The 228384-nt window shown below is 60.0% G+C and carries 213 protein-coding genes, 4 tRNA genes and 1 pseudogene (1 of these 218 only partly in view); 94 read left to right on the plus strand and 124 right to left on the minus strand.

All coding sequences use genetic code 11. The features are described from left to right. Positions 1–199: 199 nt before the first annotated feature. The 7 genes from ACP7BN_RS12745 to rluD form a co-directional block, all read right to left on the minus strand. Positions 200–276, minus strand: a tRNA-Pro gene (locus ACP7BN_RS12745). Positions 277–370: 94 nt separating this feature from the next. Further along, positions 371–446, minus strand: a tRNA-Lys gene (locus ACP7BN_RS12750). A 5-nt stretch (positions 447–451) separates the two neighbouring features. Beyond that, positions 452–528: transfer RNA gene (locus ACP7BN_RS12755), tRNA-Pro, on the minus strand. Between the two features lie 9 nt (positions 529–537). After that, positions 538–613: transfer RNA gene (locus ACP7BN_RS12760), tRNA-Asn, on the minus strand. A gap of 298 nt (positions 614–911) precedes the next feature. Beyond that, on the minus strand, positions 912–3476 hold the full coding sequence (gene clpB, locus ACP7BN_RS12765) for an ATP-dependent chaperone ClpB (protein WP_426204529.1): 2565 nt from the start codon (positions 3474–3476) through the stop codon (positions 912–914). A gap of 131 nt (positions 3477–3607) precedes the next feature. After that, positions 3608–4330, minus strand: a complete 723-nt coding sequence (gene pgeF, locus ACP7BN_RS12770; RefSeq protein ID WP_426204531.1) for a peptidoglycan editing factor PgeF — start codon at positions 4328–4330, stop codon at positions 3608–3610. Continuing rightward, a complete protein-coding gene (gene rluD, locus ACP7BN_RS12775) occupies positions 4327–5289 on the minus strand; it encodes a 23S rRNA pseudouridine(1911/1915/1917) synthase RluD (protein ID WP_420648429.1) in 963 nt (320 codons plus the stop codon). Before rluD ends, pgeF begins: the two co-directional genes overlap by 4 nt. A 151-nt stretch (positions 5290–5440) precedes the next feature. Here rluD and ACP7BN_RS12780 point away from each other — a divergent pair, with 151 nt between their 5' ends. The 4 genes from ACP7BN_RS12780 (at position 5441) to ACP7BN_RS12795 (ending at position 9739) form a co-directional block, all read left to right on the plus strand. Beyond that, the gene (locus tag ACP7BN_RS12780; protein ID WP_420648430.1) at positions 5441–6457 is read left to right on the plus strand and encodes an outer membrane protein assembly factor BamD; all 1017 of its coding nucleotides are present in this window, start codon (positions 5441–5443) and stop codon (positions 6455–6457) included. Positions 6458–6583: 126 nt separating this feature from the next. Next, entirely contained in the window at positions 6584–6817 is a 234-nt protein-coding gene (locus ACP7BN_RS12785; RefSeq protein ID WP_420648431.1) for a PP0621 family protein, read from the plus strand. Then, positions 6807–8396: a sensor histidine kinase gene (locus tag ACP7BN_RS12790; protein ID WP_426204802.1), complete on the plus strand. Its 1590-nt coding sequence runs from the start codon at positions 6807–6809 to the stop codon at positions 8394–8396. Before ACP7BN_RS12785 ends, ACP7BN_RS12790 begins: the two co-directional genes overlap by 11 nt. Further along, positions 8393–9739 (plus strand): sigma-54-dependent transcriptional regulator, encoded by a 1347-nt coding sequence (locus tag ACP7BN_RS12795; protein WP_426204534.1) that lies wholly within the window; start codon positions 8393–8395, stop codon positions 9737–9739. The genes ACP7BN_RS12790 and ACP7BN_RS12795 overlap by 4 nt, the downstream gene beginning before the upstream one ends. A gap of 112 nt (positions 9740–9851) precedes the next feature. Here the strand turns inward: ACP7BN_RS12795 and thiO are convergent, their stop codons facing one another. From thiO to ACP7BN_RS12830, 7 genes are read right to left on the minus strand one after another with little or no spacing between them, the layout of a single operon-like run. After that, positions 9852–10952 (minus strand): glycine oxidase ThiO, encoded by a 1101-nt coding sequence (gene thiO, locus ACP7BN_RS12800; protein ID WP_426204536.1) that lies wholly within the window; start codon positions 10950–10952, stop codon positions 9852–9854. A gap of 56 nt (positions 10953–11008) precedes the next feature. Then, positions 11009–11410, minus strand: coding sequence for a type IV pilin protein (locus ACP7BN_RS12805; protein WP_426204538.1), 402 nt, complete (start codon positions 11408–11410; stop codon positions 11009–11011). A 14-nt stretch (positions 11411–11424) separates the two neighbouring features. Next, positions 11425–14523: a pilus assembly protein gene (locus tag ACP7BN_RS12810; RefSeq protein ID WP_426204540.1), complete on the minus strand. Its 3099-nt coding sequence runs from the start codon at positions 14521–14523 to the stop codon at positions 11425–11427. Further along, positions 14510–14989, minus strand: a complete 480-nt coding sequence (locus ACP7BN_RS12815) for a pilus assembly PilX family protein (protein WP_426204542.1) — start codon at positions 14987–14989, stop codon at positions 14510–14512. The genes ACP7BN_RS12810 and ACP7BN_RS12815 overlap by 14 nt, the downstream gene beginning before the upstream one ends. Before the next feature lie 10 nt (positions 14990–14999). Next, the gene (locus ACP7BN_RS12820) at positions 15000–15713 is read right to left on the minus strand and encodes a PilW family protein (protein WP_426204544.1); all 714 of its coding nucleotides are present in this window, start codon (positions 15711–15713) and stop codon (positions 15000–15002) included. Then, on the minus strand, positions 15710–16159 hold the full coding sequence (gene pilV, locus ACP7BN_RS12825; protein ID WP_426204546.1) for a type IV pilus modification protein PilV: 450 nt from the start codon (positions 16157–16159) through the stop codon (positions 15710–15712). The genes ACP7BN_RS12820 and pilV overlap by 4 nt, the downstream gene beginning before the upstream one ends. Beyond that, the gene (locus ACP7BN_RS12830) at positions 16156–16629 is read right to left on the minus strand and encodes a GspH/FimT family pseudopilin (protein ID WP_426204547.1); all 474 of its coding nucleotides are present in this window, start codon (positions 16627–16629) and stop codon (positions 16156–16158) included. The genes pilV and ACP7BN_RS12830 overlap by 4 nt, the downstream gene beginning before the upstream one ends. Positions 16630–16759: 130 nt before the next feature. Between ACP7BN_RS12830 and ACP7BN_RS12835 the strand changes: the two genes are divergently transcribed. After that, positions 16760–17317: a GspH/FimT family pseudopilin gene (locus ACP7BN_RS12835; protein ID WP_426204549.1), complete on the plus strand. Its 558-nt coding sequence runs from the start codon at positions 16760–16762 to the stop codon at positions 17315–17317. Here the strand turns inward: ACP7BN_RS12835 and ispH are convergent. The 6 genes from ispH to murJ all read right to left on the minus strand — a co-directional run bounded on the left by ispH (position 17286) and on the right by murJ (position 24729). Then, positions 17286–18233 (minus strand): 4-hydroxy-3-methylbut-2-enyl diphosphate reductase, encoded by a 948-nt coding sequence (gene ispH / locus ACP7BN_RS12840; protein WP_426204551.1) that lies wholly within the window; start codon positions 18231–18233, stop codon positions 17286–17288. The genes ACP7BN_RS12835 and ispH overlap by 32 nt on opposite strands. 94 nt (positions 18234–18327) lie before the next feature. Then, entirely contained in the window at positions 18328–18765 is a 438-nt protein-coding gene (fkpB, locus tag ACP7BN_RS12845; RefSeq protein ID WP_191624081.1) for an FKBP-type peptidyl-prolyl cis-trans isomerase, read from the minus strand. Positions 18766–18772: 7 nt separating this feature from the next. Further along, positions 18773–19285 (minus strand): signal peptidase II, encoded by a 513-nt coding sequence (lspA, locus tag ACP7BN_RS12850; protein WP_420648442.1) that lies wholly within the window; start codon positions 19283–19285, stop codon positions 18773–18775. Next, entirely contained in the window at positions 19278–22109 is a 2832-nt protein-coding gene (gene ileS, locus ACP7BN_RS12855; RefSeq protein WP_426204553.1) for an isoleucine--tRNA ligase, read from the minus strand. The genes lspA and ileS overlap by 8 nt, the downstream gene beginning before the upstream one ends. Before the next feature lie 13 nt (positions 22110–22122). Further along, entirely contained in the window at positions 22123–23061 is a 939-nt protein-coding gene (ribF, locus tag ACP7BN_RS12860; protein ID WP_420648444.1) for a bifunctional riboflavin kinase/FAD synthetase, read from the minus strand. A 129-nt stretch (positions 23062–23190) separates the two neighbouring features. Continuing rightward, the gene (gene murJ, locus ACP7BN_RS12865) at positions 23191–24729 is read right to left on the minus strand and encodes a murein biosynthesis integral membrane protein MurJ (protein ID WP_426204556.1); all 1539 of its coding nucleotides are present in this window, start codon (positions 24727–24729) and stop codon (positions 23191–23193) included. Between the two features lie 252 nt (positions 24730–24981). Here murJ and rpsT point away from each other — a divergent pair, with 252 nt between their 5' ends. Further along, on the plus strand, positions 24982–25260 hold the full coding sequence (rpsT, locus tag ACP7BN_RS12870; protein WP_003185593.1) for a 30S ribosomal protein S20: 279 nt from the start codon (positions 24982–24984) through the stop codon (positions 25258–25260). 113 nt (positions 25261–25373) lie between these two features. Here rpsT and ACP7BN_RS12875 read toward each other — a convergent pair whose 3' ends face one another. The 5 genes from ACP7BN_RS12875 to rplU all read right to left on the minus strand — a co-directional run bounded on the left by ACP7BN_RS12875 (position 25374) and on the right by rplU (position 29127). After that, complete coding sequence (locus ACP7BN_RS12875; protein WP_420648446.1) at positions 25374–25838, minus strand: CreA family protein; 465 nt, start codon at positions 25836–25838, stop codon at positions 25374–25376. A 10-nt stretch (positions 25839–25848) separates the two neighbouring features. Continuing rightward, a complete protein-coding gene (gene proB / locus ACP7BN_RS12880) occupies positions 25849–26967 on the minus strand; it encodes a glutamate 5-kinase (protein WP_426204558.1) in 1119 nt (372 codons plus the stop codon). Positions 26968–27104: 137 nt separating this feature from the next. After that, entirely contained in the window at positions 27105–28328 is a 1224-nt protein-coding gene (gene cgtA / locus ACP7BN_RS12885; protein ID WP_420648447.1) for an Obg family GTPase CgtA, read from the minus strand. Positions 28329–28521: 193 nt separating this feature from the next. Beyond that, positions 28522–28779: a 50S ribosomal protein L27 gene (rpmA, locus tag ACP7BN_RS12890; RefSeq protein WP_003176049.1), complete on the minus strand. Its 258-nt coding sequence runs from the start codon at positions 28777–28779 to the stop codon at positions 28522–28524. A 33-nt stretch (positions 28780–28812) separates the two neighbouring features. Beyond that, positions 28813–29127, minus strand: coding sequence for a 50S ribosomal protein L21 (gene rplU / locus ACP7BN_RS12895; RefSeq protein WP_003176051.1), 315 nt, complete (start codon positions 29125–29127; stop codon positions 28813–28815). A 239-nt stretch (positions 29128–29366) separates the two neighbouring features. On the opposite strand from rplU, the gene ACP7BN_RS12900 reads away from it, so the two are divergent. The 3 genes from ACP7BN_RS12900 to ACP7BN_RS12910 all read left to right on the plus strand — a co-directional run bounded on the left by ACP7BN_RS12900 (position 29367) and on the right by ACP7BN_RS12910 (position 31262). Beyond that, on the plus strand, positions 29367–30335 hold the full coding sequence (locus ACP7BN_RS12900) for a polyprenyl synthetase family protein (RefSeq protein WP_426204561.1): 969 nt from the start codon (positions 29367–29369) through the stop codon (positions 30333–30335). Between the two features lie 122 nt (positions 30336–30457). Further along, positions 30458–30799: a zinc ribbon domain-containing protein YjdM gene (locus tag ACP7BN_RS12905; RefSeq protein ID WP_420648449.1), complete on the plus strand. Its 342-nt coding sequence runs from the start codon at positions 30458–30460 to the stop codon at positions 30797–30799. Positions 30800–31004: 205 nt separating this feature from the next. After that, positions 31005–31262, plus strand: a complete 258-nt coding sequence (locus ACP7BN_RS12910; RefSeq protein WP_420648450.1) for a hypothetical protein — start codon at positions 31005–31007, stop codon at positions 31260–31262. A 49-nt stretch (positions 31263–31311) separates the two neighbouring features. Here the strand turns inward: ACP7BN_RS12910 and ACP7BN_RS12915 are convergent, their stop codons facing one another. From ACP7BN_RS12915 to ACP7BN_RS12925, 3 genes are all read right to left on the minus strand, one after another. Then, the gene (locus tag ACP7BN_RS12915) at positions 31312–31929 is read right to left on the minus strand and encodes an FKBP-type peptidyl-prolyl cis-trans isomerase (protein ID WP_420648451.1); all 618 of its coding nucleotides are present in this window, start codon (positions 31927–31929) and stop codon (positions 31312–31314) included. Positions 31930–32055: 126 nt separating this feature from the next. Next, positions 32056–32361, minus strand: a complete 306-nt coding sequence (locus ACP7BN_RS12920) for a DUF6482 family protein (RefSeq protein ID WP_426204564.1) — start codon at positions 32359–32361, stop codon at positions 32056–32058. A gap of 135 nt (positions 32362–32496) precedes the next feature. Next, on the minus strand, positions 32497–32985 hold the full coding sequence (locus ACP7BN_RS12925; protein WP_420648453.1) for a TIGR00645 family protein: 489 nt from the start codon (positions 32983–32985) through the stop codon (positions 32497–32499). A gap of 160 nt (positions 32986–33145) precedes the next feature. On the opposite strand from ACP7BN_RS12925, the gene ACP7BN_RS12930 reads away from it, so the two are divergent. Further along, a complete protein-coding gene (locus ACP7BN_RS12930; protein ID WP_426204566.1) occupies positions 33146–34975 on the plus strand; it encodes a hypothetical protein in 1830 nt (609 codons plus the stop codon). A gap of 6 nt (positions 34976–34981) precedes the next feature. Here ACP7BN_RS12930 and ACP7BN_RS12935 read toward each other — a convergent pair whose 3' ends face one another. Together ACP7BN_RS12935 and ACP7BN_RS12940 are read right to left on the minus strand one after the other, a co-directional pair. Next, a complete protein-coding gene (locus ACP7BN_RS12935; RefSeq protein WP_420648455.1) occupies positions 34982–35311 on the minus strand; it encodes a hypothetical protein in 330 nt (109 codons plus the stop codon). A gap of 312 nt (positions 35312–35623) precedes the next feature. Further along, positions 35624–38062 (minus strand): Lon protease family protein, encoded by a 2439-nt coding sequence (locus ACP7BN_RS12940; protein WP_426204568.1) that lies wholly within the window; start codon positions 38060–38062, stop codon positions 35624–35626. Between the two features lie 279 nt (positions 38063–38341). On the opposite strand from ACP7BN_RS12940, the gene ACP7BN_RS12945 reads away from it, so the two are divergent. From ACP7BN_RS12945 to ACP7BN_RS12960, 4 genes are all read left to right on the plus strand, one after another. Beyond that, complete coding sequence (locus ACP7BN_RS12945) at positions 38342–38830, plus strand: DUF3015 domain-containing protein (protein WP_420648457.1); 489 nt, start codon at positions 38342–38344, stop codon at positions 38828–38830. A gap of 94 nt (positions 38831–38924) precedes the next feature. Then, a complete protein-coding gene (locus ACP7BN_RS12950) occupies positions 38925–40778 on the plus strand; it encodes a DUF4105 domain-containing protein (protein ID WP_426204570.1) in 1854 nt (617 codons plus the stop codon). Between the two features lie 84 nt (positions 40779–40862). After that, a complete protein-coding gene (locus ACP7BN_RS12955) occupies positions 40863–41219 on the plus strand; it encodes a hypothetical protein (RefSeq protein ID WP_426204572.1) in 357 nt (118 codons plus the stop codon). Positions 41220–41289: 70 nt separating this feature from the next. After that, positions 41290–41784, plus strand: a complete 495-nt coding sequence (locus ACP7BN_RS12960) for a GreA/GreB family elongation factor (RefSeq protein WP_426204573.1) — start codon at positions 41290–41292, stop codon at positions 41782–41784. Here the strand turns inward: ACP7BN_RS12960 and gdhA are convergent. After that, entirely contained in the window at positions 41781–43118 is a 1338-nt protein-coding gene (gdhA, locus tag ACP7BN_RS12965) for an NADP-specific glutamate dehydrogenase (RefSeq protein ID WP_426204574.1), read from the minus strand. The genes ACP7BN_RS12960 and gdhA overlap by 4 nt on opposite strands. Positions 43119–43456: 338 nt before the next feature. Beyond that, positions 43457–45121, minus strand: coding sequence for an energy-dependent translational throttle protein EttA (gene ettA / locus ACP7BN_RS12970; RefSeq protein ID WP_187679258.1), 1665 nt, complete (start codon positions 45119–45121; stop codon positions 43457–43459). A 284-nt stretch (positions 45122–45405) separates the two neighbouring features. Between ettA and ACP7BN_RS12975 the strand changes: the two genes are divergently transcribed. From ACP7BN_RS12975 to ACP7BN_RS12995, 5 genes are all read left to right on the plus strand, one after another. Then, on the plus strand, positions 45406–49254 hold the full coding sequence (locus tag ACP7BN_RS12975; RefSeq protein ID WP_426204575.1) for a sensor domain-containing protein: 3849 nt from the start codon (positions 45406–45408) through the stop codon (positions 49252–49254). Positions 49255–49505: 251 nt separating this feature from the next. Then, complete coding sequence (gene glyA / locus ACP7BN_RS12980; RefSeq protein ID WP_420648463.1) at positions 49506–50759, plus strand: serine hydroxymethyltransferase; 1254 nt, start codon at positions 49506–49508, stop codon at positions 50757–50759. Positions 50760–51101: 342 nt separating this feature from the next. Then, positions 51102–52415 carry a C4-dicarboxylate transporter DctA gene (locus tag ACP7BN_RS12985; protein ID WP_426204576.1) on the plus strand — a complete coding sequence of 438 codons (1314 nt, stop codon included), beginning with the start codon at positions 51102–51104 and terminating at the stop codon, positions 52413–52415. Between the two features lie 49 nt (positions 52416–52464). Further along, entirely contained in the window at positions 52465–53169 is a 705-nt protein-coding gene (locus ACP7BN_RS12990; RefSeq protein ID WP_426204577.1) for a FadR/GntR family transcriptional regulator, read from the plus strand. Between the two features lie 25 nt (positions 53170–53194). Beyond that, positions 53195–53905, plus strand: a complete 711-nt coding sequence (locus tag ACP7BN_RS12995) for a GntR family transcriptional regulator (protein ID WP_426204578.1) — start codon at positions 53195–53197, stop codon at positions 53903–53905. A gap of 138 nt (positions 53906–54043) precedes the next feature. Here ACP7BN_RS12995 and yjiA read toward each other — a convergent pair whose 3' ends face one another. The 3 genes from yjiA to ACP7BN_RS13010 all read right to left on the minus strand — a co-directional run bounded on the left by yjiA (position 54044) and on the right by ACP7BN_RS13010 (position 57385). Beyond that, positions 54044–55015: a GTPase gene (gene yjiA / locus ACP7BN_RS13000; protein ID WP_420648467.1), complete on the minus strand. Its 972-nt coding sequence runs from the start codon at positions 55013–55015 to the stop codon at positions 54044–54046. Positions 55016–55105: 90 nt separating this feature from the next. Next, positions 55106–55303, minus strand: a complete 198-nt coding sequence (locus ACP7BN_RS13005; protein ID WP_042561171.1) for a YbdD/YjiX family protein — start codon at positions 55301–55303, stop codon at positions 55106–55108. Positions 55304–55318: 15 nt separating this feature from the next. After that, the gene (locus tag ACP7BN_RS13010) at positions 55319–57385 is read right to left on the minus strand and encodes a carbon starvation CstA family protein (protein WP_420648468.1); all 2067 of its coding nucleotides are present in this window, start codon (positions 57383–57385) and stop codon (positions 55319–55321) included. A 140-nt stretch (positions 57386–57525) separates the two neighbouring features. Between ACP7BN_RS13010 and ACP7BN_RS13015 the strand changes: the two genes are divergently transcribed. Continuing rightward, positions 57526–57894, plus strand: a complete 369-nt coding sequence (locus tag ACP7BN_RS13015; protein WP_426204581.1) for a PilZ domain-containing protein — start codon at positions 57526–57528, stop codon at positions 57892–57894. A gap of 7 nt (positions 57895–57901) precedes the next feature. Here ACP7BN_RS13015 and radA read toward each other — a convergent pair whose 3' ends face one another. Both radA and ACP7BN_RS13025 read right to left on the minus strand, forming a co-directional pair. Further along, positions 57902–59269 (minus strand): DNA repair protein RadA, encoded by a 1368-nt coding sequence (radA, locus tag ACP7BN_RS13020; RefSeq protein WP_420648470.1) that lies wholly within the window; start codon positions 59267–59269, stop codon positions 57902–57904. A 105-nt stretch (positions 59270–59374) separates the two neighbouring features. Next, on the minus strand, positions 59375–60916 hold the full coding sequence (locus ACP7BN_RS13025) for a catalase (protein ID WP_426204583.1): 1542 nt from the start codon (positions 60914–60916) through the stop codon (positions 59375–59377). A 283-nt stretch (positions 60917–61199) separates the two neighbouring features. Here ACP7BN_RS13025 and mscL point away from each other — a divergent pair, with 283 nt between their 5' ends. Further along, a complete protein-coding gene (gene mscL, locus ACP7BN_RS13030) occupies positions 61200–61625 on the plus strand; it encodes a large-conductance mechanosensitive channel protein MscL (RefSeq protein ID WP_426204585.1) in 426 nt (141 codons plus the stop codon). 32 nt (positions 61626–61657) lie between these two features. On the opposite strand, the gene ACP7BN_RS13035 is transcribed toward mscL, so the two are convergent. Next, positions 61658–62434 (minus strand): ferredoxin--NADP reductase, encoded by a 777-nt coding sequence (locus tag ACP7BN_RS13035; protein WP_426204587.1) that lies wholly within the window; start codon positions 62432–62434, stop codon positions 61658–61660. A gap of 300 nt (positions 62435–62734) precedes the next feature. Between ACP7BN_RS13035 and ACP7BN_RS13040 the strand changes: the two genes are divergently transcribed. Then, on the plus strand, positions 62735–63445 hold the full coding sequence (locus ACP7BN_RS13040; RefSeq protein WP_426204589.1) for a helix-turn-helix transcriptional regulator: 711 nt from the start codon (positions 62735–62737) through the stop codon (positions 63443–63445). A gap of 170 nt (positions 63446–63615) precedes the next feature. Then, a complete protein-coding gene (locus tag ACP7BN_RS13045; RefSeq protein WP_426204591.1) occupies positions 63616–64740 on the plus strand; it encodes a methyltransferase in 1125 nt (374 codons plus the stop codon). 40 nt (positions 64741–64780) lie between these two features. On the opposite strand, the gene ACP7BN_RS13050 is transcribed toward ACP7BN_RS13045, so the two are convergent. The 3 genes from ACP7BN_RS13050 to ACP7BN_RS13060 form a co-directional block, all read right to left on the minus strand. Next, entirely contained in the window at positions 64781–64948 is a 168-nt protein-coding gene (locus ACP7BN_RS13050) for a DUF2474 domain-containing protein (protein WP_420648476.1), read from the minus strand. 75 nt (positions 64949–65023) lie between these two features. Then, complete coding sequence (gene cydB, locus ACP7BN_RS13055; protein ID WP_420648477.1) at positions 65024–66031, minus strand: cytochrome d ubiquinol oxidase subunit II; 1008 nt, start codon at positions 66029–66031, stop codon at positions 65024–65026. 3 nt (positions 66032–66034) lie between these two features. Then, positions 66035–67477, minus strand: a complete 1443-nt coding sequence (locus ACP7BN_RS13060) for a cytochrome ubiquinol oxidase subunit I (RefSeq protein WP_420648478.1) — start codon at positions 67475–67477, stop codon at positions 66035–66037. 405 nt (positions 67478–67882) lie between these two features. Between ACP7BN_RS13060 and ACP7BN_RS13065 the strand changes: the two genes are divergently transcribed. Continuing rightward, complete coding sequence (locus ACP7BN_RS13065; protein WP_426204593.1) at positions 67883–69121, plus strand: MFS transporter; 1239 nt, start codon at positions 67883–67885, stop codon at positions 69119–69121. 7 nt (positions 69122–69128) lie between these two features. On the opposite strand, the gene ACP7BN_RS13070 is transcribed toward ACP7BN_RS13065, so the two are convergent. After that, entirely contained in the window at positions 69129–69680 is a 552-nt protein-coding gene (locus tag ACP7BN_RS13070; RefSeq protein WP_426204596.1) for a DJ-1 family glyoxalase III, read from the minus strand. A 67-nt stretch (positions 69681–69747) separates the two neighbouring features. Further along, complete coding sequence (locus ACP7BN_RS13075) at positions 69748–70197, minus strand: DUF4879 domain-containing protein (protein WP_426204598.1); 450 nt, start codon at positions 70195–70197, stop codon at positions 69748–69750. Between the two features lie 220 nt (positions 70198–70417). Between ACP7BN_RS13075 and ACP7BN_RS13080 the strand changes: the two genes are divergently transcribed. Together ACP7BN_RS13080 and trmA are read left to right on the plus strand one after the other, a co-directional pair. Further along, the gene (locus ACP7BN_RS13080) at positions 70418–71713 is read left to right on the plus strand and encodes an NCS2 family permease (RefSeq protein WP_426204600.1); all 1296 of its coding nucleotides are present in this window, start codon (positions 70418–70420) and stop codon (positions 71711–71713) included. Then, positions 71710–72789 carry a tRNA (uridine(54)-C5)-methyltransferase TrmA gene (gene trmA / locus ACP7BN_RS13085; protein ID WP_426204602.1) on the plus strand — a complete coding sequence of 360 codons (1080 nt, stop codon included), beginning with the start codon at positions 71710–71712 and terminating at the stop codon, positions 72787–72789. Before ACP7BN_RS13080 ends, trmA begins: the two co-directional genes overlap by 4 nt. Before the next feature lie 52 nt (positions 72790–72841). Here trmA and ACP7BN_RS13090 read toward each other — a convergent pair whose 3' ends face one another. Continuing rightward, entirely contained in the window at positions 72842–73288 is a 447-nt protein-coding gene (locus tag ACP7BN_RS13090) for a DUF2442 domain-containing protein (RefSeq protein ID WP_426204604.1), read from the minus strand. Then, positions 73285–73713: a DUF4160 domain-containing protein gene (locus ACP7BN_RS13095; protein ID WP_426204606.1), complete on the minus strand. Its 429-nt coding sequence runs from the start codon at positions 73711–73713 to the stop codon at positions 73285–73287. The genes ACP7BN_RS13090 and ACP7BN_RS13095 overlap by 4 nt, the downstream gene beginning before the upstream one ends. 293 nt (positions 73714–74006) lie before the next feature. Between ACP7BN_RS13095 and aroQ the strand changes: the two genes are divergently transcribed. Together aroQ and ACP7BN_RS13105 are read left to right on the plus strand one after the other, a co-directional pair. Continuing rightward, the gene (gene aroQ / locus ACP7BN_RS13100) at positions 74007–74456 is read left to right on the plus strand and encodes a type II 3-dehydroquinate dehydratase (RefSeq protein ID WP_426204608.1); all 450 of its coding nucleotides are present in this window, start codon (positions 74007–74009) and stop codon (positions 74454–74456) included. Then, positions 74453–75307 carry a shikimate dehydrogenase gene (locus tag ACP7BN_RS13105; protein ID WP_426204610.1) on the plus strand — a complete coding sequence of 285 codons (855 nt, stop codon included), beginning with the start codon at positions 74453–74455 and terminating at the stop codon, positions 75305–75307. Before aroQ ends, ACP7BN_RS13105 begins: the two co-directional genes overlap by 4 nt. Positions 75308–75344: 37 nt before the next feature. Here ACP7BN_RS13105 and ACP7BN_RS13110 read toward each other — a convergent pair whose 3' ends face one another. Together ACP7BN_RS13110 and quiC are read right to left on the minus strand one after the other, a co-directional pair. Beyond that, positions 75345–76031: a TetR family transcriptional regulator gene (locus ACP7BN_RS13110; protein ID WP_426204612.1), complete on the minus strand. Its 687-nt coding sequence runs from the start codon at positions 76029–76031 to the stop codon at positions 75345–75347. A gap of 102 nt (positions 76032–76133) precedes the next feature. Next, positions 76134–78035 (minus strand): 3-dehydroshikimate dehydratase QuiC, encoded by a 1902-nt coding sequence (gene quiC, locus ACP7BN_RS13115; protein ID WP_426204613.1) that lies wholly within the window; start codon positions 78033–78035, stop codon positions 76134–76136. Positions 78036–78308: 273 nt separating this feature from the next. On the opposite strand from quiC, the gene ACP7BN_RS13120 reads away from it, so the two are divergent. Continuing rightward, positions 78309–79646: an MFS transporter gene (locus ACP7BN_RS13120; RefSeq protein ID WP_426204615.1), complete on the plus strand. Its 1338-nt coding sequence runs from the start codon at positions 78309–78311 to the stop codon at positions 79644–79646. Positions 79647–79706: 60 nt separating this feature from the next. Here ACP7BN_RS13120 and ACP7BN_RS13125 read toward each other — a convergent pair whose 3' ends face one another. Further along, positions 79707–80585 carry a DMT family transporter gene (locus ACP7BN_RS13125; protein ID WP_426204617.1) on the minus strand — a complete coding sequence of 293 codons (879 nt, stop codon included), beginning with the start codon at positions 80583–80585 and terminating at the stop codon, positions 79707–79709. 325 nt (positions 80586–80910) lie between these two features. Between ACP7BN_RS13125 and ypfJ the strand changes: the two genes are divergently transcribed. Both ypfJ and ACP7BN_RS13135 read left to right on the plus strand, forming a co-directional pair. After that, the gene (gene ypfJ / locus ACP7BN_RS13130; RefSeq protein WP_426204618.1) at positions 80911–81798 is read left to right on the plus strand and encodes a KPN_02809 family neutral zinc metallopeptidase; all 888 of its coding nucleotides are present in this window, start codon (positions 80911–80913) and stop codon (positions 81796–81798) included. Beyond that, entirely contained in the window at positions 81799–82752 is a 954-nt protein-coding gene (locus tag ACP7BN_RS13135; protein WP_426204620.1) for an alpha/beta fold hydrolase, read from the plus strand. It begins immediately after the preceding gene. A 142-nt stretch (positions 82753–82894) separates the two neighbouring features. Here the strand turns inward: ACP7BN_RS13135 and ACP7BN_RS13140 are convergent, their stop codons facing one another. The 3 genes from ACP7BN_RS13140 to ACP7BN_RS13150 all read right to left on the minus strand — a co-directional run bounded on the left by ACP7BN_RS13140 (position 82895) and on the right by ACP7BN_RS13150 (position 85033). After that, positions 82895–83488, minus strand: coding sequence for an HAD family hydrolase (locus ACP7BN_RS13140; protein WP_426204622.1), 594 nt, complete (start codon positions 83486–83488; stop codon positions 82895–82897). Then, complete coding sequence (gene tesB / locus ACP7BN_RS13145; RefSeq protein WP_420648495.1) at positions 83485–84354, minus strand: acyl-CoA thioesterase II; 870 nt, start codon at positions 84352–84354, stop codon at positions 83485–83487. Before tesB ends, ACP7BN_RS13140 begins: the two co-directional genes overlap by 4 nt. A gap of 109 nt (positions 84355–84463) precedes the next feature. Beyond that, a complete protein-coding gene (locus tag ACP7BN_RS13150; protein ID WP_420648496.1) occupies positions 84464–85033 on the minus strand; it encodes a GNAT family N-acetyltransferase in 570 nt (189 codons plus the stop codon). An 83-nt stretch (positions 85034–85116) separates the two neighbouring features. Between ACP7BN_RS13150 and ACP7BN_RS13155 the strand changes: the two genes are divergently transcribed. Beyond that, positions 85117–86037, plus strand: coding sequence for a histone deacetylase family protein (locus ACP7BN_RS13155; protein ID WP_426204624.1), 921 nt, complete (start codon positions 85117–85119; stop codon positions 86035–86037). Between the two features lie 175 nt (positions 86038–86212). Continuing rightward, on the plus strand, positions 86213–87454 hold the full coding sequence (locus ACP7BN_RS13160; RefSeq protein WP_426204625.1) for a TIGR03862 family flavoprotein: 1242 nt from the start codon (positions 86213–86215) through the stop codon (positions 87452–87454). A gap of 212 nt (positions 87455–87666) precedes the next feature. On the opposite strand, the gene ACP7BN_RS13165 is transcribed toward ACP7BN_RS13160, so the two are convergent. Together ACP7BN_RS13165 and yedA are read right to left on the minus strand one after the other, a co-directional pair. After that, positions 87667–89001 (minus strand): DEAD/DEAH box helicase, encoded by a 1335-nt coding sequence (locus ACP7BN_RS13165; protein WP_426204627.1) that lies wholly within the window; start codon positions 88999–89001, stop codon positions 87667–87669. A gap of 65 nt (positions 89002–89066) precedes the next feature. Then, positions 89067–90005: a drug/metabolite exporter YedA gene (gene yedA, locus ACP7BN_RS13170; RefSeq protein ID WP_426204629.1), complete on the minus strand. Its 939-nt coding sequence runs from the start codon at positions 90003–90005 to the stop codon at positions 89067–89069. A gap of 163 nt (positions 90006–90168) precedes the next feature. Here yedA and ACP7BN_RS13175 point away from each other — a divergent pair, with 163 nt between their 5' ends. Further along, a complete protein-coding gene (locus tag ACP7BN_RS13175) occupies positions 90169–90621 on the plus strand; it encodes an Lrp/AsnC family transcriptional regulator (protein WP_420648502.1) in 453 nt (150 codons plus the stop codon). Positions 90622–90630: 9 nt separating this feature from the next. Here ACP7BN_RS13175 and ACP7BN_RS13180 read toward each other — a convergent pair whose 3' ends face one another. The 3 genes from ACP7BN_RS13180 to ACP7BN_RS13190 all read right to left on the minus strand — a co-directional run bounded on the left by ACP7BN_RS13180 (position 90631) and on the right by ACP7BN_RS13190 (position 92703). Further along, entirely contained in the window at positions 90631–91236 is a 606-nt protein-coding gene (locus ACP7BN_RS13180) for a 3'-5' exonuclease (RefSeq protein ID WP_426204632.1), read from the minus strand. Between the two features lie 37 nt (positions 91237–91273). Beyond that, positions 91274–91753, minus strand: coding sequence for an NYN domain-containing protein (locus ACP7BN_RS13185; RefSeq protein WP_042561201.1), 480 nt, complete (start codon positions 91751–91753; stop codon positions 91274–91276). A gap of 221 nt (positions 91754–91974) precedes the next feature. Continuing rightward, positions 91975–92703: a DUF2076 domain-containing protein gene (locus ACP7BN_RS13190; RefSeq protein ID WP_420648504.1), complete on the minus strand. Its 729-nt coding sequence runs from the start codon at positions 92701–92703 to the stop codon at positions 91975–91977. Positions 92704–92880: 177 nt separating this feature from the next. On the opposite strand from ACP7BN_RS13190, the gene ACP7BN_RS13195 reads away from it, so the two are divergent. Then, the gene (locus ACP7BN_RS13195) at positions 92881–93555 is read left to right on the plus strand and encodes a YciC family protein (protein ID WP_420648505.1); all 675 of its coding nucleotides are present in this window, start codon (positions 92881–92883) and stop codon (positions 93553–93555) included. A gap of 75 nt (positions 93556–93630) precedes the next feature. Further along, complete coding sequence (locus ACP7BN_RS13200; RefSeq protein ID WP_426204634.1) at positions 93631–94710, plus strand: endonuclease/exonuclease/phosphatase family protein; 1080 nt, start codon at positions 93631–93633, stop codon at positions 94708–94710. Positions 94711–94762: 52 nt separating this feature from the next. On the opposite strand, the gene hrpB is transcribed toward ACP7BN_RS13200, so the two are convergent. After that, the gene (gene hrpB / locus ACP7BN_RS13205; protein WP_426204636.1) at positions 94763–97282 is read right to left on the minus strand and encodes an ATP-dependent helicase HrpB; all 2520 of its coding nucleotides are present in this window, start codon (positions 97280–97282) and stop codon (positions 94763–94765) included. Between the two features lie 109 nt (positions 97283–97391). On the opposite strand from hrpB, the gene ACP7BN_RS13210 reads away from it, so the two are divergent. Continuing rightward, a complete protein-coding gene (locus ACP7BN_RS13210) occupies positions 97392–97811 on the plus strand; it encodes a polyribonucleotide nucleotidyltransferase (RefSeq protein WP_187680958.1) in 420 nt (139 codons plus the stop codon). 15 nt (positions 97812–97826) lie between these two features. Next, positions 97827–98732 (plus strand): cation diffusion facilitator family transporter, encoded by a 906-nt coding sequence (locus ACP7BN_RS13215; protein WP_426204639.1) that lies wholly within the window; start codon positions 97827–97829, stop codon positions 98730–98732. Here the strand turns inward: ACP7BN_RS13215 and ACP7BN_RS13220 are convergent. Continuing rightward, entirely contained in the window at positions 98717–99676 is a 960-nt protein-coding gene (locus tag ACP7BN_RS13220; RefSeq protein ID WP_426204641.1) for a DUF6515 family protein, read from the minus strand. The two genes, ACP7BN_RS13215 and ACP7BN_RS13220, sit on opposite strands and share 16 nt — an antisense overlap. A gap of 455 nt (positions 99677–100131) precedes the next feature. Between ACP7BN_RS13220 and ACP7BN_RS13225 the strand changes: the two genes are divergently transcribed. Both ACP7BN_RS13225 and ACP7BN_RS13230 read left to right on the plus strand, forming a co-directional pair. Then, positions 100132–100611: an Lrp/AsnC family transcriptional regulator gene (locus ACP7BN_RS13225; protein ID WP_042561225.1), complete on the plus strand. Its 480-nt coding sequence runs from the start codon at positions 100132–100134 to the stop codon at positions 100609–100611. Positions 100612–100819: 208 nt separating this feature from the next. Continuing rightward, a complete protein-coding gene (locus ACP7BN_RS13230) occupies positions 100820–101029 on the plus strand; it encodes a DUF2788 domain-containing protein (RefSeq protein ID WP_007909655.1) in 210 nt (69 codons plus the stop codon). Here the strand turns inward: ACP7BN_RS13230 and ACP7BN_RS13235 are convergent. From ACP7BN_RS13235 to ACP7BN_RS13250, 4 genes are all read right to left on the minus strand, one after another. Then, positions 101024–101659, minus strand: a complete 636-nt coding sequence (locus ACP7BN_RS13235; RefSeq protein WP_426204644.1) for a pseudouridine synthase — start codon at positions 101657–101659, stop codon at positions 101024–101026. The two genes, ACP7BN_RS13230 and ACP7BN_RS13235, sit on opposite strands and share 6 nt — an antisense overlap. 72 nt (positions 101660–101731) lie before the next feature. Next, positions 101732–103231 carry an AMP nucleosidase gene (gene amn, locus ACP7BN_RS13240; RefSeq protein WP_420648622.1) on the minus strand — a complete coding sequence of 500 codons (1500 nt, stop codon included), beginning with the start codon at positions 103229–103231 and terminating at the stop codon, positions 101732–101734. A gap of 207 nt (positions 103232–103438) precedes the next feature. Beyond that, on the minus strand, positions 103439–105088 hold the full coding sequence (locus ACP7BN_RS13245) for an acyl-CoA dehydrogenase family protein (protein ID WP_426204646.1): 1650 nt from the start codon (positions 105086–105088) through the stop codon (positions 103439–103441). Positions 105089–105184: 96 nt separating this feature from the next. Beyond that, a complete protein-coding gene (locus ACP7BN_RS13250) occupies positions 105185–107533 on the minus strand; it encodes a hybrid sensor histidine kinase/response regulator (protein ID WP_426204648.1) in 2349 nt (782 codons plus the stop codon). A 302-nt stretch (positions 107534–107835) separates the two neighbouring features. Between ACP7BN_RS13250 and ACP7BN_RS13255 the strand changes: the two genes are divergently transcribed. The 4 genes from ACP7BN_RS13255 (at position 107836) to ACP7BN_RS13270 (ending at position 111355) form a co-directional block, all read left to right on the plus strand. Then, positions 107836–108633 (plus strand): hydroxymethylpyrimidine/phosphomethylpyrimidine kinase, encoded by a 798-nt coding sequence (locus ACP7BN_RS13255; protein WP_420648514.1) that lies wholly within the window; start codon positions 107836–107838, stop codon positions 108631–108633. A gap of 18 nt (positions 108634–108651) precedes the next feature. Beyond that, on the plus strand, positions 108652–109275 hold the full coding sequence (gene thiE / locus ACP7BN_RS13260) for a thiamine phosphate synthase (RefSeq protein ID WP_426204651.1): 624 nt from the start codon (positions 108652–108654) through the stop codon (positions 109273–109275). Between the two features lie 17 nt (positions 109276–109292). Then, entirely contained in the window at positions 109293–110576 is a 1284-nt protein-coding gene (hemL, locus tag ACP7BN_RS13265; protein ID WP_426204653.1) for a glutamate-1-semialdehyde 2,1-aminomutase, read from the plus strand. Between the two features lie 224 nt (positions 110577–110800). Next, positions 110801–111355, plus strand: a complete 555-nt coding sequence (locus ACP7BN_RS13270) for a tetratricopeptide repeat protein (RefSeq protein WP_003228518.1) — start codon at positions 110801–110803, stop codon at positions 111353–111355. A 182-nt stretch (positions 111356–111537) separates the two neighbouring features. Here ACP7BN_RS13270 and ACP7BN_RS13275 read toward each other — a convergent pair whose 3' ends face one another. Beyond that, the gene (locus tag ACP7BN_RS13275; RefSeq protein WP_007958692.1) at positions 111538–111867 is read right to left on the minus strand and encodes a DUF1820 family protein; all 330 of its coding nucleotides are present in this window, start codon (positions 111865–111867) and stop codon (positions 111538–111540) included. 134 nt (positions 111868–112001) lie between these two features. On the opposite strand from ACP7BN_RS13275, the gene miaB reads away from it, so the two are divergent. From miaB to lnt, 5 genes are all read left to right on the plus strand, one after another. Next, positions 112002–113330, plus strand: a complete 1329-nt coding sequence (gene miaB / locus ACP7BN_RS13280) for a tRNA (N6-isopentenyl adenosine(37)-C2)-methylthiotransferase MiaB (protein WP_426204656.1) — start codon at positions 112002–112004, stop codon at positions 113328–113330. Positions 113331–113587: 257 nt separating this feature from the next. Next, a complete protein-coding gene (locus ACP7BN_RS13285) occupies positions 113588–114592 on the plus strand; it encodes a PhoH family protein (RefSeq protein WP_426204658.1) in 1005 nt (334 codons plus the stop codon). After that, complete coding sequence (gene ybeY / locus ACP7BN_RS13290) at positions 114585–115061, plus strand: rRNA maturation RNase YbeY (protein WP_426204660.1); 477 nt, start codon at positions 114585–114587, stop codon at positions 115059–115061. The genes ACP7BN_RS13285 and ybeY overlap by 8 nt, the downstream gene beginning before the upstream one ends. A gap of 24 nt (positions 115062–115085) precedes the next feature. Then, a complete protein-coding gene (locus ACP7BN_RS13295; protein WP_007909641.1) occupies positions 115086–115925 on the plus strand; it encodes an HlyC/CorC family transporter in 840 nt (279 codons plus the stop codon). 17 nt (positions 115926–115942) lie between these two features. Continuing rightward, positions 115943–117466: an apolipoprotein N-acyltransferase gene (lnt, locus tag ACP7BN_RS13300; protein WP_426204662.1), complete on the plus strand. Its 1524-nt coding sequence runs from the start codon at positions 115943–115945 to the stop codon at positions 117464–117466. 157 nt (positions 117467–117623) lie between these two features. Here lnt and ACP7BN_RS13305 read toward each other — a convergent pair whose 3' ends face one another. Further along, positions 117624–118385, minus strand: a complete 762-nt coding sequence (locus ACP7BN_RS13305) for a YdcF family protein (RefSeq protein WP_426204664.1) — start codon at positions 118383–118385, stop codon at positions 117624–117626. A gap of 103 nt (positions 118386–118488) precedes the next feature. Next, positions 118489–118812: a hypothetical protein gene (locus ACP7BN_RS13310; protein WP_420648522.1), complete on the minus strand. Its 324-nt coding sequence runs from the start codon at positions 118810–118812 to the stop codon at positions 118489–118491. Between the two features lie 254 nt (positions 118813–119066). Between ACP7BN_RS13310 and leuS the strand changes: the two genes are divergently transcribed. The 5 genes from leuS to ACP7BN_RS13335 all read left to right on the plus strand — a co-directional run bounded on the left by leuS (position 119067) and on the right by ACP7BN_RS13335 (position 125093). Further along, complete coding sequence (leuS, locus tag ACP7BN_RS13315) at positions 119067–121673, plus strand: leucine--tRNA ligase (protein ID WP_426204666.1); 2607 nt, start codon at positions 119067–119069, stop codon at positions 121671–121673. 87 nt (positions 121674–121760) lie between these two features. Further along, positions 121761–122366: an LPS assembly lipoprotein LptE gene (gene lptE, locus ACP7BN_RS13320; RefSeq protein WP_426204668.1), complete on the plus strand. Its 606-nt coding sequence runs from the start codon at positions 121761–121763 to the stop codon at positions 122364–122366. Positions 122367–122405: 39 nt separating this feature from the next. Continuing rightward, the gene (gene holA, locus ACP7BN_RS13325; protein WP_426204670.1) at positions 122406–123443 is read left to right on the plus strand and encodes a DNA polymerase III subunit delta; all 1038 of its coding nucleotides are present in this window, start codon (positions 122406–122408) and stop codon (positions 123441–123443) included. 110 nt (positions 123444–123553) lie between these two features. Then, the gene (gene arfA, locus ACP7BN_RS13330; RefSeq protein WP_426204672.1) at positions 123554–123718 is read left to right on the plus strand and encodes an alternative ribosome rescue factor ArfA; all 165 of its coding nucleotides are present in this window, start codon (positions 123554–123556) and stop codon (positions 123716–123718) included. Positions 123719–123779: 61 nt separating this feature from the next. After that, entirely contained in the window at positions 123780–125093 is a 1314-nt protein-coding gene (locus tag ACP7BN_RS13335) for a lytic murein transglycosylase (RefSeq protein ID WP_426204674.1), read from the plus strand. Positions 125094–125156: 63 nt separating this feature from the next. Here the strand turns inward: ACP7BN_RS13335 and ACP7BN_RS13340 are convergent, their stop codons facing one another. From ACP7BN_RS13340 to ACP7BN_RS13400, 13 genes are all read right to left on the minus strand, one after another. Next, positions 125157–126104, minus strand: a complete 948-nt coding sequence (locus ACP7BN_RS13340; RefSeq protein WP_426204676.1) for a S66 peptidase family protein — start codon at positions 126102–126104, stop codon at positions 125157–125159. 248 nt (positions 126105–126352) lie between these two features. Then, positions 126353–127351, minus strand: a complete 999-nt coding sequence (gene lipA / locus ACP7BN_RS13345) for a lipoyl synthase (protein WP_162184605.1) — start codon at positions 127349–127351, stop codon at positions 126353–126355. A gap of 25 nt (positions 127352–127376) precedes the next feature. Further along, complete coding sequence (lipB, locus tag ACP7BN_RS13350; RefSeq protein WP_426204678.1) at positions 127377–128024, minus strand: lipoyl(octanoyl) transferase LipB; 648 nt, start codon at positions 128022–128024, stop codon at positions 127377–127379. Then, complete coding sequence (locus ACP7BN_RS13355; RefSeq protein ID WP_401269017.1) at positions 128024–128299, minus strand: DUF493 domain-containing protein; 276 nt, start codon at positions 128297–128299, stop codon at positions 128024–128026. Before ACP7BN_RS13355 ends, lipB begins: the two co-directional genes overlap by 1 nt. Before the next feature lie 81 nt (positions 128300–128380). Continuing rightward, complete coding sequence (locus ACP7BN_RS13360; protein WP_420648530.1) at positions 128381–129538, minus strand: D-alanyl-D-alanine carboxypeptidase family protein; 1158 nt, start codon at positions 129536–129538, stop codon at positions 128381–128383. Positions 129539–129725: 187 nt separating this feature from the next. Continuing rightward, positions 129726–130736 (minus strand): septal ring lytic transglycosylase RlpA family protein, encoded by a 1011-nt coding sequence (locus tag ACP7BN_RS13365; RefSeq protein ID WP_426204681.1) that lies wholly within the window; start codon positions 130734–130736, stop codon positions 129726–129728. After that, entirely contained in the window at positions 130736–131746 is a 1011-nt protein-coding gene (gene mltB, locus ACP7BN_RS13370) for a lytic murein transglycosylase B (RefSeq protein ID WP_420648532.1), read from the minus strand. The genes ACP7BN_RS13365 and mltB overlap by 1 nt, the downstream gene beginning before the upstream one ends. Positions 131747–131763: 17 nt before the next feature. Then, a complete protein-coding gene (gene rodA, locus ACP7BN_RS13375; RefSeq protein ID WP_420648623.1) occupies positions 131764–132867 on the minus strand; it encodes a rod shape-determining protein RodA in 1104 nt (367 codons plus the stop codon). A gap of 31 nt (positions 132868–132898) precedes the next feature. After that, positions 132899–134794, minus strand: coding sequence for a penicillin-binding protein 2 (gene mrdA / locus ACP7BN_RS13380; RefSeq protein ID WP_420648533.1), 1896 nt, complete (start codon positions 134792–134794; stop codon positions 132899–132901). 10 nt (positions 134795–134804) lie between these two features. Next, complete coding sequence (gene rlmH / locus ACP7BN_RS13385) at positions 134805–135272, minus strand: 23S rRNA (pseudouridine(1915)-N(3))-methyltransferase RlmH (RefSeq protein ID WP_007937439.1); 468 nt, start codon at positions 135270–135272, stop codon at positions 134805–134807. 9 nt (positions 135273–135281) lie between these two features. Beyond that, complete coding sequence (rsfS, locus tag ACP7BN_RS13390; protein WP_420648534.1) at positions 135282–135773, minus strand: ribosome silencing factor; 492 nt, start codon at positions 135771–135773, stop codon at positions 135282–135284. A gap of 70 nt (positions 135774–135843) precedes the next feature. Continuing rightward, positions 135844–136566: a nicotinate-nucleotide adenylyltransferase gene (gene nadD, locus ACP7BN_RS13395; protein WP_426204685.1), complete on the minus strand. Its 723-nt coding sequence runs from the start codon at positions 136564–136566 to the stop codon at positions 135844–135846. Continuing rightward, positions 136535–137806, minus strand: a complete 1272-nt coding sequence (locus ACP7BN_RS13400) for a glutamate-5-semialdehyde dehydrogenase (RefSeq protein ID WP_420648536.1) — start codon at positions 137804–137806, stop codon at positions 136535–136537. Before ACP7BN_RS13400 ends, nadD begins: the two co-directional genes overlap by 32 nt. Before the next feature lie 176 nt (positions 137807–137982). Here ACP7BN_RS13400 and ACP7BN_RS13405 point away from each other — a divergent pair, with 176 nt between their 5' ends. Next, a complete protein-coding gene (locus tag ACP7BN_RS13405; RefSeq protein ID WP_426204687.1) occupies positions 137983–138678 on the plus strand; it encodes a DNA-3-methyladenine glycosylase in 696 nt (231 codons plus the stop codon). Positions 138679–138722: 44 nt separating this feature from the next. After that, positions 138723–140039, plus strand: coding sequence for a bifunctional DedA family/phosphatase PAP2 family protein (locus ACP7BN_RS13410; RefSeq protein WP_420648538.1), 1317 nt, complete (start codon positions 138723–138725; stop codon positions 140037–140039). On the opposite strand, the gene ACP7BN_RS13415 is transcribed toward ACP7BN_RS13410, so the two are convergent. Then, the gene (locus ACP7BN_RS13415) at positions 140036–140614 is read right to left on the minus strand and encodes a hypothetical protein (RefSeq protein WP_426204690.1); all 579 of its coding nucleotides are present in this window, start codon (positions 140612–140614) and stop codon (positions 140036–140038) included. The genes ACP7BN_RS13410 and ACP7BN_RS13415 overlap by 4 nt on opposite strands. A gap of 51 nt (positions 140615–140665) precedes the next feature. Further along, positions 140666–140866 (minus strand): hypothetical protein, encoded by a 201-nt coding sequence (locus ACP7BN_RS13420; RefSeq protein WP_426204692.1) that lies wholly within the window; start codon positions 140864–140866, stop codon positions 140666–140668. A gap of 363 nt (positions 140867–141229) precedes the next feature. Between ACP7BN_RS13420 and ACP7BN_RS13425 the strand changes: the two genes are divergently transcribed. Next, positions 141230–144520, plus strand: a complete 3291-nt coding sequence (locus tag ACP7BN_RS13425) for a calcium-binding protein (protein WP_426204694.1) — start codon at positions 141230–141232, stop codon at positions 144518–144520. Between the two features lie 42 nt (positions 144521–144562). Further along, positions 144563–146257: a hypothetical protein gene (locus ACP7BN_RS13430; protein ID WP_426204696.1), complete on the plus strand. Its 1695-nt coding sequence runs from the start codon at positions 144563–144565 to the stop codon at positions 146255–146257. Positions 146258–146264: 7 nt separating this feature from the next. Here the strand turns inward: ACP7BN_RS13430 and ACP7BN_RS13435 are convergent, their stop codons facing one another. From ACP7BN_RS13435 to ACP7BN_RS13445, 3 genes are read right to left on the minus strand one after another with little or no spacing between them, the layout of a single operon-like run. Then, the gene (locus tag ACP7BN_RS13435; RefSeq protein WP_420648543.1) at positions 146265–146855 is read right to left on the minus strand and encodes an LON peptidase substrate-binding domain-containing protein; all 591 of its coding nucleotides are present in this window, start codon (positions 146853–146855) and stop codon (positions 146265–146267) included. 10 nt (positions 146856–146865) lie between these two features. Next, complete coding sequence (locus tag ACP7BN_RS13440; protein ID WP_426204698.1) at positions 146866–147582, minus strand: LrgB family protein; 717 nt, start codon at positions 147580–147582, stop codon at positions 146866–146868. After that, a complete protein-coding gene (locus ACP7BN_RS13445; protein ID WP_420648545.1) occupies positions 147582–147944 on the minus strand; it encodes a CidA/LrgA family protein in 363 nt (120 codons plus the stop codon). The genes ACP7BN_RS13440 and ACP7BN_RS13445 overlap by 1 nt, the downstream gene beginning before the upstream one ends. 179 nt (positions 147945–148123) lie before the next feature. Between ACP7BN_RS13445 and ACP7BN_RS13450 the strand changes: the two genes are divergently transcribed. The 3 genes from ACP7BN_RS13450 to ACP7BN_RS13460 all read left to right on the plus strand — a co-directional run bounded on the left by ACP7BN_RS13450 (position 148124) and on the right by ACP7BN_RS13460 (position 151086). Beyond that, positions 148124–148579, plus strand: coding sequence for a MaoC family dehydratase (locus ACP7BN_RS13450; RefSeq protein ID WP_420648546.1), 456 nt, complete (start codon positions 148124–148126; stop codon positions 148577–148579). Between the two features lie 110 nt (positions 148580–148689). Continuing rightward, positions 148690–150417: a C13 family peptidase gene (locus tag ACP7BN_RS13455; protein WP_426204701.1), complete on the plus strand. Its 1728-nt coding sequence runs from the start codon at positions 148690–148692 to the stop codon at positions 150415–150417. A gap of 27 nt (positions 150418–150444) precedes the next feature. Further along, a complete protein-coding gene (locus tag ACP7BN_RS13460; protein WP_420648548.1) occupies positions 150445–151086 on the plus strand; it encodes an oxidoreductase in 642 nt (213 codons plus the stop codon). Positions 151087–151207: 121 nt separating this feature from the next. Here the strand turns inward: ACP7BN_RS13460 and ACP7BN_RS13465 are convergent, their stop codons facing one another. The 4 genes from ACP7BN_RS13465 to ACP7BN_RS13480 form a co-directional block, all read right to left on the minus strand. Further along, positions 151208–151492 (minus strand): YceK/YidQ family lipoprotein, encoded by a 285-nt coding sequence (locus tag ACP7BN_RS13465; RefSeq protein ID WP_426204703.1) that lies wholly within the window; start codon positions 151490–151492, stop codon positions 151208–151210. Next, on the minus strand, positions 151485–152117 hold the full coding sequence (ubiX, locus tag ACP7BN_RS13470) for a flavin prenyltransferase UbiX (protein ID WP_420648550.1): 633 nt from the start codon (positions 152115–152117) through the stop codon (positions 151485–151487). The genes ACP7BN_RS13465 and ubiX overlap by 8 nt, the downstream gene beginning before the upstream one ends. Next, entirely contained in the window at positions 152114–153463 is a 1350-nt protein-coding gene (mpl, locus tag ACP7BN_RS13475; protein WP_426204705.1) for a UDP-N-acetylmuramate:L-alanyl-gamma-D-glutamyl-meso-diaminopimelate ligase, read from the minus strand. The genes ubiX and mpl overlap by 4 nt, the downstream gene beginning before the upstream one ends. Before the next feature lie 260 nt (positions 153464–153723). After that, positions 153724–155637, minus strand: a complete 1914-nt coding sequence (locus ACP7BN_RS13480) for a sigma-54-dependent Fis family transcriptional regulator (protein ID WP_426204707.1) — start codon at positions 155635–155637, stop codon at positions 153724–153726. A 395-nt stretch (positions 155638–156032) separates the two neighbouring features. Here ACP7BN_RS13480 and exaC point away from each other — a divergent pair, with 395 nt between their 5' ends. The 11 genes from exaC (at position 156033) to ACP7BN_RS13535 (ending at position 166531) form a co-directional block, all read left to right on the plus strand. Next, positions 156033–157553 carry an acetaldehyde dehydrogenase ExaC gene (exaC, locus tag ACP7BN_RS13485; RefSeq protein WP_420648553.1) on the plus strand — a complete coding sequence of 507 codons (1521 nt, stop codon included), beginning with the start codon at positions 156033–156035 and terminating at the stop codon, positions 157551–157553. 110 nt (positions 157554–157663) lie between these two features. After that, positions 157664–159115: an ethanolamine permease gene (gene eat, locus ACP7BN_RS13490; protein ID WP_426204709.1), complete on the plus strand. Its 1452-nt coding sequence runs from the start codon at positions 157664–157666 to the stop codon at positions 159113–159115. Positions 159116–159166: 51 nt separating this feature from the next. Further along, positions 159167–160561 carry an ethanolamine ammonia-lyase subunit EutB gene (locus tag ACP7BN_RS13495; protein WP_426204711.1) on the plus strand — a complete coding sequence of 465 codons (1395 nt, stop codon included), beginning with the start codon at positions 159167–159169 and terminating at the stop codon, positions 160559–160561. Continuing rightward, positions 160558–161391: an ethanolamine ammonia-lyase subunit EutC gene (gene eutC, locus ACP7BN_RS13500; protein ID WP_426204713.1), complete on the plus strand. Its 834-nt coding sequence runs from the start codon at positions 160558–160560 to the stop codon at positions 161389–161391. The genes ACP7BN_RS13495 and eutC overlap by 4 nt, the downstream gene beginning before the upstream one ends. Positions 161392–161508: 117 nt before the next feature. Continuing rightward, positions 161509–161970, plus strand: coding sequence for a GNAT family N-acetyltransferase (locus ACP7BN_RS13505; RefSeq protein ID WP_007968150.1), 462 nt, complete (start codon positions 161509–161511; stop codon positions 161968–161970). 231 nt (positions 161971–162201) lie between these two features. Further along, positions 162202–162852, plus strand: coding sequence for a DedA family protein (locus ACP7BN_RS13510; protein WP_420648557.1), 651 nt, complete (start codon positions 162202–162204; stop codon positions 162850–162852). A 4-nt stretch (positions 162853–162856) separates the two neighbouring features. Then, a complete protein-coding gene (locus tag ACP7BN_RS13515; protein WP_426204716.1) occupies positions 162857–163669 on the plus strand; it encodes a zinc-dependent peptidase in 813 nt (270 codons plus the stop codon). A gap of 113 nt (positions 163670–163782) precedes the next feature. Then, positions 163783–164310 carry an inorganic diphosphatase gene (ppa, locus tag ACP7BN_RS13520; RefSeq protein WP_140669541.1) on the plus strand — a complete coding sequence of 176 codons (528 nt, stop codon included), beginning with the start codon at positions 163783–163785 and terminating at the stop codon, positions 164308–164310. 221 nt (positions 164311–164531) lie between these two features. Beyond that, entirely contained in the window at positions 164532–165278 is a 747-nt protein-coding gene (locus tag ACP7BN_RS13525) for a S24 family peptidase (protein ID WP_426204718.1), read from the plus strand. Positions 165279–165716: 438 nt separating this feature from the next. Continuing rightward, positions 165717–166169 (plus strand): hypothetical protein, encoded by a 453-nt coding sequence (locus tag ACP7BN_RS13530; protein ID WP_426204720.1) that lies wholly within the window; start codon positions 165717–165719, stop codon positions 166167–166169. Positions 166170–166291: 122 nt separating this feature from the next. Continuing rightward, on the plus strand, positions 166292–166531 hold the full coding sequence (locus tag ACP7BN_RS13535; protein ID WP_426204722.1) for a type II toxin-antitoxin system RelB/DinJ family antitoxin: 240 nt from the start codon (positions 166292–166294) through the stop codon (positions 166529–166531). 81 nt (positions 166532–166612) lie between these two features. Here the strand turns inward: ACP7BN_RS13535 and ACP7BN_RS13540 are convergent, their stop codons facing one another. Together ACP7BN_RS13540 and ACP7BN_RS13545 are read right to left on the minus strand one after the other, a co-directional pair. Continuing rightward, positions 166613–167425 (minus strand): YfaP family protein, encoded by an 813-nt coding sequence (locus ACP7BN_RS13540; RefSeq protein ID WP_426204724.1) that lies wholly within the window; start codon positions 167423–167425, stop codon positions 166613–166615. A 3-nt stretch (positions 167426–167428) separates the two neighbouring features. Beyond that, the gene (locus ACP7BN_RS13545) at positions 167429–168850 is read right to left on the minus strand and encodes a DUF2300 domain-containing protein (protein ID WP_426204805.1); all 1422 of its coding nucleotides are present in this window, start codon (positions 168848–168850) and stop codon (positions 167429–167431) included. On the opposite strand from ACP7BN_RS13545, the gene ACP7BN_RS13550 reads away from it, so the two are divergent. Continuing rightward, positions 168755–169057, plus strand: coding sequence for a hypothetical protein (locus ACP7BN_RS13550; protein ID WP_426204806.1), 303 nt, complete (start codon positions 168755–168757; stop codon positions 169055–169057). The genes ACP7BN_RS13545 and ACP7BN_RS13550 overlap by 96 nt on opposite strands. On the opposite strand, the gene ACP7BN_RS13555 is transcribed toward ACP7BN_RS13550, so the two are convergent. From ACP7BN_RS13555 to ACP7BN_RS13570, 4 genes are read right to left on the minus strand one after another with little or no spacing between them, the layout of a single operon-like run. Further along, positions 169050–173615, minus strand: coding sequence for an alpha-2-macroglobulin family protein (locus ACP7BN_RS13555; RefSeq protein WP_426204726.1), 4566 nt, complete (start codon positions 173613–173615; stop codon positions 169050–169052). The genes ACP7BN_RS13550 and ACP7BN_RS13555 overlap by 8 nt on opposite strands. Continuing rightward, positions 173612–174277, minus strand: coding sequence for a DUF1175 domain-containing protein (locus tag ACP7BN_RS13560; protein WP_420648564.1), 666 nt, complete (start codon positions 174275–174277; stop codon positions 173612–173614). Before ACP7BN_RS13560 ends, ACP7BN_RS13555 begins: the two co-directional genes overlap by 4 nt. After that, a complete protein-coding gene (locus tag ACP7BN_RS13565) occupies positions 174247–175959 on the minus strand; it encodes a DUF2138 domain-containing protein (RefSeq protein WP_426204728.1) in 1713 nt (570 codons plus the stop codon). The genes ACP7BN_RS13560 and ACP7BN_RS13565 overlap by 31 nt, the downstream gene beginning before the upstream one ends. Positions 175960–176008: 49 nt before the next feature. Beyond that, positions 176009–176800, minus strand: coding sequence for a YfaP family protein (locus ACP7BN_RS13570; RefSeq protein WP_426204730.1), 792 nt, complete (start codon positions 176798–176800; stop codon positions 176009–176011). A gap of 276 nt (positions 176801–177076) precedes the next feature. On the opposite strand from ACP7BN_RS13570, the gene ACP7BN_RS13575 reads away from it, so the two are divergent. From ACP7BN_RS13575 to ACP7BN_RS13595, 5 genes are all read left to right on the plus strand, one after another. Further along, complete coding sequence (locus ACP7BN_RS13575; protein ID WP_426204732.1) at positions 177077–178210, plus strand: Fic family protein; 1134 nt, start codon at positions 177077–177079, stop codon at positions 178208–178210. A gap of 240 nt (positions 178211–178450) precedes the next feature. Further along, on the plus strand, positions 178451–178693 hold the full coding sequence (locus ACP7BN_RS13580; protein ID WP_007894317.1) for an exodeoxyribonuclease VII small subunit: 243 nt from the start codon (positions 178451–178453) through the stop codon (positions 178691–178693). Further along, positions 178690–179577: a (2E,6E)-farnesyl diphosphate synthase gene (gene ispA / locus ACP7BN_RS13585; protein ID WP_426204735.1), complete on the plus strand. Its 888-nt coding sequence runs from the start codon at positions 178690–178692 to the stop codon at positions 179575–179577. Before ACP7BN_RS13580 ends, ispA begins: the two co-directional genes overlap by 4 nt. A gap of 91 nt (positions 179578–179668) precedes the next feature. Next, positions 179669–181567, plus strand: coding sequence for a 1-deoxy-D-xylulose-5-phosphate synthase (dxs, locus tag ACP7BN_RS13590; RefSeq protein ID WP_426204737.1), 1899 nt, complete (start codon positions 179669–179671; stop codon positions 181565–181567). Between the two features lie 136 nt (positions 181568–181703). After that, a complete protein-coding gene (locus tag ACP7BN_RS13595) occupies positions 181704–183587 on the plus strand; it encodes a TonB-dependent receptor domain-containing protein (RefSeq protein ID WP_426204739.1) in 1884 nt (627 codons plus the stop codon). A gap of 145 nt (positions 183588–183732) precedes the next feature. Here ACP7BN_RS13595 and ACP7BN_RS13600 read toward each other — a convergent pair whose 3' ends face one another. From ACP7BN_RS13600 to nrdR, 12 genes are all read right to left on the minus strand, one after another. Further along, positions 183733–184533, minus strand: coding sequence for a cobalamin-binding protein (locus ACP7BN_RS13600; protein WP_426204741.1), 801 nt, complete (start codon positions 184531–184533; stop codon positions 183733–183735). Beyond that, positions 184533–184952: an MFS transporter gene (locus tag ACP7BN_RS13605; RefSeq protein WP_426204742.1), complete on the minus strand. Its 420-nt coding sequence runs from the start codon at positions 184950–184952 to the stop codon at positions 184533–184535. The genes ACP7BN_RS13600 and ACP7BN_RS13605 overlap by 1 nt, the downstream gene beginning before the upstream one ends. Continuing rightward, a complete protein-coding gene (gene ribA, locus ACP7BN_RS13610; RefSeq protein ID WP_420648572.1) occupies positions 184949–185566 on the minus strand; it encodes a GTP cyclohydrolase II in 618 nt (205 codons plus the stop codon). Before ribA ends, ACP7BN_RS13605 begins: the two co-directional genes overlap by 4 nt. Positions 185567–185820: 254 nt before the next feature. After that, a complete protein-coding gene (locus ACP7BN_RS13615; RefSeq protein WP_426204744.1) occupies positions 185821–186552 on the minus strand; it encodes a substrate-binding periplasmic protein in 732 nt (243 codons plus the stop codon). A gap of 28 nt (positions 186553–186580) precedes the next feature. Beyond that, positions 186581–187084 (minus strand): phosphatidylglycerophosphatase A, encoded by a 504-nt coding sequence (locus ACP7BN_RS13620; RefSeq protein WP_420648574.1) that lies wholly within the window; start codon positions 187082–187084, stop codon positions 186581–186583. After that, complete coding sequence (gene thiL / locus ACP7BN_RS13625; protein WP_426204746.1) at positions 187081–188046, minus strand: thiamine-phosphate kinase; 966 nt, start codon at positions 188044–188046, stop codon at positions 187081–187083. The genes ACP7BN_RS13620 and thiL overlap by 4 nt, the downstream gene beginning before the upstream one ends. A gap of 18 nt (positions 188047–188064) precedes the next feature. Beyond that, positions 188065–188565 (minus strand): transcription antitermination factor NusB, encoded by a 501-nt coding sequence (gene nusB, locus ACP7BN_RS13630; RefSeq protein WP_420648576.1) that lies wholly within the window; start codon positions 188563–188565, stop codon positions 188065–188067. After that, positions 188562–189038, minus strand: coding sequence for a 6,7-dimethyl-8-ribityllumazine synthase (ribH, locus tag ACP7BN_RS13635; protein WP_003206025.1), 477 nt, complete (start codon positions 189036–189038; stop codon positions 188562–188564). Before ribH ends, nusB begins: the two co-directional genes overlap by 4 nt. A gap of 91 nt (positions 189039–189129) precedes the next feature. Then, the gene (gene ribBA, locus ACP7BN_RS13640; protein ID WP_420651356.1) at positions 189130–190221 is read right to left on the minus strand and encodes a bifunctional 3,4-dihydroxy-2-butanone-4-phosphate synthase/GTP cyclohydrolase II; all 1092 of its coding nucleotides are present in this window, start codon (positions 190219–190221) and stop codon (positions 189130–189132) included. Positions 190222–190252: 31 nt separating this feature from the next. Beyond that, positions 190253–190918, minus strand: coding sequence for a riboflavin synthase (locus ACP7BN_RS13645; protein WP_426204749.1), 666 nt, complete (start codon positions 190916–190918; stop codon positions 190253–190255). A 47-nt stretch (positions 190919–190965) separates the two neighbouring features. Beyond that, a complete protein-coding gene (gene ribD, locus ACP7BN_RS13650; protein WP_426204750.1) occupies positions 190966–192099 on the minus strand; it encodes a bifunctional diaminohydroxyphosphoribosylaminopyrimidine deaminase/5-amino-6-(5-phosphoribosylamino)uracil reductase RibD in 1134 nt (377 codons plus the stop codon). Beyond that, positions 192096–192560 (minus strand): transcriptional regulator NrdR, encoded by a 465-nt coding sequence (gene nrdR, locus ACP7BN_RS13655; RefSeq protein WP_007910946.1) that lies wholly within the window; start codon positions 192558–192560, stop codon positions 192096–192098. The genes ribD and nrdR overlap by 4 nt, the downstream gene beginning before the upstream one ends. A 127-nt stretch (positions 192561–192687) precedes the next feature. Between nrdR and ACP7BN_RS13660 the strand changes: the two genes are divergently transcribed. Genes ACP7BN_RS13660 through trxA form a run of 3 tightly spaced genes read left to right on the plus strand, consistent with a single transcriptional unit; the run spans position 192688 to position 194717 of the window. Then, positions 192688–193152 carry a YbaY family lipoprotein gene (locus ACP7BN_RS13660; protein WP_426204752.1) on the plus strand — a complete coding sequence of 155 codons (465 nt, stop codon included), beginning with the start codon at positions 192688–192690 and terminating at the stop codon, positions 193150–193152. Then, positions 193149–193805, plus strand: a complete 657-nt coding sequence (locus tag ACP7BN_RS13665; protein ID WP_426204754.1) for a class I SAM-dependent methyltransferase — start codon at positions 193149–193151, stop codon at positions 193803–193805. Before ACP7BN_RS13660 ends, ACP7BN_RS13665 begins: the two co-directional genes overlap by 4 nt. A gap of 39 nt (positions 193806–193844) precedes the next feature. Further along, positions 193845–194717: a thioredoxin gene (gene trxA / locus ACP7BN_RS13670; protein ID WP_420648582.1), complete on the plus strand. Its 873-nt coding sequence runs from the start codon at positions 193845–193847 to the stop codon at positions 194715–194717. Between the two features lie 6 nt (positions 194718–194723). Here the strand turns inward: trxA and ACP7BN_RS13675 are convergent, their stop codons facing one another. Continuing rightward, positions 194724–195086 carry a hypothetical protein gene (locus tag ACP7BN_RS13675; RefSeq protein WP_426204757.1) on the minus strand — a complete coding sequence of 121 codons (363 nt, stop codon included), beginning with the start codon at positions 195084–195086 and terminating at the stop codon, positions 194724–194726. Positions 195087–195286: 200 nt separating this feature from the next. Between ACP7BN_RS13675 and ACP7BN_RS13680 the strand changes: the two genes are divergently transcribed. The 6 genes from ACP7BN_RS13680 (at position 195287) to ACP7BN_RS13705 (ending at position 200078) form a co-directional block, all read left to right on the plus strand. Beyond that, positions 195287–195853, plus strand: coding sequence for a hypothetical protein (locus ACP7BN_RS13680; RefSeq protein ID WP_426204758.1), 567 nt, complete (start codon positions 195287–195289; stop codon positions 195851–195853). A 158-nt stretch (positions 195854–196011) separates the two neighbouring features. Continuing rightward, complete coding sequence (locus ACP7BN_RS13685; protein ID WP_426204760.1) at positions 196012–196605, plus strand: DUF2796 domain-containing protein; 594 nt, start codon at positions 196012–196014, stop codon at positions 196603–196605. A gap of 17 nt (positions 196606–196622) precedes the next feature. Next, entirely contained in the window at positions 196623–197333 is a 711-nt protein-coding gene (locus tag ACP7BN_RS13690) for an ABC transporter ATP-binding protein (RefSeq protein WP_007966120.1), read from the plus strand. A gap of 1 nt (position 197334) precedes the next feature. Continuing rightward, entirely contained in the window at positions 197335–198600 is a 1266-nt protein-coding gene (locus ACP7BN_RS13695) for an ABC transporter permease (protein ID WP_426204762.1), read from the plus strand. An 11-nt stretch (positions 198601–198611) separates the two neighbouring features. Then, complete coding sequence (locus ACP7BN_RS13700; RefSeq protein ID WP_426204764.1) at positions 198612–199130, plus strand: DUF3299 domain-containing protein; 519 nt, start codon at positions 198612–198614, stop codon at positions 199128–199130. Positions 199131–199379: 249 nt separating this feature from the next. Continuing rightward, on the plus strand, positions 199380–200078 hold the full coding sequence (locus ACP7BN_RS13705; protein WP_426204765.1) for an OmpW/AlkL family protein: 699 nt from the start codon (positions 199380–199382) through the stop codon (positions 200076–200078). Positions 200079–200246: 168 nt separating this feature from the next. On the opposite strand, the gene ACP7BN_RS13710 is transcribed toward ACP7BN_RS13705, so the two are convergent. Together ACP7BN_RS13710 and ACP7BN_RS13715 are read right to left on the minus strand one after the other, a co-directional pair. Beyond that, positions 200247–201176: an NAD-dependent epimerase/dehydratase family protein gene (locus ACP7BN_RS13710; protein WP_426204767.1), complete on the minus strand. Its 930-nt coding sequence runs from the start codon at positions 201174–201176 to the stop codon at positions 200247–200249. Continuing rightward, on the minus strand, positions 201169–202053 hold the full coding sequence (locus tag ACP7BN_RS13715; protein ID WP_420648590.1) for a sugar nucleotide-binding protein: 885 nt from the start codon (positions 202051–202053) through the stop codon (positions 201169–201171). The genes ACP7BN_RS13710 and ACP7BN_RS13715 overlap by 8 nt, the downstream gene beginning before the upstream one ends. 253 nt (positions 202054–202306) lie before the next feature. On the opposite strand from ACP7BN_RS13715, the gene ACP7BN_RS13720 reads away from it, so the two are divergent. Then, on the plus strand, positions 202307–206605 hold the full coding sequence (locus tag ACP7BN_RS13720; RefSeq protein WP_426204770.1) for a DEAD/DEAH box helicase: 4299 nt from the start codon (positions 202307–202309) through the stop codon (positions 206603–206605). 242 nt (positions 206606–206847) lie between these two features. Here ACP7BN_RS13720 and ACP7BN_RS13725 read toward each other — a convergent pair whose 3' ends face one another. Further along, positions 206848–208962: a mechanosensitive ion channel domain-containing protein gene (locus ACP7BN_RS13725; protein ID WP_426204772.1), complete on the minus strand. Its 2115-nt coding sequence runs from the start codon at positions 208960–208962 to the stop codon at positions 206848–206850. A gap of 355 nt (positions 208963–209317) precedes the next feature. On the opposite strand from ACP7BN_RS13725, the pseudogene ACP7BN_RS13730 reads away from it, so the two are divergent. From ACP7BN_RS13730 to ACP7BN_RS13745, 4 genes and pseudogenes are all read left to right on the plus strand, one after another. Beyond that, positions 209318–209584: pseudogene (locus tag ACP7BN_RS13730) on the plus strand (DUF72 domain-containing protein); the annotation flags it as partial. 35 nt (positions 209585–209619) lie between these two features. Then, positions 209620–210417 carry an endonuclease/exonuclease/phosphatase family protein gene (locus ACP7BN_RS13735; protein WP_426204775.1) on the plus strand — a complete coding sequence of 266 codons (798 nt, stop codon included), beginning with the start codon at positions 209620–209622 and terminating at the stop codon, positions 210415–210417. Continuing rightward, a complete protein-coding gene (clsB, locus tag ACP7BN_RS13740) occupies positions 210414–211700 on the plus strand; it encodes a cardiolipin synthase ClsB (protein WP_426204776.1) in 1287 nt (428 codons plus the stop codon). Before ACP7BN_RS13735 ends, clsB begins: the two co-directional genes overlap by 4 nt. Further along, the gene (locus ACP7BN_RS13745) at positions 211697–212686 is read left to right on the plus strand and encodes a lysylphosphatidylglycerol synthase domain-containing protein (protein WP_426204778.1); all 990 of its coding nucleotides are present in this window, start codon (positions 211697–211699) and stop codon (positions 212684–212686) included. The genes clsB and ACP7BN_RS13745 overlap by 4 nt, the downstream gene beginning before the upstream one ends. Positions 212687–212688: 2 nt before the next feature. On the opposite strand, the gene ACP7BN_RS13750 is transcribed toward ACP7BN_RS13745, so the two are convergent. The 3 genes from ACP7BN_RS13750 to ACP7BN_RS13760 all read right to left on the minus strand — a co-directional run bounded on the left by ACP7BN_RS13750 (position 212689) and on the right by ACP7BN_RS13760 (position 215632). Then, positions 212689–213444, minus strand: coding sequence for an alpha/beta hydrolase family protein (locus tag ACP7BN_RS13750; RefSeq protein WP_426204780.1), 756 nt, complete (start codon positions 213442–213444; stop codon positions 212689–212691). Continuing rightward, positions 213434–214543, minus strand: a complete 1110-nt coding sequence (locus ACP7BN_RS13755; protein WP_426204782.1) for a DUF3182 family protein — start codon at positions 214541–214543, stop codon at positions 213434–213436. The genes ACP7BN_RS13750 and ACP7BN_RS13755 overlap by 11 nt, the downstream gene beginning before the upstream one ends. A gap of 93 nt (positions 214544–214636) precedes the next feature. Then, positions 214637–215632, minus strand: coding sequence for a GlxA family transcriptional regulator (locus ACP7BN_RS13760; RefSeq protein ID WP_426204784.1), 996 nt, complete (start codon positions 215630–215632; stop codon positions 214637–214639). A 101-nt stretch (positions 215633–215733) separates the two neighbouring features. On the opposite strand from ACP7BN_RS13760, the gene ACP7BN_RS13765 reads away from it, so the two are divergent. Beyond that, positions 215734–216288, plus strand: coding sequence for a cysteine hydrolase family protein (locus ACP7BN_RS13765; RefSeq protein WP_426204786.1), 555 nt, complete (start codon positions 215734–215736; stop codon positions 216286–216288). A gap of 74 nt (positions 216289–216362) precedes the next feature. Here the strand turns inward: ACP7BN_RS13765 and ACP7BN_RS13770 are convergent, their stop codons facing one another. The 3 genes from ACP7BN_RS13770 to ACP7BN_RS13780 all read right to left on the minus strand — a co-directional run bounded on the left by ACP7BN_RS13770 (position 216363) and on the right by ACP7BN_RS13780 (position 219740). After that, the gene (locus ACP7BN_RS13770; RefSeq protein ID WP_426204787.1) at positions 216363–217568 is read right to left on the minus strand and encodes an acyltransferase family protein; all 1206 of its coding nucleotides are present in this window, start codon (positions 217566–217568) and stop codon (positions 216363–216365) included. Positions 217569–217808: 240 nt separating this feature from the next. After that, on the minus strand, positions 217809–218333 hold the full coding sequence (locus ACP7BN_RS13775; RefSeq protein ID WP_420648601.1) for a single-stranded DNA-binding protein: 525 nt from the start codon (positions 218331–218333) through the stop codon (positions 217809–217811). A gap of 9 nt (positions 218334–218342) precedes the next feature. Beyond that, a complete protein-coding gene (locus ACP7BN_RS13780; RefSeq protein ID WP_426204789.1) occupies positions 218343–219740 on the minus strand; it encodes an MFS transporter in 1398 nt (465 codons plus the stop codon). Between the two features lie 191 nt (positions 219741–219931). Here ACP7BN_RS13780 and uvrA point away from each other — a divergent pair, with 191 nt between their 5' ends. Continuing rightward, complete coding sequence (uvrA, locus tag ACP7BN_RS13785; protein ID WP_420648603.1) at positions 219932–222766, plus strand: excinuclease ABC subunit UvrA; 2835 nt, start codon at positions 219932–219934, stop codon at positions 222764–222766. Between the two features lie 65 nt (positions 222767–222831). Here uvrA and bfr read toward each other — a convergent pair whose 3' ends face one another. From bfr to secY, 9 genes are all read right to left on the minus strand, one after another. Continuing rightward, complete coding sequence (bfr, locus tag ACP7BN_RS13790; RefSeq protein ID WP_420648604.1) at positions 222832–223299, minus strand: bacterioferritin; 468 nt, start codon at positions 223297–223299, stop codon at positions 222832–222834. Positions 223300–223448: 149 nt separating this feature from the next. Next, positions 223449–224903, minus strand: coding sequence for a catalase (locus ACP7BN_RS13795; RefSeq protein ID WP_426204792.1), 1455 nt, complete (start codon positions 224901–224903; stop codon positions 223449–223451). A 241-nt stretch (positions 224904–225144) separates the two neighbouring features. Further along, on the minus strand, positions 225145–225531 hold the full coding sequence (rplQ, locus tag ACP7BN_RS13800) for a 50S ribosomal protein L17 (RefSeq protein ID WP_007943777.1): 387 nt from the start codon (positions 225529–225531) through the stop codon (positions 225145–225147). 42 nt (positions 225532–225573) lie between these two features. Then, positions 225574–226575, minus strand: coding sequence for a DNA-directed RNA polymerase subunit alpha (locus ACP7BN_RS13805; protein ID WP_003186012.1), 1002 nt, complete (start codon positions 226573–226575; stop codon positions 225574–225576). 22 nt (positions 226576–226597) lie between these two features. Beyond that, entirely contained in the window at positions 226598–227218 is a 621-nt protein-coding gene (gene rpsD, locus ACP7BN_RS13810; protein ID WP_003176404.1) for a 30S ribosomal protein S4, read from the minus strand. An 18-nt stretch (positions 227219–227236) separates the two neighbouring features. Next, positions 227237–227626: a 30S ribosomal protein S11 gene (gene rpsK / locus ACP7BN_RS13815; protein WP_002555466.1), complete on the minus strand. Its 390-nt coding sequence runs from the start codon at positions 227624–227626 to the stop codon at positions 227237–227239. 30 nt (positions 227627–227656) lie between these two features. Then, positions 227657–228013, minus strand: a complete 357-nt coding sequence (gene rpsM, locus ACP7BN_RS13820) for a 30S ribosomal protein S13 (protein WP_009045849.1) — start codon at positions 228011–228013, stop codon at positions 227657–227659. A gap of 129 nt (positions 228014–228142) precedes the next feature. Then, positions 228143–228259, minus strand: coding sequence for a 50S ribosomal protein L36 (gene rpmJ / locus ACP7BN_RS13825; RefSeq protein WP_002555468.1), 117 nt, complete (start codon positions 228257–228259; stop codon positions 228143–228145). 27 nt (positions 228260–228286) lie between these two features. Beyond that, positions 228287–228384, minus strand: partial view of a preprotein translocase subunit SecY gene (secY, locus tag ACP7BN_RS13830; protein ID WP_092277409.1) — the final stretch only. It continues 1231 nt past the right edge of the window; 98 of the gene's 1329 nt are visible here — the last part of the coding sequence; its start codon lies off the right edge, out of view; it ends in the stop codon at positions 228287–228289.

A 228384-nucleotide genomic window follows, 5' to 3' on the forward strand; every position in this document is an offset into this window, starting at 1 on the left:
GGAGGCAATTACGATCTACAACCAAGAGCGACCGCACCTGTCTCTGAAATACAAAACGCCCGATGCGGTGCATCGGGCGTTAGAGTGAAAAAGGTGTAAACCTATTTCAGGACTAGACACTGTAGAACAGCGCCATGGTCTGTTCATAAACGAAACACAAAAAAAATCCCCGTATCTTTCGATACGAGGATTTTTAATATGGTCGGGGTAAGGGGATTCGAACTCCTGACATCCTGCTCCCAAAGCAGGCGCGCTACCGGACTGCGCTATACCCCGGTAAAAAAAAGGCGACCTTTCGATCGCCTTCTTCGATCAGCGCTTTTGGCGTCTGATCTTAAGATTCGATCCCAGCGTTAACTGGTTTCAAAAATGGTGGGTCGTGTGGGATTCGAACCTACGACCAATTGGTTAAAAGCCAACTGCTCTACCAACTGAGCTAACGACCCAAAAATGGTCGGGGTAAGGGGATTCGAACTCCTGACATCCTGCTCCCAAAGCAGGCGCGCTACCGGACTGCGCTATACCCCGGTTTGAAATTGGCTCCGTGACCAGGACTCGAACCTGGGACCCAATGATTAACAGTCATTTGCTCTACCGACTGAGCTATCACGGAACTACATATTTCAATTTACAACGGTGAAACTTGCAGCTTCTCGACACCGCTTTCGCATCGCTGCGTTAGTGTGTCTGAGGCGCGCTATTCTACAACCTAGAACACCTCTGTCAACCCCCTAAATCGCTTTCAAGTTAATGATTTGCAACTTATTTCAGATTCCTGCTCGGTGAGCTGAAACCCTTGTGGGTGACTGACTGCGGGGCGCACTTTACAAGCCTTTTCCTTAGAGTTCAACAGCCTGGCGAAAAAAAGGCCTCGCAATGCGAGGCCTTGATTACATCGACAGCATAAAGCGTCAGTCGAAGGTGATCTCGTCGTTGCTCACAACGCCGGTAGCGGTCTCGCCCGGCATGAAACGACCCGACAGGATCAGTTGCGCCAACGGGTTCTCGATCCAGCGTTGAATCGCGCGTTTCAACGGCCGTGCGCCATACACTGGGTCGTAACCGACGGCGATCAGCTTGTCCATCGCCTCCGGGCTCAGCTCCAGCTTCAGCTCACGCTCGGCCAGACGACTGCGCAGACGCCCCAACTGGATCTCGGTAATGCCCGCGATCTGATCCCGCGCCAGCGGCTCGAAGATCACTACTTCGTCAACCCGGTTGATGAATTCCGGGCGGAAGTGCGTGGTCAGTGCGTCCATTACCGCCGCACGTTGCGCTTCCCGATCCCCCACCAGTTCCTGGATCTGCACCGAACCCAGGTTCGAGGTCATGACGATCACGGTATTGCGGAAGTCCACGGTACGGCCGTGGCTGTCAGTCAGGCGGCCATCCTCCAGCACTTGCAGCAAGATGTTGAACACATCCGGATGCGCCTTCTCGACTTCATCCAGCAGGATCACCGAGTAAGGCTTGCGGCGTACCGCTTCGGTCAGGTAACCGCCTTCTTCATAGCCAACGTATCCCGGTGGCGCACCGATCAAGCGAGCCACGGAATGTTTCTCCATGAACTCGGACATATCGATCCGCACCATCGCCTCTTCGGTATCAAAGAGGAATTCGGCCAGCGCCTTGCACAGCTCGGTTTTACCGACACCGGTCGGGCCGAGGAACATGAACGAGCCGCTCGGGCGATTCGGGTCGGACAACCCGGCGCGCGAACGCCGCACCGCATTGGAAACGGCGACGACCGCTTCTTCCTGACCGATCACGCGCTTGTGCAACAAGCTTTCCATCTTCATCAGCTTGTCGCGCTCACCTTCGAGCATTTTCGATACCGGAATGCCGGTCCACTTCGAAACGACTTCAGCGATTTCCTCTTCGGTCACCTTGCTGCGCAGTAACTGGTTTTCGCTTTCGCCGTGCTGATCGACCATTTGCAGGCTGCGCTCCAGATCCGGGATCACCCCGTACTGCAACTCGGCCATGCGGTTCAGGTCGCCTTTACGCCGAGCCGCTTCCAGCTCCTGACGCGACTGTTCGATCTTCTGCTGAATCTGCGCAGAACCCTGCACCTCGGCTTTCTCCGAGTTCCAGATCTCTTCCAGATCGGAGTACTCGCGCTCAAGCCGGACGATTTCTTCCTGGAGTTTTTCCAGACGTTTCATCGCCGCTTCGTCGCTTTCTTTCTTCAGCGCCTGGGATTCCACCTTCAACTGAATCAGACGTCGTTCCAGACGATCGAGCACTTCCGGCTTGGAGTCGATCTCCATGCGGATGCGGCTGGCGGCTTCGTCGATGAGGTCGATGGCCTTGTCCGGCAGCTGCCGATCAGTGATATAGCGATGGCTGAGCTTGGCTGCCGCTATGATCGCGCCGTCGGTGATAGCCACCTTGTGGTGAACCTCGTAACGCTCTTTGAGGCCACGCAGGATCGCGATGGTGTCTTCTTCACTAGGTTCTTCCACCAGTACTTTCTGGAAACGCCGCTCGAGGGCCGCGTCCTTCTCTATATATTGGCGGTACTCGTTGAGCGTGGTCGCGCCGACGCAGTGCAGCTCGCCGCGCGCCAGTGCCGGTTTAAGCATGTTGCCGGCATCCATCGAGCCTTCGCCTTTACCGGCGCCGACCATGGTGTGCAGCTCGTCGATGAACAGAATGATCTGCCCTTCCTGCTTCGACAGCTCGTTGAGCAAGGATTTCAGGCGCTCTTCGAACTCGCCGCGATACTTGGCACCGGCAATCAGCGCGCCCATATCAAGCGACAGCAGACGCTTGCCCTTGAGGCCATCCGGCACTTCGCCGTTGATGATGCGCTGGGCCAGACCTTCGGCAATCGCGGTTTTACCCACGCCAGGCTCACCGATCAGCACCGGGTTGTTTTTGGTGCGGCGTTGCAGAACCTGAATCGTGCGGCGGATTTCGTCGTCACGGCCGATTACCGGATCAAGCTTGCCCTCTTCGGCGCGCTTGGTCAGGTCGACAGTGTATTTATCCAACGCCTGACGCGACTCTTCGTGGTTGGCGTCATTCACCGCCTCGCCACCGCGCAGATTGTTGATGGCGTTTTCCAGAGCTTTCTTGCTCACGCCTTGGCCGAGCAGCAACTTGCCGAGCTTGCTGTTCTCGTCCATCGCCGCCAGCAACACCAGCTCGCTGGAAATGAACTGGTCGCCCTTCTGCTGCGCCAGACGGTCAGCCTGGTTAAGCAGGCGCGCCAGATCCTGCGACATGTTCACATCGCCAGTCGGGTTCTGGATTTTCGGTAATTGGTCGAGCTCTTTGGTCAGCTCTTTGCGCAGGCTGTTGACGTCGAAGCCCACCTGCATCAGCAGGGGTTTGATCGAACCACCCTGCTGTTCGAGCATCGCCTGCATCAAATGTGCTGGCTCAATGCCCGGATGATCATGACCGACCGCCAAAGACTGGGCGTCGGACAAGGCTAACTGCAATTTACTGGTTAAACGGTCTATACGCATGGGTCACCTTCCTTTTGAGCAGGCCGGACCTAAGAAACCATCCTGAATAAAGAAACCTGCCAGATACCACTGTAGATGCGGTCGATTCTGCAAGATTCAAGCGTCGGAGAGTTGATGCAAGTCAGACAAGCTTAGCGGGTGAGCCAAACCAGAGAGGCAAATCGACCGGTGCTCGAAGCACGGCGATAGGAAAAGAAGCGCGGATCGCTGACGGTGCAGAATCCGCCGCCATAAACTGCCGTGACACCGCGAACTGCCAGACGCAGACGCGCCAGCGTATAGATGTCGGCCATGAACTTGCCGGCGTTATGACTCGGGACAAAGGCCGTCGCCGCTTCAGGCAATTGATTGACGAAGACTTCCCGGACTTCCGCGCCGACTTCAAAGGCTTGCGGGCCGATCGCCGGACCGAGCCAGACGAGGATTTCTTCAGGAGCAACATCCAGGGTGTCGAGCGTGGCTTCCAGCACACCAGCCGCCAGACCGCGCCAACCGGCATGCGCGGCGGCAACGCGAGTGCCGGCACGGTTGCAGAACAATGCCGGCAGACAATCCGCCGTCATCGCCGTGCAGGCAATGCCGGGCGTATCCGTCCAACTGGCATCAGCGGTCGCAACCACACCCGGATCGGCATGGGCCACGGCAATTCCGTGGACCTGCTGCAACCAGGCAGGCTTGATCGATAAGTGCTCAGTCAGGCGTCGACGGTTTTCAGCGACAGCTTCGGGATTGTCCCCGACGTGATCGCCAAGATTGAGGCTGTCGAACGGCGCCAGACTGACGCCGCCCTCGCGGGTGGTGACACAGGCTTTGACGCTGGCCGGCGCGGGCCAGTCCGGCGTCAGCCAGTTCATCCGATGAACGCCTCGCGATCCTGCTTGAGCAGGGTCAACAGCCAGACCAGATCTTCCGGCAATGGCGATTCCCAGCTCATGCGCTTACCGGTGGTCGGATGATCCAGCTCCAGGAAACGCGCGTGCAGTGCCTGACGCGGGAATGCCTTGAGGGTTTCGACCATGTTCACGTTCGCGGCTGGCGGAATGCGGAAGCGACCGCCGTACGCCGGATCGCCGACCAACGGGAAGTTGATGTGCGCCATGTGTACGCGAATCTGGTGCGTACGACCGGTTTCCAGCTTGACCCGCACGTGAGTGTGGGAACGGAAACGCTCCAGCACGCGGTAGTGGCTGACGGCAGGCTTGCCGCCTTCCATCACCGCCATGCGCTGGCGCTGCTGGCCGTGACGACCGATCGGGGCATTGATCTTGCCACCGGCAGTGACCACGCCGATCACGATGCACTCGTAGATCCGGCTGACGCTGCGACTTTGCAACTGGGTGACCAGTTGGGTCTGCGCCTGAATGGTCTTGGCCACCACCATCAGACCGGTGGTGTCCTTGTCCAGACGATGCACGATACCGGCGCGCGGAACATTGATGATGTCCGGCACGTGGTGCAGCAAGGCGTTGAGCAAGGTGCCATCGGCGTGACCGGCAGCCGGGTGCACCACCAGGCCCGCAGGCTTGTTGATCACCAGAATGTCGTCATCTTCGTAAACGATGTCGAGTTCGATGTCTTGAGCGATCCATTCGCCCTGAGCTTCCTGCTCGGCAGTCAACTCAAGAATGGCGCCACCGTGAACGATGTCTCGCGGGCGGATAACCGCCCCATCCACAGTCAGGCGGCCGTCTTTGATCCAGGCGGAAAGGCGCGAGCGCGAGTGCTCAGCGAAGAGTTGGGCGGCGACTTGATCGAGGCGTTGGCCGCCCAAATCGGACGGCACCTCTGCGCGAAGTTCAATTTTATCGGACATGCTCTGACTGTGCGTCGGCACAGCTTTTGGTTTCGGCTGCGCGCTTGTGGTTAAATACGGCGTCTTTTGCCCCGAGGCTTTTCAACGGGGCGCTCATCATAACAGGACGGCCCCGCCCAAGACAGCGGCCGTCATAGGGACGCAAGCCGCCATGCAAGTGAAACACCTGCTGCTGATCGCCATCCTCGCATTGACCGCTGCTTGCTCATCGAAGGAAGTCGTAGACGAAAACCTGAGTGAAGCCGAGCTGTACCAGCAGGCTCAGCAGGACCTGGACAACAATAGCTACACCAGTGCCACAGCCAAGCTGAAGGCCCTGGAGTCGCGTTATCCGTTCGGTCGCTACGCTGACCAGGCACAACTCGAGCTGATCTACGCCAACTACAAGAACGCCGAGCCGGAAGCTGCCAAGTCCGCCGCCGAGCGCTTCATTCGTTTGCACCCACAGCATCCGAACGTGGATTACGCGTATTACCTCAAGGGTCTGACCTCGTTCGACCAGGACGTCGGCCTGTTGGCGCGTTTCCTGCCGCTGGACATGACCAAGCGTGACCCGGGCGCTGCCCGCGACTCTTACAACGAGTTCGCCCAGTTGACCAGCCGCTACCCGAACAGCCGCTACGCGCCGGACGCCAAGCAGCGCATGATTTATCTGCGCAACCTGCTGGCGGCCTACGAAATCCACGTGGCCGACTACTACCTGACCCGTCAGGCCTATGTAGCCGCTGCCAACCGTGGTCGTTACGTGGTTGAAAACTTCCAGGAAACCCCATCGGTCGGTGACGGTCTGGCGGTGATGACCGAGGCTTACCAGCGTCTGCACCTCGACGAACTGGCTGCCACCAGTCTGGAAACCCTGAAGCTCAACTACCCGAATCACCGCACCCTGCAAGACGGTCAGTTCGTGCCAACGGTCGCCGAAGCCGACAACCGTTCGTTCCTGAGCAAGGCGACTCTGGGCCTGATCGAATCGCGTCCACCGCTGCCGCCGGGCGAAACCCGCGCCAACCAGGACGTGCAGAAGCAGTACCAGGACGCGAAAGACGCGATTCCGAACGATCTCAAGCCGAAAGACGAGAACGGCGACGTGATCGAAGAGCCTGAGCCGGAATCGAGCGACACAGACCGCTCGATCTTCAGCTACATGACCTTTGGTCTGTTCGACTGATTACATCGGCGGTACGAAAAAGGGAGATCTGCGGATCTCCCTTTTTTATTGCCGCGATTTAATCCGCTGTGCGCCCGCCAAGACCTTGGCTAAACTGCCGATTCATCCGTCGAAAAGCCGCCCATCATGCTTCGTTTACTGTTCTGGATCGCCCTGATTGCCGCCGCGCTGTGGCTGTGGCGCAAATTCAAAGCGCCTGCCGCGTCCGCACAATCGCCGCGTGAGCAAGACGCCGCGCCCATGGTGCGCTGCGCCCACTGCGGCGTGCACCTGCCGCGTGACCGCGCGCTGAACCTGCAACAACAGTGGTATTGCAGCCAGGCTCACCTTGAGCAAGGCCCGGGTGCCAGTGATCGCTGAGGCCGCCAACGCCGACAGCAAACAGGCTCAGCGACTGCTGCGCCTCTATCACCTTTACCGTTTAAGTATCGGCATCACGTTAGTGCTGCTGATTTCCAGCAACATGGACAACCGCCTGCTGACCTCCGCCAACGACGAGTTGCTGCGCAATGGCAGCTGGTTGTATCTGGTGCTGAATATTCTGCTGGTGGTGTTCCTCGAAAACATCCGCCGACCGACGCAGCTATTCGCCCTCGCACTGGTCGACGTGCTGTTGCTGTGCGGTCTGTTCTATGCCGCTGGCGGTGTGGCCAGCGCCATCGGCAATCTGCTGATTGTCTCGGTGGCGATCAGCAATACCTTGCTGCGGCGGCGCATCGGCCTGCTGATTGCGGCGATTGGCGCCATCGGCATTGTCGTCCTGAGCTTTCTGCTGAGTTTCAGTCATCCGCTGAGCGCCAACGATTATCTGCAAGCGGGCACCCTCGGTGCGCTGTGTTTCGCTGCGTCACTGCTGGTGCAGGGTTTGATCCGCCGACTTGAAGTCAGTGAAACCCTGGCCGAGCAACGCGCCAGCGAAGTGGTCGGCCTCGAAGCACTCAACGCGCTGATCCTGCAACGCATGCGCACCGGGATTCTGGTGCTCGACGAGCAACGTCGGGTGCAACTGGCCAACCACAGTGCGAAAACCCTGATCGGCCAGCCTCATCTAGAAGGCTTGTTGATCGACGATTATTCGAGCGCGCTGGTCGAACGCCTGCAACTGTGGCTGAACAATCCAAGCCTGCGCCCGCAAAGCCTGAAGATGGCTGGCAACGGTCTGGAGCTGCAACCGAACTTCATCGCGCTAAAACACAGCCCGAACCGGCAGACGCTGGTTTTCCTCGAAGATCTGGCGCAAATCGCCCAACAAGCGCAGCAATTGAAGCTCGCCGCACTTGGGCGACTGACCGCCGGTATCGCCCACGAAATCCGTAATCCGCTGGGCGCCATCAGTCACGCCGCGCAGTTGCTGCAGGAATCCGAGGAACTCGATGGCGCGGATCGGCATCTGACGCAGATTATTCAAGACCACTCCCAGCGCATGAATCGAGTCATCGAAAACGTCCTGCAACTGTCCCGCCGCCAGCACAGCGCCCCGCAACGCCTTGATCTCAAGCCGTGGCTGGAGCAGTTCGTCGCTGAAAGTCGCGAGCAAGCCAGCGAACGCCAGCAGATTCATCTGCGCATCGATGCGGGAGACTTCGGCACGCTGATGGACCCCAACCAATTGACGCAAATTCTCGACAATCTGTTACGCAACGGCTGGCGCCACAGCGCTCTGTTGCACGATCCCGCCGAGGTCTGGCTGGCACTGTTCATCGACCCCGACAGCCAGCTGGCAGTGCTCGAAGTGCAGGACAACGGCCCCGGCGTGCCACCTGATCAGCAGGCCCATCTGTTCGAACCGTTTTTCACCACAAGTCATCAAGGCACCGGCCTTGGGCTTTATCTGTCCCGTGAGCTGTGCGAAAGCAATCAAGCGCGCCTAGACTTCAAACCACGCCAAGGCGGCGGCTGCTTTCGCATCACCTTTGCTCACGGACGGAAACAAAGTTGAATACGAGCTCACGGCAAAAAATTCTCATCGTTGATGACGAACCGGATATCCGCGAACTCCTGGAAATCACCCTGGGACGGATGAAACTCGATACTTACAGCGCACGTAATCTCAGCGAGGCCCAGGCTTTATTGCATCGCGAGACGTTCGAGCTGTGCCTGACCGACATGCGCCTGCCGGACGGCACCGGCCTGGATCTGGTGCAGCACATCCAGCAACGTTATCCACAACTGCCGGTGGCGATGATCACCGCCTACGGCAGCCTGGAAACCGCGATCAACGCGCTGAAGGCCGGCGCCTTCGACTTCCTCACCAAACCGGTGGATCTGACCCGGCTGCGCGAACTGGTCAGCACTGCCCTGCGCATGCCGGCAGCCGGCGGTGTGTGCACGTCCATCGAGCGGCGATTGCTTGGCGATTCGCTGCCGATGCGCAACTTGCGCAAACAGATCGACAAACTCGCCCGCAGTCAGGCGCCGGTGTATATCAGCGGCGAATCCGGCAGCGGCAAGGAACTGGTCGCACGGCTGATTCACGAACAAGGGCCACGCGCCAGCCAGCCGTTTGTGCCGGTGAACTGCGGGGCGATTCCCTCAGAATTGATGGAGAGCGAGTTCTTCGGCCACCGCAAAGGCAGTTTCACCGGCGCCATGGAGGACAAGCCAGGGCTGTTTCAGACAGCGCATGGCGGCACGTTGTTTCTCGATGAGGTGGCGGATTTGCCGCTGTCGATGCAGGTCAAATTGCTGCGGGCGATTCAGGAAAAAGCCGTACGCAGCGTCGGCGGCCAGCAGGAAAGCGTGGTCGATGTGCGCATTCTCTGCGCCACACACAAGGATCTCGACGCCGAGGTTGCGGCCGAGCGCTTTCGTCAGGATCTGTATTACCGCTTGAATGTGATCGAACTGCGCGTGCCATCCCTGCGCGAACGTCGCGATGACATCGAAACCCTCGCCAGCCACGTGCTCAAGCGCTTGGCCAATGGCAGCGGGCAACCCGCGGCGCGCCTGCATCCGCAAGCCTTGGAGGCGCTGAAGAATTACCGCTTCCCGGGCAATGTGCGTGAACTGGAGAACGTACTGGAGCGGGCGCACACCCTGTGTGAGCAGCGCACGATCGAGGCGCAGGATCTGCGTCTGAGCGAGGGCAATTGTGCGGCCGAGGGTGGTATTGCTGATCTGACGCAGATCGACAATCTCGAGGATTATCTTGAGAACGTGGAGCGCAAACTGATTTTGCAGGCGCTGGAGGAGACTCGGTGGAACCGGACGGCGGCGGCGCAGCGGTTGAATCTGTCGTTTCGCTCGATGCGCTATCGACTGAAAAAACTCGGTCTGGATTGAGGGCCTCATCGCGGGTAAGCCCGCTCCCACAGGGATCTATGGCGTTATACAAATCCCTGTGGGAGCGGGCTTGCCCGCGATGGCGATCTAACAGATGCGTAGAAATTTGAAATTAAATACGGCCCTCAGGTGCATACGGCGCAGGATCAATGATCGGCTTGCGCCCAAGCATCACATCGGCAAACAACTGACACGACGCCGGCGCCAGCACCAGCCCATTACGGTAATGCCCGCAGTTCAGCCATAAGCCATCGAACCCCGGTACCCGGCCGATGTATGGAATTCCTTCCGGTGAACCCGGACGCAACCCGGCCCAATGCCCCACCACTTCAGCCTCGGCCAGCGCCGGCAGCAACTCCACCGCCGACGCCTTCAGACTTTCCAGCGCCACATCGGTCGGGGTCTTGTCGAAGCCTTCATGCTCCAGCGTACTGCCGATCAGAATGTGCCCATCGCGGCGCGGGATCGCATAACGCCCCTTGGCCAGCACCATGCTCGGCAGAAAGTCCGCCGCACACTTGTAGAGAATCATCTGGCCTTTGACCGGCTCTACCGGCAGCGCCAGGTCCAGCGTCTTGAGCAAATCGCCGCTCCACGCACCGGCAGTCAGCACCACCTGATCACCGGCAATCACGCCGTGGGAAGTCTGCACGCCAACTACCTGATCGCCCTCACGAACGAATCCGCTGACTTCGCATTGCTCGTGAATCGTGACGTTGGGCAGCGCCAGCAAGGCTGCTTTCAAGGATTTGACCAGGCGCGGATTGCGCACATTAGCCACATCAGCCATGTAGATCGCCCGCGAGAATCCACTGCCAAGCACCGGCACCGCATCGTGCGCCGCCGAGATATCCACAGCCCGCAGCGGACGGTTTTCCCGCGCGGCCCAGGCCAGCGCTTCGGCTTCGTCGTCCAGATCCAGCCAGTACAGACCGGTGACGTGCACTTCAGGATCGACGCCGGTCGCCGCGAGCAAACGCTCACCGAGCTGTGGATAAAAATCCTGTGACCAATGTGCCAGCGCCGTCACCGCCGGGCTGTAGCGCCACGGATACAGCGGCGAAACGATGCCACCACCGGCCCAGGACGACTCCTGACCGAGATTCGAACGATCCAGCAGCACCACGCTGCGCACTTCGGAGGCGAGGTTATACGCGGTGAGCAGGCCAATCACGCCGCCACCGACAATCACCACTTGCTGTTGCCTGGTCATGTTTGATCCAACCGTAAAAAAGACGTGGGCGCAAAAGGCGCCCGAAGAAAAGCGGCTCAGCGGCCCCAGCAATCCTTGGTGGTCAGCCCGGTTGTTGCGTTGTTCATGCTTCTGACGCCGGTATTGGTCAGCGTGAAATCTCCGCACTTGTCGGTGGCCATCGCCGTGCCGGTCTTGCGCGCTGCAGTCAGCAGGAAGGTCTGGTCAGTGATGGTCGGCGTGATGGTGTAGAAATCGTTGCCGGTGCTCAGCCCGGTGATACCGGTGTAGATATTGTTCTTCGAGTAGAAGCGCTCGAGGATCTGCGATTGTTCCGAGAGCAGCGATACCACTTCAGCGCGACGGCCCTTTTTCACGTATTCGGTCAAACTCGGTGCGGCAATGGTAATGACGATCCCGATGATCGCAATCACGATCATGATTTCGATCAGGGTGAATCCGCGGTTGGATCTGCGCATGCCTCAACTCTCACTTACTGTATTTGTCGCCACATTATGCGACGGCTGCCGCCGCCGCCCTTTTCCACCAGAGTGGTAATACCGCCACTGGAGTCGGTCCCGATCTTGCCCCTCCCGGCGTTGACGATGGCGTTCAAGGTCGGGATGCCGCCAGTGAATATCACACCGCTGGAAATCGTGTCGCTGCTGTTGACCACGCCATCGGCGTTGGTATCGAGCACCGCGTAGTTGAGCATCTTACCGCTGAACGCATCGAGTTCGACCAGTTTGCCTGTCCCGAAACTCGCGCAGGGATCGGTGGTGTCGACACTGGCCGTGGTAAACACGATGCGCCCGAGGACGATGCTGGCCTGATTGATCACCCGCTCACCCGTGAGCACGTTGTTATACACCAGCGGCAGATACCAGCCCTTCTCCGCCGGATAAGTCGTGTCATTCTGAGTCGTGGTCAGAAATTGTCCCGAACTGCCGGAGAATGAACCGGTAATTGCCTGCGGCTGCAGACTGCTGACCGTCAACTGCCCAGAGCCACCGTCGGCATCCCACACCGAATAGAACGCCTGCAAATCCTTGTTAGTCTTGTCGGCGCTCTCGTTGAATTTTCCGGTGCCGAAAAATATCTGTTTGCCGCCGAGGGCATTGTCCGCGAGCAATGGCTGTGCCGTGATCGGCTGCGTCGCCCCGCCCGCCGTGGTGAATAACGGCTTGCCGGAAAACGCCACGCCCCAGCTGTCACTCGACGTGGCGCTCAGATCAAACTTCCACAAGCGCCCTTTCAAGTCGCCGCCATAGGCAGCCTGCACTACATTCTGCGAGTTGACCTTGAGCTTCACTGACGACAGGCCATTAGTGGTTTCCGTGCTGTCGATCACGATCTTCCTGATCAGCGAACCATCGCGCACATCCAGTACATACAGCGCCGCGACCCCGGAGTTGCTGCCGTAACCATTGGAGATGAAGGCAGCCCAACGACCATCGGCCAAGCGTGCCACTTCCGGGCGCGCGTAGGCATAACCCAGATCATTGAAAACGTTCGCCGTGCTGGCAGTGGCCGGCGCGCTGACTTCCCACAATGCCTTGATCACATTGCCCGCCGAGGCATCGAACAGTTGCAACCCGTAGAAGGTCTTTCCGCCAGCGCCGGTACCGCCAATGGCCAGGGTTCTCCAGGCCGTGCCGAACTGCGCGTCGAACACCCCGAGCTGACCATCCACCAGAAACTTGTGGCTGACACCGTTGACGTAATTGGTGTCGGCGATCAGTCGTAACGACGGCAACACACTTGATGGCATGTACGCAAAACGTCGGGTGCCATTGGCCGAGTTGATCACGCTGACAAAACCGTCGTTGGCATTCACTAGCAGATTGGCGTTCATGTTGGCCGCCTTGGTGGTCAGGTAACTGCTGTAAGTCGTGTCCCCGGACAGATCAGAGGCGGTTTTGTCAGTGGGCGAAGCCAGTACCAGCGGTGAATTGATGATGTCGCCGAGCAACACGCTGCGCACTTTGAGGCCGGCCTTGTTGACGCCTTTGCTCCACTCCACCAGATCAATGCCGCTGATGCCGGTGGGCAGGCCCTGACTGAGCGTGGTTTGCTGAGCCGCAGAAAAGTTACCGTAGGCCAGCGTTACCGCTGCGTTGTTCAAGGTATTCCAGGATTGGTAAATCGGTGCCGTGGCGGACGGCACGATGGTGCTGTCGGTCGTCCACTGCGCAACAGACGTATTAACCGCCCCGGCCGAGGTGAAACCGAACGACTTGATGGTGCCGCGCCAATCTTTGGGGTCATAGGTGGTTTGATAAAAACTGCTGCTACTGGTCAGCGTGGTACCGCTGGTCACACCCGCACCGCCGGAGCCAGCCTTGGAGGTGATGTCGCTTAACGCCGAAGACAGCGCGGCATTCAGGCCGGTACTGTCAGTCGCCTGGTAATACTTGCCTCGCCCGTAATCGGCGGCGTCCGAAAGCATGTCGTTGGAGGCGGTAAAGCCAACGGTGTAGGTGTTCATGTTCTGTTTAGGAAAGTCCACCGCGTTCCAGCTCTTGCCGGCCGCGTCGGTACCGGTTGAGCGCATGTCGATGTCGAAGGCGAATTTGGCGATGTCGTCCAGATACAGGGTGTCACCCTCCCCGTCGCCATTGAGATTGTCGCCGTCATTGTTGACGCCGTCCCAGTTCGGCAAGCGCGTGCCGCCCAAAGGATCATTGGTGGGAAATGTCCGGTCAAAGGTCGGCAATCCGTCGGTGATGACCACACCATAGTTTTTTTGGCAGCGGTACTGAATCGGGCTGGTGTAGGTCGCCGGCGTGCTGTTGTAGTACGGCGCCATCCCGCGCATGTAACGGGTGACTTCGTAATAGGCTTCCGCCAGCGGCGTGTTGGCCACGCCGTTCAGGCCGTTGATCGACGAGATCAGCGCGTTGTAGTTGCTGTCGGCCTGGGCTTGCGTGACGTTGCCACTCACCGGCGCCAGATCGCTGATCGCCCGGGCGATAAATCCACCGTTGCCCGAGTTGTTGCTGGTGGCAGGGTTGAAAGTCGCCAGCCCCATGCGCAGCGTGCGGTTGCTGGTGACCAATGCGCTGGACACATTGCGTGCGACGTTGATCCGGTAGTCGTTGGGAATCGCACCGGAGGTGAAATCGCGGGTACCGTTGCTGATGGCCAGTCCGACCAGATATGAGATGTAATCGGCCGAATAACGGGTGTCCTCGCCACCCACTGGATCCGGTAACTTCAGGCACAACGGTGCGACGCTGTTGTTGTAAAAAGCGTACGCCCCGCCGGAGCAGCCAGAGGTCGGCAAACTCGACAAGAACACGGTATCGCCGGTAATCGCCGGGGCATTCAGCGCGGAGCACAACCCGAGGAATGCATTGCATTGCCGGGCCGGCGTGCGATTGATGGTCGGGTCAAATCCTGCGGCATAAATGATGCTGTTCATGCTCCCAGAGTCGTCGATCAGCAACATTACGTTCGGCGGCACTGCTGCTGCGCTCAGCAGTGGCGACTCAGACGGTGTGAAGGCGTACGCCGGGGCAGTCAGATACAGGATAAGCAGCATGCCGGTCAACAGCGACCGCCAGATCGAACCGCGCTCAATACTTCGCATAGACACTCTCCACCACGCTGCGCGAACTGCCGGCCAGGCCGACCGCGGTGACCCGGTACAACGTCGCCGAGGTGTTGCTCGGAACGTTGACCGCCGTCAGGGTGATGCCGATATTTTGCACGCCGTAAAAGCCGCTGCCAGCAGCGATCCAGGTCACCCCAGAAGTTGAGTTGAGCCCCGCTGCCGCGACCACCGACGACTCTGCCGGCGGTGCGCATTGCGTGGTGCTGGCGCAAACCGGCAGCGTGTAGGTGTCGAGTTGCACCGCGCTTTCACCAATACGCAACGCCGCTTCTGCAGTCTGGAACGACTGATTGCGCAGACTCACGCTGCCAGCCATTTTTTCCTGGAGGTTGGCGCTTTGCATCGATGACAGGCCAATCAGCGTAAGAACCAACAGAAACACCAGACTGATCAGCAGCACCATGCCGCGCTGAGCCTGACGCGGGTGAAGGGTAGTCCTCATCGTCCGCCCCTCACTGCAAGCGGTTGCGCAAAGCGGCAACCACGTTGAAGGTTTGATTGCGCACCCGATTGTTCGGGTCGGTGAGGGTCAGGCTCAAGCGCACACTGCGGATCCGTGCTGGGTCGCCAGGGTTTGCGCTGTAGGTGGACGCTGCGATATCCGTAGCGGAACTCGCAAGGCCGAACATGACGGTGAAGGCACTGACGTTGTTCACCAGCACCTGCTGGGTCGGTGTGCCGCTACCGGTGCCCATGAGTATCTGGTTATTGCTGAAGCTGTAAATCAGACGGCGGATGGGAAAGGCAATCTGGCCAGTCGCGGCGGCGCGCAGCCCCGTGTAAGCCGTTGCACTGTTGCGGCAGTCGGAAACCACCGTCCATGTAGGCGTACCACCGCTGCTACCCACATCGGCCGTGACCAGGGTCAATTTGAGGTTGGCATTATCCCAACTGATCGGTGCGAGCTGCGCGGCATAAAAATCCCCCGTAGCGCTCGAATCGGTGATGGTGCCAAGGCATCCAAACATCCCGACCATGCGAATTTCCTGAATCATCTTGCTCAGGACGAAACGCGCGTCTTCCTGCATCGCGGCGGCGCTGTTCTGGCTGACGTAGGTGTTTTTCGCCGCGATGAAAATCTGCACCACGCCCAGCACCACGATCAGCCCCAGCGCCAGAGTGATCAGCAATTCGATCAGACCAAACCCACGTTGATTGCGCTTCATGGCATGACCACCGGATCGACGGTGGCGCGACTGCTCAACACGAAACTGCGCCGCGCGCTGGCGGTATTGGCGGCGCGGGCGTCATCCCAGGTGATGGTGATGGTGTAAACCCGTTGGTTGAGGGTGATGCTGCCAGTGGCGGTGGGGCCGCCGAAGGCGATGATGTTGGTGCTGAAATCGTAGAGATCCTGATCCCGCGCAACGCTCAGATTGCCGGCAGTCGGCGGTGTGCCGGTGTAGTCGGCGCCGGAGTTGGCGCGGATGCGGTCCATCATGTCGTAGGCGATGAAACTCGCCTGGCTGGTCATACGCGAGCTGTCGGTGTACTTCAGCGCGTTCAACTGCACCGCCGCCGCGCCCAGCATCCCGACGGTCAGAATCAGCAACGCGACCAACACTTCAATCAGCGTCATGCCCTCCTGTGCGCTTTTGCTCCCTGCCCTCATCCGCAACTTCCACCCAATTGAATTCGTCCGTTCAGACACACGTTCAGCGTCCTGCTTTGCGTGCCCAGGGTATAGCTGATGACCACCGCCGTAGACGGGGCCGCCAGACCGCCGAGATTGTTGAAATCCAGCGCGGTCACTCCAGAGGGTAGCGTCAGAGTCGCGCCGCTGCTCATCGCTGGAACAACCCGCAATACATTGGCCGGGGTGCCAGTACTGTCGTAGACCGCCAATTCGCCGGTCCAGACGCTGCCGCCGGCGCTCGGCCGCAAGCGCGTAGTCACACCACGGTTAATGGCCTCCATACGAGCGTAGTTGAGCGCTCGTTGCAGGTCGCCGACTTCGGTGTCGGCCTTGCTGCCCTGGATTGAACGCGTAAAGGACGGCACCGCAATCGTGATCATGATCAGGAACACCGCGACCGCCACCAGCAGCTCGATCAGCGTGAAACCTTTTGTACGATGATCCATCGATGCCCTCCGTAGCCTTCGGCTATACCTGCTTCTACACGCTAGAACATTCGACCGGTGCGTGCCGGTTGATTTGCCACGACTGAGGCACGGATTGCCTCGGTCAACCGACCCCATGGAGGGAAGACGCATGCCGCAAACAGGTTTCACGCTGGTCGAACTGCTCATGGGACTGGCGATTGGCACAATTGTTCTGTCGCTGGTCAGTCCGGCGTTTGCTGCCTTTACCGAATCGAACCGTCGCGAACAAGCCGCGCAGTCACTGCTTGATGGCATTCGCAACGCACGGACGATGGCCATCACGCGCAATCAGAGCGTGGTGATTCATGGCATCAACGGCGATTGGAGTCAGGGCTGGCGGATCATTCTGGATATCAGCGGCAAGGGGCCGCAGGACAATGCCAATCCGCTGCTGATCGAACACGCCAGTGACGGGCGGATTCCGATTGCCGGTAATTGGTCGGTCAGTCGCTACATAAGGTTCAGCAGTCTGGGACAACCGCTGATGCCCGGTCGGGCATTTCAGGCAGGCACATTACATATCTGCTCGGCACGCGAGCCGGTCAGCCAGCTGCAATTGGTGCTGGCGGCGACCGGTCGCGTACGCCTGGCCAGCGAAAAAGCTGAACAGGCGCTGTGTACCAAGGCGCAGAGTGTTAAAGCAAGGAACGCACGCGCAGCTCTTTAGGCATGGAGAAGGTGATGTTCTCTTCACGCCCGGCCAGTTCATCGGCGCCGGTCGCGCCCCAGGCCTGCAATTGCTGAATCACGCCGCGCACCAATACTTCCGGCGCGGAGGCACCAGCCGTGATACCGATGCGCTGGACGCCATCGAACCAGCTCTTTTGCAGGTCTTCGGCGCCGTCAATCAAGTACGCAGGAGTGGCCATACGCTCGGCCAGTTCACGCAGACGGTTGGAGTTGGAGCTGTTCGGGCTGCCGACCACCAACACCACGTCGCATTCATCGGCCAATTGCTTGACCGCATCCTGACGGTTTTGCGTGGCGTAGCAGATGTCGTCCTTGCGCGGGCCGCCAATGGCCGGGAAGCGTGTGCGCAAGGCATCGATGACGCGACTGGTGTCGTCCATCGACAGCGTGGTCTGGGTAACGAAGGCGAGTTTGTCCGGGTTGTGCACTTGCAGCTCGGCAACGTCTTTTTCGTCTTCGACGAGGTAGATCGCGCCGCCATTGCCGGCGTCGTACTGACCCATAGTGCCTTCGACTTCCGGGTGACCGGCGTGGCCGATCAGGATGCATTCACGGCCGTCGCGGCTGTATTTCGCGACTTCGATGTGCACCTTGGTAACCAGCGGGCAAGTGGCATCGAACACTTTCAAACCACGGCCGGCGGCTTCGCTACGCACCGCTTGCGATACGCCGTGAGCACTGAAGATCACGATGACGTCGTCCGGCACCTGATCCAGCTCTTCGACGAAGATCGCGCCACGACTGCGCAGGTCTTCAACCACGAACTTGTTGTGCACCACTTCGTGACGCACATAGATCGGCGGCCCGAAGACTTCCAGGGCGCGGTTGACGATTTCGATCGCCCGGTCCACACCGGCGCAGAAGCCACGGGGATTGGCGAGTTTGATTTGCATGCTGTGCCTCGTGTCTTGCGCGCGAAAAATTGGATCATCAGCAATCACTGTGGGAACAAGCAAGCCTGCTCCCACAGTGGTTGTGCTGTGCTACTTAGAGCGCTTTGACGGAGAAAATTTCCACGTCAAAGGTCAGCGTCTTGCCCGCCAGCGGGTGGTTGAAGTCGATGGTCACTTGCGCGTCATCGAATTCTTTCACCACGCCCGGCAGCTCAGTATTGGCCGCATCGTTGAAGATCACCAGCAAACCGGGCGACAGTTCCATGTCGGCAAACTGCGAACGCGGAATGATCTGCACGTTTTGCGGGTTCGGCTGGCCGAACGCGTTTTCCGGCTCGACGGTCAGGGTGCGCTTGTCGCCAGCCTTGAAGCCGAACAACGCGGCTTCAAAACCCGGCAGCAGGTTGCCGTCACCGACCTTGAAAGTCGCCGGGGCCTTGTCGAACGTGCTGTCGACGGTGTCGCCATTTTCCAGGCGCAACGCGAAGTGCAAGGTGACTTCCGTGTTCTGGCCAATGCGTTGCTCAGCCAATACTTGATCAGTCATGAGCGGCTTCTCCGGTCTTTTTACTCTTGAACATGTCCAGTGCCAGCATCACTGCGCCAACGCTGATTGCGCTGTCGGCGATGTTGAAGGCCGGGAAATACCAGCGGTTCTGCCAGTGCACCAGAATGAAATCGATCACGTGGCCGAGGGCAATGCGGTCATACAGATTGCCCAGCGCACCGCCCAGCACCAACGCCAAAGCGACGGCCAGCCAGGTTTCGTCGCGCCCCAGACGCTTGAGCCAGACCACCAGCACCGCACTGACCACAATGGCGATCAGGGCGAACAGCCAGCGCTGCCAGCCGGAGCTGTCAGCCAGGAAGCTGAACGCAGCGCCGGTGTTGTAGGCCAGGGTCCAGCTGAAGTAATCGGGAATGATCACGATCTGCTGGAACATTTCGAGCTTGTTTTCGAAGTAGAACTTGCTGGCCTGGTCGATGACCAGTACCAGCAAGCTCAACCAGAGCCAGCTCAACCGTCCGAAACGGCCAATGGCATTAGGCATAGTGACGAACCTCGCCCGCGCCGCTGATGTTGTCCACGCAACGACCGCAGATTTCCGGATGCTCCGGGTTCACGCCGACGTCTTCACGGCAGTGCCAGCAACGGGCGCACTTCGGGAAGGCCGATTTGACGATCTGCAGCTTCAAGCCGCTGACTTCGGTGACCACGGAATCGGCCGGCGCCTGCACGAACGGCGCAACGCTGGCGGTGGAGGTGATCAACACGAAGCGCAATTCGTTGCTCAGTTTGGCCAGGTCGGCGCTCAGCGCGTCTTCGGCAAACAACGTCACTTCGGCTTGCAGGTTGCCACCGACGGCTTTGGCCGCGCGCTGGATTTCCATTTCCTTGTTGACCGCGACCTTGACGGCCATGATCCGCTCCCAGTACTCGCGGCCCAGTTCGAAGTTGGCCGGCAGTTCAGTCAGACCTTCGTACCAAGTGTTGAGCATTACCGATTCGTTACGCTCGCCCGGCAGGTATTCCCACAGTTCGTCGGCGGTGAAGGCGAGGATCGGCGCGATCCAGCGCACCAGCGCTTCGGAGATGTGATACAGCGCGGTTTGCGCCGAACGGCGGGCCTTGCTGTTGGCGCCAGTGGTGTACTGACGGTCCTTGATGATGTCGAGGTAGAAACCACCCAGCTCCTGCACGCAGAAGTTGTGGATCTTCGAGTAGACGTTCCAGAAACGGTATTCGCCGTAGTTTTCTTGCAGTTCGCGTTGCAGCAGCAAGGTGCGATCCACCGCCCAACGATCCAGCGCGAGCATTTCTTCGGCCGGCAGGATGTCGGTGGCCGGATTGAAACCGGTCAGGTTGGAAAGCATGAAGCGCGCGGTGTTACGGATCCGCCGGTAGGCATCGGCACTGCGAGCCAGGATCTGCTCGGACACCGCGATTTCGCCGGAGTAGTCGGTCGATGCAACCCACAGACGCATGATGTCGGCGCCGAGGGTGTCGTTGACTTTTTGCGGCGCGATCACGTTGCCCAGAGATTTGGACATCTTGCGGCCGGACTCATCGACGGTGAAGCCGTGGGTCAGCAGTTCGCGGTACGGCGCGTGGTTGTCGATCGCGCAACCAGTCAGCAAGGACGAGTGGAACCAGCCACGGTGCTGGTCCGAACCTTCCAGGTACAGGTCGGCGCGTGGACCGGTTTCGTGGCCCATCGGATGCGAACCGCGCAGCACGTGCCAGTGCGTGGTACCCGAGTCGAACCAGACGTCGAGGGTGTCGCTGATCTTGTCGTACAGCGGCGCTTCATCGCCGAGCAGCTCGGCGGCGTCCATCTTGAACCAGGCTTCGATGCCCTCGACTTCAACGCGCTTGGCGACTTCTTCCATCAGCTCGACGGTGCGTGGGTGCAGCTCGCCGCTTTCCTTGTTCAGGAAGAACGGGATCGGCACGCCCCAGTTGCGCTGACGCGAGATGCACCAGTCCGGACGGTTGGCGATCATCGAGTGCAGGCGCGCCTGGCCCCAGGCCGGAACGAATTTGGTTTCTTCGATGGCTTTTAGCGAGCGGATACGCAGGGTGTCGCCGCTGACTGGCTCTTTGTCCATGCCGATGAACCACTGCGCGGTGGCGCGGTAGATCAGCGGGGTCTTGTGACGCCAGCAGTGCATGTAGCTGTGTTCGATGACGGTGGTGTGCAGCAGCGCACCGACTTCGGTGAGTTTGTCGACGATGGCCGGGTTGGCCTTCCAGATGAACTGGCCGCCGAAGAACTCCAGCGTCGGTACATAAACGCCGTTGCTCTGCACTGGATTTAGGATGTCGTCGTTGACCATGCCGTACTTCTTGCAGGTCACGAAGTCGTCCACGCCGTAGGCCGGGGCGGAGTGAACCACGCCAGTGCCAGCGCCCAGTTCCACGTAGTCAGCCAGGTACACCGGCGACAGACGATCGTAGAACGGGTGACGGAAGTTGATCAGCTCCAGCGCTTTACCGGTGGTGGTCGCGATGACCGAACCTTCCAGGCTATAACGAACGAGGCACGATTCGACCAGTTCTTCAGCCAGCACCAGCAGCTTGTCGCCGACATCAACCAGCGCGTAGTTGAATTCCGGGTGAACGTTCAGCGCCTGGTTGGCCGGGATGGTCCACGGAGTGGTGGTCCAGATCACGATCGAAGCCGGTTTGCTCAGCGCTGGCAGACCGAATGCGCTGGCCAGTTTGGCCTCGTCGGCAATCGGGAACGCCACGTCGATGGTCGACGACTTCTTGTTTTCGTACTCGACTTCGGCTTCGGCCAGCGCGGAGCCGCAATCGAAGCACCAGTTCACAGGCTTCAGACCTTTGAACACGAAACCGCCCTTGACGATTTCGGCGAGGGCGCGGATTTCACCGGCCTCGTTGGTAAAATTCATGGTTTTGTACGGGTTGGCGAAGTCGCCGATCACGCCGAGACGGATGAATTCGGACTTCTGCCCTTCGATCTGCTCGGTGGCGTAGGCACGGCACAGTTCACGGGTCTTGTCCGCGCCCAGGTTCTTGCCGTGAGTCACTTCAACCTTGTGCTCGATCGGCAGGCCGTGGCAGTCCCAACCTGGAACGTACGGCGCGTCGAAACCCGAAAGGGTTTTCGAGCGGATGATCATGTCCTTGAGAATCTTGTTCAGAGCGTGACCGATGTGGATCGTGCCGTTGGCGTACGGAGGGCCGTCGTGCAGGACGAACTTCGGACGATCCTTGCCAATCTCGCGCAACTTTCCGTACAGGCCAATACTGTCCCAGCGCTGCAGGATCTGCGGTTCGCGCTGTGGCAGGCCGGCCTTCATTGGGAAGGCGGTGTCCGGAAGGTTTAACGTGGCTTTATAGTCGGTCATTTAAGGCTCTTCATTAGCGGTGGGCGCTAGGTGCGGCTAGTGCACGGGCGGCGGCGACATCCGCGTTGATCGCCGTTTTCAGCGCCTCCAGGGAGGCGAAACGCTGCTCTTCACGCAGCTTTTGGTGGAAAACCACCGTCAAACGCCGGTCATACAGATCGCCGGCAAAATCTAAAAGATGCACTTCAAGGTGGGCCTTGCCATCACCTTGCACCGTGGGCCGTACGCCGATATTGGCGACGCCGGGCCAGGTCTTGCCGTCGATGTCGACGTCGACCAGGTAAACCCCGGTGAACGGCACGCGACGACGTTTCAGTTGAACATTGGCAGTGGGCGTGCCCAGTTGCCGAGCGAGCTTCTGCCCGTGCAGCACGCGACCGGCGATGCGGTACGGGCGGCCGAGCAGGCTTTCAGCCAGCGCAAAATCGGCGGCGGCCAACGCATTGCGCACCTGGGTGCTGCTGACACGAATGCCATCCAGCTCGACGGTTTGCGCCGCTTCGACGGTAAAGCCCCGAACCTGCCCAGCCTGCAACAGGAAATCGAAATCGCCGAGGCGGTCGCAACCGAAGCGGAAGTCGTCACCGACCTCAAGATGTTGCACGCCGAGGCCGTCTACCAGAATCGTATCGACGAATTCACTGGCGCTGAGCTTGCTCAAACGCTGGTTGAAGGCCAGGCACAACACCCGGTCAACGCCTTCAGCGGCGAGCAACTGCAGCTTGTCGCGCAATCGGGCCAGACGCGCAGGTGCGGTGTCCGGAGCAAAGAATTCCCGTGGCTGCGGCTCGAAAATCACCACGCAGCTGGGTACGCCCAACTCGAGCGCACGCTCACGCAGTCGGGCCAGGATTGCCTGGTGACCACGGTGAACACCGTCAAAGTTGCCAATAGTGGCGACGCAGCCCCGATGCTGGGGGCGCAAGTTGTGGAGGCCTCGAACCAGCTGCATAACGCGCTTCTTGCTCATAAAGTGGCCGATTATAACCACACCCGGCGGCAGACGACAGGCAACACCGTAACCCAAAGTGATCGAGCCGACAAAACTGCCGGCCCGAGCGTCCCGATGTGGGCCGAAACCCTAGCTCAGCGCCTTGCGATTGAAGTCGCGCAGTCGGAAGCCCATCAACAGCAACATACCGAAATAGCTCACCACGCCAGCCGCCACGAGAGCGCCCAGACGCAAGAAGCGCTCAAGCATGCCGCCCTGCTCCCAGGCCGGCATGAAATGCATGCCGACCAGCAACACCACTGACATCACCGCAACCGCCACCAGCAGCTTGAAGCCAAACTTCGCCCAACCCGGTTGCGGCTGATACATCTGCTGCTTGCGCAGTTGATAGAACAGCAGCCCGGCGTTGAGGCAGGCGCCTGCACTGATCGCCAACGCCAGACCGGCGTGCGCCAGCGGGCCGATCAACACCAGGTTGAACAGCTGGGTGACGATCAGGGTGAAGATTGCGATTTTTACCGGTGTACGGATGTTCTGTTGCGCATAAAAGCCCGGCGCCAGCACTTTGATCACGATAATGCCCAGCAGGCCAACAGAATAGGCAATCAACGCCCGTTGCGTCATCGACGCATCAAAAGCGCTGAACTGGCCGTACTGGAACAGCGAAACCGTCAGCGGCTCGGCCAGAATTCCCAGTGCCAGCGCACACGGCAGCACCAGGATGAAACACAGGCGCAGGCCCCAGTCGAGAATCCGCGAATACTCGTGGCGATCCTTGCTGGCGTAAGTCTTGGCCAGTGTCGGCAACAGAATCGTGCCGAGCGCCACGCCGAGCACGCCGGACGGCAACTCCATCAAGCGGTCGGCGTAATACATCCACGACACCGAACCGGCCACCAGAAACGAGGCGAAAATCGTGTTGATGATCAGCGAAATCTGGCTGACCGATACGCCGAGGATCGCCGGCAGCATCTGCTTCATCACACGCCAGACGCCGGTATCGCGCAGATTCAGACGCGGCAGCACCAGCATGCCGATCTTTTTCAGGTGCGGCAGTTGATAGAGCAACTGTGCCAGACCACCGACCAGTACCGCCCAGCCGAGGGCCATGACCGGCGGATCGAAGTACGGCGTCAGGAACAATGAAAACACGATCATGCTGACGTTGAGCAGGGTCGGCACGAAGGCCGGCACCGAGAATCGGTTCCAGGTGTTGAGAATCGCCCCGGCCAGCGAGGACAGGGAAATGAGCAATATATAAGGGAAGGTCACTCGCAGCAGATCGGAGGTCAGCTGGAATTTTTCCGGCGTATCGGCAAAACCCGGCGCGGTGGCCCAGATCACCCAGGGCGCAGCGATCATGCCCAGCGCAGTCACCAGCGCCAGAACGAGGGTCAGCAGGCCCGTCACATAAGCAACGAACGTGCGAGTCGCCTCTTCCCCCTGCTGACTTTTGTATTCCGCCAGAATCGGCACGAAGGCTTGGGAAAATGCGCCCTCGGCGAAAATTCGCCGCAGCAGATTGGGCAGTTTGAACGCGATGAAGAAGGCGTCGGTCGCCATCCCGGCACCGAATGTACGGGCGATGAGCGTGTCACGAACGAACCCGAGAATCCGGGAAAGCATGGTGATAGAGCTGACGGCGGCCAACGATTTGAGCAGGTTCATTGAGGGAATTAGTGCCTGTCGATAAACAGCAGGCGAACAATGCGCCTACTTGTGCGATACTCCGCGCCGCAACAGCACAGAGCCAAAGCTCGCGAGTTTACAGGTCACACGCCGGAAAGAAATATCCCGTCGCAGTACACCTACCACTTAGCGGAACGTTTCAAGCGCCCTTGACAAGACTTCAACTCATCGGCATGATTCGCGGCCTATTTTGTTTGCTATTTCCTAAAAAGTCTTTCGAGGAGCTCGACGGTGGCCAACACACCTTCCGCCAAAAAACGTGCAAAACAGGCTGAGAAGCGTCGCAGCCACAACGCCAGCCTGCGTTCCATGGTTCGCACCTACATCAAGAATGTAGTTAAAGCCATCGACGCAAAAGACGCTGAAAAAGCTCAAGCTGCATACGTTCTGGCTGTGCCAGTTATCGACCGTATGGCCGATAAAGGCATCATCCACAAGAACAAGGCTGCTCGCCATAAGAGCCGTTTGAATGGCCACGTAAAGGCCCTGAACGTTGCCGCCGCTGCCTAAGCGAAGCGTTCGTTAAAAAACCGACCTCCGGGTCGGTTTTTTATTGCCTGCGATTTGCTGAAAACACGGCAAAAAAAAGAGGAGCACCTGGCTCCTCCGTTTTTAATTGTGAATTACTTGACTGGAACCCACGGCAGAATCGGGATCGCGGTCACCGCATTCTGCGGGCTGCCCTCAATCACGCGGTCGCTGTAGACCAGGTACACCAGGGTATTGCGCTTCTTGTCGAGGAAACGCACCACCTGCATGGTCTTGAACACCAGCGACGTGCGCTCCTTGAACACCTCGTCACCGTCCTTCAGCTCACCCTTGAAGCTGATTGGCCCGACCTGACGGCAAGCGATGGAAGCCTCGGCACGATCTTCGGCCAGACCCAGACCACCCTTCACGCCGCCAGTCTTGGCGCGCGACAGGTAGCACGTCACACCCTCGACCTTCGGATCATCAAACGCTTCGACGACGATCCGGTCATTCGGCCCGACCAACTTGAACACCGTCGACACCTGACCGATTTCCTCGGCCGAGGCCAGCAATGGCAGCGCCACCAACAGACCCAACAATCCTTTTACGACACGCATCGAATTTTCCTTAAACCAGAATCAGGTTGTCACGGTGAACCAGTTCCGGCTCAGCCATGTAGCCCAGCAAGTCGACAATGGCATCTGACGACTGACCAATGATTTTTTGCGCCTCAAGCGCACTGTAGTTGGCCAGACCACGAGCGATCTCGCGACCATCCGGCGCCACGCACACAACCATCTCGCCGCGACGGAAGCTGCCCTGCACAAGTTTGACGCCAACCGGCAGCAGGCTTTTGTTGCCTTGAGACAACGCAGACACCGCTCCATCGTCCAGCACCAGCGTGCCACGGGTTTGCAGATGCCCGGCCAGCCACTGCTTGCGCGCCGCGAGCATGCCGCGCTCTGGCGACAGCAGCGTGCCGATGCGCTCACCAGCCTTCAGACGATCAAGCACGCGCTCAAGACGCCCACCGGCAATAATCGTGTGCGCACCAGAGCGCGCCGCGAGACGCGCCGCACGCAACTTGGTCTGCATGCCGCCGCGACCCAATGCACCACCCGTGCCGCCCGCCACTGCATCCAGCGACGGATCATCGGCGCGCGCTTCGTAAATAAGCTGCGCATCAGGGTTGTTGCGCGGATCAGCATCGAACATGCCGTCGCGATCAGTGAGGATCACCAGCAGATCAGCCTCGACCAGATTCGCCACCAGCGCCGCCAGCGTGTCGTTGTCGCCGAAACGGATTTCGTCGGTGACCACGGTGTCGTTTTCATTGATGACCGGGATGACTTTCAGCTCGACCAGCGCACGCAAGGTGCTGCGGGCGTTCAGGTAGCGCTTGCGGTCGGACAAGTCGTCGTGGGTCAGGAGAATCTGCGCAGTGTGCAGACCATGCTCGCCGAAGCTCGACTCCCAGGCTTGCACCAGCCCCATCTGGCCGATTGCCGCAGCGGCCTGGAGCTCGTGCATCGCGCTGGGTCGGGTGCTCCAGCCCAAGCGGCTCATGCCGGCCGCCACTGCCCCGGAGGACACCAGCACCAACTCGACGCCGGCTTCATGCAGGGCCACCATCTGCTCGACCCAAACACCCATTGCCGCACGATCCAGCCCTTTGCCATCCGCTGTCAGCAAAGCGCTGCCGATCTTCACGACCCAACGCTGCGCACCTGTCACCTTGCTCCGCATCATCTTCAACCTTAGCTTGAGGACAGCGCGACCCGGCGCTGCCCGTGACGTTAATCGTGGCTATTGGTGACCAACGATCGATTTCCAGATACTAAAACGCCGCTCGATTGAGCGGCGTTCAAGTTTATCGCAACAGATCAGTCACGCACGTAAATGATTTCCGGACCGTCTTCGTCATCCACATCTTCTTCATCCCAGTCATCGTCGCCGATGTCGTGGACCGACTTCACGCCGCTGCGACGCAGGGCACGCTTGTCATCCAGCGCCTGCAATTGCGCACGGGCTTCGTCTTCGATGCGCTGATCGAGATCAGCCAACTCTTCCTTATAAGCAGGATCTGCAGCCAGACGATCGGCACGATCTTCCATGTAGCGCATGATGTCGCGGCACAGACGCTCGGTACCGAGCTTGGAAATAGCCGAGATCACGTACACCGGCCCCGTCCATTCAAGGCGATCAACGATTTCCTTGACGCGAGCATCGTGCTCTTCTTCAAGAATCTGGTCGCACTTGTTCAGCACCAGCCAGCGATCACGCTCAGCCAGCGACGGGCTGAATTTGATCAGCTCGTTGACGATCACTTCAGCAGCGTCCGGGGCGCTGGCGTCATCCAGCGGCGCCATATCCACGAGGTGCAGCAGCAGACGCGTACGCGCCAAGTGCTTGAGGAAGCGAATGCCCAGGCCGGCGCCGTCGGAAGCACCTTCGATCAGCCCCGGAATATCCGCGACGACGAAGCTTTTCCAGCGATCGACGCTGACCACACCGAGGTTTGGCACCAGCGTGGTGAACGGATAGTCAGCAACTTTCGGCTTGGCAGCCGAGACCGAACGGATAAAAGTACTTTTACCGGCGTTCGGCAAGCCCAGCAGACCTACGTCGGCCAGTACTTTCATTTCCAGTTTCAGGTCGCGTTGCTCACCCGGTTTACCCGGAGTGGTCTGACGCGGCGCGCGGTTGGTACTGGATTTGAAACGGGTGTTGCCCAGACCGTGCCAGCCGCCCTGCACCACCATCAACTTCTGACCCGCCTTGGTCAGGTCGCCGATAACTTCCTGGGTAGCCGAGTCAATGATGGTTGTGCCGACCGGCACGCGCAGCACCAGATCTTCACCTTTCTTGCCGGTGCAGTCGGTGCTGCCGCCGTTGGAGCCACGCTCGGCATCGAAGTGCCGGGTGTAACGGTAGTCGACCAGGGTGTTGAGGTTTTCGTCGGCCATCATATAGATGGAACCGCCGTCACCGCCGTCACCGCCGTTAGGGCCACCGTTTTCAATGAATTTTTCCCGGCGGAAACTCATGGCACCATTGCCACCGTCGCCAGCTTTTACGCGAATCGATACTTCATCAACAAACTTCATAACCAACGCCTCTCGCCATACGGACGAGCCGAAAAACAATCAAGACATAAGACTCTTGCAAAAATGAGCGCAGCGACCCCAATCCACGACCTACATCGTACGCCGACAGCCCATACAAACAGTTTTGCAAGAGACTCACCCCACAAACGAAAAAGCCCCGTCGCGAGACAGGGCTTTTCCAGCGATCGCGCAATTAAGCGGCGACAACGCTCACGTAACGGCGGTTGAACGCGCCCTTTACTTCAAACTTGATCACGCCTTCGATTTTCGCGAAGAGGGTGTGATCTTTACCCATGCCAACACCGTAACCGGCGTGGAATTGGGTGCCGCGCTGACGCACGATGATGTTGCCCGGAATAATCTTCTGGCCGCCATACATCTTCACGCCAAGGCGTTTGGCTTCTGAGTCGCGACCGTTACGGGTACTACCACCAGCTTTTTTGTGTGCCATGAGTCAATTCTCCTAGTGAGGATTAGGCTGAAATTAAGCCTGAATACCGGTGATTTTGATCTCGGTGTACCACTGGCGGTGGCCCATACGCTTCATGTGGTGCTTACGACGACGGAACTTGATGATGCGGACTTTATCGTGACGACCTTGGGAGATCACTTCAGCCACAACGGTAGCGCCAGCAACAACTGGAGCGCCGATGTTCACGTCATCGCCATTGGCGACCAACAGAACGCGATCAAAAGTAACGGATTCGCCGGTAGCGATTTCCAGTTTTTCGATCTTCAGGTATTCACCTGGGGCGACCTTGTATTGCTTGCCACCAGTAACAATTACTGCGTACGACATGGTATTTCTCCGATAATCCTGCTCACCCAGCTCTTTATAAGAAGAGGTATTGGCTGGCATGGCTGCATTGGGCTGGAGGCCCGATTGCAATTGCGTAAGGCAGGTGCTGCCCAGGAAGTTCAGGGTGCGCGATTGTACGCAAGCTTCGAGACTCACGCAAGTGGCCGTCCATCGCGCCTTGACACCTGCCGATGTGGGTCCTAGCATGCCGCGCAACCCTTCTGGAGCAACTGTCGCTGATGCAACCCCAAGCTTTCTACCGCGCGGTGGCGGACGATTTTAGCGCCGTCGACGGCATCATCAAGAAGCAGCTGACTTCCCGCGTGCCGCTGGTATCGAAAATCGGCGATTACATCACTTCGGCCGGCGGAAAACGCCTGCGTCCGTTGCTGGTTCTGTTGTGCGGCAAGGCCCTGGGCCGTGAAGGCGATGACATGCGCCTGCTGGCCGCCACCATCGAATTCCTGCACACCGCAACCCTGCTGCATGACGACGTGGTCGACATGTCCGGCATGCGCCGTGGCCGCTCGACCGCCAACGCCATGTGGGGCAACGCCCCGAGTGTGCTGGTCGGCGACTTCCTGTATTCGCGCTCGTTCGAAATGATGGTCGAACTCGGTTCGATGCAGGTGATGAAGATCCTGTCCCAGGCCACGCGCATCATCGCCGAAGGCGAAGTGCTGCAGTTGTCCAAGGTGCGCGATGCCAGCACCACCGAAGAAACCTATATGGAAGTCATCCGCGGCAAGACTGCGATGCTGTTCGAGGCTTCGACCCACAGCGCCGCCGCACTCGCCGGTGCCAGCGCCGAGCAGAGAGAAGCCCTGCGCACCTTCGGTGATCACCTTGGCGTGGCGTTCCAGCTGGTCGACGATTTGCTCGACTACAAGGGCGACGCGGCAACCCTGGGCAAGAACGTCGGTGACGATCTGGCCGAAGGCAAGCCGACGCTGCCGCTGATCTACACCATGCGCGAAGGCACGCCTGAGCAGGCCGCTCTGGTGCGCCAGGCGATCCAGAAAGGCGGGATCGAAGACCTCGAAAGCATCCGCATTGCCGTGGAAGCCTCGGGCTCGCTGGAGTACACCGCACAGTTGGCACGCGATTACGTGGCCCGTGCGATCAAGTGCCTCGATGCGCTGCCGGCCAGTGAGTATCGCGATGCGTTGGTTGAGCTGAGTGAATTTGCGGTTGCCCGTACGCACTGATCAGCACTGCAGTACCACGAAACCGCAGCCTCCATTGGAGCCTGCGGTTTTTTGTTGACTGCCCATTCAGTTAAAACCCTATACAATGTGCGACTTTTAGCGACCCCTACCAAGGAGCCTTAGTGAGCACGTTGCCACCCTGCCCGAAATGCAATTCCGAATACACCTACGAAGACGGTGCCCAACTGATCTGCCCTGAGTGCGCCCACGAGTGGACCGCTGGCGGCGAAGCCGAAGTGGCGTCCGATGATGCCGTGAAGAAAGATTCGGTCGGCAACGTCCTGCAGGACGGCGACACCATCACCGTGATCAAGGATCTGAAGGTCAAGGGCACTTCGCTGGTGGTCAAGGTCGGCACCAAGGTCAAGAACATCCGCCTGTGCGATGGCGACCACGACATCGACTGCAAGATCGACGGCATCGGCCCGATGAAGCTCAAATCCGAGTTTGTCAGAAAAGTCTGATTCTGCTGTCAGCCCTCCCCCGCGTCAGGCGTGGGAGGGTGCATCACCCTCCTCGCTTCGCCCCAGCAATCCCTCGCAATAGCCAAACGCCAGCCATTTTGACCTTACGCAATCTTTACCCACGAAAAATCACAATCCGCCAATAGGCGCTTGCTATTTGATGAATAAGAATTATTCTCATTGAAACCTTTCAAGGAGAACAACCATGACTTATTTGATCGACGCCTGGCTGGATCGCCCACACCCTTACCTCAGGATCCTCCATCGGGAAACCGGGGAAGTCTGTGCGGTGCTTGAAGAAGAAGCCCTGCATGAATTGCAGGATCAGGGAGATCTGGATGTCAGCGGACTGAGTTCCAGCGAGCCGATGGTGCTCAAGGAGCTGGTGCGCAATCTGTTCCTGTTCTGCTACGCCCGGGCATTGCGCCCGACCAGTGAACTGCAGCACAAGATCGAAGTATGAGAAAGGCTGAGAAACCCTGCACAAGCAATGCTTGTGCAGGGTAACCGGATTACAGAACGTCGAGCAGCTCGACGTCGAATACCAGAACGCTGTGCGGCGGGATGCTGCCAACGCCTTGAGCGCCGTAAGCCAGTTCGCTCGGCACATACAGACGCCATTTGCTGCCGGCATTCATCAATTGCAGCGCTTCGGTCCAACCAGCGATCACGCCGCCAACCGGGAATTCTGCCGGCTGACCACGATCGTAGGAGCTGTCGAACACAGTGCCGTCGATCAGGGTGCCGTGGTAGTGAGTGCGCACTTGATCTTCACGGGTTGGCTTGGCGCCTTCACCCTGAGTCAGTACTTCGAATTGCAGGCCGGAAGCCAGAGTGGTGATGCCGTCTTTCTTGGCGTTTTCAGCCAGGAATGCCAAGCCTTCGCCAGCCGCGGCTTCAGCTTTGGCAGCTGCTTCGGCTTGCATGATTTCGCGGATAACCTTGAAGCTGGCGGACATTTCTTCCTGACCGACACGGCTTTCCTTACCGGCGAAAGCGTCGGTCAGGCCAGCCAGAATCGCGTCCAGGCTCACACCCGGTGGCGGGTTGTCGCGCAGCTGATCACCCAACTGACGGCCAATGCCGTAGCTGACGCGGGTTTCGTCGGTGGACAGATTTACTTCGGACATGACACTGCTCCGCTGTGCGGACGGCCGCAAGACATGCCGTGCGTACACAGCGCGTCCCGGCGCGCCCGGAACCAAAAGGGCGAGCAGACTAGCACAGATGTTCCGGCATTGATCAGCGGGTCAGACCTACAGCGCTGAACGCCAGGCGATCGGCACTTTGAGGCTTTCCTCGGCGCTGGCGCCGAGCCCGCACATTTCATCGTGCACCGAGGTGTGCACCAGGTTGAGCGGCAACACCGGAAAGGTATGCAACACGTCCCGCGCATGTTCGACCGAGCGCAGTTTGAGCATCTGCCCCTTCGGATCGCTGAGCGGATACGCCGCTCCATGCATCCTTGCCTCAAGCAGGTAAATCCCGCCCTCCAGCGAGATCAGATTCAACTCCTGGACCTTCCCGGCGACGGCAAACGCATTCAACTCTTGCAGATTCATGGACACACCCCACGCAGTGGCGAGACTGGACTGTTACAGGGATATGCCTCGGCGCGCAAAAGTACAACCCACAAACGAAGCCGCCCGTCTGTTTCGGAACAGACGGGCGGTTTTGGTGCAGCGCTGAATAACTGATCAGTGCTTGGTGATCTTGTCCAGATAGCCCATGGCGCAAGCCGAAACCACGAAGGTCATGTGGATGATCACGTACCACTTCAGATGTTCGGGATCGACGTTCTTGGCGTCCATGAAGATCCGCAGCAGGTGAATCGAAGAGATCGCCACGATCGATGCCGCGACTTTCATTTTCAGCGAGGACGAGTCCATGGTGCCCAGCCAGCTGAGCTTCTCCTTGCCCTCGTCGATGTCCAGTTCAGAGACGAAGTTCTCGTAGCCGGAAATCATCACCATCACCAACAGGCCGCCAACCAGCGCCATGTCGATCAGCGACAGCAGCACCAGAATCAGATCCGACTCGGCCATCGCGAAAACATTGGGGATAACGTGGAACACTTCCTGGAAGAATTTCAGCGCCAGCGCCAGCAATCCCAGTGACAGACCGAAGTAGATCGGCGCCAGCAGCCAGCGCGAAGCGTACATTGCATTTTCAATAAAGCGTTCCATCGTTACTCACACAAGGGGCTGGAAATGGCCGCGAGTATATCAGCCCCTAATGACAGCCAGAAATAGCCCGAAATACCTCCGCCCACGCGTATGTATCAAAGGTTTTCTGCTAGTGTCGAAAACATTGCCAGCCCGGCGACAGTGGACAGGACAACTGGAAATGCATGTGCGATTACCATTAGCGACGACCGCAATTTGCCTGGCCCTGCTCCTCGGTGGCTGCTCGCCCGACGACGAGAAACACCCGCAGACTCTCGAACAGAAGACTGCACAGTTCGAACAATCGCTGGATACCATCAGCGACCCCAAGCTCAAGGACGCCGTCACCGAGCTCGGCGGCTCGCTGCTGTTGCTCGAACGTGCGCAGCAACGGCTCGACGATAAACCGGCGACAACCGAATACGGCGAAGACGCCCTCGGCGTGCTCAAGCACTACCCTTCGCCGCAGGTACTGGTCGATACCTTCATCAACGGTCTGTTTGTGCTGCACAAGGATTCCAGTTCCGACTACCTGACCGACCTGCAACCGGTGTTCCCCTTCAACCTGAACATTCCCGGCGGCTTCCTGTTCCCGCATGGCGTGGAATGGCAGTCGGTGACCCTGAGCGACAAACGCGTGATCGCCTTCCAGCCGGAATGGTCGGAAACCGACCCCGGAATCCAGCTCAGCCCATCCAGCTCGAATGTGACCAACCCCGATGACCTGACCGTGACTTACCCGTTCATCGACGGTCTGGACCGGGACAAGGACAAACAGCCGCAACCGGTCAGCCTGCAAGGCCAGGTTGAAGTCATCGCGCCGAAGCGCCTGCACACTTTCAACCTGAGCAAGAACGACATCGGCCAGACCCGCAGCGATGACAACCTCAGCGTCACCCTGCTCAAACTTGAGAAGAACTACGCCGAAGTCGAATTCAGCAACAGCTCGCCGCTCGCCGAGGAGGTCCGCGAAACCCCGCTCAACCCGCTGATCGTCCAGGCGCGCGACAACACTGGCCAATATCTGGTGCGCGCCGGTTCGATCAACGAAAGCCCGGTGCAAGTTGCGTTCTATCAGAAACAACTGGCGCAGTTGCAACAGGCAACGACCTGGAGTGACACCCTGGAAAAACAGCTGAACGACGAGCAACACGCCTTCGAACAGCAGCATCCGCGCCGCTACAACAAGGTCTATTTCAATGGCCCGGTCGAGAGTCTTGAAGTCAGCGTGCTGGATTTCTCAGAAGCGACGGTAACGCGCAAAACCCTTGATCTGCCGATCCGCGAATTTGACGCGCACACCACAGCCAAAGCCGTGCAGCCGCTCGATCTGCCAATCACCGCCTATGACGATCGGGCGGTGAACTGGCTCAAAGGCGCCAGCCTCACCGAAGATCAGTTGAAAGCCAGTGTGCATATCCGCCAGTCGGTGGAAGATCCCAGCGCGGCGCGCATCGAGTTCGATCACCGTAAAACCTTCAATGATGAATTGCTCGGTGATGACCTGAGTCCCGGCGTCAGTCCGGTAACGTTTTTCACCGAGAAACGCGGCGGCAAACTGGATGAGCCGATTGAGCTGCCACCCGAGGCGTATCAGGTCGATCCGCTGCAAGCGACCATCACCTACGACCTGAACCTGTTCCCGGAAACCCCGGCGATTGCCGTCGGTTCGATCCCGTTGTTCCTGGCGAAGGTTGCCAAGCAGTCGTTCGATGCCAAGTCCCTGCCCAAGGGCCTGGAGGTCAGGAACAACACGTTGGTGGTGGATTTGAAGACCTTCCCCGCCGATGAATGGCGATTCTTCGTCAAAGACGCCAGTGGCAACTACCTCAAGCAGATTCTTTCGGTCAGCCACGACGCGAGCGCAGAAGGTCCGGCGGTGTTCGGCGTGCATTATTTCTATGGGCGCCCCACGCAGGTGGAAACCTACCAGCGCACCGATCTCGCCACCGTGCCATACGGCTTTGAGGTCAAACTCGACAAGGCGCAGACCCAGAGTGCTGCGCCGTGATCATGCCTAGTGGTCGAAAACGCCAACAGGACGCCCGCGCCCACCGTTGATCTGGCGCAGTTGCGCTTGCAGATGCAACGACCAGATCTGCGGATCGCTGGCCAGCTCGTAGCCGTGCATCGTCAGGCTTTCAACGATGGTGTCGAGGATTGATTCGGCGGCGATCGGCCCATGAAACGGGCCTTGAGCCTTGATGGCGGAAGGTTGTTCACCGGCCATGCCGGCGGCGAAGAGCAGCGTCCACATGCCGTTATCACCGGCCAACGGCTTGATGGCGCATTCGATACGGGTCACAAGACCCAGGCACTGACGGGTGAGACAGAGGTTGCGCGACATGGCGGCGACCCTCGGTAAAGCCGTTATTCAGCCCTTGCTGAAGAGCTGTTTCGATCCACTGATCCTGTCCTTATCCTTGAGCTGAGAATAGAAGAAAAGTTCGCCTCGCAAGCCGGACGGAACCAGAAGGCGCCGAATGGTCATTGTGTGAATATTGGCGTCAGAGTGATGGCACTTTTCTCGACATGCAATCCAAGTAACTGTGGGAGCGGGCTTGCCCGCGATGGCGTCGTGTCAGTCAACATTTCAGTCAACTGACACTCAGTCATCGCGGGCAAGCCCGCTCCCACAGTGTTTTGCGGTGCGAATGGGTTACGCAGGTTTTGCTTCGGCCAGTGCCTCCAGCGCCAGCTCTTTCTCGGCTTCTTTCAGATCCTCTTCGCTGATCATCTCGGCAATTACCCGCAAGCGCTCCACCACCCGCGCGTTGACGCTGCCTTCAGGAAACTCGCCATCCTCATTCGGCGCACCCGCCGGCTCGCCGACCAACAGGCTCAGCGCCTCGTCGGCCTGACGCACGGCGTAAACGTGGAACTGCCCGGCACGCACCGCCGCCAGCACTTTCTCATCGAGCATCAGCGTCGCAACGTTGGCCTGCGGAATGATCGCGCCCTGCTCGCCGGTCAGCCCGCGTGCCTCGCAGAGACGGAAGAAACCTTCAATCTTCTCGTTGACCCCGCCAACCGCCTGCACTTCGCCGAACTGGTTGATCGAACCGGTGATCGCGAAGCACTGCTTGAGCGGGGTTTTCGACAACGCCGAAATCAGCGTGCACGCCTCGCCCAGCGACGCGCTGTCGCCGTCCACGTAACCGTAGGATTGCTCGAGCGCGATGCTCGCAGAAATCGCCAACGGGAATTCCTGCGCGTAACGGCTGCCCAGATACCCGGTCAGAATCATCACGCCTTTGGAGTGAATCGGCTGCCCGAGATTGACCTCGCGCTCGATGTCGACAATGCCGCTGCCGCCCGGATACACCGTGGCGGAAATCCGCGCAGGCACACCAAACGCCGAGTCGCCGACTTCCAGCACGGTCAGCCCGTTGCACTTGCCGACCGCTGCGCCATCGGTGTCGATCAGGATGATCCCGGCGAGCATGTCGTCGAGAATCCGCGCCGACACGCGACCGGTGCGCGTGGCCTTGGCCTTCAACGCGCGTTCGATGTGGCCGGCATCGGTCATTTCATCGTTGGCCAGATGACGGATGAAATCCGCCTCGCTGACTAGCTGAAACAGATCACCGATACGCGCCGACAACCGCCCTTGATGCTCGGCCAGCCGCGCGCTGTAAGTCGCCAGACGCGCCACTGCATCAGCGGTCAGCGGCGCCATGCCTTCTTCCGAAGTGCGGGTTTTCAGCAACTGGGCGAATTGCTCAAGGCTTTCGTCAACCATCGGGATGTCTTCGTCGAAGTCCACCAGAACGCGAAACATCTCCTGGAAGTCCGGATCGAGGTCTTGCAGCGTGTAATACAGCGACCGCGCCCCGATGATGATGACTTTGACGTTCAACGGAATGAACTGCGGGCTGAGGGTCATGGTGGCGAACCGTCCCATCTCGCCCAGCGGCGATTCCATTTTCAGCTTGCGCGATTGCAGGGCGCGTTTGAGCGCATCCCACACGAACGGCTCGCCGAGCATCTTCTCCGCTTCAAGGATCAGAAAACCACCGTTGGCGCGATGCAGCGCACCCGGACGCAACTGGCGATACGTGGTGTAGAGCGCGCCCTGATCGGTGGCGTATTCGATGCGTCCGAAAAGATTTTCGTAGGTCGGATGCGGCTCGAACACCACCGGCGCACCGCCGCTGGACGGGTGACCGACCACCAGACTCGGGGCGTATTGCTCTTCCAGCAGCTTGCGCGCCACCGCGTCGGTCTTGCTGTCATCGACCAGTTGCTCGACCACGGTTTTCAGCAGATACACCTGCACCGCTTGCAGATAACCGCAGACCGCAGCGTTCTCGGCGTACTTTTCCGAGAGCGGCGCGAGCAGTGGCTGCAAGGCCAGCGTGATGGTTTCTTCGTTGAGGTGACGCAGTTGATTGCTCGACTCGCGCTTCCACTGCGGCAGGCTCGCGAGTTCTTCGTTCAGGCGTTCTTCCAGCCAGGAAATGTCCTCGTGGAAGCGCTCGCGGTCGACTTCCGGCAACTGGGCGAATTCGGCTTCGTCCAGCGCCTTGCCGTCGAGCATCGGCGTGAACGCGATGTTGCTGCTGTCGCGGTACAGCGCGACGTCTTTTTCCAGCGCCAGACGCTCGATGATGTCCAGCGCCTTGTCGTAGCGCTGGTTGAAGGCGCGGTCGATGGCGCTTTTCTTTTGCTGATAGGACGGATGCTCGAACACCGCCGGAAAAGTCGCCAGCAGGTTGTCGATCAGGCCGTTGATGTCCGTGATGAACGCACCGGCAGTGCCGGCTGGCAATTCGAGCGCGCGCGGCTCGCGCGGCTCGTCGAAATTGTTCACGTAAACCCAGTCCGCCGGGGTTTGCAGGCGTTTGCCTTCGGCCTTCAGATAGCGTTTGACGAACGAGAACCGGCCGGTGCCGGGCTCGCCCATGACGAATACGTTGTAACCGGGGCGTGGCATGGCCACACCGAACTGCAAGGCTTCGACCGCGCGTTCCTGGCCGAGCACACCGCGAAAGGGCTCCAGATCATTGGTGGTAGTGAAGCTGAACTGTTCAGCGGAAAACGGACGGGTCAGCGCTTCGGGCGCTAGACGCAAGCTGGCAGCAACAGGATCAGGCATCGGGCTTCCTTAACAATCAGGCGGGGCAGATAGCGGCATTCTGGCGCCGCCCGTACCCCACTGGCAAGGCGCGCCATACGACAAAGCATAGACAACAGGCTAACCCGAGGTCCGGCCTCGGGAAACCAGTGTTTATTCCAAATATTGTGCAAAAAATCACGGAACCCTCGGAATGTGCCTAAACTCCAAACTGCGCGGCTGGAACTAATAACCGGCCCACTGGCACCGCAAGGCGCCAGAACCCCTGTCCATTGGTATGCACATAAAGAGAACAAAGCTATGAAACGGATTCTTCTCGGTACTCTCTTCACCGTTGTATCCCTCAACGCCATGGCTCAAGCGCCAGGCGGCCCGGATTGCGGTTGGGGCAACATGCTGTTCGAAGGTCAGCGTGGCACCCCGGCTCACTTCCTGGCATCCACCACCAACGGCACATCCGGTAACGCAACGTTTGGTATGACCTCCGGCACCAACGGTTGCTCGACCAACGCGTCGCTGACCTATGGCGGCAAATCCTGGATTGCCATGAATGGCATGATGAACGAGCTGTCCGAAGACATGGCCAAAGGCAACGGCGAAGCGCTGACGACTTATGCCGTGGTACTGGGCGTGGCGCCGGAAGATCGCGCGCATTTCGCTGCCGTGACTCACGAGCACTTCCAGCAGATCTTCAGCAAGGCTGACGTGACCGCCGAAGACGTGCATACCAACACCCTGTCCGTTCTGAAGTCAGACGCACGTCTGGCCAAGTACGCAACTCAGGCTTAAGCTCGACCCCGCCCGCTTCCTTCGGGAAGCGGGTTTTGTTTTTTCGGCCCGCCCCTCTTTGGGCTTTATTTCTTTTCGACTTAAGTTGCCACTTATGCTCAAACGCCTTGCCTGGCTGGCGCTGTGTGTCTGCGCCCCGCTGTCCGCCGCGCCGCACATCGATCCTCAACGTTTGCAGCAACTGGCCAACGACCGCTTCTGGATTTCCCTCGGTCATTACGAAAGCGCCAAGCTTGGCGGCTGGCGCAGCTATGTCAGCGACAAGAAATTCTTTCTCGCACCCGATGGCAACGAACATCCCGATCATGAACTCGCGGCCACCGTGCAGGCGTTGTACGCTCCAGCCAGCGCTGGCGAGCAGCATGCACAATGCGTCTACCCGGCACGTACGCGCTGGTTGAAAGATCAACTCAAGCTGACCGATCTGCCTGCGCCCGATTGCGCCGAATTCAAGAAATGGTTCAAAGACGTCTCGCCGCACAGCGCGGTGATGATCTTCCCGGCAGCCTATCTCAACAGTCCTTCGTCGATGTTCGGCCATACGCTGCTGCGTATCGACCAGGCCGATGTGCAGAGCGACAAGACGTCGCTGCTGAGTTACGCGATCAACTTCGGCGCCTACATCGAAGGCTCGGACAACAGCATTCTGTATGCCTGGAAAGGCTTGATGGGCGGCTATCCGGGATTGTTCGCGCTGGTGCCGTATCAGGAGAAACTCTCCGAGTACCGCAGCCTGGAAAACCGTGATCTGTGGGAATACCGGCTGAATCTGACTCAGGCCGAAACCGCGCGCATGGTTGAGCATGTGTGGGAGTTGAAACAGATCCAGTTCGACTATTTCTTCTTCGACGAAAATTGCTCCTATCGCCTGCTCGAACTGCTGCAAGTGGCGCGTCCGAGTTTGCGCCTGACCGAGCAATTCCCGCTGACCGCGATTCCCACTGACACCGTCAAAGCGGTGAAGGAAGCCGGGCTGGTAGAAAGCATCGAGTATCGTCCGTCGCGCGAGCGTGAATTGCTCAGCCGCGCCGAACCGTTGAGCAGTGAAGAGCAAGACTGGGTGCTGAAGGTCAGCGCCGATCAACAACAGCTGCAAGACCCTGCATTCAAAGCCCTGCCCCGCGCACGTCAGGCGTTGATTATCGACGCGGCGTATCGGTTGGAACGCTACCGCGCCAACGGCCAGGAACGTGATCCGCAACGGGCGCAGCGCAGTTTCGAATTGCTGCGGGCGATCAACAAGAACCCCGCACCGGAGCTGCAAATTCCGCAACCCGGTCTGCCCGAGGACGGCCACGAGTCACGCACCTGGCAGGCCGGCATCGGCACCCGTGGCGACCGCGCGTTCGGCGAGTACGGTTTGCGCATGGCCTATCACGATCTCAACGACAACGCCGAAAGCTTCCCGCTCGGCGCGCAGATCGAAATCCTCCAGCTGAAACTGCGTCAGTACGAAGGCAACGACTGGCAGGTGCAGCAACTGGATCTGGCGACCATTCGCTCGCTGACTCCGCGCAATGAGCTGTTGCAGCCGCTGTCATGGCAAGTCACCGGTGGTCTGGAGCGAGTGCCGGGCAAGCATGATGATGAAAATCTGGTCAGCCACGTCAACGGTGGCGCTGGCGGCACCTGGCAGCTTGGCGAAGATGTACTGGGCTTTGCCCTCGGCACGGTGCGCATCGAGCACAACAACGACTTCGCCGGGTTCATCGCCCCGGCCGCTGGTTTCAACAGCGGTGTGCTGTGGAAAAACCCGCTGGGCAATCTGAGTCTGGAGGCCAAGGGTGACTACTTCACCAACGGCGAAGTGCGCCGTAGCCTGAGTCTGAATCAGCAATGGGAATTGTCGCGCAACCTCGGTCTACGCCTGAGTGCGCAGCGCGAATTCAGCCACGTCGCCAGCCCTGAAACGGAAGTCATGCTTGAAGTGAAGTGGTATCACTACTGATCTTTTGATCTTTCTTTCACACCCCATCGACGAATCCACTTCTAGACTCTCCCTGTAAGCCGCAAAACGGCTCGGGAGAGTGAGATGTGGCGGTGCGCAGGTTTGCTGGGGGTTGTGCTGTTGCTGGGCGGATGCCAGTCCACCCATGAAGACTTGATTGCCAAAGGTTATCCACCAGCCTTCGCCGACGGTTTCGATGACGGTTGCATCAGCGGCCGACAAGCCGCCGGTTCGATCAGCGGCGAGTTTCGCAAGAACGTGCCGCGCTATCTCAAGGACAAGCAATACGCCGAAGGCTGGACCGACGGCTTTCGCCAATGCCAGGCGATGCTCGAAAACAAGGATCGCGACGACTACCGCAATAGCCACTTCGATGAACGCGAACGCGCCTGGCAGCAACAGAAAGACCAGGGTGCTGGCCGCGCATATCGCTCGCAGTGAGTCGCTCCCGGACATCCAGTGAAACCAATGCCCCGCGATCATGGCCCAAGCTTTATAACGGGAGGACACCATGAGCCGCGCATTCGTCAACGAAGACTCCGCCGCCGCACAAGCCGATCAGCCGGTCGAACGGCTGGTCAGTGCGCAACCCAATTACGTCACACCGCAAGGTCTGCAGCAGTTGCAGGACAAGGTTGCCGAGCTGCAAACCGAGTACGCTGAACAATCGGCCAAAGGCGAGCAGGCCGACAAGCAACGCCAAGCCGATCTGGAACGCGATTTGCGCTACTTCAACCAACGCCTGAGCAGCGCGCAAGTGGTAGCCGCCGCCACCTCGACCGGCAAAGTGCAGATCGGCAGTTGGGTGACTTACGCCGACGAGCACAACAACCAACACCGCGTGCAACTGGTCGGTGAAGATCAGGCCGACGCCGGCAATGGCTTGATCAACTGGGGGTCACCGCTCGGTCGGGCATTGCTCGGGGCACAACTCAACGACGAAGTGCTGTGGCAACGTCCGGCCGGCGATCAACTGATTGAAGTGATCCGCATCGAATCGGCTTAAACCACGCCCTGAGCGAGCATCGCATCGGCGACTTTGACGAAGCCGGCGATGTTCGCACCTTTGACGTAGTTGACCCGTCCGTTCTCTTCGCCGTAATGCACACAAGCATGGTGGATCGACTGCATGATCGCGTGCAACTTGCTGTCCACCTCGCCCGCCGTCCACAGCAGACGCATGGCGTTCTGCGACATTTCCAGGCCGCTGACTGCCACGCCGCCAGCATTCGATGCCTTGCCCGGCGCGAACAAAATCCCGGCCTCGATAAAGATATCCACAGCCTCGAGCGTGGTCGGCATATTCGCGCCTTCCGCTACGCATACGCAGCCGTTGCGCAGCAAGGTGCGGGCGGATTCGCCGTCGAGCTCGTTTTGCGTGGCGCACGGTAGTGCGATGTCGCACGCCAGCGACCATGGCAACTGACCGGCGCGGAATTCCAGACCGAACGCCACTGCCAATTCGCTGATGCGTGCGCGTTTGACGTTTTTCAGCTCCAGCAGCGCCAGCCACTGTTCTTCACTCAGCCCGGCCTCGCAGTACAGCGTGCCTTCGGAGTCGGACAGGGAAATCACCTTGCCACCCAGATCCATCACTTTGCGCGCGGCGTATTGCGCGACGTTGCCGGAACCGGAGATCGCCACGCGTTTGCCTTCAACGGTTTGCCCGCGACGCTTGAGCATTTCTTCAGCGAAATACACGCAGCCGAAACCGGTGGCTTCCGGGCGGATCAGGCTGCCGCCGTAGGTCATGCCCTTGCCGGTAAGAACGCTGGTGAACTGGTTGCTCAGGCGTTTGTATTGACCGAACAGAAAACCGATCTCGCGCGCGCCGACGCCGATATCGCCGGCCGGCACATCAACGTCAGCGCCGATGTGCCGGTACAACTCGCTCATGAACGCCTGGCAGAAACGCATGACCTCGGCGTCACTTTTGCCCTTCGGATCGAAGTCCGAACCGCCCTTGCCGCCGCCCATGGGCAGGGAGGTCAGCGAGTTCTTGAAGGTCTGCTCGAAGGCGAGGAATTTCAACACGCCCATGTTCACCGAAGGATGGAAACGCAAACCGCCCTTGTACGGGCCGATGGCGCTGTTCATCTGAATACGGAAACCGCGATTGACCTGGACCTTGCCCTGATCGTCGACCCACGACACGCGAAACACCACGGCGCGCTCCGGCTCGCAGATGCGCTCGAGAATCCCCGAGGTCAGATAGTGCGGATTGGCTTCGAGAAATGGCCACAAGCTACGCAGGACTTCTTCGACCGCCTGATGAAATTCGGGTTGATCCGGGTCGCGCTGTTTGAGGCGAGCAAGGAAGGATTCGACGGATTCGATCATGGGCAAAAGTCTCGGCAAATTTGTTGTCGTTGGAAGAGATTGAGCCGGACTGTAACAAACCAATTGCACACAGGAACAGCTTGAAATGTCGCAAATATGAAATCAAATGGTGCGCAGGATATAAAACAGGCTGTTTTGCACCTGGAGTGTTCAGCAGTTATACCGCCATCGCTGGCAAGCCAGCTCCCACAGTTTTCGTGGTGTTCACACAATCCGGGCACAAACGCAAATCATGTGGGAGCTGGCTTGCCAGCGATGAATCCAACTCGGTATCCCTGAAAAACGCGCAAAAAAAACGGAACCCGAAGGCTCCGTTTTTTCATGCAACCAACCCGATATCAGGCCAGTTTCTTGTGACGTACCCGGTGTGGCTGGGCCGCTGCTTCGCCGAGGCGTTTTTTGCGGTCAGCTTCGTACTCGGTGTAGTTACCTTCGAAGAAGATCGCTTGCGAGTCGTCTTCGTACGCCAGGATGTGGGTCGCGACGCGGTCAAGGAACCACCGATCGTGAGAGATCACAATGGCAGCGCCCGGGAAGTCCAGCAGGGCTTCTTCCAGCGAACGCAGGGTTTCCACGTCGAGGTCGTTGGACGGTTCGTCGAGCAGCAGGACGTTGCCACCCTCCTTCAGGGTCAGCGCCAGGTGCAAGCGGCCGCGCTCACCACCGGACAGGTCCTTGACGAACTTCTGCTGATCGCCGCCCTTGAAGTTGAAGCGACCGACGTAGGTGCGCGACGGGATCTCGTAGTTGCCGATGCGGATCTGATCCGAACCATCGGAAATCTGCTGGAACACAGTCTTGCTGCCGTCGAGGTCTTCGCGGCTCTGATCCACACAGGCGAGCTGCACGGTTTCGCCGACTTCGATGCTGCCCGAGTCTGGCGTTTCCTTGCCCATCAGCATGCGGAACAGGGTCGATTTACCGGCACCGTTACCGCCGATCACGCCAACAATGGCGCCTTTAGGCATGGAGAACGACAGGTTGTCGATCAACACGCGATCGCCGTAGCCCTTGGTGACGTTCTTGAACTCGATGACCTTGTCGCCCAGGCGCGGACCGGCCGGGATGTAGATCTCGTTGGTTTCCGAACGCTTCTGGAATTCCTGCGATTGCATTTCTTCGAAGCGTTGCAGACGAGCCTTGGATTTCGACTGGCGGGCCTTGGCGCCTTTGCGCACCCACTCCAGTTCTTCCTTCATGGCTTTTTCATGCGCCGACTGCTGCTTGGATTCAGCGGCCAGACGATCGGACTTGGCTTCAAGCCAGCCGGAGTAGTTGCCTTCGTACGGAATGCCCGCGCCGCGGTCGAGCTCCAGGATCCAGCCAGCGACGTTGTCGAGGAAGTACCGGTCGTGCGTGATCGCTACCACGGTGCCCGGGAAGTCGTGCAGGAAGTGCTCCAGCCACGCTACCGAATCGGCGTCCAAGTGGTTGGTTGGTTCGTCGAGCAGCAGCATGTCCGGAGCGGACAGCAGCAGACGGCACAGGGCCACACGACGCTTTTCACCACCGGAGAGGAATTCGACCTTGGCGTCCCACGCCGGCAGACGCAGCGCGTCGGCGGCGACTTCCAGTTGACGATCCAGGTTGTGACCGTCGCTGGCTTGCAGGATCGCTTCGAGCTTGGCCTGTTCGGCAGCCAGTTTGTCGAAGTCGGCATCTTCTTCAGCGTAAGCCGCGTAGACCTCGTCCAGGCGCGCCTGGGCGTTCTTGATCACGCTGACCGCTTCCTCGACCACTTCACGCACGGTCTTGGTTGGGTCAAGTTGCGGCTCTTGCGGCAGATAGCCGATGTTCAGGTCCGGCATCGGACGCGCTTCGCCTTCGAACTCGGTGTCGACGCCAGCCATGATTTTCAGCAGCGTGGATTTACCCGAACCGTTGAGGCCGAGCACGCCGATCTTGGCGCCCGGGAAGAACGACAGAGAAATGTTTTTGAGAATTTCCCGCTTCGGCGGAACAACTTTGCCCAGCCGATGCATGGTGAATACGTATTGAGCCATGGAGAACCTTGGGTCAGTGACAGATGAATGATGGAGCGCAGGCGAAGCCCGGCCAGACCGTGCGCGTCGTTCACTTGATGGTCATCAATGCGTGCGCGCTGAAAAAGTCTGATTCTAGGAGCTGGAACGCTCCCGCGTAACCGGCAAAGCTACCTTAATGACCGGTGGCAGTCCAGCCGAGCGGGGCTGGCACTTCGCCACAACTCAAGGCATGCTAGCCGCCCTTTGGGCGTCCGGCTTATAGTGCACGTCGCGCCAGTCCAGCCAGACCGCAGGATTACAGCTTGTCGAATGTCACGCCGCCCGTTTCCGTGAGCGCACCTCAGCCTGCGAATGGCTCGCCCCTGCGCGGAACATTAAAGGGCGCACTGGCGACATTGGTCCTGTTGTTGCTGGCCCTGCTGTTCTGGCAGTTGCTCGATCAACTGCGCGAAACCGAGAAAAATCAGCGTCAGTACACCATCGACTACACCGCCGACCTCGCCGCGCAAGTCAGCCTGAACATGGCGCTGAACGCGCAGATCGCCCTGAATCTGCTGCCGATCCTCGAACAACCGCAAACCGCCGACGAACAACAGGCTCTGCTGCGCAAACTGCAGCAATCGCTGCCGGATCTGCGCAGCCTGGCGTTACTAACGCCCTCCGGCAAAGTCCTCAGCGACAGCGACGCGAACAGCCACGATGCCGATTACCTCAGCGAACTGGTAAGGCGCAGTCGCGCACAGGCGCATTACTTCAGCAACGCCGACGACGGCTCAGAGGTGCATCTGTTGCTGCATCAGGCCAGCGGCAGTTCGCGCGGTTACTGGGCGCTGCGCCTGACCCCGACCTTCTTTGCCTCGCTGACCAAACAGGCGGAAACCGGCATCCGTCCGCTGTGGCTGGTGGAAAACCGCATCAACCATCAGATCATCAGCCGCGACGAAGGCCTGCCATCGGCCAAGACCAGCACGCTGACCCCGGACGACATGGCCAACAGCGTGCTGACCGTACCACTGAGCAGCAGCGACTGGCAGTTGCGGGGTCTGTTCGACCGCCAGCATGTGCTCGAACAACTGCTGCCGGCGTTCATCGGCAAATGCCTGCTCGGCCTGGCGTTCTCGCTGCTGCCATTCATCGCACTGCTGAACATGCGCCGCCGTCAGCGTCAGTTGCATGAAGGTCGGCGGCGTTATCAGGACATTTTCGATGGCACCGGCGTCGCGCTGTGCGTGCTCGACCTGTCGGGGCTCAAGCAGGCCTTCGACAAGGCACAGTTGCAGACCAGCGACCAGCTCAAGGCTTGGCTCGATCAGCCGCAACAGCGCCAGCAATTGCTCCAGGAACTGCGCATCACCGAGGTCAATCAGGTGGCGTTGCAACTGCTCAACGTCAATTCCTGCGACCACGCCTGGCAACTGCTGATCGACGGCCAGCCGCACAGCCAATGCGCCATTGGCAATCAGGTGCTCGACGCGGTGCTCCAGCAGCAGAAACAGCTCGAACTGGAAATAAAACTGCCGGACATCAACGGTCGCGACCAGCATCTGTGGCTGGTGCTGCGCCTGCCGCAAGAGCGTCACGACTATCGCGCGGTGATCCTCAGCATCAACGACATCACCAGCCGCAAGCTGATCGAACTGTCGCTGCTGGAGCGCGAAGGGTTCTGGTCGGACGTGGTACGCACCGTGCCGGATCATCTGTATGTGCAGGACGTGATCAGCCAGCGGATGATTTTCAGCAACCACCACCTCGGCCAGACGCTCGGTTACAACCGTACCGAACTGCATCAGATGGGCGAGTACTTCTGGGAAATCCTGCTGCACCCGGAAGACGCCGATTACTACCATCGCTCGCGCCAGATGCAGCGTCACGCCGGTTACAGCCAGTTGCTGCAATGTCAGTTGCGCTTCCGCCATCGCGACGGCGAGTGGCGGCGTTTCGACATTCGCGAACAGGCACTGGCTCGCGACAAACAGGATCAGGTCACGCGCATCATTGGCGTGGCCAAGGACATCACCGAACAGATCGAGGCCAGCGAATCGCTGCGCGACAGCGAGCAGCGCTACCGCATGCTCGCGGAAAGTATCAGCGACGTGATTTTCTCCACTGACAGCAAGCTCTCGCTGAACTACGTCAGCCCTTCGGTGCAAGCGGTGCTGGGTTATGACGTCGAGTGGATTTTCCAGAACGGCTGGCAATCGACCATCGCCAACCCGCAGCAACTGAGCGGCATCTATCAGCTGATGGATCGCGTCAGCAAGGCGCTGGACAAACCGGAGCAACTGGCGCTGTTGCGCGATCAGGTTCAGACCCAACTGTTCCTGTTCGATTGCCTCAAGGCCGATGGCCGCAAGATCCCGATTGAATTGCGTCTGGTGCTGGTCTGGGATGAACAAGGTGCGTTCGAAGGCGTGCTCGGTGTCGGCCGCGACATCAGCCAGCAGCGCCGCGCCGAGAAAGACCTGCGCATGGCCGCCACGGTATTCGAGCATTCGACTTCGGCGATCCTGATCACCGACCCGGCCGGTTACATCGTGCAGGCCAACGAAGCCTTCAGTCGGGTCAGCGGCTACGCGGTCAGCGAAGTGCTCGACCAGTTGCCGAACATGCTCACCGTCGACGAGCAGCAGGACGCACATCTGCGCTACGTGCTCAAACAATTGCATCAACACAGCACCTGGGAAGGTGAAGTCTGGCTCAAGCGGCGTAACGGCGAGCATTACCCGGCCTGGGTCGGCATTACCGCAGTGCTCGACGACGAGGGCGATCTGGCCAGTTACGTGTGCTTCTTCAGCGACATCAGCGAGCGCAAGGCCAGCGAGCAGCGGATTCACCGCCTGGCCTACTACGACGCGCTGACGCATTTGCCCAACCGCACACTGTTCCAGGATCGTCTGCACACCGCGCTGCAATCGGCCGAACGGCAAAAGTCGTGGGTGGTGCTGATGTTCCTCGACCTTGACCGCTTCAAGCCGATCAACGACTCCCTCGGCCACGCCGCCGGCGACCGCATGCTCAAGGAAATGGCCACGCGCCTGCTCGGTTGCGTCGACGATGACGACACTGTGGCGCGCATGGGCGGCGATGAATTCACGCTGCTGCTGCAACACCGCGCCAGCCGCGAACTGGCGCTGAACCGGGCGATTCATGTGGCCGAGCAGATTCTCGCAAGCCTGGTGAAACCGTTCGTGCTCGAAGGCCGCGAATTCTTCGTCACCGCGAGTATCGGCATCGCCTTGAGTCCGCAGGACGGCAACGAACTCAGCCAGTTGATGAAGAACGCCGACACCGCGATGTACCACGCCAAGGAGCGCGGCAAAAACAACTTCCAGTTCTATCAGGCCGACATGAACGCCAGCGCCCTCGAGCGTCTGGAACTGGAAAGCGACTTGCGCCACGCCCTGGAGCAGGACGAATTCGTGCTGTATTACCAGCCGCAATTCAGCGGCGACGGCAAACGCCTGACCGGCGCGGAAGCCCTGTTGCGCTGGCGTCATCCGCGTCGTGGACTGGTGCCACCGGGGGATTTCATTCCGGTACTCGAAGAACTCGGGCTGGTGGTGGACGTCGGCGACTGGGTGATCAGCGAGGCCTGCCGGCAACTGAAGACCTGGCACCAGAATCGCGTACGCGTGCCGAAGGTCTCGGTGAACATCTCGGCGCGGCAGTTCTCCGACGGCCAGCTCGGCACGCGGATCGCCACGATCTTGCGCGAAACCGGGTTGCCACCGGCGTGTCTGGAACTGGAACTGACCGAAAGTATCCTGATGCGCGAAGTCAGCGAGGCGATGCAGATTCTCGCCGGCCTGAAAAATCTCGGCCTGAGCATCGCGGTCGATGACTTCGGCACCGGTTATTCATCGCTGAACTACCTGAAGCAATTCCCGATCGACGTGCTGAAAATCGACCGCACTTTCGTTGATGGCCTGCCGTCTGGCGAACAGGATGCGCAGATTGCCCGCGCGATCATCGCCATGGCCCACAGCCTGAATCTGGCGGTGATCGCCGAGGGCGTGGAAACCCATGAGCAGCTGGATTTCCTGCGCGAACACGGTTGCGATGAGGTGCAGGGTTATCTGTTCGGACGGCCGATGCCGGCGAGCCGGTTCGAGGCGCAGTTCAGTAATGATGCGTTGTTCATGTTTGATTGAAGTTTTGTGGGGAGGCTGCTGGCCTCATCGCTGGCAAGCCAGCTCCCACAGGGGACTTGCTGTGGATCAATATTCTTTGGCTGAAACACGGACATTGTGGGAGCTGGCTTGCCAGCGATGAGGCCAGCACTGAGACCGCATATCCGGTCATGAAAGCCACTTGTCTGCGACATGATGTCCTTTCATATGCCTTCCAAAACCCATTGGGTTAGAATGCCCCCCTTTTCTGCCCCCGATCCTTGAGGACCGCCATGTTCAGCCGTGATTTGACTATTGCCAAGTACGACGCCGATCTTTTTGCCGCCATGGAGCAAGAAGCTCAGCGCCAGGAAGAACACATTGAGCTGATCGCTTCGGAAAACTACACCAGCCCAGCGGTGATGGAGGCTCAAGGCTCGGTTCTGACCAACAAATACGCCGAAGGCTACCCGGGCAAGCGCTACTACGGTGGTTGCGAATACGTCGACATCGTTGAGCAGCTGGCCATCGACCGCGCCAAAGAGCTGTTCGGCGCCGATTACGCCAACGTGCAGCCACACGCCGGTTCGCAAGCCAACAGCGCCGTTTACCTGGCTCTGCTGTCGGCCGGCGATACCATCCTGGGCATGAGCCTGGCCCACGGCGGTCACCTGACCCACGGTGCCAGCGTTTCCTCCTCCGGCAAGCTGTACAACGCCGTGCAGTACGGCATCGACGCCAACGGCCTGATCGACTACGACGAAGTCGAGCGTCTGGCGGTTGAGCACAAGCCGAAAATGATCGTGGCCGGTTTCTCTGCCTACTCGCAGATCCTCGACTTCCCGCGCTTCCGCGAAATCGCTGACAAGGTTGGCGCGTACCTGTTCGTTGACATGGCGCACGTGGCCGGTCTGGTTGCCGCTGGCGTTTACCCGAACCCGGTTCCATACGCTGACGTCGTGACCACCACCACGCACAAGACCCTGCGCGGTCCACGTGGTGGCCTGATCCTCGCCAAGGCCAACGCCGACATCGAGAAGAAGCTCAACTCCGCAGTCTTCCCGGGCGCCCAGGGTGGCCCGCTGGAGCACGTGATCGCTGCTAAAGCGATCTGCTTCAAAGAAGCGTTGCAGCCTGAGTTCAAGACTTACCAGCAACAAGTGGTGAAAAACGCCCAGGCCATGGCCAGCGTATTCATCGAGCGCGGTTTCGACGTGGTGTCCGGCGGTACTGAAAACCACCTGTTCCTGCTGTCGCTGATCAAGCAGGAAATCTCCGGTAAAGATGCTGACGCCGCTCTGGGCAAAGCTTTCATCACCGTGAACAAGAACTCCGTACCAAACGATCCACGCTCGCCGTTCGTCACCTCCGGCCTGCGCTTCGGCACCCCGGCCGTGACCACTCGTGGCTTCAAGGAAGCAGAGTGCAAAGAGCTGGCCGGCTGGATCTGCGACATCCTGGCTGACCTGAACAACGAAGCGGTGATCGACGCCGTTCGTGAGAAAGTCAAAGCCATCTGCAAGAAACTGCCGGTATACGGCGCTTGATGCGACGTTAAATCTGCAGCATGAAAAACCGGCCAAGTGATTGGCCGGTTTTTTTTCGCCTGTCGTAAAGACCAAAAGATCGCAGCCTCCGGCAGCTCCTACATTTGGAACGCGTACCTCCTGTAGGAGCTGCCGAAGGCTCGGGCCGCGATCGGACGATCTTTTGATCTTCGGCCACTGGTCAGACCGGTCATGCCAATTTTGTGATTTTCCCTTGTCATCCCGAAAAAACCAAGCCTAGACTGCACCCGAACTGGACATACCGGTAAGACCACAATAATTAAGTCCTGAATCTGATACGCGCAGCGTACGGCAACCAGGACACCGACCAGGATTCCTCCCATGCTCAGATGGTGCTCGCGTTCAATCTTCCTCCAAGTGGTTCTCGGACTGGTGCTCGGCATCGTCTGCGGGCTCACCCTTCCTGAATACTCGGCCCAGCTCAAACCGCTTGGCGACGGGTTCATCAAACTGATCAAGATGCTCATCGGCCTGATCGTGTTCTGCGTGGTGGTCAGCGGTATCAGCGGCGCGGGCGATCTGAAGAAGGTCGGGCGCATTGGCCTCAAATCGGTGATCTACTTTGAAGTGTTGACCACCATCGCGTTGGTGATCGGCCTGGTATTCGCCTTCACCACCGGGATCGGCAGCGGCGCGAATATCCATCTGGAGCAACTGTCAGTTGCGGACATGGGCGACATCGCCCAGCGCGGCCAGCACATGCATACCACGACGCAATTTCTGATGGACCTGATCCCGACCTCGGTGATCGGCGCCTTTGCCGACAACAACATTCTGCAAGTGCTGCTGTTTTCGGTGCTGTTCGGCAGCGCACTGAATCTGGTCGGCGAAGCCGCTTCCGGGATCTCGCGACTGATCAACGAACTGAGCCATGTGATCTTCCGCATCATGGGCATGATCGTGCGTCTGGCGCCGATTGGCGTATTCGGCGCCATCGCCTTCACCACCAGCAAATATGGCCTCGATTCGCTGCAACATCTGGGCAGTCTGGTCGGCTTGTTCTACCTGACCTGCGTGGCGTTCGTTTCTTTGATCCTTGGTCTGGTGATGCGCCTGTCCGGCCTGCGTATGTGGCCGCTGCTCAAGTACCTGCGTGAAGAACTGCTGATCGTGATGGGCACCGCATCGTCGGATGCTGTGCTGCCACAGATCATGCGCAAACTTGAACACCTGGGGATCGGCAGCTCGACGGTCGGGCTGGTGATTCCTACCGGTTACTCGTTCAACCTCGACGGTTTTTCGATCTACCTGACGCTGGCCATCGTGTTTATCGCCAACGCCACCGGCACCCCGCTGGCGATGACCGATCTGCTGACGATTCTGCTGGTGTCGCTGATCACCTCGAAAGGCGCGCACGGCATTCCCGGTTCGGCGTTGGTGATTCTCGCCGCGACGCTGACGGCGATTCCGGCGATCCCGGTGGTCGGTCTGGTGTTGGTGCTGGCGGTTGACTGGTTCATGGGCATCGGCCGCGCGCTGACCAATCTGATCGGCAACTGCGTCGCTACGGTGGCCATCGCCCGTTGGGAAAAAGACATTGATGTGCAACGGGCGAACAAGGTGCTCGACGGACAGCACGGCTATACCTTTCAACCGAGAAAACCGGTCGGGCAAGCGGCCGCCAAAGAATTTTGAATGAATGCCGTGCCTGTATAAAAGCAGGCACGGCTCATGGAGCGAACACGTGATCAGCACTTCAACAGTCGTCAACTCAGTCGTGGAAAAACTCCGGGCCGCCCTCGCCCGTGGTCAATGGCGCTCCGGCGAAATGCTGCCGGGCCAGCGCGAACTGGCCGAACAACTGGGCATCAGCCGCCCGAGCCTGCGCGAAGCGGTGATCGTGCTGGAGACCCTTGGCCTGGTCCGCTCAATGCCGGGCAAAGGCGTGGTCGTACTCGACGCGCAACTCAATGACAGTCAAAGCCACGACAGCGCAGTGGCCGGCGCCAGCCTCGAAGACGTGCTGCAACTGCGCTACACGCTGGAGCCGTTCATCGTCGGCTTAGTGGCGCAGTCGATCAGCAGCAAGGAAGTCGGGCAACTGCGCCTGACCCTGATGGACATGCGCGAAGCCCTTGAAGCCGGCGACAGCGAGGCGGGAGTCAGCGCTTACATCGCCTTTCACGAGGAGCTGTTCACCCTGACCTCGAACCCGATTTTCCAGAGCGTAGTGCAACAGACCAGCAACGCCCTCAAGCAAAGCGCCGAGGTGTTGCGTAATTCACCTGAGCATCTGGCCGAGCGGCTGGAAGAAAACGAAGCCGTGGTGCGCGCGATCCGCAGCAAGAACAGCGCCCAGGCCAGCGCCGAAATGCGCCGGCACATTTTGCGTGAAGGCCAGCGGATGGGCATCGAACTGAACATCCCGGACGACAACCTCGGTAGCTGAACCCGCCATGCACTGGAGACAGGCCATGAACAGTCTTGCCACACCGTTGCCCCACCGCCGGACCTCGGCGGCCCTGCCCTTCTCCCGCCTGGATGCGCCGGTGAATGATCTGTATCCGCGACTGTTCGATGCAATTCTCGAACAGCGGATTGATTCTGCGAGCCGCTTTACCGAAGACAGCCTGAAGCAGATGTTCGGGGTCAGCCGGGCGGATGTGCGCCGAGTGCTGACGCAGTTGGCGCATCAGCAGATCATCGTTTTACAGGTCAATCATCGGCCTAGGGTTGCGGCGCTGGATATGGAGCACACGCGTCAGGCTCTGCATGCACGGCGCCTGACCGAAAGCACGCTGGTGCGACTGGCCTGCCAGCATGCGCGACCCGAGGGAGTGCAACGCTTGCGGGCGCTGATCGAGCGTGAGCGCGCGGCGGTGGAACAGGATCGACGCGGCGCGGCGATTCGCTTATCCGGGGAGTTTCATCTGCAATTGGCGCAAATGGCGGGGAATGCACCGTTGGCGCATTTTCTTTCTACATTGGTGCCACTGACTTCATTGGCGATTGCGCGTTGCCCTGAAAGTACGCACGGCTGTTGCGCGTGGCGGGAGCATTTGGCGATTGCCGAGGCGCTGGAGCGCAGGGATGCGGCGACAGCCATGATGCTGATGAATCAACATCTGGATCATCTTGAGCAGACTCTCCTGAGTTCATCCATTGAGCATTGTGCTGTCGGTTAGATCGCCATCGCGGGCAAGCCCGCTCCCACAGGTTCATTGGTGTACACAATATCTGTGAACGACAAATAACCCTGTGGGAGCGGCGGCGCGACGATTCGACTTGCCCGCGATGGCGTCATCACTGCCAACCAAGAAACATCAGGCCGCAGCCACCTTGGCAAACCCGGCGCGGATCTTCTCTTCCGGCAAGTCATCAGCAATAAACACAATCACACTTTCCCGCGCCTCACCCTCGGCCCATTCAGTGTCCCAGTCGAAACCGTAGAGTTTCAAAACCCCCTGAAACACCAACCGCCGATCCTCGCCTGCAATGTTCAGCACGCCTTTGTAGCGCAGCAATTGCTTGCCATGTTCTTCCAGCAATTCGTTCATGAACTCGCTGAGTTGATCGATATCCAGCGGCTGATCGGTGCGCAGCACCAGGCTGGAAATGCGGTCGATGGAAGGCGCTTTGCTCACCGGACGCAGACTCAGGCCGCCGCCGAGATCGGCATTCAGGTTGAAGCCGCGCACATCCAGCAGCTCGGCCAGATCAATGTTGCCGTGCTCGACCACGCGGATTGGCGCGCGACGATTGATGCGGGTCAGGCGTTCGCTGAGCGCGGTAAACGCAGCCTCATCCACCAGATCGGTCTTGCTCACCAGCAAGCGGTCGGCGAAACCGATCTGTGCCTGGGCGATGGTCTGGGTCAGGTGTACATCGGCGTGGGCCGCATCGACCAGCGTGATGATGCCATCGAGCAGATAACGCTCACGCAGTTCTTCGTCGATGAAGAAGGTTTGCGCAACCGGAGCCGGATCGGCCAGCCCGGTGCACTCGATCACCAGGCGGTCGAAGGCGATTTCGCCGCTGTCCAGACGTTCGAGCAGCAGATAGAGCGCTTTGGTCAGATCGGTGTGAATGGTGCAGCACACGCAGCCATTGGCCAGGGTCATGACTTGCACCGGCTCGTCACCGAGTAACTGGGTGTCGATGCCGGCGTCACTGAATTCGTTTTCGATCACGGCGATTTTCAGGCCGTGCTCGGCTTTGAGCAGGTGGCGTAACAATGTGGTCTTGCCGGCGCCGAGGAAACCGCTGAGCACCGTGACCGGGATGGGAGAGGACAAAACACGATCTCCTTTTAAAAACACAAAACAAATGTGGGAGCTAGCAGGCCAGCTCCCACAGGGGGATTGCATCGGCTTCAGGCTGTCAGATCAACAGCACTTCGGCCCACCCTTGCCACCGTAGCGAGCTTCCTGACGTTCCCTGAAGAACATCTCGTAGCTCATCACCGGTTTGTCCGGGTGTTTGTTCTGCATATGCTCGACGTAGGTGTCGTAGTCGGGCATGCCGACCATCAGGCGCGCGGCCTGACCGAGGTATTTACCGAGGCGACTCAGGTCATTGAACATGCTGCAATCCTCTGGTTACGCATCCGGCAGCGCCTGGAATGGCGATTCTTTATCCGTACGCTCTTTTTTGCCCCAGGCGGCGATGCCGACCTTGAGCGCATAGAACAGGATGCTGAATACCACGAACAGGAACAGTGCGGTCAGCGTTGCGTTGGTGTAAGCGTTGAAGATCACGTGCTGCATCTGTTCTACGCTTTTTGCCGGAGCCAGCACCTGACCATTGGCCAGCGCATCGCTGTATTTCTTGGCCAGCGACAGGAAGCCGATCGCCGGGTTGGCGTCGAACAGCTTGATGAAGCCCGCAGTCGTGGTGCAGATCAGCAGCCAGGTGGCTGGCAGCAAGGTGACCCAAATGTAGCGCTGACGCTTCATTTTGATCAGGACCACGGTGGCGAGCATCAGCGCGATACCGGCCAGCATCTGGTTGGAGATACCGAACAGCGGCCACAAGGTATTGATACCGCCCAGTGGATCGATCACGCCCTGATACAGCAACCAGCCCCACATCGCCACACAACCGGCAGTGGCGATCAGGTTGGCGGTCCAGGATTCGGTACGCTTGAGGGCCGGAACGAAGGAGCCGAGCAGATCCTGCAGCATGAAGCGTCCGGCACGGGTACCGGCGTCTACTGCGGTGAGGATGAACAGCGCTTCAAACAGGATCGCGAAGTGGTACCAGAACGCCATGGTGTTTTCACCCGGCAGGACACTGTGCAGGATCTGCGCGATACCGACCGCCAGCGTCGGCGCACCACCGGCACGCGCCAGAATGGTGGTTTCGCCGATGTCGTGCGCCACGGCTTGCAACGCCTCAGGCGTGATCGCGAAGCCCCAACTGCTGACCACTTGTGCAACCGACACCACATCACTGCCGACGACTGCCGCCGGACTGTTCATGGCGAAGTACACGCCAGGCTCGATCACCGAAGCGGCGACCATGGCCATGATCGCCACGAACGACTCCATGAGCATGCCGCCGTAACCGATGTAACGGGCGTTGGTTTCGTTATCCAGCAGCTTCGGCGTGGTGCCGGAGGAGATCAGTGCATGGAAACCCGAGACCGCACCGCAAGCGATGGTGATGAACAGGAACGGGAACAGACCGCCCTTCCACACCGGGCCAGTGCCGTCGACGAACTGGGTCAGCGCGGGCATTTTCAGCTCGGGCATGGTCACCAGGATGCCGATCGCCAGAGCGACGATGGTACCGATCTTGAGGAACGTGGAGAGGTAGTCGCGCGGCGCCAGGATCAGCCATACCGGCAACGAAGCGGCCACAAAACCGTAGCCAACCAGCATCCAGGTAATCTGCACACCGGTGAAGGTGAACGCCTTGGCCCAGACCGGATCGGCGGCAATCTGCCCACCCAGCCAGATCGAACCCAGCAGCAGCAACACGCCGACCACCGAGATCTCGCCAATGCGGCCCGGACGGATGTAGCGCATGTAAATGCCCATGAACATCGCGATCGGGATGGTCGCCATCACCGTAAAGATGCCCCACGGACTTTCGGCCAGAGCTTTGACCACGATCAGCGCCAGCACCGCAAGGATGATGATCATGATCAGGAAGCAGCCAAACAGCGCGATGGTGCCGGGCACACGGCCCATTTCTTCACGCACCATGTCGCCCAGCGAACGGCCATTGCGCCGGGTCGACATGAACAGAACCATGAAGTCCTGCACCGCACCCGCCAGCACCACGCCGGCAATCAGCCACAGCGTACCGGGCAGATAGCCCATTTGCGCCGCCAGTACCGGGCCGACCAAAGGCCCTGCGCCGGCAATTGCCGCGAAGTGGTGACCGAACAGAATGTGTTTGTTGGTCGGAACGTAGTCCAGACCGTCGTTGTTGAGCACGGCGGGGGTGGCCCGACGCGGATCGAGTTGCATCACATGGTTAGCGATGAACAGACTGTAATAGCGGTACGCAACCAGATAAATGGCCACGGCGGCGACCACAATCCACAAGGCGTTGATCGCCTCGCCTCGGCGCAATGCCACTACGCCCAAGGCGCACGCTCCTACGATTGCCAGCAGCAGCCAGGGTAAGTGGCGTAGCAGGCTATTATTATTTTTCATTTTTTTATTCCAGCCAGGGTGGACAAGAAAGACAGCCACCCCGAGTTTAGCGCTACTGGCGCCAAAGGCCATACCCCGACATTGGTCTAGACGGTTCAAAGGTTGGTCTATAGTCAGCAGACCTTCGTGAGGATAGCGCCATGAGCGAGCACCCAGCAGAGCGTCGCCGCTTCAAACGTATCGCGTTCGATGCCCGGACCGAATTGAGTCAGGGTGAATTCATCTGGCCGGTCAAGCTGATCGACCTGTCGCTCAAGGGGCTGTTGATCGAGAAGCCCGAGCCATGGCTGGGCAATCCGGATTGGCATTTTCTGGTCGACATCCATCTCAACGACGAGGTCGGAATCAAGATGGACGTGCTGCTGACCCACGATGACCATGGTCAGCTCGGCTTCGTCTGCAAGCACATCAGCCTCGAATCGATTGAACGCCTGCGGCGCGTGATCGAGTTCAATCTGGGCGATCCGCAGGAGCTCGAGCGGGAATTGGGCGCATTGATCCAGCTGTAGCGCGGCGTTACTCGAACAACGAGTCCAGCGCCTGCTCCAGACGGGTCACGGCGATGATCGTCAGACCCGGCGGCGCTTCTTTCGGTGCGTTGCCCTTGGGCACGATGGCGCGTTTGAAGCCGTGTTTCGCGGCTTCTTTCAAACGCTCCTGGCCGCTCGGCACCGGACGCACTTCGCCGGACAGCCCGACTTCGCCGAACACCAACAGATCGTGCGGCAACGGCCGGTTGCGCAGGCTGGACATCACTGCCGCCATCAACGCCAGATCGGAGGCGGTTTCCAGCACCTTGACCCCGCCGACCACGTTGAGAAACACGTCCTGATCGTGAGTCGGAATCCCGCCGTGGCGATGCAGCACCGCCAGCAACATCGCCAGACGATTTTGATCCAGGCCCAAGGTGACTCGGCGCGGATTGGCCAGATGACTGTCATCGACCAACGCCTGCACTTCGACCAGCATCGGCCGCGTGCCTTCCCACGTCGCCATCACCACGCTGCCCGGGACTTCTTCCTGAGCGCGTGTGAGAAAAATCGCCGAAGGGTTGGAGACTTCTTTCAGGCCTTTGTCGGTCATGCCGAACACGCCCAATTCGTTGACCGCGCCGAAACGGTTCTTCACCGCGCGCAACAAGCGCAAGCGGCCATCGGACTCGCCTTCGAAATACAGCACGGTGTCGACCATGTGTTCCAGCACGCGCGGCCCGGCCAAGGCGCCTTCCTTGGTGACGTGACCGACAAGAAAGATCGCCGTACCACTCTGTTTGGCGTAGCGCACCAGCAATGCCGCACTTTCGCGAACTTGAGAGACGCCACCCGGTGCCGATTGCAGCTGCTCGGTGAAAATCGTCTGGATCGAGTCGATCACCATCACCTTGGGCTTTTCCAGGCGCGCCGTGGCGATAATGGTTTCGATGCAGGTTTCAGTCATGACGCGCAGTTTGTCCTGCGGCAACCCGAGACGACGGGCACGCATGGCGACTTGCTGCTGGGATTCTTCGCCGGTGACGTACAGCGCCGGCATGGTTTTGGCGAGGTTGCACAGGGTCTGTAACAGAATGGTCGATTTGCCGATGCCGGGGTCACCACCGATCAACACCACCGAGCCGTCCACCAGTCCGCCGCCGAGTACCCGATCCAGCTCACTGGAGGCTGTGGAAAAACGCGGGATTTCTTCGACGCTGACTTCAGCCAGCGTCTTGATCTGCGCCTGCTGCCCGGTCCAACCGGTGCGCCCGCTCGGCGCTGCTGCGCCGCCACTCTCGACCATGGTTTCGGTCAGGGTATTCCAGGCGCCGCATTCGCCGCACTGGCCGGCCCACTTGGGAAAGGTTGCGCCGCACTCGGTGCAGCCGTACATGCGCTTGGCCTTGGCCATGAGAACCCCCGACAAAAACGCCGATGATAACGCAGCTGTCGTGGATCAGTGCGGCACAACTATGGACTTATGGATGAATCGGGGTCTGACTCAGACCCCGATTTTTCAGTCGACCAGTTTGGCTGCCAGCGCCTCGACGCGACTGAGATCACCTTTGGCGACCTTGGTCACACCGCTGCCGTATTCCGGATCGGCCTTATAAAGGAAGGACAGAATGATGTGCTTGCTCTCGTCATCGGCACCCGCCAGCGAGCCACCGAAGCTGTCGATCAGATCCTGACGTTCGCTTTTGCTTAGCGAGCGATACAGATCCCCGGCCTGTTTGAAGTTCTGCTCGCGCTGGATCTTCGCCTGCTGGGTGCTGCCTTGCAGCGCCGACTTACCGTAGCGGGCACTTTGCGTTTCTTCGCGCGGTTGCAGGCGACTTGGCTGGTAGTTCACACCAGAGGTGCTGGCGCCAGCGTTCATCGCGCCATCCTGATTGCCATTGTTGACGGCGACTTTAGGCGCGTTGACTGGCAGTTGCAGCGCATTGGCACCCAGGCGATACATCTGCGTATCGGCGTACGAGAAGATCCGACCTTGCAATAACCGGTCTTCCGAAGGCTCGATACCCGGCACGACATTAGATGGCGCCATGGCAACTTGCTCGGTTTCCTGGAATACATTCGCCGGATTTCGGTTCAACACCATTTGTCCAACTTTACGTTCCGGGATACCCGGCCATATCTTGGTGGCGTCCAATGGATCGAAATCAAACTTGGACAAGTCTTGCGGTTTCATCACCTGGATGTACAAGTCCCACTTAGGGAAATTGCCTTGGTTAATGTTCGTCACCAAGTCATTGGTCATATGGCTGTAATCTTTTCCTTGAACCTCTGAAACTTGTTTCGGAGTCAGGTTTTTAATTCCCTGCTGACTCTTCCAGTGAAACTTGACATAAGTGACTTCGCCTTTGGCGTTTATCAACTTATAGGCATGCACACTGTTGCCATCCATTTCCCGGTAACTGGCTGGCGTTCCCGAGTTGGAGTACAGCTCGGTCAAAGTGCGAGTGGCTTCCGGCACGTGGGAGAAGAAGTCAAAACGGCGCGAATCATCATCGAGGTTAGTTCGCGGATCAGGCTTGAATGCATGCACCATGTCCGGAAACTTGATCGCATCACGGATGAAGAACGTCGGGAAGTTGTTGCCAACCAGGTCCCAGTTGCCATCAGCGGTGTAGAACTTGGTGGCGAAGCCGCGCGGATCACGCAGGGTTTCCGGGGAGTGGTTGCCGTGTACAACGGCGGAAAAGCGCACGAACACTGGAGTGACCTGACCGACAGCGAATACCTTGGCTTTACTCAGGTCGCTCAGATCATTGGTTGCGGTGAAGCTGCCGTGGGCGCCGGTCCCGCGCGCGTGAACCACACGCTCGGGGATGCGTTCGCGGTCGAAGCGCTGCAGTTTCTGGATCAGTTGCACATCTTGCAGCAGCACCGGGCCATTAGGGCCGGCGGTTTGCGAGTTCTGGTTATCACCGACGGCCGCACCATTATCGCGGGTCAGAGGTTCAGCGTTCACGGAGAAGGTCAGCAAGCTGGCGGCGAGCACGCCGAGCGTACGGCCGTAGGAGCAAGCTCCCAGCCCAAGAGTCGAGTTCATATCAGATTCCTCTGTTTTATTGAGCGCATCCAGGTGCGCCCAACAGAGGCTAGAGCTCACGCTCGCAGAACATAAATAGAAAGATCGAAACCCGACGATTGATAAAAATAGCTTCCAGATCAGCGCTTTACGGAGTATTTCGCGCGCGATTGCTGGCACTTTGCAAACTAATCGCGGATTGATGTGTCGATAAAAAGTGCTTTGTAAGAAGGTGTTGCGCGCAGGACGCGTTTTGCTGATTTACACTGCGCACACCAAACTCATCTGTAACAAGGAAATAACTATGGGCGTGCTTAGCGAGTTCAAGGCCTTCGCGGTCAAAGGCAATGTGGTCGACATGGCCGTCGGTATCATCATCGGTGCGGCGTTCGGCAAGATCGTTTCGTCGTTTGTCGGTGATGTGATCATGCCGCCAATCGGGCTGCTGATCGGCGGCGTCGACTTCAGCGATCTGGTCATCACACTCAAGGCTGCCCAAGGCGATATTCCCGCCGTGGTGATGGCCTACGGCAAATTCCTGCAGACCGTACTCGACTTCGTGATCGTCGCCTTCGCGATTTTCATGGGCGTCAAAGCCATCAATCGCCTCAAGCGCGAAGAAGCCGTGGCCCCGACTCTGCCACCGGTGCCGACCAAAGAAGAAGAACTGCTGGGTGAGATCCGTGATCTGCTCAAAGCGCAGAACACTCGACCTGGTGATCTGCAGTAATTGAAAACGGCGCCTGCGGGGCGCCGTTTTTTTTACCAGTAATTTTCTACCGCTACCTGTCCGGGTCGCCGGCTCAGGCTCAGATTCATGCCGCGCTGCTTGAGCAGCGCCCGGGTGTCATCGATCATCTGTGGATTGCCACAGAGCATCACCCGCGAATGCGCGGCGGTCAGCTGCAACCTGGCAGTGCGCTCCAGTTCGCCGTTTTCGATCAGCGTAGTGATCCGCCCGTTCAGTGCACCGGGATGAAGCTCACGGGTAACCGTCGGAATGAATTGCAGTTTATGCGCATGTTCGGCCAGATAATCGCGCTGCGTCAGCTCGGCAATCAGTTGCAGATAGGCCAGTTCCCGCGCTTCGCGCACGCTGTACACCAGGACGATCCGCTCGAATTTTTCCCAGACTTCAAAATCCTGGAGAATCGACAGGAAGGGCGCGCCCCCTGTGCCTGTGGATAAAAGCCAGAGGTCGCGACCATCGACAAAGCGATCCAGCGTCAGATAGCCGAAGGCCTGGCGCTCGACCAGCAAGTTATCGTCGACTTTCAACCGGCTCAGCTCGCTGGTGAACTCCCCGCCCGGAACCACGATGGAAAAAAACTCGAGAAACTCGTCGAAGGGTGAAGACACCATCGAATAGGCGCGCCACACGGTGCTGCCATCCTCTCGAGTTACGCCGAGGCGCGCGAACTGCCCTGCACGAAAGCGGAATCCCGGGTCGCGCGTGGTGCGCAAGGTGAACAGGCTCTCGGTTAGCGGTTGCACATCAAGCAGCGTCTGTTGAGTGAATTTCTCTGCACTGGCGGTCATTACGTCACTCCATCAACAATAAATGCAGTCTCGCGCACTGCCGGCCATTAAACCACCGACAAACAGTAGTGGCCTTTCACTAGTATCAAAAAATCTTTAACCATCCCGTACATAAGTTGTATTGAATGATTAGCTAAATATAACGACCGTCTGCACTAAGTTCCGATATTCCAGATTTCGATACTGTTCAAGAACAAAAAAGTTCAAACATTTTGTAGGAAGCATCCTACACTCGTCTTCGTGCCGGGCAATTGGATCCAAGCACGGCAACCCCGCGAGACAATCAGGAGATCTAATGAAATGGAACAATGGAAGGAGTTGCAGCTAAAGCAGCTGACCCGCGCGAAGGGAATCGATTCGCTCTACCCGATTCTGGCGACATTCGCGAAAAACATCGGTTTCAATTACTGCGGAGTTTCAGTCACTTCCCAACATCAGGATTCGTCGTTCAAGGCTTTTCATATCAATAACTTCCCTCTCGGATGGAACCGGCTGATTGACGACAGTTATTGCGAAAACAACCCGATAAGGGCGCATTGCAATCAGTCCATGCTGCCCATCGTGTGGAGCCAGGAAGCTTTTTCGAAAACACCCCGCTTATGGGACGCGCTGCTGGACCAAGGCCTGCAATTTGGCTGGTCGCAGTCATTCCACCACGAGGAAAGCGGCCTGTGCTGCATGCTCAGCGTGGTGCGGCCCCACTGCGAGGTGAGCCAGATTGAACTGTACGAACACTTCGGATGCCTGTTCTACATTTCCAACCATCTGAGTGAGCTGGTTGCCCGTACCCTCCCTCCCCGGCCAGCGAAGATTCCCCAAGTGCGGTTGTCGAGGTGTGAAATCGAGATTCTGAAATTATGCGCGATCGGCAAAACCGCCTACGAAATCGGGATAATCACTGCCAAAGCCGAACGCACCGTGCAATATCACGTGGCGAACGTGATCCGCAAGCTGAACGTTTGCAACAAGATGTCCGCTGTGATGGCTGCCTCGAAAATGGGGGTTATCTAGTAGAGCCCGTGGCGAATCAGCGCAAAACGGCCGGGTAATGCGGGCCAAAAAAACGTAACATCTGCAACCTTCCTGAGTGATGGCGTGATCTTTTACGTTGCAGTCCACTCGGATGGTTCTGCCGCCCCAGAGGCTGCTGGACACCCGTTGATTATCCAGAGTCCCGCCCCATGCCTTTGCTAGATACACCCTTCGCCCAACTCGACCTGATCCGCCAGCCCGACCAGCAGAATGAACCGCTGCAAGCTTTCGATGCGGCCGATGAATACCTGCTCAACCATCTGGCCGAGCAACAGCCGGCGGCAGATACGCGGGTGCTGGTGCTCAACGACAGTTTCGGCGCTCTGGCCATCAGCCTGGCGGGCAAGGTTCAGGTGAGCAGCAGCGGCGACTCGTTTCTGGCCTTTCAGGGGCTGGAAAAGAACCTGCTGCGCAATGGCCATGCATTCGATGCCATACAAGGCATCGCAGCAAGCGAACCATTGAATGGCCCGTTCGACCGGGTGCTGATCCGCGTGCCGAAAACCCTGGCGCTGCTGGAAGAACAATTGATTCGCCTGCAAGGCCAGTTGGCGCCTGGTGCGCAAGTGGTCGCGGCGGCAATGATCAAACATTTACCCCGTGCCGCCGGTGATCTGTTGGAGCGTTACATAGGCCCGGTGCAGGCATCGCTGGCGGTGAAGAAGGCTCGGTTGCTGATTGCCACGCCTGAAGACAAAGCGCCAGCCGTTTCGCCGTATCCGACGCGCTACAACCTCGACGAACCTGCGATCGAACTGCTCAACCACGCCAACGTGTTCTGCCGCGAAGGATTGGATATCGGCACTCGCGCATTCCTGCCTCATCTGCCGAAAAACCTTGGCGCCGCCCGCGTCGCCGACCTCGGCTGCGGCAACGGCGTGCTGGCCATCGCCAGTGCGCTGCAAAACCCGGACGCTCAATATACGTTGGTGGATGAGTCGTTCATGGCCGTGCAATCCGCCGCCGAAAACTGGCGCGCAGCGCTGGGTGAGCGTGAAGTGATCGTGCGTGCCGGAGACGGATTGGCCGGGCAAGAGCCGCAGTCGCTGGACGTGGTGCTGTGCAATCCGCCGTTCCATCAGCAGCAAGTGGTCGGCGACTTTCTCGCCTGGCGGATGTTCCAGCAGGCCCGCGAGGCGCTGGTGGTCGGCGGTGCGCTGTACATTGTCGGCAACCGTCACCTGGGTTATCACACCAAACTGGCGCGGCTGTTCCGCGGTGTCGAGCAAGTGGCGACCACACCGAAATTCGTGATTCTCAAAGCGCGTAAATAAGTCGGGCAAAAAAAATCCTCCCTGCGGAGGATTTTTTCTTTCAGTGCGTACTCAAGCCGGCGGCATTCATGAACATGCGCATCAGGCTCGCAACGATGAAAAGTGCGCCGACGCTGCCGACCCAGATCATCGCCAACCATCCGAGCCGCTGCCACAGCGGCTTTTTTTCGGCTTCTTCAATGTCGTGCAGGGAATGTTTGCCGTTCATTTGCTTTGATCCTCAGTAGATCGATGGCGCCGCAACCGACGCCATCGCGGGCGAACCCGCTCCCACAATTCAACTCTAGTGATAACCGTCTTCGTGGGTGACCTTGCCGCGGAACACGTAGTAGCTCCAGAAGGTATAACCCAGGATGAACGGGATGATGAACAGCGTGCCGACCAGCATGAAGCCCTGGCTTTGCGGCGGTGCCGCGGCGTCCCAGATCGAGATCGACGGCGGCACGATGTTCGGCCACAGGCTGATGCCCAGTCCGCTGTAGCCAAGGAAGATCAGCACCAGCGTCAGCAGGAACGGCGTGTAGTTGGCATTTCGCGCTACTGCTCGGATCAAGCCATACATTGTCACCAGCACCAGAATCGGCACCGGCAGGAACCAGAACAGATTCGGCAGCGTGAACCAGCGCGCTGCGATGTCCGTGTGCGCCAGCGGCGTCCAGATACTGACGACACCGATCACCGCCAGCAGCACGAAGGCCAGTGGGCGCGCGAGGTTGTGCATCTGTTCCTGCAGCTTGCCCTCGGTTTTCATGATCAACCAGGTGCAGCCGAGCAAGGCATACGCCACCACCAGTGCCGCGCCACAGAACAGGGTGAACGGCGTCAGCCAGTCCAGCGAACCGCCGGCGTATTGCCGATTGACCACCGGAAAGCCGTCGATAAACGCTCCGAGCGCCACCCCCTGAAAAAACGTTGCCGCCACCGAACCGCCGATGAACGCCTTGTCCCACAGGTGACGCTTGTCGTCCTTGGCCTTGAAGCGGAACTCGAACGCCACACCGCGAAAAATCAGGCCGATCAGCATGAAGATCAGCGGCAGGTATAGCGCTGACAACACCACCGAATACGCCAGCGGGAATGCCCCAAACAACGCCGCGCCACCCAGTACCAGCCAGGTTTCGTTGCCGTCCCAGACCGGGGCGACGGTGTTCATCATTACGTCACGGTCGACTTTGCCCGGGATGAACGGGAAGAGAATCCCGATCCCCAGGTCGAAGCCGTCCATGACCACGTACATCATGATGCCGAAGATGATGATCACGGCCCAGATCAGCGGAAGATCGATACCCATGATTCAAATCTCCTTGGTCAGGCTGCGGGTGTTGTCAGCCTCGGTGTCATCGTCGTCAGCAGCGGACAACGGACGCGCCGGGGTGCGTTGCTGGCCTGGACCTCCGTCAGTGGTCTCCTTGCCTTCGTCGATCTTCGGCCCTTTGCGCACCAGACGCATCATGTAACCCAGACCGGCACCGAACAGCGCGAAGTACACCACCACAAACATGATCAGCGTGATGCTCATCTGCAAGAAGCTGTGATTGGAGGACGCATCCGCCGTGCGCATCAGCCCGTAGACCACCCACGGCTGACGACCGATTTCGGTAGTGAACCAGCCGGCGAGGATCGCGATCAGACCGGACGGCCCCATCCACAACGTCAGATACAGGAACGGTCGCGAGGTATACAGCTTGTCGCGTTTGCGCAGCCAGAGACTCCACAGACCGGTGAAGATCATCAGGAAACCCAGGCCGACCATGATCCGGAACGACCAGAACACGATGGTCGAATTTGGCCGGTCTTCCGGCGGGAACTCCTTGAGCGCCGGGACTTGTTTGTCCAGCGAGTGCGTCAGGATCAGGCTGCCGAGGTACGGAATTTCCACGGCAAACTTGGTGCGCTCTTCCTTCATGTCCGGCCAGCCGAACAGGATCAGCGGCGTCGGCTCGTCACCGTGGTTTTCCCAGTGACCTTCAATCGCGGCGATTTTCGCCGGCTGATGCTTGAGCGTGTTGAGACCATGGAAGTCACCGATCACGGCCTGGATCGGCGCGACGATCAGCGCCATCCACATCGCCATCGACAGCATCGTGCGAATCGCCGGATTGTCCTTGCCGCGCAGCAAGTGCCAGGCCGCCGACGAACCGACGAAGAACGCCGTCGCGACGAACGCTGCGGTGGCCATGTGGGCCAGACGGTACGGGAATGACGGGTTGAAGATGATCGCGAACCAGTCGGTCGGAATCACCTGACCGTTGACGATTTCGAAGCCCTGCGGCGTCTGCATCCAGCTGTTGGAGGCGAGAATCCAGAACGTCGAGATCAGCGTGCCGACGGCGACCATGACCGTGGCGAAGAAGTGCAGCTTGCGTCCGACCTTGTTCCAGCCGAACAACATTACCCCCAGGAACCCGGCCTCAAGGAAGAATGCCGTGAGCACTTCATAGGTCAGCAGCGGCCCGGTCACGGAACCGGCAAAGTCCGAGAAGCGGCTCCAGTTGGTGCCGAACTGATAGGCCATGACCAGACCGGAAACCACGCCCATGCCGAAGTTGACGGCAAAGATCTTCGACCAGAAATGGTAGAGGTCGCGGTAGGTGTCGTTGTGCGTCTTCAGCCACAACCCCTCGAGCACTGCCAGGTAACTCGCCAGGCCGATGGTGATGGCCGGGAACAGGATGTGGAACGAGATGGTGAATGCGAACTGAATTCGGGCGAGATCTAGTGCCTCTAAACCGAACATAAGTCTTCCTCTGTCAGGTAATACCGGCTGCAAGGCTTGTGGCCTGCACCCACTGCCCCCACGGATATGGAGTGCGGCGAATTTGTATTCGTTCTTTTTTTTACAGGCATCGCAACGCAGGGAGTCTGGCCATTTGGCCGCCGGATCAATTCCGTTAAGGGCCTTGATCTGGATCAATCAACGTTGAAAGAGTAGTCCCATTTTTGCCGACGGTTGCTGTGGTCGTTTGCCGCGTGACAGGTTGCCTCAGCGCTGCGGCAATGCTCTGCAATACATTGTCGTGAGGGATTGCCGTGGGAGCGCCGGAATATCGGTGTCTAGCTAACTAAATTTTTCCGCCTAGCAACTTCTCGTTACATTCTGGTGATAATCTCGGGAATCTCCTCGCTCAAGAACCGCCCTCAGATGCCCAGCCAAGAGCCTTTGCTGCTACGTCACCATCGTCCGTTCCTGGCGTTCTGGATGGCCCGCGTTTTTACTGCCAGCGGTTTTCAAATGCTGACGGTGGCGATCGGTTGGAATCTCTACCAACTGACCGGCAATGTGCTCGATCTGGGACTGGTGGGACTGGTGGAGTTTGCCCCGCGCGTGCTGTTCATGCTGCACACCGGGCATGTGGCCGACCGCTATGACCGACGCAGGGTCGCGGCGATCTGCCAGTCGTTGCAGGCGTTGATCGCCCTGGCGCTGGCGATTGGCAGCGCTACTGATCATGTCACGCGGGAAATGATCTTCATCCTCGCGTTTCTGCTTGGCGCCGCGCGTTCGTTTGAAATGCCGACCACCCAAGCCCTGTTGCCGAGCATCGTGCCCACGGCGCTGTTTCCTCGGGCGGTCGCGGCGGCGCAGTCCGCGCAACAATCAGCAACCATCGTCGCGCCGGCGCTTGGCGGTTTGCTCTACGCGTTCGGCAGCGTCTGGGTCTACGGCCCGACCGTCATTCTGTATGTGATCGCCTGCACCCTGATGCTCAACCTGCCTGCGCGACAGACGCCGCTGAATAAAGGCAAAGCCACTCTGGATTCATTGCTGGCCGGAATTCGCTTCATCCGCAGCCGCCCGGACATCCTCGGTGCGATTTCGCTGGACCTGTTCGCGGTGCTGCTCGGCGGCGCAACGGCGCTGTTGCCGGTGTTCGCCAAAGACATTCTGTTGACCGGGCCGTGGGGCCTGGGCCTGCTGCGCTCGGCACCCGCGGTCGGCGCGTTGCTGATGTCACTGTATCTGGCGCGATTTGCCGTGGAGCGCAACGTTGGCCGGGTGATGTTTACCGCAGTCGGCATATTCGGCGTCGCGACCATTGCCTTCGGCCTGTCGACCTCGTTCTGGTTTTCGCTGGCGGTGCTGGTGGTGCTCGGCGCGGCGGACATGATCAGCATGGTCATCCGCGCCTCCTTCGTGCAACTGGAAACCCCGGACGAAATGCGTGGCCGCGTCAGCGCGGTCAACGGCCTGTTCATAGGCGCCTCGAACCAGCTGGGCGAATTCGAATCCGGCGTCACCGCCCATTGGTTCGGCACTGTGCCGGCGGTAGTCATGGGCGGGATCGGCACGCTGCTGGTGACGGGGACATGGATCAAACTGTTCCCGACACTGGCCAACCGCGACCGGATGCATGTGCCGGTGGAAGAGGTGAAGGTCTGAGCGTCATTCAGGCCAACAACTCCCCCGCCACTTTCGCTCTGACGGCTTTACCCGACAGTTGCTCGACCAGCGTCAGCGCAAACGCCAGCGCGGCGCCTGAGCCTTGGGCGGTGATGCAATTGCCGTCGACTACCACCGGTTGATCAACAAACGTACAACCGGACAGCTGATGGCTCGCGCTGGGCAGGCAGGTCATGCGTCGCTGACGCAGTACGCCGAAGGATTGCAGTGCTACCGCCGGGGCTTCGGCGATGGCGGCAAACAGTCGGCCGGCGCTGGCTTGATCCTTGAGCAGTTGTTGCAGGGGTTGATGCGCCGCCAAGTGTTGCGCACCGACGGCACCGCCGGGCAGGACGATCAGGTCGAACGTCTGCGCCAGCACATCGACCAGCATGCCATCGGCGGTGATTCGGGTACCACGGGCGCAAGTCAGCATGCGTCGGCCTTCGATGCTCGCCGCCAGCACTTCGATGCCGGCGCGGCGCAACACATCGATCAGGGTCACGCTTTGCAGATCATCGATGCCCTCGGCGAGGGTGATCAGAGCTCTAAAGGTCATGGGCGCTATCCGCTGAGTGATCTTTAAAGCGTAGTCAGCTTTGCCGCGCACCGTTCGGTGCGAGGCGTTACTTGATGTAAAGCTGGGTAGACAAAGTGTTGCGCGGGGCGTTGATCGAGGTGTTGCTGAAGGTAAACGTGCCCTGCTGCTTCCCCGCCAGATCGAAGCTATATAGAGAGCCGACGGTTTTGCGGCCCGGCGAGCACTCGGTCAGATTACCGTTATCGAAGGCACAGACCGGGCTGCGGCTGCCGTTGACTTCAAAACCATCCAGTGTGGCTTGCGGTTGATTCTGTCCGTAGCCGATTTCCAGCACATACACCTTGATGCTCGACCCGCCGTGATTGCAACCGGTCTGCGCCTGACCGTCGCTAATGTCTTCCAGCCCGCAGGAGGCCGATTGCACCTTGATCACTTTGACCTCTGACAGCGGCGGTGCCGACGCCGCAAATGCTGCCGGCACCCCGCTCAGCAGCGATATCATCAGCCCGCAAGCCTTCATCCAACCCTTGTTCATGCAATCGATCCCCCGAAAAATCAGCGCGCAGTATGGCGCAGTTGGCCGCGAGGCAAAACTTCGCCGACGATCGCCTCCAACATCCGCCCAATTGCTCACGCTGCTGGTATGATGCGCGGCTTTTTCCGGCCCAGCAAAAATCCCAGGCGCATCCGACGGTCTGTGCTTTGCTGTTGAGGTCGATACATTCACGGCGCCACGCGCGCCACGGGGAGCAGACATGCTGGAAAGGCTGTTTCAACTCAAGGCACACAACACCAACGTGCGCACCGAGATTCTGGCGGGCGTCACGACCTTCTTGGCCATGGCCTACATTCTGTTCGTCAACCCGAGCATTCTCGGCGAGACCGGCATGGACAAAGGTGCGGTGTTCGTCGCCACCTGTCTGGCAGCCGCCATTGGCTCGACGGTCATGGGCCTGATCGCCAATTACCCGATCGCCCTCGCGCCGGGTATGGGCCTGAATGCGTTCTTCACTTACACCGTGGTGCTGCACATGGGCCACACCTGGCAAGTGGCGCTGGGCGCGGTGTTCATTTCGGCGGTGTGCTTCTTCCTGCTGTCGATCTTTCGCATCCGTGAATGGATCATCAACAGCATTCCGCTGCCGCTGCGCTCGGCGATTGCCGCCGGTATCGGCTTGTTCCTCGCGCTGATCGCCCTGCATAACGCCGGTATCGTGGTCAGTAACCAGGCGACCATGGTCGGCCTCGGCGACCTGAAACAACCGGCGCCGATCCTCGCTACCCTCGGTTTCGCGCTGATCGTTGCCCTTGAAGCGTTGAAAGTACGCGGCGCAGTGCTGATCGGCATCCTCGCGGTGACCATCGTCTCGATCGCGCTCGGCTTCACGCCGTTTGCCGGCGTGACCTCGATGCCGCCATCGCTGGCCCCGACCTTCATGCAACTGGACATCAAAGGCGCACTGGACATCGGTCTGGTCAGCGTGATTTTCGCCTTCCTGTTCGTCGACCTGTTCGACAACTCCGGCACCTTGATCGGCGTCGCCAAACGCGCCGGCCTGATGGGCAAGGACGGCCACATGCCGAAAATGGGCCGTGCCCTGATCGCTGACAGTACTGCGGCAATGGCGGGTTCCCTGCTGGGCACCTCGACTACTACCAGCTACATCGAATCCGCCGCTGGCGTGAGTGCCGGGGGCCGCACGGGCCTGACCGCGGTAGTGGTGGCGATTCTGTTCCTGCTGGCGCTGTTCTTCTCGCCATTGGCCTCTAGCGTTCCGGCATTCGCGACTGCCCCGGCCCTGCTGTTCGTCGCCGTGCTGATGACTTCCGGCCTGGCAGAAATAGACTGGGACGACATTACCGTTGCCGCGCCCGTGGTGGTCACCGCGCTGGCGATGCCATTCACCTATTCCATCGCCAACGGCATCGCGTTTGGTTTCATCGCCTGGACCGGCATCAAGCTGCTGTCCGGCCGCGGCCGTGAGCTGAACCCGGCGCTGGTGATTCTGTCGATTCTGTTCGTGATCAAGTTGGGTTGGTTCAACGCATGACTTTTGATTCCCAGGCCTACGCCGCACAGCTCGAAGACAAGGTCACGCGCCTGCGTGACCTGCTGGCCCCGTTCGATGCGCCCGAGCCGACCGTATTTGACTCGCCGTTGCAGAACTTCCGCCTGCGCGCCGAATTCCGCCTGTGGCGCGAAGGTGGTGAGCGTCACTACGCGATGTTCGCGCAAGACGACAAACGCACGCCGATCCTGATCGAAGAGTTCCCGATCGCCAGCCTGCGCATCAACCAGTTGATGCCGCAATTGAAAGCCGCGTGGCAGGCCAATGCAGCGCTGAGCCATAAGCTGTTTCAGGTGGAGTTCCTGACCACGCTGGCCGGCGACGCGATGATCACGCTGTGCTATCACCGTCCGCTGGACGCTCACTGGCACACGGCAGCGAGCAAACTGGCGGCGGATCTCGGCGTGAGCATCATTGGTCGCTCGAAGGGCAAACGCGAAGTGCTCGGCCTGGATTACGTGGTCGAAAAACTTGAAGTCGGCGGGCGTACTTTCAGCTACCGCCAGCCGGAAGGCGCGTTCACCCAGCCCAACGGCACGGTGAACCAGAAGATGCTCAACTGGGCATACGAAGCGCTGGGCGATCGTACTGACGATTTGCTCGAGCTGTATTGCGGCAACGGCAACTTCACCCTGCCACTGGCTACCCGCGTGCGCAAAGTGCTGGCCACCGAAATCAGCAAGACTTCGGTCAACGCGGCGCTGAGCAACCTCAGCGAAAACGCTGTGGATAACGTCACCCTGGTGCGCCTGTCCGCCGAAGAGTTGACCGAAGCACTGAACGAAGTGCGTCCGTTCCGTCGCCTGCACGGCATCGACCTGAAAAGCTACGAATTCGGTAGCGTGTTCGTCGACCCGCCACGTGCCGGCATGGACCCGGACACCTGCGAGCTGACGCGGCGTTTCGACAACATCCTGTACATCTCCTGCAACCCGGAAACTCTCGCGGCCAACATCGCCCAGTTGCACGACACGCATCGCATTTCCAGCTGTGCGCTGTTCGATCAGTTCCCGTGGACGCACCACATGGAATCCGGCGTGATGCTGACCCGGCGTTGATTGCAACGCCTGACACAACAAAGCCGTCGTGATTGACGGCTTTTTTGTGCGCTCACAATGCAGGATCAACCTTGCGCGGGCGCCCGCCCTTCTTGCCATTGGCGCGTGCGGCCTCAGCCTTGGCGGTGCTGCTCTGGCGACCGTTGCGCGAGGCGATTACCGACGCCGCCATCGACATCAATGGCTGACTGGCCGAAATCATCCCGGCGATGGAAATCTGCAGATCCTTAGCGTCATGGCACAGGGCGGTGCCGGCGAAACCGAGTTTCACTCCGGCAAAATCTTCCGGCTGGAAATCAGCCAATTCCGGATACAGATTCACCGGCAGCAGTACACCGCTGTCGTCTTCGAAATGGATCACCAGACACGGCGGGTGAAAGCTCACTGACACGGCTTGCAAGCTGCTGCGCCGACGCACGCCGCCACGATCGACAGCCTCGTCGAGGCGGTTTTGCGTAACCGGTCGGTCCGCCTGCAACCCGGCCTTGACTGTTTTCATAATTCGATCTCTATGCCTTCCTGAGCGCCAACCAGCGCGAGCAGGGTTTTGTTCACTTCAGGTTCGTAATACGCCGAAGCGATTCTGAACGTCGTGCTGGTCACTTGCCGCAGTACCGCGACTTCGTTCGCCTGCTCGTCCCACCATTGATTGTCGAGGCACGCCGTACGTAAACGACTCCACCAGATCCCACGCGCGCGGCGCAGATGATCCGTTTGCCGCAACGCCTGGCGCAGCCCTTCGAGTACCGCAACCGGCGGCCGCCGCGACAGCGGAATCACATCCCACAATTCGACGCCGTTGTGCCAGAAGCTGAATTTGAACCGCGCGCTCCATGCGCCGGCATCCACATGGGCATGGGGCGGGCAGTGCTCGTCGCGCAACATGATCACCAATGACAATCCTTTGTAACCACACACTTTCATGCTAACCCATCCGTTAGGTTAAAGAGTTTGTCGATTTGCCGTTCCCTGACAAATCCGACCATCGGCGCCAATGCCTGAAATGGCCGCCAGGTTCCGAGCCTAGTGCGGGAAGCAGAAAAGCCGCGCGCAAAACCGTAACCAATCCTTTCGCCACCTCGGTGATGTTCGATCATCGAACACAAAACGCAGCGCCGACCGCTGAGCAATTGCTTAAAGTAACCGGCTAGTACAATTTATATCCACAGGCCGAAACACTCGGCCGATGCCAAAAACAATAAGTGGAGTTTGTTCCCATGGCCCCTATCGTTCTGGTGCTTAACGGCCCGAACCTGAACCTGCTCGGCACCCGTGAGCCGGCGACCTACGGCCACGAAACCCTGGCTGATATCTCCGCCTTGTGCGGGCGCGCCGGCGAAGAATTCGGCCTGGCGGTGGAGTTTCGCCAGACCAACCACGAAGGCGAACTGCTCGACTGGATTCACGCCGCCCGTGGCCGCTGCGCCGGGATCGTGATCAATCCGGCAGCCTGGACACACACCTCAGTGGCGATTCGCGACGCATTGGTCGCCAGCGAACTGCCGGTGATCGAGGTGCACCTGTCCAACGTCCACGCCCGCGAACCGTTCCGCCATCAGTCATTCGTTTCCGCCATCGCCACCGCGGTGATGTGCGGTTTTGGCAGCCATGGCTATCGGCTGGCCCTGGAACATTTCAGCCAGCGACTGACAGGGAGAAGCGCATGAGCCGCGCCAACGTGATACTCGCCGGGCTGATCGGCGCCGGCATTCAGGCCTCCCGCACCCCGGCACTGCACGAGCACGAAGGTGACGAACAAGGCCTGCGTTACCTGTACCGGTTGATCGATCTCGATCAGCTGAAACTCGACAGCAGCGCCCTGCCCGACCTGTTGCTGGCCGCCGAGCGCATGAACTACACCGGGCTGAACATCACCTTCCCGTGCAAGCAGGCGATCATTCCGCTACTCAATGAGTTATCGCCAGAAGCGCGCGGCATCGGCGCGGTCAACACCGTGGTGCTGAAAGACGGCAAACGTGTAGGACACAACACCGATTGCCTGGGATTCGCCGAAGGTTTTCGTCGTGGCCTACAAGACGCTGCCCGCGAACGTGTAGTCCAGATGGGCGCGGGTGGCGCCGGGGCGGCAGTCGCCCACGCGCTGTTGAGCGAAGGCGTACAGCAACTGAGTATTTTTGATGTGGACGCCGAGCGCGCGCAAAGCCTGGCGCACAATCTCAACCAGCATTTCGGCGCGGCTCGTGCGGTGGCCGGACAGGATCTGCCGGGCACGCTGAATCAGGCTGATGGTTTGGTGAACACCACGCCAATGGGCATGGCTAAACTGCCAGGCACACCAGTGCCGGTCGAGCTGCTGCGGCGCGAGTTGTGGGTAGCGGAGATTGTGTATTTCCCGCTGGAAACCGAGTTGCTGCGCGCCGCCCGCGCCTTGGGCTGCCGTACGCTGGACGGCGGCAACATGGCGGTGTTTCAGGCAGTGAAGGCGTTTGAGTTGTTCAGCGGCGTGGTGCCGGATGCGCAGCGCATGCTCGCGCATTTTCAAAGCATGAATGGTTGAAAACGTTGAGGGAGGCCTGGGCCTCCCTCAATGCGTGTCACGTCTGCAAATAGCGCAAAACCGACTCGCAAATCATCTCGCGATGGCGCTGCTTGATGCCTTCATCCGGCAGATCAACCTGAAAGATCGCACCCAGCGTATGTCGGTTCGACACGCGATAGAAGCAGAACGAACTGATCAACAAATGCACATCCAGCGCGTCGAGTCCGGCGCGAAACAAGCCTTCAGCAGCACCGCGTCGCAGAATCTCGCTGAGCGAATCGAGGATCGTGTTGTTCATTGCCTTGATCGCATCCGAACGCTTCACGTACTCGGCGTTGTGGATGTTTTCGATGCTGACGATGCGCACGAAATCGACGTTGCGATCATGGTGATCAAAGGTGAACTCGACCAGGCGGCGGATCGCTTCCACCGGTGGCAACTCAGCCAGGTGCAGACGGTTTTCCGTGGTGCGGATGTCGCCGTAAAGTTTCTCCAGCACCTCGACGTACAGCTGTTCCTTACTGCCGAAGTAGTAATAGATCATGCGTTTGGAGGTGTGGATGCGCTCGGCAATCGAATCGACGCGAGCACCGGACAGGCCCTGCTGGACGAACTCGACGATCGCCTCTTGCAGAATATTTTCGCGGGTTTTTTCCGGGTTGTTCTTGCGACTTTTGCGCGGCTCGACGTGGGCTACAGCTGGTGCGGCGTCGGCGGCGGAAAGTTCTGAATTGATTGTCATCGCGGGCTCACGGCCATCACTGCACAGGCTGGCGATTATGGGCTGCGCGCCACAGTGAAGGAAGCCGCGCAGCTCGTGTTTAACGCCGCGTTTACGAAATACCTACAACTTCGCCTGGCGAACTGCGCCACTGCGTGCTTTGGCCATTGCCGCCAGCCGCACCGCCACGTTGGCCGCGCCATAACCGGCGTAGCCGTGCTTGCGCTGGATGATTTCGAAGAAGAAACGTCCTTCGAACGCTTCGGTGTAAACGTGGAACAGCTCGCCGCCCTGCGCATCGCGGTCGTACAACACGTTGTAGTAGGCCAGCTCGCTGAGGAATTCTTCATCGAAATCGAAGCGTGCAGCGAGGTCGTCGTAATAGTTGAGCGGGATGTCCAGCAATGGCACACCGGCCTCTTTCGCGCGGCTGACCTCGGCGAAGATGTCATCGCAATCGAAGGCAATGTGATGCACCCCGGAGCCGCGATAACTCGACAGTGCGTGTGAGATTGCGGTGTTGCGGTTCTCGGAAATGTTCAGCGGCAAACGGATCGAACTGTCCCGACTGCGCAGCGCGCGACTCTTCACCAGACCGTAGGGATCGGGCAGTACCACTTCGTCATCGGCGACGAAATCCAGCAGGCTTTTGTAGAACTGCACCCAACTGTCGAGGCTGTCGGCCGGCAGCGCCATGGCCATGTGGTCAATGCGTTTAAGACCGCCACCTGCGAACGCACCCGAGAGCATATTGAAATCGGTGCCATAGACATCCGCCTCCTCATCCACCAGGTAAATCAGGCTGCCGTCCGGTGCACGCACCGCGCCCAGCTCCAACTCATTGGGGCCGACCAGGCCGCGATATGGCTGACCCTTATAGGCCACCGCACGCGCCAGGGCTTTCGCACTGTCCTTGACCCGCACCGCCGTGGCACACAGCGACGGGCCATGGGCTTCGAAAAAACTGTTGGCGAACGAATAGGGTTCGGAGTTGAGGATCAGGTTGATATCGCCCTGACGCAGCAGGCTCACGCTCTTGGAACGATGCTGCCCGGCCTTGACGAAGCCCAGCCGCTCAAGCCAGTTCGACAGCTTGGCGCCGAGGCTTTCATCCACGGCGAATTCCAGAAATTCGATGCCGTTGTACTCGCTGGCCTTCGGCGTTTCGAAGAGGATTTCGCGGTTATCCACAGGCCGGACATCTTGTTCCAGACGCTGACGGGTCTTCTCTTCCAGATACAGCAGCGAACGCAACCCATCGGCCGCATTGGCTCGCGGTGGCGCGGCGCGGAAACCGTCGTTGAAGATCTCCAGCGACAGCGGCCCGGTGTAACCGCTCTGAATGATCGGCGCGAGAAAGCCTGGCAGATCGAATTCGCCCTGCCCCGGGAAGCAGCGGAAATGCCGGCTCCATTCGAGCACGTCCATCGCGAGGATCGGCGCGTCGGCCATTTGTACGAAGAAAATCTTGTCGCCGGGAATCTCGGCAATCGCGCGTGGATCGCCCTTGAGCGACAGGGTATGGAAACTGTCGAGCAGCACGCCGAGGCTCGGATGATCAGCCTGACGCACGATGTCCCAGACCTGTTGATAAGTATTGACGTGACGCCCCCAGGCCAGCGCTTCGTAGCCGATACGCAAGCCACGGGCACCAGCATGTTCGGCCAGCAGGCGCAGGTCGTCGATGAGGATTTGTTGATCGCCGATGCTGTCCGGCGAGGCGTTGCTGCACACCAGCACCAGATCAGTGCCGAGTTCCTGCATCAGATCGAACTTGCGCTCGGCGCGCTCCAGATTGCGCGCAAGGCGATCACGGCGGCAGCCTTCGAAATCGCGGAACGGCTGAAACAGCGTGATGGCGATCCCGAGGTCGGCGCACATCTGTTTAATTTCACGCGGGCTGCCGTCGTAGTACAGGAGGTCGTTCTCGAAGATCTCCACCCCGTCGAACCCGGCGGCGGCGATGGCTTCGAGTTTTTCCGGCAGGGTTCCGCTCAAGGACACGGTGGCAATGGATCGCTGCATGTTTCAACTCCCGATGGAGACGTCGGCTACGTGGATTGCGCCGGTTTTATCATTGGGGGAAATTATTGGCTGCATGCCTGCGCACAGCAATTTAAAGTGTACTACCCGGTTAGTTTTGCGTGCGATTATCGAACACTAAGCCGTTTTGACGAATTGACGATTTTTCGTCCACTGCCCACCATCGACCCCTCATTGAGTCCGGACGTGAACCATCGGTCGCAGTGTTAATGAGAAAACAACACCACATAACAAATTCAAAAACGGGTGGAACACATGATTCCTTCACAGACTTCCCGCATGGCTCCGGCCATGAGCACTGCCACCGGTGGCATCGGCGACAAGATCCGTGGCGCCATGGCCGTCGGCAAGACCCGTTGGGGCATGCTGGCGCTGGTGTTTTTCGCCACCACCCTGAACTACATCGACCGCGCCGCTCTTGGCGTCATGCAGCCCATCCTCGCCAAGGAAATGAGCTGGACGGCGATGGACTACGCCAATATCAACTTCTGGTTTCAGGTCGGCTACGCTATCGGCTTCGTGCTGCAAGGACGACTGATCGACCGGGTTGGCGTCAAGCGTGTGTTCTTCTGCGCCGTACTGTTGTGGAGCCTGGCCACCGGCGCCCACGGTCTGGCGACTTCAGCGGTCGGATTCATGGTCTGCCGGTTTATCCTCGGCCTGACCGAAGCAGCGAACTACCCGGCCTGCGTGAAAACCACGCGCCTGTGGTTCCCGGCCGGTGAACGCGCCGTGGCCACCGGCATCTTCAACGCCGGCACCAACGTCGGCGCGATGTTTACCCCGATGCTGTTGCCGCTGGTGCTGCATGTGTGGGGCTGGCAAGCCGCGTTCCTGTGCATGGCGGCACTTGGCGGCATCTGGCTGCTGTTCTGGGGCCTGAAGTATTTCAATCCGGAAGATCACCCGAGCGTTAAACAGTCCGAGCTGGATTACATCCAGCAAGAGGCCGAACCGGAACAGCCCGCCGTGCCATTCTCGAAAATACTGCGCATGCGCGGCACTTGGGCCTTCGCCATCGCCTACGCGCTGACCGCGCCGGTGTTCTGGTTTTATCTGTACTGGCTGCCGCCGTTTCTCAATCAGCAATACAACCTGGGCATCAACGTGACCCAGATGGGCATTCCGCTGATCATCATCTATGTCACGGCTGACTTCGGCAGTGTCGGTGGCGGGATTCTGTCTTCGTTCCTGATCGGGCGCGGTATGAACGCGATCAAGGCGCGTCTGCTGTCGATGTTGCTGTTCGCCTGCTGCATCATCGGCGTGGTGATGGCGGCCGGTTCGAGCAATCTGTGGGTGGCGGTCGCTGCAATATCACTGGCGATTGGCGCGCATCAGGCGTGGACGGCGAACATCTGGAGTCTGGTCATGGACTACACGCCCAAGCACATGATGAGCACGGTGTTCGGCTTCGGCGGCATGTGCGCGGCGATCGGCGGGATGTTCATGACCCAGATCGTCGGCCATATCCTCACCGTCACCAACAACAACTACACCGTATTGTTCACGCTGATTCCGGCGATGTATTTCCTCGCACTGACCTGGATGTACTTCATGGCGCCACGCAAAATCCCGACGATTACCGAGTAACCGGCCTACACAAACCACTGTGGGAGCTAGCTGGCTAGCTCCCACAAATATCGGTTCCTTTCAGCGCCGGCTCTGTTGCCACGCTGCCGCCAGTCCGCTGCAACAGATCACCGCGATCCCGACCACTGTCAGCAAGGTCGGTGTGTGATCGAACAGCAACCAGCCCAACAACCCCGCGAACACAATCTGGCAATAGCCGAACGGTGCCAGCAGCGCCGGTGCCGCATGGCGGAACGCCTGGGTCAGAAACAAATGCGCGGTCATCCCGCAACTGCCCAGCGCCAGCATCAACAACCCGTGACCAAAACTCGGCACTTGCCAGAAGAACGGCACAATCGCGCTCATCACCAGCGTGTTGCACAACCCGGCGAAAAAGTTACTGGTAGTCGGGCTGTCGATCTCGCTGAGCTTGCGCGTCAGCAGTTGATAGAAGCAGAAAAACAGTGCCGAGCAGAACGGCAACAGGATCGCGGCCGTAAACAGTTCGCCGCCGGGATGGACGATGATCAGCACGCCGACAAATCCGCAAATCACCGCAATCCATTGCCCGCGCGTTACGCGTTCCTTGAGCAACGGCACCGACAGCGCCGTGACCAGCACCGGCGCAAGAAAGTTGACCGCCGTGGCCTCGGCCAACGGGATGTACAGCAGCGCCGTGGTGAAAAACAGGCTGGTGCCGAGCAGGCACAACGCCCGCGCCAACTGCCATAACGGGCGCTTGGTGCGCAGGACGCGCAACCCGGACTGCGGCAGAAAAATCCCCGCCATCAATAACGTGTGCACCACATAGCGCGCCCAGACCACCATCACGATCGGATAGAAACCCGAGAGGTATTTCGACAACGCGTCGTGGCTGGAAAACAGAAAAGTCGCGACGACAATCAGCAAGATCCCTTTGAAGGGTTGGTTGACACCTGATAACGGGGTGCTGACGGTCATTGGCGGTCTCTGAAAAAACGAAATGAGGAAAGAGCCTCAGTGACAATTTACAACTCACTTCCAAGTTAGCACGCGCATCTATCCTGAACCGGTGCGAACAGCGCACACTTTCAATTGCGCCATGAATACCTGAGGGAGCGAGCCTGCTTACTCCTGCAAAAAACCGCTTCAAGGGAATTTGCTGCGCGCTCAGGGTTCTTACCCGTCAGCACGAGCAGTGTGCCATGCCCGGCAATAGACGGACGACCGGACTGGCGCCACACTCACACACCAGCAACACTCATCACCAAATACTTTTCACCACCAACAATCAGAGGATTCCCACATGCTATGGAAAAAAGGCCGACGCAGTGACAACGTCGTCGACGCCCGTGGTGATGGCGGGGGCGGTGGTGGCGGCATGCGCTTCGGTGGCGGCAAAGGCCTGAGCCTGGGCGCGATTCTGTTGATCGTTGGCATCGGCTGGATCACCGGGCAGGATCCGCTGCAGATCCTCGGTCAGCTCACCGGCCAAGGCACGCAGCAAGCGGCGCCGACTTCGCAAACTCGTCAGGCACCGCCAGCCAACGATCAACAAGCCGAATTCGTGCGTTCGATCCTCGGTGATACCGAAGACACCTGGGGCGCGATTTTTCAGCAGGCCGGTCGCCAATACAAAGAGCCGACGCTGGTGCTGTTCAGCAGCCGTGTGAATTCCGCCTGCGGCCTGGCGACTTCAGCCACCGGCCCGTTCTATTGCCCGGCAGATCAGAAGGTCTATCTGGACATGGCGTTCTTCCAGGAAATGTCCCAGCGCTTCGAGGCTGCCGGTGACTTCGCTCAGGCCTACGTGATCGCGCACGAAGTCGGACACCATGTGCAGACGCTGCTTGGTGTATCGGCGAAAATTCAGGCCGCGCGCCAGCAAGGTCGGCAGATGGAAGGCGACGGTGGTTTGCTGGTGCGTCAGGAACTGCAGGCCGATTGTCTGGCCGGCGTCTGGGCCAACAATGCGCAGAAGCGTCTGAACTGGCTGGAACCGGGCGACATTGAAGAAGCCTTGAACGCGGCCAATGCCATCGGTGATGATCGCTTGCAACAACAGGGTCAGGGTCGCGTGGTGCCGGACTCCTTCACCCACGGTACGTCGGCGCAGAGGGTGCGCTGGTTCAAAACCGGGTTCGCTCAGGGCCAGGTCGGCCAGTGCGATACCTTTGCGGCGAAAAACCTGTAAATGCATAAGTGGCTGTTGGCTTTACTGGTGATAGTCGGCACCGCGCAAGCGGCCGGCGTCGATGCGATCAGCCCCGGACGCCTGCAACTGCAGGCCGGGGAAATGGCCGTGGGCATCGGCCCGGCACCGACGAAAATCGAGCGTGTGCTGATCGTCATTCATGGCCGATTGCGCAACGCCGAGACCTATCGCAAGAGTGCCGAAAGCGCGGCGGAACTGGCCGGGCAATCTGCCAACACGCTGGTGATCGCCCCGCAGTTTCTCAATGAAAGTGACGTCGCGCTGTATTCGTTGCCGGCCAGTGTTTTGCGCTGGAGCGGCAATGAATGGATGGGTGGCGGCTTATCCACCGGGCCGAATCCGCTGAGTTCCTACGCGGCGCTGGATGAAATCGTCGCGCGCCTGGCCGACCGCAAGCAGTTTCCGGATGTGAAACAGGTGGTGATTTTCGGTCATTCCGGCGGTGGTCAAGTCGTGCAGCGCTACGCCCTGCTCGCCCGTGAACAACCGGCGCTCAAAGCCAACGGCATTCGGCTGCGCTATGTGGTGGCCAATCCATCCTCTTATGCGTACTTCAACGAACAGCGGCCGGTGGCGTTCGATCATGCCAAGTGCGCAGGTTTCAATCGCTGGAAGTACGGTCTGGCGGATGCGCCGATCTACGCCGGTGGGCAATCGCCCGCGCAGCTTGAAAGCAGTTATGTGAAACGCGAGGTGATTTATCTGTTGGGTCAGCAGGACACCGACCCGCAGCATCCGGCTCTGGACAAGAGTTGTGCGGCCAAGGCGCAGGGAGCATTCCGACTGGAGCGCGGGAAGCTGTTTTTCAGCTATCTGCTGCGCCGGCATCCGGAAGGGGTCAATCAACGGCTGATTGAAGTGCCTGGTGTCGGGCATGACGGCGATGGGATGTTGACCTCGCCTGAGGGGCAGAAAGCTTTGTTTGATCAATGAATTTTGTGTTGATCGATCTGGCGCCATCGCTGGCAAGCCAGCTCCCACAGGTGATTTGTGTAGGACACAAATTCTGCATCCACTGCAAATCCCTGTGGGAGCTGGCTTGCCAGCGATGAGGCCCTGACAGACCACAAAAATCTCAAGCCAAAAGCATCCGCCGCAACTCGACACAATCCTTCGCATGCCAATCCGTCAGCTCCGGCCAAGGATTATCCGGCAGATTCACCAGCACCGTCCGCGCACCAGCGGCACGACCGCAATCCAGATCAAAGCGGTAATCGCCGACCATCACCATCTCACTGGCCGGCACCGCCCAGGCATCCGCCAATTTCAGCAATCCGCCCGGATGCGGCTTGGGCGGCGCATCATCCCGCCCCAGCACATCCTCCACCGCGAAACAGTCCGCAAGGCCGATAGCTTCAAGCGTCACATGCGCCAACTCCCGCGCATTGCGGGTCAGAATCCCGAGCCGATAACCACGCTGATGCAGATCGCGCACCAGTTCCACCGCGCCTTGTGCCGGCGTAGAACCGAGCGCCAGATCGCGCTCGTGCTCCAGCAGCCACGCATGTTTCGCCGCCGCTTCGTCGGCAGGCAGCGCGGCCAGATGCGTAAGAATGTCGTCCTCCGCCGGTATCGCCAACGCCACCCGGATCGCCGCGAAATCATGCACCGCGACGGTCAGAGTGCCGTCCATGTCGAACACCCAATGCCGCACATCCGCCAGACTCATGCCCAATCCTTGCGATGGCGGATGAGGCCTTCCTGAGTGACCGACGCCACCAGTTGCCCGGCGCGGTTGTACACGCTGCCACGGGAGAACCCGCGCGAATTGCCGGCCCACGGACTGTCCATCGCGTAGAGCAACCAGTCATCGGCGCGCAGGTCATTGTGGAACCACAGCGCGTGGTCGAGGCTGGCGACCTGCATGTCTTTCTGCCAGACCGATTTGCCGTGCGGCAGCATCGAAGTGGTCAGCAGACCGAAGTCCGAGGCGTAAGCCAGCAGGTATTTATGCAGCGCCGGCAAATCAGCCAAAGCGCCATCGGCCCGGAACCACACGTATTTGACTGGATCGGCGGGTTGCGGGTTGTACGGGTCTTTCTCGGTGACCGGACGCACTTCGATCGGCTTCGGGCACAGCAGCTTTTCGCGCATGTGCTCCGGAATCAAGTGCGCGCGCTGCTGGAACAACTCCAGCTCGGAGGGCAGGTTTTCCGGCCCGACCACTTGCGGCATCTGGCTCTGGTGCTCGAAGCCTTCTTCATCGTATTGAAACGACGCACTGCAGGTGAAAATCGGGTGACCCTTCTGGATCGCCGTGACCCGGCGCGTGCTGAAACTGCCGCCGTCACGCACGCGATCAACCGAGTACACCACCGGCAACTTGGCGTCGCCCGGACGCAAAAAATAGCCGTGCATCGAGTGCACATGCCGCGCTTCTTCAACGGTCTGACTGGCCGCCGACAGCGACTGGCCGAGTACCTGGCCGCCGAACAACTGACGGAACCCCAAGTCCTGACTGCGGCCACGGAACAGGTTTTCCTCGATCGGTTCAAGGGTCAGCAGATCCACCAGATCTTCCAGCACTTGGCTCATTCAGACTCTCCTCACACAAAGCAATGCCGCGCAGTCTTGGCTGCGGCGGGCGATTCAGGTTCTGGCCGACGCCATGATGATGGCGGCCATTGTAAACGTCCGCGCCTGCTTATCCATGCAAGGTTTGTAGCCACTGCTCCCTCGTGATGCGGTACAGCACATGCCGACGTAACGGGTGATCGACGGCAAGTTTCGGGTGTTCAAAATCATCGTCCGGCGCGTGATGCATGCCGATGGCCTGCATGACTTTTTGTGACGGCAGATTTGTCGCACTGGTGAACGACACCACTTCCTTCAACGCGACCCGGTCAAAGCCGCAGCGCAGAGCGGTCCACGCCGCTTCACTGGCATAACCCAGGCCCCAATGTTCCTTGGCCAGCCGCCAGCCGATCTCCACTGCCGGCGTAAACGGTGCGTCGAAACCGACCACGCCGAGGCCGGTGAAACCGATGAACTGGCCAGTGTCCTTGCGCTCCAGCGCCCACAAACCGTAACCGTGCTCGGAGAAATGCCCGCGCACGCGACCGATCAGCGCGGCGCTTTCCAGTCGGCTCAAACGTGCAGGAAAGTAGCGCATCACCTGCGGATCGGCGCACATCGCCGCAAACTCGGGCAAATCCTCGTCCTGCCATTGGCGCAGCAACAGCCTCGCGCTTTCCAGCTCCAGTATCGGTTCCATCCCGCCCCTCCGCTTGATGCCGCCAGTCTACATCGCTGGTAGGCTTTGCACTCTTTCCTACAGCCTTTGTGAATAGTCCTGCCATGCCGTTGCCGCTGATCTACCACGAAGACTACAGCCCCGAGTTTCCGGCGGATCACCGCTTCCCGATGGACAAATTCCGTCTGCTGCGTGATCACCTGGTGGACAGCGGCCTGACGCGCGACGAACAACTGCTGCGCCCGGAGCTGTGCCCGAACGACATCCTCGCCCTCGCCCATGACCGTAGCTATATCGAACGTTACATGAGCGGCGAGTTGTCCCGCGAAGACCAGCGGCGCCTCGGCCTGCCGTGGAGCGAAGCGCTGGCGCGGCGTACGGTGCGCGCAGTTGGTGGCTCGTTGCTGGCGGCGGAAAAAGCTTTGGAGCATGGCCTCGCCTGTCACCTCGCCGGCGGTACGCATCACGCGCATTACGACTACCCGGCCGGGTTCTGCATCTTCAACGACCTGGCGATCATCAGCCAGTACCTGCTGCAAAGCGGTCGGGTCAACCGCGTGCTGATCTTCGATTGCGACGTGCATCAGGGCGATGGCACCGCACGGATTCTGCACAACACCCCGGAAGCGATCACCGTTTCCCTGCACTGCGAAAAGAACTTTCCTGCACGCAAAGCGGAAAGTGACTGGGATATTCCACTGCCCAAAGGCATGGGCGATGCCGATTACCTGAACGTCGTCGACGATGCGCTCAACTATTTGCTGCCGCTGTATCAACCGGATCTGGTGCTGTACGACGCGGGGGTCGACGTACACAAGGACGATGCCCTCGGTTATCTGCAACTGACCGACGCAGGTGTCGCCGCCCGCGATGAAAGCGTGATGCGCCATTGCCTGGGCCGCGACATCCCGCTGGTTGGCGTGATCGGCGGCGGTTACAGCAAGGATCGCCAGGCCCTCGCCCGCCGTCACGGCATCCTCCATCACAGCGCGCAGCGGGTCTGGCAGTCATTCGGTTGTCATTGAGTTGTGCTGCGTTACCCACAATCGCTGTGGAACGGCCTGTGGATAACCTGAGTGAAAGGGACTACAGGCCTTACTGGCCATAGCTCACGACGCACTGGTTATTTTTTGATCAGGCCCGGCAATCGGCGGTGCTGCTAGAATGCGCGGCTTATTCCGCACTGCCGAAAATCCCGCCATGACTCAGACTCCCGCCGCCCTTCCCGCTCGCGTCGCCATCATTGGTGGCGGCCCCGCTGGCCTGATGGCGGCCGAAGTGTTGAGTCAGGCCGGCGTAAGCGTCGATCTGTACGACGGCATGCCCTCGGTCGGTCGCAAGTTCCTCCTCGCTGGCGTCGGCGGTATGAACATCACCCATTCCGAAGCGTATCCGGCGTTCCTCGCGCGCTACGCCGAACGCGCCCCGCAAATCGCCCCGCTGCTGCGCGCGTTCGACGCCGATGCGTTGTGCCGCTGGATTCACGATCTGGGCATCGAAACCTTCATCGGCAGCTCCGGCCGCGTATTTCCCACCGACATGAAAGCCGCGCCCCTCCTGCGCGCTTGGCTCAAACGCCTGCGCGACAGCGGCGTAGTTATCCACACCCGCCACCGCTGGCTCGGTTGGGATGAACACGGCGCGCTGCGCATCGACAGCCCGGACGGCGAGAAAACCCTGAAGCCTGACGCCACCCTGCTCGCCCTCGGCGGCGGCAGTTGGTCACGGCTGGGTTCCGACGGCGCTTGGATGCTCGCGCTGGAGCAACGCGGTGTAGGACTGGCGCCGTTGCAGCCGAGTAATTGTGGCTTCGAAGTGCAGGCATGGAGCGAATTGCTCGTAAGCAAATTCGCTGGCGCGCCGCTGAAAAATATTGCCATTGGTTTGAACGACGACATCCCGCGTCTGGGTGAATGCGTGATCACCGCGACCGGGATTGAAGGCAGTCTGATTTACGCCTTGTCGGCGCCGATGCGTGAGGCGATCAATCAGCATGGCTCGGCGACGATCCATATTGACCTGCTGCCGGGGCGGCCTGTGGATAAGGTTCAGGCTGCGCTGAGCAAACCGCGTGGCTCGCGCTCGATGGCCAAGCATCTGCACAGTCAGTTGGGGATTGATGGGGTGAAAGCGGCGTTGTTACGCGAGCTGACTGATGCGGCGACGTTTGCCGACCCGGCGCTGTTGGCGCGGGCGATCAAGGCGTTGCCGCTGACGGTGGTGGGAACCCGGCCGCTGGATGAGGCGATCAGCAGTGCGGGCGGGGTGACGTTCGAGGCGATGGATGAGCGGTTGATGCTTAAGGCGTTGCCGGGGGTGTTTTGTGCGGGGGAGATGATTGATTGGGAGGCGCCGACTGGCGGGTATTTGCTGACGGGGTGTTTTGCCAGTGGGCGGGCGGCGGGTTTTGGAATGCTGGAGTGGTTACGGCGCGGGAATTGAGTGTACCCATTGCCCTCACCCCAGCCCTCTCCCCCAGGAGAGGGAGCCGACCGAGGTGTCTGGCGTCATACATCGACCTGAATGACCAAGTCGATTATGGATTCGGTAAAGCAGGGTCAGGTCGATGGATTTCTGAGGCATCCCCCAATCAGTCCCCTCTCCCTCCGGGAGAGGGTTAGGGTGAGGGGCTCTTCGCCTTTGACCTTAAACCCTTAAGGCTTACGCTTACGCGGCCCAGTATTGAACACCGGCACCTTACGCACAGGCTTCACCGCCACCTCAGGCGCCGGCGTATCCCCGCTGTCCACCCACTTACCCAGATTGCGCTTGCCGCCACCGGAAACCTTGGGCTTTTTCGGTTTCTTCGGTTTCTTGATCACCTGACCGCTGGCATCCGTTTCCGGCACCCGATGCTCAGGCACGAAGTCCGGCTCGATCTCGCGCTTCAAGGTGCTGCGGGTCAGCGTTTCAATCGCCGACAACATGTTCACTTCATCGGCACACACCAGCGAAATCGCCTCGCCAGTCGCGCCGGCGCGGCCAGTGCGGCCAATACGGTGGATGTAATCCTCGGCCACGATCGGCAGGTCGAAGTTGACCACCAACGGCAGATCTTCGATGTCCAGACCACGGGCGGCAACATCGGTCGCCACCAGAATCTGCACTTCACTCGCCTTGAAGCGGTCCAGCGCGCGCTGACGGGTCGCTTGCGGTTTGTCGCCGTGGATACCGTCGGCGTTCACGCCGAGGCCCTGAAGTTTTTCCACCAGCGCATCCACGCCGTTGCGGGTCTTGGCGAACACCAGCACTTGCTTCCACTTGCTTTTGCGCATCAGGTGCACGAACAGTTCAGCCTTGCGCTTCTTGTCCACCGTCACCACCCACTGCTTGACGGTATTGGCGGCAACGTTGCGTGGGCTGACTTCGATGCTCAGCGGATCGTTGAGCATCTGCCCGGCCAGCAGGCGGATGTCATCGGAGAAGGTCGCGGAGAACAGCAGCGTCTGACGTTTTTTCGGCAGCGCGCGGTAGATGTTGCCCAGTTCTTCAGAGAAGCCCAGGTCGAGCATGCGGTCGGCTTCATCCAGCACCAGGGTTTGCAACTGATTGAATTTCAGCGCCTTCTGGCGGTACAGGTCGAGCAAGCGACCCGGCGTCGCCACCAGCACATCGACGCCGCCGCGCAGCTTCATCATTTGCGGGTTGATGCTCACGCCGCCATACACCGCATAGGTGCGCAGCGGCAGGTTCTCGGCGTACTGACGCACGGCTTCGTGAACCTGCTCGGCCAGTTCGCGGGTCGGCACCAGAATCAGCGCGCGCGTCGAGTTGGCAGCGACTTTCGGCCCTTCCATGCTCAGCAGCTGCAACAACGGCAAGGCGAAACCGGCGGTCTTGCCGGTGCCGGTCTGGGCCGCAGCCATCAGGTCGCGACCGGCCAGCACCGCCGGAATGGCTTGCGCCTGCACCGGCGTCGGGGTCTGGTAGCCGAGCGTCTCGAGGGAGCGCAGCAAGGGTTCGATCAGGCCAAGGGAGGCGAAAGTCATGGAAGTACCGTAGGAAAATTCAGCGCGATTGTGCAAAACGAATGCGTAATGACGCGCAGTTTACCCTAATTCACAGTCGATTCTTCCGCCACGGCCACAGGCTTGGTCGCCACGGGCTGCGGCGGCTTGCGACGCCACTGCGGCAGACTGATCAGCACCACAGCGCTGATGATCACCAGCATCGCCAGTGCTTCTTCTATACCAATGGTCTCGCCGACAAACACGATCCCCAGCAACACCGCCACCGCCGGATTGACGTAGGCATAACTCGTAGCCGCCGCTGGTCGCACGTTTTTCAACAGATACATATAAGCGTTGAAGGCGATGATCGAGCCGAAGAAGATCAGATACGCCAGCGCCAGCCAGCCTTCCAGCGGCGGCACAGCTTGCAAGTGTTCGCCGCTGAGCGCGCTGCCGATCAACAGCACCACGCCGCCAACGAGCATTTCCGCCGCGCTGGCCATCGCGCCCTGCGGCAGCGGCAAGTGTTTGCTCCACACCGAACCGAAGGCCCAGGCAGCCGCGGCAAAAATCAGCAACGTCGCACCGAACGGACTCGATTGCAGGTTGGAACCCATGTTGAGCATGGCGATGCCGATAATGCCCAGCACCACTCCAGCCCATTCAAGACGGGTATTGCGCGCGCCCCAGAAATAGCCGCACAGCAGCGTAAACAGCGGCACCGTCGCCACCGCCAACGCCGCAACGCCCGAAGCCACCCCGCTGTGCTCGGCCAGGGTCACCGCGCCGTTGCCGCAACTCAGCAACAAAATCCCGATCATCCCCGCCGCTTTCCACTGCGCCCACGTCGGCGCCGGCACCCCGCGCCAGCGCAGGAACGTATACATCAGGCTGCCGGCAATCACGAAGCGCACACCACCGAGCATCAGCGGCGGCCAGTATTCGACGCCGATACGGATCACCAGATAGGTCGAGCCCCAAATCACATACAACGCGAAAAACGCGGCGATCAGCGGCAAGGAAAAACGGCGCAGGGCGGACATGGGCAGCTCGAATGTCAGAGACAGGGGATTGGTTATTCTAGAAAGGCCAGCGGGCAAAAATAAGTTACAAAACCTGTTTATCGCGCCGGTACACTTTTGAAATCACGGAGATCAGCGGCATTTACCGCGATTTCGAAGGATTGGCTTTTTCGGGAATTTCATCATGGACAAATACGATCGCATGTTGCTCAGCGCCTTGCTCGAAAACGGCCGTGCGTCCTACGCCGACCTGGCGCGCAAAGTTAACCTCTCCGCCCCCGCCGTCGCCGAGCGCGTGGCCAAACTTGAAGCCAGCGGCGTGATCACCGGGTATCAGGCGAACATCGACCTGTCGAAAATCGGCTTGCCAATCCAGTGTGTAATCGAACTGCGCCTGAACCAGCACGGCAGTCAGAAGGTGTACGACGAACTGGTGAAAATTCCACAGCTGACCGAGTGCTTTCGAGTGACGGGCGATCCGTGCGTGATCATGAAAGCCGCAGTGGGTTCGATGCCCGAGCTGGAGGATCTGATCAATCGGGTGGCGAAATTCGGCTTCAGCAAGACGTCGATTGTGTTGTCGAGTGCGATAGAGAAGCGCGTGCCGTTGGGGCACATCGAAGGTAACGGCAAGTAAGGGTCACGATCATCTGTAACGCTGCAAATGCTCGCCGACTTTCGCCGCCGGGATTTTTTGCAACTTGCACAGCAAATCATGATTCAACTCGCGCACTCCATGTTTTTCCCGCAGCTCCCCAGCCAGATGCGCCATCAGGTTGGCCGCCATTTCGGCGTCGGCCATGGCCCGGTGAGCCTGGCCGGTGTGCGGCAGGCGGGCGAAGGTGGTGAGGGTGCCGAGTTTGTGGTTCGGCGCGGCGGGCATCAGCCGGCGCGCCAGTAGCAGCGAGCAGGCGAAGTTTTGCAGGCGGGTGCGTTTGATGCGGCCGAGTTCGAAGTCCCAGAACTTCTGGTCGAACGAGGCGTTGTGCGCGAGCAATGGCGTGCAGCCGACGAATTCGTTGACCTCGTTCATCACCTGCTCGGCGGATGGCGCGGTACGCAGCATGGCGTTGCTGATGCCGGTCAGTTGCTCGATGAACGCCGGGACGCGTACGCCAGCGTTCATCAGGCTCTGGTAACGCTCGACGATACGGCCGTTTTCCAGCATGACCACGGCGATTTCCGTGGCCCGGCAACTGCTGTTCGGCGAGAGGCCGGTGGTTTCAAAGTCGATGACTGCAATGCGTTCCAAACCGGGTTCAACTCCAAATCAATTCTTCAGGTTCCGCTCAATTTTTCAGGAGCAGTGCGCCTTCAATCGGCACATAACGGCTGGCGGCACGGATCAGCGAGTTGGCGGTCAGGCCTGGCACGCCGTAGGCGACTGCTTGTACCCCGTGTTTGCTGATGATGCGCTCGAGCAGCATGTCGAAATCGCCATCACCGGAGGCCAGTACCACTTCGTCGACGTGATCGGCAGCGTCCATGATGTCGAGGGTGATGCCCACGTCCCAGTCGCCCTTGGCCGAACCGTCGCTGCGCTGGATGTAGGGCTTGAGCTTCACGATGAAACCGAGGTTGCGCAGGATCTGCTGAAACTGCTGCTGCTTGCTGTCACCACGGTCGATCGCGTAGGCGTAGGCCTCGACGATCTGCCCGTCCTTGCTGATGTCCGCCCACAGCGCCGCATAGTTGAAGTGGCAACCATAGGCCTGACGCACGGTGTAATAGAGGTTCTGTACATCGGCGAACACTGCGATTTTTTTCACCGGAGTTCCTCTGGGCGCGCAAGCGCATGAGCGGGATCAGGCGCGGGGGGCCTGAAAAAGGCGCTCAGTATGCCAGTAAACGCAGTGTGGCGAGGGAGCTTGTCGAATCGTCGCACCGTCCCGCTGGACTGCGCAGCAGACCTTTCCTTTAAAAGAAAGGGCCGCTTCGCGCCCCAGCGGGAGCAAGCTCCCTCGCCACAGTGGTTGGTGTCGACCGCTTATCAGACGAACGAATCGTCATCGCTGAAGAACGATGAGTTGTCATCGCTGTAGTCGGTGTCGGTGAACCCGCCCTGGCTATCGTTATTGGCCATGTGCTGATCATCCCCCCAGCCGTTGTTGCTCTGGTCGCTGACCTGGGCCGGCTCTTCTTTGATCACTTCAACGATTTCTTCCGGCTGCTGGTTGTGATGGAACAGGCTGCTGATGCCTTGCGCCAGCATCACGCCACCGGCTACACCCGCAGCCGTTTTCAGCGCGCCACCAAGGAAACCGCTGCCGCCTGCTTGCGGCGCGGGAAAGTTGGGCTGCGCCGCGCCGAAATTCTGTTGTGGAGGTGCCGCACCAAAATTCTGCTGCGGTGCCGGTTCACGCCAGCCGCCCGTCGACACTGGCGCGCTCTGAGCCGGACGCGAATTACCGCCAAAAATACTCGACAAAAACCCGCCGCCACTCGCCGCCGGAGCAGTCCCCTGCGCTTTGGCCGATTGCAACTCAGCCTGCAAACGTTGAACTTGCTGGGTCAGCTGTTTGTTCTGTTCATCAAGACTCTTGAGCGCAGCTTCTTGCACCAGAATCGCCTGGGTCATGAAATAACCTGCCGCCGGCTGGCGCATCAGGTGTTCCTTGATCCGCGTTTCGGCCTGGGCGTCGCGCGGGGCTGCCTCCGTTTCGGCTTGTTGCAGCCGGGAAAACAGTCCATCGATCAGGGTTTGTTCTTCGCTGTTCATGGCGACCTCGTAGATTGCCGGAGATAACGTTGCCCTCGCCCGATCCGAGCAAGGTGCCCTTCCGTAATGGAGGCAGTGACAAGATGTTTCAATGACCTTTACCGAACGTTTACGTTTGCGCAGCAAAAGCCATCATCGGTTAAAGTGGGCCACTGTTTTCGACCTGCGATCCGACCGATGAATGCCTTCGATGTACTGCGTGACTCCCTGTATTTCTTCAAACGCCATTTGGGCCGGATCGTCCAGTTGTGTCTGCCGCTGGTGATCTTTGAAGCGGTGCTGCAACAGGTGGTCGATCACGCTGACGTGTCGCAGGACTACTCGGCGATCAGCATCATCGTCGGCCTGCTGGTGTATCCGCTGTACACCGCCGCGCTGATTCTGTTTCTCGATGCGCGCAGCCGTGGCGAGTCGCCGCGTAATCGCGACTTGCTGGCGATGGCCGCCACGTTGTGGCCACGTTTCGCCTTGCTCACCGCCCTCAATACCTTGCTGATTCTGCTCGGCCTGTCGCTGTATTTCCTGCCGGGGCTGTGGCTGATGGTCACCCTGGCATTTGGCGAATACCTGCTGGTGCTGCGCGGCTTCAGCCCGTTGCAGGCGATGAAGGAAAGCCTGCGCTTGAGCCGTGGGCATTTTCTGCGGATTCTGGTGTGCATCCTGTGCGTGATGGCGCCGCTGTGGCTGCTCAAGGGATTGACGCTGGAGGTGTATCCGGACCCGCAGAATCCGTTGATCGCGATCCTCATCGACAGCGCCCACAGCTTCCTGCAACTGTTCACCAGCGTGGTGCTGTTTCGCCTGTTCATGCTGATCAGTGAATCGCCCGACAAACAAAACGGAACCGTCTGACTGCGCAGGCGCTTGGGCGCACGGCCTGCACTCGGGTATGCTCGGGGCCACTTTCGTATCGCTATAAGCCGAGCCATGACCCGTCTACTGCGTTACACCCTGCTGCTGGTATTGCTCGCCCTCGCCGTGATCGGCGTGTTGATCTACAGCCTGACCTGGCGCCCCGACGCCCGCGAGACTCTGCCGATCAGTTGCTCCGGCCAGCCGCCGACGCTGATGCCAGGTCAAGCCATGAAAGTCATGACGTGGAACGTGCAGTACCTGGCCGGCAAACGTTATGTGTTCTGGAATGATCTGGCTCAGGGCGACGATGAAGCGCCGACCCGCGAAGACATGGCCTTCAGCCTCGACGAAGTGGCGCGGGTGATCCGCGACGAGCAGCCCGATGTGGTGCTGTTGCAGGAACTCGATGACGGGGCCAAGGCCAGCGACTATCAGAATCAGTTGAAACTGTTGCAGGAACGGGTCGCCGATCTGTACCCGTGCAGCGTCAGCGCTTTCGACTGGAAGGCTGATTTCGTGCCTGACCGGCACATCTTCGGCAGTGTCGGCCGGCAACTGGCGACCCTCAGTCGCTATCGCATCGAACACGCCGAACGCCTGCAATTACCGGTCGAACCATCCAACTTCATCAGCCGCCAGTTCCAGCCAAAAAACGCCTTGCTCGCGACCACCCTGCCACTCAGCGACGGCAGCCAGTTGACGGTTTTCAACACTCATCTGGATCGCGCCAGCCAATCTGATGACACCCTGCAAGCGCAAGTGACGGCGGTGGCCAAAGTCCTCGATAAATACGAAAGCCGTGGCACACCGTGGGTGATCGGCGGCGACTTCAATCTATTGCCGCTCGGCCAGTATCGACGCCTGCCGGCCGAACAACGCACGCCCTACTCCGCCGACAGCGCGCTGCATCTGCTGTGGGACAAGTATCCGATGATCCCGACCAACAACGAGGCCAGCGGCATCGACCGCGCACGCTGGCTGACGCACTACCCCAACGACCCCGGCCTGAATGGCCCGGATCGCACCGTCGACTATCTGTTCTACAGCGCCAAGATCAAACGCATTCAAGCGACGGTGCGCCAGGACGATACCTTGCGCATCTCCGATCACTTGCCGGTGATTGCACGGTTCCTGTTGCCCGCCGCCCCTTGATTACCCATCCCAAGGGGCTGTCGAGTGCAACGAGGCTGTGATCTTTTGATCCTCAGGTGCCACGCGGTTTAGCCCGTGCAGTGGCCTCAGCCACCAGCGGATCATCCGGCCAATAGTGCTTCGGATAACGCCCCTTCAAATCCTTCTTCACTTCGGCATAAGTGCTGCGCCAGAAGTTGGCCAGATCCTGCGTCACCTGCACCGGCCGCCGCGCCGGTGACAGTAGATGCAACTTCACCACCTGCCGCCCGCCGGCAATTCGCGGCGTCTCGGCCAGGCCAAACAACTCCTGCAAACGCACCGCGAGAATCGGTGGGTGCTCACTGTAATCCAGGCGAATCGATGAACCCGACGGTACGCTCAGATGATGCGGTGCCAGTTCATCGAGCTGTTGCGGCAACGGCCATGGCAGCAGGTTGCGCACGATGCTCGACAGGTCCAGGTTGGCGAAATGACTCAGTCGCGAGACCTTGCCCAGATACGGCATAAGCCAGTGTTCGAGGGTTTTCAGCAGCGTCGCGTCGCTGACATCCGGCCATTGGCTCTCGCCCTTTGCGCTCAGATCCAGTTGACGCAACAGCGCCACTCGCGCCTGCCACTGGCGCAGTTCCGGGGTCCACGGCAGCAGCTCCAGACCTTTGCGCCGCACCAGATTGACCAGTGCCTGACTGCGCGCATTCTCGTCGAGACCGGTCAGCGGTTCGCGTCTGAGGATCAGTTCGCCGACCTTGCGCTGACGCTCGGCGCGCAATACGCCTTCGCGTTCGTCCCAGTCCAGTTGATCGACGCTGTGCACCTGCTCGGCGAGCACTGAGTCGAACAGCGCCGGATCAAAATCCGCCGCCAGATAAATCCGTTCCTCGCGCTGGCCCTGACGGCTGCCGAGGTCGGCGATGACGATCCATGCTTGTTTCATCAAACTGTCGGCCTCGGCGAACAGCGCCGCGCGACCGTTGGCCAGACGGTATTCAGCACCTCCGGCGCGCCGCTGCTGCGCGACGCGATCCGGGTAGGCCAGCGCCAGCAGCGCGCCGAGCCAACGCGGATGATCGGGATCGCTGACCGGCTCAGTGGCTTTGCCGCGCAGATAACCGCGATATTGCCGCGCCAGTTGCCGCGCACGCTGCACGCCGCCCTGCGCGCCACGGGCCGCACGTTCTTCGCCGGACAACAGCACCAAACGGCTATGCAGGTCCGCGCCGGCGCCACGCAAAATGTCGCGTTCGCCAAGCAGTGCGGCGACGTCGCAGGCCATTGTCGCCAGCCCCAATGCCTGACCGCGCAGCAGCAAATGCGCGATGCGCGGATGCGCCGGCAATTCGGCCATCGCCTGACCGTGACGATTGAGGGTTTCGCCATCCAGCGCACCGAGGCGCTGCAACAGATCCTGCGCCTGTGCATAGGCTGCGGCTGGGGGCACATCGAGCCAGACCAGATCCTGCGGCGTCACGCCCCAGCGACCGAGTTGCAACGCCAACCCGGCCAGGTCCGCCGAGAGAATTTCCGCGCTGCCGTAGGCCGCCAGTTGTTCGTGTTGATCCTGCGACCACAGGCGATAACACACGCCCGGTTCCAAGCGACCGGCGCGACCGGCGCGCTGGGTGGCGCTGGCCCTGGAGATGCGCTGAGTGTCGAGGCGGGTCATGCCGCTGCCCGGATCGAAACGCGGCACCCGCGCCAGTCCGGCATCGATCACCACGCGCACGCCATTGATGGTCAGGCTGGTCTCGGCGATATTGGTCGCCAGCACCACTTTGCGCTGGCCGGGCGGCGCCGGGTCGATGGCGGCGCGTTGTGCGTTCAGATCCAGTTCACCGTGCAGCGGGCAGAGCAAGACATTGCTTTTCTCGCCGATGGCATCCACCAACTGTTGATGAACGCGACGGATCTCCGCTTGCCCCGGCAAGAACACCAGCAGGCTGCCGGTTTCATCGTTCAGCGCTTCGAGCACAGTTTGTGTCACGCGCTGATCGATGTATTCGCCGGGCTGAAACGGCCGGCCCCAGCGCATCGTCACCGGGTACATGCGCCCTTCGCTGCGCAGGATCGGCGCGTCGTCGAGCAATCCGGACAAGCGCTCGCCTTCAAGCGTGGCCGACATCAGCAAAATCTTCAGCGGTTGTTCATCGCGAAACAGCTCGCGACCGTTCAGACTCAGCGCCAGCGCGAGGTCGGCGTCGAGGCTGCGTTCGTGGAACTCGTCGAAGATCAGCAGACCCACGCCGTCCAGCGCCGGATCGTCCTGCAAACGCCGGGTGAGGATGCCTTCGGTGACCACTTCGATGCGCGTGTTGGGGCCGACCTTGCTGTCGAGGCGAATGCGATAACCGACGGTTTCGCCGACCTTCTCCCCAAGCTCGCTGGCCAATCGTTCGGCAGCAGCGCGGGCGGCGAGTCGCCGTGGTTCGAGCATGAGGATGGTCTGCCCGTTCAGCCATGCTTCATTGAGCAGGGCCAACGGCACGCGGGTGGTTTTACCGGCGCCGGGCGGCGCTTCAAGCACGGCTTCGTTGCGTGTCGCCAAGGCTTCACGCAGGGCGGGTAAAACTTCGTCGATGGGTAAAGAAATCATGCTGGCTCCAGAACAGAGGGCCGAGTATAACGGCGAACTGCCGGGCGTTCGTCAGGGTCTTAACTTCACCCGACTACGCTTCGTTAATAGATGACTCAGGAGATTTCCCATGCGCTTACCTTTTCGCCTGATTGGCGGTGTACTGGTTGCCACCCTGCTCACGCAAATCACCGCGTGCGGCTCGATTTTCTATCCCGACCGGCGCGGCCAGATCGATGGCAAGATTGACCCGGCGATTGCCGTGCTCGATGCCGTCGGCCTGTTGTTCTACATCGTTCCTGGCCTGATTGCGTTTGCCGTGGACTTCGCCACTGGCGCGATCTATTTCGAACCGGGCCACACCGCCCAAGTCGATCCGGCCAAGCTCAAGCAAGCCATCGGCCCGGACGGTCAGGTCGATAACCTCAAGTTGCAGGCTATTCTCGAAAGCGAGTTGGGCCGTAACTTGCCACTGGATGATCCGCGCCTGATCCAGCACAAGGGCAGCACTCAGCAACTGGCGATGTTCGGCCTGCAACCTGCCGCATAAGGAATCGATGCACCCATGACATCCAGCCCCGAACACGCCCGCCTGCTGCGGCTGGCGACCCGCGCCTCGGTGGCGGTGGCTTGCACGCTGATCGTCGCCAAAGCCATCGCCTGGTGGTTGAGCGGCTCGGTGAGCATGCTCGCCGGCCTCACCGATTCGGCGCTGGATGGCGTGGCGTCGGTGCTCAATCTGCTCGCGGTGCATTACGCGCTGCGTCCGGCGGACGACGATCATCGTTATGGCCACGGCAAAGCGGAATCGCTGGCCGGCATGGCGCAGGCGCTATTCATTGGTGGCAGCGCCGTGCTGATTGCGTTTCAGGCCTACGAGCGACTGAACAACCCGCAGCCCCTCGGCGCGCCGTGGCTGAGCATTGGCGTGATCGTGTTTTCGCTGGGGCTGACCTTGGCGCTGTTGATGTTGCAGCATCGGGTGATAAGGGAAACCGGCTCCAACGCGGTGCGCGCGGACTCGCTGCATTACCGTTCGGACATGTTGCTCAACGGCAGCATTCTGATTGCGCTGGTGCTGGCCGGATTGGGTTTTGATCAACTGGATGCGTGGTTCGGTCTGGGCATCGCGGTGTACATTTTGTGGAGCGCAATCCAGATCGCCCGCGAAAGTTTTTCGGTGCTGATGGATGAGGAACTGCCGACGGACGTCAGCGAGCACATGCTGCAATTGGCCTGCGGTGTGCCCGGAGTACTCGGTGCGCACGATCTGCGCACGCGGATTTCCGGCAATCACTGGTTCGTGCAGTTGCACCTGGAATTGCCCGGGGAACTGACGTTGTCAGTCGCCCACGGCATCAGCGATCATGCGGCGGATGCGATTCACGCCGCTTACCCAAAGGCCGAAGTGCTGGTGCACGCCGACCCGCAGGAAGTGGTCAACGCCGCTCGGGCTCAGAAGTTGACCTGATATCCGCGACTGCTCAGGCAACTGCCCTGCGCCTGACGGTAAGCCTGAACCACTTCGGGCGCCGGCTGGTAGGTCGCAGTGCGCGGATCGAAACCGCTTTGCTGCACCGCGTACTGATAGCACTGATAACCGTCCTGCTGCACTTGCTGCGGCGACTGGCCGTTGGCCGGGTACGCTTCGACGTCGTAGCCATTACTGGTCGGCTGCGGTTGCTGCTGCACCGGCGGCTCGACCACCACATAATCCTGCGTGGTCTCTTGATAGGCGTAATACGAACCCGCGGCGAGGAACAGCAGCGAACCGCCGATCCACACTTCGCGCGCGTAATCCGGCAGGTACTGCGTACGAATCCCGCGCGGCGGCTGGACCACGATGTAACGCGGGCCTTGCGGGCGATACCAGTAGCCGCCGGAGTAGAAATAATCCTGGCCGCGATACGGCACGCGGTAGTCACGATCCGGGAACCGGTCGATCACATGCCCCGGCCGATATTGCGGGCCAGGCCCCCAGCCGTTGCCGTGTCCCTGTGGGCGACCGGGCCAGCGATTGTCGTTGGGACGGTTGCCGGTCTGCCATTGCTGGTTGTGGCCGTTTTGTGGGCGCTCGTCGCGGTAGTAACCCTGGCGTGGTTCCTGAGTCTGGCGCACGGCATCGGGGCGCGGCTGGATCGGCAGGCTGTTGGCCGGCAATTGCGGCGGCGGTGGCGGCTGGCGCACCGGGTTGGGGTTGTACGCCGGACGGTTCTGGTTTTGGTTTTGGTTCTGGTTCTGCCATTGGCCGTTATGCTGCGGCTGTCCGTTGCGCTCGAACTGGCGGCTGTTGTCGCCACGAATGATTTCGTTGTTCTGCGGGCTGCGGCTCTCGGGATCATCGGCAAGTGCTTGCGCACTGACACTCACACACAGCAAACCAACACCGGCCAGCTGCCAGATGCGCGACTTCATGAAATTCCTCACTGCGGCTCAGGCCTGTGATTAAGAATGGCGTGTAGCTAAGACCGGGCAAATACACACCGGGTTCTGCTACAGGTTATCAGTCACGCAACTTATTTATTGAGCGCTGGGGCAGTAAATCGCGCGCAAGAAAAAAGGGAGACCCGTCGGCCTCCCTTCTAGAGAATTGCGTCCTGGCTCGACGCTTATGACGTCGGCTCACCTCACGCCGTCTTGTGGACAGTGTGCAGCTCGGGGGCCGGCCCAGCCCCGGTGGGGGTGGCGGCCGCGGCAGGCCGGATTGGGCGGGCCGCGTGGACTGTGTTACCGAGCAGTGATTCTGGTGTTAAGAATAGGCCCGAGGCTGCGACACAGGATTGCGAAGATTGCTCGAATAAACACCACTTGCGCAATTTTTAACCCTGGATAGATAATCCGCCGCAATAGTTACGACAAAGGACCGATTGATGAGCAAACTCGACCGTTACGACCTGAGCATTCTGGCGGAATTGCAGCGCGACGCCCGCATCTCCAACCAGGAACTGGCCGAGCGCATCGGTCTGTCGCCCTCGCCGTGCTCGCGCCGGGTCAAGCAACTCGAAGACGACGGCTACATCTCGCGTCAGGTCGCGCTGCTGGATCGCAAGATGCTTGGTCTGAGCCTGACGGCTTATGTACTGATCGGCATGGATCGGCACACGCCGGAGCGTTTCGAGAATTTCGAAGCGGCGATTCGCACGTTGCCGCAGGTGCTGGAGTGCAGTCTGGTGACGGGCGTGGATGCCGACTATCAACTGAAGGTAGTGGTGCCAGACATGGATCACTATCAGAAATTGCTGCTGGGGCATTTGACGCGGATTGACGGGGTGACGAGTGTGCGCTCGAGTTTTGTGCTGAATCAGGTTTTGAACAGCACTGAATTGCCGCTGACTCATCTGCGTAGCTAATTGCTTTTGTGGCGAGGGGATTTATCCCCGATGGGTTGCGAAGCAGCCCCAAAAATCCCCGCATCAACATGGATTTTTGCCAGTGCTGCGCACTGGAACGGGGATAAATCCCCTCGCCACGGGACTGCGGCAGGTCAATGCTCGACGATTCACCCATGGCGTATAATCCCGCCCGCCCTTTCAGCCCCAACTGCGCCGGAGAACCCCGATGGATCCTGCACTACTTGAAGAGTGGATGATGACCGGCCTGGTCAGCATCCTGATCATTTTCATGGGTTTCATCGTCTGGGATCTGGCGAAGAAGTCCAAGGCAGGGCGCTTTGGCTCGTTCATTCTGTTTTTCGTGCTGGGCCTGGGCGTGGCCGCGTTCATCATCAAAAGCGTGGTGATCGGCCTGATCGAATCCGGCGCCTTATAAGCGTGCCGGCGCTTCTTTCCACTGGCCCTGATCGAGCCCTTCGATGCTCCAGTCGCCAATCCTGACCCGCACCAGACGCAACGTCGGCAAACCCACTGCCGCGGTCATCCGCCGAACCTGACGATTACGCCCCTCGCGAATCACCAATTCCAGCCAACTGGTCGGCACGCTTTTGCGAAAGCGCACCGGCGGGTTGCGTGGCCACAGCTCAGGTTCGTCGAGTTGTCGCGCCTCGGCCGGCAAGGTCATGCCGTCATTCAGCTCGACGCCATCGCGCAGACGCTGCAACTGTTCGGCAGTCGGCTCGCCTTCGACTTGCACCCAATAGGTTTTCGCCAGTTTGTGTTTCGGATCGGCGATCCGCGCCTGCAACTGGCCATCGTTGGTCAACAGCAGCAAACCTTCGCTGTCGCGATCCAGCCGCCCCGCCGGATAAATTCCCGGCACGTCGATGTAATCCTTGAGCGTCGCCCGCCCTTCGCCGTCGCTGAATTGCGTAAGCACATCGAACGGTTTGTTGAACAGGATCAGCTTCGGCTCGGCCGGCGGTGCTTTGGCGACGCGCCGTGGGGCGGAGGGAGCTGGCTTCGCGCCGGGGTGGCGGGAAGGTGGACGTGGGGGACGCGACATAAGAAAGAAGACATTTAGCGATCAGGGCTGACAATGCTAGTGCCCCGACCGCCAAATGACCACGACAAACCGTTAGCGGAACGGCGGTTCGTCGAAGCTGCGCAGTTTGCGCGAGTGCAGCGAGTTGAGTTCGGTGCGCAGCAGATCGACCGCTTCGATTCCGATCTTCAAGTGCTGGCTGACCGCGCGCTCATAAAACGCGTTGGCCGAACCCGGCAGTTTGATTTCACTGTGCAGCGGTTTGTCCGATACGCAAAGCAATGTGCCGTACGGCACGCGCAGGCGATAACCCTGCGCGGCAATCGTGCCGCTTTCCATGTCCACTGCCACGGCGCGGGACAGGTTGATCAGCGGACGCTCTTGGGCCCAGCGCAATTCCCAGTTGCGGTCGTCGTAGGTCAACACGGTGCCGGTGCGCAGGCGTTTTTTCAGGTCGTCGCCCTTCTCGCCGGTGATGTTGGCGGCCGCTTGTTGCAGCGCCATTTGCACTTCGGCGAGTGCCGGGATCGGAATGTTCGGCGGCACCACGCGGTCGAGAATCCCGTCGCGGCGCATGTAGGCGTGGGCCAGCACGTAGTCGCCAATGGTCTGCGACTGACGCAAACCGCCGCAGTGACCGATCATCAGCCAGCAATGCGGACGCAGCACGGCCAAATGGTCGGTGATGTTCTTGGCGTTGGATGGGCCGACGCCGATGTTGACCAGCGTCACCCCGTGGCCATCGCTGGCGATCAGGTGATAGGCCGGCATCTGGTAACGGTGCCAGACCACGCCGGCAGCAATCGCCGAGGCTTCTCCATGATCCATGCCCTTCTCGATGATCACGTTGCCGGGCAAAACCATGCGCACGAAACGCGGGTCGCTGCGCAGTTGCTCCAAGCCGTGGACGATGAACTGGTCAACGTAGCGGTGATAGTTGGTCAGCAGAATCCAAGGTTGCACATGACGCCAATCGCTGCCGGTGTAGTGCACCAGTCGGCGCAGCGAGAAGTCCACCCGCGCTGCGTCGAACAGCGCCAGCGGCAATGGATCGGTGTTTTCCCAATCGTAGAGACCGTCGGCAATGCCATCGGTGGCGGCGGACAGGTCGGTGCTCGGGAACACCCGCGCCAGCACGGCTGCGGTGACGCCGGAGCCAGCCAGTTCATCGCCCTGCTCGACCACGTACGGATAGGGAATATTCTGCTGACTGACGCCGACCTCCACGGTGACGGTGAAGTCGTGCATCAACGGCACCAGCTGTTCCAGCAGGTATTTGCGGAAGGCTTTCGGATGGGTGACGGTGACGCTGTAGGTGCCCGGCAATTGCACTTTGGCGTAAGCGCGGGTGGTCTGCGGGACTTCGCCATGGCAATGATAGGTCAGTCGCAGTTCGGGATAACGGAACAGGGCGCGCTGCGCGGCGTCCGGCTCGACACGATCCTTGAGGTAACGCTTGAGCGCCGAGTTCAGCGCCGTTGTGGCCTGCTCATGCAGTTCGGCCAGACGATCCACGGCTTGTTCGGCGGTTGCAACGACAATAAACGCTTCGGTCACGATCAGCTTCCTGTGTTCTGACTTGCAGAGCTTCATCTTGCCTGCATCGTGGCGCGACGGGAACAGTGGCGTTGTGGCTGTACCCTAATCTTTCAGACAAAGCGAATCCTTGTGGGAGCTGCGGTGCGACGACTCGACTTGCCAGCGATGAGGCCTGCGCATTCAACATCAATGCTGACTGACAGACCGCCATCGCTGGCAAGCCAGCTCCCACAGGGTTTTGTGGTGTTTGGGCGATTTGGGTCAGAAAGATTGCGGGGTTGAGCGGGCGACGATGGCTTCGACATCCAGCCCACGTGGCAACGCACCATAAACCCGGCCACCACCACTCAGGCGACTGGCGATGAACGCATCGCTGACCGCTGAATTCCCAGCCTCCAGCAACAGCTTCGCTTGTAGTCCAAGCGCGATGTCCTCGGTCAACTGCCGCGCCCGATACTGAATGTCACTGGTATCTTTGAACGACGCCTGCAACTGCTGAATATGCACCGCCAGGCGTTTATCGCCATGCCCGTCGCCCAATTCGCTGAACAACACATCAAGCACGCCCGGCTCCTTCGACAGGGCTCGCAGCACATCCAGACATTGCACGTTGCCCGAGCCTTCCCACGTCGAATTCACCGGCGCTTCGCGGTACAGGCGCGGCAGGATGCTGTCTTCGACATAGCCAGCGCCGCCCATGCATTCCGCCGCTTCGTTGATCATTGCCGGCGCGCGTTTGCAGATCCAGTATTTGCCCACCGCCGTCACCAGCCGGGCGAATTGCGCTTCGTGGCGATCGTCCAGATGATCCAGCGCCTTGCCCATGCGCAGACTCAAGGCCAGCGCGGCTTCGCTTTCCAGCGCCAGATCGGCCAGTACGTTTTGCATCAAGGGTTGTTCGCTGAGCAGTTTGCCGCCAACGGTGCGATGCGCACAGTGGTGGCTGGCCTGGGTCAGCGCCTGACGCATCAAAGCGCTGGAGCCGACCATGCAATCGAACCGGGTCATCGCGACCATTTCGATAATGGTTGGGACGCCGCGCCCTTCCTCGCCAACCATCCACGCCAGCGCGCCACGGAACTCGACTTCGCTGGAGGCATTGGACTGATTGCCGAGTTTGTTTTTCAGACGCTGAATGTAGAACTGATTGCGCGTGTCGTCCGGGCGATGGCGTGGCAGCAGGAAACAGGTCAAGCCCTTGTCGGTTTGCGCCAGGGTCAGGAATGCATCGCACATCGGTGCCGAACAGAACCACTTGTGCCCGACCAGCTCATAAGCCTGACCCGGCCCGCTGGCGCCGACCGGATAAGCCTTGGTGGTATTGGCGCGCACGTCGGTGCCGCCCTGTTTTTCGGTCATGGCCATACCGATGGTCACACCAGCCTTGTGCGCCATGCCGACATTGCGCGGGTCGTATTCGGTGGCGAGGATTTTTGGCAGCCACTGCTCGGCCAGATTCGGCTGCAAGCGCAGCGCCGGGACGCTGGCAAAAGTCATGGTCAGCGGACAACCGCTGCCAGCCTCGGCCTGACTATGCAGATAACTCATGGATGCACGCGCGACATGCGCGCCGTCCTGTGGATGCGCCCACGGTAGCGAAGTCAGGCCATGTTCAATCGCAGTGCGCATCAGTTGGTGATAAGCGGGATGAAATTCCACCAGATCGATGCGATGACCGTAGCGGTCGTGGCTGGCGAATACCGGTTTGTTTTGATTGGCGAGGAACCCGGCTTCCATCAACGGCCCGCCGGCCAGTGCGCCGTAGGCATCGATGCGCGACTCGGCCCACCCGGCCCCGAAGCGCCGCGACCACTCTTGCAACGGCAGGTCGATGCGGTACAGGTTGCTGCCGTCCAGCGACGGCGGCTGGTTGGTGACGTCGTGGGTTTCGGCGAACTGATGCAGGTTCATGACGGGGCTCCTTTGGTCAGCCAGAGCCTCAGTTAAGCACCGCACCGAGGCTGATCAAAGTGTCATATCGGCCTAAATGACGGCGCTTTCACCCCATCAAACGCACAGCACTCGTCGCTCAAGCGCGGCGCGCAAGTCTTCGAATTTCACCGGTTTGCTCAGGTAATCGATCAACGCGCCGGTCGCGCAATGCTCGCGATCCGGATTCAGCGCGATCATGAACACCGGCAGGTGCGCGCATCCCGGCAAGTCACGAATGCGGCAGCACAACGAAGCGCCATCGAGGTTCGGCAACTGGCAATCGATCAGCACCGCGTCGAACGGCTCACGCTCCAGATAATCCAGTGCCGCCGTAGCATTGTCGGCCGTGCGGACGCGAAAGCCGAGCTTGAGCAGCATGCCGCGCATCACCAGTTGATTGACGCTGTTGTCGTCCACCAGCAGCACCGTGCAATCCTGCGGCGCGCGCTCGGCGTCCCGAATCATCGAGGGCGCCGCTTCCACCACCGGTAACTCGAACTCCACGTCCAGTTGAAAGCGGCTACCGCTGCCAGGCTCGGAACGGTGCGTGAGTTTGCCGCCGAGCAATTCAACCAATTGACGACAAATCGCCAGACCGACGCCCAACCCGCCATATTCGCGAGTCATCGAACCGTCGAGCTGGAAGAAACGCTGATACATGGTCGCCTCGCCCAGATCGGTGAAGCCGATGCCGGTGTCGATCACTGCGAAGGTCAGCGCCATCCGATTACCCTCCGCCGGTTTGCCGGTGACGCGCAGCGCCAGACCGCCAACGCGGGTGAACTTGATCGCGTTATCCAGCAGGCATTCGAGGCATTGCGCGAGTTTCGCGCTATCGCCATGCAAGCGATCCGGTAGGGTCGGCAGCACCTCGACTTTGAAGTCCAGGGACTTGGCCGCCGCGTTGCCGTCGAATTGCGCACGCAGCGCCTCGACCACCCCGCGCAGGCTGAAGCTGCCCGATGCAACCTTGAGCTTGCCGGCCTGCAATTCGGTGAGGGTGAGGATGCCGTTGACCATGCGCATCATGTCCCGCGCGGAACTGGCGGCGGTCTGTTGGTATTGCTCCAGCTCCGAATCCATCTCCACGGTCTGCATCAGTTCCAGCGAACCGATCACACCGTTCATCGGCGTACGCAATTCGTGGGTCAGGGTGGCGAGGAATTCGTCCTTGAGTTTGTTGCTGTGGGCCAGTTGCTGGTTGAGCACTTCGAGTTTTTGCCCGGCATCGAACAAGGTCTGCGCCTGCTGCTCGCGCATCGCGTTGATGCGGTCGGCCAGCGCCAGCGACAGCAGCGCCACTTCGATCGCCGAGCCGATCTGGCTGGCGTACATGGTCAGGAACACGTTGGGCAGCAAGCCGAGGACCATCATCGTGTTGACCACGCCACCGAGCAGGAACGCCGACCAGGCGATGATGAAGTAACGCGCCACGCGCAGCCCGCGCCACCAGGCGAGAATCCCGGCGGCGAAGATCACCACGGTGAAGGTCAGCGCCAGCGTCGTCGCCAGGCGCAGGGCCAGGGCGTAACTGGTCATCAGCGACAGACCGACCACCAAGGCGCCGAAGGCGATCAGCGCGATCAGCACGCGATCAAGCCAAGGGCTGTAGATTTTGGTCTGCAAGAAACTGCGGGCGAACTGGCTGCCGAACAGCCCGGCGCAACCGATAAAAAACGGCGTGGAGGCGTTGGCCCACCACGGATTGTCCGGCCAGAAATACTCGACCGCCGCGCCGTTCACCGACAATTGATAGAGGCCGAACGAGCCGATATAGAAGATGTAATACAGGTAGCTGGTGTCGCGCACGCTGAGGTAGATGAACAGGTTGTAGACCAGCATCCCCAGCAGCACGCCATAAATGATGCCCAGAACGTAGAGGCGCACCGGTTGATCTTCGAGATACGCGGTGCTCGACCACAAGGTGACCGGCGCCTGAATCGAGCCTTCGCTGGACAGCCTTAAATAGACGGTTTGTAGCTGGTCAGGCTTGAACGTCAGATCGAACAGGTAATTGTTCTGGCGAATCTCGCGACTGGCGAACGGCAATGCGTCACCGGTCTGGCGCACCAGACGGAACTCGCCATTGGTATCGGACAAGTACAGATCGAGATGATCGAGCGGCGGATACGCCAGTTCCAGCAACCACGTGCGCTGGGCGGCGGGATTGCTCGGGCGGTAGTGCAGATCGATTTTCAGCCAGAACGCCGAGCGCGAATAACCGGCATTCAGCGTGGCTTTGTCGTGGGGTTTGAAGTTACCGGCAGCGGCTTGCGCACGCACGTCGGCAATGCTCGCCGTGCCGCTCGCGTCCTCAAACACTTGCAGGGATCGCCCAAGCGGGAGGCTCTGGGTGAATTCGTCGAATTCGACGGCGTTTGCCAGGAGGGGCAAACACAACAGCAACATCAAAAAATAGCGCATTGAAGCCCCAGCGTGGCTCGTCCGGTTGTGTCAGGAAGCCCCCCATTCCTTTTGAGTAGACGTACAACCGGTATCAAATGTTATTGGTTTGGATCCAGCCTAGCATAGCCGCTGATGGCCATTGAGCACCATTGAAATATTTCCTACAAAGGCTCTAGAACGGGCGTTACAGAGCAGATGCGCGGGCTAGAGCTGTTGAGTCGGTCAAATTGTGACAATGACACCGCTGCGCAGTGATCAATTGTGGCAAGCCAGTCAGCCACTGAACCGGAAAAAGATGTTTGGTGGTAAGCTCGCGCACCATGAATATCTACAGCTCCCGCCCTGTTGTCCTCTGTCTCTCCGGCCACGATCCCAGTGGTGGCGCCGGCTTGCAGGCAGATATCGAATCCCTGCTCGCGCAGGGTTGTCATGCGGCGCCGGCCGTCACTGCCCTGACCGTGCAAGACACCGTCAACGTCACGGACTTCCGCGTCCTCGACCGTGAGTGGGTGCTGGCGCAGGCGAATGCCGTGCTCAACGACTCCGAAGTCGCAGCCGTCAAACTGGGCATGCTCGGCTCGCTGGAGATGGTCGACACCGTGGTCGAGCTGCTCTCAGCGCATCCGCATCTGCCAGTGGTCTGCGATCCGGTGCTGCGTGCCGGCGGTGGCGGACGTCTGGGCAAGGACGAAGTCGGCTATGCGATGCGCGAGCGTCTGCTGCCGTTGTCGATCATCGCCACACCGAATCTTCCGGAAGCACGCATCCTCGCCGAACTGCCGGAAGGCACTGCGGACGAGTGCGCGGAAAAACTCCTGCCGTTCGTCAAGAATCTGCTGATCACTGGCGGGCATGGCGACGAAACTGAAATCCACAATCGCCTGTACAGCCGCGACGGCCTGCGCGAAACCTTCTATTGCCAGCGTTTGCCAGGCAGCTATCACGGGTCCGGTTGCACCCTGGCCAGCGCCTTGGCCGGTCGACTGGCCCAAGGCGAAAACCTCGCCAGCGCCGTGCGCAGCGCCCTCGATTACACTTGGCGCACCCTGCGCGATGCCGAACAACTGGGCAAAGGCCAGTTCGTGCCGCGTCGTCTGCCGCTGGATTTCTGCTCGTAACGTCGTGAGGTGTGCCTGATGAAACTCCGTGGCCTGTATGCCATCACCGACAGCCAATTGCTGGCCGGCAAGTTTCTGTTTTACGTGGAGGCGGCGCTCGAAGGCGGCGTCACCCTGCTGCAATACCGCGACAAGAGCAGCGACGAGGCTCGGCGCTTGCGCGAGGCCGAAGCACTGCGCGATCTGTGCGAGCGCTACAAGACGCAACTGATCATCAACGATGACGCCGAACTCGCCGCACGCCTTAACGTCGGCGTACATCTGGGCCAGACCGACGGCCCGCTGTCGCCGACTCGCGCCCTGCTCGGCTCGAAAGCGATCATCGGTTCGACCTGCCACGCGCAGATTGCGCTGGCCGAACAAGCAGCAAAGGAAGGCGCGAGTTACGTCGCCTTCGGCCGTTTCTTCAACTCCAACACCAAACCCGGCGCGCCGACCTGCAGCCTCGATCTGCTCGATGAGGCCAAGCGCACACTGCATCTGCCGATCTGCGCGATTGGCGGCATCAGCCTGGATAACGCCGCGCCGCTGGTGGCCCACGGCGTCGATCTGTTGGCCGTGGTGCATGGCCTGTTCGGTGCCGAGAGCACAGCAGAAGTGACGCGCCGCGCCCGCGCATTCAACGAATTGTTCAAATCCTGATTTTTGAGAGCCCGATCATGTCTCGTTCCGAAACCCTGTTTGCCAACGCCCAGAAACACATTCCCGGTGGCGTCAACTCGCCGGTTCGCGCATTCAAGAGCGTTGGCGGCACGCCGCTGTTCTTCAAACATGCCGAAGGCGCCTACGTCACTGATGAAGACGACAAGCGTTATGTCGATTACGTGGGTTCCTGGGGGCCGATGATCCTCGGTCACAGCCACCCGGAAGTGCTCGATGCAGTGCGCAATCAGCTGCAACACGGCCTGTCCTACGGCGCGCCGACCGCAATGGAAACCGAGATGGCCGATCTGGTCTGCTCGCTGGTGCCATCGATGGAAATGGTGCGCATGGTCAGCTCCGGCACCGAAGCGACCATGAGCGCGATCCGTCTGGCCCGTGGTTACACCGGTCGCGACAGCATCATCAAATTCGAAGGCTGCTACCACGGTCACTCCGACAGCCTGCTGGTCAAGGCCGGTTCCGGCGCACTGACCCAAGGCGTGCCAAGCTCGGCCGGTGTGCCGGCGGCGTTCGCCAAACACACCCTGACCCTGCCGTTCAACGACATCGACGCCGTTGAAAAAATGCTCGCGGAAGTCGGCCAGGAAGTGGCGTGCATCATCGTCGAGCCTGTGGCCGGCAACATGAACTGCGTACCACCGGCGCCGGGCTTCCTTGAAGGCCTGCGCACCCTTTGTGACAAGCATGGCGTGGTGCTGATTTTCGACGAAGTGATGACTGGTTTCCGCGTTGCGCTCGGTGGCGCCCAAGCGCATTACGGCGTGAACCCGGACCTGACCACCTTCGGCAAGATCATCGGCGGCGGCATGCCGGTCGGCTGCTTCGGTGGCAAACGCGCAATCATGGAACGCATCGCGCCGCTCGGCCCGGTGTATCAAGCCGGTACTTTGTCGGGCAACCCGCTGGCCATGGCCGCCGGCCTGACCACCCTGCGTCTGATCAGTCGTCCGGGCTTCCACGCCGAACTGACCGATTACACCACGCGTCTGCTTGACGGTTTGCAAGAACGCGCTGACGCCGCAGGCATTCCGTTCGTGACCACTCAGGCCGGCGGTATGTTCGGCCTGTATTTCAGCGGCGCTGACGACATTGTTACCTTTGAAGACGTGATGGCCAGCGACGCTGCGCTGTTCGGGCGCTTCTTCCACTTGATGCTCGAAGGTGGCGTGTACCTCGCACCGAGCGCCTTCGAAGCCGGTTTCACCTCGATCGCGCACGGCGACGCCGAGTTGAAAATCACCCTCGATGCCGCCGAGCGCGCCTTCGCTGCACTGAAGTAATTGCCGGACCGCTGACGTTGGCCATTGCCAGCGTCAGCAATTACCTACACCCCCGCCCTTTTACCGGGCCTCTGCCAAAAATCTCCCCTAAAGTGGGCGATATATTCCCCGCGCAGCAGAAAATCGAGTAAAGACTTTGTAAGGTTGGCCCTGCTTATTTCATAATGCGCGCTTATTGGATCCCTCGACGGGTCCGCGTGCCCTTCAGAGGTAAGTCGATTCTCATGAACCGCACCGGCCGCACCCTTGCATTGGGCTGCCTGTTGCTCCTTCAGCCCCTGCTCGCACATGCACAAGCAGGCGGCAACTCGTTGTTGATCCCGGCGATGGGTCGTTGCACCCTCAATACTCAGCCGCAAGACGTCACGCAGGCGCTCGCTGCCTGTCAAAAGGCTGCGGATGAAGGCGACGCGCAGGCGCAATACGAGTTGGGTGAGTTCTACTACGACGGCAAGAATGCGCCGCGCGACCTCAATCAAGCCCTGAGCTATTTCGAGAAGGCCTCACTGCAAGGCCACGCCCAGGCACAATTCAAGCTCGGCACGATGTTCTTCCACGGCGAAGGCGTACAAGCGAATAACATTCAGGCGTATATCGTGCTGAAGATGGCGGCGGTCAACGGTGCGGAAGACGCGCTGGATACGGCTGACGAAGTGTCCGAAAAAATGTCCCGCGAAGATCTCGAAACCGCCACCCAGGTGCTCGGGCAGATTTTCCGCAAATACCTGATGGAATTGCAGAGCGCCGACGGGCGTACGCCTTTCTCGCCATTGCCCTGAGCCATCATCTGACAGGCAGTGGGCTGGTTGTGGCGAGGGAGCTTGCTCCCGCTGGGCTGCGAAGCGGCCCTAAACCCGGCTAACACCTTTATTCTGACCCACCTCGCTGACTGGCTTTACGACTGCTGCGCAGCCGAGCGGGAGCAAGCTCCCTCGCCACAAAAACCCGCACTAGACGTTACTTACTTCTCAGGCATCGGCACCGGGAACGGCATCACATTGCCAACCCCGCCGCGCGCTTCGCTGATTTTCGGTGTGCCGAGGCGCTCCACTTCGTCGATGCGCACGATCGAATGCATCGGCACAAAGCTGCGCACCACGCCTTCGAACTGCGCCTTGAGCTTTTCTTCGCTCGGATCGACGACCACCTGAGTGCGCTCGCCAAAGACGAATTCTTCCACTTCCAGGAAGCCCCACAGATCACTTTGATAGATCTGCTTGGCGTACATTTCGAACACCTGGCCCTGGTTGAGGAAAATCACCTTGTAGATTGGAGCTTCGCGTTTGGTCATGGCGGGCGGAAACACATCGGGGATAAAAATGAGGGCGCGAACTATAGCATAGCCGCCGGACGCGCAGCGGTAGGAACCTGGGGACATGTTCCCTATAATGCGCGGTTCTTTGAATCACGTGACGATCCGAATCCATGGCCAAGAAGCTTTACATCGAAACCCACGGTTGCCAGATGAACGAGTACGACAGCTCGCGCATGGTCGATCTGCTGGGTGAACATCAGGCCCTGGAAGTCACGGCCCGCGCCGAAGACGCCGACGTGATTCTGCTCAACACCTGCTCGATCCGCGAACGTGCCCAGGATCGGGTGTACTCCCAGCTCGGCCGCTGGCGCGAACTGAAACTGGCCAACCCGGAGATGGTGATCGCCGTCGGTGGTTGCGTGGCCAGCCAGGAAGGCGCGGCGATCCGTGATCGCGCCCCGTATGTCGACGTGGTGTTTGGTCCGCAGACCCTGCACCGCTTGCCGGAAATGATCGACGCCGCGCGCATTACCAAACTGCCGCAAGTCGACGTCTCGTTCCCGGAAATCGAAAAGTTCGACCACTTGCCCGAGCCGCGTATCGACGGCCCGAGCGCTTATGTGTCGGTAATGGAAGGTTGCAGCAAGTACTGCACGTTCTGTGTCGTGCCTTATACCCGTGGCGAAGAAGTCAGCCGACCGTTCGACGACGTGCTGGCAGAGATCATCCACCTCGCTGAAAACGGCGTACGCGAAGTGACTCTGCTCGGGCAGAACGTCAACGGCTATCGCGGCACCACCCACGACGGGCGCCTGGCCGATCTGGCCGAGCTGATCCGCGTGGTGGCTGCCGTCGATGGCATCGACCGCATTCGCTACACCACTTCGCATCCGCTGGAATTTTCCGACAGCCTGATTCAGGCCCACGCTGACGTGCCGGAGCTGGTCAAGCACCTGCACTTGCCGGTGCAATCGGGTTCCGACCGGATCCTGTCAGCGATGAAACGCAACCACACTGCGCTGGAGTACAAATCCAAGCTGCGCAAACTGCGTGCGGCGGTGCCGGGGATTTGCATCAGTTCGGACTTCATCGTCGGCTTCCCGGGCGAGACCGAGAAAGATTTCGAGCAGACCATGAAGCTGATCGAAGACGTCGGTTTCGACTTTTCCTACTCGTTCGTCTACAGCCAGCGTCCGGGCACTCCGGCCGCCGACCTGATCGACGACACCCCGGAAGCGCTGAAGAAAGAACGCCTCAACGCCTTGCAGCACCGTTTGAATCAGCAAGGCTTCGAGATCAGCCGACAAATGGTCGGTTCGACCCAGCGCATTCTGGTCACTGACTATTCGAAGAAAGACCCGGGCGAGCTGCAAGGGCGCACCGAGAATAATCGTATCGTCAACTTCCGCTGCGACAATCCGACCCTGATCGGCCAGTTCGCCGACGTGCACATCGACGCGGCGCAACCGCACTCGCTGCGCGGCTCGTTGGTCCAGTAACACAGAAACAGAGCGCTTTGTGGCGAGGGAGCTTGCTCCCGCTCGGTTGCGAAGCAGCCGCAAACCAGAGACCACGATATTCCTGACGGATCGGCCGGGCTATTGGGGAGTGCTACGCACTCCAGCGGGAGCAAGCTCCCTCGCCACAAGTATGAGGCGACCATTCGAGCGCACTCTGATTTAAGAGCTTTCGCACCCACGCCACTGGCGTTATCCTTGATTTCATCTTAATTGCCCCAGGGCGGCTAAATACGACCTTGAACGCACCCATCGAACCACATCGTTTTATCCTCGAGCCCTTTGAGGCTCGCCGCTTCGCCAATCTGTGCGGGCAATTCGACGAGCATTTGCGCTTGATCGAACAGCGCCTGACCATCGAGATCCGCAACCGCGGAAACCAGTTCGAGCTGATCGGCGACCCCAAACACACCACCTCCGCGGAAAATCTGATTCGTCGCCTGTACCGGGAAACCAAAGGTTCAGAGCTGTCGCCAGATACGGTGCACCTGTTCCTGCAGGAATCGGCCGTGGTCGAGCTGGACAATCACGCTCCCGCCGAAGCTTCCGTCGCCCTGCGCACCAAGAAAGGCATGATTCGCCCGCGCGGCTTGAATCAGCTGCGCTACGTGAAGGAAATCCTTGGTAACGACATCAATTTCGGCATCGGCCCGGCCGGTACCGGCAAGACCTACCTGGCGGTTGCCTGTGCGGTAGACGCGCTGGAACGCGAACAGATCCGGCGCATCCTGCTGGTGCGCCCGGCGGTTGAAGCGGGTGAAAAACTCGGCTTTCTGCCCGGCGACCTGTCGCAGAAGATCGACCCGTACCTGCGCCCGCTCTACGACGCGCTGTACGAGATGCTCGGTTTTGAATACGTGGCCAAGTTGATCGAGCGTCAGGTGATCGAAGTCGCACCGCTGGCCTATATGCGCGGTCGCACGCTGAACAACAGCTTCATCATTCTCGATGAGAGCCAGAACACCACGGTCGAGCAGATGAAAATGTTTCTGACCCGGATTGGTTTCGGCTCCACCGCAGTGATCACCGGCGATATCACCCAGGTCGATCTGCCCAAGGGCACCAAGTCCGGTTTGCATCATGTGATTGAAGTCTTGAAAGACGTGCCGGGCATCAGCTTCACGCATTTCATGCCCAAAGACGTGGTGCGCCATCCACTGGTGCAACGCATCGTCGAAGCCTATGAGCGCTTCGAAAATCGCGTGGCCGATGAACCTGCGAAGGACACGCGCCGCGATGCTTGAGCTTGACCTGCAAATCGCCACCGAAGCGTCCGCGCCCAGCGAAGCCGAATTCCGTCAATGGTGCGAACTGGCCCTGCGCCAGCGTACCGCCGACTCGGAAATGACCATCCGTCTGGTCGACGTGGAAGAAGGGCGCGAGCTCAATCACACCTGGCGTCAGAAAGATTACGCAACCAACGTGCTGTCGTTCCCTGCAGACGTGCCCGACGAGTTCCTCGACATCCCGCTGCTCGGTGATCTGGTGATCTGTGTGGCCGTGGTCGAGCGCGAAGCCGCCGAGCAAGGCAAGGAACTAAAGGCCCACTGGGCACATCTGGTCATTCACGGCTGTTTGCATTTGCTCGGTTACGACCATATAGATGACGACGAAGCCGAAGAAATGGAAGCGCTGGAACGGGAGTTGCTAGCCGAACTGGGCTACCCCGATCCGTACGCGGACGACGAAATCGACACAACCCCCACTGTTTAATACAAAGGATTCAGAGTAATCGCTATGAGCGAAGATCGATCGAGCAACGGGCAGAAGTCATGGCTGGGTAAACTCACCCAGGCTTTTGCCCACGAGCCGAAGAACCGTCAGGAGCTGCTTGAGCTGCTGCGCGATGCACATCAGAACAAACTGCTGGACAGCGAAGCGCTGGCCATCGTCGAAGGCGCCATTCAAGTGGCTGACCTGCAAGTGCGCGACATCATGGTGCCGCGCTCGCAGATGATCAGCATCAAGGCGACCCAGACACCCCGCGAATTTCTCCCTGCCGTGGTCGATTCGGCCCACTCGCGCTATCCGGTCATCGGCGAAAGCCATGACGACGTGATGGGCGTGCTGCTGGCCAAGGATCTGCTGCCGCTGATCCTCAAGGAGAACGGCGACAGCTTCAACATCAAGGATCTGCTGCGCCCGGCGACTTTCGTGCCGGAGTCCAAGCGTCTGAACGTGTTGCTGCGCGAGTTCCGCGCCAACCATAACCACATGGCCATCGTTATCGACGAATACGGCGGTGTGGCTGGTCTGGTGACCATCGAAGACGTGCTGGAACAAATCGTCGGCGACATCGAAGACGAGCACGACGTCGAAGAAGACAGCTACATCAAGCCGCTGCCCAGCGGCGACTTCCTGATCAAGGCCCTGACGCCGATCGAAAACTTCAACGAGTTCTTCGACAGCGAGTTCTCCGACGATGAGTTCGACACGGTCGGCGGTCTGGTGATGAGCGCGTTCGGGCACTTGCCAAAACGCAACGAAATCACTGAAATCGGCGCCTATCGTTTCCGCATTTTGAACGCCGACAGCCGTCGGATTCATCTGTTGCGACTGACCCCAATCGCCCGGTAAAAAATCTAAGGACTGAAATGCGCTGGACAACCCGCCCCGGCTGGCCCGGTAACCTGCTGGCCGTGGCGGCCGGTGCTATCACCACTTTCGCTCTCGCGCCGTTCGATATCTGGCCGCTGGCCTTGCTGGCGGTCGGCCTGTTCTATGCCGGCCTGCGCGAGCTAAGCCCGCGTCAGGCGCTGGGCCGTGGCTGGTGCTTCGGTTTCGGCCTGTTCGGCGCCGGCACCAGCTGGATCTACTACAGCATTCACCACTTCGGCGGCGCTTCAGTGCTGTTGGCCGGGTTCCTGATGTTGCTGTTTACGGCGGCGATTGCCTGGTTCTTCGCCTTGCCCGCGTGGATTTGGGCGCGCTGGTTGCGCCGCAATGAAGCGCCGCTGGCCGATGCGATGGCATTTGCCGCGTTGTGGGTCGCTCAGGAAGCGTTTCGTGGCTGGTTCCTCACCGGTTTCCCATGGCTGTATTCCGGCTACAGCCAGCTCGATGGCCCATTGGCCGGACTCGCGCCAGTCGGCGGCATGTGGCTGGTGTCGTTCGTGCTCGCGCTGACCGCTGCGCTGATCTACAACACGCCGCGCTTGCTGAAAACCGGCCGTAAAGGTTTTGTGGTGGCGGGTCTGTTGTTGCTCGCCGGGCCGTGGGTCGCGGGCATTGCGCTCAAGGGCCACGCCTGGACCAGCCCGGCCGGTGCGCCGCTGACGGTTGCCGCGATTCAGGGCAACGTCGCGCAAAGCATGAAGTGGGACCCGGCCGAGCTGAACGCGCAACTGGCGCTGTATCGTGACCTGAGCTTCCGCTCGAAACCGGTGGATCTGCTGATCTGGCCGGAAACCGCCGTCCCAGTGCTCAAGGAGTCCGCCGAGGGCTACCTGAGCATGATGGGCACCTTCGCCGCCGAGCGTAAATCGGCGCTGATCACCGGCGTACCGATTCGCGAAATGGTCCGTCACGAACGACGCTTCTTCAACGGCATCACGGTTCTTGGCGAAGGTGATGGCACTTATCTGAAACAGAAACTGGTGCCGTTTGGCGAATACGTACCGCTGCAGGACATCCTGCGCGGGTTGATCGCATTCTTCGACCTGCCGATGTCCGACTTCGCCCGCGGCCCCGCCGATCAGGCACTGTTGCAGGCCAAGGGTTATCAGATCGCGCCATTCATCTGCTACGAAGTGGTGTACCCGGAGTTCGCCGCCAGCCTGGCCGCGCGCAGTGATTTGCTGCTTACCATCAGCAATGACACCTGGTTCGGCACCTCCATCGGTCCGCTGCAACACTTGCAGATGGCACAGATGCGCGCGCTCGAAGCGGGACGCTGGATGATTCGCGCCACCAACAACGGCGTGACCGGACTGATCAACCCGTTCGGGCAGATCACCGAACAGATCCCGCAGTTCGAGCAAGGCATTCTGTACGGCGAAGTCGTGCCGATGCATGACCTGACGCCGTACCTGCAATGGCGCTCATGGCCGCTGATCGTATTGTGTCTGGTGTTGTTCGGCTGGGCACTGATGGCGAGCCGGATGTCGAAAACCCTTTAAAGACCGACGCAACCCCCTGTGGCGAGGGAGCTTGCTCCCGCTCGGCTGCGCAGCAGTCGCAATGCAGACAACGCGGTCTGACTGTAACCACGCGGTGCCTGTTTTTGGGCCTGCTACGCAGGCCAGCGGGAGCAAGCTCCCTCGCCACAAAAGCTTTTCAGCGGTAGAACAGTGAATAGCCGACCTGCCCCACCGCCTCATTCAACAACTGTCCGCTCTGCCAGATCGACTTGAACTCCGGCATCCAGCCACCGAGCGGTCGGGCATTGTCAGTGCCGAGGAAGCCCACCGGCGCCGGCACAACCTCAAATCCCGCCTGCTTGAAACTCCACACCGCACGCGGCATATGCCAGGCCTGAGTGACGACCACTACCCGTTTGACCCCTTGCGGCAGCAAAATCTTCGCGCTCAGTTCGGCGTTCTCCCACGTTGTACGGCTTTCGCCTTCCTGCCAACGCACCGTCACGCCGAAATCATCCAGTAACGAATCAGCCATCAACTTGGCTTCCGTCGGCGGCGTACCGTAATGCAGACCGCCACTGGTCAGAATCGGAAGTCCCGAGGCCTTGGCCAAACGCGCTGCATAGCGCTGGCGCTCGAGCCCGACGCCGGTCGGCTGATCCTCGCCCCACGCCAGATCACCACGTTCACGCCCGGAACCCAGCACTACGATCGCATCGGCGCGCTGCGCCAGTGTTGTCCACTCTTCCCGGGGCAGCGGCGGCTCGCGCTCCAGCATCTTGGCGCTCCACTGCACCACCACCGGCAGACTCATCAGCAAGAACCCGCCAAACCCCAGAGCAAAACACAGCCCGGCCAGACGTGGCCGTGTGCGTCGCAGCCACCAGGCGGCGAGCAACAACAGCAAGAGAATGCCGGGCGGCAACAGAAGTTGTTTAACGAAATAACGAAAAGGCATCGAGCATCTCCAAAGATGCCCGAAGCCTAAGTGGGTTAGTACAGCGCGACAACCGGTAGGAGCGGATCCGTTGAAAAAGATCCGCTGTTTGACCTGCCATGCGTTACTTGGCCTGCAGAGTACGAACCTTTTCAATAACTCTGCCGGGCGCCTTGTCCTTGAGCCAGATGACCTTGGCCGAATGTGCTGCATCGAGCTGCTTCACTGCTTGCGACAAGCATCCGTGCGTTTCACGTTCACTGCGATCCAGATAGGCCTTGACCAGTTTGAACTCGGCGGGGCTCAAGCCACGCAATTCCAGTTCCAGGGGGCGCTCATCGCGCAGCCGGCCAGCGGTTTTGGCAGCATCCAGGGCCATTCCCAGACGGTCCATCAACCGCTCATACAACTCGGGTTTGGTAACGTTTTTTTGCTGTTGCTCCACCATCCCTCACCTCATTGAAGATAAGAATCACTCCCCAGTTAGAGCTTAGCTTCGCTGCACAATCCGGCTGTACGCCGCGACCAACGGCCCTCGCCAGTATTTGGCCGGCCAAAACGCCTGCAATCAGGGTTTCCCTAGGCCAAGCGCGGTCATGTATGCTACGGCGCTTCCTGTAACTCCACTTCCAGCATCCCCGGCCCGCTCCGGATGACGCATTGAAGAGGATTAGGCCACCCCTATCCAGTACAAAAGTAGCCATGCACGAACAATATCAGCCCCGTGAAATCGAAGCCGCCGCCCAGTCATTCTGGGACGAGCAAAAGTCCTTTGAAGTCAGTGAACAGCCAGGCAAGGAGACTTTCTACTGCCTGTCGATGTTCCCTTACCCCAGCGGCAAGCTACACATGGGGCACGTGCGCAACTACACCATCGGCGACGTGATCTCCCGCTATCAGCGCATGCAAGGCAAAAACGTTCTGCAACCGATGGGTTGGGACGCGTTCGGCATGCCGGCAGAAAACGCCGCGATGAAGAACAACGTGGCACCGGCCAAGTGGACCTACGAAAACATCGCCTACATGAAAACCCAGCTGCGCAGCCTGGGCCTGGCGGTGGACTGGTCGCGCGAAGTCACCACCTGCAAGCCGGATTACTACCGCTGGGAACAATGGCTGTTCACTCGCCTGTTCGAAAAAGGCGTGATCTACCGTAAAAACGGCACCGTGAACTGGGACCCGGTCGATCAGACCGTTCTGGCCAACGAGCAAGTGATCGACGGTCGCGGCTGGCGCTCCGGCGCGCTGATCGAAAAGCGCGAAATCCCGATGTACTACTTCAAGATCACCGCCTACGCGGATGAACTGCTGGAGAGCCTCGACGAACTGACTGGCTGGCCGGAACAGGTCAAGACCATGCAGCGCAACTGGATCGGCAAGTCGCGCGGGATGGAAGTGCAGTTCCCGTACAACGTCGATTCCATCGGCGAAGCCGGCGCACTCAAAGTCTTCACCACCCGTCCGGACACCCTGATGGGCGCGACCTATGTCGCCGTTGCCGCTGAACATCCGCTGGCCACTCTGGCCGCGCAGAACAACCCTGAGCTGCAAGCGTTCATCGCTGAGTGCAAGGGCGGCAGCGTCGCTGAAGCCGACGTCGCCACGCAAGAAAAGAAAGGCCTGCCAACCGGCCTGTTCGTCGAGCACCCGTTGACTGGCGAAAAACTGCCGGTGTGGGTCGCCAACTACGTATTGATGCACTACGGCGATGGCGCGGTCATGGCCGTGCCGGCGCACGACGAGCGCGATTTCGAATTCGCCCACAAGTACGACCTGCCGATCAAATCGGTAGTGCGCACCAGCTCCGGCGAAACCAACCTGGCCCCATGGCAAGACGCCTACGGCGAGCACGGCACGCTGATCAACTCCGGCGAATTCGACGGTCTCGACTTCGCTGGCGCGTTCGACGCGATCGAAGTTGCGCTGATCAAGAAAGAGCTGGGCGCCTCGCGCACCCAGTTCCGCCTGCGCGACTGGGGCATCAGCCGTCAGCGCTACTGGGGCTGCCCGATCCCGATCATCCACTGCGAAACCTGCGGTGACGTGCCGGTGCCGGAAGACCAATTGCCAGTCGTGCTGCCGGAAGACGTGGTGCCGGATGGCGCCGGTTCGCCGCTGGCGCGCATGCCCGAGTTCTACGAGTGCAGTTGCCCGAAATGCGGCCAGCCTGCCAAGCGTGAAACCGACACCATGGACACTTTCGTCGAGTCGTCGTGGTACTACGCCCGTTACGCCTCGCCGCACTTCGAAGGCGGCCTGGTGGAAAAATCCGCGGCTGACCACTGGTTGCCGGTGGATCAGTACATCGGCGGCATCGAACACGCGATTCTGCACCTGCTCTACGCGCGCTTCTTCCACAAGCTGATGCGTGACGAAGGTCTGGTCAGCTCCAACGAGCCGTTCAAGAACCTGCTGACCCAGGGCATGGTGATCGCCGAGACTTACTATCGTCGCGAAGCCAACGGCGCCTACACCTGGTTCAACCCGGCGGATGTGGAACTCGAGCGCGACAGCAAAGCCAAAGTCATCAGTGCCAAGCTGATCTCCGACGGTCTGCCAGTGGAAATCGGCGGCACCGAGAAGATGGCCAAGTCGAAGAACAACGGCGTCGACCCACAATCGATGATCGATCAGTTCGGAGCCGACACCTGCCGTCTGTTCATGATGTTCGCCTCGCCGCCTGACATGAGCGCGGAATGGTCGGACTCCGGCGTAGAAGGCTCGCACCGTTTCCTCAAGCGCGTCTGGCGCCTGGCTCAAGCGCATGTCGCTCAAGGCCTGCCGGGCAAACTCGATGTCGCCAGCCTGAACGACGAGCAGAAAGCCGTTCGCCGCTCGATCCACCTGGCCATCAAGCAGGCCAGCCACGACGTCGGCCAGAACCACAAATTCAACACCGCCATCGCCCAGGTGATGACGCTGATGAACGTGCTGGAAAAAGCCGCGCAAGTCACCGAGCAGGATCGCGCGCTGGTTCACGAAGGTCTCGAAGCCGTAACGCTGTTGCTGGCGCCGATCACCCCGCACATCAGCCACGAGCTGTGGAAGCAACTGGGTCACGCTGACCCGGTGATCGACGCCGTCTGGCCGGTGGTGGATGAGTCCGCGCTGGTGCAGGACAGCCTGACCCTGGTCATCCAGGTCAACGGCAAGTTGCGCGGCCAGATCGAAATGCCGGCCACCGCCACTCGCGAAGAAGTCGAAGCCGCCGCCCGTATCAACGAGAACGTGCTGCGCTTCGTCGATGGCCTGACTATTCGTAAAGTGATCGTAGTGCCCGGGAAACTGGTCAATATCGTCGCCAGCTAATTGGATCGGGTGCCAGGTCAGCCTGGCGCCGAGTAAAACCTTTCGGGCCGCAGAGTCGGCCCACATGGTTTCAAGGGGAGCAACAAGATGATCAAACGCAATCTGCTGGTGATGGGCCTCGCTGTCCTGCTGAGCGCCTGTGGTTTCCAGCTGCGCGGCACTGGCACCAACGAGCTGAGTATCAAGGAACTCGACCTGAGCGCGCGCAACGCTTACGGCGAGACCGTGACGCAACTGCGTCAGGTGCTGGAGTCCAGCGGCGTGAAAGTGATTTCCGGCGCACCGTACAAACTGTTTCTGGCTAACGAGCAGGAAAGCCAGCGCATTCTGAGCTACGCCGGCGCCGGTCGTACTGGTGAATATCAGGTCAGCACCGTGCTGAACTACGATATCCGCGGGGACAAAAATCTGCTGCTGTTGAGCGACAAGCTTGAAGTGCAGAAAGTCTTCATTCACGACGGCAACAACCTCGTCGGTTCCGATCAAGAGGCCAACGACGCTCGTCGCGAAACCCGCCGCGAACTGGTTCAGCGCATGATGCTGCGTCTGCAACAGCTGACGCCCGCTCAGCTTGAGCAACTGCAGCAAACCGCCGACAACCGCGCCAAGGCTGAAGCCGATGCTCTGGAAGCGGCGCAGAAAGCTGAAGCGGAAACCCCGCGTCAGTCGCCACTCGAACTGCCGCAGCAGTAAGACGTACGGGGCACTCAGGCGCCCCGTTCGCCGTTTCTTATGAAGCTCGCTCCCGCCCAACTCGGTAAGCACCTGCAAGGCGCGCTCGCGCCGGTCTACATCATCAGCGGCGATGATCCGCTGTTGTGTCAGGAAGCTGCCGACGCCATCCGCGCTGCTGCCCGTCAGCAGGGTTTCGACGAACGCCAGGTATTCGCCGCCGACGCCAGTTTCGATTGGGGCACGTTGCTGATGGCTGGCGCGAGCATGTCGCTGTTCGCCGAAAAACGCCTGCTGGAACTGCGCCTGCCTTCGGGCAAGCCCGGTGACAAGGGCGCCGCGGCGCTGATCGAATATTGCTCACGCCCCGCTGAAGACACGTTGCTGCTGATCAGCCTGCCCAAGCTCGATGGCAGCGCGCAGAAAACCAAGTGGGGCAAAGCGCTGGTCGAAGGTCAGCAAACCCAGTTCGTGCAAATCTGGCCGGTGGATGCCAACCAGTTGCCGAGCTGGATCCGTCAGCGCCTGTCGCAAGCCGGATTATCGGCCAATCAGGACGCGGTCGAGCTGATCGCTGCACGGGTCGAGGGCAATCTGCTCGCCGCCGCGCAGGAAATCGAAAAGCTCAAGCTGATGGCCGAAGGCGGGCAGATCACCGTCGAGACCGTGCAAGCGGCCGTGGCTGACAGTGCGCGTTTTGACGTGTTCGGCCTGACCGACGCGGTACTCAACGGTGAAGCGGCCCATGCACTGCGCATTCTTGAAGGACTGCGCGGTGAAGGTGTCGAGCCGCCGGTGATTCTCTGGGCTTTGGCGCGCGAGTTGCGCCTGTTGGCCAACATCGCGCTGCAATACAGCCAGGGTACGCCGCTGGACAAGTGCTTCAGCCAGGCGAAACCGCCGGTCTGGGACAAGCGCAAACCGCTGATGAGCAAAGCCCTGCAACGCTATACCGCGCAACGCTGGGCGCAACTGTTGCTCGAAGCGCAGCGCATTGATGCGCAGATCAAGGGCCAGGCTGCCGGTTCGCCGTGGATGAGCCTGAGCCGGTTGGCGTTGTTGATGGCCGGCCAGCGCTTGTCATTGCCCGCAGAATAAGATCTTTTGACTTTTTTCCTACACAAATCTCAGCCGTCTGCCCTATAGACAGACGCCTGACATCGGCAGATCATTTCCCGCGCAAAAACCACTCACTCGAGAGAATCCTCATGAGCAAAAAGCCATCGAAAAATGGCCCGAACAAGGCCAAGTCCATCATCGCCCAGCCGCTGTTCCGCAGCCGCCAGGAACGCCCGGCCAAGGGCAAAGGCAGCTACCGCCGCGAAGCCTTCCAGGCTGACAGCTGGGGGGCTTCTTACTTTCTGGCCGCTTAAAGCGCAGCACCCCCTCCTCATGTTAAGGTCTGCACCTGATTCGTATCTTCTGGACCTGTGCATGCCCTTTTGTATTCCTCGTCGTTGGCCCTTCAGCCAACTGATCGCTGCCTCCAGCTTCGTACTGCTTGTCGCCTGCGCGGAAAAACCCACCGCTGCCGACGCACAACCGCTTCAGACCGTTCCCGTTTCCACGGCCCCAGCGATCATCCCGCCGGTAGTGCCGACTGGTGACAACCTCGATCTCCAACCTTCCCAGACATTTGCCGAATGGCAGGCCGGTTTCCGCAAGGATGCTCTGGCCGCCGGGATTCGCGCCGACCTGTTCGACCGCGCCTTCGCCGATGTCAGCTTCGACGCCAGCGTGATCCGCGCCGACCGCAGCCAACCCGAGTTCTCGCGTCCGGTGTGGGAATACCTCGACGGCGCCCTGTCTCCCCTGCGCGTACGCAAGGGTCAAGCGCTGCTCACGCAGTACGCCGACATTCTGCAAAGCATCGAGCAGCGCTACGGCGTCGATCGCCAGGCACTGGTCTCGGTGTGGGGCATGGAGAGTAACTTCGGCCAGTTCCAGGGCAGCAAATCGGTGATCAATTCGCTGGCGACTTTGGCGTACGAAGGCCGGCGTCCGGGCTTTGCCCACGCGCAACTGATTGCAGCGCTGCAGATTCTGCAACAGGGCGATATCACCCCGGAGAAAATGCTTGGCTCCTGGGCCGGCGCCATGGGCCAGACTCAGTTCATTCCGACCACTTACAACACCCATGCCGTGGATTTCGATGGCGACGGTCGCCGCGACATCTGGGGCAGCCCGGCCGATGCATTGGCATCGACTGCGCACTACCTGCAAAGCTCGGGCTGGCAGCGTGGTCAGCCGTGGGGTTTCGAGGTGCAGTTGCCGAGCGGTTTCAATTACACCCTGGCTGACGGCACGATGCGCAAAACCGTCGCTGAGTGGCGGCAGTTGGGCGTGATTCTGCCGGGGGGCAGCCAAGGTTCCGAGCAACTCTCGGCCGCCCTGCTGCTGCCGGCCGGTTATCGCGGCCCGGCGTTTTTGGTTCTCGACAACTTCCGCGCGATTCTCAAGTACAACAATTCTTCGTCGTATGCGTTGGCGGTGAGTCTGTTGTCCGAGCGTTTCACGGGGGCTGGTCTGATCAACGGTTCGTGGCCGAAAGACGACATGCCGCTGAGCCGCTCCGAGCGGATTGAATTGCAGAACCTGTTGAGTGCGCGCAATTACGATGCCGGCACCGCGGACGGGATTATCGGCGCGAATACGCGCAAGGCGATTCGCGCTGCGCAGCAGTCGTTTGGCTGGCCGGCGGATGGGTATCCGACGCACAAGTTGCTCGAGAGCCTGCGTAACCAATAAGGCAAGATCAAAAGATCGCAGCGTGCCGCAGCTCTTACATAGGTCACGCTGCGATCTTTTGCTTTATCGGGTGACTACATCCTGTTCCAACATCAATTCCTTCTTGCCAGCATCCAGCCGAACCAGCGCGCCCATCGGCAGCGTCAGGTTTGGATTGCAATGCCCGCTGCGCCATCCCGACAACACCGGAATCCGCAATGGCGCGAACGTCTGCTTGAGCAAGCGGTTCAGCGCATCAGTATCAACCCCCGCCACATCCCCCACCAACACACCACGTAACTTGCCTAACACACCAGCCAGCCGTAAATGCGTGAGCATGCGGTCGATGCGATACAGCGGCTCGTTAATATCTTCGATAAACAGAATCACGCCTTCTGCGTCCATTTCGTATGGCGTGCCCATGACCGCGGTGAGCATCGCCAGATTGCCGCCGAGCAAGCGCCCGTGGGCAATGCCCGGCTCCACGGTGGTCAACGGCCAGGCAACCGGATGATTCAACACGCTGCCCGCCGTCAGTTGCCCACGCAGCATGGCGAAGAATGAAGTGACGGTCGGCGGCTCCTTGTCGCCCAACAGGTCGGCATTGAGCAGCGGCCCGTGGAATGTCACGAATCCGGCGTAACGACTGATCGCCACGTGCAGCGCGGTGATGTCGCTGTAACCGATAAAGGGTTTGGCATTGCGGCTCAGGAGATCGAAGTCGATCCGGTCCAGCAAGCGTGGCGTGCCGTATCCGCCGCGCAGGCAGATGATCGCATCGACCTCTGGATCAGCGAACGCTGCGTGCAGGTCATTCAGGCGCACCTCATCGCTGCCGGCCAGATAACCGTCTTTCTCGTAAACGCCGGGAAACACCCGTAAGCCATAACCCCGGGCGCGCATCCATTGCACGGCTTTGTCGGTGTCGAGCGTGGCCGGGCCGGCAGGCGCGATCACGCCGATCAGCCCTTCAGACGGTAGAGCCGGTACGGGTTTGTGCGGACAAAGGGTGTGGGTCGGTCGAACGGTCATCCATGGATCTCCCTGTGTGTAGTCGTGCACACACAGTAGTCAGGAAAGCGGGTAAACAAAAGAGGCACTGCGGCCCAAGACCTGTGGCGAGGGAGCTTGCTCCCGCTGGGTTGCGCAGCGACCCCAAAATCTATGGGATTGCTTCGCACTCCAGCGGGAGCAAGCTCCCTCGCCACAGGTTCAGGGATTGCTCCGCAAATGAAAATACCCGCCTGGGCGGGTATTTTTGTGAAGCAATCAACGTCGGATCAGGAACCCATCAGCTCGGCCTTGACCAGCTTCGCCTGCTCGTCGGCGTGGTACGACGAACGTACCAGCGGGCCGGAAGCGACGTTCTTGAAGCCCATCTTGTAACCTTCCTCGGCGAACCAGGCGAAGGTGTCCGGGTGCACGAAACGCTGCACCGGCAAGTGGCTGCGCGATGGTTGCAGGTACTGGCCGAGAGTGAGCATGTCGATGTCGTGTTCGCGCATGCGCTTCATGACTTCGATGACTTCTTCGTCGGTCTCGCCCAGACCCAGCATCAGGCCGGATTTGGTTGGAATGTGCGGCATCATCTGCTTGAAGCGTTGCAGCAGGGTCAGCGACCACTGGTAATCCGAACCCGGACGCGCAGCCTTGTACAGGCGCGGCACGGTTTCCAGGTTGTGGTTGAACACATCCGGCGGCTCGGCAGCGGTGATTTCCAGGGCAACGTCCATGCGACCACGATAATCCGGGACCAACGTCTCCAGCTGTACGTTCGGCGACAGTTTGCGGATCTCGCGGATGCAGTCGGCAAAGTGCTGGGCACCGCCGTCACGCAGGTCGTCGCGGTCTACCGAGGTGATCACTACGTACTTGAGTTTCAGGTCGGCAATGGCAATGGCCAGGCTTTGCGGCTCGTTGACGTCCAGTGGCTTCGGACGACCGTGGCCGACGTCGCAGAACGGGCAGCGACGGGTGCAGATGTCGCCCATGATCATGAAGGTCGCGGTGCCACCGGAGAAGCACTCGCCGAGGTTCGGGCAGGAGGCTTCTTCGCAGACGCTGTGCAGTTTGTGTTTGCGCAGCAGGCTTTTGATTCGGTCGACTTCCGGCGAAACCGGGATGCGTACGCGAATCCAGTCAGGTTTCTTCGGCAGTTCGGTGGTCGGAATGATCTTTACCGGGATGCGTGCAACCTTCTCGGCGCCACGCAGCTTGACGCCGGCTTCGACCTTGGGACGCGGGGCCGGGCGCTCGGTCACGTCGAGCGTCGGGATCATGGTTTGCACTGCATCAGTAGTCATATCAGTCGATTCCGCCCGTCAGGGTCGTCTGCTCAGCATAGTCGAGGTGTTTGACGAGCTGCGCGCGCAGCCGGGCACTTACCTCGGCAAATTCAATCGATCCTGCGTGATCGCTCAGCTGGGTCATCGCCAGCCCGGCGTAGCCGCAGGGATTAATCCGTCGAAACGGTTCCAGATTCATGTCCACGTTCAGGGCCAGGCCATGAAAAGAACAACCGTGGCGAATCCGCAAACCCAGCGAAGCGATTTTCGCCCCATCGACGTAGACACCGGGCGCATCCGGTTTGGCTGCGGCGCTGACGCCGTAACTGGCCAGCAGCTCGATCAGGCATTGCTCCATGCGACTGACCAGATCACGCACGCCAAACCCGAGTTTGCGCACGTCCAGCAGCAGATACGCCACCAGTTGGCCGGGGCCGTGATAAGTCACCTGCCCGCCGCGATCAACCTGCACCACCGGGATATCTCCCGGCAGCAACAGATGTTCGGCCTTGCCGGCCTGGCCCTGGGTAAACACCGGAGGGTGTTCGACCAGCCAGATTTCGTCGGCGGCGTCGCTGCCACGTTCGTTGGTAAAGCGTTGCATGGCATGCCAGACCGGCTCGTAAGCCATCTGGCCAAGCTCGCGAAAGCCCAGCGTGCCAGACATCACAACACCATGTGTACGAAACCGGTAGCCCGCAGCTCGCTGTTAATGTCGTACAGCTGGTCTTGACCGGTGGCGATGATGTGCAGCTGGATGGTGGTGTACTTGCCGTTGGTGCTTTGACGCTCGTCGATGCGCTCATCATTGATGGTCGCGTGCTTTTTGACGATGTCGATAATCTTGTCTTTGTTGCCGACACCCGTGTCGCTGATCACCTTAACCGGGTAGTCAGTGGCAGGGAATTCGATCTTTGGCGCCTTTACTTCGGTATCGGTCATGGCGTAACGGCCTCTTGAGCCGTGCCAACGCGCATGGCCCCGCTTCGGGTGGAAGCGGGGCCATGCAGGTCAACACTCAAATCAGTTGAACAAGCCGTAGAAGAATAGACGGATGCTATCCCACATGCGACGGAAGATACCACCCTCCTCAACGCCATCGAGGGCGATCAGGTCGGCGCTGTGCACGACCTTGTCGTCCAGTTTGACTTCGACTTTACCGATCACGTCGCCCTTGGCGATTGGCGCGGTCAGTTGCGGGTTCATGGTCATGCTCGCAGCGAGCTTCTTCAGCTGGCCTTTTGGCAGGGTCATGGTCAAGTCTTGAGCCAGGCCGGCCTTGACTTGATTGGTGGTGCCTTTCCACACCGGAGCCTGAGCCAGTTCGGTGCCCTTCTGATAGAAGGTCTGGGTTTCGAAGAAGCGGAAACCGTAGGTCAGCAGCTTCTGGGTCTCGGAAGCACGGGCCACTTCGCTGTTAGTGCCGAACACCACGGCGATCAGGCGCATGCCATCACGTACGGCCGAGGACACCATGCAGTAGCCGGCTTCGTCGGTGTGACCGGTTTTCAGACCGTCAACGGTCTTGTCGCGCCACAGCAACAGGTTGCGGTTAGGCTGCTTGATGCCGTTCCAGAAGAACTCTTTCTGCGAGTAGATCGCGTAGTGAGCCGGGTCTTCGTGGATGATCGCGCGAGCGAGGATCGCCATGTCATGAGCCGACGAGTAGTGCTCCGGGTTCGGCAGACCGGTCGGGTTCATGAAGTGGCTGTTGGTCATGCCGAGATCGCTGACAGTTTTGTTCATCATGTCGGCGAACGCGTCTTCGCTGCCGGCGATGTGCTCGGACAGTGCCACGCTGGCGTCGTTGCCGGACTGGATGATGATGCCGTGCAACAGATCGCTGACAGTCACCTGCGAGCCGACCTTGATGAACATCCGCGAACCGCCGGTGCGCCAGGCGTTTTCGCTGACGGTCACCGGGTCATTTTCACCGATCTGGCCACGACGGATTTCCAGCGTAGCGATGTACGCGGTCATCAGTTTGGTCAGGCTGGCTGGCGGCAGACGCTGGTCACCGTTGTTCTCGACCAGCACGTTGCCGCTGCTGGCGTCCATGAGTACGTAGGCTTTGGCGGCCAGTTGAGGTGGCGACGGCATCATCTCGACCGCGAAAGCGGCTGGCGAGAGGAGCAGCGGGACTAGCAGACACAGGCGTTTGGCAAAGGTGGTGATGTTCATCCGTCTCTCGAAATCGCTAATGGAAACTGCCCGAAGGCAAAATTTAATCAGATGGCTTTCTAACGGGCCATCGCGTGTTCAGTTGCTCACTCCAGTCACCCTTGCCGGGCTTTTGTTCTTCGACGAGCCAACAACCTGATTCACCCCCCAATCGCTGGTGAATCGTCAATCAGGTCCTACGTATTGCTTACTCGGTGACCACGCTTGGCGAACCAAGATTGGCCGAGCGCACGCTGTTCTGCACCTGGGCAATTTCACCCGGCGAGCCGATCGGCCCCAGACGGACCCGATGCAGGGTCTGCTGATTGCGCACGATCGAGCTGATGAACACCGGAGCGCTCACCATCCCGCTGAGCTTCGACCTCAGGAGTTCTGCAGCGTCCGGGTTGGCGAACGCGCCCACCTGCAGAAACTGGCCAGACGCTGTTGCAGAAGCGTTTTTTTTTGCATCGATCTGCACTGGCACTACGGCCGCGGCGTGTTGCTGCGGCGGTGGCGTCCATTGCTCGACGGTGCCGGCCGAGGCCGTGATCACCGGGGCACTATTCTGCGCGACTTGCGGCTCATTGAGCATCAGCGGCGCCGGACGGCCCTTGGCCGCCCACCATTGCTGCGGATCGATGCCTTCAACCTTGACCCGCGCGGTACCGGTTTCGGCATAACCGAGTTTTTTCGCGGCAGCGTAGGACAAGTCGATGATCCGGTCGGAATAGAACGGGCCACGGTCGTTGACGCGCAGGATCACCGTGCGGTTGTTGTCGAGGTTGGTCACCCGAACGTAACTTGGCAGTGGCAAAGTCTTGTGCGCGGCGCTCATGCCGTACAGGTCATACACTTCGCCATTGGCGGTGTTCTGACCGTGAAACTTGGTGCCGTACCAGGACGCGGTGCCCGAGGCGACGTAAGTCTTCGATTCCTGCAACGGGAAATAGGTCTTCCCCAGCACGGTATACGGGTTGGCCTTGTAGGCACCGGTGTGCAGAGTCGGGGTGGCATCAGGAATGCGTGAAACATCGACGTCCCACCACGGCGCGCCATCTTTGTGCGCGCGGTTGATATCCAGCTTCGGCTGCGTGCGGACGACAGTGGGCGACGACTTCGGGCTCGGCGAACGGCTGGTGGTGCAACTGGCAACCAGCACTGCCAACGCAGCGAAAGCCACCAGCTTCAGGGGTTTATTGTTAGGCAATGCCTGCATTACTTGACGCCCCGTGCTTGTACCAGCTGTTCAGACAATTGATGTACGGCCATGGCGTACATCACGCTGCGGTTATATCGCGTGATCGCGTAAAAATTCTTCAGGCCCATCCAGTATTCCGGGCCGTTCTCGCCTTCAAGACGAAATGCGGTGACCGGCATCTCGTCGCGCAGCGCATCATGACTCGACCAGCCCAACGCTCGCAACTCCCCGACGGTTTTCGTCGGCTCGATACCGGTGGTCAAACCTTCGTCGACCTGATCGCCACGCACATCGGCGCGACTGACCACCGGTTCGCCAGCGACCCAGCCATGACGCTTGAAGTAGCTGGCCACGCTGCCGATCGCGTCGTCCGGGTTGTTCCAGATATTGATGTGGCCGTCGCCGTCGAAATCCACCGCATAGGCGCGGAAACTGCTCGGCATGAACTGCGGCAGCCCCATCGCCCCGGCGTAAGAGCCTTTGAGCGTCAGCGGATCGACCTGCTCTTCACGCGCCAACAGCAAGAACTCACGCAGTTCCTTGCGGAAAAATTCGGCACGCGGAGGATAGTCGAATCCGAGGGTCGACAAGGCATCGATTACCCGGAAATTGCCGGTATTGCGTCCGAAAAAGGTTTCGACGCCGATGATCGACACGATCACTTGTGCCGGCACGCCATATTCCTGCTCGGCGCGGGCCAAAGTGGCCTCGTGCTGACGCCAGAAGTCCACACCACGGGCGATGCGCGCGTCGGTGATGAACATCGGTCGATATTCTTTCCACTGCTTGACCCGCTCGGCGGGTTTGGAGATGGCATCAAGAATCGACTGCTTGCGCTCGGCTTCGCGGAACACACTCATCAATTGCTCGCCGGCAAAACCGTAGTCGCGGGTCATTTCACCGACGAATTCGGCCACCTGAGGCGAGCCTTCGTAATCGCCGGCCAGCGCTTCCTGCGCGCTGCCAAGGATGCCTACCAGGCCGACCCATGGCGCGTTTCGAGTCGCCCAGCCACGCATTACTTGCATTGAACTCTTCACCTTATTCAAACCTGTGCGATCCACTTGCGATGGGTATGGATCGACATCAAAACCCCAAACGCTGACAGCAATGTCACCAGCGAAGTTCCTCCGTAGCTAATGAACGGCAACGGCACCCCCACCACTGGCAACAGGCCACTGACCATACCGATGTTGACGAAAACGTAAACAAAAAACGTCATGGTTAACGCGCCAGCAAGCAACTTGCCAAACAATGTCTGCGCCTGAGCGGTGATCACCAGCCCGCGACCAATCAGCAGCAAATAGATCAGCAGCAGTGCGCAGATCCCCACCAGACCGAACTCTTCGCCGAGCACGGCAATGATGAAGTCGGTGTGGCTTTCCGGCAGGAAGTCCAGGTGCGACTGGGTGCCGAGCAGCCAGCCCTTGCCAAACACACCGCCGGAGCCGATGGCGGCTTTCGACTGAATGATGTTCCAGCCGGTGCCCAACGGATCGCTCTCCGGGTCGAGAAAGGTCAGGATCCGCTGCTTCTGGTAGTCGTGCATGATGAAAAACCACATCGCCACCGACACCGGAATCGCCGCCGCCAGCACGCTGAGAATCCAGCGCCAGCGCAGCCCGCCCATAAACAGTACGAACGCACCACCGGCGAGAATCAGCAGCGACGTGCCGAGATCCGGCTGGCGCACGATCAAGGCAAACGGCACGCCGATCAGCATCAGGCTGATGCCGACGTGCTTGAGTTGCGGTGGCAACGTGCGCTTGGAGAGGTACCAGGCAATGGTCGCCGGCATCAGGATCTTCATGAATTCCGAGGGCTGGAAGCGGATCACTCCGGGGATGTTGATCCAGCGGGTCGCACCCATGGCGTTGTGGCCCATGATGTCCACCACCAGCAGCAGCAACACTCCGATCACGTAACCCAGCGGCACCCAGCGGGCCATGAAGCGCGGCTCGAACTGGGCAATGATGATCATCGACACCAGACCAATGCCAAATGAAGTGGCTTGCTTGCCGAGCAGGTCCCAGCTCTTGCCACTCGCCGAATACAGCACGAACAGACTGCCGGCCGCGAGGATCAGCAGCAGAATCAACAATGGTCCATCAATGTGCAAACGCTGCAACAGCGTGGCACGGCGGCGCATCACATCCTCACTGGAGAGCATGCGATCAAAATTATTCATCACGGGCCGTAGCCTCCGCACTGATAGGGCTGGCGTATTCGGCCTTCAAACGACCTTGCGGGTCGAGCAACCACGCATCCATGATCTGGCGCACCACTGGCGCGGCGACGCCGGAACCCGACTCACCGTTCTCGACCATCACCGACACCACGATTTTCGGGTCGTCAGCCGGGGCGAAACCAACGAACAAGGCGTGGTCGCGGTGGCGTTCCTGGACTTTCGAGCGGTCGTACTTCTCACCCTGCTTGATCGCCACGACCTGCGCCGTACCCGACTTGCCGGCAATCCGGTATTGCGCGCCGATGGCTGCTTTACGCGCCGTACCGCGCGCACCGTGCATCACCTGCTGCATACCGTGGTTGACCTTGGCCCAATCCGACGGATCGCGCAGGATGATATCCGGGATCGGATTCTCATCCACCGGCTTCACGCCTTCGAGGGACTTGGCCAGATGTGGCCGGTTCCAAACGCCCTTGTTCGCCACCAGCGCTGTGGCCTGGGCCAGTTGCAGCGGGGTGGATTGCATGTAGCCCTGGCCGATCCCGAGGATCAGGGTTTCGCCGGGGAACCACGCCTGACGCCGGGTCGCGCGCTTCCATTCACGCGTCGGCATCAGGCCGGGAGATTCTTCGAACATGTCCAGCGAGACCTTCTGGCCGATGCCGAACTTGCTCATGTAGGCCGACAGCCGATCGATGCCGAGCTTGTGCGCCAGGTCATAGAAGTAGGTGTCGTTGGAACGCATGATCGCCGTGTCGAGGTCGACGAAGCCGTCCCCGGTACGGTTCCAGTTGCGATATTTGTGATCGTAGTTGGGCAGCATGTAATAGCCCGGGTCGAACACCCGGCTCGATGCAGTGACCACGCCCGAATCGAGACCGGCGATGGCCACCGCCGGTTTGATCGTCGAACCCGGCGGGTACAGGCCGCGCAGCACGCGGTTGAACAGCGGCCGGTCGATGGAATCGCGCAACTCGGCATAGGCCTTGAAGCTGATCCCGGTGACAAACAGATTCGGGTCGAAACTCGGCTGGCTGACCATCGCCAACACTTCACCGGTCTTCGGATCGAGCGCCACCACCGCGCCACGGCGTCCACCGAGTGCGGCTTCGGCGGCTTCCTGCAATTTGATGTCGAGACTGAGGACGATGTCCTTGCCCGGCACCGGATCGGTCCGTTTGAGTACCCGTAACACGCGGCCGCGGGCGTTGGTCTCGACTTCCTCGTAACCGACCTGACCGTGCAACTCGGCTTCGTAGAAGCGCTCGATGCCGGTCTTGCCGATGTGGTGGGTGCCGCTGTAGTTGACCGGATCGAGAGTCTTCAGCTCTTTCTCGTTGATCCGCCCCATGTAACCCACCGAGTGCGCAAAGTGCGCGCCCTGCGGGTAGTGACGCACCAACTGCGCAACCACTTCAACGCCGGGCAGCCGGAACTGGTTCACCGCGATCCGCGCGATCTGCTCTTCGGTCAGCTCGAACAGGATCGGCACCGGCTCGAACGGCCGGCGCCCCTGACGCATGCGCTTCTCGAAGATCACCCGATCCTCGGGCGTCATCTCCAGCACTTCGACAATCACGTCGAGCACTTGCTGCCAGTCGCCGGAGCGCTCGCGGGTCATGCTCAGGCTGAAACTCGGGCGGTTATCCGCCACCACCACGCCGTTGCGATCGAAGATCAGGCCACGGGTCGGCGGAATCGGTTGGACATGCACCCGATTGTTTTCCGAGAGCGTCGAGTGGTACTCGTACTGAATCACCTGCAGGAAATACAGGCGCGCGATCAGCACACAGATCAGCGCCACCACTGCAATTGCACCGAACACGACGCGGCCACGCACCAGACGGGCGTCTTTTTCGTGGTCCTTGATGCGGATCGGCTGGGACATGGGGGCAGGCTTACTTGTGGTAAGGGTGACCGGACAACACGGTCCAGGCACGGTACAGCTGTTCGCCGATGAGGATCCGCACCAGCGGGTGCGGCAAGGTCAGCGGCGATAACGACCAGCGCTGATCGGCGCGGGCACAGACTTCCGGCGCCAGCCCTTCCGGGCCACCGACCATGAAATTCACCGTGCGCGAGTCCAGCCGCCAGCGATCCAGTTCGACCGCCAGTTGCTCGGTGCTCCAGGGCTTGCCGTGGACTTCGAGGGTGACAACCCGCTCGTTCGGCCCGACCTTGGCCAGCATGGCTTCGCCTTCCTGGCGGATGAAACGAGCCACGTCGGCGTTCTTGCCGCGGGTATTGAGCGGAATTTCCACCAGTTCCAGCGCCAGCTCGGACGGAAGACGCTTGGCATATTCATGCCAGCCTTCTTCCACCCACTTGGGCATGCGTGAACCGACGGCGATCAGTCGCAGTCGCACAGCAATCCCTTACAGCTGGTCTTTGTTGAGCTTGGTGAAATGCTCGTGGGTGTTTTCCGGGCTGTGGTGTGCAGCGCTGGCCGAACGGCTTTGCTCGGCACCGGCCCACAGGCGTTCCAGGTCATAGAACTGGCGAGCCGAGGCGGTCATCATGTGCACGATGACATCGTCCATATCCAGCAGCACCCAGTCGCTGTCGCCCTTGCCTTCTTCGCCCAGTGGCTTGACGCCCAGAGCTTTGACGGCTTCGCGAACCTTGTCGAGCATCGCGCCGATCTGACGGTTGGACGTACCGGTGGCGATGATCATGTAGTCAGTGATGCTCTGCTTCTCGCGCACATCGATGATCTGGATGTCTTGCGCCTTGACGTCTTCCAGGGCTGCAACGGCAACCTTGACCAGTTCGTCACCCTTCAGCGGCTCGTTGGTGCTGGCCACTTCCGGCAGCGGAGCGCTCTTGAATGTGCCTTTGCGCTTAACTTTCTTTACGTTGTCAGTCATATAAAACTCGTTTTGCTCGTGTATTCGGCGCCTCGTCACACGTAGATCGTGTTACTTGAGCACGCCTTGTTCAGTTCGACGCACGGTACAGACCGTGCGCATCGATGTAGGCCAGGACCGCGTCGGGCACCAGGAAACGTACCGACTTACCGCTGGCCAGCAGTTGACGGATCTGGGTGGCGGAAACCGCGAGCGGTGTCTGCCAGACGAATGCAATCTGTCCGCTCGGCCCTTTCAGGGCCAACGGGTCGCTCACCGAACGCGCTGCCAGCAGGTTGCGCAAGGCATCCGGCGGTTCGCTGTCGGCGTCCGGGCGCTGTAGCACCAGGATGTGGCAATGCTGGAGCAACTCTTCCCAGCGGTGCCAAGTGGGCAGGCCGCAAAATGCGTCCCAGCCCAAAAGCAGAAAAACCTGGGTCTCGGCGGCCATTTCGGCACGCAGCGACTCCAGGGTATCGATGGTCCAGGACGGTTTGTCCCGCTGCAACTCACGGGCGTCCACCACCAGCGGCGGCACACCGGCCACCGCGCACTCGACCATTGCCAGCCGATCCTGCGCCGACACTTGCGGCGTACCGCGATGCGGCGGACGCGCGCTGGGCATCATACGCAGTTCATCGAGCGCCAGCGCTTCGGCGACTTCCAGCGCACCACGCAAATGGCCGATGTGCACCGGGTCGAAGGTTCCGCCCAGCACGCCAATGCGCAGGGGGCGGGACTCGCTGCCGGTGTGCGGCGCGGTTAGGTCGAGGTCGGACAAGTCAGACCGGCGCCTGGCCGCGCAACTGGCCATCACCGACCACGATGTACTTCTCGCAGGTCAGTCCTTCGAGGCCCACCGGGCCACGGGCGTGCAGCTTATCAGTAGAAATGCCGATCTCGGCACCCAATCCGTATTCGAATCCATCGGCGAAGCAGGTCGGGGTGTTGATCATCACCGACGCCGAGTCGACTTGCGCCACAAAACTGCGGGTGTCGGCGAGGTTTTCGCTGACGATCGAGTCGGTGTGATGCGAGCCGTAATGGTTGATGTGTTCAATCGCCTGATCGAGACCGTCGACCACACGAATCGACAGGATCGGCGCCAGATACTCGGTGTTCCAGTCTTCTTCAGTGGCCGCAACTGCATCGATGATCGCCCGGGTGCGCTCGCAGCCACGCAGTTCGACGCCTTTTTCGCGGAACTGTGCAGCCATCGACGGCAGGAAATCCCTGGCAACAGTTTGATCGACCAGCAAAGTCTCCATCGCGCCGCAGATCCCGTAACGGTAGGTCTTGGCATTGAAGGCGATGCGCTGGGCTTTCGCCAGATCGGCGTGCTGGCTGACGTAGACGTGGCAGATGCCATCGAGGTGTTTGATCACCGGCACGCGGGCATCACGGCTGATGCGTTCGATCAGACCACGGCCACCGCGCGGCACGATCACGTCGACGTATTCCGGCATGGTGATCATCGCGCCGACCGCAGCGCGGTCGGTGGTTTCCACCACTTGCACTACGGCGGCAGGCAGTTCGGCCTCGGCCAGACCGCGCTGGATGCACGCAGCAATGGCGCGATTGGAATGAATCGCCTCGGAACCGCCGCGCAGGATGGTCGCATTGCCCGACTTCAAGCACAGGCTGGCGGCGTCGATGGTCACGTTCGGCCGGGACTCGTAAATAATCCCGATTACGCCCAGCGGCACGCGCATCTTGCCGACCTGAATCCCCGACGGACGGAAGCTCATGTCGCGGATTGCGCCGACCGGATCCGGCAGCGCTGCAACCTGACGCAAACCGACGATCATGCCGTCGATGCGCGCCGGGGTCAGCTCCAGACGCTCCAGCATTGCTGGCTCCAGACCATTTGCGCGACCGGCGGCCAGATCCAGTTCATTGGCTGCCGCCAGCTCCACACGAGCCGCGTCCAGCGCATTGGCAGCAGCCTGCAAGGCGCGGTTTTTCTGCGCGGTGCTGGCACGGCCGATGACCCGGGAGGCTTCACGGGCGGCGCGACCCAATCGGGTCATGTAGTCAAGAACGGACTCAGTCATGGTCTGCTGGGGTCTTGGCAAAGAGGAAAGCGGCAGATTATAGCTGTCGCGTCCCCTGACTAACAGCGGTGACGGGCGGATGGTCGAAATGGACAGCGATTTGCCGACGTTCAGGCGTAATTAAGCTGGCAATTGATATCATCGCGCCCTCCTCTGACCGGAAAATACGCTTTGCCATGTCCAGACTGACCGTTCGCGCCGACGCTGCGCGCCTGCCCGTGGGGCTTGCGGACGAATTTTTCGACCGTGACGCCCAGACGCTCGCGCGCGATCTGCTCGGCAAAGTTATCCGCCATCGCATCGGTGATCTGTGGCTGAGTGCGCGGATCATCGAAACCGAAGCCTATTACTGCGCGGAAAAAGGCAGCCACGCGTCTCTCGGCTACACAGAAAAGCGTAAGGCTTTGTTTCTGGACGGCGGGCACATCTATATGTATTACGCCCGTGGCGGCGATTCGCTGAACTTCAGCGCGCAAGGGCCAGGCAATGCCGTGCTGATCAAGTCCGCGTATCCGTGGGTCGATGACATCAGCGGCCCGGCGAGTCTGGCGCAGATGCTGCTGAACAACCCCGATGCCCAAGGCCGGCCACGTCCGCCGCAAAAACTCTGCGCCGGCCAGACGCTGCTGTGCAAGGCGCTCGGTCTGAAAGTGCCGATGTGGGATGCCAAGCGTTTCGATCATGAGTTGCTGCTGGTGGAAGACGCGGGGCCGAGGCCCGTACAGATTATTCAAACCACGCGCCTGGGGATTCCCCTTGGCCGTGATGAACACCTGATGTACCGCTTCGTCGACGCTGCCTATGCGCAATGGTGCACGCGGAACCCGCTGCGCCGGGGTCAGGTCGAAGGTCGCGATTATTTTTTGCTGTGAATGAAAGCCCCTGCCGGGGACATTAATGGAATGGAGTGGTTTGTATGGGCCCATGGCTCGATAGCGTAACCGGCTGGTTAGCCGCTAACCCGCAATGGCTGGCCGCCGCGGTGTTTGTTGTGGCTTTGGTTGAATGCCTGGCGATTGCCGGGTTGATCGTGCCCGGCACAGTGTTGCTGTTCGCCGTCGCGGTTCTCGCGGGCAGTGGCGCGTTGTCGTTGAGTGAAACCCTGGTACTGGGGTTTCTCGGCGGGATCCTCGGCGATCTGATCTCGTACTTCGTTGGAAGACACTTCCACCAGAACATCCGGCGTTTGCCGGGGCTGCGCCATCATCCGGAATGGATGGCCGGCGCCGAGTCGTATTTCCAGCGCTACGGTATCGCCAGTCTGCTGGTCGGACGCTTCATCGGGCCGCTGCGACCGATGCTGCCAATGGTCGCCGGCATGTGCGACATGCCGTTCCCGCGTTTCGCCGCCGTCAGCCTGTTGGCTGCCGCTGGCTGGAGTCTGGCGTACCTGCTGCCGGGCTGGGCCACCGGGGCGGCGTTCCGTCTGCCGCTGCCGGAAGGTTTCTGGCTGGAGGCCGGGATTGTCGCCGGCAGCATTGCGGCAATGGTTGGCTTGAGCGTCAATAGCAGCCTGCGTCGCCATCGCCGCGCGACGGTGTGGATCAGCAGCATGAGCCTGTTGATCCTGATCGGCCTGTTCATCGGCTATCCGTATCTGAATGCGCTCGATCAGGGCGTCATGACTCTGGTGCAGGAACACCGCAGCTCATGGCTGGACGAAGTGGCCGTCACCCTCACCCTGATCGGTGAATTCCGCAACATGCTGCTGTTCAGCGCCTTGTTCACTGTGCTGCTGCTGGTGTGCCGCCAGTGGCGCCAGGCGATTTTCGTCGGCGGTACCTTGCTGGTCACCGCGCTGGCCAACACGGGTACCAAGGTGTTTTTCGCCCGTGTACGCCCGGAAGTGCTGACCGATCCGCTGACCAGCTACAGCATGCCCAGCGGTCACGCGTCCGGCGCGTTCGCGCTGTTTCTGACCCTCGCCGTACTGGCCGGGCGCGGACAACCGCCGCGCATGCGCCTGACCTGGCTGCTGATCGCCTGCATGCCGGCGCTGGCGATCGCCCTGTCGCGGGTGTACCTGGGCGCGCACTGGCCGACCGATGTACTGGCCGGCACGATGCTCGCCGCTTGCGTGTGCGCCGCCGGCCTGTGGCTCAGCCAGCGACAGACGCCGCTCGGCGCCATGCCGCAGAGAGTCTGGTGGCTGGTGCTGCCGGCGATGGTCGCTTTGTTCGGCTTCTTTGTATTGCGGCATTTGCCACATACATTGCTGCGCTACGCCTACTAGGCCGCGGAAGTCAGCGCTGGCGGGATGGTTTTCAAGATGAACGACACAGGCTCGGGATTGTAGGCATTGTGCTTGGTGTCGTTCGGATTCCTGTCGAGAAAATACTTCAGGCCTTCCCTGGTTTCATGTTGAAACAAGCGGATTTTCTTCTCGACACTGACCAATCCCACTGAAGCCGGATTGGACGGCAAGTCGTCCAGCGTTTTGAGTTTTCCGGCATAGGTTTGCAGTTCGAAGTAACTGCTGGAGTTTTTTTCCACCAGAAGATGTCGGGTGTTTTGATCAAGCCGCAGAGTCCAATTGAAGTAGCGACCGGCGGTTTTGACCTTGAGTGTGTAACGCTCCTGACTCTCCGGAGAAAACTCAATCAATAGCGGTTCAACATCGTCGTGATCCGCCAGTGTCACAATTCGCGAGCTGATTTCATCATTCAGCGAAATCTCGGCACTTAGTCGTTGCCCTGTGGTGATCCGCGAGTGCTTTAAACGCTGCTCCATAACCTGGTAATTGAGTACCAACGGAAGTCCACCCACAAACAAATGCCCTGTGAACGTAATGTTTTTATCATCAGACATATAAGAACTCTCTTGTTTATCAAACAACCAGATCAAAGTTAAGACGCAGCTTTACTTGCCAGTGGTCGAAGGCGGCAGATCCGGCATATTCCTGACCCGCTTGCGCTTGCGCCGTTCAAGCACCATCGTATCAGCGTAAAACCCTGCGGCCTTGATAACAATGTCGGTGTTCAGATCAACACCGGCATGCTTGAAAATATACTTGCCGGCAATATCATCCCAAAATGCCCATTCATCTTCGTAAATCGTCATTGTGTTCTCCTTGATGATCAAACCCGCTTCCTGCGAGCTGGACTTACGCTAGATGAAAAACCACCGACAGACCACTTCGAACACAATACAAAAAACAACAATACAATCAGCAAAACATTAACCACGGAAACTTGCAGCTCTTCATGGCAGATTAAATCGATATATCACCACCGAGCATTTATCTTGGCCAAGCCCTTTTTTACTGTAAGCACTGAAACTATTCCTACAGCACCAATAACTATTTCCGACATTAACAGTGAAACTGTTTCACCGACTGCCGCAGTTGGCAACGCTGCGGGTAAGTCACCCGACCTGCGAGATCTGGACAAATTGTTCGGGCCTCTGCGATTTGGCGAACTGACCGTGAGCCGCCAGGAACTTCAGGCACTTGGAGCACGCATCAACGGAGAGGCCATTACAGCGGCCAGCACATACTTCTCCGAGCCCGACCTGGCATTTACTGACGGTCTGGAACTCGACTCGGCGCAGGTCGAGCAACGAATCAAATCCGTCGATGCACAGGATCGCCAACGGGTCCCGGAACTACTCTATGAAATCGTCACGCTGCGCTCTGCCGATGCGCCGCCGCTGCTGCGCGAAATACCCGCTGGCGCGTCTGTCGAGCCCATGCAGAAAATCGCCAAGCTGCTGACCGCGACCCAACGCCTGGATATCCACAGAAGCCCGCTGCCCGACCACTTGCCGAGCTGGGTGGACAAGGTCAAGAGCCGCGGCATGACCAGCATGGGCGCGGGGTTGCAGGCCTACGGCTTGTACAGTGCCTACATCGGCACGATTGACGCGCTGAAGAAAGGCGATACAGCCGAAGCACTGATAAATATCGGCGGCGGCGTGGCGGAAATCGGCTCGCTGGGCGTGGAATATGCGCTGACCAAAACTGGCGAGCAGATGCTGCGCCAGGGCGCGCAGAGCTTCGAGCAATTCGGCAAGACCAGCATGGGCAAATGGCTGGCGCGCGGCGCAGGGCTGATCGCCAGTGTGCTGACGCTGCCGTTCGACATATATACCGCGATCAAATCCTTCAGCGACGCGGCCAAGGCCGAGGGCAAAGCGGCCCAGGATCTGTATGTCACCGGCGGCTTGAGCGTGTTCAGCGCCGGGCTTTCGCTGATGCTCGGCGCCGCGGCGCTGATGGGCTTCCAGGCCGCTGGCCCGGTGGGCCTGGCGGCTGCGGCGATCCTGATTGTCGGCGCACGCATCTATGGCGCCGCGCGGGTGGTCGATGACATGGACGACTACATCGAACTGACCATCAACGAACGCTGGCGCGCCGGCTGGTTCGCATTTTGGGGTGTGGATCAGGATGCGGCTGTGATGGATCGTTTCACCGTCGCCAAGACGTATAGCGACTACGACAAAGCGCTCAAAAGCAAAAGCCTCGGCTGGCTGAAAAACGAACTCAAAGACAGTGTTGACGCTGTGGTCAACGGGCATTTCGAAGTGCGCCTGCAACCGACACGCGTCTACAAGCACCAGTGGGACGAAACCAAGGGCGAGTCGGCCTACAAGACGGTCAACTCGCCGGTCATCCACGAGACCGACGATATTTACGATGCCCGCAACGGCCTGCCATCTGGCAGCTCCAACATCATTACCGTACAAGCTGATCCGGCCAAAGGCGTGCTGTGGAATCTGGGGGGCGGCAATGATCAAGTCAGCGGCGTGCGCGACAAGCCGAATCATTTCAATTACGGCGCCGGTGAAAAACGCCTGAGCGGCGGCGACAAGGATGACTCTTTTCTCTTTCAATCGGCAGCCGCAGCACTGACGTCAGCGCCGGATCAAGTCAGCCACCTGAGTGGTGGTGACGGTACTGATCTGTTGTGGCTGCAAGGCAAGCATGTCCGCCAGGATCACATTCCCGGCACCGCGCCCTACACCGGTTATGACATTGACTTGAACACCGGCAAGCTCGGCTTGCGCACTGCCGATGCGAACGCCGAACCGCAACCGCACTCAACCTTCGACGGCATCGAGAGAGTCGAAACCCTGGCGGGCGCGGCCAATCGGGTGACCGGTTCGGACCGGGCAGACATGATTACCGCCAATGGCCAGGACCGCATCAGTGCCGGCGCTGGCGACGATCAGGTGTCGATCCGTGGCAGCCACGTCATCGTTGACGGCGGCAGCGGTGTCGACACCTATCACATCGACCCGCTGAGCCTTGAAGTGTCGATCACCGATGATGATCAGGAGCAAAGCACCGTGTACCTCGGCGTGCCGCTCGAGGCCATCCAGCGCTGGTGCATTCGCGATGATGCGCTGGTAATCGAAACTCTACGCGACGATGACCCGCAGTCATCCGGGCGCACGCTGACCATCGAAGCGGTGTACCAGACGATCAACGGCAAACGCTCGCTGCGCAACGATAAATGGCTGTTCGTCACGCAGGACGGTTATCACCTGCAACCGGACTGGCCCGCACAAACAGTCGACCTGAGCGAACAAGTACTGAACGCCGTGGTGATCAAGGCAGGTGTCGGCACACCGTCCCCGTTCGTGTTGCACGACCGGGTGCAGACAGTCTCGGCAAGTGCGCAGTCTTTCTATTACGTGTCCCGCGACAGCCATCACCCGACGTTGCGAGCGAGCGAGCAGATTGCCCGCAGCACACTGTATGTCGACTTCGACAGTAGCGAGATCGACGAGGTCAGGGCCGTCTATATCGTGCACTCAGCGCGCCATGGCGCTTTCACGACGCTGAGTCATCAAGGCGTGCATTTCACGCTCACCTTCAAGAAAGGCGGACTGCTTTCGCTGTACGGCGGGGTGCGCGAACATCCTGGCAAGAAAACCGACATGGGCGCCGGGATTCTCGCGTCCCCGTGGCAGATCAGTCATCACTTCATCCTGGTGATGCGCGATGGCGTGTCTTACTACCTCGATGTCCCGCAGAACAACTATCGCGACGACGCGCAAAAACCTGGCTACACCGTGATTCAAAGTCGCGGCTCGCTGCGTGAGCGCGCCGGGAAATACACCTTCGTCAGACCTGCGGTGGAAAAACGTACGCTGAAACAAACAGCGCAGCGCATCGACTTCAAATTGGCCCCGCACAGTGCCTCCTACGCATTGGAAGGCCGCTCGGGACGCTACGAAATCCATCCGGCGAGCAACATGTCCATCAGCCTCTCGACAGCGACGGCCGATGCTGGCACGTCCGGCTCTTCGAGCTGGGACATCTACACGCAACACCTTCAGGAGCCGATCGATCGCAGCAAATTAGCCATCAGCAACAACCTGTTGAAGATCGGCAGCATTCACATCCACTTGCCCGACAGCAGCGATCCTTCGCTGCCACTCGAAAGTGTCGATGTCATCGTTTCCGGTGGACATCGTTACCGGATCAATGCGTTGTTCGAAGTCATCGCTCTGTATGCAGTCAACGCATCGGCATGCGCATCGCCCCAGGCGATCGTCGCGTTGATCGAGGAACACAAGAACCGGGATGAACTCGAGAGTGGCGCAATCCACGTTCAGAACATTCAACTGGCGGACTTGGCCCCAGGCAAAATCCTTTACAACGCCGACATCGGCCGCTGGCAGATCGACAGCGATCCGGCACGCCTGATAAGCGTCGAGCACCTGAGCATTCAGCAATTGTCCCCAGCCAAAGAGCCGGCACTCGCTTGATTGGTTTTTCACTCACTTCTGCAATCGTCAAGGAATGACACCATGCGCCCCAAACCACCTGCGTCGCCCAACATCCCGAAAGTCAATTCGCCGACGCTTGATACGGGATCCAACCGGTTCCGGCCAGACGCCGATCTGCCTGTGCTGCACCAGACGCCATTGGCTGGCACGAGTCGGCCCGCAGTCAACGTGGATGCGACGAACAGTGTTCGTACCCATGCTGGCGCCGACGTACCGAGAGTCGAAATTTCCGACCTGCCTGGCGTCGTGCCTGAACCGCACAACGGACTGAGCAGCTACCTGCTGAATGCCGCGCTGCTGCGCAATATGCAAACCGCCGACGCTGACGGCTTTCGTTTTGTCGTTGGGCGCAGATTCGTCGACGTCAAAGATTCCGGTACCGTGCACGTCGAGTTCGATGCGGGGCTTGGCGCCTATCGGGCCACCGACCTGTACAAAAAACTGCCACCTGGCCCCGCACTGTTCAGAAACCAGAGCGAAGCCACCTGGAGCCCGGTTCGTCAGATCGAGTCGGCTAACTCGTTAAAACGCCCAGGCACTGCGGGCGATGAAGGCGCAATACAGGTACCGGCCAAGCAGTTGCATATAGCGTCACTCTCCGCGCACGAAGCGACCAGGCAACTGCTCGGCGACTCACTGCTTGCAATGTATCCACTCATGACGCATGGCCAACGCGTCGAGCTGCTGCGCTCCTACAATCTTTCGCCGGGGCAGCACGTGCAACTGCACAACGACTTGATGGCCAATCCGAAAGTGATGCCGGAGTGGGCCGAGCAGCATCGACTGCGATCCCTGGACGCGAACGATCCGACCCGCTTTGATCGACTCCACGAGGAAATACAGCCGCTGCTCCTGCCCGTAAGGAACGGCACAATGCACAGCGACCTGGTGGATTTCGACAAAAGTGTCAGTCGCGAATATCTTGACGGGTTTCTGGCCAGACTGGGTTATTTGCGCAACGCCAGCGACTGCCTGTACCGCACCGACATCCCCGGTTTGTTCCGGGCCGACGAGCGCACGCCCTTCGAGTTGTATAACGACGCCCGAATGTTGCCGCGCCTGAAACACCCGCGCGGCGCGACCACCGAGAAGCCGATCAGCGCAACGGTCAGCCACAAGCTGGTCAAGAGGTACAGCGGCAGAGGCTCCGAAGCGCCCAACCCGGAATACCTGCGCTACAACAGTCAGAGGAACAAGTTTCCCGGCAGAAAACCGGGCGATTCCGATACTGACTCTGGCCGTTCGGATAATGAATGGTCGGACGCATCAGACGTGGATCTGGACTCGGAGCGCAATTACGAAACCATCCGCCACGATCAGCAGTTCGTGTTCTCTTACATCATCGATACACGAAGAATGGAGGTGGTCCTCAACGAGGAAAACCATCTGCTCAATCTGTCGGCGCTGGAAAAGAGTGCGTGGTTTCCCGAGGACGAACTGGAGGCGCTGATTTCGGCGTCGAAAGCGGGCATTTCATCAGAGCGGCTGTGGCTAATGGACTCGACCTTCACGCGCGCAGCCAAGGTCGACGACGTTGCCGCAGAAGGCCAGAGCAGCTACATCGGCAATGATATCGAGGCGCGTACCCACAGTGGAATTTCCAACCAGCACGAATATGACGACCTGATCGATGCTGTCGCCAAGGCAGGCAAGCCGATATTGCACCTGCCAGCGGGCAAGGACTGGTTCGCCAACGATATCGTCTGGCCCGAATAACCAGTCGCTAAGCGAAGAGTTCGCCCTGCAGCTCATCGAGCAACGCCTGGATCGCATCCAGGCGTTGCTGCGGATCATCGAGTTGCAACAGGTCGATCTTGTCTTCTTCGGCGAACGGCAGCAGATAGGCCAATTGATTGGCCAGCGATTGCTGGCCGAGCGCTTCGATGCCCATGTTCAGCGCTTCGACCATCGGGTGTTCGGCCAAGGCCTTGAGCAGTGCCACCAGATCGGCGTCTTCATCCTGCAACGGCTGTTCGGGCTCATCGTCCAGCCACTCGACGTCGGCGACGATCAATTGATCGCGCTGCACTTCAGTGCGCAACACCGTGAAGCGCCGGCCGCCCTGCACGCGAATGCCGAGCAGGCCGTTGTCCTGCTGCTGGAAATCGGTGATCCGCGCTTCGCAGCCGACCATCGCGAAACCTTCCGGCGCAGCGCCGACCTCGTGACCTTCGAGGATGCACACCACGCCAAATCCGCCGCCCTGCTTCATGCAGCGGCCGATCATGTCGAGGTAGCGCGCTTCGAAGATCTGCAAATCCAGATTGCAGCCGGGAAACAGCACTGTGTTCAGCGGAAAAAGCGCCAGGCTCATAGACATTTCCTTACACCACCATCGACACCGCCAACGGCAGGAATACCGCCGTGGCCACGCCCATCAGACTCATCGCCAGCGCCGCGAAGGCGCCGCACTCATCACTCTCCTGCATCGCCACCGCCGTGCCGACCGCATGCGCGGTCATGCCCAGCGCCATGCCGCGTGCTTCCGGGCTGTGCACGCCGAGACGGTTCAACAGCGCCGGGCCGAAGATCGCGCCGATCACCCCGGTGATCAACACAAACACTGCCGCCAGCGCCGCCACGCCGCCAATCTGCTCGGCCACCAGCATGGCAATCGGTGAAGTCACCGATTTCGGCGCCATGGTCATCAAGATCATGTGATCAGCACCGAACCACCAACCGAGCGCCACGCCCAAACCCGTGGCAACCACCCCGCCTATCACCAGCGTAGTAAAAATCGGCCAGAACAATTGACGGATGCGTCGCAGATTCAGATAAAGCGGCACCGCCAGCGCCACCGTCGCCGGACCGAGCAGAATACTCAGGATCTCGGTGCTCTTGCGGTACTCGGCATAGGTGATGCCGCACGCCGTCAGCACGCCGATCAGCACCAACATCGAGACCAGCACCGGTTGCAGAAAGATCCAGCGGGTTTTCTCGAATGCCGCCAGCACCATCTGATAGGCACCGAGGGTGATGCCGATGCCGAACAGCGGATGGTGAATCACCGACGTCCAGGCGCCGTGCCAGTCGAACAGCATCAGGATTCCTCCACCGGCGGCGCGTGACGTTTGACCAGGCGCTGCATCAGCACCCCGGCGAAAGCCATCGACAGCAGCAGCGACAACACCAGCGCGCCGACAATCGCCCAGAAATCCGCAGCAATCGCCGTGGCGTAAACCATCACGCCAACCGCTGGCGGCACCAGCAGCAATGGCAGATAACGCAGCAGACTGCTGGCCGCCAGGCTCACCGGCTCGCCGACTTCACCGCGGATGATCAGGAACCCCAGTAGCAGCAACAGGCCGATGATCGGCCCCGGCAGCACCGGCAACAGCAAATGATTGAGCGCCGTGCCGAGCAATTGGAACAGCACCAGCATGGTCAGGCCACGTAGCAACATCCGACATCTCCTACAAAAAACGCCCGGCATTATAAGCACGCCTGCGCTATGGATCGGCATTCGCCAAAAGCATGGTCGGTTGACCGGAGCAAATCGCCATGATGATCTACAGTGGTTCGCAGGGCGGTCAAATCCCCCACCAGAAAAACTATAAAACGATGAACCCAAGGAGAGTCTCAATGCCCTATGTTCCAGTTGCAGAGCTCAAAGATTATGTCGGCAAGGAACTCGGACGTTCCGAATGGCTCACCATCGATCAGGAGCGCATCAACCTGTTCGCCGAAGCCACCGGGGATTATCAGTTCATCCACGTCGACCCGGTCAAAGCCGCGCAAACGCCATTTGGCAGCACCATCGCTCACGGTTTCCTGTCGTTGTCGCTGATGCCCAAACTGATGGAAGACATCCTGATCCTGCCTGAAGGCGTGAAAATGGTAGTCAACTACGGTCTGGACAGCGTGCGCTTCATCCAGCCAGTCAAGGTCAATTCCAAAGTGCGGCTCAAGGTCGACATGGTTGAAGTGACCGAGAAAAAACCCGGCCAATGGCTGCTCAAAGCCACCGCCACGCTGGAGATAGAAGGCTCGGACAAACCGGCATACATCGCCGAACCGCTGTCGCTCTGCTTCGTTTAAGCCTCCGGATGCGAACCGGCGCACGCTGTTTCGCATCCCCTCCTCGTTCCCGGCTGTATAAGGTCACATAGCTGCGGCATACTCCGTCGCTTACTTGCCCGGATCCCGCTATGCGCTCACTTGCCGCTCTTGTTCCGCTTGCCTTGACCCTGATGCTCACCGCTTGCGGCGACGGCGAATCGCTGTTGCCCCCGGACGCGCGCCTGCCCGACGGCGGGCGTTATCGCGGTGAACTGGTCGACGGCTTGCTGCACGGTCAGGGCCGCATCGACTACCCGAACGGCAGTTGGTACGCCGGGCAATTCGATAAGGGCCAGTGGCACGGCCAGGGTGAATGGCATGGCAGCAACGGCGAGGTTTATCGCGGGCAGTTCCAGCAGGGGCTGTTCAACGGTCAAGGCAGCCTGACCACCAGTTCCAGCAGTTACACCGGCGGCTTCAAGCTCGGCCGTCGCGATGGCGAAGGCACCCTCAAAGAAAACGCCATGACTTACCGGGGTGAGTTCAAGGCAGATCAATATTCCGGGCTCGGTCGCCTCGAACTGGATGACGGCAGTTCTTATCAAGGCCAGTTCGCCCACGGCAAACCCAACGGCGAAGGCCAGCGCGGGGATGCCAGCGGTAATACCTTCAGCGGACATTTCGTCAACGGTCAGCTGGAAGGCAACGGCACGTTCAACAGTGCCGACGGCGACATCTACGTCGGCGGCTTCAAGAACAATCAGCTGCACGGCAAGGGCCGCTACGAAAACGCTGACGGCGATGTCTGGCTCGGTCAGTTCAAGGAAGGCGCACTGACCGGCAAGGGCGAGCTGATCGGCGCCGACGGCAGTCACTATGTCGGTTCATTCAGTGACTGGCGCTTCAGCGGTCAGGGCCGCTTGAACCTGGCCGACGGCAGCTTCTATATCGGCCAGTTCGACAACGACAGCTATTCGGGACGCGGCACTTTGGTGCTGACCGACGGCAGCGTGTTAAGCGGCACCTGGGTCAATGGTCAGCGCGTGCGCGATGCCGATGGCAAGTTGCTGCCCGACTCACTCGAACTTGGATTGCTCGCACAGGGCCGCTTGCTCGACGACGCGCTGGCCGCTGTGCCGGCCTCGACTCCGGCTGTCGAGTTGTACACCCTGACCCTCGGAGGCGATGGCAAGCAAAGCGTCTTTCTGCGCGAATCCGACTTCGTCTCGAACATGCTCGCCACGCGCTTCGGCGCCTACGGTCAGATTCGTCTGGTCAACCATCGCGACCACCTCGGCGACCGGCCGATGGCCACCCGCGAAAACCTGCGCCGTGCCGCGCAGACGCTGGCCGAGCGCAGCGGCCCGGAAGATTTGCTGTTCATCTACCTGACCAGCCACGGCACCGCCGAGCACGAACTGGTACTCGATCAGCCGCGCATGGAACTGGCCGATCTGCCCGCCGACGAACTCGCCGCCGTGCTCGCGCCACTGAAAAACCGCGACAAAGTGATCGTGATTTCCTCGTGCTACTCCGGCGGTTTCATCCCGGCGCTCAAAGACGAACGCACGCTGATCATGACCGCCTCGCGTGCCGACCGAGTGTCGTTCGGTTGCTCGGAAGAAGCTAACTTCACCTACTTCGGTGACGCGTTGTTCGCGCAGGCGCTGAACCAGACCGACGATCTGGAGCAAGCCTTCAAACTGGCCAAAGCCACCGTCGCCGAGCGCGAACTGGCGGACAGCTTCGAAGCCTCGGAGCCGCAGATCTGGGCGCCGAAAACCGTGCTTTCGCACTGGCAACTGCTGCGCAAACAGCAGGCGCGAAAAGCATTGCAGAGTGCTTCGTTGAACGACGGAGTGCCAAAGAGCAACTAAGCTGAACAGTATCAAGGGAGAAACACTATGTACTTGACGCCTCAGCATGTATTGCTTGCCGGAGCCACCGGTTTGACCGGTGAACATCTACTCGACCGCTTGCTCAACGAGCCAACGATCACGCGTGTTCTCGCCCCTTCACGCCGGCCACTGGCCGAGCATCCACATCTGGAAAACCCGGTCGGTGATCCGCAGGTGTTTCTGCCGCAACTGGCCGGTCGCGTCGACATCGCGTATTGCTGCCTCGGCACCACGATCAAACAGGCCGGCTCGGAAGAAGCGTTCCGTGCAGTGGACCTGGACATGGTCGTGGCATTCGCCAAGCGCGCACGGGAAATGGGTGCGCGGCATTTGATCGTGATCAGTGCCCTGGGGGCGGATCGCCGATCCTCGATCTTCTATAACCGGGTCAAAGGCGAGATGGAATACGCATTGCGCGCGCAGGATTGGCCGCAACTGACCATTTGCCGGCCTTCGTTGTTGCTTGGTGAACGTACCGAGCCGCGTCTGGGCGAGCAGCTGGCTGCGCCGTTTTCGAAATTGATTCCGGGCAAATATCGCGGGATTGAAGCGTGTCAGCTGGCGCGGGCGATGTGGCGGCTGGCGCTGGAAGAGCAGGATGGGGTGCGCGTGGTTGAATCGGATGAACTGAGGAAACTCGGCAAGTAATCTTCGACCGCTATCGCCAGCAGGCTGGCTCCCACAGGGTTTTGTGTTGCCCACCCATTTTGGGGTCACTGAGGATCACTGTGGGAGCCAGCCTGCTGGCGATGGAGTGCAAAGCACTCCCCTACAATCCGCCAGTCGCCTGAAACCCCACGCCTAAAACGGTGAGCAGCGACAACGGCAGGAGCAGCGTATCCAGCAAAGCACTCGCCGGCAGATCCACCCCCGGATAACTCGGCGCCTCAGCCCCGAAGCGATCCATCGCACAACACCCGCCATTCATCGCATACAAATCCAGGCGAGTCCCGGCGTACACCACCGGCGCACCCGGTTTGGCTGCGTCCAGCGTGCGCGCCGTGGCGCATCCCGTCAGTTGCAGCGCCAACACTAAAACCAACCATTTATTCATTGCTGTTCAGGTGATGCTCGCCCCAGCGCGGCAGCATGTCCTGAGGGATGCCCAGCAGATTGAGAATCCGCGCCACGACGAAATCGATCAGGTCATCGATGGTCTGCGGCTGGTGATAGAAGCCCGGTGAGGCCGGCAGGATGGTCACGCCCATATTCGAGAGCTTGAGCATGTGCTCCAGATGAATGCTCGAATACGGCGCTTCACGCGGCACCAGAATCAACTGGCGGCGCTCTTTGAGCGTCACATCCGCTGCGCGCTCGATCAGATTGTTGCAGGCACCAGTGGCAATCGCCGACAGCGTGCCGGTCGAACACGGCACCACCACCATCGCCGCCGGCGCACCGGAGCCAGAAGCCACCGGCGACATCCAGTCCTCTTTGCCATACACACGAATCTGCCCGGCAGCCGCGCCGGTGTATTCGCTGAGGAACGCCTGCATCATCTGCGGCTTGGGTGGCAGCGAAACGTCGGTCTCGGTAGCCATCACCAACTGCGCAGCCTTGGAAATGAGGAAATGCACCTCCCGATCTTCACGCACCAGACAATCGAGCAGGCGCAAACCGTACTGCGCGCCGGACGCGCCGGTCATCGCCAGCGTAATGCGTTCCGGGCCGTTGCTCATTTCAGCGCCTCGGCGAGTTTGCCGTGCAGGCCGCCGAAGCCGCCGTTGCTCATGATCACCACGTGGGTGCCGGGCTGGGCCTGGCTCTTCACGCGCTCGATGATGCCTTCCAGCGAATCGCTGACAATCGATGGCACGGTGCACAAAGCGGCGGTGCCCGCCAGATCCCAACCGAGGTTGGCCGGGGCGTACCAGATCACCTGATCGGCATCGACCACGCTGTCCGGCAGACCGTCGCGGTGCGCGCCGAGCTTCATCGAGTTGGAACGCGGCTCGATGATCGCAATCAACGGCGCATCGCCGATGCGTTTGCGCAAGCCATCAAGGGTGGTGGCAATCGCGGTGGGGTGGTGAGCGAAGTCGTCATAGATGGTGATGCCGCGCACTTCGGCAACTTTCTCCATCCGACGTTTGACGTTCTTGAACACGCTCAACCCGGCGATGCCCATTGAAGGCACCACACCGACATGACGTGCAGCGGCCAGCGCGGCCAAGGCGTTGGCGACGTTGTGCAGACCGGTCAATTCCCACTCGACCGTGCCTTGGGACACGCCTTCAAACATCACTTCGAATGCCGAGCCGTCGTCTTTGTGCAACTTGACTTGCCACTGACCGCCGACACCGGTGGTCTGCACCGGGGTCCAGCAACCCATTTCGATCACGCGCTGCAACGCAGGCTCGGTGGTCGGATGAATCACCAGACCTTCGCTCGGAATCGTCCGTACCAAATGGTGGAACTGACGCTCGATGGCCGGCAGATCGGGGAAGATGTCGGCGTGATCGAACTCAAGGTTGTTGAGGATCGCGGTGCGCGGACGGTAGTGAACAAACTTCGAACGCTTGTCGAAGAACGCACTGTCGTATTCGTCAGCTTCGATCACGAAGAACGGCGTACCGCCCAGACGCGCCGACACCGAGAAGTTCTGCGGCACGCCGCCGATCAGGAAACCCGGGCTCATGCCGGCGTGTTCCAGCACCCAGGCGAGCATGCTGCTGGTGGTGGTTTTGCCATGCGTACCGGCAACCGCCAGCACCCAGCGACCTTGCAGCACATGATCGGCCAGCCACTGCGGGCCGGAGACGTACGGCAGGCCTTTGTTCAGCACATACTCCACCGCCGGGTTGCCGCGGGACATGGCGTTGCCGATCACTACCAGATCCGGCGCGGGATCAAGCTGCGCCGGGTCGTAACCCTGCGTCAGCTGAATGCCTTGGGCTTCGAGCTGCGTGCTCATCGGCGGATAAACGTTGGCATCGGAGCCGGTCACGTGATGGCCCAGCTCTTTGGCCAGAACCGCCATCGAGCCCATGAAAGTCCCGCAGATACCCAGAATATGAATGTGCATAGTCGACCTCGTAAAACATCGCCGCAGGTTAGCGCAGGGAGGGGGAAATGGCACTCTTTAGGTGATTGAGGGTGGTGGTCTGAATTTGTGTCCGGCTTGATATGGCGGCCCCTCACCCCAGCCCTCTCCCGGAGGGAGAGGGAGCCGATCTATGGCGCTTCTAATCCCGAGTTCGGCTGGATATCTCAGGTCGGCGCAGATTTAGAGAACAACTCGGTCAGTCCCCTCTCCCTTTGGGAGAGGGTTAGGGTGAGGGGCTCTTAGCTGGCACAACGCTCAATCCCATGCTTACGCAGCTTTCTATAAAGCGTATTGCGACTCACGCCCAACCGTTGCGCCGTATGGGTCATGTGCCAGCGCGTCTGCTCGAGCGCATCAAGCAAAGCCACGCGTTCGGCATCTTCCAGCGGCTGCTCAGAGGGAGCAACTTCCAGCACTTGCGGGCGCACCTGCCGAATCATCGCCGGCAAATCCTCAATCCCGACCCGCCCCTCGTCACACAACGCCGCCAGCGTGCGCAGCACATTACGCAACTGCCGCACATTCCCCGGCCAGTTGAACGCCAGCAACGCCTGACGCGCCGCCTCGTCGATCACCACCGTTTCCCCGCCGGCCTCTTCGGCCAGCAGAAAATCCAGCAGCTCGGATTTATCACTGCGCTCACGCAACGCCGGCAGCGCTACTTCCAGCCCATTGAGCCGGTAATACAGATCCTCACGGAAACTGCCGTCCTCGACTCGCGCCAACAGATTGCGGTGAGTCGCGCTGATGATCCGCACATTGACCGCTTCCGGTTCGCCGCCAATCGGCACCACTTGCCGGTCTTCCAGCACCCGCAACAAACGGGTCTGCAAGGCCAGCGGCATGTCACCGATCTCGTCGAGGAACAACGTGCCGCCATCAGCCTGCTGCAACTTGCCGCGCATGCCATCCTTGCGTGCGCCGGTGAAACTGCCGCCGCGATAGCCGAACAGTTCGCTCTCGATCAGGCTCTCGGGAATCGCCGCGCAATTGAGCGCGACGAAGGCTTTACCGCAACGCTGACTGGCATGATGCACCGCTTTGGCGAATGCCTCTTTGCCGGAACCGGTTTCGCCGTTGATCAGCAGCGGGACGTCGCGCTCGAACACGCGCAGGGCTTTGCGGAAGTCCGCTTGCAGTGCCGCATCGCCCAGGCAAATACCTGACAGTCGCGGGGCTTCGACAACTACGGGAGCGGGAACAACCGGCAACGGCCGCCGGCTCTCACCACGCAATACCGCAAACAAATGCCGGCCATCACGCGTGCGCAACGGCCAACTGGCGCTGGCATTGGCACTCGCGCGGCCAAGCAAATCATCCAGCGAACAATCGAAAAACGCCTCCACCGGTTTACCCAGCAAGCCGCCGCGAATGTGCCCGAGTAAATTCAATGCGCTCTGATTTACCGCACTGATCCGCCCTTCCCCGTCGAACGCCAGCAGCCCTTCGCTGAACAGCCCGACCGATTCGGCCTGTAAGTGAAAACGCAGCAACCATTGGTTATCGAAGCAACGCAGGAAATAGCAGCTCTCGATCATCTTCGCCGACAGATTGACCAGCGCCATGGTGTGGAACTGGCTCTGCCGCGAAACGTCATGCCGGGCCGAAGACACGTCGAGCACCGCTAGCAGTTCGCCATGCGGGTCGAACACCGGACTGGCAGAACAGGTCAGTCCGGTGTGGCGTCCGCGAAAGTGTTCATCCTGGTGGATGGTCAGCGCCTGACGCTCGACCAGACAGGTGCCGATGCCGTTGGTGCCTTCGCAGGCTTCGCTCCAGTCAGCACCCAGCCACAGGCCGGAGCGTTCGAAAATCTTGCGTTCGGCAGGGGCGGTGACGCAGTTGAGGATCACCCCGCGCGCGTCGGTCAGCAGCACCGCATGACCGGCGCCGGAGAGTTGTTGATGCAGGCTGCTCATCTCGCTGCCGGCAATCTGCAGCACCTGTTGCAGGCGTTCGCGGCTCTCGAGCACGCGCCCATGTTCGAGCACGGTGGGCGCGATGCTCAGGGCCGGGTCGAGGTGGTAGTCCTCAAGACAGCGCAGCCACGAGCGGGCAATCGATGGATCAGCGCCCGGCCCGTGCAAATGTGGTTTGCCCTGGGTGGCGGTGAGAACCTGCTGGGCATGGCGACTCAAATGGTTGTCGTGCATTTCTTATTATTCTCCCCGGAGCTTGTGGCGAGGGAGCTTGCTCCCGCTCGAGTGCGAAGCGCTCGCCAAAGACCTGATGGCAGATGTTTGTTCAGGGTCGCGTCGCAACCCAGCGGGAGCAAGCTCCCTCGCCACAGGTTGATCAGCATCCTCCAGCACCCGACGCTTTGCAATGCTGGCAAGACTGCCCAGTCACAGCCTGTGCCAGAAGCGGTACAAACTGTCACCCCGACTGTACCGAAACCGCCACAGGCGCGATCCGCCCGTCCGACATAAATCGCGCAACGCCTTGATTTACCTGAGCCGCAAGGCACTGGCCCGACCTTTGCTCTACGCTTATAACAAGCGCTCATGCGCGTCTCTCTTATAAGTACAACAAGCCAAGGAGAACAATCATGCTTTATGCTCATCCCGGTACTGAAGGCGCCAAAGTCTCGTTCAAGAGCAAATACGGCAACTACATCGGCGGCGAGTTCGTCGCGCCGGTCAAAGGTCAGTACTTCACCAATACTTCGCCAGTTAACGGCCAACCGATTGCCGAATTCCCGCGCTCCACTGCCGAAGATATCGACAAGGCCTTGGACGCTGCTCACGCTGCCGCTGATGCCTGGGGTTCGACCTCAGTGCAGGCGCGTTCGCTGATCCTGCTGAAAATCGCCGACCGCATCGAACAGAACCTCGAACTGCTGGCGATTACCGAAACCTGGGACAACGGCAAAGCCATCCGCGAAACCCTCAACGCCGACATTCCGCTGGCCGCTGACCACTTCCGCTACTTCGCCGGGTGCCTGCGCGCACAAGAGGGCAGCGCAGCCGAAATCGACGGCAACACCGTGGCTTATCACATCCATGAACCGCTGGGCGTGGTCGGCCAGATCATCCCGTGGAACTTCCCGATTCTGATGGCCGCGTGGAAACTTGCCCCGGCACTGGCGGCGGGTAACTGCGTGGTACTCAAACCTGCCGAGCAAACGCCGCTGGGCATCACCGTGCTGATGGAACTGATCGGCGATCTGCTGCCGCCGGGCGTGCTCAACGTCGTGCAGGGCTACGGTAAAGAAGCTGGCGAGGCGCTGGCCACCAGCAAACGTATCGCCAAAATCGCTTTCACCGGCTCGACCCCGGTTGGCTCGCACATCATGAAATGTGCTGCGGAAAACATCATTCCGTCGACAGTGGAACTGGGCGGCAAGTCGCCGAACATCTTCTTCGAAGACATCATGCAAGCCGAGCCGACCTTCATCGAAAAAGCCGCCGAAGGTCTGGTACTGGCATTCTTCAACCAGGGCGAAGTCTGCACCTGCCCATCGCGTGCGCTGGTTCAGGAGTCGATCTACGACGAGTTCATGGCCGTCGTGATGAAGAAAGTCCTGCAAATCAAACGCGGCGACCCGCTGGACACCGACACCATGGTCGGCGCGCAGGCGTCCGAGCAGCAATTCGACAAGATTCTGTCCTATCTGGAAATCGCCAAGGGCGAAGGCGCCGAGCTGCTGACCGGCGGCAAGGTGGAAAAACTCGAGGGCAGTCTGGCGACCGGCTATTACATCCAGCCGACCCTGCTCAAGGGCACCAACAAAATGCGTGTGTTCCAGGAAGAAATCTTTGGCCCGGTGGTGAGCATTACCACCTTCAAGGACGAAGCCGAAGCGCTGGCCATCGCCAACGACACCGAGTTCGGCCTCGGCGCCGGCCTGTGGACTCGCGACATCAACCGCGCCTACCGCATGGGCCGCGCGATCAAGGCTGGCCGCGTATGGACCAACTGCTACCACCTGTACCCGGCGCACGCCGCATTCGGCGGCTACAAGAAATCCGGCGTCGGCCGTGAAACCCACAAAATGATGCTCGACCATTATCAGCAGACCAAAAACCTGCTGGTGAGCTACGACATCAATCCGCTGGGCTTCTTCTAAACCCGGCAGACAACTCGCTCTCTTTCTGGGAGCGAGTTTGTCCTGCGGGATCTGCGTCAACCCGGCAGTGTCAGCCGGGACCATAAAAAACAATAAGAATGGTGAACCTTATGCCTGGCGAATCCCCAGCTGGCGCTCCGGCGACCGGCTCCTCCGTCGATTTCGAAAAAGTCGGCTCGGACTACTTCCAACAACGCGAACTGAAAAAAGGTGCTGCCGGCTGGATATTGCTGGTGGGCCTGGGCGTGGCCTACGTGATCTCCGGCGACTACGCCGGCTGGAACTTCGGCCTGGCGCAAGGTGGCTGGGGCGGCATGTTCCTCGCTACGCTGCTGATGGCCACCATGTACCTGTGCATGTGTTTTTCCCTGGCAGAACTTTCATCGATGATCCCGACCGCCGGTGGCGGCTACGGATTTGCCCGCAGTGCATTCGGCCCTTGGGGCGGCTTCCTCACCGGGACCGCGATCCTCATCGAGTACGCCATCGCCCCCGCCGCTATCGCGGTGTTCATCGGCGCCTATTGCGAGTCGTTGTTCGGTATCGGTGGCTGGGTGATTTACCTGGCGTTCTACATCATTTTTATCGCCATCCACATTTTCGGGGTTGGCGAAGCGTTAAAGCTGATGTTCGTCATCACTGCTGTCGCCGCGCTGGCACTCGGGGTGTTTCTGGTGGCGATGGTGCCGCACTTCGATGTGGCCAACCTGCTCGACATTCCCGTGACCACTGCGGTGGGCGCCAGCAGTTTCCTGCCGTTCGGTTACGTCGGTGTGTGGGCGGCGATTCCGTATGCGATCTGGTTTTTCCTCGCCGTCGAAGGCGTGCCACTGGCCGCTGAAGAAACCAAAAATCCCAAGCGCGACCTGCCGCGCGGCTTGATCGGCGCCATGCTGGTGCTGCTGGCCTTTGCCCTGCTGATTTTGATCGTCGGCCCCGGCGGCGCGGGGGCCAACTCGCTGCTGACATCCGGCAATCCACTGGTGGAAGCGCTGACTAAAGCCTACGGCGGTTCGACGTGGATGGGCAGCTTCGTCAATCTGGTCGGTCTGGCCGGGTTGATCGCCAGTTTCTTCTCGATCATCTACGCCTACTCGCGGCAGATTTTCGCCCTGTCCCGCGCCGGCTACCTGCCGCGCAAACTGTCGCAGACCAACAAGAGCAAGGCGCCAGTGCTGGCGTTGATCATTCCAGGCATCATCGGGTTCGGCCTGTCGCTGACGGGTCAGGGAGATTTGCTGATTCTGGTGGCGGTATTCGGCGCGACCATTTCCTACGTGCTGATGATGGCCGCGCATATCACCTTGCGTATCCGTCGCCCCAAAATGGACCGGCCATACCGCACGCCGGGCGGCATTTTCACCTCCGGCGTCGCGCTGGTCCTGGCGTGCATCGCTGTAGTCGCAGGTTTCCTGGTCGATCCACGGGTGGTGATCGGCGCCGCAGTGATCTATGGAGTGTTAATTGCTTACTTTGCTTTCTACAGTCGACATCACTTGGTAGCAGGCACGCCGGAAGAAGAATTTGCGGCGATTCAGAAAGCTGAAGAAGCCCTGCACTGACAGCCGAAATCACGGCGCAGGTCTGCCCTGCGCCGTCACGGAGAATTCTGTATGGCGAGTTTCGCTCACACGGTCGGCGCCCAGACCTACCGCTTCGACAGCCTCAAGGACGTGATGGCCAAGGCCAGTCCTGCACGCTCCGGAGACTTTCTGGCGGGCGTCGCCGCGCTCAATGATGGCGAACGAGTCGCTGCGCAAATGGCGCTGGCCGACATTCCGCTCAGCCATTTCCTGCAGGAAGCGCTGATTCCTTACGAATCCGATGAAGTCACCCGGCTGATCATCGACAGTCACGACAAACAAGCTTTCAGCGTAGTCAGCCACCTGACCGTCGGCGGATTCCGCGACTGGTTGCTCAGCGATGCAGCCGATGAAGACAGCTTGCGCGCCCTCGCTCCGGGATTGACCCCGGAAATGGTCGCCGCCGTGTCGAAAATCATGCGTGTGCAGGATCTGGTGCTGGTCGCGCAGAAGATCCGTGTCGTCACAAAGTTTCGCGGCACCCTCGGCCTGCGCGGACGCTTGTCCACAAGGCTGCAACCCAATCACCCGACCGACGAACCGGCCGGCATCGCCGCAAGCATTCTCGACGGCCTGCTCTACGGCAACGGCGACGCAATGATAGGGATCAACCCGGCCACCGACAGCATCGCCTCGATCTGCGCGATGCTGGAAATGCTCGACGCGATCATCCAGCGCTACGACATCCCGACCCAGGCCTGCGTGCTGACCCACGTCACCACCTCTATAGAAGCGATCAACCGGGGTGTGCCACTGGATCTGGTGTTCCAGTCGATTGCCGGCACCGAAGCGGCCAACGCCAGTTTCGGCATCAATCTGAATGTCCTTCAGGAAGGCTACGACGCCGGGCTGAGCTTGAATCGCGGCACCCTCGGGCAGAATCTGATGTATTTCGAGACCGGTCAGGGCAGCGCGCTGTCGGCCAACGCCCACCACGGCGTCGATCAACAGACCTGCGAGACCCGGGCCTACGCCGTGGCGCGCCATTTCAAGCCGTTTCTGGTGAACACCGTCGTAGGATTTATCGGCCCGGAGTACCTGTACAACGGCAAACAGATCATCCGCGCCGGCCTCGAAGACCACTTCTGCGGCAAGTTGCTTGGCGTGCCGATGGGCTGCGACATCTGCTACACCAACCACGCCGAAGCCGATCAGGACGACATGGACACCCTGCTGACCCTGCTCGGCGTAGCCGGGATCAACTTCATCATGGGCATCCCCGGCTCCGACGACATCATGCTCAATTACCAGACCACCTCGTTCCACGACGCGCTCTATGCGCGCCAGACCCTGGGCCTGAAACCGGCCCCTGAGTTCGAGACGTGGCTGGCGAACATGGGCATCTTTACCCAGGCGGACGGTAAGGTCCGCTTCGGCAACAACCTGCCGCCGGCCTTCCGCCAGGCGCTGGCGCAACTGGGATGAGTGATATGGATAAAACGCCGGGCGATCCACAAAATCCATGGCTTGAGTTGCGTCGCCTGACCCCGGCGCGCATTGCTCTGGGGCGCACCGGCACCAGCCTGCCGACCAGTGCGCAACTGGATTTCCAGTACGCACATGCTCAGGCGCGGGATGCGGTGCATTTGCCGTTCGATCACGCCGCGCTCAGTGCGCAACTGACTGAGCGTGGACGTGACAGCCTGTTGCTGCACAGCGCGGCGCTGGATCGCAACAGCTACCTGCAACGCCCGGATCTGGGGCGCAAGTTGAGTGATGAATCGGCGCAGACGTTGCGCGATCACGCTGCGGCGCATCCGGGCGGGGTCGATCTGGCGATTGTCGTGGCTGATGGGCTGTCAGCGCTGGCGGTGCATCGGCATACGCAGCCATTCCTGACTCGTCTGGAAGAGCAAATGACAGCTGACGGCTGGTCGTGTGCACCCGTGATTCTGGTCGAGCAGGGCCGCGTGGCCATCGGCGATGAAATCGGCCAGTTGCTTGGTGCAAAAATGCTGGTGATGCTGATCGGAGAGCGTCCGGGCCTCAGCTCGCCGGACAGTCTGGGGTTATATTTCACCTACAATCCGAAGATCGGCCTCACTGACGCCTACCGCAACTGCATCTCCAATGTGCGACTTGAGGGTCTGAGCTACGGCATGGCGGCGCATCGCTTGCTGTATCTGATGCGTGAAGCCTGTCGCAGAGGCTTGTCCGGGGTCAATCTGAAGGACGAAGCACAGGTTCACACGCTGGAATCGGAAAGTGGTGCAGATATGAAGAGTAATTTCCTACTCGATCCGCCCCCAACCTGAACCGTTTCCGCATTGCGTTTCTGCGCTGGTTTGAGGCAGGATCGACGCACGGCCGCCAGAGGTTTCCCAACGCCGTCAGCGCACGTGAAGACAGCCACTTGAAGGACGAGACCTACTATGCGGATTATCCAAGCGACCCTCGAACACCTGGATTTGCTGACACCGTTGTTCGTTAAGTATCGCGAGTTCTACGGTTCCCTGCCCTATCCGGACTCGTCACGGGCATTTCTCGAAAAACGCCTGCGGCGCAAGGAGTCAGTCATCTATCTGGCTTTGGCCGATGACGACGACAAGAAACTCATGGGCTTCTGCCAGCTCTACCCGAGCTTTTCCTCGCTGTCGCTCAAGCGCGTGTGGATTCTCAACGACATCTACGTAGCCGAAGACGCTCGCCGGCAGCTGGTTGCCGACAACCTGATCCGCACCGCCAAGCGCATGGCCAAGGAAACCCAGGCTGTACGCATGCGCGTGTCCACCAGTGCCGACAACGAAGTGGCGCAGAAAACCTACGAATCCATCGGATTCAAGGAAGACACCGAATTCAAGAACTACGTGCTGCCGATCAGCGACGAGCTCTGATCGCAGGGAGCTGTCTGCAGGGAGGGACCTGACGCCCTTCCTGCAAACCGTTCATCCCCGACATTTATTCACAGTCGACATCCCCCGCTACAAAACCAACGCGCGTTTCACCTCTCAAACCGTATAATCGCGATCTTTCCGGCTTGTAAGAAAAACTACATCCGCTTGTAGGCTTACACGAAGTCAACCGCACAGGCCTGCTGAGTCGGGCCGCCAAACAGGTGTGCCTCCATGGATTTCAACCCGCTCGATCTCATCCTGCATCTCGATGTCTATCTCGACATGCTGGTAACCAACTACGGGCCATGGATCTACGCCATCCTGTTTCTGGTGATCTTCTGCGAAACCGGACTGGTGGTCATGCCGTTCCTGCCGGGTGATTCCCTGCTGTTCATCGCCGGCGCAGTCGCTGCGGGCGGCGGCATGGATCCGGTACTGTTGGGCGGTCTGCTGATGCTCGCGGCAATCCTCGGTGACAGCACCAACTACGTGATCGGACGAACGGCAGGCGAGCGGTTGTTCAACAACCCGAATTCGAAAATCTTCCGTCGCGATTACCTGCAAAAAACCCACGACTTCTACGACAAGCACGGCGGTAAAACCGTGACCCTGGCGCGCTTTCTGCCGATCATTCGGACCTTTGCGCCGTTTGTCGCAGGCGTCGCCAGAATGCCGTATCCGCGCTTCTTCGGTTTCAGCGTACTGGGCACGATTCTCTGGGTGGGCGGTCTGGTCACGCTGGGTTACTTCTTCGGCAACGTGCCGTTCATCAAGAAAAACCTGTCGTTGCTGGTGGTTGCGATCATCCTGCTGTCGCTGATCCCGATGATCATTGGCGTGGTGCGCAGCCGCTTCGGTGGTTCCAAAGTCGAAACGCACTAAGCCGATGTGGTCGCTGAGTGCCTGGCGACGCCGGCGCATCCTCGCCAGGCACCCGATTGCCGATGATCTATGGCAACGGGTGCGCCATCACCTGAGCTTTCTCGACGGCATCAGCGCCGCTGAAGACCAGTGGCTGCGCGAAGCCAGCGTGCTGTTTCTCGACGAAAAACACCTGACCGCCCTGCCCGGCGTCGAACTCCATCAGGAGCAACGCCTGCTGCTCGCCGCCCAGGCGCAATTGCCACTTTTGCATCTGGGCGACTTGAACTGGTATCAGGGTTTCCACGAAATCGTCCTGTATCCCGACGATTTTCTCAGCCCGCAGCGTCATCGCGATGCCAGCGGCGTCGAGCATGAATGGGACGGTGAACACAGCGGCGAGGCCTGGCAGCAAGGGCCAATCATTCTGGCTTGGCCGGGGGTGATGGCCAGTGGTGGCTGGGAAGGTTACAACCTGGTGATCCACGAACTCGCGCACAAGCTCGACATGCTCAACGGCGACGCCAACGGCCTGCCACCACTGCACGCAGATATGCGGGTCAAGGACTGGGCCGACGTAATGCAATCGGCTTACGACGACCTCAATCGTCAACTCGACCACGATCCAGACGTCGAAACTGCCATTGATCCGTACGCCGCCGAGAACCCTGCAGAGTTCTTCGCCGTCACCAGCGAATACTTCTTCAGCGCCCCGGATCTGCTGCACGAGGCTTATCCGCAGGTGTATGCGCAGCTCAGGCTTTTCTACCGACAGGATCCGTTGAGCCGGTTGCGGCAACTTCAGGCGCACGACCCGGTCTATCAGGCTCACGAGTAAAGTCTGTACGACTTCCGCTACGTGGCGTCCACGGCAGAATATGCCTATAATCGCCGCCACTTTTTGGTCAATCCGGCCAAGTGTTTTTGGTCAACTAACGGGGGCACCGCCCAATGAGCTACAGCAAGATTCCGGCTGGCAAAGACCTGCCGAACGACATCTACGTCGCGATCGAGATCCCGGCCAACCACGCGCCGATCAAATACGAAATCGACAAAGACAGCGATTGCCTGTTCGTTGACCGTTTCATGGCCACCCCGATGTTCTACCCGGCCAACTACGGTTACATCCCGAACACCCTGGCTGACGACGGTGATCCCCTCGACGTGCTGGTTGTGACCCCTTACCCGGTTGCTCCAGGCGCAGTGATCCGCGCACGTCCGGTCGGCATCCTGAACATGACCGACGACGGCGGCGGCGATGCCAAAGTCATTGCAGTCCCACACGACAAGCTGTCCCAGCTGTACGTCGACGTGAAGGAATACACCGACCTGCCGCCACTGCTGATTCAGCAGATCGAGCACTTCTTCGCCAACTACAAAGACCTTGAAAAAGGCAAGTGGGTGAAAATCGAAGGCTGGGCTGGTGCAGACGCCGCTCGCGAAGCAATCACCAAGTCGGTTGCTGCCTACAAAGGCTAAGCTTCCCGACCTGCGCAATGCTTGAAGAGAACCCCGGTTGATCCGGGGTTTTCTTTGCGTGCACGACTGCGTCTTAAACAACTTGTTTATAGAGGACTACAGAAAAGTTTTAGCGTGTGTAATCTCCCACAAGCACGTCTTACATCCCGTCGCAAAATTTGCCGGTTTTTTGAACGCAAGGTTTATTCAAACCGCTCTATACCGGCCGTAGACTCGTGTTTATGAGAAAGAACACTAGCGGTCCAAGATTCAAGGCACTCCTGGAAGCTGCGAACATCTCCACCACGGGATTCGCAAAGTTCTGGGGCACGGAAGCCCAAAACGTTCATAACTGGTACACCCGGGGCGTCCCCGCGTACCGCATGGAAGAAGTCTCACGCCTGCTCTCCGTCAACAGCGAATGGCTGAAGACCGGCGAAGGCACCAAAGAATCCCCGCAACTGCACGCCCCGGCCAGCAACGGCGACACCTTCGACGCCCAATCCGTCGGCGGCATCTATACCGTCACCAACCCCAACGACATCGACCTGCCGTTCTTCAAGGAAACCCCACTCGCCACCGGCGCCGGCAAAACCCACGTCATCCAGGATCCGGAGCAATCCATCCGCCTGCCACGCGCCCATCTGGAAAAACTTGAAGTCAGACCTGGCGACGCGATCTGCGCGCACATGATCGGTAACAGCATGGCCGAGCACATCGAAGACGGCTCCGTCGTCGCCATCGACCGCGGCCTCACTCAAGTAGTCGACGGCGAAATCTACGCCATCGAACACGACGGCATGCTGCGCATCAAATACCTGCACCGCATGCCCGGCAACGGCCTGCGCCTGCGCAGCCACAACAGCGCCGAACACCCCGACGAAATATTCCGCACAGCGCAGATCGATGAACAGCGAATCCATATATTGGGCTGGGTGTTCTGGTGGTCGACGTTGAGCAAGCGAAGGCCGGTGGTGCCGTTTCTTTGAACCTGCGGCTGGCACAAAACCCTGTGAGAACCAGCCTGCTGGCGATGAGGCCCTGAAAGCCAGTACAAATCCCGGATTGTTCCGGGATTGGTCGCTCTAAACCGCACTTCAAGCTGGGAATCGGTGGCAAAACTCAGTATCCTGCGCCCCACATTCGCGCATCGACCCGCCCAGCGGTTCAGAGAGCGCCCGACGCGGCAGACCACTGTCTGACCAAGTCCCACAGCCGGACGCAAGATCCGGGTGTACGTTTTGAAGGCTGACGCGGTTTACCAAAAATAAACCAAGCCAGTCCCCGAGAAGCCGGCCACAAGCCGGCTTTTTAATGTCTGTTGGAAAAGTGGTGAGCGGGTACAAGATCGCCGCTGGCTGATCAACGCGAAATTGTGCAGCAGGTGTTTGCACTATTATTCAGCGGAAAAAATCTTGGCAACATCAATGCTTAAAGCACTACAAGGACGTTCAAATTTGATCTCGTTTGCCCTGAAATCCGCCGGACTGGTTTCGACTCTGTGCTTTAGCCTGACTGCATGCGTAGGAGTGGGATTGTCGTTCCCGGAAAAAATCACACTTAAAACCGACGCCTACAAAGCGCAAAGCTCCCGCTCAATCACCCCCCAAATCAGTAGATCCTCCAGATCAACACCCACCCGCGAATGGTGCGGGATTACTGTCTGGGCACTGATCGTCCCAGTGCCGTTAAAGCTCCCGGTGTGCGAGTCGTACTACGAACAATCCTTCGGCAATGACCAATTCGGCAGGGAAGCGGTTCTGCTCAACACGCAGCAAAAAGTGCCTTCCCCGCTCTACGCCTGTGGTCCATTCATGGTGCTGGCACCGATTTTTCATGGTTACGAAGGCAATGCACTGTGCGGCGTATTCCCTGACTAATTCGGGTATTCGTCAGTCGCGAAAAAAACCCCGCGTCTGCCGTCCGAAAACTGAATTGGTGCTTGGAGATTACAGCCCGTACTCGCTACTGTAACGACAAGCGTCATTACAGGTATCTCGCCATGGCATCTATCAACATCCGAATTGATGACGAACTGAAGCGGCGCTCCTACGCTGAACTCGAAAAGCTAGGTATCACGCCCTCAGAGTTTCTACGCCAATCACTTCAGTACGTCGCCGACCGTGGCAAGCTGCCGTTCAAAGCGGCACTACTGAGCCATGAGGATGAAAAACTTATAGGTGTCGTCGCCGAACGTCTTGCCGCTTCCCAGCGGGTAAAGGTAAGTTGGGATGACCTATAACTCTTGCCCCCTCTCGGTGAGAAATCGGTCAGCAGCCTGCTCACCGATTCAATTGGGCAGCAACCTGCTGCCCAATTCCCCTCACGGATAACTAAACGACTTAACCAACGTCAACTCCCCCACCGCCCGCATCGGCACCAGAAAATTCTCCATTTTCTCGTTCGGCGTCCCCTCTTCGGTTATCACCGTCACCTGCGCCGTGGTGAGCGCCTGCACTGCTTCATCCCCGCCTTCGTCATCCGCGCGGTAACCACCGCCGTAGTAATTCACGTACACCAGATATTGCCCCTTGATCGGCGCGGGCATGGCGAATATTTCCGGGCCGTAGCCGGTGGTGACGTCGACGTCCAATGCGCCGCCGTTCGGTGCGACGCGGTTGCCGTACCAGATGTGTCCGCCATCGGGCGTCACCAGGTGCAGGTCGAGATCGGTGCCGTCGCTGTCCCATGCCAACAGCACTCGCAGTTTCGCCGGGGTGGCGCCGGCGCTGGTGTTGAGGAATTGCGTGCGGTGCCGTTGTTGGCCGTCGGGGCTGCGGACTTCGACGCTGTTGCTGCCGTTGGGGAAGGAGAACGGGCGGTCGAAGCGGCCGCTGTCGTCGATTTTCAGCGGCATGCTGACGCCGTTGACGATCAGGCGACCGGGTTCGGTGCTTTTCGGGGTGGTTTTGATTTCGCCGCTGATGCGTGCGGTTTTCGCTTGGCTGGGCGGGGTGTTTACCGAGGAGGCAGGGTAATTGACGGTCTGCTGGAAGCTTTCGTTTTCGCCTTCGGGTGCGCCGCTGCGCCAGCCGCCGACCGGGGTGTCGAGTTTGACGCCGTTGGCGGCCATGGCCGGCGAGAGTGCGCCGAGGGCGCAGAGCAGCAGCAAGACCTGTGGATAACGAGGTGTCATGGTCTATTCCAGCAAGAGGTGACGGGCGAGCCCTTCGATGTAGGTTTCATCCTGGCCGTTGGGGTGTGCTTCAAAGGCCAGGTGCAGATATTCATGGGTCAGGTCGAGGCGATCCTGCAAGGTCAGCACGCCGCGCACGTAGATGCGCTGGCGTTCGCGGTCGACGAAGGGCCGGCCGAACGCCAATTTGCACACGGCGAATGTGCTGACTTCGTTGTAGCCGGTTTCGCTTTCCAGCGTCGGACGCCAGCCGCGCCGTTGTTTTTGCAGCCAGTCTTGCGCGGCGGGCAGTGCCTCGCAGGAGGCGACCGGGTTGTCCCAGCGGCTGAGACTGGCGCGTGGATAGGCGTGCAGCAGAATCGCGTCGTAACGCTGGCCGGCATTGGCTTGCTCGACGGCTTGTTGCCAAGCGAGTTTGTCCGGGCCGGGTTGGTCGGAGTGATAGGTGACGCTGCTCCCGGCCAGCACCAGATCGGCTGTCCACGCGGCGATGCTGCGCGATTCGGCCGAGGCTGGACGCGGCGCGACGCGCTGGCGGGTGCTGCTGTCGTCGATGCTCAGGCAGTCGCCGTTGCGCGTGGCGTTTTGCAGCAGGTAAGTACGGATCGCGATTGCCAAGGCTTTGGCAGCTTCGGCGGGTTCGGGTTTGGCTTCGCGCTCTAAAACGCGGGCGACGTATTCTTCGCGATCCAGTCGTGCGACCAGTTTGTCGTTAAGCAGAAACAGTTCGCCATCGCTGTGGATATCCAGCGCATTGCCGTTGGCGAATTCGACGCGGTAGTCGCCCTGCAACGGGCCAGAAACCGCAACCCGTTCACCCGCCAAAACCCGACTTAACGGGTAACGCGAAAACAACCCGACCTCAACGCAACGCCCGGCATCCGCCGGCCATCCAGCAGGCAACACGGTAGAAAGCGCCGAACCGTAATGCCGCAGAACCATCTGACTGGTGCCACGCCCGCCGGCCCAGACCGGCGAGCCATCCGCCGTCCATCCGGCAAATCCGCCCTGCCGCGATTGTGGGTCCTGATCCCCTAGCCAGCTCCAGGTTTTCACCCGCAAGCGCCCGCCGAGTTCACCGACGACGTTACCGTCCGCCGCGTTCAGCACCACGTCGAGCAACACGCGACGCATCTGCTCTTGCGCCGGCAGCCAAGCCAAAACGCTCAACAACTCTGCTACAGAAACGCGACTGGCCGGTTGCACCGAGGGCAAATCCAGCAACCACGATGGCGCATTCTTCGCCTGCCAATACGTACGCCAATCGCTAGCTGAAATCCCCAGCCGCGCAGGCTCGAAATACAGCCCGCAGGATTTCACCAACGCCTGATCACGCTCGATCTTGCCGCCAGCCGTGCAGCAATAAACTTCTTCTTTCGACTGTCCGCGACATTCATAGGCAGGCTCGCGCGCGCCGGTATCCACCAGCCACGCGTAGACAAACAGCTTCCACAAGCTGCCGAGCGGCGTATCCAGCGAGTTAGGCAAAGGCTCACGGGCGATCAGCTGCGTCTGATTCAACGTCAGCAACTCGCCCTTGTAAGCCACGCGCAACGGTTCGTCCTGCGCCGTCGCCAGCGCAGGAAGCAAACACAGCAGCAGCCAGACCAGCGGCCGGGTCATGTCAGTTGACCGTGACCTGGCCGAGGGCCGCTTTGGCTTCGCGGGCCTGATGCTGCGGCGCGTAGATCTGCGTAAAACGCACCGGCGGCAGGTTGAACTGGCCTTTCTGCGAGAAGCGCACCAGATGCCGCAGGCGCAGTTCGCCGCTCAGCGCATCCACCGGCACCGCGTAGGCCAGTTGGCCCGGTTCGAAACGCGCCTTTTCCAGCGCGGTCGGTTCGGTGCCGTCCTTGCCCTGCAACTTGATGCCCCACGTGGTGCGTTCGACATCCGCGCCCGGTGGCAGCGGCACTTCGAGCATGCCGTAGCGCAGCGGTTTCGGCGCTTTGCTGGTGAGGATGACTTCGTCCAGATACAGACTGTCGCTGGACAACGGTTTAGTGCCGACCGGTTCCAGTTTGAAGGTGAACGCTGCGTCACCCGGCACCAGACGCGACAGGCGACGGGTGATGGTCACGGCCATCGGATCGACTGCCGGTTGCTGAGTCTGGAAGCTCACGGCTGCACGCAATGGACGCTCTTGCGTACCGGATACCGACAACACCGATGGCACCGGAGATGCGCCTTGCCACGTCCAGAACATCTCACCGCTGGCCCCATGGTTTTTCTTCCAGCCCTCACCCGGCGTAAGGTTGATGGTCGGCGAAGCCTGCTCGATGCTGCGTTGCAACCAGGTCAGCGCCAACGCACGTTCCAGCGTCGATTGTTGCGGCAACAGACGCTGCAACAATGCCTGCGCCTGCGTCTGATCGAACGCTTGCAGCGACAGGTTCAGCGCTTCAGCAAACGGCTGCGAACTCACCGCAAGACGATGCTGCGCATCCGCCACCTGACGATTGAACGCGTCCGGCAACGGCACTTTGGCCTGACGCGCCAGCGCTGCAGTCAACGAACGCGCCGCCGCCAGACCGAGCGCCGAATCCGGATCGCTCATCACCAGACTGTCTTCGCCGTCGTCCATCAAATTGGTGGCGTTGCCTTCGCCAGCCTTGGCCAGATCTTCCATCAACCCGGTCAGCAAGGTATTCACCGGCAAATGCATCTGCTTGGCAAACGACAGAATCAGCGCCCGTTGCAACAACGGCGTGTTCGGCGCTTGTTTGGCGTAGACCTCCAGCACCCGCTGCCAATGCTCCGGCGGCAGAGTCAGTTCCAGCACTTGGCTGGCGTTCCAGTCGGCGTAGTAAGCGTAAGCCGTGAGGAACGCATCCGGCTCGCCGTCGAAACCCCACCAGGTGAAGCTCGCCGATGGTCCGGCCATTTGCACCAGACGCAGACGGCTGTTCTGCATGATCAGGCGCAAGCGGTCGCGGATCTGCGGGTTCGATGCCAGCGACGGATAGGCGATGCTCAGCGGCAGCAAACGGCTGGCAGTCTGCTCGACGCCGCCGTACGGGTAGCTCAGCAGATCGTCGAGCGCGGAACGGAACAGCGCTTGCGGACTGTCATCCAGACGCAGGCGAATGTCAGTCGCGTCGGCCGGCAGAGCCAAAGGCGTGTCGCCGCTGACCACGTCGAGACTTTGCGTCTGCGTGACCTGCCAGCCTTCGCCGGTTGCGGTCAGGCGCACGGCCAAGGCGTCGGCAGTTTTGCCGTCCTGCACCAACTCCGCAGTCCACTCGCCGGAGGCCAAGGCAAACGCTGGCAGCGGTAGATAGTTGATGCCGTTGTTCAGCGTCACCGGCAGGCGTTGTTCGGTGCCGGCGTAGTGGGTGACGAGTTCAGCCTTGACCGGTTTTTCGGCCTGACTGAAGGCGAACACACCGAGTTGCGGCTGATCGCCTTTGCGGAATTGGTTCGGCCCGCTCCACTTCAGGTACAGCGGTTTTTCCGAACGGACAAATTGCTTCTTCTGCCCGACCTGACCGTCATCGGCGATCGCCCGCGCAGTGATGCGCCAGCGGGTCAGCGAGTCCGGCATCTTGAAGGTGAAACGGGTTTTGCCGTCGGCGTCGGTGAGCAGTTCCGGCTGCCATGCCGCGGTGTCGACGTCTTCGCGACGCGGACGCTCCAGCACTTTCACCCCGCGTTCGCTGCGGTTGGCCTTGCCCGGTGCGCCGGGGCTGCCCGGCAGTGCCACGTCGTAGCTGATGAACGACAGGCTCGCGCTGGTGCGCACGTTGTTCCGCCGAGGGTGATAGAAGAACTGGTCAATGGTCGGCGCGACTTCCGGTTGCAGCGCGTAGACCATTTCGTCGACCACGCTGACCGTCAAATGCGCAGGCACTGCTTTACCGGCGAACTGCGTGGTCAGATCGACCGTGACAGTATCGCCTGGTAGATAAGTCTCTTTGTCAGTCTTGATCGCCACGTCGATTTGCGGCGCGACGACCTTGATCCCGGCGTTCTGGAAGCTGTACTGACCGCCCTTGGTGTAGAGCACGGAAAAGGTCAGGTTCGGCGCGAAGTTATCTTTCACCGGAATGCGCGCGCGGTATTGGGTTTCGCTGAATTTTTCCAGTTTCAGCCAGTCGCCGCCCTTGGCCAGCAGCGCGGTAGCTTCGACCTTGTCGCGTTCCAGCGAGAGCAAAGCATCGCTGACCGGCTCCGGGAAGGTGATCAGCGCCAGCGCTTCATCGCCAGCCTTGTACTCGGCTTTATCGAGGACGATTTCCACCGTGCCCGGCACCGCTTTGACGCCGTCGCCAGTGACCGCATGCGCGGTGCCACCGAGGACGCGACCGTATTGATCTTTCAGTGACAGGTTGTACGTGCCGGGACGCTCGAAGGCGAGGCTGAAGCCTTTGTCCTTGGCCGCGAGTTTGCCTTCGCTGGTGGTCTGGTCTTCGAGGCGCACCCAACTGTAGCTGCTCGGCACCACGGCTTGTGCTTGCGCGCTGCCGCCCTCGTTGGCGTAACTGAACGCAACTTTGTCGTTGACTGCGCTGAAGCGTTGCGGCGCAGTCAGCCGGAAGCTTGCGGCGCCGCGATCAATCAGGATTTCCTTGGTAGTCTTGACCCGATACGCCGCACCGTCGCTGGCGAAAACAGTGAGCATATAGCGGCTCGGCTTGTCGGCAGCGGGCAGGTCGAGGGTCGCGTTGCCCTTGCTGTCGGTGGTCAGTTCGGTGCTGGTCAGTTCCACCGGGAATTGCCCGAGGTATTGCAGCTCGTTGTCGACCATAGACAGTTGCTGGGCGCGCAGACTCAGGGTCAGTTTGGCATTGGCCACCGGTTTGCCGTCCGGGTAGAGCAACACCAGACTGCCCTTGACCGGTTCGCCGGTGCGGTAGTCCTGTTTGGCCAGGTTCAGCGAAATCTCGAAGTGCGGTTTGATGTACTCGGCTACACGGAAGGCGCTGCTGTAGGCCTGATCCTTGTAGTTGAAACGCAGTTCATAACCACCGGCCACGGCGTTGTCCGGCAACTGGAAACGGCCTTGAGTGCCGGCCTTCGAATCGAGTTTCAGATCCAGCCGCTGCAACTCGGTTCCGGTGGCGTCAAGCACGCTGACGTTGACGTCGGCAGCACCCGGCGCGACTGAATCCCGCGCGTTTTTGAACTCGCGACCAACGATTTTCAGCGACACCCAATCGCCGGGGCGATACAGCGGCCGGTCGGTGAAGGCATACAGTTTGGTGTCGTAGATTTCGCTGTCGTAATAGAAGTTTTCCGAGACGAATACCCCGCCCTCTTCGTCCTCGCCGATCACGAACGAACGCTCCGGGCTGACGTGTTTCAAACGCAGCAAACCATCGGCATCGGTGGCACCGCTGCTCATCACGCCGAGGCCATCAGTCCACAGCACATTCACTTTCGGCACCGAACTACCTTCATGTTTGCGCGCGGCCCACACCAGCAATTCGTCGCCAGCAATCTTGCTCACGGCGACGGTGTTGGAAACGAAGACCATGGTCGTCGCGCGGTACTTGCCGATCAACGCTTCGACCAGATACAGACCCGGTTTCAGGTTGCCCAAGGGGATGTACACATTGCCCGGCGCAACGCTGACGAAGTCGCTGGACGAACCGGCCAGATTCACCCCTTCCGGCGGCTGAATCGGCTTGGCCTGCCACAGCGGATAGCGGAACTGGCTGACCACCGGCAAGCCCGGAATCAGCGCGAATTGCGGCTGCGCGTCGTACGGCGTCGGCGCGGCAATCGCGCTGCCCATTTTCAGCTCCGGCACTTCCTCGGTGACTTGTTTGCGCGACTCGTAGGAGAACGCGCGCTGCATCACTCGACGGGATTTGCGATACCAGTTATCCCACAGGTACGCGAGGGTGTTGGACAGGCCTTCGCCCTTGAACTGGCCGTCGCTGACCACTCGATGCAGGTTCTTTTGGCGCTTGAGAAAATCCAGCGGCTTGTCGATTTTGTACACGCGGATATCGGCGCCGCCATACGGTTCCATGCGAAAGCGACGATAGTCGCGACCCGGCGCTTCGAGGCGCACCATCGCCTGTTCATCGGCAGCAAAACTGCTGTCGGCCAACAGAAAAAAGCTTTCACCGGAGACCGGCGTGTAGCCGCTCGGCTCGACAGTGTCTTCGGCATGCACCGCCGAAAAAGGCAGGGCTAACAGCAACAGCAGAGGCAGTAAACGCAACATGCGGGCACCGGTCATTGGGAGAGAAAGTTCAGTCGATAGACGCCGATGAAGTTGGGGTTGGCTGCGTCGGGTATCCATCGGGTGTCCTTCCATGTCATGAGTTGCTGCAGGCTTGCCGAACGCATGCCGTTGTCAGTCGGGGTGGTGGTGCCGGTGTGATAGGCGATGAAGCGGCCCATCCAGATCATCAGGTGCTGGTCGTCGCCCTGATCGAAAAACATCAGATCGCCGGGGCGTGCCTGGGACACGTCGCGGCCGATCAGATGGCTGTTGAACTGAATCAGTTTGATCGCGTTGACGTACGGCCCGACCTTGCCGCCGCCCTGCTGCCACTGCTGGGCGAACTTGCGTTGCGCGTCGCTCAGCGCCAGTTCGGGCGGCAGGTAGCGATTGGACAGGCCATTGCTGCGCAGCCATTTATCGTCGTGGACTTTCAGTGCTTCGTTGGCGGCGAAACGCACCAGCCCCGCGCAGTCCTGCTGATACCAACGCGGGCTCGGGCCTTGGCTCAGTTGCTCTTGAGCGATGCGCACGAACCAGGCGCGGAACACCTGGGATTGCTGCGGATCAAGCGCCGGCGCTTCGACGGCTCGGGCAGTCGCGCTGAGCAACAGCGCGAGCAGGCCGAGGCTGCGGATCAGTGCAGTCACAGGGCTTTCCACTCCAGCGGCAGCCATTGCCAGTGGCCGTCCGGCTCGCTGCCTTCAGGCAGGGTCAGGGCGTATTTGCCGTAGCCGCCGAGGGTGCGCAGTTTCGGCAGCAGGTAGGTTTGCGCGGCGTTGTAGAACACCGGCTCCATGTCCTGCGGCAGGCTGTCGAGGGTTTCCTGTTGCATCAGTTGCGCCATCGAATCCGGGCCGAAGTAGATCGGCATCAGCAGATCTTTCGGCAGCACGTCGGCCATCGGCGGGAAGCGTTTGTCGAGGGTGCCGAGGGCCTTGTCGACGAGTTTGTCGTCGAGGGAAAACAGCAGCGTCGAACCGTGGCGCGCGAGGCTGACTTTCATGAACGCCTTGCCGGAGATCGCGTCCGGGTTCTCGGCATCCTTGGCCGCGTACGGGCCGAAGTTGGAGCTGACCTGACGCTGCCAGAGGTGGCTCTGACCTTGCTGTTTTTCGACTACCGGGAACGCGTGTTCTTCAACATTGCTTTCATAGGCGCCGACCATCGAGCCGAACAACGCGCCGAGATCGCCGTCGAGCTTGCCGCTGTCTTCGTCCTTCAGGCTGGCGACCAGCAACGGCGTGTACAGCCGCGAGTCGGCGTACCAGCACAGGCCTGCAGCGCCAGCCACGTGTTCGGTGAGTTTTTGCGCCACCGCTTCGTCGGCGCCAAGTTTCACCAGCAATGGCTTTTGCGGTTCGGCGGCGACCGGCAAGGTCACACAGGCACTGGCGCCCAGCGGCATGGCTTGCCACACCGGTTTGAAATCGAAGTCAGGCTGATTTTCCAGTTCGTCCATGGCGAGGAAGCTGCGCCAGCCTTTGTCGTCCATGTCGAAACGCAGACCGGCGAAGTTCGGGATGAAGCGCTGATAACCCATGGCCAGAACGCTGGAATTCACCGACAGACGCTGTTTGATTTCCGGCGCCTTGGCCGGCAGACCGAAGGCCTCAGGGAAGAGTTTTTCGCCATTGAGCAGCGCAGCCAGCGCTTGTGTCGAAACGCGCCCCGATTCCTCAGAGGCGCCGGTTTCCGGGTCGTAGTATTTCGAAGGGTTGGACAGCACCACCAGTTTGTCGCCGCGCGAAGCGAACAGCAGCGATTTGCTGGCGTTGTAGCTGAGTTGATAAAGCGGCACTTCATCGCCAGCGACTTTCAAGGTCCCGAACACACTGAGCTGCGTGTCATCCAGCGCGACTTTCGCCAGCGGCTCCAGCAGCTTGGCCAGCCCGCCGCGATCCATCACCAACAGAAAATCCTTCAAGCGGCCATCCGCACCTCGCCACAACGCCACGTCTGCCGGCTGGTCGAAAAGCTGCTCGATCAGGCTGTCCTGCAACTTCAGGTCATGTTCGTAAATGATCCGGCGCAGGCTGCCGATCAAACCGAGGCGGTCGGCGTGGGTTTCGTAATAGAAGACGAAATCTTCGGTCAGCGTGGCCTTGAGGAACGGCACCGCCAGCAAGTCCTTGGGCAATTGGCTCAGGGAACGGGTTTCGAGCAATGCGTCCGGGCGGCTCAAGCCAAGCTTGTCGCTCGCCAGCTCCGCTGCAGGCGGCTTCGGTTTCAGCATCAGCCAGCCAATACCGCCCGCCACGCCGGCCACCAGGCACAGCCCGAGCGCCAGCATCGGCCAGCGCCGGGAAGGTTTGCCGGCAGGTGTTTCAGCGGCTGGTGCAGCAGTGTTATCGCTCATCTTTTCGCTCATGTTCCCGAAGCTGACGAATTCATCCGTGGCGGGATGCTTAATAGTTGAAAGTCTTGACCAGCAGCAGATCACCGATGGCCCGCAGGGGCACGATGAAGGTTTCGCGTTTTTCATTGACGGTGTTTTCGTTGAGCACCAGCGTGATCTGCGAGGTGATCACCTCGTTCTGATTGCTGGTCTCCTCGAAGTTATAGCCGCCGTTGCCGAAGTTACCCCAATAGTTGACGTAAACCAGATAAGTGCCATGCAGCGGCGCGGTCATGGTGAACATTTCCGGGCCGGGGCCATCGACGCCATCAGGCTCAAGTCCCCCGCCGTTGCTCATCGCCGGGCGCGCCCAGTAGGCGTGCTGGCCGTCCGGGGTAATGACGTGCAAATCGAGTTCGGCCTTTGGATCGTCCCACCCCAAGACAAGACGAATCCGCGCCGGCGTGCGCAAGTTATTTGCTTCATAAAATTGCACGCGCTTCAGTGACTGGCCTTCGGCACTACGTACTTCGACGCTGTTGGAGCCCGCGCCAAATGCATACGGCCTTGCGAAACGCCCATTGTCGTCGGTGTACAGGTTGAGAGGATTGCCATTCACTGCCAGCGTATGCGGCCCGCGTTGGTTGCCGATGGCCTTGAGCTGGCCCTGAATCATCGTGCGATTGCGCTGAATGCCGCGATCGATCGGCGGCGTGGGATAGGCGACTTGCGGATTTTCACTGCGGTCGAGCAGGCCGTTATAGCGCCAGCCGCCCACCGGTTCCGACATTTCAGCCGTCGGCGCAGCCAGCAGCGCGGGCGCGCAGGCCAACCCGATCAGCAGCAAAAGAAATGAACGCATGTAATGCCTCCTGCCATGCCTGACGAAACCTTGCACCCGATCCTCGGTACTTCACAGTGATGACAACTGCGTTTCGTCTGAAAGACCCGTGACTATCGGGTCGTAGATGGCGCGAAGGTTAGCCATTCGGCAGTTTTTTAACAATCGGATACAGCTTTATTTGCGGTGGGAATCACGCCGTCGAGTAGACCTTGAGCCGAATAGCCGTCATATTCGGCTCACGAAATGAGCCGAATAGCATTTCTATTCGGCTCACGCATTCAGGAACGACACTTGATGACCACACACTGGATCTGGCAGCAACCTGACTGGCCCGACTTCAAATGGCAGGAGAATCGTCTTGCGCCGTTGCTGCGTGAGTGTGTTCAGGCGCAGGGCCAATTGATGGGCATGGCCGGTTCGGTGGGCAACTCGCTGAGCGCTCAAACCGAGCTGGACGCGCTACTGCAAAACATCGTGACGTCTTCGGCCATCGAAGGTGAGCAACTGAATGTCGGCTCGGTGCGCTCCTCACTGGCGCGACGCTTGGGCCTGGAACTGGTCGATGGCGATCACGTCAGTCAGCGCAGTGAAGGTCTGGCGCAACTGATGCTCGACGCTACGCGGCACTTTGATCAGCCGTTGACGCTAGAAAGGTTGCTGGAGTGGCATTCGTGGTTGTTTCCCGAGCAGGAAAACAGCTTCTCCTCGCGCTCGATCAACGTTGGTGCATTACGCGGCGATGAACCGATGCAAGTGGTGTCCGGGCGCATTGACCGTCCGACCGTGCACTTCGAAGCCCCGCCGCGACAGGGCCTTGAACGGCAACTCGAGAGCTTTCTCAAGTGGTTCGACGCCAGCGAGAATCAGGTTGGACTCGATCCATTGCTGCGCGCAGGCATCGCGCATTTCTGGTTTGTCACACTGCACCCGTTCGACGACGGCAACGGTCGCCTGACCCGCACCATAACGGATCTGGCTTTGGCTCAGGGTGAAGCGCAGGCGATCCGCTTTTATGCGATGTCGGCCAGCATTCTCGATGACCGCTCAGGTTATTACCGAATTCTTGAAACGAGTCAGAAAGCCACGTCGGATATCACCGAATGGCTGACATGGTTTCTGCAAACCCTGCTGCGCAGCCTGCAGCAAGCCATCGCGCGCATTGACAGTGTGCTGGGCAAGGCGCGTTTCTGGCAGGCGCACCAAGAATCCGAGCTATCGGTGGAACAGATCAAAGTACTCAACCGCTTGCTTGACGGCGGTGAACGCGGTTTCGAGCACGGCATCAGCGCGGCACAGTATCTGGCGGTGGCCAAGGTCTCCAAGGCAACCGCGACCCGGCATTTGGCAGAACTGGTGGAAAAAGGCTGCCTGCAACGCCTGCCCGGCGGCGGACGGAGTACGCGTTATCAGATCAGCTATCCAACCTAGCAATAACCGAGATCACTGTGGCGAGGGAGCTTGCTCCCGCTGGACTGCGCAGCAGGCCCAAAAAGGGCAATGCACCCTGGCTGAAAAAATGCGGCGGTAGGTTTTGGGGTCGCTTCGCAACCCAGCGGGAGCAAGCTCCCTCGCCACAGGAAAAACGTGTCGGGCCACCCCGCTCATTTGCCCATGAACCCCCTATCTGCTAGTGTCGCGCCGGTTTAACGTCAACCGGAAATCGCCGCCATGGCCCGCAAAAAAGCTGCACTGGATTTCGAACAGTCCCTCGCCGACCTGCAAACACTGGTCGAGCGTCTGGAGAATGGTGAATTGTCGCTGGAAGACTCGCTGACCGCTTTCGAGCAGGGCATCGGGCTGACCCGTGATTGCCAGGCAGCGCTGGCGCAGGCTGAGCAGAAGGTGCAGGTGCTGCTCGAACGCGATGGCGAGCTGGCCGAGGAACCCTTCGACGCGGATCAGCCAGAATGATCGCAGCGTATTCGGCCACCAGCCAGGCGCGGGTCAACGCCGCACTGGAAACCCTGTTCAACGCGCCGCTGCCAGAATTGGCGCGTCTCTATGAAGCAATGCGTTACAGCGTGATGAACGGCGGCAAGCGCGTGCGCCCACTGCTGGCCTACGCCGCGTGCGAAGCCCTCGGCGGCAAGGCTGAACAAGCCAACGGCGCGGCCTGCGCGGTTGAGCTCATCCACGCCTATTCGCTGGTGCACGATGATTTGCCGGCAATGGACGATGACGATCTGCGTCGCGGCCAGCCGACCACCCACAAGAAATTCGATGAAGCCTGCGCGATTCTCGCCGGTGACGGGTTGCAGAGCCTGGCGTTCAGCGCCCTGCTCGACCCGCGCCTGAGTGAATCGAGCGCAGACATTCGCTTGCAAATGGTCAGCGCCCTCGCACTGGCCGCAGGCCCGGCGGGCATGGTCGGCGGTCAGGCCATCGACCTCGGCTCGGTCGGCTTGAAGCTCGATCAGCAAGCCCTCGAACAGATGCACCGGCACAAGACCGGCGCGCTGATCGAAGTCAGCGTCAATCTCGGCGCCCTGGCCAGCGGCCGCGCCGAGCAGGACGAGCTGAAATCCCTGCAGACTTATGCACAGGCCATCGGTCTGGCGTTCCAGGTGCAGGACGACATCCTCGACGTCGAAAGCGATACCGCTACCCTCGGCAAACGTCAGGGCGCGGACATTGCCCGCGACAAGCCGACCTACCCGGCCCTGCTCGGCCTCGACGCGGCCAAGGCCTACGCGCTGGAGCTGCGTGATCAGGCCCTGCATGCGCTGCGACCGTTTGACGCGGCTGCCGAGCCGTTGCGCGAGCTGGCCCGGTACATCGTTGACCGCCGCAGCTGATGGCGAATCCGCCAAAAAAGACCAACGCGTGGGCAGGGGGCGATGCATCAGGTAAACTGCCGCATCTTTTATACCTATAACGATTCGCCTGATGCCCACGACGTTTCATGAGATTCCCCGCAAGCGCCCGACCACGCCCCTGCTCGACCGTGCGAATACGCCGGACGGCCTGCGCCGGTTAGGCGAAGCCGAGCTGGAAACCCTGGCCGATGAGTTGCGCCTGGAATTGCTCTACACGGTCGGCCAGACCGGTGGGCATTTCGGTGCAGGCCTGGGCGTCATCGAGCTGACCATCGCGCTGCATTACGTCTTCGACACCCCGGACGACCGGCTGGTGTGGGACGTGGGTCATCAGGCTTATCCGCACAAGATCCTCACCGGTCGCCGCGAGCGCATGGAGTCCCTGCGCCAGAAGGATGGCATCGCTGCCTTCCCGCGTCGCGCCGAGAGCGAGTACGACACCTTTGGCGTCGGCCACTCCAGCACCTCGATAAGCGCAGCGCTGGGCATGGCGATTGCCGCCCGCCTGCAGAACAGCGATCGCAAGGCCATCGCGGTGATCGGCGACGGCGCGTTGACCGCCGGCATGGCATTCGAGGCGTTGAACCACGCGCCGGAAGTCAACGCCAACATGCTGGTGATCCTCAACGACAACGACATGTCGATCTCGCGCAACGTCGGCGGGCTGTCGAACTATCTGGCGAAGATCCTTTCCAGCCGCACTTACGCGAGCATGCGCGAAGGCAGCAAAAAAGTGCTGTCGCGCCTGCCCGGCGCCTGGGAAATCGCTCGTCGCACCGAAGAATATGCCAAAGGCATGCTGGTCCCCGGCACTCTGTTCGAAGAGCTGGGCTGGAATTACATCGGCCCGATCGACGGCCATGACCTGCCGACCCTGATCGCCACCCTGCGCAACATGCGTGATCTTAAAGGCCCGCAGTTCCTGCACGTCGTCACCAAGAAAGGCAAAGGCTTCGCCCCGGCGGAAGTCGACCCGATCGGTTACCACGCGATCACCAAGCTCGAGCCTGTCGACGCTCCGGCTGCTGCACCGAAGAAGGCTGGCGGGCCGAAGTATTCCGGCGTGTTTGGCCAGTGGCTGTGCGACATGGCCGCGGCTGATCCGCGATTGGTTGGCATCACGCCGGCGATGAAGGAAGGCTCGGATCTTGTGGCGTTCAGTGAACGTTTCCCGCTGCGCTACTTCGACGTTGCAATTGCCGAGCAACACGCCGTGACGTTCGCGGCCGGTATGGCCTGCGAAGGCGCGAAACCGGTGGTGGCGATCTACTCGACATTCCTGCAACGCGGCTACGATCAACTTGTACATGACGTAGCGGTGCAAAACCTCGACGTGCTGTTCGCCATCGACCGTGCCGGTCTGGTCGGCGAAGACGGCCCGACGCACGCAGGCAGTTTCGACCTGTCGTACCTGCGCTGCATCCCGGGCATGGTCATCATGACCCCGAGCGATGAAAACGAATTGCGCAAAATGCTTACCACCGGCCATCTGTACAACGGCCCGGCGGCAGTGCGTTATCCGCGCGGCAACGGCCCGAACGCGACCATCGAAAGCAACCTCGATCCGATTGAAATCGGCAAGGGTGTGGTGCGGCGCCAAGGTAGCAAAGTGGCGCTGCTGGTGTTCGGCGTGCAGTTGACCGAAGCGCTGAAAGTCGCCGAGACGCTGGATGCGACGGTGATCGACATGCGTTTCGTCAAGCCGATGGATGAAGTGTTGGTACGCGAGATTGCTGGCAGCCATGAGTTGCTGGTGACCATCGAAGAGAACGCGATCATGGGCGGTGCCGGTGGCGCAGTCAGCGAGTTCCTGGCCCGCGAGAACATCCTCAAGTCGGTGCTGCATCTGGGCCTGCCGGATGTTTACGTCGAGCACGCGAAACCGGCGCAGATGCTGGCTGAGTGCGGGCTTGATGAAGCCGGGATCGAAGCGTCGATTCGCGAGCGTCTGGCTCTACTTAACAGGTAATCACCATCCCTGTGGGAGCTAGCCTGCTAGCGATAGCGGACTGTCAGTCAATTCAGTTTTGACTGACACACCGTCATCGCTAGCAGGCTAGCTCCCACACTGATTTGTGCACATCAGAAAATTGATGGACTGCTTGATGAAATTTTCGCGCCTCGCCCTGCCCCTCCTTCTGCTGCCAACCGCCAATGCTCTCGCCGACACCTTCGAACGCGATCAAGCGCTGAAGCTGCCGGACGTGCTGATCAGCGCCAACCGTCAGGTCGAGGCACGCAACGACAGCAGCGCCGCCAACACTGTGTTCACCCGCGACGACATCGAACGCCTGCAACCGCGCAGCGTCACAGATCTGCTGCAACGGGTGCCGGGCGTGCAAGTCGCGCAAACTGGTGGGCGCGGGAGTCTGCCGGGGATCTACATTCGCGGCACGCAATCGGCGCAGAGTCTGGTGCTGGTCGATGGCCAACGCATCGGCAACTCGACCTCCGGCGACAGCAACCTGCAACACTTGAATATCGAGCAGATCGAGCGCGTCGAAGTGCTGCGCGGCTCGCGCTCGGTGATCTACGGCAGCGATGCGATTGGCGGGGTGATTCAGATTTTTACCCGGCGCGGTGGCGAGGCTGGTTTGCAACCTCGGATGCATGTCGGTTTTGGCAGCAACCAGACCTGGGAACGCAGCGTCGGCTTGTCGGGTGGCGATGACAAAACCCGCTTCAATCTCGGCGCCAGCCTTGATGAAACCGCAGGCATCGACCGCACCCACGAGTCGTATCCGAGCGACAGCGATCACGATGCCTACCGCAATAAATCCATCAGCCTGAGCCTCAGCCACGCGCTGACCGATGACGTCGAAGTCGGCGCCAATCTGCTGGATAACCGTGGCAAAGGTGAGTTCGACAACCCGTTCGGTCGCTTCGACCCGGTCACCTTCGACTCGGTGCAACAGCAGCCTTACAGCGACTTCACCGTCAGCAGTTTCAGCAGCTACGTGGACGCGCGAATCAACGAGCGCTGGAAGTCGCGACTGGAACTCGGCCACAGCGAAAACCGCGAGCAGACCTTCGATAAGCTCAGTGATGAGCGGACGGTGTTCAACACCTACCGCGACTCAGTAACCTGGCAGAACGACCTGACGCTGGATGCACGCAACAGCCTGATCCTTGGCGGCGACTGGTATGAAGATCGAATCAACAGCAGCACCGCGTTCGACGAAGACAGCCGCTGGAATCGCGCCGCGTTTATTCAGCATCGATTCCAGGCTGACAGTTTCTCGACCGAGCTGGGTTTGCGTCACGATGACAACCAGCAGTTCGGCGGCCAGAACAGCTGGAGCGGGACCCTGACCTTACCCGTCAACCCGGACAACGACCTGCTGCTGAGCTACAGCGAAGGCTTCCGCGCTCCGACCTTCAATGACTTGTATTACCCGGATTTCAGCAACCCGGACTTGAAGCCGGAAACCTCGAAAAGCTACGAGTTGCAGTGGCGCAGCCAGTTGACTGACAGCAGTCGCCTTGAAGCGTCGCTGTACCGCACCGATCTGCAAGACGCGATCATTTTCGGCAGCAACTCACGCCCGGAAAACGTTGCTTCAGCTCGGATCAACGGCTTTGAAGCGGCACTGAAACAGGAGCTGTTCGGCTGGCAGAGCAACCTTGGCGTGGCGATCATCGACCCGCGCGACCGCGACACTGGGCATACGCTGGCGCGGCGTGCCCGGCGCACGTTGAGTTGGGATCTGGATCGGCAGTTTGATCGACTCGGCCTCGGCGCGAGTTGGCAGGCTGTCAGCAGCAGTTATGACGATCTGAACAATCAGCAGCCGCTGGGTGGTTATACGCTGATCGGGCTACGCAGCAGTTGGGCGCTGAATCGTGAGATCAAGCTGGATTTCAAAGTGGATAACCTGCTCGACAAGGGTTACAGCCGCGCACTGTATAGCCATGACGGCAGTCAGTATGGCTATCGTGAGGAAGGTCGGGCGTTCATGTTTGGCGTGACCTGGACCCCTGAAATCTGAAACCCCATCACTGTGGCGAGGGAGCTTGCTCCCGCTCGGCTGCGCAGCAGTCGTAAATCGCTGGATGCGGTGCTCCTGATAGATCCGGTTAGCCGGTCTTGGGGCCGCTTCGCAGCCCAGCGGGAGCAAGCTCCCTCGCCACAGATTATTTGTCAGGCTGGATGAGGTGGCAGAGTTTGGCAGTCGCGTCGATCATCTGGCCGCTCGGGCGTTCGAGGCCTTTGTCGGTGATCATTAGCAATTGCCCCTGCCGAACCGCCGCCACCTGCGGCCACGCTTTCCACGCATCGAGTTGCGCCTGATCACTGGCCAGAATCACTTCAGGGTCACGCTGCAACACCGCTTCGATGCTGACTTGTGGCGCCGGCAGACTCAGGTCGGCAAATATATTGCGTGCGCCGCAAACCTCAAGCGCATCGCTGATGATTTGCCCGCCGCCCACCGTATAGAGCGGCTTGTCCCATACTTGATAGAACACCCGTAACGGCGTTTCCCGGCGATAGCGCTGGCGTAATTCATCAAGTTTTTGTCGCAGCTGCGCTGCCCGCTGCACACCGCGCTCCGGCCGATCAATCTGCACCGCGATGGCTTCAATCTGTGCCGTCAATTGTTCAAAACTGTGCGGTTCGGCGACAAAGGTTGGAATGCGCAAACGCTGCAGTTGATCACGCTGCGCCGGGCCGACACTGCCGGGCCAGAGCAGCAACAAATCCGGCTGCAGGCTGAGCAAACGTTCGATATCGAGTTGCCCGTAACGCCCAACCGACGGCAAACCCTTGAGCGCAGCCGGCCGCTCGCCCGCATCCAGCACACCCACCAACAGGTCGGCCGAATCCAGTTCAACAACGATTTCAGAAAGGGATGGCGCAAGGCTGACCACGCGCAGAGCAGCCAGCGTCGGGCTGCTTGCGGCTAGCAGCAGAACCGCCAGCCACAGACGGCGCATCAGCCGAGTTGACGCGGAATATGGTAGAGGTAGAACAGCACGGCGGTGGACAGCGCCAGCAGCATCAACGGCACCGCTTCGAGGCCGACGAACACCGCCAGAGCGCCGATCCATGCCGGCAGAGCCGCCACAAGGAACGCCGTACGCCGACGCGCCGCGAGTGCGATCCACGCGGCCGGCTCTTCCGGGGTATTCAGGGATTTTTGCGTGGCGATCAGCGCATGTTTGTAGCGGCCGAAAAACTTCAGGCTGACAAACATCGAGGCTACACCCGCGATAAACAACGGCATCGCCAGCACCGGCAGAATCGCTTCGCCCTGGCCAAACACACCGTTGATCACGAACAACGGCAGCAATGCCAGCGCGAGGTATTTCCACCAGTCGACCGACAATCGGCGTCGCACCTGACCGCGAGTCACGCGCGGTCTGCCTCGCCCTGATGCTCGTTGCCCATCATGTGGTCGAGCTTGCTGGCCTTGGTCGCCAGATAGAGTTTGTTGTGCGGGTTGTGGCCGGTGTGCAGCGGCACGCGCTCGGCAACCACGATGCCCATGTCGGTCAAGGCTTTGACCTTGCGCGGGTTGTTGGTCATCAGCCGCAGGGATTTCACGCCCAGATGCTCGAGCATCGGCAGGCACATTGCGTAGTCACGCTGATCGGCGGCGAAACCCAGACGCTCGTTGGCTTCAACGGTATCGGCGCCGCCGTCCTGCAATTCGTAGGCGCGGATCTTGTTCAACAGACCAATGCCGCGACCTTCCTGACGCAGGTACAGCAACACGCCGCGGCCTTCGCGAGCGATGGCTTTGAGTGCGCCTTCGAGTTGCGAACCGCAGTCGCAACGCTGGCTGAACAAGGCGTCACCGGTCAGGCATTCGGAGTGCAGGCGGCCGAGTACCGGAGCCCCGTCGGCAATCTCACCCAGGCTCAGCACGACGTGCTCGCGGCCGGTGGCTTCGTCGAGAAACCCGTGCATGGTGAATTGCGCAAAAGGCGTTGGCAGCTTGGAAGCGGCGACAAAAACGACAGGCACCGGTGTGCTCCTGATCTAGAAAAGTCTGAAAATTCGCTGGCCGGCATTGTAACAGCAGGTTCCTGCGCACGCTTAGGCTGAATTATGGGGCATAACGATCAAAAAGTTTGATGACTGCCCTGCAGACACTGCTGTACCTGTGGGAGCTGGCTTGCCAGCGATGGCGTTACGTCAGCTGCCATTTTGGTTGGGACCCACCGCTATCGCTGGCAAGCCAGCTCCCACAGGGTCCTTCATCAGCCAGTTAACCGCGCTCAGTTGGAGTCGAACGGATACGGCTGCTTCCAGCGCTCGAAGATCGGCTTCAGCTCGCCGCTTTTCTTCAACTGCTCCATGCGCTGGTCGTACAGCGACATCAATGCCCGAGCCTGAGGCGTATCCGCGAAACCCAGATACAGCGGCAATTCCGCCAGATGCGAATGGCGGAACTGCGAGGGATCGAGTGCATTTTTCAACACCACCTCAATCTCGGTCAGGGCATCGATGTAGTAATCCGCCCGACCCTGTTTGAGCATCGGCAGGATCCCGGTACGACGTTCGATCTGATTGAAGCGTTTGATGTTCGGCAGGTAGTTTTCGTAGCGGTAGCCGCGCACCCAGGCCAGTCGATATTTGCCCAGCGTGGCTAACGTTGGCGGCGGATTGCTCGCCAGCCCCAGCGCATAGATGTGATCGGAGTCGAAATTCGAACGCGGATATAGCACTTGCTCGGCTTCATCGCGATAAGAACCGACCAGCGCGTCGACTTCCTTCAACTGCACCAGACCGATTGAGCGGGTGTACGGCACCGTGCGGATATCCAGTTTGACCCCGGCCGGTTCGAACACCAGGCGCAGTACGTCCCAACCGAGACCATGACCATCAGCGGCGGTGTAATCCTCCCAGTCTTCGCTGGCCAGATGAATCACCGACGGCGGCGCATCCTGAGCGCAGACCTGCGCGCTCAAGAAACTGAAAATCAGTACCGCCAACCAGCGCCGAGCCATCCCTAGTCCCCTCCTCACGCCCGACCAATCAAGTGAAAATCCACACCAATCCCTGCATGGCCAACCAGGCGAAGACACCCGCCAGCACGTCGTCGAGCATGATGCCGAAGCCACCGTGCACATGCCGGTCGACCCAGCGGATCGGCCATGGCTTGAGAATATCGAAGAAGCGGAACACCACGAACCCCGCGAGCAGCCAGTACCAGCCTTCCGGCACCAGCCACAGGGTGATCCACATCCCGACCATTTCGTCCCAGACGATGCCTTCGTGGTCGTGTACCCGCAGATCGTCAGCGACCTTGCCGCACAGCCAGAAGCCAAACAGCATGGTGACGCCGAGCATCAGCCAATAACCCCAGTCAGGCAGCATCTGCCACAACGGGATAAAGGGTAGCGCAACCAGCGAGCCCCAAGTGCCAGGCGCCTTGGGCAAGGTGCCGGAACCGAAACCGAACGCGAGGAAATGCCACGGATTGCGCCAGACTGACGGCGGAACGAATTCGGCCGGCACCTGTTTCGGATGATCTGTCACGGGGTCTCCTGAAAATGTTGATAGCCGCGGGTTTGCGGGGTGACGTCGCGACCTTCACGGTCGAGCAACACCACGCCCTGCCCCTGCGCCACGCGGCCGATCACGTGGATCGGCCAGCCAGCGGCCAGCAGCGCGGGCAACTCGACGGACGGCAGCGTGAACGCCAGCACGTAATCGTCACCGCCACTCAGCCCCGCACGCTCGGCGCCGCGCTGCCCGAGGAACGCCACTAAAGCGTTCGACAGCGGCACACGCTCGCGTTCAATTTCAAGTCGAACCTGGGATGCCAGGGCGATATGGCCGCAATCGGCGAGCAAGCCGTCGGAGATATCCAGCGCCGAAGTAGCCTTGCCACGCAACGCCTGACCGAGCGCCAGTTGCGGTTGCGGCGACCAGTAGTGATCGAGCAGCGGCTGGGCAACCTCGGGATCGGCTTCACGCTGAGCAAGCACCAGCGGCAAGGCGCCAGCAGCATTGCCCAGTTCGCCACCGACGCACAGCAGATCTCCCGGTCGCGCACCGCTGCGGGTCAACGCCTGGCCCGCCGGAACGCGACCAAACACCGTCATGGTCAGGCTCAACGGCCCACGCGTGGTGTCGCCGCCGATCAACGCGATGCCGCAACTCTGCGCCATCAGGTTCAAACCACGGGCGTAGGCTTGCAGCCAATCGGCGCTCACCGTCGGCACAGTCAGGGCAAGGGTAAAAGCAACGGGCGTGGCGCCCATGGCAGCGAGGTCGCTGACTGCTACAGCCAGCGAGCGCTGACCGAGTAAAAAGGGATCGCAGGGGTCGGCGAAATGCACGCCGGCCACCAGCGTATCGGTGGAAACTGCCAACTGCTCCCCGGGAGGAACAGCCAGCAAGGCGCAGTCATCGCCGATCCCCAGTGCAACACCCTCGCCGCCCTGCGCACAGGGCGCGGCGGCGAAGAAATTGCGGATCAGCTCAAACTCGCCCATAGCCGTTTCAAACGCCGATCAGCGTTTGAACGCCTTCACTTCAGCTTCACGCAGGCGCGGAGCCAGCTTGTCGAGCACGCCGTTGACGAACTTGTGACCGTCGGTGGAACCGTAGACTTTCGCCAGTTCGATACCTTCGTTGATCACTACGCGGTACGGCACATCAACGCGCTTGAGCAGTTCCCAGGTGGACAGGCGCAGCACGCACAGTTCAACCGGGTCGAGCTCTTCGATGGTCAGGTCCAGGCACGGTGCCAACGCGGTGTCGATCTCGGTCAGGCTGGCCGGAACACCGTGCAGGATGTCGTGGAAGTAGCTGGCATCGGCGAAGGTGAAATCGTTATCGACGCGGAACTGCGCTTCGATTTCGTTCAGCGAAGTCTTGGCCATGTGGCGCTGGTACAGCGCTTGAGTCGCCAACTGACGGGCAGCCCGGCGCTTTTCGCTTTTCGACGGCTTGCCGGCGTCCGCTGGACGTGGCTCGCGCGGGTTGAAACGATCGCTTTCGTCGCTAATCACTTGGCCTCCAACTGTGCCAGCAGGCTGACCATTTCCAGTGCGGACAGGGCAGCTTCGGCACCTTTGTTACCGGCCTTGGTGCCGGAACGTTCGATGGCTTGCTCGATGGAATCAACGGTCAGGACGCCGAAAGCGACCGGCACGCCGAATTCCATGGAAACCTGGGCCAGGCCCTTGGTGCATTCGCCAGCCACGTATTCGAAATGCGGAGTACCGCCACGAATGACCGCGCCCAGGGCGATGATTGCTGCATATTCGCCTTTTTGAGCGACTTTCTGCGCAACCAGCGGAATTTCGAAGGCGCCAGGTGCGCGGATGATGGTGATGTCGCTTTCGCTCACGCCGTGGCGAACCAGGGCATCCACTGCACCGCCAACCAGGCTTTCAACGACGAAGCTGTTGAAACGGCCCACTACCAAAGCGTAGCGGCCTTTAGGGGCGATGAAGGTACCTTCGATGGTCTTCAGGGTCATTCGTCAGATCTCTTAAAGAGCCGGGACGCGTGTTCTACGCGTCCCTCAATGATTTATTTGCCGCGAATTTCAGGCCGAAAACAACCGGTCATTATTCGGAGGGCACGTATTCTACAACTTCCAGATCGAAACCGGATATCGCATTAAATTTCATCGGTGCAGACATCAAGCGCATTTTGCGCACACCGAGGTCACGCAGAATCTGCGAACCGGCACCGACGATGCTGTAAGTGGTCGGCTTTTTCACCGCCACCTGATCGGCGGTTTCGCGGATGTGCGCCAGCAACACGTCGCCATCGAGCGGATGACCGAGCAACAGCACCACACCGCTGCCAGCCTCGGCCACAGCGGCCATGGCTGCACGCAGGCTCCAGCGGCCCGGTTGTTTGACCATCAGCAAATCGCGCAGCGGATCCATGTTATGCACGCGAACCAGCGTCGGTTCTTCGGCGCAAACGGTGCCCAGGGTCAGCGCCATGTGTACGTCGCCTTCCACCGAATCACGATAGGTCACCAGGTTGAATTGGCCCAGTTCGCTGTCCAGTGGCTGCTCGGCAATCCGCTGAACGGTACGTTCGTGGATCATCCGGTAGTGAATCAGGTCGGCGATGGTGCCGATCTTGATGTTGTGTTCGGCGGCAAACGCTTCCAGTTCGGTGCGACGCGACATGGTGCCGTCGTCGTTCATCACTTCACAGATCACGCCGCTCGGCTCGAAACCGGCCATGCGCGCCAGGTCGCACGCCGCTTCGGTGTGGCCGGCGCGAGCCAGCGTGCCGCCGGCCTGGGCCATCAGCGGGAAGATGTGACCGGGGCTGACGATGTCTTCAGCCTTGGCGTCTTTGGCGGCAGCCGCTTGCACGGTGCGCGCGCGGTCAGCGGCGGAGATGCCGGTGGTCACGCCTTCGGCCGCTTCGATCGACACGGTGAACTTGGTGCCGAAACCGGAACCGTTGCGCGGCGCCATCAGCGGCAGCTTCAACAGTTCGCAGCGCTCGCGGCTCATCGGCATGCAGATCAGGCCACGGGCGTGCTTGGCCATGAAGTTGATGTGTTCAGCCTTGCAGCACTCGGCGGCCATGATCAGGTCGCCTTCGTTCTCGCGGTCTTCGTCATCCATGAGGATGACCATCTTGCCTTGGCGGATGTCTTCAACCAGCTCTTCGATGCTATTGAGCGCCACTAGGCACCCCCCTTCTTTCAAAATTTGAGTGTCAGGATTTGAGGTAGCCGTTGGCGGCCAGAAAGCTTTCGGTGATCGTGCTGCCGGCAACCGATTCTGCGGCTTTGTCGCCGAGCAGCAAGCGCTCCAGATAACGCGCGAGCAAATCGACTTCCAGGTTCACCCGACGACCTGGCTTGTACGACGCCATGATGGTTTCGCTCAAGGTGTGCGGAATGATCGTCAGCAGGAATTCAGCGCCATCGACCGCGTTCACGGTCAGGCTGGTGCCATCGACGGTGATCGAGCCTTTGTGGGCGATGTACTTGGCCAGTTCTTTCGGCGCGCGGATGCGGAATTCCACGGCGCGCGCGTTATCGCTGCGCGAAACCACTTCGCCGACTCCGTCGACGTGACCGCTGACCAGATGCCCGCCGAGACGGGTGGTCGGGGTCAGCGCTTTTTCCAGATTGACCGGGCTGCCGCTTTTCAGGTCATTCATGGCCGTGCAGTCGAGGGTTTCGCGACTGACGTCGGCGGCAAAACCGTCGCCCGGCAGTTCCACAGCAGTCAGGCACACGCCGTTGACCGCGATGCTGTCGCCGAGCTTGACGTCGCTCAGATCGAGCTTGCCGGTTGCGACATGCACCCGCACATCACCGCCCTTTGGGGTCAGTGCGCGGATACTGCCGATGGATTCGATGATGCCGGTAAACATGGAGTTCTCCTTGAGAACGAAGCCAGCGCTATCGCAATGGCCGGGAATTATACGCTCGCCGATGGGACAGGGATGGCAGTGACTCGCCAGTCATCGCCAACCGCGCGAATTTCAGTGATTTTCAGCTCGGGTGCATCCTTCATATAGGCCAGCGGCCAGTCCAGCAACGGACGCGCCGAGGAGCCGAGGAACTTGCCGGCGATGAAGATCACGAACTCATCGACCAGACCCATCTGAGCAAAGGCGCCGGCCAGTCGCGGGCCGGCCTCGACCAGCACTTCGTTGACGCCACGGCTGGCCAGTTCGATCAGCAGTTGGCGCAAATCGACCTGACCGTCCTCGCCCGGCACGATCAGGCACTCCGGGCCGTGGGCGTACTGTTCTTCAACCGCCACGCAAGTAGCGACCAGCGCCGGGCCGGCCTTGAAAAACGGTGCATCCAGCGGCACGCGCAGACGTCCGTCGATCAGCACCCGCAGCGGCGGCCGGCTCATGGCCAGCGCGGTTTGCCCGGCATCCAGGCCCAACTCGTCGGCGCGCACGGTCAGACGTGCGCCATCCGCCAACACCGTGTCGGCTCCGGTCAGCACCACGCTGGCCTGCGCGCGCAGACGCTGCACCGCCGAACGTGCGGCCGGGCCGGTGATCCACTGGCTCTCGCCACTTTCCATCGCCGTGCGCCCGTCGAGACTCATCGCCAGTTTGACCCGCACGAACGGCAAGCCGTGTTCCATGCGTTTCAGAAAACCCTGGTTGAGCTTGCGCGCTTCGCTTTCCAGCACGCCACTCTCAGTAGCAATCCCGGCATCGGCCAGACGCTGTAGACCACGGCCGGCAACTTGCGGGTTCGGATCACGCATCGCCGCGACTACTCGCCCGACACCCGCAGTCACCAAAGCATCGGCACACGGCGGCGTGCGCCCGTGATGGCTGCATGGTTCGAGGGTGACGTAAGCGGTGGCGCCCCGCGCCAGTTCAGCGGCGGCGCGCAAAGCGTGGACTTCGGCGTGCGGTTCGCCGGCACGCTCATGCCAGCCTTCGCCGACAATCTGCCCGTCGCGCACGATCACGCAGCCGACGCGCGGATTGGGGTGCGTCGTGTAATGGCCTTTGCGCGCCAGTTCCAGCGCACGCGCCATGAAGTGCGCGTCGAGGATGGCTTGCTCGGCGGCGGTGGTCATTCTTTCACCGGTTCGCGGGCCAGACGGTCGATCTCTTCGCGGAACTCGTTGAGATCCTGGAAGCGTTTGTACACCGAAGCGAAACGGATGTAGGCCACTTCGTCAAGCTTTTGCAGCTCGGCCATCACCAGTTCGCCGACCACGAGGGATTTGACCTCGCGTTCGCCGGTGGCGCGCAGTTTGTGCTTGATGTGCACCAGAGAGGATTCGAGGCGCTCCACGCTCACCGGACGTTTCTCCAGCGCGCGTTGCATGCCGGCGCGGAGTTTTTCTTCGTCGAACGGCTGGCGGCTGCCATCGGTTTTGATCAGGCGCGGCAACACCAGTTCGGCGGTCTCGAATGTCGTGAAACGTTCGCCGCAGGCCAGGCATTCACGCCGGCGGCGCACCTGTTCGCCCTCGGCGACCAGACGCGAGTCGATGACCTTGGTGTCGTTGGCACCGCAGAAGGGACAGTGCATGGTGGCTGGCAACAAAAAAAGGGAGGGCCATGGTAGCGCATCCCGGTCGCAAGACAAGCCATAGGCTTTGCGGTATACAGACTGCCATGATCATTTGATCCATGGATTTCATTTCCCGGAGCCGCCAATGTCGTTACGTCCGCTCGTTTTGCTCAGTCTTTTCAGTCTGCTGGTGGCCTGCAGCAGCGATGCGCCCAAGCCGCAGCCACCGACTCCCGGCCCGGCGCCGCAACAAGCGCAGAAAAAGGCCAGGGAAGCCGCCCAGCTCGGCCCGCTGCCGGCCTATCAACGTGAACTGAGCGGCACCCTGCAAGGCGTGCCGGCCGGTGCTGAGGTCGAACTGGCGTTGCTGGTGATCGACGCGAAGGATCGCCCGCAGCAGTTGCTCGCCAGTTCTTCTCTGATCGGCAACAACCAGATCCTGCCGTTTCACGTGCGCTTCAATCCGGACGCTTTCCCGGCCGGTGCACGGGTTGAACTGCGTGGCCGCGCAACTCAGTCCGGGCAGTTGATTCTGCATCTGCCCTCGCAAACCATTACCCAGCCGACCACTCAGGCCTTGGGCCAACTGCAATTCGTCAAAGCGCCATGATTGCACCGTTTGACCTGCAACAGGCCTTGAGTGAATTGCTCGGTGACGCGCGGCTGGTGGCCTGCCCGTTGCCGGGCACCGACTTGAAACTGTGGCTGATCGACGGCGACAACATGGCGCGTGCTTTCAGCCAGGAAGAAACTCAACGGATCCTGCACGAGCCGCCTTACTGGAGTTTCTGCTGGGCCAGCGGTCTGGCGGTTGCGCGGCATCTGGCTGAGTATCCGCAATGGGTCAGGGGCAAGCGCGTGCTGGATTTTGGCGCTGGCTCAGGGGTCGCCGGGATTGCAGCGGTCAAGGCCGGGGCGCTGGAAGTGGTGGCCTGCGACCTTGATCCACTGGCGCTGGCCGCGTGCCGGGCGAATGCCGAACTGAATGACGTGCAGCTTGGCTACTCGGCGGATTTCTTCGCCGAAGACGACCGCTTCGATCTGATTCTGGTGGCCGACGTTTTGTACGACCGTGCGAATCTGCCGCTGCTGGATGCCTTCCTCAGCCGAGGCCGCGAAGCGCTGGTCGCTGATTCACGCGTGCGCGATTTCAGTCACCCGCAGTACCGGCGCATCGAAATGCTCGAAGCCATGACCTTGCCTGATCTGGCCGAGCCGGAAGAGTTTCGCCACGTCAGCCTCTACCACGCGGCCCGCGCCTGACCGTATAGTTGCCCCATTCACGCTTTTACGAGATACCCCATGAGTCAGCAAACGCCGTACATTTTCGACGCCACCACGGCCGATTTCGACCAACTGGTGATCGAGGCTTCTTTTCATAAACCGGTGCTGGTGGATTTCTGGGCCGAATGGTGTGCGCCATGCAAGGCGCTGATGCCGATGCTGCAAACCATCGCCGAGAGCTATCAAGGCGAACTGCTGCTGGCCAAGGTCGATTGCGAAGCCGAGCAGGACATCGTCGCGCGCTTTGGCATCCGCAGCCTGCCGACCGTGGTGCTGTTCAAGGATGGTCAACCGGTGGATGGTTTTGCCGGTGCGCAACCGGAATCCGCAGTGCGTGCGCTGCTTGAACCGCATGTGCAGATGCCGCCACCAGCCGCTGCCGATCCGTTCGAACAAGCACAAGCATTGTTTGACGAAGGGCGTTTTGCCGATGCCGAAGCCGCGCTGGTGGTGATGCTCGGCGAAGACAACACCAACGCCAAGGCACTGATCCTCTACGCACGCTGCCTGACCGAACGCGGTGAACTGGGCGAAGCGCAAACCGTGCTCGACGCGGTCAAGAGCGATGAGCACAAAGCCGCACTGGCCGGGGCCAAGGCGCAGATCCAATTCCTCGGCCTGGCCCGCGACCTGCCGGACGCCGCCGACCTGAAAAGCCGTCTGGCGCAAAACCCGCAGGACGATGAAGCGGTGTATCAACTGGCGATCCAGCAACTGGCCCGCCAGCAATACGACGCGGCACTGGACGCGCTGCTCAAGCTATTCGTGCGCAATCGCAGCTACGGCGAAGGCCTGCCGCACAAGACCTTGCTGCAAGTGTTTGAACTGCTGGGCAACGATCACCCGCTGGTCAATACCTACCGCCGCAAGATGTTTGCTGCGCTGTATTAAGCCGCGTTACTCGATCCAGCTATACAGCGGCGTATCCCCGCCGCTCACCACTTTCACATCCGAACTGTGCCGCAGCCGCACCAGCAAACGCTTGCCCGACGCTGCGCTGCCGGTCAGTCCCTCAAGCTGCTCAAGCAGATCCGGCCCGCTGAGCTGCCCAGCCTGGCGCAACAAATCTTGAGCGATCTGCCACAAGGCATCGTCCTGATTCACTGGTTTTGCCGCCGGCACCGCCGCTGCAACCGCGTCCGCCTGCGCAGCCTGAACCTGCCCACCAAACTGCGAACCAAGCCGCGCCCAATCAGCCTCATCCAACTCCAGCGTCAAATCCACCGGCAAGTCGCCGACGGTTCCGCGTATCCGCAACATGAGCTTCGCTCCCGCATTTAACTGACCCGCATGCTCCCATGGGACTTGTGCAACGCCAAGCGCACGGGCATCACTGCATCTGGTATTTATCGTTCAATCATCTACATTGTTCTTTTTTCAATGGGAAGGATGCCCATGTCTTCAGGACGAAAACTTGCTTCAAAGGGAGGCCATTTGGCCTGCGTTTGTCTGAAGTCGCTATGAGTCGACGCTTTTGGATACTTCTGACCGTTCCCCTCCTGCTGATCGTGGCATGGCGCTTCTGGTCGCCTGCCGACCTTTCCGCCTGTTCTCACGATGCCACTGCGCCGGGTCCGCTTACCGCCGTGGTCCGCAATTACTTTGAGGGCAATAGCCGCATAGACTGGCGGGATATGGACGACCGTTTCGACATACTTTCTACTCCAGAAGGCAAAAAAATCGCTGGCCAACCAAAGCCGTACACCTGCGAAGCAGTGCAGATACTGCAAAGTCCGGCGTTCAGTCAGAGTGAAAAAGTCTTCACCGTGGCGCTGATGTTCCAATTGCCGGTCAGTCAGTACATGGGCTTCATGGATCGCAGCCATCAACTCTTCATCGAGGACAGAATAGATCGAGAGGTGATGACACTCGTGGTACTTCCGCGCGGAACGGCCATCAATTACTGGTGGCTGCCGGCATGGCGCCAACGCTTCACTCGCGATGCCCCGAACATTCTCGAACCCAGTCTGGTCAGTCATGTGCTTTCGGGACGTTATTGGTTTGACTATCCAGGCGCGGGCTTCTGACTCCAAAAGCACCACCTCCTATCTGCGCACCATCCCGGGATCTGCTCGGGACGGTGCGCAGTCATGTCTTGCGCAAAGCGGAGCGCACGGGCAAACTCTGCGGACTTTCGTTATAAGATTACATAACAAACCTTTCACTTTACTCCCCGGAGATCGCCATGCGTCGTCTGCTGCTCGCTTTGCCGTTTGCCCTGTTGCCGCTGGCCGTCGCCCAGGCGGCCGATGAGCATGATCACGATCATGAGCACGGTAGCCTTGGCGCTCACGAGCATGGCGTTGGTCGTCTCAATGCCGCACTGGATGGTCAGACGCTGGAACTTGAGCTGGAAAGCCCGGCGATGAATCTGGTTGGCTTTGAACATGTCGCCACCAGCGACGCGGACAAGGCCAAGGTCGCTGCTGCCCGCGCGCAGTTGGAAAAACCATTGGTGCTGTTCAGCCTGCCAACCGCCGCCGGCTGCAAGGTGACCAGCCAGGAACTCGAAAGCCCGCTGTTCGGCGACAAGCCGGATGCCGACGAGCATGACCACGATGAAGCCGCGAAGGATGGTCACGAGCACCACCACGACCACAGCGAAATCCACGCCCACTACCAATTCTCCTGCGCAGCTCCGGGTGCGCTGAAGACGCTGGATCTGGCAAACATCTTCAACACCTTCCCGGCGACTCAGAAAATTCAGGTACAACTGATCAGCCCGAGCGGCCAGCAAGGCATCGAAATCACGGCCAAAGCTGCCGCCCTGAAATTCTGAGATCACGAATCGGCGCCATGACCCAAGCACTCATCGAACTCTCCGACCTCGGCTTCAACTGGCCCGGTCACCCGCCGTTGCTGGATATCCCGGCGTTTCGTCTGGAGCCGGGTGAAACGCTGTTCCTCAAAGGCCCGAGCGGCAGCGGCAAGACCACCTTGCTCGGCCTGCTCGGCGGGGTGCAGAAGCCCGGTCGCGGCAGCATTCGCCTGCTCGGCCAGGAGCTGACTGAACTTGGCGCCGGCGCGCGTGATCGTTTTCGCGTTGATCACACCGGCTATATTTTCCAGCAGTTCAACCTGCTGCCGTTTCTCTCGGTACGCGAGAACGTCGAGCTGCCGTGTCACTTCTCCAAGCTGCGTGCCGAGCGCGCGAAACAGCGCCACGGCAGTGTCGATCAGGCTGCGGCCACCCTGCTGGCGCACTTGGGTCTGAAAGATGAAAGCATTCTCGGGCGGCGCGCGGATTCGCTTTCAATCGGTCAACAACAACGAGTTGCCGCCGCCCGCGCCTTGATCGGCCAACCGGAACTGGTGATCGCCGACGAGCCAACCTCGGCACTGGATTACGACGCGCGGGAAAACTTCATCCGACTGTTGTTCGCCGAATGCCGCGAGGCAGGATCGAGCCTGTTGTTCGTCAGCCACGACCAGAGCCTTGCGCCGCTGTTCGACCGTCACCTGTCCCTGGCCGAGCTCAATCGCGCCGCCACGTCTGCCGAGGTCTGAGATGTATTTGTTCCGTCTGGCCATGGCCAGTCTTGCCAACCGGCGCTTCACCGCGTTACTTACTGCATTCGCGATTGCCCTGTCGGTCTGCCTGCTGCTCGCCGTCGAGCGCGTACGCACCGAGGCCAAAGCCAGTTTCGCCAGCACCATCAGCGGCACTGACCTGATCGTCGGCGCCCGCTCGGGTTCGGTGAATCTGCTGCTGTATTCGGTGTTCCGCATCGGCAACGCCACCAACAATATCCGCTGGGACAGCTTCGAGCACTTCGCCAACAACCCGAAAGTGAAGTGGGCGATTCCGATGTCGCTCGGCGATTCGCATCGCGGCTATCGGGTGATGGGCACCACCGAAGCTTACTTCGAGCACTATCAGTACGGTCGCCAGCAACATCTGGCACTGGCTGACGGCCGCGCATTTGCCACCGATCCGTTCGAAGTAGTGCTCGGCGCCGAAGTCGCCGAAGCGCTGCACTACAAGCTCGGCGATCAACTGGTGCTGGCACACGGCGTGGCAGCGATCAGTCTGGTCAAGCACGACGACAAGCCGTTCACCGTGGTCGGCATTCTCAAGCGCACCGGCACCCCGGTGGATCGCACGTTGCACATCAGCCTCGGCGGCATGGAGGCGATTCACATCGACTGGCACAACGGCGTGCCGGCGCGCGGCAACGGTCGCATCAGCGCCGATCAGGCACGCAACATGGACCTGACGCCGCAGGCGATCACCGCGTTCATGCTCGGCCTCAACAGCAAGATTTCGACTTTTGCGCTGCAACGCGAGATCAATGAATTTCGTGGCGAACCGATGCTGGCGATTCTGCCGGGCGTGGCCTTGCAGGAATTGTGGAGCCTGATGAGCACCGCTGAAAAAGCTTTGTTCGTGGTCTCGTTGTTCGTGGTGCTGACCGGATTGATCGGCATGCTCACGGCGATTCTCACCAGCCTCAACGAGCGTCGGCGTGAGATGGCGATCCTGCGTTCGGTGGGCGCGCGGCCGTGGCACATCGCGACACTGCTGGTACTTGAAGCGTTCGCGCTGGCGCTGACTGGGGTGATTGCCGGGGTCGCATTGCTCTACGTCGGCATCGCCGCAGCGCAGGGCTACGTGCAGGCCAATTACGGTTTGTATCTGCCGCTGGCCTGGCCGAGTGAGTATGAATGGACGCTGCTCGGTGGCATTCTGGGCGCTGCGCTGCTGATGGGCAGTGTGCCGGCCTGGCGCGCGTATCGCCAATCCTTGGCCGATGGCCTGTCGATCCGTTTATGAGGATGTTCACCATGCCCCGCGCCTTGCTTGCGCTGTTGTTCCTGGTCGCCCTGCCCGTGTGGGCAGCGGCGCCGAAAGACCTGACCTGGTCGGAAATGATCCCGCCCGACGCGGCACCGGAAGTGCCGAACATGACGCCGCTGCACGACCTGTCGAAGATGAGCGATGCGCTGGCCGCCGAAGCCGCGCCCGCCGCTAAACAGGACATGCCCAACGCGCCTGTGGTGAAGAGCCTCGACGGGCAGAACATCCGTCTGCCGGGCTACATCGTGCCGCTGGAAGTCAGCGAAGAGGGTCGCACTACGGACTTCTTGCTGGTGCCGTATTTCGGCGCCTGCATCCACGTGCCGCCACCACCGTCGAACCAGATTGTGCATGTGAAAAGCGAAGTCGGCGTGAAACTGGATGAGCTGTATCAGCCGTACTGGGTCGAAGGCCCGATGCAGGTCAAGGCGTCGAGCAGTGAACTGGCGGATGCCGGGTATCAGATGGAGGCGGACAAGATTTATGCGTATGAACTGCCGGAGTGATTCTGCTGGTTTTGTGTTGTTTTTCAGGGCCCCATCGCTGGCAAGCCAGCTCCCACAGGTTGCTGTGGCGACCATACAATTTATGACCGACTCCAATCCCTGTGGGAGCTGGCTTGCCAGCGATGAGGCCGGCAAAGGTTCAACAAAACCTGAGGGGATGACTGTTTCATTGAGCTGAGTCAAAAGACCGTATCAGATGGCTTCGTACCATAGGACATCAAACATTTTTAACGTCCTTTCGGAGCCCCCATGAACAAGTCCTTGCTCAGCGCCTCGCTGGTTGCCCTCGCGCTCGCAGCCCCGCTCGCCCACGCCCACGACGCCGGTGACATCATCGTTCGCGCCGGTGCGATCACCGTCAACCCGAATGCCGACAGCTCCAGCGTCAAGGTCGATCAGGGTCCGTTGAGCGGCGCTAATCTGGGCGGCAAGGCGACCATGAGCAGCGACACGCAGCTGGGTCTGAACTTCGCGTACATGCTGACCAACAACATCGGTATCGAACTGCTCGCCGCCTCGCCGTTCGAGCATGACGTGAAACTCAAAGGCACCGCCCTAGGCGCGGCCAACGGCAAACTCGGCACCTTGAAACACCTGCCGCCAACCCTCAGCGTCGTGTACTACCCACTGGATCCGAAATCGGCGTTCCAGCCGTATGTCGGCGGCGGCATCAACTACACCTGGATCTACGACGAACACGTCGGCAGCCAGGCCCAGTCCAACGGCTTCAGCAACTTCAAGGCGAAAAACTCCTGGGGTCTGGCGTGGCAGGTCGGCGCTGATTACATGATCACCGACAAAATCATGCTCAACGCTCAGGTGCGTTACATCGACATCGATACGCGCGCCACCGTCGAGAACAACGCCGTTGCACCGGGCACTCGCGCCCGGGTGAATGTGGATGTTGATCCATTCATCTACATGGTGGGTCTGGGCTACAAGTTCTAAGAACGTTCACGTGGTGGTGGATGAGGCTTGGTGGTGAGCAGACTTAGAACTGACGGCGACTGCTGTGCAGTTGACCGGGGATAACCCCCTCGCCACAGGGATAGCGATAAATTCCGGCCGTGAAAAAGGCGCCTGTCAAAAGGCGCCTTTTTCATGTCCGCGACAAGCTCAGCGGCCGAGCAACCGCGCCAGACCCACGCTCATCGGCGTCGGTTGCGGGCACTTGAAACGCTCCAGCAAGCGCCGGTTATCCGCCCGCGAATGCCGAATATCCCCCGACCGCGCCGGGCCGTAGCTGATCGGCGGCAACTCACCCACCACCGCCTCCAGCGCCGCCAGCATCTGCTTGAGATTGGTCGCCTGATTCCAGCCGACATTCACCGCGCCGACTTCCACTTCAGGCTTCTCGATCGCCTGCACCAGCACATCCACCAGATCTTCCACATAGAGAAAATCGCGGGTCTGCTCGCCATCACCAAACACGGTGATCGGCAGGCCATTGGCCGCGCGCTCGCTGAAGATGCTGATCACCCCGGAGTACGGCGAGGACGGGTCCTGGCGCGGGCCGAAGATGTTGAAGAAGCGGAAAATCACCGGCTCCAGATCGTGCTGGCGGCGATAGAAATCGAAGTAGTGCTCACCGGCCAGTTTGTCGGAAGCATATGGCGTCAACGGCGCTTTCGGCGTGTCTTCATCAATCGACTCGCCTTCGCCATTGTTGCCGTACACCGCCGCGCTGGAGGCGTACAGCACACGTTTGACGCCAGCCTGACGCATGGCTTCGCACACGTTCAGCGTGCCGATGAAATTGCTCTGATGAGTTTTCACCGGATCATCCACCGAGGCTTGCACCGACGCGACGGCGGCCAGATGCGCGACCGCGCTGCAACCCTGCATCGCCTGCGCAACCAGCGCTGCATCGGCGACATCGCCAACGATCAGTTCGACCTTGGGATTGTCCAGCGGCAGATTGCTGCGCTTACCGGTCGACAGGTCATCGAGGATGCGCACCGAGTGGCCGCTGGCGAGCAACGCGTCGGTCAGGTGCGAGCCGATGAAACCGGCGCCGCCGGTGATTAGAACGGGGCCGTCAGCCATGGCGATAAAACCTATCCAGTAAGCCCGGGAGCGCGGCACGCCAGGCGCGCGGCTTGATCCCGAAAGTGTGCAGAATTTTCTTGCAGGCGAGCACCGCGTGCTGCGGCTCTTCGGCGGCGTCCGGACGTGCGGCATGCGCCTGCGCGGTCGGCGCTTCAATGGCCAACGGATGCAGGCCGCGCGCTTCGGTGAGAATCGCCTGACCCAGCGCCAGCGGCGTGGTCGCCTCATGACCCGCGTAGTGGTAAGTGCCCCACAGCGGCGCGGCGCAATCGAGTTGTTTGAGCACCGAAATGATCACGCGAGCGGCGTCATCGACCGGGGTCGGATTACCTCGACGGTCGTCGGCCAGCAGCAATTCGTCCGGTTGTTCGGCGCGGGCGAGGAACCGCCCGAGGGTGCCGTCGGCGCTGTCGTCGAGCAGCCAGCCGAAACGCAACAGCACATGCTGCGGACAGGTTGCGCGCACGCTTTGCTCGATGCGCCACAAGGCCTGACCACGCAAACCCAGCGGCACCGGCTCATCTTTTTCGCTGTAAGCGGTCGCACGCGAGCCGTCGAACACCCGATAACTGGACGGCTGCACCAGCACGATGTTGTGGTGCTGGCACAATTCGGCCAGACGCTCGATCGCGTGCTCCTGTGCGGACAGTCGGGTTTCGCTGACCGTCTCGGCCTGGAACCAGTCGAAATAATAGGCGAGGTTGATCAACGCATCGGGACGGGTGTCGTCGAGCAGTTGCGTCAGGCTCGCGGCATCCCAGCCGTCTTCTGGTGGGCGGGGGGCGAGGAAACCGATGTCTTCCTCCGCGCCGAGGCGAATCAGCGCTTGCCCAAGGGCATTTCCGCCGCCCAGTAACATAAGGCGCATTCGCATAAAGTCAGCAGGCCCAGTCTGATTGGAACGATGGCTTTGGCGACGGCACTTGTGGCGCCGTCGTCGATAATTGCCGGAATCGTTGCATTTTGCGGGTTTAGTGCGCAACCGTCATCCGTAAAGTGTTGATTGCCGGGATTTGTGCCGTGGCTACTGGCCTCATCGCTGGCAAGCCAGCGATGAGGCCCTGACAGGCAGACTAGATCCTGAGTGGTACTTGCAACTTCCAACAGCCACCCGCATAACTGAAACCATGAATCTGCCCCTCCCCGCCAATAGCGCGCTGGCAGGCTTCCACCCCGCCGTCAGCGCCTGGTTCAGCAGCACATTCCCGTCGGTCACCGCCGCCCAGGCCCGCGCATGGCCGTTGATCCGCCAGCGCCATTCGACGCTGATCGCTGCGCCCACGGGCTCCGGCAAAACCCTCACCGCGTTCCTCGCCGTGCTTGATGACCTGGTGCACCGAGGGCTGGAAAACCCCGACGGCCTGCCGGACGAAACCCTGGTGGTGTACATCTCGCCACTCAAGGCACTGTCGAACGACATCCGCATCAACCTGCAAAACCCGCTGGCCGGTATCACTGAACAACTGCAGCGGATGAATTTGCCGCCCGTGCACATCAGTACCGCCGTGCGCACCGGCGACACCCCGCAAAAAGACCGCGCGGCCATGCGCAAAACCGCGCCGCACATTCTGGTGACCACGCCGGAATCGCTGTATGTGCTACTCGGCTCGGATTCCGGGCGCAAAATGCTCGGCAGCACGCGCACGGTGATCGTCGATGAAATCCATGCCATCGCCGCCGGCAAACGCGGCAGTCACCTGGCGCTGAGCCTCGAGCGCCTGCAAGCCTTGTGCGCCGAACCGCTGACGCGCATCGGCCTCTCGGCCACGCAAAAACCCATCGATACGGTGGCGCGGTTTCTCGTCGGCCATCAGCGGCCCTGCGAGATCATCGACATCGGCCACGCCCGTCCACGGGATCTGGGCATCGAAGTGCCGCCAGTGCCGTTGTCGGCGGTGATGTCGCATGACATCTGGGAACTGGTCTATGACCGCCTCGCCACGCTCGCCCGAGAACACCGCACCACGCTGATTTTCGTCAACACCCGGCGCCTCGCCGAACGCCTGAGCCGGCACCTGAGCGAACGCCTCGGCAAACACGCCGTGGCCGCGCACCACGGCAGTCTGGCCAAGGAATTTCGCCTCGACGCCGAACAGCGCCTCAAGCGCGGCGAGCTGCAAGTGCTGATCGCCACCGCGTCGCTGGAACTGGGCATCGATATCGGCGAAGTGGATCTGGTCTGCCAGATCGCCTCGCCGCGTTCGATTGCCGGTTTTCTGCAACGCGTCGGCCGTTCCGGGCACCAGGTTGGCGGCACGCCCAAGGGCCGACTGTTCGCCACCAGCCGCGACGACCTGATCGAATGCGCCGCGCTGCTCGACTGCGTGCGCCGGGGTGAACTCGACACCCTGCACATTCCCCAAGCGCCGCTGGATGTATTGGCGCAGCAGATCATCGCCGAAGTCAGTTGTCAGGAATGGGCCGAAGACGATTTGCTCGCGCTGTTTCGCCGTGCCGAGCCTTACGCGCAGCTCGACGAAAAACACTATCAGGCGCTGCTGACGATGCTCGCCGAAGGCTATAACGGCCGCCAAGGGATTCGCAGCGCTTACCTGCATCGCGACGCGGTCAACCGCACCCTGCGCGGCCGACGCGGCGCACGGCTGACGGCGGTCACCAGCGGTGGCACGATTCCGGACAACGCCGATTACAGCGTGCTGCTCGAACCGCAAGGGCTGAACATCGGCAGCGTCAACGAAGACTTCGCCGTCGAAAGCATTGCCGGGGACATCTTTCAGCTCGGCAACACCTCCTACCGGATCCTGCGGGTCGAGTCGGGCAAGGTGCGGGTCGAAGATGCGCACGGGCAGTCGCCGACCATCCCGTTCTGGCTCGGCGAAGCACCGGGGCGCACCGCCGAACTGTCCAGTGCCGTGGCACGCCTGCAAGCGCAGCTCGACCAGTTACTCAGCGCCACGCCGGGGGATCTGCAACCGGCCCTCGACTGGCTGACCAACACCCTGGGCCTGAACCGCGCCAGCGCCGAACAACTGGTGGATTATCTGGCCCGCGCACGCCTGACCCTCGGCGCTTTGCCGTCGCAGGACACGCTGCTGATGGAACGGTTTTTCGATGAGTCCGGCGGCACGCAGTTGGTCATCCATTCGCCGTTCGGCAGCCGCATCAACCGCGCCTGGGGCCTGGCCCTGCGCAAGCGTTTCTGCCGCACGTTCAATTTCGAATTGCAGGCCGCTGCCAGTGAGGACGCCATCGTCTTATCGCTGTCCACCAGTCACAGTTTCGAACTCGACGAAGTCTGGCGCTATGTGCACAGCAACACCGCCGAGCATCTGCTGATTCAAGCGGTGCTGGAGGCGCCGCTGTTCGGCGTGCGCTGGCGCTGGAATGCCGGAGTGGCGCTGGCGCTGCCACGGTTCACTGGCGGGCGCAAAGTCGCGCCGCAGTTGCAACGGATGAAAAGCGAAGACCTGATCGCCGGGGTGTTTCCCGATCAGATTGCCTGCCTGGAAAACCTCGCCGGCGAGCGCGAAATCCCTGAGCACCCGCTGGTGGAACAAACGCTGAATGATTGCCTGCACGAGGCGCTGGACAGCGACGGCTGGCTCAATCTGTTGCGGCGCATGGAGCGCGGCGAAGTGCGTTTGCTCAGCCGCGATCTACCGGCGCCGTCGCCACTGGCGGCGGAAATTCTCAGCGCCAAGCCCTATGCGTTTCTCGACGATGCGCCGCTGGAAGAACGCCGCACCCAGGCGGTAATGAACCGGCGCTGGAGCGACCCCGAATCCACTGACGACCTCGGCGCGCTGGATGTCGATGCGATCAGCGCCGTGCGTGAAGAAGCCTGGCCGACCGCGCATAACGTCGATGAAATGCACGAAGCGCTGATGAGCCTCGCCTGCATCAGCGAAGCCGAAGTGCAGACCAACGAGCATTGGCACGACTGGCTGCAAGCGCTGGCCGAGAATGGTCGCGCCTGCCGCATGCAGATCGATCAGCAACACACGTTGTGGCTGGCGCGCGAACGCCTGACCTTACTGCAGGCACTTTATCCACAGGCGGTTTTGCAACCGGCGTTCGAAGCCCTACCCGGTTTCGACGAGGCGTGGACAGCTGCAGACGCGTTGGTCGAAGTCATCCGCGCGCGGCTCGGTGCTTTCGGCCCACTGCCGCTCGCGAACATCGCCAGACCGTTGGCGCTGTCCACTTCACAGGTCACTCAAGCCTTGGCGCAACTGGAGCGTGAAGGTTATGTGCTGCGCGGTCAGTTCACGCCGGGCGTGGCCGTCGAAGAATGGTGCGAACGGCACTTGCTGGCGCGAATTCATCGCTACACGGTCAAGCGTCTGCGCCGGGAAATCGAACCGGTTGCCTTGCAGGACTTCATACGGTTTCTGTTCGACTGGCAGCATTTATCGCCCGCGACTCAGGGTCAGGGCAGCGCAGTGTTGCCGGCGATTGTCGGCCAGTTCGAAGGGTATCCGGCAGCGGCTTCGGCATGGGACAGCGATATCCTTCCGGCCAGGCTGAAAGACTATTCGCCGAGCTGGCTGGATGATCTGTGCCGCAACGGCAAACTGGTGTGGACGCGCCTGAGTGCCCGGCAAAAAATCAGCGGCACGGCGTTGCGCAGTACGCCGGTGGTGTTGCTGCCGCGCAGCCAGGTCGGATTGTGGGGCGCGCTGGCAGAGCAGACGCCAGTCAGCGAACTGTCGCTGAAAACGCAGAAGGTTTTCGAAGCGCTGAGTCAGCACGGCGCCTTGTTTTTCGATGAGCTGATTCACGAAGCGCATCTGCTGCGCGCCGAACTGGAAATCGCCTTGCAGGAACTGGTCGGCGCCGGTCTGGTAAACGCCGACAGCTTCGCCGGACTGCGAGCGCTGATCACCCCGGCCAGCAAGCGCCAGCAACGCAGCAGTCGCCGTGGGCGCGGGGCGTTTGTCGGCGGGATGGACGATGCCGGGCGTTGGGCGTTGTTGCGGCGTAGCCCCGCGCCCGCTGTGGACAAAATTCCAGCCGAAACACTGGAGCACATTGCGATGACCTTGCTGCGGCGCTATGGCGTGGTGTTCTGGCGCTTGCTCGAACGCGAAGCGGATTGGCTGCCGAGCTGGCGTGAATTGCTGCGCACCTTCCATCGACTGGAAGCACGCGGCGAGATTCGTGGCGGGCGGTTTGTCAGTGGTCTGGGGGGTGAACAGTTTGCGTTGCCGGAGGCGATTGCGCTGCTGCGCGAAGTGCGCCGTCGCGAGCATGACGGCGCGCTGATTGCGGTGTGCGGGGTGGATCCGCTGAACCTCGCCGGGACGCTATTACCCGGCGCGAAAGTGCCAGCGCTGGCGAGCAATCGGCTGGTGTATCGCGACGGCTTGCCGGTTGCAGCGCTGATTGCCGGCAAGCCGCTGTTCTGGGTAGAGCTGGATGCAGAGGCCATGGCGCAGATTCGCAGCAAACTGATCCGGCACTGAGGTTGTCTGCTCTGGCCCCATCGCTGGCAAGCCAGCTCCCACAGGTTTCGGTGTGATGCTGAAATCACCAACACACCACAAATCACTGTGAAAGGGTTCTGTCTGCTGCTGAAATCACCGGCACACCACAAATCTTTGTGAAGGGGTTCTGTGTGATGCTGAAATCGCCGGCACACCACAAGTCACTGTGGGAGCTGGCTTGCCAGCGATGAGGCCGGCAGCTCCAGCACAGACATTTGCCCTCAGGTACGCGAAGGCTGCGGCAACACCACTGGCGATTGTTCCGGCGCGCCCCCCTCCTCCTCATGCTCACCCTCCCGTTTGGGCAACAAAACCTGCTGTGGATAAGTCTGCGCGAAATGCACCCACGGGCTGTTATCCACAAGCTTCTTCAAGCGCTGGTTAAACGCACGACTCACCGCATACTGCCCGCCCGACACCGTGCGGAATTGCGCCGTCAGCACCACGCCATTCAGATCCATGCGGTCGACGCCAAACACATCCAGCGGCCCTTGCAGGTTGTACTTGAGGAACGGGTCTTCACGGATCGAATCACCTGCCTCGCGGATCAGCTCAATCGCCTTGTCGACATCAGTGTCGTAGGTGAACTGCACCGAGAAAAACGCGTAAGCAAACTGCCGCGATTGGTTGGTCACAGCCTTGATCTGGCCGAACGGCACCGAGTGCACAAAACCCTTGCCGTCACGCAGGCGCAAGGTACGAATCGTCAGCCCTTCGACAGTGCCGGCATGCCCGGAATCGAGCACCACCCAATCGCCAATCGACAGCGTGTCTTCGATGATGATGAACAGCCCGGTGATCACGTCCTGCACCAGTTGCTGCGAACCGAAACCGATGGCCAGACCGACCACCCCGGCACCTGCCAACAGCGGCGCAACGTTGATCCCCAGATTGGCCATGGTGGTGATCGCACAGATCACCACCAGAATGATTTTGATCGCGTTGCGCAGCAGCGGCAGAATGGTTTTCACCCGCGTACTCGGCTGACGCGCCGAGCGTTTGCTGACCGGCGGTTTCAACGCTTCCTGAATCGCCGTGTCGAGCACCACCCACAACAGCCAGGTCACAAGCAAGATCAGGCCAATGCTGCTCAAGGCGTTGCTGATCGCCCGGCCAACCGTACTGCTCTGGGCGAAGTCGAGCAGCGACACGCCCCAGATCCGCCCGAGAATATCGATGAAGGCGACTGCCATGACGATGCGCAACAAGGCGTACGAGAGGCTGAGAAAACGCTCCTTGTAAGCGCTGCTGCGCTGTAGCGCCGTGGCTTTGCGCGACTTGAACAGGTGCTGCAGGATGGTGCTGAGAAACACCGTGCCAATCAACAGCACCATGGTGAACAACGCACAGCGCAGCGCCTTCTGGTTGTCTTCGCCGATACCAATCAGGTTGACCGCCGACACCAGCACCATCAGCACAATCGGCCAGTACCAGAGGCCGGAAAAAATCCGCAGCGATTCCTGTAGTGATGGCTGTTTCAGACGCTGACTCAGCGAGCGATTGCGGATCAAGTGTGCCACCGGCCGGCGCATGCGAATCACCACCAGGCCGAAGATGATCGAGGCGAACAGACCGGTGAATACCGCCACGCTGCTGGTGATGTTGCCGCCCAGCTGCCGCGCGATCTGCGGGCTGGTCAACGCATCACTGAGCGCCGCGAGGAAGCCAATCAGGAACAACGGTTTCGGGCAGTAATCGCGCAGGATCTGCACGGCCGGGCGTTTATGGCCGGTGTTGAACATCACCACCACGCATAACAGTATCGAAGTGGAAAATATCCCGCTGCTGGTGGCGTAGGCCAGGCACAGCGCCAGCGCGCGGCCGACCGAGGCATCAAGAAAGTGGCTGACGTACAGCGTCAGTGGCAGGCAGACCAGCGCCGGCAAAGTGTAAGGCAGCAAATAACCGATCAGATCCTGACTGCGCTGGCGAGTGCGCAGCCAGCGGCCTTCGCGCATGCGTTTGGCGAGCACGCTGCCGAGCACCGTCAACACCGCGAAGGTGCCGAGCCAGACCCCGGAGAGCATGAGGAAATCCCCGGCCACGCTCCAGCCCGAGCGATTCGCCGGTTGATTGACCAGCTTGTCGACTTCATCCGCCGCACGGTCGGCACGCAGCCGCCAGGCATCGACCAGATGCTCGTTGAGGTCGAGCTTGTCCTGAACGTCGTCGATGCCCGAACTGATCGCGCCGAGCAGTCCGCCCTGTACCAGCGGCTCGGGTTTGGCCGGCTCCTCGCTGGCGGCGGGGACGCCTGGCAACGTCACGGCTTGTGCGGCGTTGGCGCCGAATAACAGCAGCGCCCCGAATAGAATTGCGGCTCTGAACTTGATCAAAACGCCTCGACCTCTTGGCTGAACCTGTCAGGAACTGATCGATATTTGGTCGGCAAGTTCAAGATCCCCTCACCCCAGCCCTCTCCCCGAGGGAGAGGGGGCCGACCGAAGTGTCTTGCGAGTGACATCGACCGGAAAGACCGCAGCGCTTAGGGGTTTGGAACTCGAATTCAACTCGGTTTTTCAGGTCGATGTATAGCGCGAGACACCTCGGTCAGTCCCCTCTCCCCCGGGGAGAGGGTTAGGGTGAGGGGCTTTTGATCTTCGACCGTCCATAGCCTCACCGAAACTTTCCCCCGTCCGCCACAGTCATCAACAAACACAGGCAACACGAGGACTTTCGACGGGAGGCGACATGGCGGCGATTCACATTGGTATTTCAGGCTGGCGCTACACCCCGTGGCGCGGGGATTTCTACCCTAAAGGGCTGACGCAGAAACGCGAATTGCAATTCGCCTCGCGAGCCGTCAACAGCATCGAAATCAACGGCTCGTTCTACCCCCTGCAACGGCCGGAGCGCTATGCCCAGTGGTACGCCGAAACGCCCGCCGACTTCGTGTTCAGCGTCAAGGCACCGCGTTTCATTACACACGTGCGCCGCTTGCGCGACATCTGCAAACCGCGCCCCGGCGAACCCGCTGCCGAAGGAGCGCTGGCATGAGCATTTCCGAGCCGGTCGGGTTTACCGACGAGACCACCGAGGTCACGCCGACCGTGCGCAGTTTCACGGTGCTGACGGTCAACACCCACAAAGGTTTCACCGCGCTGAACCGGCGTTTCATCTTGCCGGAACTGCGTGAGGCGGTGCGCAGCGTGTCGGCTGATGTGGTGTTCTTGCAGGAAGTGCACGGCACCCACGAGCACCATCCCAAGCGCTACAACAACTGGCCGACCATGCCGCAATACGAGTTTCTCGCCGACAGCTTGTGGCCGCAGTTCGCTTACGGGCGCAACGCCGTATACCAGGACGGCGATCACGGCAATGCGCTGCTGTCGAAATTCCAGATCGTGCGTCACGACAATCTCGACGTGTCGATCAGCGGCCATGAGAACCGTGGCCTGCTGCATTGTGTGTTGCGCCTGCCCGGCGATGATCGTGAACTGCACGCGATCTGCGTTCACTTGGGCTTGCACGAGAGTCATCGCAACGAACAGCTTCGCCTACTGAATGAGCGCCTGTCCGAGCTGCCAGACGATGCGCCGGTGATCGTTGCCGGTGACTTCAATGACTGGCGCCAGCGCGCCGATGCAGTGCTCAAACCGTGCGGCCTGCGCGAAGTGTTCGCCGAGCACCACGGCAAACCGGCGCGCAGTTTCCCGGCTCGACTGCCCGTGCTGCGCCTCGACCGAATTTACGTGCGCAACCTCAAGGCCCGCCAGCCGAAAGTCCTGGCCAATCGGCCTTGGTCGCACCTTTCCGACCACGCACCGTTATCGGTGGAGATCGAACTATGAGCAGCGCACCGCTGGAGAAATCCGCCGTGGAAACCATCGCCATCACTCCGCCCGTGCGCCAGCCCGGCAACGTTGATGTCGAGTACCGCTGGCAGGGCAACAACCGTGTCGAATTGCTGGAGAACGGCGAGGAATATTTCCCGCGCGTGTTCGAAGCGATGCGCGCGGCGAAAAGCGAAATCCTGCTCGAGACCTTCATCGTCTTCGAAGACAAGGTCGGCAACGAGTTGCAGCAGATTCTGATCGACGCTGCGCAGCGCGGCGTACGCACTACGGTGAGCCTCGACGGCTTCGGTTGCGGCGAATTGACCAGCGCTTATCTGACGGCGTTGAGCGATGCCGGCGTGCATTTGCAGATGTTCGATCCGGCGCCAAAACGATTGGGGATTCGCACCAATTGGTTCCGGCGTCTGCACCGCAAGATTGTGGTGGTCGACGGCACGTTGGCGTTTATTGGCGGGATCAATTTTTCCGGTGATCACCTGGCCGATTTCGGCCCTGAGGCGAAGCAGGATTATTCAGTGGAAATTCAGGGGCCGGCGGTGGCCGACATCCATCATTTCGCCCTGTTGCAAAGCGGTCGTCCGGGCCGCGCACGGTTCTGGTGGCAACGCCGGCGCCAGCGTCGCGCAGACATGGCTTCGAGTGATCATGACGGCCAGATTCGCCTGGTATTCCGCGACAACGATCAGCACACCACCGACATTGAAGATGTGTACATGCAGGTCTTACGTACGGCACAGCGGCGCGTGGTGATCGCCAACGCTTATTTCTTTCCCGGTTATCGCTTGCTGCGGGAAATCCGCAACGCCGCCCGTCGCGGTGTCGAGGTCCGGCTGATTTTGCAGGGCGAGCCGGACATGCTGGTGGCCAAACTTGCCGCGCGCATGACCTACGACTATCTGCTCAAGGCCGGGGTGCATATTCACGAGTATTGCGAGCGGCCACTGCACGGCAAGGTCGCGCTGGTGGACGACGACTGGAGCACCGTCGGCTCGAGCAATCTTGACCCGCTGAGCCTGTCGCTCAACCTTGAAGCCAACGTGCTGATTCGCGACCGTGGGTTCAATCAGCACTTGTTCGAGCGCCTCGAAGACTTGAGCAACAATCACTGCAAGGCCATGGACGCAGACGAGCTGCCGCGCGGTCGCATCTGGCACTTGACCGTGGGCTTTCTGGTGTTCCACTTCCTGCGGGTTTTTCCGGCAATGGCCGGTTGGTTGCCGGCGCACAAGCCAAGGCTCACGCCCTTTGTGCATGTCGCCGGGAGTGTTGATAAATGAGCCATTCAGAAGCTTCCGTTGGGACGCATTCGGCTGCCGCGACCAAGTCGCGCTGGAGTCGCTGGAAACGTCCGCTGACCATCGTGTTTTTTCTGGCGCTGATTGCGCTGTTGACCACATTCGCCATGCGCATCGAATGGACCGAAGTCTTGCAAACGCTGGCCGACTTCAAGGTGCGCACGCTGATCATCGCTTCCAGCCTGACGCTGGTGAGCTTTCTGGTGTACGCCAGTTTCGACCTGATCGGCCGCACCTATATTCGGCAGGATCTGACCTGGAAACAAATCCTGCCGGTGGGCGTGATCAGCTACGCATTCAACCTCAATCTGAGCGCCTGGGTCGGCGGCATCGCCATGCGTTATCGGCTGTATTCTCGACTTGGCGTGAGCAAGGGCAACATCGCCAAGATCCTCGGCTTGAGCCTGGCGACCAATTGGTTTGGCTACATGACCATCGCCGGCGTGGTGTTCAGCAGCGGACTGGTCACCATGCCGCCGGGCTGGAAAGTCAGCAGCACTGCGTTGCAGGGTATTGGTGTGTTGTTGCTGCTGGTGAGCGCCGGATACCTCGCCGCGTGTCAGTTTTCCCGCCGTCGCGAGTGGTCGATTCGCGGGGTGGAAATCAATCTGCCGTCGTTGCGCATGGCGGTCTTGCAACTGCTGCTCGGCGCGCTGAACTGGTCGTTGATGGCGGCGGTGATCTTCACCTTGCTGCCGAGCAAACTGGACTATCCGATGGTGCTCGGGGTGCTGTTGATCAGCGCGATTGCCGGGGTCATCACGCATATCCCTGCGGGGCTCGGAGTGCTGGAAGCGGTGTTTGTGGCGCTCCTGCAACACGAGGCTTCGCGCGGAAGCCTGGTGGCGGGACTGCTCGCGTATCGGGCGATTTATTTTCTGTTGCCGTTGTTGATTACGCTGGTGATGTATCTGCTGGTTGAGGCCAAGGCCAAGTCGTTGCGGATTGAGAAGAAGCCGAGGCATTAGCATCAGGACTGGATAATACTCAAGCGCTCCCCGACCACCATCTCGGTGATCCAGTCGACCAGGATCGAGGTGTAGGCCTGCTGCGAGGTCGGCTCGCTCAACGCATGATCGGCACCGTCGATAATTCGGTGCGTCAGCGAATGGGTCTGCTGACACGCCGCGCGGTAGCTCATGATTGTCGCGTGCGGCACGTAGTCATCGGTTTCCGACTCCACCAGCAACACATCCCCGGTGAAATTCGCGCAGGCGTGCAAGGCGCGATTGCTGTCGGCGCGTACCAGCGTGCCGCGATAATCGCGCAGGTCAGCCTTGTCCAACTCGCGCTTGGGCGTGTGCCATTGCTCGTCGCGATACAGCGCCGGCACTCGCAGCGCCAGCCAGCGCACCGGGCGCAATGAGGTCAGGATTGCGGCCAGATAGCCGCCGTAGCTGGTACCCACGACCGCAATCGCCGAGGTATCGAGCGCCGGATGCGAAAGCAGCCGGTCATAGGCCGCCAGCAGATCGCGCAAATTGTCGTCCCGAGACACTCGACTCAGCGGAATTCCAGTTCCGCCAGTGTGCCCGCGCAAGTCGAACGTCAGGCACACACAACCCAGCCCGGCGATGCCTTTGGCCCGCTCCAGATCTCGCTCCTGACTGCCGCCCCAGCCATGCACGAATAACACGCCCGGCACTTTCGATTTGGGACTGAGGAATGTTCCGCTCATCTGTTCGTCATCAATGTCGATTTGAATGCTTTCGCTTCTAGCCGTCATAGGATTTGACCGTTACGTATTTGAGAAGAAAGTCGCTGTTTTCCGCCGGGCCGCGATAGACCTCGATAGCATCCGCCGGCAGCGCCTGATCGATATAGGTTTCTACCGAAGAGACGCGGATCGCACGCATCGATGGGTCATTGACGAAGCTTTGCAGCGCCGCCACTTCAGCACTACTCGCGCCGCCCATGCGCCAGGATTGTTCAAGTACGCCGCTGCGCTGCTTGCCGTTGCTATCCAGCCCTTGGGCGATGTCGTAGTTGCGCCGCGAGGCATAGAAGCGCGGATAGGCTTCATCCGCTGCCGCGTCGAATATTCGCGCCTGCTCAATGGCCAGTCGCACATCGTCGCTCAGGTCCAGCGCCAGTAAAGCATCGTAACCCCCCTGCACTACCAGCAGGTTCGAGCCGCCGTAGACGTCCTCATCATGCGCGTCTTTGGTCAGATATTGGTCACCGCAGTAACTCAGCACCTTATCGGCGATGAAGGTCTGGCCGACGCTGTGGGTGATGACCTGACTCAGATCCTGTTCTAGCACCACGCCGTCGGCGAACAGTTGCTCGGCATCGGCACGGGCGAGCACTTGGTCGAAAGTGTCGAGGCTGTTGATAACTTCCTGACCGCGACCGGCACACGCGTGGATCGGTTTGATGCGGATCGGCCCGCTAGACAACAGATGCTCGGCGGCGGGACGCGCATCTTCCAGCGCGAACACGCTCAAGCCATCAAGCACCACATTGCGCACCCGCTCGGAAAACAGCGGCGACCAGCCTTGCGGCGCATGTGCCTGAGGGCTGCGCAAACCGTGGCTGATGGCTTTGGTGCAGATGAAATCATGCTCGACAAACCCGCCCCACAGATCGTCCGGACCTTTCACGCCCAGTTCTTGCGCGGCGGCAGCGCCGACCAGGGTTTGCGTGGGAAGTAGATACAAATCGCGCCCACGATGCTTTTGCGCATCGTAGCTGCCGCCGAACTTCAACCCGAGAATTTGTGCCAGCCAGCGGGCCAGGGCCTTGTTGGTCTGCACTTCGTGCTGTGGCGCGCCGGGGCGCACCGAATGCGCGACGACCAGTTTTCTGTGCGGTGTCGGGGTCATGCGTCCCCCTGTGATCGAATGAGTAATGTTGCCCTTAGCAACTGTAGACCGTGATCAGCGGCATGCGGCTCACACAATTGGCGGTGTTGCAGCTCATCGGGCTACGACGGCCGGCGGAGTTACCCCGAATCGACTGCGATAATCGCTCGGCGCCAGCCCGGTGATTTTCTTGAATATCGCGCGAAACGCTCCCGGATCCTGATAGCCCACCGTCCACGCGATGTGATCGATGGTGCCATTGGTGAACTCGAGCATTTCACGCGCCTTGCCGACCCGCAGATGCTGGCAGTATTCGGTGGGTTTCAAGCCGCTCGCCGCGCGGAACCGTCGCAGGAACGTCCGCTGTTCCAGCCCTGCCCGTTCGGCCATCGCCGTCAGTGACACATCGGTCGCACCCGTGCTTTGCAGCCAGTGCTGAACCTTGAGAATAGCGGCATCGCCGTGACTGAGGATCGGCGCAAAATTGCTGCCGCAGGCACTCGCGCTGTCGCTATGCTCGATCACCAGAAACCGCGCCGTGCCACTGGCGATGCTCGGCCCGAGCAAACGGTCGACCAAGCGCAAGCCCAGTTCCGACCAGGCCATCAACCCGGCGGTGGTGATCAGGTCGCCGTCATCGACAATCGGTGTGTCAGCCTTGAGTTTGATCTTCGGGTATTGCTCGGCAAACGCCTTGGCCGAGGTCCAGTGGGTGGTGGCGCTGCGACCGTCGAGCAGACCGCTTTCGGCCAGCAGCCACGAGCCGACGCACACACCGCCGAGGGTCGCGCCGCGAGCGTGTTGCTCGCGCAGCCATTGCATCAGCGCAGGCGAGGCTTGCCCTGCCTGAAATCCGGCGATGGAAGGAGGAATCAACAGCGCTACCAAGCCTGTTTCCGCGCAGGGATGGCTGTCATAGACGCGTTTCGGCGCATTGTCGCCCTCCACCAGCCAATGGCTGACCCGCAGCAGCGGCAACTGCGCCGCCTGATGCTCGGCAGCGACCTGATTGGCCACCGCAAACAAATCACTCAAGCCATGCACCGCTGCCATCTGCGCACCGGGATAGATCAGCACGCCGAGTTCGGCAACGGGAGTTTCTACGGCCATTGTCAGTTTTCCCCTGTCTATTGTCGGTGCGGCCAATCCTCGAAACCCCGGCCGGGGCCAATACTTGATCCACACCCGCACAACAATTCGAGGACACACCCATGGCCAAGCAAGCGCTCATCGTAGTCGATATCCAGAATGACTACTTCCCCCAAGGCAAATGGACGCTGGAAGGCGCCGATGCCGCCGCCGACAACGCCGCGCGACTGATCGGCGCGTTCCGCGAGGCTGGCGATTCGGTAGTACACATCCGCCACGAATTCACCTCGCCTGATGCACCTTTTTTCATCGCTGGCTCCGAGGGCGCCAAGCTGCATCGCAAAGTGCTCAACCGCGATGACGAGCCAGTGGTGCTCAAGCACTTCGTCAACTCGTTCCGCGAAACCGAACTGCAATCGATCCTAGACGAGCAGGGCATCAAGGAGCTGGTGGTGGTCGGCAGTATGAGTCACATGTGCGTCGACGGCATCACTCGGGCGGCGGCGGATCTGGGCTACACCGTTACCGTGATTCACGATGCCTGCGCCACTCGCGACCTGGAGTTCAACGGTGTGACCGTGCCGGCAGCGCATGTCCACGCCGCATTCATGGCGGCGCTGGGCTTTGCCTACGCCAGCGTAGTGTCGACCGACGAATTTCTCGCCACCCACCAATGAGCCCGGAACACTGATCTGCAGCCATGAAAAAACCCGCAGCGTGCTGGCGTTGCGGGTTTTATGGCTTTCGCCGATTACGACAGTTCGGTCGAGCGGGCTGGCGTTTCTGCTGAAGGCTTTTGCTTGACCAGCTCGGACGCCCCGATCCGGGCCATGCGTCTGCGGGAAATCTCAGCACCGCGGCGGCGCAACGGGGTTTCAACGAACCGGTAGTTCAATTCACCGCACACCACCATGATCGCAAACGAGGTCAGCAGCAGTTCGACACTAAACTCCGCGCCCAGCGCCACGCCTCTCTCACTGGCCACACGACTCCAGATTTCGGTGCTCAAGTGGTACGCAAACATGTGGATCACGTACAAGGCGTAAGAGCGTGAGCCGAACCATTGAGCGATTCCGCTGAGGATCGCCGGGCAGTAGATGTAGCCCTTCTGATAACTGGAAAGCCAGACCAGGATCAACGCCGTGATCGCCAGCAGCCCGACCGCAATCGGTGTCGCAATCAACTGACCAGCGATCGCCCCCAGCATGTAGAGCAGGAACAGCGTGACCGCCAGCCGCTTGACCAGGCTGCCGCCAAGCGCAACCGGTTCGATCTCTTTGTACAACGCTGTGCGAGTGAACAGACACAGCAGAATGCCCCACATCATCGCATCGAGGCGGAACGAAAAGAGCATGCCCGCCGGAGCCGCGCCAAACGCGTCACGATTCAGCGGAAATTGCACGGCAATCAACGCGAGCAAAGTGATCACGCGCCAGCGCGTCGAGGTAATCAGCAGCAGAAACAGCGGGAAGATGAAGTAGAACTGCTCCTCCAGCGCCAGGCTCCAGTAGACCGAATTCGGCCCCAGCAGTACGCCGTACTGATTCGCCAGATTACCGGTGAACGTCGCGACGGCAGTGAAGCTGCGCAAGTTGTCGAACCACGACTGAAAGGCATTCGACTGATTGAAGACAATCGAGAACGCCAGCGGGATCAGCACCCACAGCCATGCGGTTGGCAGCAGACGATAAGCGCGCCTGATCCAGAATGACGTTGCAGCGAGGCCGAAGCGGTTCTGCTCACGGTTCTTGTCGAAGTAGTCGAGGTAGGCCTTGCTGACGACGAAACCTGAAATGCAGAAAAACAGATCCACGCCCGACCATGGGGAGTACACGTTGAACAGCTTTTCAAAGAAGGCTGAATGGAACGGCAATAACAACGCGCTATGTGCCAGCACCGTCATCAGGATCGCCACACCGCGTAAATACTCGATTTCCTTGTTCTTGCTACTGCTCATCGGTCTCTCTTGTTTTTGTGATTGATCAGGTTGCCTGGGGCGGGAAACCGGATCTTGCAATCGAAAGTGCCGGACGGATCATGGAGCGGCGCGCTGCGGCCATCAAGACTCCTGGTGAAAATATATCGAGCTGATCGCCGACACCCGCCAGTCAGCTTATGGTCATCAATACCCTTTCAACACTCTCAAAACGACGAAACCCCCGCAATGCGGGGGTTTCGGGTTCAAACCTGTTCAGGTTCAGAACGGGATATCGTCATCAAAGCTGTCGAAATCCGGAGCTGGTTGCGGTGCGGCTTGCTGTGGAGCCGGAGCCTGACGCTGCTGCGGTGCCGACTGCTGCGGGCGTGGAGCCTGCTGGCGTGGCGCTGGAGCGGACTGCTGATAGTTGTTGCCGCCGCCTTGTTGCTCGCCCTGTTGTGGACGGCCACCCAGCAGTTGCATGGTGCCTTGCATGTCGACCACGATTTCGGTGGTGTAACGCTTGATGCCGTCTTTTTCCCACTCGCGGGTCTGCAGTTTACCTTCGATGTAAACCTGCGAGCCTTTACGCAGGTATTCGCCAGCGATTTCTGCAACCTTGCCGAACATCGACACGCGGTGCCATTCGGTCTTTTCGACTTTCTGGCCAGTCTGCTTGTCGGTCCACTGCTCGCTGGTCGCCAGACTCAGGTTGGTCACGGCGTTACCGTTGGGCAGGTAGCGTACTTCAGGATCCTGGCCGCACGTGCCGACCAATATGACTTTGTTAACCCCACGGGCCATAACGTTCTCCTAGGCTTCGCACGCATTCTGCGCCGGGTTGTTCACCAGGCGTTCCAGAGTGCTGCGATCCAATAGTTCGGTGTCCAATTTGATGTAAATCGCCGCTTCTTCCGCAACGATCACTGCATCTGTTACCCCTACAAGGGCCTTGAGGCGCTCGACCAGACCAGCTTCGCGAATCGCTTCAGGCGACAACGGCAAACGCAGGCTTGTCACGTAGGGAGGTTCGCGCATGGTAACAGCAAAGGCCAGCCAAAGTGCAGCCAGCCCGGCACATCCGAGGAACACAACCGACAGACCGCCATGCTGAAACATCCAGCCGCCGAGTATCCCGCCGAGTGCCGAACCGAGGAACTGGCTGGTGGAGTACACGCCCATGGCCGTGCCTTTGCCACCCGCCGGTGAAACCTTGCTGATCAGCGACGGCAGGGAAGCTTCCAGCAGATTGAACGCGGTAAAGAACACCACCGTCCCGATCACCAGAGCTCGCAAGCTGTCGCCGAACTGCCAGAAGAATAGCTCAGTGAGCATCAACGTCATGACGGCGCCGAGCAAAACTCGTTTCATTTTGCGTCGCTTCTCGCCATAGATGATGAACGGGATCATGGCAAAGAACGAAATCAGCAGCGCGGTCAGGTAGACCCACCAGTGCTGCTCCTTGGGCAGGCCGGCCTTTTCCACCAGTGCCAGCGGCAGTGCAACGAAGCTCGACATCAACATCGCATGTAACACAAAGATGCCCAGATCGAGGCGCAGCAGATCCGGATGCTTGAGCGTCGGCAGCAACGCCTGACGCGCTACACCGGACTCACGATGCTGCAACGGCCCGGTGGATTTCGGCACCATGAACATCACGATCACGATCCCGATCAGCGCCATAGCGCCGGTGGCGAGGAACAGTCCGGACAGACCGAACGCACGGGTCAGCAACGGCCCGACCACCATGGCCACCGCGAACGACAGGCCGATGGTCATGCCGATCATCGCCATCGCTTTGGTGCGGTGTTGTTCGCGGGTCAGGTCGGAAAGCAGCGCCATCACCGCAGCGGAAATCGCGCCGGCGCCTTGCAGAATGCGGCCGGCGATCACGCCCCAGATCGAATCGGCCTGCGAGGCAAGCACGCTGCCGAGGGCGAAGACGATCAAACCAAGATAGATAACCGGTCGCCGGCCGATACGGTCGGAAATGACCCCGAACGGAATCTGGAAAAGTGCCTGGGTCAAGCCGTAAGCGCCAATCGCCAGCCCGATCAGGGCCGGGGTCGCTCCCGCCAGATCCATGCCATAGGTCGCCAGTACCGGCAACACCATGAACATGCCCAGCATACGGAAGGCGAACACCAGGGCCAGACCGCTCGCTGCGCGGGTCTCGCTGCCACTCATGCGTTCGCTGTGGGGATCGTGCATGGAAAAACCTCGTGTGAACCGGCGGCGATTCTACCAGTCCCATCGAAAGACAGGGTATATCGCGACGCTTTGCCGCGTGCAGATGAAACACTCTTCATGTGTGGCAATTCACTGCTTGTTTGATAGTGTGCATCCATCCAGTATTTGCCCGTATACTCCTACGTTTTCGACGCCCGCCGAGCGAGGCCACTTTGGACAAGATCCTGATACGTGGGGCCCGTACCCACAACCTGAAGAACATCGACCTGACCCTGCCACGGGACAAACTGATCGTCATCACCGGCCTGTCCGGATCCGGCAAGTCGTCCCTGGCCTTTGACACGCTTTACGCCGAAGGTCAGCGCCGCTATGTCGAATCGCTGTCGGCCTATGCCCGGCAGTTTCTGTCGATGATGGAAAAACCTGACGTCGACACCATTGAAGGCCTGTCGCCGGCAATCTCCATCGAGCAGAAATCGACCTCGCACAACCCGCGCTCCACAGTCGGCACCATCACCGAAATCTACGACTACTTGCGCCTGCTTTACGCACGCGTCGGTACGCCGCGCTGCCCGGATCACGACATTCCGCTGGAAGCCCAGACCGTCAGCCAGATGGTCGACCTGGTGCTGGCCCAGCCTGAAGGCAGCAAACTGATGCTGCTGGCGCCGGTGATCCGCGAGCGCAAAGGCGAGCACCTTTCAGTGTTCGAAGAACTGCGCGCTCAAGGCTTCGTCCGTGCCCGGGTAAACGGTCGCATCTGCGAGCTCGACGAACTGCCGAAGCTGGATAAACAGAAGAAGCATTCGATTGATGTGATCGTCGACCGCTTCAAGGTCCGCGCCGACCTGCAGCAGCGTCTGGCTGAATCCTTCGAGACCGCCCTGAAACTGGCGGATGGCATCGCCCTCGTGGCACCGATGGACGACGAGCCGGGCGAAGAGATGATCTTCTCCGCGCGCTTCGCCTGCCCGATCTGCGGCCATGCGATCAGCGAGCTGGAACCCAAGCTGTTTTCTTTCAACAACCCGGCCGGCGCCTGCCCGACTTGCGATGGTCTGGGGGTTAAACAGTTCTTCGACATCAAGCGTCTGGTCAACGGTGATCTGACGCTGGCCGAGGGCGCGATTCGCGGTTGGGATCGGCGCAACGTGTATTACTTCCAGATGCTTGGCTCGCTGGCCTCGCACTACGGCTTCAGCCTGGAAAAACCGTTCAATGAACTGCCCGCCGATCAGCAGAAGTTCATCCTGCACGGCAGCGGTTCGCAGAACGTGGACTTCAAATACCTCAACGACCGCGGCGACATTGTTAAACGCTCGCACCCGTTCGAAGGCATCGTGCCGAATCTGGAACGTCGTTACCGCGAAACCGAGTCGGCCAGCGTGCGCGAAGAACTGGCCAAGTTCCTCAGCCATCAGGCCTGTCCGGATTGCCGTGGCACTCGCCTGCGTCGCGAGGCGCGGCACGTCTGGGTCGGCGAGAAGACGCTGCCAGCGGTGACCAACCTGCCCATCGGCGATGCCTGCGTGTATTTCGGCGAGCTGAAATTGACTGGTCGCCGGGGCGAAATCGCCGACAAGATTCTCAAGGAAATCCGCGAGCGCCTGCAATTTCTGGTTAACGTCGGTCTCGACTATCTGTCGCTGGATCGCAGTGCCGACACGCTGTCGGGTGGTGAAGCGCAGCGGATTCGCTTGGCCAGCCAGATCGGCGCGGGTCTGGTCGGGGTTTTGTACATCCTCGACGAGCCGTCGATTGGTCTGCACCAACGCGATAACGACCGTCTGCTCGGCACCCTCAAGCACCTGCGCGATATAGGCAACACCGTGATCGTGGTCGAGCACGACGAGGACGCGATTCGCCTCGCCGACTACGTGGTGGATATCGGCCCGGGTGCCGGTGTGCACGGCGGACGGATTGTGGCGGAAGGTACGCCGGCCGAAGTCATGGCGCATCCGGACTCCCTGACGGGTAAATATCTGTCAGGCCGGGTCAAGATCGCCGTGCCAGCCAAGCGCACGCCGCGCAACAAGAAGCTGACGCTGTCGCTCAAAGGCGCACGAGGCAACAACCTGCGCAATGTCGATCTGGAAATTCCGATTGGTTTGCTGACCTGCGTAACCGGCGTGTCCGGCTCGGGCAAATCGACGCTGATCAACAACACGTTGTTCCCGCTTAGCGCCACGGCTCTCAATGGCGCGACCACGCTCGAAGCGGCAGCGCATGACAGCATCAAAGGTCTTGAACATCTGGACAAGGTCGTCGACATCGACCAGAGCCCGATCGGCCGGACGCCGCGCTCCAACCCGGCGACCTATACCGGTTTGTTCACGCCTATTCGTGAGCTGTTTGCTGGTGTGCCCGAGTCACGTTCACGCGGTTACGGTCCAGGGCGTTTCTCGTTCAACGTCAAGGGCGGTCGCTGCGAGGCTTGCCAGGGCGACGGTCTGATCAAGGTGGAGATGCACTTCCTGCCGGACATCTACGTGCCGTGCGACGTGTGCAAGAGCAAGCGCTACAACCGCGAAACCCTTGAGATCAAGTACAAGGGCAAGAACATCCACGAAACCCTCGAGATGACGATCGAGGAAGCGCGGGAGTTCTTCGATGCGGTGCCGGCACTGGCGCGCAAGCTGCAAACGCTGATGGATGTAGGTTTGTCGTACATCAAGCTGGGGCAGTCGGCGACGACGCTGTCCGGTGGCGAGGCGCAGCGGGTCAAGTTGTCTCGCGAGCTGTCCAAGCGCGATACCGGCAAGACGCTGTACATCCTCGATGAGCCGACTACCGGTCTGCACTTCGCGGACATTCAGCAACTGCTCGATGTTCTGCATCGTCTGCGCGACCACGGCAACACAGTGGTGGTGATCGAGCACAACCTTGACGTGATCAAGACTGCCGACTGGTTGGTAGATCTTGGTCCTGAGGGTGGCTCCAAGGGTGGACAGATCATTGCGGTCGGTACGCCGGAAGAAGTGGCCGAGATGAAGCAGTCTCACACTGGTTTCTATCTCAAGCCTTTGCTGATCCGCGACCGCGACTGATCGCCGAACATGAAAAAGCCCCGGTCACTTCATCAGTGACCGGGGCTTTTTTACATCTTTAGCAATCAGGACGCGTGGGATTGCAGGTAGTTCTGCAGACCGATCAACTTGATCAGGCCCAACTGCTTTTCCAGCCAGTAGGTGTGATCTTCTTCGGTATCGTTCAGCTGAACCCGCAGGATCTCGCGGCTGACGTAATCTTTGTGCAGCTCGCATAGCTCGATGCCTTTGCACAGCGCGGCGCGAACTTTGTATTCGAGGCGCAGGTCCGTTTCCAGCATCTCCGGCACCGTGGTGCCGACATCAAGATCATCCGGACGCATGCGCGGGGTGCCTTCGAGCATCAGGATCCGGCGCATCAGGGCGTCAGCGTGCTGCGCCTCTTCTTCCATCTCGTGGTTGATTCGTTCATAGAGCTTGGTGAAACCCCAGTCCTCATACATCCGCGAATGAACGAAATATTGGTCACGCGCGGCCAGTTCGCCGGTCAGCAACGTGTTGAGGTAATCGATAACGTCTGGGTGGCCTTGCATCGCCCTACATCTCCCTGCTTGAAAGTCTGTAGTTTGAACCAAGCTGACTGCAAGGTCACTCTCCAAGCGCAATAAAAGCGAAGATATTCCGAGAAAAGAGGCCTAAATAACGCAAAAACCGCCCAAATGAGGGCGGTTCTGCTTCTCGTTTAGACTTCGTTAAGCTGTACGTTGAGCAGCTTTGCGATTGCTTCTCCATACGCCGCATCGGCTTTGTAGAAATGCTGCAACTGGCGGTCGACTACATCACTCGATACACCCGACATTGCTCCGGCGATGTTGCTCACCAGTAACGCTTTCTGCTCGTCGTTCATCAGACGGAACAGCGCACCGGCGTGGCTGTAGTAATCGGTGTCTTCGCGGTGGTCGTAGCGATCAGCGTTGCCGCTCAAGGCCAATGCCGGCTCAGCGTAGTGCGGAGCTTGTTTCGGCGATTCGATGTAGCTGTTCGGCTCGTAGTTGGGTGCGGCGCCACCATTACTGCCAAACGCCATGGAACCATCGCGCTGGTAAGTGTTGACCGGGCTGCGCGGCGCGTTCACCGGCAATTGCTGGTGATTGGTGCCAATGCGGTAGCGATGAGCATCCGCGTAAGCGAATACGCGACCTTGCAGCATCCGGTCCGGCGACAGGCCAACACCTGGCACCATATTGCTTGGGCCGAATGCGGCTTGCTCGACTTCCGCGAAGTAGTTGAGCGGATTGCGATTGAGCTCCAGCTCACCAACTTCGATCAGCGGGAATTCCTTCTGCGACCAGGTTTTGGTTACGTCGAATGGGTTTTCGTAATGCGCCGCGGCTTGAGCCTCAGTCATGATCTGAATGCATACACGCCATTTCGGGAAATCGCCGCGCTCAATGGCTTCGAACAGATCGCGCTGGGCGTAATCCGGGTCAGTGCCTGCGATGCGTGCAGCATCTGCGGGTGCGAGATTCTTGATCCCCTGTTTGGTCTTGTAGTGCCACTTGACCCAATGACGCTCGCCTTGCGCGCTGATCAGGCTGTAGGTGTGACTGCCGAAGCCGTGCATATGGCGGTAGCCGTCAGGAATGCCGCGATCAGAGAACAGAATCGTGACCTGGTGCAGCGCTTCGGGCGAGTGCGACCAGAAGTCCCACATCATCTGCGCACTTTTCAGGTTGCTTTGCGGCAGACGTTTTTGCGTGTGGATGAAATCCGGGAATTTAAGCGGGTCACGAATGAAGAATACTGGCGTGTTGTTGCCAACGATGTCCCAGTTGCCTTCTTCGGTGTAGAACTTCAGCGCAAAGCCGCGTGGATCGCGCTCGGTATCAGCCGAACCACGCTCGCCGCCTACGGTAGAAAAGCGCAGGAAGGTGGGAGTCTGTTTGCCAACAGCCGAAAACAGTTTGGCGCTGGTGTACTGAGAGATGTCATTGGTAACGGTGAAAGTACCGTAAGCGCCCGAGCCTTTGGCGTGTACACGGCGCTCTGGAATGTTTTCACGGTTGAAGTGGGCAAGCTTCTCGAGCAGATGAAAATCGTCGAGGAGCAGCGGGCCACGTGGACCGGCGGAACGGGAATTCTGGTTATCAGCGACAGGCGCGCCACTGGCGGTCGTAAGCGTCTTGTTTTGGCTCATGCGATCTTCTTCCTCTGTCAGTCTTTGAACTGCCGGCTAATCGGCTTGGTGGGCAGTATTGATCATCAATGCGACACCCACAAATTCATTAACTTGCGGACATCAATAGAAAATTACTAACGATCAAACCACAGACATAGAGTGCAGAACGATGCATGAACAAAGCTTGTATGGGCGACGCATTTCTTGCAGGCACAAAAAACCGGGCACTAGGCCCGGTTCTTCGTTTCAGACTGACGTCTTACTCAGCGGATACAGCTTCACCGCCGGTAGCACGATCAACCAACTCGACGTACGCCATAGGCGCGTTGTCGCCAGTGCGGAAACCGCACTTGAGGATGCGCAGGTAGCCACCCTCACGGGTAGCGTAACGCTTGCCCAGGTCGTTGAAGAGCTTACCAACGATAGCTTTCGAGCGAGTACGGTCGAAAGCCAGACGGCGGTTAGCCAGGCTGTCTGTCTTGGCCAGAGTGATCAGCGGCTCAGCAACGCGACGCAGTTCTTTGGCTTTTGGCAGAGTAGTTTTGATCAGCTCGTGCTCGAACAGCGACACCGCCATGTTTTGAAACATGGCCTTGCGGTGCGAGCTGGTGCGGCTCAGGTGACGACCACTTTTACGATGACGCATGGTTCATTCCTTACCAAACACTACGTTCGGTGATTACGACGATCAGGCAGTCGCCTTGTCGTCCTTCTTAAGACTTGCAGGCGGCCAGTTGTCGAGGCGCATGCCGAGGGACAGACCGCGGGAGGCTAGAACGTCCTTGATTTCAGTCAAGGATTTCTTGCCAAGGTTCGGAGTCTTCAACAGCTCTACTTCGGTACGCTGAATCAGGTCACCGATGTAGTAGATGTTTTCCGCCTTAAGGCAGTTAGCCGAACGTACAGTCAGTTCCAGATCGTCAACCGGGCGAAGCAGGATCGGATCGATCTCGTCTTCCTGCTCGACAACCACTGGCTCACTGTCACCTTTGAGGTCGACGAACGCAGCCAACTGCTGTTGCAGGATGGTTGCAGCGCGGCGAATTGCCTCTTCAGGATCCAGAGTACCGTTGGTTTCCAGATCAATAACCAGCTTGTCCAGGTTAGTGCGCTGCTCGACACGGGCGTTTTCCACCACGTATGCGATACGGCGAACCGGGCTGAACGAAGAGTCAAGCTGCAAGCGACCGATGCTGCGGCTTTCGTCTTCATCGCTCTGACGCGAGTCTGCTGGTTCATAACCACGACCACGAGCTACGGTGAGCTTCATGTTCAGGGCGCCGTTAGACGCCAGGTTAGCGATTACGTGATCGGGATTAACGATCTCGACATCATGATCCAGCTGAATATCGGCAGCGGTAACCACCCCCGAACCCTTCTTCGACAAGGTCAGCGTAACTTCGTCACGACCGTGCAGCTTGATAGCCAGACCTTTAAGGTTCAACAGGATTTCAATTACGTCTTCCTGTACACCTTCGATGGCGCTGTACTCATGGAGTACACCGTCAATCTCGGCCTCGACTACTGCGCAGCCGGGCATTGAGGACAACAGGATGCGTCGCAGCGCGTTGCCCAGGGTGTGGCCAAAACCACGCTCGAGAGGCTCGAGAGTGATCTTGGCGCGGGTTGGACTGACAACCTGCACATCAATGTGGCGGGGTGTCAGGAACTCATTTACCGAAATCTGCATGGATGCACCTATTTTCTAGCCCTTACTTGGAGTAGAGCTCGACAATCAGGCTTTCGTTGATGTCGGCGGACAGATCACTGCGAGCAGGAACGTTCTTGAAAACGCCCGACTTCTTCTCAGTGTCTACTTCTACCCATTCTACGCGGCCACGTTGGGCACACAGATCGAGAGCTTGGACAATGCGAAGTTGGTTTTTTGCTTTCTCGCGAACAGCAACCACGTCGCCAGCACGAACCTGGTACGACGGAACGTTTACGGTCTGACCGTTAACGCTGATCGACTTGTGCGATACCAGCTGACGGGATTCGGCACGAGTCGAACCAAAGCCCATACGGTATACAACGTTGTCCAGACGGCATTCGAGCAGTTGCAGCAGGTTTTCACCGGTTGCACCTTTCTTGCCAGCAGCTTCTTTGTAGTAGCCGCTGAACTGACGCTCGAGAACGCCGTAGATACGACGGACCTTCTGCTTTTCACGCAGTTGGGTGCCGTAATCGGACTGGCGACCGCGGCGTTGGCCGTGGATACCAGGTGCTGCTTCAATGTTGCACTTCGATTCGATCGCGCGCACGCCGCTCTTCAGGAAGAGATCGGTGCCTTCGCGACGAGCGAGTTTGCATTTTGGACCAATGTAACGAGCCATTCTTTACAATCTCCTGGATTACACGCGGCGCTTCTTCGGCGGACGGCACCCGTTGTGCGGGATTGGCGTCACGTCGGTGATGCTGGCGATCTTATAGCCACAGCCGTTCAAAGCACGGACAGCAGACTCACGACCTGGACCTGGACCTTTGACGTTTACGTCGAGGTTTTTCAGGCCATATTCCAGCGCAGCTTGACCAGCACGTTCAGCAGCTACTTGAGCAGCAAACGGAGTGGACTTGCGGGAACCGCGGAAACCCGAACCACCGGAGGTAGCCCAAGAAAGCGCGTTACCTTGACGGTCGGTGATGGTCACGATGGTGTTGTTAAAAGATGCATGGATGTGGGCGATGCCATCAACCACTGTCTTTTTAACTTTTTTACGAGGACGAGCAGCAGGTTTTGCCATGATTAATTTCCTGTCGATTCGCGTGGGCGATTACTTGCGGATCGGCTTACGCGGACCTTTACGGGTACGCGCGTTAGTCTTGGTACGCTGACCGCGCACTGGAAGACCACGACGATGACGCAGACCGCGGTAGCAACCGAGGTCCATCAAACGCTTGATTTTCATGTTGATTTCGCGACGCAGGTCACCTTCAGTGGTGAACTTCGCCACTTCGCCACGCAACTGTTCAATCTGCTCGTCGCTCAGATCTTTGATCTTTGCGGCTGGGTTTACCCCAGTCTCTGCGCAAATTTTCTGCGCAGTAGTGCGACCAACACCATAGATGTAGGTCAGCGAGATAACAGTGTGCTTGTTATCTGGAATGTTAACGCCTGCAATACGGGCCATTCAGTGGGACTCCAATTGACAGCTACCTACGCCCCGGAAGCCAAGAAATAGGGCGCGAGATAATATCGCTGTAATAACAAATAATCAACCCGGCAGCGCACTAGCTGCCGGGCTTCAAGCGGATCACACTCAGCCTTGGCGCTGTTTGTGACGCGGTTCCGCGCTGCAAATTACTCGAACAACACCTTCGCGGCGAATAATCTTGCAGTTACGGCACAGCTTTTTCACCGATGCACGAACTTTCATCACCAACTCCTCGAACCTTATGGGTACTCAGCGCAACATGCCGCTGCCGTAGCCCTTCAGGTTGGCTTTCTTCATCAGGGATTCGTACTGGTGCGAAACGAGGTGCGATTGTACTTGGGACATGA

The sequence above is a fragment of the Pseudomonas sp. TWP3-1 genome (assembly GCF_049896625.1).
Taxonomy (GTDB): Bacteria; Pseudomonadota; Gammaproteobacteria; order Pseudomonadales; family Pseudomonadaceae; genus Aquipseudomonas.

Bases quoted from the DNA above. Each gene is read 5' to 3' on its own strand.
- ACP7BN_RS13400 (WP_420648536.1), bottom strand. From the start codon at position 137,806: ATGACTGAGTCCGTTCTTGACTACATGACCCGATTGGGTCGCGCCGCC.
- ACP7BN_RS13080 (WP_426204600.1), top strand. From the start codon at position 70,418: ATGCTGGAAAGGCTGTTTCAACTCAAGGCACACAACACCAACGTGCGC.
- ACP7BN_RS13535 (WP_426204722.1), top strand. From the start codon at position 166,292: ATGGCATCTATCAACATCCGAATTGATGACGAACTGAAGCGGCGCTCC.
- ACP7BN_RS12930 (WP_426204566.1), top strand. From the start codon at position 33,146: ATGCATGTGCGATTACCATTAGCGACGACCGCAATTTGCCTGGCCCTG.
- ACP7BN_RS13665 (WP_426204754.1), top strand. From the start codon at position 193,149: ATGATTGCACCGTTTGACCTGCAACAGGCCTTGAGTGAATTGCTCGGT.
- ACP7BN_RS13275 (WP_007958692.1), bottom strand. From the start codon at position 111,867: ATGACCAAACGCGAAGCTCCAATCTACAAGGTGATTTTCCTCAACCAG.
- mscL (WP_426204585.1), top strand. From the start codon at position 61,200: ATGGGCGTGCTTAGCGAGTTCAAGGCCTTCGCGGTCAAAGGCAATGTG.
- rpsM (WP_009045849.1), bottom strand. From the start codon at position 228,013: ATGGCCCGTATTGCAGGCGTTAACATTCCAGATAACAAGCACACTGTT.
- ACP7BN_RS12915 (WP_420648451.1), bottom strand. From the start codon at position 31,929: ATGTCCGAAGTAAATCTGTCCACCGACGAAACCCGCGTCAGCTACGGC.
- ACP7BN_RS13780 (WP_426204789.1), bottom strand. From the start codon at position 219,740: ATGCACGATCCCCACAGCGAACGCATGAGTGGCAGCGAGACCCGCGCA.
- ettA (WP_187679258.1), bottom strand. From the start codon at position 45,121: ATGGCTCAATACGTATTCACCATGCATCGGCTGGGCAAAGTTGTTCCG.
- ACP7BN_RS13505 (WP_007968150.1), top strand. From the start codon at position 161,509: ATGCGGATTATCCAAGCGACCCTCGAACACCTGGATTTGCTGACACCG.
- ACP7BN_RS13435 (WP_420648543.1), bottom strand. From the start codon at position 146,855: ATGAGCCTGGCGCTTTTTCCGCTGAACACAGTGCTGTTTCCCGGCTGC.
- cgtA (WP_420648447.1), bottom strand. From the start codon at position 28,328: ATGAAGTTTGTTGATGAAGTATCGATTCGCGTAAAAGCTGGCGACGGT.
- ACP7BN_RS12810 (WP_426204540.1), bottom strand. From the start codon at position 14,523: ATGCGAAGTATTGAGCGCGGTTCGATCTGGCGGTCGCTGTTGACCGGC.
- thiO (WP_426204536.1), bottom strand. From the start codon at position 10,952: ATGACCAGGCAACAGCAAGTGGTGATTGTCGGTGGCGGCGTGATTGGC.
- ACP7BN_RS13525 (WP_426204718.1), top strand. From the start codon at position 164,532: ATGAGAAAGAACACTAGCGGTCCAAGATTCAAGGCACTCCTGGAAGCT.
- ACP7BN_RS13705 (WP_426204765.1), top strand. From the start codon at position 199,380: ATGAACAAGTCCTTGCTCAGCGCCTCGCTGGTTGCCCTCGCGCTCGCA.
- ACP7BN_RS13355 (WP_401269017.1), bottom strand. From the start codon at position 128,299: ATGACCGATACCGAAGTAAAGGCGCCAAAGATCGAATTCCCTGCCACT.
- ACP7BN_RS12960 (WP_426204573.1), top strand. From the start codon at position 41,290: ATGAGCCGCGCATTCGTCAACGAAGACTCCGCCGCCGCACAAGCCGAT.
- ACP7BN_RS13360 (WP_420648530.1), bottom strand. From the start codon at position 129,538: ATGAACATCACCACCTTTGCCAAACGCCTGTGTCTGCTAGTCCCGCTG.
- clsB (WP_426204776.1), top strand. From the start codon at position 210,414: ATGAGCAGCGCACCGCTGGAGAAATCCGCCGTGGAAACCATCGCCATC.
- ACP7BN_RS13035 (WP_426204587.1), bottom strand. From the start codon at position 62,434: ATGACCGCCAGTGCAGAGAAATTCACTCAACAGACGCTGCTTGATGTG.
- ACP7BN_RS13755 (WP_426204782.1), bottom strand. From the start codon at position 214,543: ATGACCCCGACACCGCACAGAAAACTGGTCGTCGCGCATTCGGTGCGC.
- ACP7BN_RS12955 (WP_426204572.1), top strand. From the start codon at position 40,863: ATGTGGCGGTGCGCAGGTTTGCTGGGGGTTGTGCTGTTGCTGGGCGGA.
- ACP7BN_RS13570 (WP_426204730.1), bottom strand. From the start codon at position 176,800: ATGCGTTCATTTCTTTTGCTGCTGATCGGGTTGGCCTGCGCGCCCGCG.
- ACP7BN_RS13455 (WP_426204701.1), top strand. From the start codon at position 148,690: ATGCGCTCACTTGCCGCTCTTGTTCCGCTTGCCTTGACCCTGATGCTC.
- ACP7BN_RS12835 (WP_426204549.1), top strand. From the start codon at position 16,760: ATGCCGCAAACAGGTTTCACGCTGGTCGAACTGCTCATGGGACTGGCG.
- ACP7BN_RS13745 (WP_426204778.1), top strand. From the start codon at position 211,697: ATGAGCCATTCAGAAGCTTCCGTTGGGACGCATTCGGCTGCCGCGACC.
- murJ (WP_426204556.1), bottom strand. From the start codon at position 24,729: ATGAACCTGCTCAAATCGTTGGCCGCCGTCAGCTCTATCACCATGCTT.
- ybeY (WP_426204660.1), top strand. From the start codon at position 114,585: ATGCTTGAGCTTGACCTGCAAATCGCCACCGAAGCGTCCGCGCCCAGC.
- ACP7BN_RS12805 (WP_426204538.1), bottom strand. From the start codon at position 11,410: ATGCGCAGATCCAACCGCGGATTCACCCTGATCGAAATCATGATCGTG.
- rluD (WP_420648429.1), bottom strand. From the start codon at position 5,289: ATGTCCGATAAAATTGAACTTCGCGCAGAGGTGCCGTCCGATTTGGGC.
- tesB (WP_420648495.1), bottom strand. From the start codon at position 84,354: ATGAGCCAAGTGCTGGAAGATCTGGTGGATCTGCTGACCCTTGAACCG.
- lipB (WP_426204678.1), bottom strand. From the start codon at position 128,024: ATGTCTGGCACGCTGGGCTTTCGCGAGCTTGGCCAGATGGCTTACGAG.
- rsfS (WP_420648534.1), bottom strand. From the start codon at position 135,773: ATGACTGACAACGTAAAGAAAGTTAAGCGCAAAGGCACATTCAAGAGC.
- rodA (WP_420648623.1), bottom strand. From the start codon at position 132,867: ATGCGCCGCCGTGCCACGCTGTTGCAGCGTTTGCACATTGATGGACCA.
- ACP7BN_RS12940 (WP_426204568.1), bottom strand. From the start codon at position 38,062: ATGCCTGATCCTGTTGCTGCCAGCTTGCGTCTAGCGCCCGAAGCGCTG.
- ACP7BN_RS13715 (WP_420648590.1), bottom strand. From the start codon at position 202,053: ATGCGAATGCGCCTTATGTTACTGGGCGGCGGAAATGCCCTTGGGCAA.
- nadD (WP_426204685.1), bottom strand. From the start codon at position 136,566: ATGGCCAGTTGCGCGGCCAGGCGCCGGTCTGACTTGTCCGACCTCGAC.
- ACP7BN_RS13200 (WP_426204634.1), top strand. From the start codon at position 93,631: ATGACCCGTCTACTGCGTTACACCCTGCTGCTGGTATTGCTCGCCCTC.
- mltB (WP_420648532.1), bottom strand. From the start codon at position 131,746: ATGCAAGTAATGCGTGGCTGGGCGACTCGAAACGCGCCATGGGTCGGC.
- ACP7BN_RS13225 (WP_042561225.1), top strand. From the start codon at position 100,132: ATGAGCAAACTCGACCGTTACGACCTGAGCATTCTGGCGGAATTGCAG.
- bfr (WP_420648604.1), bottom strand. From the start codon at position 223,299: ATGCAAGGCCACCCAGACGTTATCGATTACCTCAACACGTTGCTGACC.
- ACP7BN_RS12910 (WP_420648450.1), top strand. From the start codon at position 31,005: ATGACTTATTTGATCGACGCCTGGCTGGATCGCCCACACCCTTACCTC.
- ACP7BN_RS13405 (WP_426204687.1), top strand. From the start codon at position 137,983: ATGTCCAGACTGACCGTTCGCGCCGACGCTGCGCGCCTGCCCGTGGGG.
- proB (WP_426204558.1), bottom strand. From the start codon at position 26,967: ATGCGGAGCAAGGTGACAGGTGCGCAGCGTTGGGTCGTGAAGATCGGC.
- ACP7BN_RS13710 (WP_426204767.1), bottom strand. From the start codon at position 201,176: ATGGCTGACGGCCCCGTTCTAATCACCGGCGGCGCCGGTTTCATCGGC.
- ACP7BN_RS13510 (WP_420648557.1), top strand. From the start codon at position 162,202: ATGGATTTCAACCCGCTCGATCTCATCCTGCATCTCGATGTCTATCTC.
- ACP7BN_RS13335 (WP_426204674.1), top strand. From the start codon at position 123,780: ATGCCCTTTTGTATTCCTCGTCGTTGGCCCTTCAGCCAACTGATCGCT.
- glyA (WP_420648463.1), top strand. From the start codon at position 49,506: ATGTTCAGCCGTGATTTGACTATTGCCAAGTACGACGCCGATCTTTTT.
- ACP7BN_RS13595 (WP_426204739.1), top strand. From the start codon at position 181,704: ATGAAATTTTCGCGCCTCGCCCTGCCCCTCCTTCTGCTGCCAACCGCC.
- ACP7BN_RS13580 (WP_007894317.1), top strand. From the start codon at position 178,451: ATGGCCCGCAAAAAAGCTGCACTGGATTTCGAACAGTCCCTCGCCGAC.
- hrpB (WP_426204636.1), bottom strand. From the start codon at position 97,282: ATGATTTCTTTACCCATCGACGAAGTTTTACCCGCCCTGCGTGAAGCC.
- ACP7BN_RS13230 (WP_007909655.1), top strand. From the start codon at position 100,820: ATGGATCCTGCACTACTTGAAGAGTGGATGATGACCGGCCTGGTCAGC.
- cydB (WP_420648477.1), bottom strand. From the start codon at position 66,031: ATGGGTATCGATCTTCCGCTGATCTGGGCCGTGATCATCATCTTCGGC.
- ypfJ (WP_426204618.1), top strand. From the start codon at position 80,911: ATGCTATGGAAAAAAGGCCGACGCAGTGACAACGTCGTCGACGCCCGT.
- ACP7BN_RS13295 (WP_007909641.1), top strand. From the start codon at position 115,086: ATGAGCGAAGATCGATCGAGCAACGGGCAGAAGTCATGGCTGGGTAAA.
- lptE (WP_426204668.1), top strand. From the start codon at position 121,761: ATGATCAAACGCAATCTGCTGGTGATGGGCCTCGCTGTCCTGCTGAGC.
- rplQ (WP_007943777.1), bottom strand. From the start codon at position 225,531: ATGCGTCATCGTAAAAGTGGTCGTCACCTGAGCCGCACCAGCTCGCAC.
- ACP7BN_RS13040 (WP_426204589.1), top strand. From the start codon at position 62,735: ATGGAACAATGGAAGGAGTTGCAGCTAAAGCAGCTGACCCGCGCGAAG.
- ACP7BN_RS13480 (WP_426204707.1), bottom strand. From the start codon at position 155,637: ATGCACGACAACCATTTGAGTCGCCATGCCCAGCAGGTTCTCACCGCC.
- ACP7BN_RS13095 (WP_426204606.1), bottom strand. From the start codon at position 73,713: ATGAAAGTGTGTGGTTACAAAGGATTGTCATTGGTGATCATGTTGCGC.
- ribF (WP_420648444.1), bottom strand. From the start codon at position 23,061: ATGCAGCTGGTTCGAGGCCTCCACAACTTGCGCCCCCAGCATCGGGGC.
- ACP7BN_RS12815 (WP_426204542.1), bottom strand. From the start codon at position 14,989: ATGAGGACTACCCTTCACCCGCGTCAGGCTCAGCGCGGCATGGTGCTG.
- holA (WP_426204670.1), top strand. From the start codon at position 122,406: ATGAAGCTCGCTCCCGCCCAACTCGGTAAGCACCTGCAAGGCGCGCTC.
- ACP7BN_RS13220 (WP_426204641.1), bottom strand. From the start codon at position 99,676: ATGAAGTCGCGCATCTGGCAGCTGGCCGGTGTTGGTTTGCTGTGTGTG.
- radA (WP_420648470.1), bottom strand. From the start codon at position 59,269: ATGGCCAAGGCCAAGCGCATGTACGGCTGCACCGAGTGCGGCGCAACC.
- ACP7BN_RS13660 (WP_426204752.1), top strand. From the start codon at position 192,688: ATGTCGTTACGTCCGCTCGTTTTGCTCAGTCTTTTCAGTCTGCTGGTG.
- mpl (WP_426204705.1), bottom strand. From the start codon at position 153,463: ATGCACATTCATATTCTGGGTATCTGCGGGACTTTCATGGGCTCGATG.
- rplU (WP_003176051.1), bottom strand. From the start codon at position 29,127: ATGTCGTACGCAGTAATTGTTACTGGTGGCAAGCAATACAAGGTCGCC.
- ACP7BN_RS12785 (WP_420648431.1), top strand. From the start codon at position 6,584: ATGCTTCGTTTACTGTTCTGGATCGCCCTGATTGCCGCCGCGCTGTGG.
- ACP7BN_RS12945 (WP_420648457.1), top strand. From the start codon at position 38,342: ATGAAACGGATTCTTCTCGGTACTCTCTTCACCGTTGTATCCCTCAAC.
- ACP7BN_RS12920 (WP_426204564.1), bottom strand. From the start codon at position 32,361: ATGAATCTGCAAGAGTTGAATGCGTTTGCCGTCGCCGGGAAGGTCCAG.
- arfA (WP_426204672.1), top strand. From the start codon at position 123,554: ATGAGCAAAAAGCCATCGAAAAATGGCCCGAACAAGGCCAAGTCCATC.
- ACP7BN_RS13530 (WP_426204720.1), top strand. From the start codon at position 165,717: ATGCTTAAAGCACTACAAGGACGTTCAAATTTGATCTCGTTTGCCCTG.
- ACP7BN_RS13795 (WP_426204792.1), bottom strand. From the start codon at position 224,903: ATGAGCCAAAACAAGACGCTTACGACCGCCAGTGGCGCGCCTGTCGCT.
- ACP7BN_RS13135 (WP_426204620.1), top strand. From the start codon at position 81,799: ATGCATAAGTGGCTGTTGGCTTTACTGGTGATAGTCGGCACCGCGCAA.
- ACP7BN_RS13560 (WP_420648564.1), bottom strand. From the start codon at position 174,277: ATGGCTGCCGCTGGAGTGGAAAGCCCTGTGACTGCACTGATCCGCAGC.
- ACP7BN_RS13460 (WP_420648548.1), top strand. From the start codon at position 150,445: ATGTACTTGACGCCTCAGCATGTATTGCTTGCCGGAGCCACCGGTTTG.
- ACP7BN_RS13340 (WP_426204676.1), bottom strand. From the start codon at position 126,104: ATGACCGTTCGACCGACCCACACCCTTTGTCCGCACAAACCCGTACCG.
- ubiX (WP_420648550.1), bottom strand. From the start codon at position 152,117: ATGAGCAACGGCCCGGAACGCATTACGCTGGCGATGACCGGCGCGTCC.
- ACP7BN_RS13195 (WP_420648505.1), top strand. From the start codon at position 92,881: ATGAATGCCTTCGATGTACTGCGTGACTCCCTGTATTTCTTCAAACGC.
- ACP7BN_RS13410 (WP_420648538.1), top strand. From the start codon at position 138,723: ATGGGCCCATGGCTCGATAGCGTAACCGGCTGGTTAGCCGCTAACCCG.
- ACP7BN_RS13695 (WP_426204762.1), top strand. From the start codon at position 197,335: ATGTATTTGTTCCGTCTGGCCATGGCCAGTCTTGCCAACCGGCGCTTC.
- pgeF (WP_426204531.1), bottom strand. From the start codon at position 4,330: ATGAACTGGCTGACGCCGGACTGGCCCGCGCCGGCCAGCGTCAAAGCC.
- ACP7BN_RS13765 (WP_426204786.1), top strand. From the start codon at position 215,734: ATGGCCAAGCAAGCGCTCATCGTAGTCGATATCCAGAATGACTACTTC.
- ACP7BN_RS13010 (WP_420648468.1), bottom strand. From the start codon at position 57,385: ATGAAAAATAATAATAGCCTGCTACGCCACTTACCCTGGCTGCTGCTG.
- ACP7BN_RS12935 (WP_420648455.1), bottom strand. From the start codon at position 35,311: ATGTCGCGCAACCTCTGTCTCACCCGTCAGTGCCTGGGTCTTGTGACC.
- rpmJ (WP_002555468.1), bottom strand. From the start codon at position 228,259: ATGAAAGTTCGTGCATCGGTGAAAAAGCTGTGCCGTAACTGCAAGATT.
- rpmA (WP_003176049.1), bottom strand. From the start codon at position 28,779: ATGGCACACAAAAAAGCTGGTGGTAGTACCCGTAACGGTCGCGACTCA.
- ACP7BN_RS13645 (WP_426204749.1), bottom strand. From the start codon at position 190,918: ATGTTTACCGGCATCATCGAATCCATCGGCAGTATCCGCGCACTGACC.
- quiC (WP_426204613.1), bottom strand. From the start codon at position 78,035: ATGCAGCGATCCATTGCCACCGTGTCCTTGAGCGGAACCCTGCCGGAA.
- ACP7BN_RS13680 (WP_426204758.1), top strand. From the start codon at position 195,287: ATGAGTCGACGCTTTTGGATACTTCTGACCGTTCCCCTCCTGCTGATC.
- ACP7BN_RS13120 (WP_426204615.1), top strand. From the start codon at position 78,309: ATGATTCCTTCACAGACTTCCCGCATGGCTCCGGCCATGAGCACTGCC.
- ACP7BN_RS13250 (WP_426204648.1), bottom strand. From the start codon at position 107,533: ATGCGCTATTTTTTGATGTTGCTGTTGTGTTTGCCCCTCCTGGCAAAC.
- ACP7BN_RS13555 (WP_426204726.1), bottom strand. From the start codon at position 173,615: ATGACCGGTGCCCGCATGTTGCGTTTACTGCCTCTGCTGTTGCTGTTA.
- rpsD (WP_003176404.1), bottom strand. From the start codon at position 227,218: ATGGCTCGTTACATTGGTCCAAAATGCAAACTCGCTCGTCGCGAAGGC.
- eutC (WP_426204713.1), top strand. From the start codon at position 160,558: ATGAGTGATATGGATAAAACGCCGGGCGATCCACAAAATCCATGGCTT.
- ACP7BN_RS13760 (WP_426204784.1), bottom strand. From the start codon at position 215,632: ATGGCCGTAGAAACTCCCGTTGCCGAACTCGGCGTGCTGATCTATCCC.
- ACP7BN_RS13255 (WP_420648514.1), top strand. From the start codon at position 107,836: ATGAATATCTACAGCTCCCGCCCTGTTGTCCTCTGTCTCTCCGGCCAC.
- hemL (WP_426204653.1), top strand. From the start codon at position 109,293: ATGTCTCGTTCCGAAACCCTGTTTGCCAACGCCCAGAAACACATTCCC.
- aroQ (WP_426204608.1), top strand. From the start codon at position 74,007: ATGGCCCCTATCGTTCTGGTGCTTAACGGCCCGAACCTGAACCTGCTC.
- ACP7BN_RS12950 (WP_426204570.1), top strand. From the start codon at position 38,925: ATGCTCAAACGCCTTGCCTGGCTGGCGCTGTGTGTCTGCGCCCCGCTG.
- ppa (WP_140669541.1), top strand. From the start codon at position 163,783: ATGAGCTACAGCAAGATTCCGGCTGGCAAAGACCTGCCGAACGACATC.
- ACP7BN_RS13495 (WP_426204711.1), top strand. From the start codon at position 159,167: ATGGCGAGTTTCGCTCACACGGTCGGCGCCCAGACCTACCGCTTCGAC.
- ACP7BN_RS13600 (WP_426204741.1), bottom strand. From the start codon at position 184,533: ATGCGCCGTCTGTGGCTGGCGGTTCTGCTGCTAGCCGCAAGCAGCCCG.
- ACP7BN_RS13430 (WP_426204696.1), top strand. From the start codon at position 144,563: ATGCGCCCCAAACCACCTGCGTCGCCCAACATCCCGAAAGTCAATTCG.
- ACP7BN_RS13445 (WP_420648545.1), bottom strand. From the start codon at position 147,944: ATGTTGCTACGTGGCCTGACCATGCTGGTGCTGTTCCAATTGCTCGGC.
- ACP7BN_RS13270 (WP_003228518.1), top strand. From the start codon at position 110,801: ATGAACCGCACCGGCCGCACCCTTGCATTGGGCTGCCTGTTGCTCCTT.
- ribD (WP_426204750.1), bottom strand. From the start codon at position 192,099: ATGACCACCGCCGCCGAGCAAGCCATCCTCGACGCGCACTTCATGGCG.
- ACP7BN_RS13440 (WP_426204698.1), bottom strand. From the start codon at position 147,582: ATGCTGTTCGACTGGCACGGCGCCTGGACGTCGGTGATTCACCATCCG.
- lspA (WP_420648442.1), bottom strand. From the start codon at position 19,285: ATGCCTAATGCCATTGGCCGTTTCGGACGGTTGAGCTGGCTCTGGTTG.
- ACP7BN_RS13060 (WP_420648478.1), bottom strand. From the start codon at position 67,477: ATGTTCGGTTTAGAGGCACTAGATCTCGCCCGAATTCAGTTCGCATTC.
- thiE (WP_426204651.1), top strand. From the start codon at position 108,652: ATGAAACTCCGTGGCCTGTATGCCATCACCGACAGCCAATTGCTGGCC.
- ACP7BN_RS13045 (WP_426204591.1), top strand. From the start codon at position 63,616: ATGCCTTTGCTAGATACACCCTTCGCCCAACTCGACCTGATCCGCCAG.
- rpsK (WP_002555466.1), bottom strand. From the start codon at position 227,626: ATGGCAAAACCTGCTGCTCGTCCTCGTAAAAAAGTTAAAAAGACAGTG.
- ACP7BN_RS13450 (WP_420648546.1), top strand. From the start codon at position 148,124: ATGCCCTATGTTCCAGTTGCAGAGCTCAAAGATTATGTCGGCAAGGAA.
- ACP7BN_RS13805 (WP_003186012.1), bottom strand. From the start codon at position 226,575: ATGCAGATTTCGGTAAATGAGTTCCTGACACCCCGCCACATTGATGTG.
- ACP7BN_RS13105 (WP_426204610.1), top strand. From the start codon at position 74,453: ATGAGCCGCGCCAACGTGATACTCGCCGGGCTGATCGGCGCCGGCATT.
- ACP7BN_RS13015 (WP_426204581.1), top strand. From the start codon at position 57,526: ATGAGCGAGCACCCAGCAGAGCGTCGCCGCTTCAAACGTATCGCGTTC.
- trxA (WP_420648582.1), top strand. From the start codon at position 193,845: ATGAGTCAGCAAACGCCGTACATTTTCGACGCCACCACGGCCGATTTC.
- ACP7BN_RS13720 (WP_426204770.1), top strand. From the start codon at position 202,307: ATGAATCTGCCCCTCCCCGCCAATAGCGCGCTGGCAGGCTTCCACCCC.
- ACP7BN_RS13575 (WP_426204732.1), top strand. From the start codon at position 177,077: ATGACCACACACTGGATCTGGCAGCAACCTGACTGGCCCGACTTCAAA.
- ACP7BN_RS13235 (WP_426204644.1), bottom strand. From the start codon at position 101,659: ATGTCGCGTCCCCCACGTCCACCTTCCCGCCACCCCGGCGCGAAGCCA.
- ACP7BN_RS13110 (WP_426204612.1), bottom strand. From the start codon at position 76,031: ATGACAATCAATTCAGAACTTTCCGCCGCCGACGCCGCACCAGCTGTA.
- ACP7BN_RS12830 (WP_426204547.1), bottom strand. From the start codon at position 16,629: ATGGATCATCGTACAAAAGGTTTCACGCTGATCGAGCTGCTGGTGGCG.
- ACP7BN_RS13700 (WP_426204764.1), top strand. From the start codon at position 198,612: ATGCCCCGCGCCTTGCTTGCGCTGTTGTTCCTGGTCGCCCTGCCCGTG.
- ACP7BN_RS13420 (WP_426204692.1), bottom strand. From the start codon at position 140,866: ATGACGATTTACGAAGATGAATGGGCATTTTGGGATGATATTGCCGGC.
- ACP7BN_RS13465 (WP_426204703.1), bottom strand. From the start codon at position 151,492: ATGAATAAATGGTTGGTTTTAGTGTTGGCGCTGCAACTGACGGGATGC.
- ACP7BN_RS13615 (WP_426204744.1), bottom strand. From the start codon at position 186,552: ATGGCTCGGCGCTGGTTGGCGGTACTGATTTTCAGTTTCTTGAGCGCG.
- ACP7BN_RS13140 (WP_426204622.1), bottom strand. From the start codon at position 83,488: ATGAGTCTGGCGGATGTGCGGCATTGGGTGTTCGACATGGACGGCACT.
- ACP7BN_RS13540 (WP_426204724.1), bottom strand. From the start codon at position 167,425: ATGACACCTCGTTATCCACAGGTCTTGCTGCTGCTCTGCGCCCTCGGC.
- ACP7BN_RS13770 (WP_426204787.1), bottom strand. From the start codon at position 217,568: ATGAGCAGTAGCAAGAACAAGGAAATCGAGTATTTACGCGGTGTGGCG.
- ACP7BN_RS13175 (WP_420648502.1), top strand. From the start codon at position 90,169: ATGGACAAATACGATCGCATGTTGCTCAGCGCCTTGCTCGAAAACGGC.
- ACP7BN_RS13125 (WP_426204617.1), bottom strand. From the start codon at position 80,585: ATGACCGTCAGCACCCCGTTATCAGGTGTCAACCAACCCTTCAAAGGG.
- ispH (WP_426204551.1), bottom strand. From the start codon at position 18,233: ATGCAAATCAAACTCGCCAATCCCCGTGGCTTCTGCGCCGGTGTGGAC.
- miaB (WP_426204656.1), top strand. From the start codon at position 112,002: ATGGCCAAGAAGCTTTACATCGAAACCCACGGTTGCCAGATGAACGAG.
- ACP7BN_RS13155 (WP_426204624.1), top strand. From the start codon at position 85,117: ATGCCGTTGCCGCTGATCTACCACGAAGACTACAGCCCCGAGTTTCCG.
- ACP7BN_RS13065 (WP_426204593.1), top strand. From the start codon at position 67,883: ATGCCCAGCCAAGAGCCTTTGCTGCTACGTCACCATCGTCCGTTCCTG.
- ribH (WP_003206025.1), bottom strand. From the start codon at position 189,038: ATGACCCTGAAGACCATCGAAGGTACCTTCATCGCCCCTAAAGGCCGC.
- ACP7BN_RS13415 (WP_426204690.1), bottom strand. From the start codon at position 140,614: ATGTCTGATGATAAAAACATTACGTTCACAGGGCATTTGTTTGTGGGT.
- ACP7BN_RS12820 (WP_426204544.1), bottom strand. From the start codon at position 15,713: ATGAAGCGCAATCAACGTGGGTTTGGTCTGATCGAATTGCTGATCACT.
- ACP7BN_RS12900 (WP_426204561.1), top strand. From the start codon at position 29,367: ATGCAACCCCAAGCTTTCTACCGCGCGGTGGCGGACGATTTTAGCGCC.
- ACP7BN_RS13150 (WP_420648496.1), bottom strand. From the start codon at position 85,033: ATGGAACCGATACTGGAGCTGGAAAGCGCGAGGCTGTTGCTGCGCCAA.
- ACP7BN_RS13690 (WP_007966120.1), top strand. From the start codon at position 196,623: ATGACCCAAGCACTCATCGAACTCTCCGACCTCGGCTTCAACTGGCCC.
- ACP7BN_RS13675 (WP_426204757.1), bottom strand. From the start codon at position 195,086: ATGTTGCGGATACGCGGAACCGTCGGCGACTTGCCGGTGGATTTGACG.
- leuS (WP_426204666.1), top strand. From the start codon at position 119,067: ATGCACGAACAATATCAGCCCCGTGAAATCGAAGCCGCCGCCCAGTCA.
- amn (WP_420648622.1), bottom strand. From the start codon at position 103,231: ATGAAGCTCTGCAAGTCAGAACACAGGAAGCTGATCGTGACCGAAGCG.
- ACP7BN_RS13245 (WP_426204646.1), bottom strand. From the start codon at position 105,088: ATGAACCTGCATCAGTTCGCCGAAACCCACGACGTCACCAACCAGCCG.
- ACP7BN_RS13050 (WP_420648476.1), bottom strand. From the start codon at position 64,948: ATGAACGGCAAACATTCCCTGCACGACATTGAAGAAGCCGAAAAAAAG.
- clpB (WP_426204529.1), bottom strand. From the start codon at position 3,476: ATGCGTATAGACCGTTTAACCAGTAAATTGCAGTTAGCCTTGTCCGAC.
- ACP7BN_RS13160 (WP_426204625.1), top strand. From the start codon at position 86,213: ATGACTCAGACTCCCGCCGCCCTTCCCGCTCGCGTCGCCATCATTGGT.
- pilV (WP_426204546.1), bottom strand. From the start codon at position 16,159: ATGAGGGCAGGGAGCAAAAGCGCACAGGAGGGCATGACGCTGATTGAA.
- ACP7BN_RS12780 (WP_420648430.1), top strand. From the start codon at position 5,441: ATGCAAGTGAAACACCTGCTGCTGATCGCCATCCTCGCATTGACCGCT.
- ACP7BN_RS13565 (WP_426204728.1), bottom strand. From the start codon at position 175,959: ATGAGCGATAACACTGCTGCACCAGCCGCTGAAACACCTGCCGGCAAA.
- lipA (WP_162184605.1), bottom strand. From the start codon at position 127,351: ATGATCCCGACGCTCGACGTGACCGAGCGCCCGGCCCCGCGTCCCAAG.
- dxs (WP_426204737.1), top strand. From the start codon at position 179,669: ATGCCCACGACGTTTCATGAGATTCCCCGCAAGCGCCCGACCACGCCC.
- exaC (WP_420648553.1), top strand. From the start codon at position 156,033: ATGCTTTATGCTCATCCCGGTACTGAAGGCGCCAAAGTCTCGTTCAAG.
- ACP7BN_RS13515 (WP_426204716.1), top strand. From the start codon at position 162,857: ATGTGGTCGCTGAGTGCCTGGCGACGCCGGCGCATCCTCGCCAGGCAC.
- ACP7BN_RS12985 (WP_426204576.1), top strand. From the start codon at position 51,102: ATGCTCAGATGGTGCTCGCGTTCAATCTTCCTCCAAGTGGTTCTCGGA.
- ACP7BN_RS13750 (WP_426204780.1), bottom strand. From the start codon at position 213,444: ATGACGGCTAGAAGCGAAAGCATTCAAATCGACATTGATGACGAACAG.
- ACP7BN_RS13005 (WP_042561171.1), bottom strand. From the start codon at position 55,303: ATGTTCAATGACCTGAGTCGCCTCGGTAAATACCTCGGTCAGGCCGCG.
- ACP7BN_RS13190 (WP_420648504.1), bottom strand. From the start codon at position 92,703: ATGAACAGCGAAGAACAAACCCTGATCGATGGACTGTTTTCCCGGCTG.
- ACP7BN_RS13365 (WP_426204681.1), bottom strand. From the start codon at position 130,736: ATGCAGGCATTGCCTAACAATAAACCCCTGAAGCTGGTGGCTTTCGCT.
- eat (WP_426204709.1), top strand. From the start codon at position 157,664: ATGCCTGGCGAATCCCCAGCTGGCGCTCCGGCGACCGGCTCCTCCGTC.
- ACP7BN_RS13070 (WP_426204596.1), bottom strand. From the start codon at position 69,680: ATGACCTTTAGAGCTCTGATCACCCTCGCCGAGGGCATCGATGATCTG.
- ACP7BN_RS13215 (WP_426204639.1), top strand. From the start codon at position 97,827: ATGACATCCAGCCCCGAACACGCCCGCCTGCTGCGGCTGGCGACCCGC.
- ileS (WP_426204553.1), bottom strand. From the start codon at position 22,109: ATGACCGACTATAAAGCCACGTTAAACCTTCCGGACACCGCCTTCCCA.
- ACP7BN_RS13025 (WP_426204583.1), bottom strand. From the start codon at position 60,916: ATGAACTCGACTCTTGGGCTGGGAGCTTGCTCCTACGGCCGTACGCTC.
- ACP7BN_RS13075 (WP_426204598.1), bottom strand. From the start codon at position 70,197: ATGAACAAGGGTTGGATGAAGGCTTGCGGGCTGATGATATCGCTGCTG.
- ACP7BN_RS12925 (WP_420648453.1), bottom strand. From the start codon at position 32,985: ATGGAACGCTTTATTGAAAATGCAATGTACGCTTCGCGCTGGCTGCTG.
- ACP7BN_RS13735 (WP_426204775.1), top strand. From the start codon at position 209,620: ATGAGCATTTCCGAGCCGGTCGGGTTTACCGACGAGACCACCGAGGTC.
- ACP7BN_RS13305 (WP_426204664.1), bottom strand. From the start codon at position 118,385: ATGCCTTTTCGTTATTTCGTTAAACAACTTCTGTTGCCGCCCGGCATT.
- mrdA (WP_420648533.1), bottom strand. From the start codon at position 134,794: ATGTCCCAGCCGATCCGCATCAAGGACCACGAAAAAGACGCCCGTCTG.
- nrdR (WP_007910946.1), bottom strand. From the start codon at position 192,560: ATGCACTGTCCCTTCTGCGGTGCCAACGACACCAAGGTCATCGACTCG.
- ACP7BN_RS13090 (WP_426204604.1), bottom strand. From the start codon at position 73,288: ATGAAAACAGTCAAGGCCGGGTTGCAGGCGGACCGACCGGTTACGCAA.
- lnt (WP_426204662.1), top strand. From the start codon at position 115,943: ATGCGCTGGACAACCCGCCCCGGCTGGCCCGGTAACCTGCTGGCCGTG.
- trmA (WP_426204602.1), top strand. From the start codon at position 71,710: ATGACTTTTGATTCCCAGGCCTACGCCGCACAGCTCGAAGACAAGGTC.
- ispA (WP_426204735.1), top strand. From the start codon at position 178,690: ATGATCGCAGCGTATTCGGCCACCAGCCAGGCGCGGGTCAACGCCGCA.
- yedA (WP_426204629.1), bottom strand. From the start codon at position 90,005: ATGTCCGCCCTGCGCCGTTTTTCCTTGCCGCTGATCGCCGCGTTTTTC.
- thiL (WP_426204746.1), bottom strand. From the start codon at position 188,046: ATGGGCGAGTTTGAGCTGATCCGCAATTTCTTCGCCGCCGCGCCCTGT.
- ACP7BN_RS13165 (WP_426204627.1), bottom strand. From the start codon at position 89,001: ATGACTTTCGCCTCCCTTGGCCTGATCGAACCCTTGCTGCGCTCCCTC.
- ACP7BN_RS13685 (WP_426204760.1), top strand. From the start codon at position 196,012: ATGCGTCGTCTGCTGCTCGCTTTGCCGTTTGCCCTGTTGCCGCTGGCC.
- ACP7BN_RS12995 (WP_426204578.1), top strand. From the start codon at position 53,195: ATGAACAGTCTTGCCACACCGTTGCCCCACCGCCGGACCTCGGCGGCC.
- ACP7BN_RS13210 (WP_187680958.1), top strand. From the start codon at position 97,392: ATGCGCTTACCTTTTCGCCTGATTGGCGGTGTACTGGTTGCCACCCTG.
- ACP7BN_RS13310 (WP_420648522.1), bottom strand. From the start codon at position 118,812: ATGGTGGAGCAACAGCAAAAAAACGTTACCAAACCCGAGTTGTATGAG.
- gdhA (WP_426204574.1), bottom strand. From the start codon at position 43,118: ATGATCGAATCCGTCGAATCCTTCCTTGCTCGCCTCAAACAGCGCGAC.
- ACP7BN_RS13775 (WP_420648601.1), bottom strand. From the start codon at position 218,333: ATGGCCCGTGGGGTTAACAAAGTCATATTGGTCGGCACGTGCGGCCAG.
- ACP7BN_RS12875 (WP_420648446.1), bottom strand. From the start codon at position 25,838: ATGCGTGTCGTAAAAGGATTGTTGGGTCTGTTGGTGGCGCTGCCATTG.